This is a genomic window from Haliscomenobacter sp. (genome assembly GCF_041740695.1).
Lineage (GTDB): Bacteria > Bacteroidota > Bacteroidia > Chitinophagales > Saprospiraceae > Haliscomenobacter.
The window spans coordinates 1-170,843 of sequence record NZ_JBGSLK010000139.1 but is presented as its reverse complement, the minus strand read 5'-3'; the positions used below and the strand labels follow the sequence as shown (position 1 = coordinate 170,843).

General features: G+C 48.3%; 130 protein-coding genes. 72 read left to right on the top strand and 58 right to left on the bottom strand.

The window, feature by feature from the left end; genetic code table 11:
- Nucleotides 1-216 precede the first annotated feature (216 nt).
- Complete coding sequence (locus ACEW9O_RS28775; RefSeq protein ID WP_373553693.1) at nucleotides 217-1,134, top strand: MerR family transcriptional regulator; 918 nt, start codon at nucleotides 217-219, stop codon at nucleotides 1,132-1,134.
- A gap of 12 nt (nucleotides 1,135-1,146) precedes the next feature.
- Here ACEW9O_RS28775 and ACEW9O_RS28770 read toward each other — a convergent pair whose 3' ends face one another.
- Nucleotides 1,147-1,497: a low molecular weight protein tyrosine phosphatase family protein gene (locus ACEW9O_RS28770; protein WP_373553692.1), complete on the bottom strand. Its 351-nt coding sequence runs from the start codon at nucleotides 1,495-1,497 to the stop codon at nucleotides 1,147-1,149.
- Nucleotides 1,490-2,509, bottom strand: coding sequence for a hypothetical protein (locus tag ACEW9O_RS28765; RefSeq protein WP_373553691.1), 1,020 nt, complete (start codon nucleotides 2,507-2,509; stop codon nucleotides 1,490-1,492). Before ACEW9O_RS28765 ends, ACEW9O_RS28770 begins: the two co-directional genes overlap by 8 nt.
- A gap of 297 nt (nucleotides 2,510-2,806) precedes the next feature.
- Here ACEW9O_RS28765 and ACEW9O_RS28760 point away from each other — a divergent pair, with 297 nt between their 5' ends.
- The 8 genes from ACEW9O_RS28760 (at nucleotide 2,807) to ACEW9O_RS28725 (ending at nucleotide 9,805) form a co-directional block, all read left to right on the top strand.
- Nucleotides 2,807-4,054: an efflux RND transporter periplasmic adaptor subunit gene (locus ACEW9O_RS28760; RefSeq protein ID WP_373553690.1), complete on the top strand. Its 1,248-nt coding sequence runs from the start codon at nucleotides 2,807-2,809 to the stop codon at nucleotides 4,052-4,054.
- Between the two features lie 4 nt (nucleotides 4,055-4,058).
- Nucleotides 4,059-5,519, top strand: coding sequence for a TolC family protein (locus ACEW9O_RS28755; RefSeq protein WP_373553689.1), 1,461 nt, complete (start codon nucleotides 4,059-4,061; stop codon nucleotides 5,517-5,519).
- Nucleotides 5,520-5,521: 2 nt separating this feature from the next.
- Nucleotides 5,522-6,184, top strand: a complete 663-nt coding sequence (locus tag ACEW9O_RS28750) for an ABC transporter ATP-binding protein (RefSeq protein ID WP_373553688.1) — start codon at nucleotides 5,522-5,524, stop codon at nucleotides 6,182-6,184.
- A gap of 171 nt (nucleotides 6,185-6,355) precedes the next feature.
- Nucleotides 6,356-7,600: an ABC transporter permease gene (locus tag ACEW9O_RS28745; RefSeq protein ID WP_373553687.1), complete on the top strand. Its 1,245-nt coding sequence runs from the start codon at nucleotides 6,356-6,358 to the stop codon at nucleotides 7,598-7,600.
- Between the two features lie 65 nt (nucleotides 7,601-7,665).
- Nucleotides 7,666-8,823, top strand: coding sequence for an ABC transporter permease (locus ACEW9O_RS28740; RefSeq protein WP_373553686.1), 1,158 nt, complete (start codon nucleotides 7,666-7,668; stop codon nucleotides 8,821-8,823).
- A gap of 156 nt (nucleotides 8,824-8,979) precedes the next feature.
- Nucleotides 8,980-9,342, top strand: coding sequence for a TerB family tellurite resistance protein (locus ACEW9O_RS28735; RefSeq protein ID WP_373553685.1), 363 nt, complete (start codon nucleotides 8,980-8,982; stop codon nucleotides 9,340-9,342).
- A gap of 34 nt (nucleotides 9,343-9,376) precedes the next feature.
- Nucleotides 9,377-9,538: a hypothetical protein gene (locus tag ACEW9O_RS28730; protein WP_373553684.1), complete on the top strand. Its 162-nt coding sequence runs from the start codon at nucleotides 9,377-9,379 to the stop codon at nucleotides 9,536-9,538.
- Between the two features lie 6 nt (nucleotides 9,539-9,544).
- Nucleotides 9,545-9,805, top strand: a complete 261-nt coding sequence (locus ACEW9O_RS28725; RefSeq protein ID WP_373553683.1) for a hypothetical protein — start codon at nucleotides 9,545-9,547, stop codon at nucleotides 9,803-9,805.
- Nucleotides 9,806-10,417: 612 nt separating this feature from the next.
- On the opposite strand, the gene lon is transcribed toward ACEW9O_RS28725, so the two are convergent.
- Nucleotides 10,418-12,820 (bottom strand): endopeptidase La, encoded by a 2,403-nt coding sequence (gene lon, locus ACEW9O_RS28720; protein ID WP_373553682.1) that lies wholly within the window; start codon nucleotides 12,818-12,820, stop codon nucleotides 10,418-10,420.
- Nucleotides 12,821-12,984: 164 nt separating this feature from the next.
- A complete protein-coding gene (gene secA / locus ACEW9O_RS28715) occupies nucleotides 12,985-16,308 on the bottom strand; it encodes a preprotein translocase subunit SecA (RefSeq protein WP_373553681.1) in 3,324 nt (1,107 codons plus the stop codon).
- A 294-nt stretch (nucleotides 16,309-16,602) separates the two neighbouring features.
- Between secA and ACEW9O_RS28710 the strand changes: the two genes are divergently transcribed.
- A complete protein-coding gene (locus tag ACEW9O_RS28710; RefSeq protein ID WP_373553680.1) occupies nucleotides 16,603-17,343 on the top strand; it encodes a hypothetical protein in 741 nt (246 codons plus the stop codon).
- A gap of 240 nt (nucleotides 17,344-17,583) precedes the next feature.
- Here the strand turns inward: ACEW9O_RS28710 and proB are convergent, their stop codons facing one another.
- Nucleotides 17,584-18,663 carry a glutamate 5-kinase gene (gene proB, locus ACEW9O_RS28705; RefSeq protein WP_373553679.1) on the bottom strand — a complete coding sequence of 360 codons (1,080 nt, stop codon included), beginning with the start codon at nucleotides 18,661-18,663 and terminating at the stop codon, nucleotides 17,584-17,586.
- Nucleotides 18,664-18,849: 186 nt separating this feature from the next.
- Here proB and ACEW9O_RS28700 point away from each other — a divergent pair, with 186 nt between their 5' ends.
- Nucleotides 18,850-19,443, top strand: coding sequence for a peroxiredoxin-like family protein (locus ACEW9O_RS28700; RefSeq protein ID WP_373553678.1), 594 nt, complete (start codon nucleotides 18,850-18,852; stop codon nucleotides 19,441-19,443).
- Between the two features lie 34 nt (nucleotides 19,444-19,477).
- On the opposite strand, the gene ACEW9O_RS28695 is transcribed toward ACEW9O_RS28700, so the two are convergent.
- The gene (locus tag ACEW9O_RS28695; RefSeq protein ID WP_373553677.1) at nucleotides 19,478-20,641 is read right to left on the bottom strand and encodes a PAS domain-containing sensor histidine kinase; all 1,164 of its coding nucleotides are present in this window, start codon (nucleotides 20,639-20,641) and stop codon (nucleotides 19,478-19,480) included.
- 46 nt (nucleotides 20,642-20,687) lie between these two features.
- On the bottom strand, nucleotides 20,688-21,710 hold the full coding sequence (locus ACEW9O_RS28690; protein ID WP_373553676.1) for a DUF3089 domain-containing protein: 1,023 nt from the start codon (nucleotides 21,708-21,710) through the stop codon (nucleotides 20,688-20,690).
- A gap of 342 nt (nucleotides 21,711-22,052) precedes the next feature.
- Here ACEW9O_RS28690 and ACEW9O_RS28685 point away from each other — a divergent pair, with 342 nt between their 5' ends.
- Nucleotides 22,053-23,771, top strand: coding sequence for an ABC transporter ATP-binding protein (locus ACEW9O_RS28685; protein ID WP_373553694.1), 1,719 nt, complete (start codon nucleotides 22,053-22,055; stop codon nucleotides 23,769-23,771).
- A gap of 3 nt (nucleotides 23,772-23,774) precedes the next feature.
- On the opposite strand, the gene ACEW9O_RS28680 is transcribed toward ACEW9O_RS28685, so the two are convergent.
- From ACEW9O_RS28680 to ACEW9O_RS28670, 3 genes are all read right to left on the bottom strand, one after another.
- Nucleotides 23,775-25,850 carry a prolyl oligopeptidase family serine peptidase gene (locus ACEW9O_RS28680; RefSeq protein ID WP_373553675.1) on the bottom strand — a complete coding sequence of 692 codons (2,076 nt, stop codon included), beginning with the start codon at nucleotides 25,848-25,850 and terminating at the stop codon, nucleotides 23,775-23,777.
- A gap of 5 nt (nucleotides 25,851-25,855) precedes the next feature.
- Nucleotides 25,856-27,379 carry an arylsulfatase gene (locus ACEW9O_RS28675; protein ID WP_373553674.1) on the bottom strand — a complete coding sequence of 508 codons (1,524 nt, stop codon included), beginning with the start codon at nucleotides 27,377-27,379 and terminating at the stop codon, nucleotides 25,856-25,858.
- Between the two features lie 153 nt (nucleotides 27,380-27,532).
- Nucleotides 27,533-28,858: a Gfo/Idh/MocA family protein gene (locus ACEW9O_RS28670; protein WP_373553673.1), complete on the bottom strand. Its 1,326-nt coding sequence runs from the start codon at nucleotides 28,856-28,858 to the stop codon at nucleotides 27,533-27,535.
- Between the two features lie 242 nt (nucleotides 28,859-29,100).
- On the opposite strand from ACEW9O_RS28670, the gene fahA reads away from it, so the two are divergent.
- From fahA to ACEW9O_RS28655, 3 genes are all read left to right on the top strand, one after another.
- A complete protein-coding gene (gene fahA, locus ACEW9O_RS28665) occupies nucleotides 29,101-30,327 on the top strand; it encodes a fumarylacetoacetase (RefSeq protein ID WP_373553672.1) in 1,227 nt (408 codons plus the stop codon).
- Between the two features lie 73 nt (nucleotides 30,328-30,400).
- The gene (locus ACEW9O_RS28660; protein ID WP_373553671.1) at nucleotides 30,401-31,279 is read left to right on the top strand and encodes a flavin reductase family protein; all 879 of its coding nucleotides are present in this window, start codon (nucleotides 30,401-30,403) and stop codon (nucleotides 31,277-31,279) included.
- 33 nt (nucleotides 31,280-31,312) lie between these two features.
- The gene (locus ACEW9O_RS28655; protein WP_373553670.1) at nucleotides 31,313-32,164 is read left to right on the top strand and encodes an SDR family oxidoreductase; all 852 of its coding nucleotides are present in this window, start codon (nucleotides 31,313-31,315) and stop codon (nucleotides 32,162-32,164) included.
- Nucleotides 32,165-32,399: 235 nt separating this feature from the next.
- Here the strand turns inward: ACEW9O_RS28655 and ACEW9O_RS28650 are convergent, their stop codons facing one another.
- The 7 genes from ACEW9O_RS28650 to ACEW9O_RS28620 all read right to left on the bottom strand — a co-directional run bounded on the left by ACEW9O_RS28650 (nucleotide 32,400) and on the right by ACEW9O_RS28620 (nucleotide 40,313).
- Nucleotides 32,400-33,023, bottom strand: a complete 624-nt coding sequence (locus ACEW9O_RS28650; protein WP_373553669.1) for a response regulator transcription factor — start codon at nucleotides 33,021-33,023, stop codon at nucleotides 32,400-32,402.
- A gap of 3 nt (nucleotides 33,024-33,026) precedes the next feature.
- Nucleotides 33,027-34,985: a histidine kinase dimerization/phosphoacceptor domain -containing protein gene (locus tag ACEW9O_RS28645; protein ID WP_373553668.1), complete on the bottom strand. Its 1,959-nt coding sequence runs from the start codon at nucleotides 34,983-34,985 to the stop codon at nucleotides 33,027-33,029.
- 81 nt (nucleotides 34,986-35,066) lie between these two features.
- Nucleotides 35,067-37,361, bottom strand: a complete 2,295-nt coding sequence (locus ACEW9O_RS28640; RefSeq protein WP_373553667.1) for an alpha-L-rhamnosidase C-terminal domain-containing protein — start codon at nucleotides 37,359-37,361, stop codon at nucleotides 35,067-35,069.
- 2 nt (nucleotides 37,362-37,363) lie between these two features.
- Entirely contained in the window at nucleotides 37,364-38,926 is a 1,563-nt protein-coding gene (locus ACEW9O_RS28635) for an arylsulfatase (protein WP_373553666.1), read from the bottom strand.
- A gap of 74 nt (nucleotides 38,927-39,000) precedes the next feature.
- Entirely contained in the window at nucleotides 39,001-39,450 is a 450-nt protein-coding gene (gene msrB, locus ACEW9O_RS28630; protein ID WP_373553665.1) for a peptide-methionine (R)-S-oxide reductase MsrB, read from the bottom strand.
- A 21-nt stretch (nucleotides 39,451-39,471) separates the two neighbouring features.
- Nucleotides 39,472-39,963 (bottom strand): TlpA family protein disulfide reductase, encoded by a 492-nt coding sequence (locus tag ACEW9O_RS28625; RefSeq protein WP_373553664.1) that lies wholly within the window; start codon nucleotides 39,961-39,963, stop codon nucleotides 39,472-39,474.
- A gap of 197 nt (nucleotides 39,964-40,160) precedes the next feature.
- Nucleotides 40,161-40,313 carry a hypothetical protein gene (locus ACEW9O_RS28620; protein ID WP_373553663.1) on the bottom strand — a complete coding sequence of 51 codons (153 nt, stop codon included), beginning with the start codon at nucleotides 40,311-40,313 and terminating at the stop codon, nucleotides 40,161-40,163.
- 117 nt (nucleotides 40,314-40,430) lie between these two features.
- Between ACEW9O_RS28620 and ACEW9O_RS28615 the strand changes: the two genes are divergently transcribed.
- The 5 genes from ACEW9O_RS28615 to ACEW9O_RS28595 all read left to right on the top strand — a co-directional run bounded on the left by ACEW9O_RS28615 (nucleotide 40,431) and on the right by ACEW9O_RS28595 (nucleotide 47,547).
- On the top strand, nucleotides 40,431-41,924 hold the full coding sequence (locus tag ACEW9O_RS28615; RefSeq protein ID WP_373553662.1) for a hypothetical protein: 1,494 nt from the start codon (nucleotides 40,431-40,433) through the stop codon (nucleotides 41,922-41,924).
- A 273-nt stretch (nucleotides 41,925-42,197) separates the two neighbouring features.
- Nucleotides 42,198-43,637 (top strand): Asp-tRNA(Asn)/Glu-tRNA(Gln) amidotransferase subunit GatA, encoded by a 1,440-nt coding sequence (gene gatA / locus ACEW9O_RS28610; protein ID WP_373553661.1) that lies wholly within the window; start codon nucleotides 42,198-42,200, stop codon nucleotides 43,635-43,637.
- A 137-nt stretch (nucleotides 43,638-43,774) separates the two neighbouring features.
- Nucleotides 43,775-44,269: a hypothetical protein gene (locus tag ACEW9O_RS28605; RefSeq protein WP_373553660.1), complete on the top strand. Its 495-nt coding sequence runs from the start codon at nucleotides 43,775-43,777 to the stop codon at nucleotides 44,267-44,269.
- Nucleotides 44,270-44,457: 188 nt separating this feature from the next.
- Nucleotides 44,458-45,909, top strand: a complete 1,452-nt coding sequence (locus tag ACEW9O_RS28600; protein WP_373553659.1) for a DUF1800 family protein — start codon at nucleotides 44,458-44,460, stop codon at nucleotides 45,907-45,909.
- A gap of 33 nt (nucleotides 45,910-45,942) precedes the next feature.
- Nucleotides 45,943-47,547, top strand: coding sequence for a DUF1501 domain-containing protein (locus tag ACEW9O_RS28595; RefSeq protein WP_373553658.1), 1,605 nt, complete (start codon nucleotides 45,943-45,945; stop codon nucleotides 47,545-47,547).
- Between the two features lie 117 nt (nucleotides 47,548-47,664).
- On the opposite strand, the gene ACEW9O_RS28590 is transcribed toward ACEW9O_RS28595, so the two are convergent.
- Complete coding sequence (locus ACEW9O_RS28590) at nucleotides 47,665-50,187, bottom strand: M14 family metallopeptidase (protein WP_373553657.1); 2,523 nt, start codon at nucleotides 50,185-50,187, stop codon at nucleotides 47,665-47,667.
- Nucleotides 50,188-50,466: 279 nt separating this feature from the next.
- Nucleotides 50,467-51,423 carry a methylenetetrahydrofolate reductase [NAD(P)H] gene (gene metF / locus ACEW9O_RS28585; protein WP_373553656.1) on the bottom strand — a complete coding sequence of 319 codons (957 nt, stop codon included), beginning with the start codon at nucleotides 51,421-51,423 and terminating at the stop codon, nucleotides 50,467-50,469.
- Nucleotides 51,424-51,646: 223 nt separating this feature from the next.
- Here metF and ACEW9O_RS28580 point away from each other — a divergent pair, with 223 nt between their 5' ends.
- Nucleotides 51,647-52,615, top strand: coding sequence for a polyprenyl synthetase family protein (locus tag ACEW9O_RS28580; RefSeq protein ID WP_373553655.1), 969 nt, complete (start codon nucleotides 51,647-51,649; stop codon nucleotides 52,613-52,615).
- A gap of 4 nt (nucleotides 52,616-52,619) precedes the next feature.
- Here the strand turns inward: ACEW9O_RS28580 and ACEW9O_RS28575 are convergent, their stop codons facing one another.
- The 4 genes from ACEW9O_RS28575 to ACEW9O_RS28560 all read right to left on the bottom strand — a co-directional run bounded on the left by ACEW9O_RS28575 (nucleotide 52,620) and on the right by ACEW9O_RS28560 (nucleotide 56,550).
- Complete coding sequence (locus tag ACEW9O_RS28575; RefSeq protein ID WP_373553654.1) at nucleotides 52,620-53,219, bottom strand: hypothetical protein; 600 nt, start codon at nucleotides 53,217-53,219, stop codon at nucleotides 52,620-52,622.
- A gap of 551 nt (nucleotides 53,220-53,770) precedes the next feature.
- Nucleotides 53,771-54,523, bottom strand: coding sequence for a hypothetical protein (locus ACEW9O_RS28570; protein WP_373553653.1), 753 nt, complete (start codon nucleotides 54,521-54,523; stop codon nucleotides 53,771-53,773).
- Nucleotides 54,524-54,694: 171 nt separating this feature from the next.
- Nucleotides 54,695-55,717, bottom strand: a complete 1,023-nt coding sequence (locus ACEW9O_RS28565) for a S41 family peptidase (protein ID WP_373553652.1) — start codon at nucleotides 55,715-55,717, stop codon at nucleotides 54,695-54,697.
- 5 nt (nucleotides 55,718-55,722) lie between these two features.
- The gene (locus ACEW9O_RS28560; RefSeq protein WP_373553651.1) at nucleotides 55,723-56,550 is read right to left on the bottom strand and encodes a hypothetical protein; all 828 of its coding nucleotides are present in this window, start codon (nucleotides 56,548-56,550) and stop codon (nucleotides 55,723-55,725) included.
- Nucleotides 56,551-56,744: 194 nt separating this feature from the next.
- Between ACEW9O_RS28560 and ACEW9O_RS28555 the strand changes: the two genes are divergently transcribed.
- The gene (locus ACEW9O_RS28555; protein WP_373553650.1) at nucleotides 56,745-58,124 is read left to right on the top strand and encodes an inorganic phosphate transporter; all 1,380 of its coding nucleotides are present in this window, start codon (nucleotides 56,745-56,747) and stop codon (nucleotides 58,122-58,124) included.
- A gap of 87 nt (nucleotides 58,125-58,211) precedes the next feature.
- Here ACEW9O_RS28555 and ACEW9O_RS28550 read toward each other — a convergent pair whose 3' ends face one another.
- Complete coding sequence (locus tag ACEW9O_RS28550) at nucleotides 58,212-58,697, bottom strand: CBS domain-containing protein (RefSeq protein ID WP_373553649.1); 486 nt, start codon at nucleotides 58,695-58,697, stop codon at nucleotides 58,212-58,214.
- Between the two features lie 301 nt (nucleotides 58,698-58,998).
- Here ACEW9O_RS28550 and ACEW9O_RS28545 point away from each other — a divergent pair, with 301 nt between their 5' ends.
- The 3 genes from ACEW9O_RS28545 (at nucleotide 58,999) to ACEW9O_RS28535 (ending at nucleotide 63,224) form a co-directional block, all read left to right on the top strand.
- Entirely contained in the window at nucleotides 58,999-61,581 is a 2,583-nt protein-coding gene (locus tag ACEW9O_RS28545; RefSeq protein ID WP_373553648.1) for an outer membrane protein assembly factor, read from the top strand.
- Between the two features lie 90 nt (nucleotides 61,582-61,671).
- Complete coding sequence (locus ACEW9O_RS28540; RefSeq protein WP_373553647.1) at nucleotides 61,672-62,415, top strand: 5-oxoprolinase subunit PxpA; 744 nt, start codon at nucleotides 61,672-61,674, stop codon at nucleotides 62,413-62,415.
- A gap of 104 nt (nucleotides 62,416-62,519) precedes the next feature.
- On the top strand, nucleotides 62,520-63,224 hold the full coding sequence (locus ACEW9O_RS28535; RefSeq protein WP_373553646.1) for a Crp/Fnr family transcriptional regulator: 705 nt from the start codon (nucleotides 62,520-62,522) through the stop codon (nucleotides 63,222-63,224).
- A gap of 25 nt (nucleotides 63,225-63,249) precedes the next feature.
- Here the strand turns inward: ACEW9O_RS28535 and ACEW9O_RS28530 are convergent, their stop codons facing one another.
- Nucleotides 63,250-63,888, bottom strand: a complete 639-nt coding sequence (locus tag ACEW9O_RS28530; protein WP_373553645.1) for an RNA polymerase sigma-70 factor — start codon at nucleotides 63,886-63,888, stop codon at nucleotides 63,250-63,252.
- A gap of 246 nt (nucleotides 63,889-64,134) precedes the next feature.
- Between ACEW9O_RS28530 and ACEW9O_RS28525 the strand changes: the two genes are divergently transcribed.
- The 12 genes from ACEW9O_RS28525 (at nucleotide 64,135) to ACEW9O_RS28470 (ending at nucleotide 85,980) form a co-directional block, all read left to right on the top strand.
- Nucleotides 64,135-65,145 carry a FecR family protein gene (locus ACEW9O_RS28525; protein WP_373553644.1) on the top strand — a complete coding sequence of 337 codons (1,011 nt, stop codon included), beginning with the start codon at nucleotides 64,135-64,137 and terminating at the stop codon, nucleotides 65,143-65,145.
- 11 nt (nucleotides 65,146-65,156) lie between these two features.
- Nucleotides 65,157-68,585: a SusC/RagA family TonB-linked outer membrane protein gene (locus ACEW9O_RS28520; protein ID WP_373553643.1), complete on the top strand. Its 3,429-nt coding sequence runs from the start codon at nucleotides 65,157-65,159 to the stop codon at nucleotides 68,583-68,585.
- Between the two features lie 19 nt (nucleotides 68,586-68,604).
- Nucleotides 68,605-70,485 (top strand): RagB/SusD family nutrient uptake outer membrane protein, encoded by a 1,881-nt coding sequence (locus ACEW9O_RS28515; protein ID WP_373553642.1) that lies wholly within the window; start codon nucleotides 68,605-68,607, stop codon nucleotides 70,483-70,485.
- Between the two features lie 106 nt (nucleotides 70,486-70,591).
- Nucleotides 70,592-71,962, top strand: coding sequence for a DUF1080 domain-containing protein (locus ACEW9O_RS28510; RefSeq protein WP_373553641.1), 1,371 nt, complete (start codon nucleotides 70,592-70,594; stop codon nucleotides 71,960-71,962).
- A 182-nt stretch (nucleotides 71,963-72,144) separates the two neighbouring features.
- A complete protein-coding gene (locus tag ACEW9O_RS28505) occupies nucleotides 72,145-74,514 on the top strand; it encodes a GH92 family glycosyl hydrolase (RefSeq protein ID WP_373553640.1) in 2,370 nt (789 codons plus the stop codon).
- A gap of 154 nt (nucleotides 74,515-74,668) precedes the next feature.
- The gene (locus tag ACEW9O_RS28500; RefSeq protein ID WP_373553639.1) at nucleotides 74,669-75,712 is read left to right on the top strand and encodes a glycosylase; all 1,044 of its coding nucleotides are present in this window, start codon (nucleotides 74,669-74,671) and stop codon (nucleotides 75,710-75,712) included.
- 12 nt (nucleotides 75,713-75,724) lie between these two features.
- On the top strand, nucleotides 75,725-77,428 hold the full coding sequence (locus tag ACEW9O_RS28495) for a hypothetical protein (RefSeq protein ID WP_373553638.1): 1,704 nt from the start codon (nucleotides 75,725-75,727) through the stop codon (nucleotides 77,426-77,428).
- Between the two features lie 167 nt (nucleotides 77,429-77,595).
- Nucleotides 77,596-79,596, top strand: coding sequence for an NPCBM/NEW2 domain-containing protein (locus ACEW9O_RS28490; protein ID WP_373553637.1), 2,001 nt, complete (start codon nucleotides 77,596-77,598; stop codon nucleotides 79,594-79,596).
- A 33-nt stretch (nucleotides 79,597-79,629) separates the two neighbouring features.
- On the top strand, nucleotides 79,630-81,561 hold the full coding sequence (locus ACEW9O_RS28485) for a hypothetical protein (RefSeq protein WP_373553636.1): 1,932 nt from the start codon (nucleotides 79,630-79,632) through the stop codon (nucleotides 81,559-81,561).
- A gap of 4 nt (nucleotides 81,562-81,565) precedes the next feature.
- Entirely contained in the window at nucleotides 81,566-83,578 is a 2,013-nt protein-coding gene (locus ACEW9O_RS28480; protein WP_373553635.1) for an NPCBM/NEW2 domain-containing protein, read from the top strand.
- Between the two features lie 6 nt (nucleotides 83,579-83,584).
- The gene (locus ACEW9O_RS28475; RefSeq protein ID WP_373553634.1) at nucleotides 83,585-84,625 is read left to right on the top strand and encodes an NAD(P)-dependent alcohol dehydrogenase; all 1,041 of its coding nucleotides are present in this window, start codon (nucleotides 83,585-83,587) and stop codon (nucleotides 84,623-84,625) included.
- A gap of 29 nt (nucleotides 84,626-84,654) precedes the next feature.
- A complete protein-coding gene (locus ACEW9O_RS28470; RefSeq protein ID WP_373553633.1) occupies nucleotides 84,655-85,980 on the top strand; it encodes a Gfo/Idh/MocA family protein in 1,326 nt (441 codons plus the stop codon).
- Nucleotides 85,981-86,323: 343 nt separating this feature from the next.
- On the opposite strand, the gene ACEW9O_RS28465 is transcribed toward ACEW9O_RS28470, so the two are convergent.
- Complete coding sequence (locus ACEW9O_RS28465; protein ID WP_373553632.1) at nucleotides 86,324-89,245, bottom strand: FAD-binding and (Fe-S)-binding domain-containing protein; 2,922 nt, start codon at nucleotides 89,243-89,245, stop codon at nucleotides 86,324-86,326.
- A gap of 363 nt (nucleotides 89,246-89,608) precedes the next feature.
- On the opposite strand from ACEW9O_RS28465, the gene ACEW9O_RS28460 reads away from it, so the two are divergent.
- From ACEW9O_RS28460 to ACEW9O_RS28425, 8 genes are all read left to right on the top strand, one after another.
- Nucleotides 89,609-91,576, top strand: a complete 1,968-nt coding sequence (locus ACEW9O_RS28460) for a tetratricopeptide repeat protein (protein ID WP_373553631.1) — start codon at nucleotides 89,609-89,611, stop codon at nucleotides 91,574-91,576.
- Nucleotides 91,573-91,902 carry a nucleotide pyrophosphohydrolase gene (locus tag ACEW9O_RS28455; RefSeq protein WP_373553630.1) on the top strand — a complete coding sequence of 110 codons (330 nt, stop codon included), beginning with the start codon at nucleotides 91,573-91,575 and terminating at the stop codon, nucleotides 91,900-91,902. Before ACEW9O_RS28460 ends, ACEW9O_RS28455 begins: the two co-directional genes overlap by 4 nt.
- Nucleotides 91,899-94,088 carry a DNA/RNA helicase domain-containing protein gene (locus ACEW9O_RS28450; RefSeq protein WP_373553629.1) on the top strand — a complete coding sequence of 730 codons (2,190 nt, stop codon included), beginning with the start codon at nucleotides 91,899-91,901 and terminating at the stop codon, nucleotides 94,086-94,088. Before ACEW9O_RS28455 ends, ACEW9O_RS28450 begins: the two co-directional genes overlap by 4 nt.
- Before the next feature lie 110 nt (nucleotides 94,089-94,198).
- Nucleotides 94,199-96,064: a tRNA uridine-5-carboxymethylaminomethyl(34) synthesis enzyme MnmG gene (gene mnmG / locus ACEW9O_RS28445; RefSeq protein WP_373553628.1), complete on the top strand. Its 1,866-nt coding sequence runs from the start codon at nucleotides 94,199-94,201 to the stop codon at nucleotides 96,062-96,064.
- 179 nt (nucleotides 96,065-96,243) lie between these two features.
- Nucleotides 96,244-96,657 carry a cytochrome B gene (locus ACEW9O_RS28440; RefSeq protein ID WP_373553627.1) on the top strand — a complete coding sequence of 138 codons (414 nt, stop codon included), beginning with the start codon at nucleotides 96,244-96,246 and terminating at the stop codon, nucleotides 96,655-96,657.
- 162 nt (nucleotides 96,658-96,819) lie between these two features.
- Nucleotides 96,820-97,164, top strand: a complete 345-nt coding sequence (locus ACEW9O_RS28435; protein WP_373553626.1) for a hypothetical protein — start codon at nucleotides 96,820-96,822, stop codon at nucleotides 97,162-97,164.
- 119 nt (nucleotides 97,165-97,283) lie between these two features.
- Nucleotides 97,284-98,855, top strand: a complete 1,572-nt coding sequence (locus ACEW9O_RS28430; protein ID WP_373553625.1) for a SulP family inorganic anion transporter — start codon at nucleotides 97,284-97,286, stop codon at nucleotides 98,853-98,855.
- Nucleotides 98,856-98,870: 15 nt separating this feature from the next.
- A complete protein-coding gene (locus ACEW9O_RS28425) occupies nucleotides 98,871-99,545 on the top strand; it encodes a carbonic anhydrase family protein (RefSeq protein ID WP_373553624.1) in 675 nt (224 codons plus the stop codon).
- Nucleotides 99,546-99,721: 176 nt separating this feature from the next.
- On the opposite strand, the gene ACEW9O_RS28420 is transcribed toward ACEW9O_RS28425, so the two are convergent.
- From ACEW9O_RS28420 to ACEW9O_RS28410, 3 genes are all read right to left on the bottom strand, one after another.
- A complete protein-coding gene (locus tag ACEW9O_RS28420) occupies nucleotides 99,722-100,630 on the bottom strand; it encodes an alpha/beta fold hydrolase (protein WP_373553623.1) in 909 nt (302 codons plus the stop codon).
- Between the two features lie 80 nt (nucleotides 100,631-100,710).
- Nucleotides 100,711-101,331 (bottom strand): hypothetical protein, encoded by a 621-nt coding sequence (locus ACEW9O_RS28415; protein ID WP_373553622.1) that lies wholly within the window; start codon nucleotides 101,329-101,331, stop codon nucleotides 100,711-100,713.
- 6 nt (nucleotides 101,332-101,337) lie between these two features.
- Nucleotides 101,338-101,826 carry an RNA polymerase sigma factor gene (locus ACEW9O_RS28410; protein WP_373553621.1) on the bottom strand — a complete coding sequence of 163 codons (489 nt, stop codon included), beginning with the start codon at nucleotides 101,824-101,826 and terminating at the stop codon, nucleotides 101,338-101,340.
- Nucleotides 101,827-101,968: 142 nt separating this feature from the next.
- On the opposite strand from ACEW9O_RS28410, the gene lgt reads away from it, so the two are divergent.
- The 9 genes from lgt (at nucleotide 101,969) to ACEW9O_RS28365 (ending at nucleotide 111,936) form a co-directional block, all read left to right on the top strand.
- Entirely contained in the window at nucleotides 101,969-102,769 is an 801-nt protein-coding gene (lgt, locus tag ACEW9O_RS28405) for a prolipoprotein diacylglyceryl transferase (RefSeq protein ID WP_373553620.1), read from the top strand.
- Nucleotides 102,770-102,843: 74 nt separating this feature from the next.
- Nucleotides 102,844-104,163, top strand: coding sequence for a sensor histidine kinase (locus tag ACEW9O_RS28400; protein ID WP_373553619.1), 1,320 nt, complete (start codon nucleotides 102,844-102,846; stop codon nucleotides 104,161-104,163).
- Complete coding sequence (locus tag ACEW9O_RS28395; protein WP_373553618.1) at nucleotides 104,138-104,824, top strand: response regulator transcription factor; 687 nt, start codon at nucleotides 104,138-104,140, stop codon at nucleotides 104,822-104,824. The genes ACEW9O_RS28400 and ACEW9O_RS28395 overlap by 26 nt, the downstream gene beginning before the upstream one ends.
- A 196-nt stretch (nucleotides 104,825-105,020) precedes the next feature.
- The gene (locus ACEW9O_RS28390) at nucleotides 105,021-105,710 is read left to right on the top strand and encodes a hypothetical protein (RefSeq protein WP_373553617.1); all 690 of its coding nucleotides are present in this window, start codon (nucleotides 105,021-105,023) and stop codon (nucleotides 105,708-105,710) included.
- 198 nt (nucleotides 105,711-105,908) lie between these two features.
- A complete protein-coding gene (locus ACEW9O_RS28385; protein ID WP_373553616.1) occupies nucleotides 105,909-106,724 on the top strand; it encodes a DUF6597 domain-containing transcriptional factor in 816 nt (271 codons plus the stop codon).
- 70 nt (nucleotides 106,725-106,794) lie between these two features.
- On the top strand, nucleotides 106,795-107,229 hold the full coding sequence (locus ACEW9O_RS28380) for an ester cyclase (protein ID WP_373553615.1): 435 nt from the start codon (nucleotides 106,795-106,797) through the stop codon (nucleotides 107,227-107,229).
- Nucleotides 107,230-107,487: 258 nt separating this feature from the next.
- Nucleotides 107,488-109,575 carry a molybdopterin-dependent oxidoreductase gene (locus ACEW9O_RS28375; protein WP_373553614.1) on the top strand — a complete coding sequence of 696 codons (2,088 nt, stop codon included), beginning with the start codon at nucleotides 107,488-107,490 and terminating at the stop codon, nucleotides 109,573-109,575.
- A gap of 122 nt (nucleotides 109,576-109,697) precedes the next feature.
- Nucleotides 109,698-110,831, top strand: a complete 1,134-nt coding sequence (gene bshA, locus ACEW9O_RS28370) for an N-acetyl-alpha-D-glucosaminyl L-malate synthase BshA (protein ID WP_373553613.1) — start codon at nucleotides 109,698-109,700, stop codon at nucleotides 110,829-110,831.
- Between the two features lie 133 nt (nucleotides 110,832-110,964).
- Entirely contained in the window at nucleotides 110,965-111,936 is a 972-nt protein-coding gene (locus ACEW9O_RS28365; protein ID WP_373553612.1) for a biotin-dependent carboxyltransferase family protein, read from the top strand.
- A 138-nt stretch (nucleotides 111,937-112,074) separates the two neighbouring features.
- On the opposite strand, the gene ACEW9O_RS28360 is transcribed toward ACEW9O_RS28365, so the two are convergent.
- From ACEW9O_RS28360 to ACEW9O_RS28345, 4 genes are all read right to left on the bottom strand, one after another.
- Nucleotides 112,075-112,593 (bottom strand): hypothetical protein, encoded by a 519-nt coding sequence (locus ACEW9O_RS28360; RefSeq protein ID WP_373553611.1) that lies wholly within the window; start codon nucleotides 112,591-112,593, stop codon nucleotides 112,075-112,077.
- 12 nt (nucleotides 112,594-112,605) lie between these two features.
- Complete coding sequence (locus ACEW9O_RS28355) at nucleotides 112,606-113,145, bottom strand: hypothetical protein (protein WP_373553610.1); 540 nt, start codon at nucleotides 113,143-113,145, stop codon at nucleotides 112,606-112,608.
- Nucleotides 113,146-113,197: 52 nt separating this feature from the next.
- Nucleotides 113,198-114,400, bottom strand: coding sequence for a TIGR02281 family clan AA aspartic protease (locus tag ACEW9O_RS28350; RefSeq protein ID WP_373553609.1), 1,203 nt, complete (start codon nucleotides 114,398-114,400; stop codon nucleotides 113,198-113,200).
- A gap of 184 nt (nucleotides 114,401-114,584) precedes the next feature.
- Nucleotides 114,585-116,030, bottom strand: coding sequence for a glucosaminidase domain-containing protein (locus tag ACEW9O_RS28345; RefSeq protein ID WP_373553608.1), 1,446 nt, complete (start codon nucleotides 116,028-116,030; stop codon nucleotides 114,585-114,587).
- Between the two features lie 146 nt (nucleotides 116,031-116,176).
- Between ACEW9O_RS28345 and ACEW9O_RS28340 the strand changes: the two genes are divergently transcribed.
- Both ACEW9O_RS28340 and ACEW9O_RS28335 read left to right on the top strand, forming a co-directional pair.
- Entirely contained in the window at nucleotides 116,177-116,935 is a 759-nt protein-coding gene (locus ACEW9O_RS28340; protein WP_373553607.1) for a cyclase family protein, read from the top strand.
- Between the two features lie 7 nt (nucleotides 116,936-116,942).
- Nucleotides 116,943-117,611, top strand: coding sequence for a hypothetical protein (locus ACEW9O_RS28335; RefSeq protein ID WP_373553606.1), 669 nt, complete (start codon nucleotides 116,943-116,945; stop codon nucleotides 117,609-117,611).
- A 142-nt stretch (nucleotides 117,612-117,753) separates the two neighbouring features.
- On the opposite strand, the gene ACEW9O_RS28330 is transcribed toward ACEW9O_RS28335, so the two are convergent.
- The 6 genes from ACEW9O_RS28330 to rfbA form a co-directional block, all read right to left on the bottom strand.
- The gene (locus ACEW9O_RS28330; protein WP_373553605.1) at nucleotides 117,754-120,261 is read right to left on the bottom strand and encodes an ABC transporter permease; all 2,508 of its coding nucleotides are present in this window, start codon (nucleotides 120,259-120,261) and stop codon (nucleotides 117,754-117,756) included.
- A 97-nt stretch (nucleotides 120,262-120,358) separates the two neighbouring features.
- Nucleotides 120,359-121,453, bottom strand: coding sequence for a dipeptidase (locus ACEW9O_RS28325; protein WP_373553604.1), 1,095 nt, complete (start codon nucleotides 121,451-121,453; stop codon nucleotides 120,359-120,361).
- A 122-nt stretch (nucleotides 121,454-121,575) separates the two neighbouring features.
- Nucleotides 121,576-123,615, bottom strand: a complete 2,040-nt coding sequence (locus tag ACEW9O_RS28320) for a hypothetical protein (protein WP_373553603.1) — start codon at nucleotides 123,613-123,615, stop codon at nucleotides 121,576-121,578.
- A gap of 6 nt (nucleotides 123,616-123,621) precedes the next feature.
- Nucleotides 123,622-123,900, bottom strand: a complete 279-nt coding sequence (locus ACEW9O_RS28315) for a hypothetical protein (RefSeq protein WP_373553602.1) — start codon at nucleotides 123,898-123,900, stop codon at nucleotides 123,622-123,624.
- A gap of 78 nt (nucleotides 123,901-123,978) precedes the next feature.
- Nucleotides 123,979-124,878, bottom strand: a complete 900-nt coding sequence (locus ACEW9O_RS28310; RefSeq protein WP_373553601.1) for a hypothetical protein — start codon at nucleotides 124,876-124,878, stop codon at nucleotides 123,979-123,981.
- Between the two features lie 141 nt (nucleotides 124,879-125,019).
- The gene (rfbA, locus tag ACEW9O_RS28305) at nucleotides 125,020-125,886 is read right to left on the bottom strand and encodes a glucose-1-phosphate thymidylyltransferase RfbA (RefSeq protein WP_373553600.1); all 867 of its coding nucleotides are present in this window, start codon (nucleotides 125,884-125,886) and stop codon (nucleotides 125,020-125,022) included.
- 193 nt (nucleotides 125,887-126,079) lie between these two features.
- On the opposite strand from rfbA, the gene ACEW9O_RS28300 reads away from it, so the two are divergent.
- Entirely contained in the window at nucleotides 126,080-127,321 is a 1,242-nt protein-coding gene (locus ACEW9O_RS28300) for an ABC transporter permease (protein WP_373553599.1), read from the top strand.
- Here ACEW9O_RS28300 and ACEW9O_RS28295 read toward each other — a convergent pair.
- On the bottom strand, nucleotides 127,272-127,943 hold the full coding sequence (locus tag ACEW9O_RS28295) for a CoA pyrophosphatase (RefSeq protein ID WP_373553598.1): 672 nt from the start codon (nucleotides 127,941-127,943) through the stop codon (nucleotides 127,272-127,274). The two genes, ACEW9O_RS28300 and ACEW9O_RS28295, sit on opposite strands and share 50 nt — an antisense overlap.
- A 173-nt stretch (nucleotides 127,944-128,116) precedes the next feature.
- Between ACEW9O_RS28295 and ACEW9O_RS28290 the strand changes: the two genes are divergently transcribed.
- The 5 genes from ACEW9O_RS28290 to ACEW9O_RS28270 all read left to right on the top strand — a co-directional run bounded on the left by ACEW9O_RS28290 (nucleotide 128,117) and on the right by ACEW9O_RS28270 (nucleotide 135,572).
- Nucleotides 128,117-130,573, top strand: coding sequence for a bifunctional UDP-N-acetylmuramoyl-tripeptide:D-alanyl-D-alanine ligase/alanine racemase (locus ACEW9O_RS28290; protein WP_373553597.1), 2,457 nt, complete (start codon nucleotides 128,117-128,119; stop codon nucleotides 130,571-130,573).
- 157 nt (nucleotides 130,574-130,730) lie between these two features.
- Nucleotides 130,731-132,701 (top strand): peptidylprolyl isomerase, encoded by a 1,971-nt coding sequence (locus tag ACEW9O_RS28285; protein WP_373553596.1) that lies wholly within the window; start codon nucleotides 130,731-130,733, stop codon nucleotides 132,699-132,701.
- A 94-nt stretch (nucleotides 132,702-132,795) separates the two neighbouring features.
- On the top strand, nucleotides 132,796-133,650 hold the full coding sequence (locus ACEW9O_RS28280; protein WP_373553595.1) for a hypothetical protein: 855 nt from the start codon (nucleotides 132,796-132,798) through the stop codon (nucleotides 133,648-133,650).
- 2 nt (nucleotides 133,651-133,652) lie between these two features.
- Nucleotides 133,653-135,017, top strand: coding sequence for a peptidylprolyl isomerase (locus ACEW9O_RS28275; RefSeq protein ID WP_373553594.1), 1,365 nt, complete (start codon nucleotides 133,653-133,655; stop codon nucleotides 135,015-135,017).
- Nucleotides 135,018-135,101: 84 nt separating this feature from the next.
- Entirely contained in the window at nucleotides 135,102-135,572 is a 471-nt protein-coding gene (locus ACEW9O_RS28270; protein WP_373553593.1) for a Uma2 family endonuclease, read from the top strand.
- Here ACEW9O_RS28270 and ACEW9O_RS28265 read toward each other — a convergent pair.
- Nucleotides 135,566-135,931: a VOC family protein gene (locus ACEW9O_RS28265; protein WP_373553592.1), complete on the bottom strand. Its 366-nt coding sequence runs from the start codon at nucleotides 135,929-135,931 to the stop codon at nucleotides 135,566-135,568. The two genes, ACEW9O_RS28270 and ACEW9O_RS28265, sit on opposite strands and share 7 nt — an antisense overlap.
- 296 nt (nucleotides 135,932-136,227) lie before the next feature.
- Between ACEW9O_RS28265 and ACEW9O_RS28260 the strand changes: the two genes are divergently transcribed.
- Together ACEW9O_RS28260 and ACEW9O_RS28255 are read left to right on the top strand one after the other, a co-directional pair.
- Nucleotides 136,228-136,695 carry a hypothetical protein gene (locus tag ACEW9O_RS28260; protein ID WP_373553591.1) on the top strand — a complete coding sequence of 156 codons (468 nt, stop codon included), beginning with the start codon at nucleotides 136,228-136,230 and terminating at the stop codon, nucleotides 136,693-136,695.
- On the top strand, nucleotides 136,692-137,612 hold the full coding sequence (locus tag ACEW9O_RS28255; protein WP_373553590.1) for a hypothetical protein: 921 nt from the start codon (nucleotides 136,692-136,694) through the stop codon (nucleotides 137,610-137,612). Before ACEW9O_RS28260 ends, ACEW9O_RS28255 begins: the two co-directional genes overlap by 4 nt.
- Before the next feature lie 481 nt (nucleotides 137,613-138,093).
- Here the strand turns inward: ACEW9O_RS28255 and ACEW9O_RS28250 are convergent, their stop codons facing one another.
- From ACEW9O_RS28250 to ACEW9O_RS28220, 7 genes are all read right to left on the bottom strand, one after another.
- Entirely contained in the window at nucleotides 138,094-139,143 is a 1,050-nt protein-coding gene (locus tag ACEW9O_RS28250; RefSeq protein WP_373553589.1) for a hypothetical protein, read from the bottom strand.
- A 26-nt stretch (nucleotides 139,144-139,169) separates the two neighbouring features.
- A complete protein-coding gene (locus ACEW9O_RS28245) occupies nucleotides 139,170-140,822 on the bottom strand; it encodes an ABC transporter transmembrane domain-containing protein (protein WP_373553588.1) in 1,653 nt (550 codons plus the stop codon).
- A 12-nt stretch (nucleotides 140,823-140,834) separates the two neighbouring features.
- Nucleotides 140,835-141,800: a PorP/SprF family type IX secretion system membrane protein gene (locus ACEW9O_RS28240; protein WP_373553587.1), complete on the bottom strand. Its 966-nt coding sequence runs from the start codon at nucleotides 141,798-141,800 to the stop codon at nucleotides 140,835-140,837.
- Between the two features lies 1 nt (nucleotide 141,801).
- Nucleotides 141,802-144,834, bottom strand: a complete 3,033-nt coding sequence (locus tag ACEW9O_RS28235; RefSeq protein WP_373553586.1) for a caspase family protein — start codon at nucleotides 144,832-144,834, stop codon at nucleotides 141,802-141,804.
- A 27-nt stretch (nucleotides 144,835-144,861) separates the two neighbouring features.
- Nucleotides 144,862-146,358, bottom strand: a complete 1,497-nt coding sequence (locus tag ACEW9O_RS28230; protein WP_373553585.1) for a C1 family peptidase — start codon at nucleotides 146,356-146,358, stop codon at nucleotides 144,862-144,864.
- An 8-nt stretch (nucleotides 146,359-146,366) separates the two neighbouring features.
- On the bottom strand, nucleotides 146,367-147,122 hold the full coding sequence (locus ACEW9O_RS28225; RefSeq protein WP_373553584.1) for a tol-pal system YbgF family protein: 756 nt from the start codon (nucleotides 147,120-147,122) through the stop codon (nucleotides 146,367-146,369).
- Between the two features lie 139 nt (nucleotides 147,123-147,261).
- Nucleotides 147,262-147,861 (bottom strand): RNA polymerase sigma factor, encoded by a 600-nt coding sequence (locus ACEW9O_RS28220; protein ID WP_373553583.1) that lies wholly within the window; start codon nucleotides 147,859-147,861, stop codon nucleotides 147,262-147,264.
- Between the two features lie 217 nt (nucleotides 147,862-148,078).
- On the opposite strand from ACEW9O_RS28220, the gene ACEW9O_RS28215 reads away from it, so the two are divergent.
- From ACEW9O_RS28215 to ACEW9O_RS28205, 3 genes are all read left to right on the top strand, one after another.
- The gene (locus tag ACEW9O_RS28215) at nucleotides 148,079-148,891 is read left to right on the top strand and encodes a hypothetical protein (RefSeq protein WP_373553582.1); all 813 of its coding nucleotides are present in this window, start codon (nucleotides 148,079-148,081) and stop codon (nucleotides 148,889-148,891) included.
- On the top strand, nucleotides 148,891-151,035 hold the full coding sequence (locus ACEW9O_RS28210) for a gliding motility-associated C-terminal domain-containing protein (protein WP_373553581.1): 2,145 nt from the start codon (nucleotides 148,891-148,893) through the stop codon (nucleotides 151,033-151,035). The genes ACEW9O_RS28215 and ACEW9O_RS28210 overlap by 1 nt, the downstream gene beginning before the upstream one ends.
- Before the next feature lie 61 nt (nucleotides 151,036-151,096).
- A complete protein-coding gene (locus ACEW9O_RS28205) occupies nucleotides 151,097-151,927 on the top strand; it encodes a hypothetical protein (protein ID WP_373553580.1) in 831 nt (276 codons plus the stop codon).
- A 128-nt stretch (nucleotides 151,928-152,055) separates the two neighbouring features.
- On the opposite strand, the gene ACEW9O_RS28200 is transcribed toward ACEW9O_RS28205, so the two are convergent.
- Nucleotides 152,056-152,895 carry a maleylpyruvate isomerase N-terminal domain-containing protein gene (locus ACEW9O_RS28200; RefSeq protein WP_373553579.1) on the bottom strand — a complete coding sequence of 280 codons (840 nt, stop codon included), beginning with the start codon at nucleotides 152,893-152,895 and terminating at the stop codon, nucleotides 152,056-152,058.
- Nucleotides 152,896-153,002: 107 nt separating this feature from the next.
- Between ACEW9O_RS28200 and ACEW9O_RS28195 the strand changes: the two genes are divergently transcribed.
- Complete coding sequence (locus ACEW9O_RS28195; protein WP_373553578.1) at nucleotides 153,003-154,109, top strand: DUF2911 domain-containing protein; 1,107 nt, start codon at nucleotides 153,003-153,005, stop codon at nucleotides 154,107-154,109.
- 136 nt (nucleotides 154,110-154,245) lie between these two features.
- On the opposite strand, the gene ACEW9O_RS28190 is transcribed toward ACEW9O_RS28195, so the two are convergent.
- Nucleotides 154,246-156,705, bottom strand: coding sequence for an ABC transporter permease (locus tag ACEW9O_RS28190; protein WP_373553577.1), 2,460 nt, complete (start codon nucleotides 156,703-156,705; stop codon nucleotides 154,246-154,248).
- 3 nt (nucleotides 156,706-156,708) lie between these two features.
- Complete coding sequence (locus ACEW9O_RS28185) at nucleotides 156,709-159,069, bottom strand: ABC transporter permease (RefSeq protein ID WP_373553576.1); 2,361 nt, start codon at nucleotides 159,067-159,069, stop codon at nucleotides 156,709-156,711.
- A gap of 215 nt (nucleotides 159,070-159,284) precedes the next feature.
- Here ACEW9O_RS28185 and ACEW9O_RS28180 point away from each other — a divergent pair, with 215 nt between their 5' ends.
- From ACEW9O_RS28180 to ACEW9O_RS28170, 3 genes are all read left to right on the top strand, one after another.
- Nucleotides 159,285-160,145: an alpha/beta hydrolase gene (locus ACEW9O_RS28180; RefSeq protein WP_373553575.1), complete on the top strand. Its 861-nt coding sequence runs from the start codon at nucleotides 159,285-159,287 to the stop codon at nucleotides 160,143-160,145.
- 55 nt (nucleotides 160,146-160,200) lie between these two features.
- Nucleotides 160,201-160,614 (top strand): DUF1761 domain-containing protein, encoded by a 414-nt coding sequence (locus tag ACEW9O_RS28175; RefSeq protein WP_373553574.1) that lies wholly within the window; start codon nucleotides 160,201-160,203, stop codon nucleotides 160,612-160,614.
- A 114-nt stretch (nucleotides 160,615-160,728) separates the two neighbouring features.
- The gene (locus ACEW9O_RS28170; RefSeq protein ID WP_373553573.1) at nucleotides 160,729-161,850 is read left to right on the top strand and encodes a YncE family protein; all 1,122 of its coding nucleotides are present in this window, start codon (nucleotides 160,729-160,731) and stop codon (nucleotides 161,848-161,850) included.
- A gap of 30 nt (nucleotides 161,851-161,880) precedes the next feature.
- On the opposite strand, the gene ACEW9O_RS28165 is transcribed toward ACEW9O_RS28170, so the two are convergent.
- The 7 genes from ACEW9O_RS28165 to ACEW9O_RS28135 form a co-directional block, all read right to left on the bottom strand.
- Entirely contained in the window at nucleotides 161,881-163,041 is a 1,161-nt protein-coding gene (locus ACEW9O_RS28165) for a homogentisate 1,2-dioxygenase (protein ID WP_373553572.1), read from the bottom strand.
- A gap of 81 nt (nucleotides 163,042-163,122) precedes the next feature.
- On the bottom strand, nucleotides 163,123-163,587 hold the full coding sequence (locus tag ACEW9O_RS28160) for a hypothetical protein (protein ID WP_373553571.1): 465 nt from the start codon (nucleotides 163,585-163,587) through the stop codon (nucleotides 163,123-163,125).
- A 2-nt stretch (nucleotides 163,588-163,589) separates the two neighbouring features.
- Nucleotides 163,590-163,892: a hypothetical protein gene (locus ACEW9O_RS28155; RefSeq protein WP_373553570.1), complete on the bottom strand. Its 303-nt coding sequence runs from the start codon at nucleotides 163,890-163,892 to the stop codon at nucleotides 163,590-163,592.
- A gap of 11 nt (nucleotides 163,893-163,903) precedes the next feature.
- Nucleotides 163,904-164,479: an RNA polymerase sigma factor gene (locus ACEW9O_RS28150; protein ID WP_373553569.1), complete on the bottom strand. Its 576-nt coding sequence runs from the start codon at nucleotides 164,477-164,479 to the stop codon at nucleotides 163,904-163,906.
- Nucleotides 164,480-164,535: 56 nt separating this feature from the next.
- Entirely contained in the window at nucleotides 164,536-165,597 is a 1,062-nt protein-coding gene (locus tag ACEW9O_RS28145) for a TlpA family protein disulfide reductase (protein ID WP_373553568.1), read from the bottom strand.
- A 63-nt stretch (nucleotides 165,598-165,660) separates the two neighbouring features.
- Entirely contained in the window at nucleotides 165,661-166,824 is a 1,164-nt protein-coding gene (locus tag ACEW9O_RS28140) for a hypothetical protein (RefSeq protein WP_373553567.1), read from the bottom strand.
- 88 nt (nucleotides 166,825-166,912) lie between these two features.
- The gene (locus ACEW9O_RS28135) at nucleotides 166,913-168,667 is read right to left on the bottom strand and encodes a hypothetical protein (protein ID WP_373553566.1); all 1,755 of its coding nucleotides are present in this window, start codon (nucleotides 168,665-168,667) and stop codon (nucleotides 166,913-166,915) included.
- A gap of 415 nt (nucleotides 168,668-169,082) precedes the next feature.
- Here ACEW9O_RS28135 and ACEW9O_RS28130 point away from each other — a divergent pair, with 415 nt between their 5' ends.
- Nucleotides 169,083-170,759 carry a GMC oxidoreductase gene (locus ACEW9O_RS28130; RefSeq protein WP_373553565.1) on the top strand — a complete coding sequence of 559 codons (1,677 nt, stop codon included), beginning with the start codon at nucleotides 169,083-169,085 and terminating at the stop codon, nucleotides 170,757-170,759.
- The last annotated feature ends 84 nt before the right edge of the window (nucleotides 170,760-170,843 follow it).

The following is a 170,843-nucleotide window of genomic DNA, read 5'->3' as shown; positions in this document are numbered from 1 at the left end:
GAGAGGACGATTTCTTGGCTCATGTGGTCAAGAAGGCTCTCCCTTGATTACGAAGCCGACACCAGAACTAGTGAGACTTTTGTTTTGATTGCTAACATTCATCTCATATTGAGAAAAACGTAATTTTTTACAGGCTCTTAGCTTATTGGTAAAATAAAAAGTGCATTTTAGCTCGTCATATTTTTTGTAATTCACTGAAAAAAAACGTCTTAACAAGTGGTCGTATATTCAATTCGCGACTTGGAAAAACTTTCGGGGATCAAAGCACACACGATCCGCATCTGGGAGCAACGTTATGGAGTCATCGCTCCTAAGCGCACCAAGACGAATATCCGCTACTATCAGGACGATGACCTCAAGTTTTTGCTCAATGTATCCCTGCTCAACAAAAATGGCGTTAAAATTTCCAAGATCGCCAAAATGTCGCGGCAGACAGTAGCCGAAAAAGTGGCTTCCATCGCCGAAATCAACTTCGAAAACAGCACCCAACTCGACGCCCTCACCCTTTCGATGATCGAAATGGACGAGCAAAAATTCGACCGCATCGTCTCAATGAACATCCAGCAACTGGGTTTTGAACGGACGATGCTGGAGGTGATTTATCCCTTTTTGGACAAGTTGGGCGTACTCTGGCTGACGGGATCCATCAATCCGGTACAAGAAAACTTCATCAGCTACCTCATCCGCCAAAAAATCATTGTCGCCATTGACCAGGAGCCCATTCCACAGGGCAAACAGGTCAAAAAATTCATCATTTATTTGCCCGAGGGGGAAAAGCAGGAACTCACACTGCTCTTCATGCACTACATCCTCAAGTCGCGTCGCAACCACGTGCTCTACCTGGGGCAAGACATTTCAATAGCCGACCTGCGCGATGCCTGCAAAGTACACAAGCCAGATTTTATCTTCACCATGATCAGCGAAACCTTCGCCAAAGAACCTGTGCAAAAGTACGTAGACAAGCTGTCGGAGACTTTTCCTGAATGCCAGGTTTTGCTGTCGGGTTATCAAGTGGTGGCGCAAAAGGTAACTGCACCGCACAATGTACGGGTGTTGCGGAGTTTGGATCATACGCTGGAATTTTTGGAGGTGGTGAAAGAAGTAAGTGCTAGACGAAGCACCACTGTGCTATAGGTTTATCCTTGCTTATCTTCCCAGTAGCCCCCGTTGATACACCTCTTCAAATTTATTCCGCAACAGTGCAATCAACCCCTCATCCATAAAGGCATATTCATCAGGAATGTACAGGCACACAATCTTTTTCTGCGCATAGTACTCCGGGAATTTTGCTCGAATAAAATTGCGATGGCCCTTCTCCATCACCACGATGGCATCCGCCCAATCCAACAAATACTCGTCCAATACCTGATCCGCCAGCGGATGGGTGCCCGCTGATTGGACTTCAAAACGAACGTCATCCTGGTAGATTTTTTCAGCGGTCGCGCTGCGCATTCGGTTGGCTGTGCAGATGAAAAGGATTTTGCGCCGCTCAGCCATTCAAGTCCGCTTTTGCTTCGTTTAAAAAATACAACACCAGCCTTCGTTTGGTCTTGTCCTTCAGTAATCGTTTGAGCATATCATAATGTGCCCTGATGAAAAAGAGATCATTTCCAGTGCCCAAATTATAGGACAAAATTTGATTCTGGCTTAGTTTGGAGCTTTCGTAATCGCCTTTCAGGGTTTTGGTTTTTGCATCCCAACGGTATTGTACATTGGTCGAATCATTGAGGATGTAATCTCCATTTTCGCCGGATAAATAATACACCATCTTCAAAGTAACTGGATTCGTGTCGACGATTGTAGACTCCAGCCACCGTGCACGATAAGCTGGAATCATCGATAAATTTCCATTTTGCAATTCGCTCAAAACAGGCAATAGTTTGCCGTCTTCATACCGATAAAAATAATAATCAAACCACCAGATGCCAGTGCCACTGGCAAAGTTTTCCCTGTAATAAATTACTGTTTTTCCTTCCTCGTCCTGGTAATGTTCCATTTCTAGCCCATAACGATGAAAGATATGGTGCATGGAAATGCACTGGTTTTTACTGAAAAAATAAACATCTCCCTCCGAATTCATCGCAGGAACTTCAAAACAGATGGCGAATTGATCCGGCTGATTTTCATTTTTGTCAAATGGATGGAATGATGCATAAAGTTTTCCCTCATACACCTCACTACTGTCATAATCCGTGTGAAACTGCCGAGCCAGTTTTTCGTTGATGAGACCCTTTTTAGCTTCTCTCAAAAGCGTTTGATAATCAGATGCACTAAGTTTTACCGCCATGTTTTGCCGGCTATAAAACACCGAATCCGAATAATGCCTGGCCTCCTTCACCATCGGCTCAATCGGCAAACGCCCAATGCTATCCAAAAAACTTTCCAACTGTTTTTCGGTATACGCCATTGGCCGGGCATTTTCGTCAACGGGAGCTGCGCTCTGTTTGCAACCAGCAATGTAAAACACCCAAAAAAATAACACTACCAGATGATATAAATATGGTCGCATGAATTCTAGTTTGACAAATTGAATAACGCAACTAATTCCCTCCGGTTACACTCCGCAAATAAGCCCTGAAAGGGCGACATCCCCCAAAAACTGGGCATAGCCCGTTTTCCCTCACCGCATAAGCCCTGTCTGATCAAAAGTACAGGAAAAAAGAATACGCTTCCAATTGCCAGTGCGCTTCTACACCCCAAAGTGCGAAATCGCACGTTTTTTACTTTCAAAATCAAAATAATAAACTAAAAATCAACAATTTAAATTTGGCACACCTTTGGATTTTATTCCTACAAAAGAGCCAAAATGGATCGTGAACTCGCACCCGAAATCATCCGCAAACAACGCTTCAAAGGCTGGGGCATCGCCCTCGTAGCCATCCTCGTGCTAGGAGCAGCCTATTTTCTGCTCAGCAAAATCCTGCGCACCAACGTCCGCGCATCTGAACTCCGGGTGGTCGTGGCCGAGTTGGGTAGCGTCGAAAACACCCTGACTGCCAGTGGGGAGGTAATCCCGGCCTTTGAACAAGTACTCGCCAGTCCTATCCGCGCCAGTGTCAAGCAGGTGTTACTCAGCCCCGGAGCAGCGGTACGGCCAGGACAGCAAATATTGCTACTCGACAAATCACTATCCCTCATCGAACTCGAAAAGCTAAAAGACCAACTGGAACTCAAACGCAATGGGGTGGAAAAACTGAAGTTCCAACTGGAAAAAGACGCTCTGGACGCCGAGCTCGACAACCAGATCAAGGGCCTCAGTATCAACCGTCAGAAAGCCGAACTCGAAGATACCCGCCGCTTGTTCAAAGTAGGTGGCCGCACCCAGGAAGACGTCAGCCGCGCCGAAAATGCCCTCAAAATTTCCGAACTGGAAAAAGACAAACTCGAAAATCAGGTGCGCTACAACCGCCAAGCCAAAAGTACCAACCTGCGCGAATCCGAACTCCAAGTCCGCATCGAAGAAACGGGCATGAAAGAACTCCAGCACCAACTCAAAACCGCCGACATGGTGGCCGATCGCCCGGGCGTACTCACCTGGGTCAACGACAAAGTGGGCACCACCGTAAATGAAGGGGAGATGTTGGCCAAAATTGCCGATTTAAAAAGTTTCCGCGTCGAAGGTTCAGCCTCCGATGCCTATGCAGAACAAGTGCAAGTGGGGCTACCCGTGATCGTTCGCGTCAACGAAACCGACCTGCGTGGTATGATCACCCAAATCAAACCTGCCGTTGAAAATGACGTAGTGCAGTTTTCGGTACAACTCGACGACGCCCAAAATGCCATTCTGCGCCCTAGCATGAAAGTGGAAATTTTTGTGGTTACCAGCGACTCCAAACAATCGGTGCGGGTGGCCAATGGCCCGGCTTTCAATGGTAAAAAACGGCAAACGGTTTTTGTCCTGGAAAACGGCATTGCCCGGCGCCGCGAAATCGAAGTGGGGCTGTCCAACTTCGACTATGTAGAAATCAAAAATGGCATTCGCCCTGGCGAGCGCATCATCGTCAGCGATTTGAGCCGTTTTGAACACCTCCGCGAAATCACCTTGAAACCTTAATACCATGCATGTATCAATCACCCGACTGTTTTTGATTATCCTGGGGAGCATGGCCCATTGCTGGTCCATTGCGCAGGCACCCGCGCGTGCCCTGCGCCTGGACGCAGCCGTTGAACTGGCGCGCGGTCAATCCATCTCTGCCAAACAGGCGGCTACACAAAAAGAGACAGCCTACTGGCGCTGGCGCAGTTATCAGTCCGATTTCAAACCCCAATTGAGTTTGAGTGGATCGCTACCCAGCTTCACGCGCTCCTTTGTGGAGGTGACGCAGCCCGATGGCAACATTGCCTTTTTGCCTGTTTCCTTCAACAATTCTTCGCTCAATCTCGAACTGAGCCAAAGGATTTCGCGCACGGGCGGCACCGTTTTTGTTCAAAAGCAGCTCCAGCGTTTCGATAATTTTATCCAAAACAGCACCTTGTACAACGGAGTTCCTTTTGCCATCGGCATCCAGCAACCCCTCTCGCAGTTCAACGCCTGGAAATGGGACAAACAAACCGAGCCCCTCCAGTACAACGAGAGCCAACAGCAATACCTCGAAAACATGGAGCTGGTGGCCCTCGATGCCACAGTGTATTACTTCAACCTGTTGATTGCGCAAGTCAATTTACAAATTGCCCAAACCAACCTGAGCAGCAGCGATACTTTGTACAAAATTGCCAACCAAAAACTGGCTTTGGGTAAAATTTCGCAAAACGATCTCCTACAATTGCAACTCGGCGTGTTGAATGCGCAAAAAGATTTTGCCAGCGCAAACCAGGCCGCCGAAGTAGCCCAATTGCAGCTCAAAACCCACTTATCTTACCGGGGTGATGAAAAATTGGCCTTGGAAGTACCCACCCCTGGCCCGGCTTTCGCCGTTGATGCGACCAAAGCCAGCCAGGAAGCCCTGAACAATCGCGCCGATGCCATCGCCTTCAAACGCCGCCTGCTCGAAGCCTCTCGCGAGTTGAACCGGGCCAAAAGCGACAATGGCTTCAATGCTACCCTGAGCGCCGCTTTTGGCCTCAGCAACCGGGGCAATCAGCCGCTCGACATCTACCAAAAGCCGCAGGATCGGGAATTTATCCAATTGGAGTTTTCAGTTCCGCTGATGGACTGGGGCCGCAGCCGCTCGCGCACCGCTACCGCCAAGGCCAACTTGCAACTGACCCAACAAACCGTAGAGCAAGACCGCATGAGTTTTGAACAGGAGGTATTCACCCAGGTCACCCTGATGGGCATGTTGCAACAGCAGGTGAGCCTCAACGCCCGCGCCGATCAGATTGCGGCAGAGCGTTTCAAAATTGCTCAGGATCGCTTTTTGCTCAGCGACCTCAGCATCACCGACCTGAGTATAGCCATCCAGGAAAAAGACCGCGCCAAGCGCGATTACATCCTGGCGCTGCGCGATTATTGGCGAGCGTATTACACGCTGCGCTTGTTGACCTTGTACGATTTTGAACAAAACAAAAAAATCCAATAGCCATGATAAAGTTATCCGGCATCGAAAAAGTGTACCGCACCAGTTCCATTGAAACCTTGGCTCTGGACAACATCAATGTAGACATTCAAAAGGGCGAATTTGTCTCTATCATGGGCCCTTCGGGCTGCGGCAAAAGTACCTTGCTGAACATCATGGGTTTGCTCGACGAACCTTCCAAGGGTGAAGTGACCATCAATGAACGCCAACTGAAGGGGTATAAGGACAAGGAATTGGCCCGCATCCGCAACCAGGAGATTGGCTTCATTTTCCAAAGTTTTCACCTCATCAACGACCTCTCGGTTTTGGACAATGTGGAAATTCCACTCTTGTATCGCCCCGGCAGCGGCAGCAAGCGCCGGGAACTGGCCAAAGAAGCCCTGGAAAAAGTGGGCCTCAGCAACCGGATGAAACACTTCCCTACCCAGCTTTCCGGGGGGCAAAAACAACGGGTCGCCATCGCGCGCGCCATCGTAGGCCGCCCCTCCCTCATCTTGGCCGATGAACCGACCGGAAACCTGGACAGCAACATGGGCAACGAAATCCTGAACATCCTGCTCCAACTCAACCAGGAAGGCAGCACCATCATCATGGTCACCCACGATGAAAACATGGCCAAACGCACCAATCGCCTGATCCGTCTCTTCGACGGCCGCCAGGTTTCTTAGCCAACCCACAAGAATGGGTGTGAGTGTGAGTGTGAGTGTGATAGTGTGGGTGTGAAGCCTTTCATTCCTGCACGATTTCCGCCAACCCACGGATTTATCCGTGGGAGGCAACCATAAAGCCCCACCCCACGAATTTATTCGTGGGCTATTCACGGGGAAAAACATAGACTAATGCTAAGCAATTACATAAAAATCGCCTGGAAGGTTCTCCTCCGCAACCCCTTCTACACCTTCATCAGCCTCTTCGGCATCAGCTTCACTTTGCTGATCCTACTGGTGTTGAGCGCATTTTTGGATCACATGTTTGGAAGTCATTACCCGGAGCAACAGCGTTACCGGACCTTGTACATTCATTCCATTATTTTGAAGGATTCTTCACGTACTTCGATGATGAAAGGTCCGCTATCCTATAAGTTTTTGAAAAAAAACCTGAGCGCGCTGGGCGGTATCGAAGACTACGGCATCAGTTCCCTGTTCAAGACGACCAATGCTTATGTGGGTAGCAAACGCATCAAACTCATGGTGAAATACGCGGATCCCGGATTTTGGCGGGTGACGGATTATGAATTGCTAGAAGGCAAATTTTTTAATGAATCTGATATCGACCAGGGTCAGCACATCGCGGTGATCACCCAAAAAGTCCGCGACGAGTACTTTGGTGCCGGCGAATCGGTGGTGGGAAAACCGATTGAATTCAACGGGCTAAAATACCGCATCATTGGTATGATTAAAGGTGGGCCTGTAACCCACCCCTACACTTATTCGGACATTTTCCTACCTTACAATAGTCCCAAGAGTGAATACGAAAGTGACTCAAAAAACGGCTCTTACATTGGCATTATCCGGGCAAGCAGTGCGCGTGATTTTCCTGGCATCCAACGTGAATTTGATCAATTGACCCAAAGAGGCTTAAAATTCCCGTTTATGGAGGGGGGCATGCAAGTGGCACATTTGGAAGCCAAGGCTCAGCCCTTTTTAGCAGGTTTTATCTACGAGTTTTTTCAATCCGAAAGCACCGAAATCTTTTTCGCGGTCGTGTCGCTGTTTATGCTTTTGTTCATGGCTTTACCAGCCATCAACTTGATCAACCTGAACATCAGCCGCATCATCGAGCGTTCCTCGGAGATCAGCATCCGCAAGGCATTTGGGGCACCGTCCAAAACCATTTTATGGCAATTTGTGATTGAAAACGTGTTTGTCACCCTACTCGGGGCCATCATTGCGCTGGTTTTTGCCCAAATCATCCTGAGCATTTTTAACCGCAGTGGTTTGATTCCTTATGCAGTGTTGAGCGTCAACTACACGGTTTTTGGCATTGGTTTGTTTTTGGCATTGGTTTTTGGCCTGATGTCGGGGGTAATACCGGCCTGGCGCATGTCGAAACTAAAACCAGCCGAAGCATTGAAAAACAGTTAGCAGTCAGCCATCAGCATAGGCTAATAGCTGATTTGCACATTCACTCATCGACACATTCTAAACATATGATTCGGCATTTTTTCAAACTCATTTGGAACAAAAAACGCAGCAATGCTCTGCTGATCGTAGAAATACTGGTCGCTTTTTTGGTCCTTTTTGGCGTCATGAGCCTGATGGCTTACAACTACCAAAACTACGCACGCCCCTTGGGCTTCAAATACGAACAAGTCTGGTGCATCAACATCAGCTGGAATCAAGATACCGCCCAGATTGGGGAAAAACTCAAAAGCATCTACCAGCGCATCCGTTCCTACCCGGAGGTGGAAATGGCCAGCCGTACCAATGGCAATACGCCCTTTGCCAACAACCAGTCTAACCGCGGTGTCAAGTACAAAAACGTAAACATCCTGGGGGACATCTACGGTACCGACGAGCACTACGCCAAAACCTTGGGCATTGAAATAGCCGAAGGTCGTTGGTATACACGTGCAGATAAAGGGGCCAAACACACTCCCGCAGTGATCAACCAGGTGGCCAAAGAAAAAATATTTGGCAAGGACAATCCCCTAGGGAAAATCATTCAATTGGAAGGTGATGAACGTTGGAAAATTGTGGGCATCGTGGAAAACTTCAAACAACGTGGTAATTATCAACCCAACACACCTGCTTTTTTCAACCTGAGTGATTGGGACATGGGTTCCGTATTGGTCAAGGTGAAACCAGGAGTGGATGCCAATTTTGAGGCTAAACTCATGCGTGAAATTGGGAACATGCAGCCAGACTGGGTATTTGAATTGTCCTACCTCAAGACGCTACGCAAGTCCATGAACCAGCAGACCTCGATTCCTTCCCTCATTTTCAGCATTGTGTGTGGATTCTTTTTGCTCAATGTGGCCTTGGGGCTTTTTGGGGTACTCACCCTCAACATCGCCAAACGTAAGGGTGAAATTGGTTTACGCCGCGCCTTGGGGGCACCTGCACCCGCCATTACGGTGCATTTTGTAGGAGAAATGTTGGTGATTGCCACCATCGGGGTTTTGATTGGTCTGATTCTGGCCGTGCAATTTCCCTTGCTCAATGTATTTGATCTGGAGGCCAGTGTCTATGTGCTGGGCATGCTGCTCGCTACTTTGACGATTTACGTGTTGGTGACGCTTTGTGCGTTGTATCCGAGTATCCAGGCGTCGCGGATCCAGCCAGCGACGGCGTTACATGAGGAATAGAGGAAAAGGTTGAGGGAGGTTGAGAAGGTTTAGGCTACCGCAGCAATGTTGACATTGTCACCGTGCAAGTCGCTGCGGTAGCCTAAACCTTCTCAACTTTCTCAACCTACTCAACTATTTAGATTTTTTCCCGATCTTGCCCCAAAAAATAGCCCAATGGAAACAACCCAAACCCAACTCTACGATGCCCTCGGCGAACTGATCTACGCCCTGGCCAAGGTCGATGGCCTGGTCAACGAAGCCGAAATCAGCAAACTGGAAGAAGTACTGCAAAGCCATCCCTGGTCCAGCGAAATCAAATGGTCTTTTGATTACGAAAACCGTAAGGCCAACAGTGTAGATGAAGCTTATGCCAAAGCTCTACAAACCTGCAAAGATTTTGGCCCTTCCCCGGAATATACTTTTGTGATTGAAGTGCTCCAGGCGGTGGCTGAGGCAAGCGAAGGGACTAGTGTGCAAGAGTCAGGAATGATTGCGCGGTTTCAGGGGGAGTTGATGGAGTATTTTCAGGCGAATTGAGGGTCTTGAGATTTTTCACCCAATTGAATCATTGATGGGCTGGGATACACAAGTAGGAATACTGATAGAAAATGTAGTGGAGGAAAAAGAGGCCGTTATTGCTCTTTTTTTAAACAATCCGCCGTTGATTTATCCTCCATTTAAAGTTTATGAAAAGGAAATTGAGGAAAGTGTCGGTAAAAAACAAATTAACTAAAAAAATATGAGCGAGGAGCCTATACTGGAAGGAATTGTGACTGAACAGTTCTCTATTCTTCTGTATGAAGTTGAATGTTTTGATGGTCGGAAGTTAGTAGCTAGCCTTGGAAAAATAGTGATCTCTGGGGCAAAGCTATCTATAGGCGCAAGAGTTTTTGTAAAGCTAGTAGATAGGCCAAATTATGATGGAAAAATCCTAAATAAACTTGATTTCAAAATTAATGGTTGGGAAGGTTGGACAGACCAGCATGAACCTAAACTATAGTAGTTAAGAAGTGAAGAGCTGTTTAAGCTACTTTGACTTTCCTTTTCGAAGCGCTAAAATCAAATTGATCAAAAACAATAGTTGAACGAATAAGAAAAGGAGCGCAGCAATCGCCATGATTTCGTCTGCATGTTTATACGTCCAGTAAGAGAATTGCGAAAAATAACTTCTGGGTACAACAACGTAGTATCGCCTAGGGACTCTTGCACTATTTTCAATCAACCACCGAATTATCCCGACATAAAAAATAGTTCCTAGCCCAACTGATCCAAACAAATGTATTTTTTGTAATGCTTTATTCCATTTAAATCCTATACTATAAAGTTTCCAATATAAAAAAAGATAAAAAAACATCAGTATTGGGTATCCTCCGTAGCTGATTGTTTTGACATATTGATCAATTGGATTGATTACATGTGAAACTTCTGAAATCACCACCCAGGCGATACAAAAGGCATTAATTCCTACAAAAGGCCACAACCGCCGGTGGTATTCCCAAAATGAAATGGAGGTCATCATTTGATTGTTAAAAACATAAGGCATCCAGAATTTTAACACCCTAACCGCTGTGATGGTTAGGGTGTTAAAATTCTGGATGCCTTAAATTCAGACCTACGATATCGCCCGCGTCAACACCTCCTGCATATTTCCCACATAATGGAATTTCAATCCAGTGATGTAGTCCGCATTAATGTCTTCCACATGCCTACGGTTTTCCTTGCACAAGATGATTTCCTTCATGCCTGCACGTTTGGCCGCCAGGATTTTTTCCTTGATGCCACCTACGGGTAATACTTTGCCGCGCAAGGTGATTTCACCCGTCATGGCCAGGTAAGGCCGTACAGGTTTGCCTGTGAATACGGAAGCGAGTGCGGTCAGCATGGTCACACCGGCGGAGGGGCCGTCTTTGGGGATGGCGCCTTCGGGAATGTGTACGTGTACGTCGCTTTTTTCCAGTTTTTCGGTGTCCACACCCAGTTCATCTGCGTGGGCTTTGATGAAACTCATGGCGGTAGTCGCCGATTCTTTCATCACTTCACCCAGGTTGCCGGTGAGGATCATGCGACCGGTGCCTTTGCTTACGCTGGATTCCACAAAGAGGATTTCACCACCCATTTGGGTCCAGGCCAAGCCTACCGCAACGCCAGGTGAAGGCACTTCCTGGTACATTTCGGGTGAAAAAGGCGTAATGCCCAACACGCTGGCCACTTCGGCTTCGTCGATATTGGGATGAGGTGTTTCGTCCATGGCCACTTGTTTGGCGACGTGGCGCATCAAAGCGGCAATTTGCCGATTGAGCGAACGTACGCCCGACTCGCGGGTATATTCCTGCACGATTTTTTTCAGTGCTTTTTTGCCGATTTTAACCTGGCTGGCTTTGAGGCCATGCTCTTTCAACTGATCGGGAATCAGGTGGCGTTTGGCAATTTCCACCTTTTCTTCCATCGAGTAACCACCAATTTCGATGATTTCCATCCGGTCGAGCAGTGGCGCCTGGATGGTGCTCAGGCTATTGGCCGTGGCGATGAACAAGACCTTACTCAGGTCGTAGTCCACTTCCAGGTAATTGTCGTGAAAATGGTCGTTTTGAGAGGGGTCCAGTACTTCTAGCAATGCCGAGCTGGGGTCACCCCGAAAATCCCGGCCAACTTTATCGATCTCATCAAGCAAAAATACCGGATTGCCACTGCCCGCTTTTTTCATCGATTGGATGATGCGGCCAGGCAAGGCGCCGATGTAGGTTTTGCGGTGGCCACGGATTTCACTTTCGTCGTGTAAACCACCGAGTGACATTTGTACAAACTCCCGATCCAAGGCCGTAGCAATCGAGCGCCCCAAGGAGGTTTTACCCACCCCCGGAGGGCCAACCAAACACAAGATCGGCGCTTTCATGTCGCCCTTGAGCTTGAGTACGGCCAAGTGCTCAAGGATCCGTTCTTTGACTTTTTCGAGGCCAAAATGATCGTGGTCGAGCACTTTTTTTACCCGTCTAAGGTCAAAATTGTCTTCGGAGAACTGCTGCCAAGGCAAGTCCATCATCAATTCCAGGTAGTTCAACTGGATGGAGTACTCCGCGACCTGGGGGTTCATGCGGCGCAACTTGGTCAACTCCTTATCGAAGTGCTTCGCAGCGGCTTCGGTCCAGGCCTTACTTTTGGCGCGTGACTCCAGGGTATTGACTTCCTCTTCCTGGGGGTTTTGCCCCAACTCTTCCTGGATGGTTTTGAGCTGTTGGCTGAGGAAATAGTCGCGTTGTTGTTTTTCCAGATCGCCGCGTACGCGGGTTTCAATTTTATCTTTCAACTCCAACAATTGGAGTTGGGTACCCATTTCATGGATGACCAGGGATGCCTTTTGGCCCAAGTCGTCGTATTCCAGGATTTGCTGCTTCACCTCCACCTTGGAATTCATGTTGGAAGAGATGAAATTGAGCAAAAAAGAGTTGTCCTGAATGCTGCGCAGCATGGCGATGGCCTCCTGCGGAATGTTGGGCGAAAGCTCTACAATCCGTTGGGACAGATCCATGATGGTGGAAATCTGTGCTTCAAACTCCAGGGTATCGATGTTTTCTGGGTGCGACAATACCCGAATGGCCCCTTCCATAAAAGGACTCTCCTGAAGCATATTGCCCAACTCAAAACGTTTTTGTCCCCGCAGAATCGCAGTAGTCGTGCCATCGGGCATGCGCAGGATTTTGATGATCTGCGCAACCGTGCCAATTTTGTACAAATCTTCAGCACCAGGATTTTCCACCTTCACATCACGTTGGGACAAGACCCCGATTAATTTGCTGGACTCGTATGCTTCGTTGATGGCGCGAATGGATTTGTCGCGCCCAACTGTAATTGGAATGACTACCCCAGGAAATAGTACAGTATTTTTAAGTGCCAATATTGGCAAATTGCCAGGATATTGGTCGTCGGCAATGGTATCCTGTCCCTCGTCCATGGAAAGCATGGGGAGGAAATCACTGTCGTCGTCTAGTTCTCGGTTAACCAATAGCGCGTCGAACATAAGTTTGTTAAAGATGAAAGATGAAAGATAAGAGATGAGAGATGAAAGATAAGAGAGGAGAGCTGAAAGATGAAAGATGAAAGATGAGGGGAAAGCGATTGTCATCTCTTATCTCTCATCTTTCATCTCTTATTTCTCATCTCTCATCTTTCATCTCTCATCTTTCATTTCCCGTGACATTGTTTATACTTCTTTCCACTGCCACAAGGACAGGGGTCATTGCGCCCAATTTTGGGGTCGCGACGAATCGGTGATACTTTTTCGCGTGGCGCACTGGCCGATTCAGCAGCTTCGCGGCGGCGTGGCTCATCGTCGGAGCGGCTGGTTTGGGTGCGGGTTGTTTCCAGGGCGCGTTGTTCCCGAGCTTGCTCCAGGGTAGTGCCATCGGAGAACACCAGGGTACCTTTTGACAAATAACCTGTCACCAATTGATTCACTTCCATGAACATGTCCTGGAACAAATCGTAACCTTTGAGTTTGTATTCCACCAGTGGGTCTTTTTGGGCAAAAGACACGGCTTGTACGGACTCTTTCAGTTCGTCCATGTTGCGCAGGTGCTCCTTCCATTTCTCATCGATGATGGCCAGGGTCACGGTACGCTCGATGTCGCGGAGGATCGTTTTACCTTTAGATTCTACTGCATCTTGCAAATCAGCAGTGACCACGTAAGGGTGTGAACTACCATCCGTGAACGGAATTACGATGCGCTTGTAGATGTGGCCCTGATTGTGGTACACATCTTGAATTTGTGGCAACAACAGGTCGATTATCTGATCTGCTTTGTGGTGGTACGCATCGAAAAACTGGGTATAGAAGGTATTCACTACATCGTTGACGGGGGCATCGCGGAAGAACGCAGCATCAAGCTCAGGATCGATGCCCAATTGGCTGATGGCCTCACGGCGGAAGGTTTCAAAATTCCCTCCTTGGCGATGGATCAGCACCAGGTTTTCAATCATGGATTCAAAGCCGGTATTGAGGTCGACCGAAAGCCGCTCGCCATACAGGGCATTGTCGCGTTTTTTGTAGATGCTCTCCCGTTGTACGTTCATCACGTCGTCGTATTCCAACAAACGTTTCCGTACCCCGAAGTGGTTTTCTTCTACTTTTTTCTGCGCCCGTTCAATCGACTTGGTGACCATGCTGTGCTGGATCACGTCGCCTTCTTTGTGGCCCATGCGGTCCATCAAACCAGCGATGCGCTCGGATTGGAACAAACGCATGAGGTTGTCTTCCAAGGAAACGTAGAACTGAGAGGTACCTGGGTCTCCCTGACGTCCGGCACGACCACGCAACTGGCGGTCTACCCGACGAGATTCGTGGCGTTCGGTACCAATAATGGCCAAACCACCCGCAGCTTTTACCTCTGCCGAAATTTTGATGTCGGTACCCCGACCCGCCATGTTGGTGGCGATGGTCACTTTACCGGGGCGACCCGCTTCGGCTACAATTTCGGCTTCACGTTGGTGTTGCTTGGCGTTGAGCACGTTGTGGTCGATGTTGCGCATGCGCAAGAGGCGGCTTAGCTTTTCGGAAATGTCCACCGAAGTTGTACCGACCAGCACCGGGCGGCCAGCATTGCTGAGTTGGACAATTTCGTCGATGACTGCGTCGTATTTTTCTTTGGATGATTTGAACACCAAGTCGTCCATGTCCTTACGGGTCATCGGGCGATTGGTGGGAACAACTGTTACCTCCAATTTGTAAATGTCCCACAATTCTTTGGCTTCGGTTTCGGCTGTACCAGTCATACCAGCCAATTTGTGGTACATGCGGAAGAAGTTCTGGAGCGTAACGGTTGCGTACGTTTGGGTGATTTCGCCTACTTTTACGTTTTCCTTCGCTTCCAGAGCCTGGTGCAAACCATCGGAATACCGACGGCCTTCCATCATCCGACCCGTTTGTTCATCCACGATTTTCACCTCACCGTTCATCACCACGTAGTCTTCGTCGGCCTCAAAAATAGTGTAGGCTTTCAACAACTGGCTGATGGCGTGCAAACGGCGGGATTTGACCGCAAAATCCTGCGACAATTTGGTTTTGGCTTCCGCTTTTTCCTCTTTGGTCAGTTCGGTATTGCGGTCAATTTCCATCAACTCCGTTGCCAAATCGGGCAGGATATAAAAGTTTGGATCGGCACTACCCAGGGTCAGGTAGTCTACCCCTTTATCAGACAATTCAACCTGGCGGTTTTTTTCGTCGATTACAAAATACAACTCGGCATCCACCAAATGCATGTGTTTGGATTGCTCCTGCATGTAGTGGTTTTCGGTTTTTTGCAAATGGACTCTGGCCCCCTCTTCCCCCAGGAATTTGATCAAAGGACGTGATTTGGGCAATGCCCGGTAAGAACGCAAGAGCGCCATACCCGATTGGCCTTCCTCCACCCCAATTTTATTTTCGTTGTACAATTTACGCGCTTGGGCCAGGTAATCGGTGGCCAGTTTGCGCTGGATGTTGATCAGGCGTTCTACCGCAGGTTTGAGGTCTACATAGTCCTGGTCTTCGGTGGTATACCCAACGGGGCCAGAAATGATCAGTGGGGTACGCGCATCGTCGATCAATACGGAGTCCACCTCATCCACGATGGCGTAGTGGTGTTTGGCCTGTACTTTTTCTTCTACGGAGCGCACCATGTTGTCGCGCAGGTAGTCGAAACCAAATTCATTGTTGGTACCGAAGGTGATGTCGCACTGGTAGGCCGCGTTGCGGTCTTCGGAGTGTGGCTGGTATTTATCGATACAATCGACGGTCAGAAAAAGGAATTCGTAGAGCGGCCCTACCCATTCGGAGTCCCGTCGGGCCAGGTAGTCGTTGACCGTTACGATGTGTACACCTTGACCACCAATGCCGTTCAGGTACGCAGGCAAGGTTGCCACCAGGGTTTTACCTTCCCCCGTAGCCATTTCCGCAACTTTACCATCGTGGAGCACCATACCACCCACGAGCTGTACGTCGTAGTGCACCATGTCCCAGGTAATGTCCCCTCCGGCGGCAGTCCACTGGTTTTTCCAGGTAGCCTTTTCGCCTTCGATGCTGATGTAGCGTTTGCCTTTGGCGGCCAGGTTTCGGTCGTGATCGGTAGCCGTGACTTCGAGGGTAGGATTTTCCTTAAAACGACGGGCAGCCTCCCGACAAACGGCAAAAGCCTCGGGTAGTATTTCTTTCAGGACAAGCTCCAATTGTTTGTCCCGGTCCTTGATGGCTTCGTCTATTTCGTTAAAGAGTTGCTCTTTTTTAATGAGGTCTTCTGCGTCATGGGCTTCATTGCGAAGATTCTGAATTTCTTCATCGATGGCGCTCAATTGCTGCGCAATGTAGGCCCGGAACTCCAGGGTTTTGTTGCGCAACTCGTCATTGCTGATCTGACGGAGTTGCTCTCCAATCTGGTTGATTTGTTCCACAATGGGCGCAAGATTCTTCACATCCCGCTCGTGCTTTGTGCCACCGAGAATCTTGGTTAGTGCTTTTCCAATAGTGCCAAACATGTTGGGTAATTTGTACGTTAGGAGCTTTTAAACTAGAGCTTATATCAGCGCCAAGTAGCTCAAAATTCTCCCAAAGATACGGCGGATTAACGAATGATGGATGGCCAATAATACAAGTTGGTAACATCTGGACTAAAAAAGAAGCCTATTTTCCATGAATCATTTGATACAATTTTCGCTTTATCTTTAGGGGTGTTTTTTTTATGCCCAATTTTGTACCAAATTTGCACAAAAATAGAACCTAAGCCATTTTGGCAGAAATGCCATTTTTTTATTTACAAGAACGATACCATTATGGAAAGAAGTTTGTTTTCGGCCATTTTTCTGCTGCTTGGCAGTTTATTGTTCACTTGTACCCGCCAAAATGACACCATTGACATCCGCAATTATTACTTTCCGCTCAAAGAATTAGAGGAAGGCATGGTCTACGAATATGCGTTTGTAGGCAATGATTCCATTGCGCCGGATTACTGGTATTACCGCAGTTTGATCCAGGATGGGAAAAAATACCTGACCAGTACCCTGTATCGCGCGGGGGATTTAAGCCCGCAAATTCACGCACGGGAGGTGATGGTCAAAAATGGCATGTTGCTGGAGGAAATCACTTTTTACGAACAAGACACTACTGGCAAACCGGAACAATTGCTGGTGCCCGTAAAAATCGTGGCAGGCAATGTGTACCCCTTTTATGTAAACAATCCAGGGGGTATCTTTTTAACACGCCTGGAATGGACCTGGAAACAGGATACGCTGGATAAAACGGTATTGATCAAAAACCGGCGTTTTGGTGGAATCACCACGGTTGAAGTAGAAGGAAAAAAATACGATGCGGTGAAATTTGGAATGAAAGAAGCCATCGAAACCCATAAAAATGGCATCCTGGCGCCACCACCATATCCAGGCGATGAGACTTATGCGAAGGGGATTGGCCGAGTGCATTACCGAAAATTTGTGGGCAATGGGGTAATGGAATACAAATTGGCGAAGCGGTACCCGATGGCGGAATTGGAAAAGAAGTTTAAGGAAATGCAGTGAGGGGGCTAGGGGTTGCACTATGTTTTAAGTAGCACAAAGCGACATATTTTAAGCACAAAGGAAAAAAAGAGGACACCAAGGACACAAAGCAAAGCGTTGTCAACGTATAACTTTGTGCCCTTGGTGTCCTCTTTTTTTCCTTTGTGATAATTTTATCCGTTTTGGTTTTAAGTTGAAAATTTGGGATAATTCTTATTTTTAAAATACATTATCTTGACAGTCAAATACTTATCGCATGGGTCAACCAATCAGCAGATAATCATAATGTATCAGCGCTTTTTTTCCCTTTTGCCCCACATATTTCCGAGCAGTAGCTGAGCCATATTGTACCATCCCAATGCCCAGTTCTTCACTTCCGCAAAAAATAGCCACAATATCACCCCGTTCAAATTCCCCCTCGATGGCGGTAACGCCTACGGGAAGCAAGCTCGATACTCGTTCCTCAGCGCGTAGTGCCAAAGCAGCTCCCTCATTGATGATGATTTTACCCTTGGGCTCTGCCCCTTGATAAGCCAGGCGTTTTTTGAGGTTAGAAGTCTTTTTTTGGCTGGGAAAAAGGGTGTATTCTCCAGTTTGTTGCCAAATGTCGTGCAGAATCTGGTCTTTTTTACCGTTGGCAATGATGGTGTGCACCCCTAGCACGGCAGCTTTGCGGGCAATCCGGTACTTGGTATTCATGCCTCCACGCCCAAAAGAGGAGGTAGAAGGCAGGATAAAACGTTGGAATTGTGCATCGTTAGGATCAATTTCCCGAATCAGGTGGCTATTCGGGTCATTGGGATGCCCATCGTAAATACCCGCCACATTGCTCAGGATCACCAAGGCGTCGGCATTCACGGCTGCGGCCACCAGACCGGCCAGTTCGTCGTTGTCAGTGAACATCAATTCGGTGACAGCTACCGCATCGTTTTCATTGATGATGGGGACAATTTCGTCGCGGAGTAATCCTTGCAAACATGCCTTCATGTTGAGGTAATGCTCGCGGTCGCGAAAATCTTCTTTGGTGACGAGCAGTTGGGCGATGTGAGTGCCCTTATCCTCAAACAGTTGCTGGTAGATTTGCATCAAGCGGGGCTGCCCCACTGAAGCCCAAACCTGGCGGCGCAATACGGGGTTGACATGGCTCAACTGAGGCAAGGCAGAACGGCCCATTGCTACTGCTCCCGAAGAAATCAAAATGACTTCAGCCCCTTGGCTGCGCAGCCAGTCAACCTGTTCTACCAAATGAGCGATGCGTTGTTGATCGGGCCGACTTTGTTCGTCGGTCAGCACATTGGAACCAATTTTTACCACAATCCGGTGGTAGTGGGTGTTTGTCATGTTTTTCCCAATTGCTGGTCTTATTTAGCGGGTGCGCAAAGATACGTAACGTGGGTGAAATAAGTGGCTTTTCTTGTACATCACGGGGTCTATTGGATGAACAAGTGTCCGCAAGCCAACGCTTGCATATCGACATTGAGGGTACCTTTGCCCCATTCATTCACCCAAAATAAATATCATCTCAACATGAAGTATCTACTGTGGAGTTGTCTGCTCCTGATGTCCTTATCCGCTCATGCCCAAAGTGAATTACCAACCAAAGCGGAAGACATTTCGCCCTTGCTCATCGGAGAAATGGTTCCAGAAGCACAAATTGCTCAATTGGATGGCCATAGCACTTCGTTAAGTAGTGTGCTAAGCGACAAAAAAACCGTGCTCATTTTTTATCGTGGCGGTTGGTGTCCTTATTGTAATGCCCATTTGAGCGAATTGCAAAAAATTGAGGGAAAGCTAAAAGAAATGGGTTACCAGATTGTAGCCGTTAGTCCGGATGCACCAGAAAAACTCAATGAAACCGACCAAAAGCATGATTTGAGTTATCAGTTGTACTCTGATTCTAAAGGGGAATTGATGAGCAAAATGGGCATTGCTTTTCAAGCACCTGAACGATACCAGAAAATGTTGTTGAGTGCTTCTGGTGACGAAAATAAGGGGTGGTTACCTGTACCCGCTGTATTCATCATCAATGATAAAAAGGAAATTGTATTTGAGTACATCAGTCCTGATTTCAAACACCGCATAAATGGAGACCTTTTGTTGGCCGCAGCAAGTAACTTATAGTAACAAACAATAGAATAGACAGGGAAACAGGTATTTAGGCTTGCAGAATTTTTTCCGGCTGAAGTACCTGTTTTTCTTTTGAAGCTTTAATTAAACGAATGGAAAAAGTAGTGCCTTTGCCCTCTTCGGAGCGTTTTACAAAAATTTTACCCGAATGGTATTCCTCCACGATGCGTTTGGACAAGGATAAGCCCAGGCCCCAACCGCGTTTCTTGGTGGTGAAGCCGGGTTGAAAGACAGTTTTGAACCTGGAGCTCGGAATCCCCTTCCCCGAATCGGTCACATCTATGTTCACCACATGATCTTCCTCGGTAACATCCACTTGAATGCTGCCCTGGCCATCCATGGCATCGAGGGCATTGCGCAGCAGGTTTTCGATTACCCAATCAAACAAGGGTGGATTGAGGCGTACGTTGAGGGGCGAACTATCTGGGTCTGGGAAATTGAATTGTACTTTGCGCGAAGCCCGGCGTTGCATATAGACCCGGCATTTTTCCAGTTCAGTATAAATATTGACAGGCTCCAAAGAGGGAATGGAGCCAATTTTAGAAAAACGTTCGGCAATGAGTTCCAGGCGGCCAACATCGGTACGGAGTTCGTCCACAATTTCGATGACTTCTTCGTCTTCTTCCCGAATGGCGCGCAGGTTTTCCAACCAGGCCACAATGCCCGAGATGGGTGTACCCAACTGGTGGGCAGTTTCTTTGGCCATGCCAACCCACACCCGGTTTTGTTCACTGCGGCGGGCGGAGCTGAAGTTAACGTAGCCCAAGGCGACAAACGCGGCAATCAGGATCAATTGGATCAATGGGAAATAGCGCAGTTGGCGCAGCAGGGTAGATTCCTGGTAAAATATTTTATTGCCTGTTGTATTACTAACAATAGGTTCAAATCCACTTTTTTGGAGTTTTTGGATGACCTCTTGCAGGTATTTTTTATCCGCGTCCCGTTCTTCTCCAAAATTGATGGCATCTACAATCTGCAGTCTTTCATCCGTAATGATGACTGGAATGGTCGTATTGCCCTGTAAAATTTGTAGTTGGAGACTTACATCTTCGAACTCCTTATCCGAGTTCAATTGATCCTGGGCCAATACAAAATTTTCCACCCGGTATTGCTCCCCTTCCGCCAATTGTTTTGACAAATAAGTGGTATAAAATATCGAGATCAGCAGGATGAACACCCCAGTTCCTGCCATGTAAATTTTCCACCGCGATTTTCGGCTATATATGTCCATAAACCTTTTATCGTTTCCAAAAATATCCTACTCGTGCTACTGCATTTTCGCGAACGTTGCTGTAAAAGAGGTTAAAATCCCCGATGTGGTAGTTCGGATTGTTGTACAGGAAGCTACCTGGGAACTTCGGTTTGTTGACCCACAACACACCATCGTGCACCTGGGCATCACATACTTTTGGGATTACTTTGTTGAAACTGCGTAGTACTGCACCCTTGTTCAATTCGCGGGCCGCATAGAGGGTATCACTTGACCAGTTTAACGGATTTGTACTCACAATATTGTTTCCCGGCTGGTGTAAATCGGGGTAATGCCCCTTGAGGTAGGTACGCCAGGAACAAAAACAGCCCGTTTGCTCGGGACGGTCACAGGGGGGGATGTTTTCCAACAAATCCCGTTTGACGGGCATGCCCACCAGATAGGCCACCACCAGGCGGTTGCGCAGGTTGGTGGTGTCAAAAAACTCTTTCAACAAACGTTGAGTATGAGTCGTGCCCTGGCTATGCGAAGCAATGATGATTGGGCGACCCTGATTGTAATGATCGAGGTAATATTGAAAGGCATTGCGTACGTCAGAATAGGCCAGGTCAAAGATGCGTTTTTGCATGTCGCGCTCCTGCAACCAATAAGCGCCGATATGTGCTTGCCGATACCGGGGCGCATACACCCGCCCCACGCCATTGAAAATGCTGGCCTGAAACCGAATGGCGCTTTCGTCTACCTTTTTGTTCATTTTGGCGTCCTGTACATCGGCATTCCAGGGATCGGTCTGTTCGCGCTCCTGGGTATAAATGGTGGGATGAACAAAAAATACGTCTACTTCCCCATCTTTCTGGCGGTCCTCCATACCTTTGGGAAAGACATCGGCGGCATCTACCCGATCGGGCAAAGCAGCCCAGCTACCCTCCTGAGCATAATCGGGCGCAGCCGGTACCCCACTGGCAGACGAGGCCACCATTGTCTCCTTGGGGGTAGAACAAGCTATCGCGAGGAGACTTATGGCTAGACCAAAAATTTGGGTTGTTTTCATGGAACACGCTTTTTCCTTATTGGAAAGTAAACTAGGAATTTTGACATTAAATTTGAAGCATGTGATAAAAAATAAACAAAACTCGCTTCTCAGCTAACCTTTTATGGCAAAAAAACTGTTTCCCTTTGTAATTTTACCCTTTGGGGCGATAAAAAAATAAGCGCTCATTTTGCCAAAGGATTAGATAAGAAAACGCTTAATTTCAAGTTTCTTATCTAATCCTTTGGCTCAAGAAAAATGAGCACTTATTTTTGCCCAACTAATTCCGTTCACCAACCCGATACAACCTTGGCTACAGATCAACCCAAAAATAAGTTCAATTTTTACCTCCTGCGGCGGGTAATGGCACAGGCCAAGCCCTACCAAAACGTGCTGATCGCCTCGGCCATTATGGCCATTGTATTGGCTCCACTGGGCACCATGCGCCCTTGGTTGGTGCAGGTCATGGTGGACGAACACATCTTTAAACTCGACATTGAGGGACTGGGCTTTATGGCCTTCATTTTCCTGGTTTCTTTGTTGCTCCACGCCTTTTTGCAATACGTTTTTCAATACGCAACCAGTTGGCTGGGGCAATGTGTGGTGCGCGATTTGCGTGTGGGCATTTTCAAACACATCACCAGTTTGCGCCTGCGTTATTTCGATCGTACCCCCGTCGGGAACTCTATCACCCGCACCATCAGCGACATGGAAACCATCAATACAGTGTTTTCGCAGGGGGTGATTACCATGATTGCCGATATTTTGACCCTGGTAGTCGTGCTGGGCATTATGTTTTACACCAGTTGGAAATTGACGCTGGCTTGTTTGTTGACCCTGCCTTTTTTGGTGGCGACGAGTTATTATTTTCAAAAAAACGTCAAAAAATCCTTCCAGGACGTACGCACGCAGGTGTCGCGTATGAACTCGTTTTTGCAGGAACGCATCACGGGGATGCGCATCGTGCAAATTTTTAACGCTGAACAACAGGAAGCTGAGAAATTCCGTGAAGTCAATCGCGATTATACCAAGGCCAACCTCGATGCGGTATTTTATTACGCCGTGTTTTATGCCGTAGTGGAAATCATTGCTGCGGCAACCCTGGGCCTGATGATCTGGTGGGGCGCAAGGGGCGCGATCGCCGATGAAGTGACCATGGGCGCCCTGGTCGCGTTCCCGATTTACCTCAATATGCTTTTCAACCCCATCCGAACCCTGGCCGATCGTTTCAATACCCTGCAAATGGGTTTGGTGGCCGCCGAGCGGGTTTTCGCCTTGCTGGACGATCCCGAGAATCTGGAACAAAACGGGAGCCATAAGCCCGCTGAACTACAAGGCGAAGTTGATTTTGAAAAAGTATGGTTTGCCTACAACGAGGAAGAATATGTGCTGAAAGATGTGAGTTTTCACATCAATCCCGGCGAAACGTTGGCCATTGTGGGCGCAACGGGCTCGGGTAAGTCTACGATCATCAACATCCTCAATCGTTTTTACGAAATACAAAAAGGTGCCATCAAAGTGGATGGGGTCGATATTCGAGAGTACGACTTGTATTCCCTGCGCCGCCGGGTGGCGCTGGTTTTGCAGGACGTGTTTTTGTTTGCCGGAACGGTTCTGGAAAACGTCACCCTGCGCGACGACAGCATCAGCCGCGAACAGGTGATTGAAGCCGCCAAAATGATCGGTGCCCACGAATTCATCGAAAAATTGCCCGGTGGTTACGACTATCAGGTAATGGAACGAGGTGCTACGCTCTCCATGGGGCAACGGCAATTGATTTCCTTTGTGCGGGCGCTGGTGTTCAATCCTGACATCCTGATTTTGGACGAGGCCACTTCATCCATCGATCCTGAAACGGAAGGGGTAATCCAGTTTGCCATCGAAACGATGATCGCCAAACGTACTTCGATCATCATTGCGCACCGCTTGTCCACGATTCGTCATGCGGACAATATTCTGGTCCTACACAAAGGAGAAGTGCAGGAATACGGGCCACACGAGGAGTTGCTGCGCAATGAAAACGGGCATTACAAGCAGCTGTATGAGATGCAGTTTTTGCAGGTGGCGGCGGTGGAGGAGTAGTAGTTATTTCTTCAAATGCCGATCCAAAAACTCAAAAGTCGCCTCATAGGCTTTTACCCAACTGCGCTGAAGCAAAAAACTGTGCACCTCATCCGGAAATATCAACTGCTCAAAAGGCACTTTCCGCTGGCGCAAAACCTTGATCATGTCTTCCGTTTCACTAAAAATGACGTTGCGGTCATCATCGCCGTGGATGAACAAAACCGGGCTTTTCCAACCCGCCGTGTAGAACATCGGCGACGATTCATAGGCTTTTTTGGCGATGTCGGGGTGTTTCAAAGGATCGTAGCTTGGGTTGAAAGTTGGAATGACCTTGTTCCAGTTGTGCACCCCGTGGATGTCTACTCCAGCCGCAAACAAATCGCTGCGCCGCGCCAGGCCATGCGCCGTGAGATACCCACCGTAACTGCCACCCCAAAGGCCAATGCGTTTGAGGTCAACATCGGCGCGGGTTTTCAAGTATTCTCCTGCGCCAATCAGGTCATAAACTTCACTCGCGCCCGTTCTTCCATAATTGAGCGCTTCGCGAAAATCGAGGCCATAACCGATTCCACTGCGAAAATTCAGGGCAATCACCACGTAGCCTTTTAGCGCAAAATACTGGTTCAGGGCATAGGCATTGGAGTAATATTGGCTGTAGTTAAAGCCCAATAACATTTGCCTGCGGCTGCCACCGTGTAAAAAAATGACCGCGGGGTGTTTCTCTCCGGGCCGATGATTGGGCGGTAAAAACAGCTGGGCGGGTATACTCATCCCGTCGGTGGCTTTGATGCTGATCTGTTGTGGTTGCACCAGATCGGTAGGATAATCTGAAATGGAAAAAGCAGTTGCTAAGTCCTTAAAACCATCATTGGTGTACAAAGCGGGCCAAGCGGGTTTGCTTGCCGAAGCATGTAAAAGCGCCAAACCCTCCGCGCTGGGCACCGGGCTCCACTCTATGCCTTCCCCTTTGGTGATTTGTTCTGCTTGAGTGGTATTGATGTCTACTTTCCAGATGTGGCGGCGGTTGAAGTCGCCAATGTTGCAACTGTAATAAAGGGTTTGGCCATCGGGCGCAAGGGTCACATTTTCCACCTCGCCTACCCCGGGAGTCAGCAGTTTGGCTCTCTTTTTATCAATGTCCAAGGCGTACAAATGAACCCAGCCGTCTTTTTCCCAGGGAAAAATGAGTTGTTGTCCCTTGGCCCATAGCAGCTTATTGTCCATTGCCGGAAGGTCGCCCACCAGTACGGAGCCCTTGCCTTCATCCGCTTTCCAAATTTCTTTGGTTTCGCCCGTTTGGACATTGAGTAAACGAATGCTCCACGGAAACCCAGTCCGGCGGGGGGCAAAAATAAACTCGTCGGCTTGAATCGGATTGCGGATATACGCTAGCCACTCGCCATCGGGGCTCCATACGGGGTCTTGGTTTTTATCCGCCGAAGGATCGGGAAAACTGACACTTTTTGCCACTAGCTCATAAATGCCAATGAAAGAGTGATCGCCACGGCTATTGACAAAAGCCAGTTTGCTCCCAGCTGGGTTCCAGCGCAGGGAGCCTACTCCTCCTCTGACTTTGAACAACACTTGAGGCTTGACCATGGTGTCCACTAGAGACGCGAGCCAAACTTGCCCAGCATTCAGGTACGCCACACTGCGGCCGTCTGGCGCAATTTTGAAAGCATACCCCGCAGCAATTTTGCGAAAATCCCGCCCATGTTCCAGGTCAGTTATGTACAAAAAACGGCCAGTTTCCATTTGTAACTGGGCAGGATTGGCTGCGTAACCCTGGGTATTGGGGGTATTCCCGCGTGCAAAAACGACGTGTTTTCCCGAGGGGGTGAAGCTGAGTTCAGAGATGTCAATGCCATTGTCGCGTTCTTCAAAGCCAGTAATGCGTGCTGTATTCTTGAAATCAACACCCTCGGCAGAGTATACATTGCGGCTGCCGTTGTCATTCATTACCCAGGCCACATTTTTGCCATCTGCACTAGCCGTCAAGTTGCTGGGGAAAGGTTGGGCCAGCAGTAACTTGATACTGGGTTGGGCTAAGAGTCCATTGGCAAGCAACAATAGCGAAAATAGGAGCAGTTTTTTCATCCGGTTTATTTTGGTTTGGCATTTTTAATGTCGCTGAGCAATTTACGCAATTCCTGTACCTTCTCTGGATACAGCGCATACAAATCCTTTGTTTCTCCAACGTCTTCTGCCAGATTGTACAACTGTCCAGTTGGGCCTCCCGCTTTGGGCTCCACATTCCTTGGCTCAGTAAAACCGCCTGACCCCAAACCTTCGATCAATTTCCAATCCCCTTGGCGAATCGCAAAATAGCCAATGGAAGAACTGTGTACCACCGCAGCTTGCCGGGCCACTTGGGTGCTTTTGCCCAACAGCACCGGAAGGATACTGTAGCTGTCTTCCACCTTGTAACGCGCGTCTTTCACCTTGAGCATTTCGGCACAAGTGGCCAGCAAATTGGTCAAGGTGGTCGTAGCATTGCTGATGCTTCCGGCTTTTACCTTGCCGGGCCAACGAACGATGAAAGGAATCCGGTGCCCTCCTTCAAAAGCGTCACCTTTCATGCCGCGATACGGGCCAGCTGCTTTGTGGTTGAACTGCTTGACAAAATTTTCACGCCAGTAGGGGCCATTGTCACTGGTAAAAACAACGAGGGTATTGTCAGAAAGACCCATGCTGTCCAGGGTATGGAGCACTTGTCCTACTGCCGCATCAACTTGTTGTAAAAAATCGCCGTATTCCCCCGCTTTGGATTTCCCACGGTAACCGGGAGTAGGTACCCAGGGGGTATGTGGAGCGGCCAATGGCAGGTATAGGAAAAAAGGTTTTTGTCTGGATTGTCGTTTTAAAAAATCATTGGCTTTGTCAACAAAACGGGGCAATACCCCATAAAAGTCAAAGGAAGGCGACTTTTTTCCGGCCCGCCAAAACGGTCCTGTATACCCAGTTTCGAGTTTATTGCCATCGGTGTAAGCGGTCGGTAATTCGGTCAGTTGCTGGTTTTCTAGGTAGCAGTAAGGCGGCATGTCCAATGAAGCGGGTAGCACATAAGAGTAGTTAAACCCAACCGTTTGAGGGCCTTGACTGGCTTTTTGATCGAAATCGATTTGCTCGGGAAGCATCTCCGTTTTGATGCCGTAGTTTTGCTTTTGGAGCGAATCCTGATGGGCGACTTGTGGCACCCAATCCAGCCCCAAATGCCATTTTCCCACCACAGCGGTTTCGTAGCCCTTACTTTTCAACAAAGAAGCAACAGTCGGACGCTCTGCTTCGATCAGCGTGCGGCTATACCCGCGCAATACACCTACAGGCAGGCGACTGCGCCAGGGGTAGCGCCCGGTGAGGATGCCGTAACGCGTAGGCGTACAAACGCTAGAGGGCGAATGCGCGTCGGTGAACCGCATGCCTTGGGTCGCCAATTTGTCGATATTGGGTGTCGGAACAGCTCCGTCAGGGTTGTAAATCGATACATCGCCGTAGCCCAGGTCATCGGCCAGGATGTAGACGATGTTGGGGGATATTTTTTTCTGCAATGGCTGCTTTAAGCCTAATAGAGCAAGGGCGACGAGTGGGCCACCTAGGAAAAAAAGGTATTTGAATGAAGGGTGCATGTTGAAAAAGGTTGAAAAAGGTTGAGGAAGGTTGAGATGGTTGAGGGAGGTTGAGGCTGCCGAAGCGACATGGCCTCCGAGTGTAGCCGAGGTGTAGGTCGCTGCGGCAGCCTCAACCTTCTCAACCTCACTCAACCTTCCTCAACCAATGAATCACAGTTTAATCGCCCATTCTGGCCGCAGCTTCCGGCCCAAAAGTGCATTTGCCTCTTTGTCTTTTTTGAAACTCTCCTTTTTCGGGTTCCATTTGAGCGGTCGTTTCAATTCGTAGGCGATGTTGGCGATGTTGCACACCGAGGCGGTTCGGTGCCCGATTTCCACGTCACAAACGGGCTTGCTGCGCTTGCGCATGGCCTCCAGGAAATCCTTGTAGTGGTTTTCACTTTTGTAGACGTGTTTTTCGGTTTCGCCGATGACCCTAGTGGCCAGTTCCGCGGGAGTCGTTTCAATTTTGCGGCGTTGTACCTTTATTTCGCCCGTGCTGCCGATGAAGTGGATGGCGTTGCTCCATTCCCATTTTTCGTGGGTCATGGTGATGCCGTTGGCGTAACGGAAGGTCAGGTTTTTGTATTCCGCACCGTCGGGAGGGATCACTTCCACTGGGCCGCTGTTGTCCATATCGAGAGCCCATTGCACGATGTCGAACATGTGGGCGCCCCAGTCGGTGACCATGCCGCCACCGAATTCTTTGTACAAACGCCAGTTCGGGAATACATCTTTGCTGAGGGGCGGGGCCAGTTCTGAGTTGAAGGCCACGGGTTCATTTGGCCCTAACCAGTAATCCCAATTCAGTCCATTGGGAATGGGTTCGGCGGCCAGGTTGTACTTCACTGGAGGCGTCCCCACATTGACTTTGATGTGTTTGATCTCGCCGATGTAGCCGTTGCGCACCAGTTCGGCGGCTTGGCGGAATTCCGGCCAGGAGCGCTGCATACTTCCCGTTTGGAAGACCCGGTCGTATTTCCGGGCAGCGTCGACCATGGCTCTACCTTCCTTAACCGTAAGCGCCAATGGTTTTTCGCAGTAGATGTCCTTGCCTGCTTCGGCGGCCTTGACGGCTTGTACCGCGTGCCAATGGTCGGGAGTAGCGATGATGACCGCATCAATGTCCTTGAGGGTCAACAATTCCCGAAAATCGGTGTACAACGCGATGTCGGAATACTGGCCGTATTGGGTGTTTTTTTCGTAATAGGCTTTGGTCCGTTCCATCATTTGTTGGGCCTTAGCCTGGTATACCTCACTGATGGCGGCAATGCGAGCTTCACCCGTGCCGATGAAGGAAGTTGCCAAACCTTTGCCTTGTTTGCCCGTACCAATCAGGCCAAAATTGATCATGTCGCTGGGGGGCAAATAGCGGGTGCCCTTGGGGCTGGTACCACCGAGCACAAAGCGGGGTACGATCATGAAGCCTGCTGCGGCTTTGGCGCTGTTGCCCAAAAAATTGCGCCGGGAGACGGATGTAGGTTTTTTGTTGGTCATATTTGTGGTTTTGGATCTGCTGAAGGTAAAAAACTGGTGTAAGTTAAAGTAAAGAATGGTTCGATTATTCTATCCTCAATCACTATTTTGAAGTTCTGTAAGAATTGTTGCTACTCAGTGTTTTACTCGTATTACCCCTCACTAAGCCAAGGCTTTTGCGTTATATTGTGGCGTAATCCCCTTGCTCAAAATTTGAGACCACATCCCTAAACAGTTATTTTTTAATCCATCATTTCCTCGCTATGTTTTTATCCATCCCAGCAGATTCCGATTTTTCCATCCATAACCTGCCCTTTGGCATCTTCTCCACCCAGGATCGGTCTCCACGGGTTGGCGTCGCCATTGGGGATGCCATACTGGATTTGTACGCGTTGGCTGAGCTAGGACTATTTCCTGAGATTGATCCCCAGGTTTTTCAGCAAAAAACGCTGAACGATTTGATTGCCCTGGGCAAAAAAACGACCTCCGCTCTCCGCCTCGACTTGCAACGTTGGCTCCAGGAAGACCTTCCATTGCTACGCGAAAACCCCACCGCATTCGTTCCTCAGGCTGAGGCGACAATGCACTTGCCCATTGAAATTGGCGACTACACCGATTTTTATTCCAGCATCGAACATGCCACGAATGTGGGGAAAATGTTCCGTGATCCAGCTAACGCCCTTTTGCCCAATTGGCGACACATCCCGGTGGGCTACCACGGGCGAGCCTCTTCGGTGGTGGTCAGCGGCACTCCCGTGCAACGCCCTTGTGGGCAGGTGAAGGGCAAAGACGATCTGTTGCCCCATTTTCAAGCCTCGGCGCGGCTGGATTTTGAACTGGAAACCGGCTTTATCATTGGCAAAACTACGGCCATGGGGCAACGCATCGGCACTGCTGAAGCTGGCGAATACATCTTTGGCAAAGTGTTGCTCAACGATTGGTCGGCCCGCGACATCCAAGCTTGGGAATACGTGCCTCTAGGCCCATTTTTGGCCAAAAACTTTGCTACCTCTATCTCGCCCTGGGTGGTGACGATGGCGGCACTGGAACCTTTCCGGATAGCTGGCCCAGTACAAGAACCCGCTGTATTGCCCTATCTGGTTTATGAGGGTCTGCAAAACTACGACCTGAACTTGTTCGTTGAACTCCAAACCAGCCAAGGCAGCAGCACCGAAATTTGCCGCTCCAACTTCAGATACATGTACTGGAACATGGCTCAGCAACTGGCTCACCATACCGTCAATGGCTGTAATGTACGCATTGGTGACCTGATGGGTTCGGGTACCATTAGTGGGCCAAGCCCAGACTCGTACGGTTCTATGCTGGAACTGGCCTGGTCGGGTACCCAGCCGATTCGACTTGAGGATGGCAGTACGCGCAGCTTTCTGGAAGATGGAGACACCGTGACGATGCGGGGCTATGGGCTGAAGGATGGGGTACGGGTTGGATTTGGTGCGGTCCGAGGGCAGATTTTGCCCGCGATATGTTAAGTACATCACCAAGCACTAATGCATAATTTATGATCTTTGCCGAAAATCTGTACAACTCCAAAAAATTGCATTTATGTCCATCAAAACCATCGACCCAAACAGCATCAGTATACCCGAATTGCAAGGCTACCTCCAAGCTGCAGTTGCGCCACGGCCCATCGCTTTTGCCAGTACTTTGGACAAAGAAGGGCAAGTCAACCTCAGTCCCTTCAGCTTTTTCAACATGTTCAGCACCAATCCACCCATTCTGGTGTTTTCGCCTTCGCGGCGGGCACGGGTCAATACCACCAAACATACGCTGGACAACGTGCTGGAAGTTGCCGAGGTGTGCATAAGTGTGGTCAATTACCCGATGGTGGAACAAATGTCGCTGGCCAGTACCGAGTATGAAAAGGGCGTGAACGAGTTCGTCAAAGCGGGTTTTACACAGGTGCCTTCAACCTTGATCCAGCCGCCGCGGGTAGGGGAGGCTCCAGTATCTTTTGAATGTAAAGTGTTGCAAGTTATTCCCATGGGTACCGAAGGGGGCGCGGGCAATCTGGTCATTTGTCAGGTGTTGCTCATCCACGTGCAGGAGCAATACCTGGATGAAAATGGCCGATTGGATACCACCAAACTCGACCTCGTGGCACGAATGGGCGGCAATTGGTACTCGCGGGCCAGTGGCGATGCGCTTTTTGAAATCCCCAAACCACTCCTGACCAAAGGCATTGGTGTGGATGCCCTGCCCGCGTCGATTCGCAATAGCACGGTGCTAACTGGCAATAACCTGGGTCGCTTGGGCAATATCGAAACCTTTCCTACCACTGAAGAAATAGCCGCTTTGCGCGCATACGCCGAAGTTCAAACCGCCTTACAACAAGGCTCCAAAGCCCTGCACCAATTGGCCAAAACCTGGATCGAAGCAGGCAAAACCGAAGAAGCGCTAAAAATTTTATTGCTGGAAGCTTGATCAGTGTTAGATTTGCCCAAATTTTTGGACACCATGAAGAACAAGATAGCAGTGGTTACCGGGGCGAACTCCGGTCTGGGATTTGAAACGGCCAAGGCCCTGGCAACGCAGGGTGCCCGAGTCATTATGCTCAGCCGCAGCGCCGACAAAGGCCAGGAAGCACTGGATAAAATATTCACTGCCACCCAAAACGATCAATTGGAGTTGTTGACCGTGGATTTGGCCTCACAAGCTTCGATTCGGGAAACGGGTAAACTCATTTTGGACAAATACCCCGTCATTGATACGCTGGTGAACAATGCGGGCACCTGGATTTCACAACATTCCCTCACCGAGGATGGCGTAGAGACCATGTTTGCCGTGAATCACCTGGCCTACGTGCTGATGAGCCATGTGCTGTACCCCGCAATTCGCAAGGCCGAGGATGGCCGGATCGTGTGTGTGGCTTCGGATTCCCACTTTCAGTTCAAGGTCAATTACGCCGATCTGAACCTGACGAACAAATACCACGGCTTACGCGCCTATGCCCAATCCAAGGGGGCGAATGTGATGTTTGTGTCTGAGTTGCACCAGCGCAAGCCAGATGCGAATGTGTCAAGTTATGCCATCCAGCCGGGTTTGGTGAAGACGGATATCGGCGTCAAGCGCACCAATTGGTTGCATGCTTTGGCCTGGAAAATCCGGCGCAGCAGCGGAGTAAGCCCAGCAGAAGGGGCGCTTTGCCAAATCTTTTGTGCAAGCTCGCCAGAGGCAAAGGGGCAAAGTGGTTTGTATTGGGACAAGTGCAAACCGAAACTGTCGGCGAAGTATACTTACATTGAGGAGGATCGGGCGCAGTTGTGGGAGCAATGCCTGGAGATGTGTAAAATCGATTCGTTCTTTTAGATTACCTTTCTTAGGTGTGTCTTAAGTGTCTAAGGTTTCTTAGGTGGTGAAATAATACCTTGCCCTGCTGCGCAGGGCTTTTTTTTACCACCTAAGAAACCTTAGACACTTAAGAGGCACCTAAGAGATTTCAGCTTCAGGGGCGCATTTTACCCAACCAATTCAGCGTTTCCTCCGCGATCTTCGGATTAAAATTCCCCTTCGTATACTGCTGCGTTTTGAAGTTTTGATACGTTCACCGCACCATCAAATCCCGCAACAAGGCCACCGCCGTCGTCCGGCTATTCACATCCAGTTTAAAATAAGCATTGTTGATGTGTTTTTTCAAGGTATTCATGGCGATGTACAAGTCATCGGCGATTTGTTGGTTGGTTTTGCCCGCATAAAGTAGGCGAACCACGTCAAACTCACGTTCGGTCAAGGGGGCCAGGAGGTGCCCATTGAGTTTGTCGAGCATCAGTTTGGGTACGTGGCGATTGGCCTGGGTGGCATGATTGGCCAGGGCAATTTCTATGGTAGCATAAAGGGTTTGTTCATTAAAAGGTTTGACGATGAAACCCGAGGGATTGGTCTTTTTGGCGCGTTCCAGGGTCTCCTTATCCGAGTAGGAGGTGAGGAATACGAAGGGGATGAACAAATTTTTATTGATGTGTTCCGCCAATTGAATGCCGTCGCGTTCACTCTCCAGATTGATGTCGAGGATGGCAAAATCTGGCGGCTGCCGACGCAGTTGAAACAGCGCCTCTTCGGGGTCGTAGGCGATGCCCGATACCTCAAAATTGTTGTTGCGCAGGTACATCGCAATGTTGCGGGCAATCAAGGGTTCATCTTCAACGATCAGGACTTTGATGGCGGTCATGGCTTAAGTGGTGGTTTTGAACTTGGTGATCAGCAATTGTACATCGGTGCCTGGACTACCGTTGATGTTCAGGCGGGCACGGAGTTTTTGGGCCATGGCCTGGATGACCTCGTAGCCGAAAGAGTTGGTGTTTTCGGGGTCAAAATCGGGGGGTATCCCTACGCCATCGTCTTTGACCTGCAACAACAATTCCTGGTTGTTTTTTTTCAAAACCACCCAAATACTGCCCTGCTCCCGATTTTTAAACGCGTATTTCAAGGCATTGCTGATCAACTCGTTCAGGATCATGCCCAGAGGGATGGCGGTGTCGGTGTGCAGTTTGAGTGATTCGATTTGGGTGTGCAACTGGATTTTATCCGCATTGATGTTGTAGGTTTTGAACAAGTGATCGGAGAGAATCTGGATGTACTCGTTCATATTGACGCTGTTCACCGCTTCGTCTTGATACAGGTTTTGGTGGATAAAAGCCATCGCCTGCACCCGCAAAATTGCCTCTTTGATGACTCCTTTGGCGCTGCTGTCTTGTACGGATTGCGACTGCAAATCCAGCATGCTGGAAATGACTTGCAGGTTGTTTTTTACCCGGTGGTGGATTTCGCGGTTCAATACCGCCAATTCCTCCGACTGCTTTTGGATGATGGAGTTGTTCTTGTGCTGCTTGCGGTATTGCAGGTAAATGACCCCGCCCAGCAGGAACATCGCACTGAGCCCCAGGAAGAGGAAGTTGCGGTTGCGGCGTTCATCGTTGAGCAATTTTTGCTTCAAGGTATTCTCTCTACTGAGCGATTGGCTGAGTTCCTTTTCTTTGTTGAGTTGGATTTCGCGGAGCTGCGACTGGTTTTCGAGCACGGCAAAGAGCCGCTTTTGCGAAGCCAAGGAAGAGTCCATCAAGATGCTTTCACGCAAAAGGGCCAAACGGGCCTGTTTTTCTTTGCTCAACTGACTTTCTTTCAGGCGGTTGCTCAGGTTCAAGGATTCAATCTCCTTCTCCCGCAGGGCTGCTCCTGCCGCTTCACGGATTTCAGCGCTGATGCGTTCAACGTTTTCGGTACGGAACACATCTTTGTAGCGATCCATCCAGACAATGGCGTCGAAGGCAGCGGCATAATCCCCGTTGTTTTTATGGATCTCGGCCATTTGGCTCAAGGCATCCACGGCGAGTTCCGGGTTTTGGGAGCCTCGCAGCAAGACTTTAGCAGAATCTACATAGCCTTTGGCGCAGGTTTTGTCTTTTTTAGCCAAACAAAGATTGGCCATTGCCGACAGCAATTTGATGGAACTGCTGGGGTTGTTTTGTTTGGCTACCAAAGCTTCAGCGTTTTTTAAGGCCTGCTCGGCTTCCCCAATATTACCCAAAAAAGTCAAAATCACCACATCCTGAATGGCGGTGCTAGTTTCAGCGGCCCAATCCTTCCCCGCGAGTTGTTGCGCTTCACGATTATGCGAAAGCGCCAACTCGTAGTTTTTATCTGAAAAATACAACTTCGACAACATCAGGTGGCATTGCAGCCTACCCTTGGTATCATTGAGCCGATCTTTTACGCTGAGTGCCCGGGTATAATTCGCAATGGCTTGGGCAGAATAGCCAAAATTGAAGTTGATGTTGGCCAAACTTTCGAGGCAATCCCCCACCAGTTCTTGTTGCCCGGTTTTGCGCAGCAAGGTAATGGCATCGCGGTAATGCTCGGCGGATTGGCGAAAGTAGGTGCGGGCGGAGTACAGGTCGCCAATTTGTTTGAGCAAACGCCCCAGGCGGTATTCGTCGTTTTGGTGTTCCAGTAGGGGTTTGGCCCGGTCAAAACTTTTTAAGGCATTGACGTAATCGCGCTTTTGCAAAAAGGCCTGGCCTGCTTCGATCCAATTATCGGCCCGATCCTTTGGTGGCGTTGCGTTCGAGTTGACTTGAGCAAAGGTCAAATCAAGCTGGATGAACCAATAAAGACAGAGCAGGATTCGCAACATGTTGCAGGTTTGAGTACAAAATTATCAGGATTAGTGGCTTGGCGGCTGGTACTTAGGGGTTATTTTGCAACCATTCCTTAGTTATTGGGTTCTGAAAACGTGCTGCCCTGACTGTACATTTTTGAGGATAAAAAATCCATTTTGTGGGGCAACAGCCACTTTTTTACCATCCACAAACAACGCTGGGTGCTGCGGATCATGGGGCATGTAAACCATGGCCACCGTACCGCCTGGGATGATGACCTCCAGCAGGTTTTGCTTCGCTTTTTTTTCATAAACTACCGACACCAGCCCTTTGATCGTAGGCGTTTTTAATCGAGCAAAAGTGAGTCTACCCAGCTGCGGCTTGATTTGAAAGGTATCAAAACCAGGGCTCAGTGGCGCTACGCCCATGAGTTTGCGCACAATGGTGTTGGCGGGGGTTGCACCCCAAGCGTGGTTCAAGTCGAGGTTGGGTTTGTACACCATGTCCCAGGCTTCCATGGAGATGGTCGAGCCACTGCGGATCATGTTGTACCAGCTCCGTTGGGTGGTCGCAGTGAGCAATTCCAGCGCATAATCGCCATAAGCACCCTCGTATAAAGCATCCATCAAAAACTGGGCGCCATACACGCTACAAGCCATGCGCCGACTCTTGATGAACTGCAGTACTTTTTCCTGATCGGCAGCCGGTACCAGGCCAAAAGCCAAAGCATACATATTGGCGTGCAGGGAGCTATGGCTGGTGCTATCGCCATCTTTGATCAACCCTGTGGCAGGGTCGCGGAAGGTCATTTGAAAAGCCTGATAAACCTGTTGCGCTTTGCTTTGGTACTGTTGGGCATCCGTTGGTTTTTGCAGCAGGCGCGCCATTTTTTCCATCAACAACAAACTGTGGTAGTAATAGGCGTTGACTACGGCGTTGTAAGGATTGTACACAAAGCCATCGGTTTCTCCCGGGTGCTCTTTTTCTGGCCCGATGTAATTACCCGTTTGGGGCCAGTCCACATTGTCGTGCAAACCGCGGCGACCGTCAAAAGTTTTGGTGATGTGAATGGATTGTAAAAAGGCATCGCTTTGCAAATTGGTGCGGGTACTGATGAGGCCATTGAGGCCAGCCAAAGCCTGGAGGGTTTTGTGTTGCAGGTCGGGGTAGTACTTTTGGATGGCGCCTACATCACCCGTGTAGAGGTAATCGTACCAGGCAATCAGGATGTTTTGCAAGCTCCATTCGGTGGGCCAGGTGGGATGAAAAATCAGGTAATCTAAACTCCGGCGAGCCATGCTGTATTCGGCATCCACGGCGTAATGGGAGAGCTGGTTGATGAGCGCGTCGGCTTCGTAGGGGATTCTTTCACGGTCGCCATCCACGTAGTAGCCCGTAAAACTGGTGGCTTTGATAGAATATTTGCACAAGTCCCAGACCTGATTCAGGATGGTGTCGCTGGAATGGAAGGAAGCCGCATTTTCATCAAAAGGATAAAAAACGATCTTGCGCTGCACCGATTCCAGGCTGAGTTCACCCGCAAAATTTTCAATGGACACATACCGAAAAGGGTACACTTCGCCAATGTAACTGGGCATTTGCACAGGATTGCGGCTGTCGCGCCGGGGATTTGGAGGCCAGGTGATGCGGTAATCGAATGTGCCTTTTTGCACCAGCAGGGGGAGTCTGAGGTAGCGGATGTTGCGCCCGGGATTTTTGTGTACCACCTGCGGTGCTTGCAGCAATTCCCCCACTTCGATCCAGACCGTGTCGGTTTTTTCACTGCTCAGTTTTAGTTGCAATTGCGCCAGGGCGTCTTTGCCAAAATCGAGGAAATAACTTCCAGCTGCTCTTTTGACCAGCGCCACGGGCTTTTGGATTTCCGCCGCGAGGGGCTGATGGGAAAAAACTTCCGCTGGATCGGGAGGACTGTAATAAAACGCAGTGGGCACCGAAAAGGAGCTGACTTGATTTTTTTGATCCCAAACCTGTACTTTCCAATGATAAACCTTGCCTGGAATCAGTGCCTTGCCCGCATAAGTGGCCTGCTGTTGGCCGGATTTTACTTTTTTTGAATCCCAATAATCTGCCTGATTTTGTTGGAGCAATTGAAGGGAAGAAGCTACTAAAATCCGGTAGGCGCTGGCTCGGCGGATGGCGGTGTCGAGTGCCCAGTTGAATTGGGGCTGGGGGCTAAAAATGCGGGCAAATTGGTAAGTTTCCGCTCGTTGGCTAGCCGTTTCGAGGGAGACGGTTACGGGCAGTCCGTTTTGCCGCACCTGATCGGTATGGCGCAGCAGGTCACAGCGCAAATCCAGGGGTGCAGGGCGGATTTGGGCGTAGGTAGGACAAATCATCCCTACCAAGACCAGGAGTTGCCAAATTGTAGAAGTAAACCGATAGTTGTGCATGCTCATTTTTTTACCGGAATTTCCCGTACCCCCACTTGTTTCGCCCAAACCTCGTACTCCGCCTTCAGTACTTCCACTTTTTCACTGGCTTGTGGCGCCAAGTTTACACTTTCGCTGGGGTCGGCGCTCAGGTCGTAGAGTTCCCAGTCCTCATCGCCGTGCTCTTTGACCAGCTTCCAGTGGCCATGACGGAGGGCTTTGTTACCGATGTGCTCCCAAAACAAGGAGCGGGTTTTGGGCTTTTTGGCCTTCCAAAAATGGCTCAGACTTTGGCCAGGCAGCTCTTTGGGGATGGGAACCTGCGCCAGTTCCAGGCTAGTGGGCAGCAGGTCAATTACGTGGCCGGGGGTGTTCTGATAGCCAGTCCGGGGCTTGATTTTGGCTGGCCAATGCATAATGAAGGGGCTGATGATGCCACCTTCGTGCATGTAACTCTTGTACAGTTTGAAGGGGGTATTGGACACATTGGCCCAGGGGGCATCGTAGGTGCCGTAAGAGCCGCGCTCGCCTATCCTTTTGCCAGGTTCGCCCAGTTTTCGATCGTCGACATTCTCAGAGGTGCCGCCATTGTCCGACAAAAATACAATCAGGGTATTGTCCAACTCCTGTCGGGCTTCCAGGGTCTGGATCAGTTTGCCAATGTTTTGATCCATGCGGTCGATCATGGCGGCGTACACGGCCATTTTTCTGGCCCAGTTCTTTTTGTCGCTGATGCTGTTCCAGTCAGGAATGTCAGCAGGCCGGGGGCTGAGTTGGTAGCGTTTGTCCAATAGCCCGAGTGCTTGCATTTTGGCAAAACGTTGTTGCCGCAGTACGTCCCAACCTTGCAGGTAGAGGGCTTCGTATTTGGCAATGTCGCTCTCGTAAGCATGCAGCGGAAAGTGGGGCGCGGTATAGGCCAGGTACAAAAAGAAAGGCTTCGACTGCGGTGCCTGCCCCTGGATGAACTCAATGGCTTTGTCCGTAAACGCATCCGTGGCGTAGTAACCCTCCTTCGGGAGCACGTATTCCTGATCCTGCAAAACCATGTAGCGCTTGCGCTTCTCGGGCAAAACTTCAAAAAAACTCGACGCTCCGGAAATGAGGCCGAAATATTTGTCAAAACCCCGTTTCAGCGGCCAGTGCTCCGGGCGCTCACCGACGTGCCACTTGCCCGTCATGTAGGTACTGTACCCCGCCTGGCGGAGGTGCTCGGCGATGGTGGGGGTGTTGGGGTCTAAAAAGCCCTGATACGGCCCAGGACTTATTTTTTGGTCATCAAACGACACCATATTGCCCATTCCTGCTGAATGGGGATATTGCCCGGTCAGGAGCGCCGTTCGGGTGGGGCAGCAGCGCCCGGCATTGTAAAAATTGCGCAGCTTGAGGCCATTGGCAGCCAGTTTGTCGAGGTTGGGGGTTTTGGCTTCGCCGCCGTAGCAGCCGATGTCTGAGTAACCCAGGTCGTCGGCCATGATGAAGATGATGTTGGGGCGCGAATCGCTCGTTTCCAACTTGTATCCGAACCATAGACTACTGAGCGCAAACAGGCCCCAAAAAATGCTTCGTGTTTTTTTATGGCTCATGATCATAAGATTGCTGCGCTTACTGCTGTCCATTGAAGACGGCTCTGCTGAAAAGCACCCTTAAGCCGGAAGAATCATTTACCCTCCACTTTTTTCAAGGCAAGCGCATTGATGCAGTACCGCAGCCCACTTGGCTGTGGGCCATCCTGAAAAACGTGCCCCAGATGGGCATCGCAGGTATTACAAAGCGTTTCGATGCGGTACATGCCAAATCCACGGTCTTTGTGGTAGCTGATCGCATTTTCCCGAATCGCTTGGGTGAAAGAAGGCCAACCCGTGCCACTTTCGTACTTTTCAGCCGAATCAAACAGCAAGCTGTCGCAGCACACACAAGCATAAACCCCGGGCTCGAACAGGCTGCACATTTCAGAACTGAAGGCGCGTTCGGTTCCTTTTAGCCGGGTAATCCGAAAGGCTTCCTCGCTCAGCAGGTTTTTCCATTCTGCTTCACTTTTTTCGACGCGCTGATCCGGCGCGGGGTTGCCATTGTTGGCAAATCTTAAGACATTCAGCCAATTGAGCATACTAATTTGGTTTTTATACTGCTATTCTGCAAACGAAATCTGCCCGAGTTCCCGCATTTTGAGCTCCAGACGAAGCAAGGCATTGTTGGGATCTGAACCAAAAATGGAATACACCACTGTACTGTCCTTGTCCACTAAAATCCAGTGCGGGGTTCCTCCGGCACCGTAATTCAAAAACGTGGTGTCGTAGTTTTTGTCTTTGAAAAAAGGGAAACGGATCGCGAATTCCTTCCGCGCTTTGGCGAATTTTTCAGTAGAAACATCCAGGGACTCAAAATTGGTGTGGATGCCCAATACCTGAATTTGATCGCCCAATTCGTACACCATCCGATTGGCGTAGGGAATGGCCCGCCCCAAACAACCCGGACAACCGAGGCTGAAGAACAAGATCAGCAGGGGCTTACCCAAAAATGCTTCCTTCTGAGGGGGCTCTTCCTCAAAAATCTTTTCCAGCGACCAATCGGGCAGCGGCGCCCCAACGCGGAGTAAACTTAGATCTAATCGATTGTGCATGCATTAATAACGTTTTGGCGGGCGGGTGGTTGATGTAGAGGGTGGAAAGAAACCGAGTGCTTGGGGAAGCTAGAGGCGGTTTGTTCTATTTTGGGGGCAACAGGGGAGGCTGAACTGAGGTACAAGGAAAGGTGGTTTTTGCTACCCAATCAGCCAGAACGGGGGTAAAAATGGTGGTTTTGGCTGATTGGATCAAATTAAGCCTCAGAACCTACTGGCGTGTCGCTTTCGGTAGCCTCGGTCGTTGCTTCATCGTTGGTGTTGGAATCGGTCGAGTTGCCGCAGGAGCTTATCCACAATAGGCTGCAAAAAGCGAGCAGGGTGAGCGTGAAATTCCAGGATTTAAACATATTTGAAAGGATTGATTGATGAAAAGCTACAAAATACTGCGTTTCCCAAATGTTTTCATTTTGGATTCGCAAATAAGCAGCTTATTTTAACCCCTGAAAAGCAAAAACCATCGAGCAATGTTTCAACACCTTAAAACACTTTGTCTACCGCTCCACTTCAAGCCCAACACCCAAAATCCGGCCCAGTGGCTCTTTTTCAGCAGTCTCTTTTTTATGCACCTGTCTCTCCCTGCCCAAAAGCCCATCGAGTTGTACAATCGGTACCAAAAAGGCTCGCTGCAGATGGTCAACGGCAAGCCAAGTCTAAGCACCCAGAGCAAGCCCATCTGGGCAATCGAAAAAATAGCCAATAGTGCCGAGGTGCGCATCAAACACCTCCCCACTGGCGGGTACCTGCACGCGGAAACCAATGCCCAAACTCCCAGCATTGGCACCATCCAACCCGGTTGGGAGAGCGCCAGGTGGCTGATTGAAGAAACCGACGAAGCTTTTTACCGCATCAAAAACAAGTGGCGGGGCACTTACCTACGCAACGAAACCGGGATAGTAGAATTGGGGGAATCTCAACCCGGCTGGTGGGGTGGCCAATGGCTTTATATGTCGCCAGCGGCGATGACCGCAACCACTACAGCAAATCCACCTTCGGGTCGATTAAAAGTTCGGGGGGTCTACATTGTGCCCAGTGGCCAGCAGGAAAAGCCTGGTGCCAAAGCCGCCATTGCCAGCATTTTGGCCATGATGCAATTGCACTTTTTGCAACAAATTGGGGTCACTTTTGAGTATGAGCCCGAGGTCGCCGTCATTCGCACCAATGCGGATGCGCCCGCAGCTTCGTCCTTGGACATTGCCCTTGAACTGGGTAAAAAAGCACTGAACAAGGATTACGAGGGGAATAAAAATATCCTGTTCACGGTGGTGGAAGGTGGTTTGGGCGGGCCCGCGTTTGGTACCCCGGGTATGGTCAGGATGCCCCAATCTTTTTGGGGGGATGTATACAACACCTACCTCAATCGACCAAATACCTTGGCTACAACTTTGGCGGGCTGGTCGCATGAGTTGGGGCACGCCTTGGGGCTGGAACATACCGGGGAAGAGACCAAGGCTTGCATGATGAAAAACTGCCGGGTAGACATGGGCACCTTGCCCTCCTTATTGATGCAACAAAGCAAAGCCTTTCCCGTGGTTTACGACTATCCCTTCCACAAGGATGAAATAAAAATGCTGCTGGATTCGACCTACTGCCAGGAATGTTTGATCGACCGGGGCAAGCGCCCTGCGGCGGCGCGTTACCTGCGTGTCCGGCAGGTGCAAGCCAATAATTTGGCGACTGCCGCCAATGTTACGATGCTGGAATATTATGGCAGTGGCGGTGCCAAAGGTGCTTTTGTGAAGCAGTCGAGTGGCGAATGGAAGGAGACCGACCTCTTGGGCAAGGCTAGCTTCACGTTTAAAGAAGTCCGCCGGGACCAAGCTGCGGTATACCTCGAAGATGCTTCGCGCAATATGGCGATCACGCTCAATTTGAGCACTCGAATGGTGCTGTACAACCTTATCAATCAAGGGAAGCCGCAGGCGTTGTATTCGATTTTGTGGGCAAAACGCGGTGGCTGATTTTCAATACAGTGGGTCTATAGCCGATTGTACGCCTGATCAAAATAAGCAAAGATTTTCTGCGTATGGTTGGTGGGAAAATGATACTCTGCTGGGCAGTTTTTTCACCACCTAAGAAACCTAAGACACTTAAGAAACACCTTAGCTGTTAAGACACCAAATAATGAAGTTTGGATATCCAAAGCAACTCCTCTCCACCCTTCTGCAACTTTCCTTCCAAATTCCCCAAAAAACGGGTACTTTTGCCTCCCGAAACCAACTTTTGACAGCAACATGCCGCGCTTTTCAACGCTTACCCAAGTTCAAGACGCCCTCCAGAGCGGAGCCACTACCCTGGTAGATCTGGTAGAGTATTACCTGTATAAAATTGAGGAAAACAGAGCACTTAACATTTACGTAGAAGTATTTGAAGAAGAAGCCCTGGAAAAAGCCCGGCAATTGGAACAAAAATACCGCGACAATCCGGCGCAACTAGGCCGGCTGTTCGGCGCAATTGTGTCCATCAAAGACGTGATTTGTTACCAAGGCCATACTGTTACAGCGGGTTCCAAAATCTTGAGTGGGTTCCAATCCCTGTTTTCCGCCACTGCCGTCGAACGCCTCCTTGCAGAAGATGCCATCATCATTGGGCGCACCAACTGCGACGAGTTCGCGATGGGTTCCACCAATGAAACCTCTTATTACGGCCCGGTGCGCAATGCTGCCGATCCAACCAAAGTACCTGGTGGATCATCGGGTGGCTCGGCGGTTTCGGTACAAGCCGATACCTGCCTTTTAGCCTTGGGTTCCGATACGGGAGGTTCTGTTCGCCAACCCGCTGCGCTCTGTGGGGTCATTGGTATGAAGCCTACTTATGGCCGGATTTCTCGCCATGGACTCCTGGCCTACGGCTCTTCCTTTGATCAAATCGGTATCCTTGCTCACAACGTGGACGATATCGCCCTGACCCTGGAAATCATCGCAGGTCAGGATGAGTTCGATGGAACCAGTAGCCAAAGCCCGGTTCCTGCTTATAGTCAACTACTGAATGCCAAAGGCCCGGTTAAAGTGGCCTATTTTGATACAGCGGTACACCACCCGAAGCTGGATTCGGGTATCCAGGCCCAATGCCTGCGCATGATCGATTGGCTGAAAGCCCAGGGGCATACTGTCGAAAGTGTACCTTTTGACTACCTCGATTACATCATTCCCGCTTATTACGTCTTGACTACCGCTGAAGCCTCTTCCAACCTATCTCGTTACGACGGCATCCGCTTTGGCTACCGTAGCCCCAATGCCAAAAACTTGGAAGAAACGTACAAAAAATCGCGTTCAGAAGGTTTTGGCCAAGAGGTCAAACGCCGGATTATGCTGGGCGCTTTTGTGTTGAGCTCGGGCTATTACGATGCCTATTACACCAAGGCGCAGAAAGTTCGCCGCCTGATTACCGAACAAACCGACGCCATTTTTGCGGAATATGACTTTTTGTTGATGCCTGCTGCACCAACTCCAGCCTGGAACTTGGGAGAATCCCTGGAAGATCCCGTGGCGATGTATCTGGCGGATATTTTTACGGTACAAGCCAATATGGTAGGTATTCCTGGTATTGCCCTGCCCGTAGGTACCCATGAATCGGGCCTGCCCGTAGGTTTGCAGTTTATGGCCGGAAAACTCCAAGAAGCGGAACTCCTGGCATTTGCCAAACAAGTTTCGGAAAGCTATCCGCAACAATAGATTATTTGATAATTATTTCTATATTTCACTCGTCATTTGACTTGTGTATGAAACGCTGTGGCCGTCACTTCAATTCAGGAGTTGGCCAGTAATCCATACACAAGTTACCCATCCTAATAACCGTAAAACATCTTGCGATGAAAAAGTTACTATTGCTTTTGGTGCTTTGTTTTGTTGCCTTTCAATTCCAGGCACAAGCGCAAAGCGGAATGAGCGAAAAAGAGAAAAAAGAAGCATCCAAGGCCACCGCTGACGCCAAAAAGGACGCTGCTAAAGAAAAGGAGGACGCAGCGAGGTTAGCTGCCGAAGAAAAAGAGGATGCAGCAAAGGCTAAAGCTGATGCGGCCAAAGAAGCGGCGAAAGTCAAAGCAGACGCAGCGAAAGAAGCCTCAAAAAACAAAGCGCTAACTGCTAAAGAAAAAGAGAAAGCGAAGAAAGAAGCGGTGAAAGCCAAAGAAAAAGCGAAAAAAGAAGCGGCCAAAGCCAAAGCTATAGCAGCCAAGGAAAAAGACAACGCTAAAAGGGATGCCGCCGATGAAAAGGAAGATGCCAAAAGAGAAGCCGAAAAAGTGAAGGCAATGGAGATGAAGGCGAAGGAGAAAGCGGCTAAGGAGGCAAAGAAAAACAGATAAAAAAAGGGCTATCTCATTTTCTATTACATGGGATAGCCTTTTTAGCCTTTTAAGTATTCATAGAAATAAAATGGTCTTTGTAACATTCCCTACGGTAAACTCGTCTGATTTTTTAGCTCAACAAAAGTTTTTCCCGTAAAATACACCACGATACTTATTAGTTTACCTTAAGTACCAACCTATTGCCTATGAATACCCTTGTCAATTGTGCCGTGGGAACCCTGAGTGTTTATACTCCCAGCGCGTCCAAACCCTGGGATCGCCATCGGGCGCAGCACCTGTTTCGCCGCATGGGTTTTGGGGCCAAGCCCACTGAAATCGAAGCAGCGCTCAAGCGCAAACCCGCTGAATTGGTGGATGAACTGATCAGCGGCGCCTTCAACCTTGCCCTACCTCCAGCACCAACCTGGGCGAATATGCAATACAGCGATTACCAAAACTTCGACCAACAAATTGGCCCGCAGTACATCGAATGGACTACCCGCTGGATGCGTGACATGTACAAAAATGGGTTTCGGGAAAAATTGGCGCTGTTTTGGCACAACCACTTTGTCACACAGGCTGAAATTTATGCGTGCCCTTCCTACTTGTATGCTTACCACAAAATTTTGCAGCAATTTTGCCTGGGTGACTTTAAGGCTTTTGTCAAAGCCATTGGCACTACGCCTGCGATGCTGATTTATTTAAACGGGGTACAAAACAACCGCTTTGCCCCCAATGAAAACTACGCCCGCGAGTTGTACGAATTGTTTACCCTGGGGCGCGACAATGGCTATACCCAGCAAGACATTGTGGAAAGTGCCCGGGCGCTGACTGGCTGGAATGGCTTTACCGCCATTTGTGCCCCAATTGGATTCACCAACCTGGGCTTTGATCCGGGCAACAAAACCATTTTTGGCAAAACGGCCGCTTTCAATTACGACACGCTCCACGACCTACTCTTTCAGGAGCGGGCGGTACAAATTTCGACCTACATTTGCCGCAAAATTTACCGCCATTTTGTACATCCTGAGGCTGATGAGACCATTGTGGCAGGCTTGGCCAAAACCTTCCGGGACAACAACTTCCAAATCTCCTCGGTCTTCCGCCAACTCCTCAAAAGTGAACATTTTTTTGACGAGGAAGTCATTGGCACCATCATCAAAAGCCCCATCGATATGATGGTTAGCTTTTTCCGGCAAGGCGGCTTCGCTTTTGAGGTACAAGAAACCACGCTGGGAGTGGTGTATCTGGCAGGGGAATTGGGACAACAAATTTTCCAACCCGTCGATGTAGCGGGCTGGCCGGGCAACCGCACCTGGTTATCAAGTGCAACCCTGACTGGGCGCTGGGCCTCAATGGATTTTGGTTTGTACGGCTTGTACAATGCCGAGCCTGAAACTTATCGTGAACTGGCCAAAGCGCTCAGCCCCAAACACAACGATCCGATAATCACCGCCCGGGCCATTGTAGATTTTTGGCTGCCCCGAGGGTTGTTCCGCGAAGCCGATTACGAATCGGCTATCAAAACCTTCAAATGGGAAGTACCCGAGACTTATTATACCAGCGGTTCCTGGAATCTGGAATGGGAATACGTACCAGCACAAGTCGCCTTGTTGATCCAGCACATTTCGCGTTTGCCCGAGTTTCAATTGACCTAAGCGTTTGTTTAAATCTCTAAAAAACGAATTCACATGTTCAATCATAAAAAAGGCATTTCGCTGAACGACCCGCAGGCGCATGCCCTTTCTCACGAAGCCTGGAACCGCCGCACCTTCCTGCGTATGTTGGGACTGAGTGGCGCTGGCTCTATCTTGCTGGGTGGCAGTCCGATTACGGCCCTGGCCAGTTCCAAACTGGCCGCCCTGATCAGTTCGATGGAAGGCGACCGCATTTTGGTGCTCATCCGTTTGAAAGGTGGAAATGATGGCCTCAATACGATCATTCCGGTGTTTGATTACAGCACCTACAAAACCCTGCGCCCCGGAATCGCCATTCCCAACAACCAGATCATCAACCTCAATCCCTCCTTTGGCATTCAAAGCCGCATGGGTGCACTGGAAAAAATGTGGAAAGATGGAGATATGAAAGTAGTGCACAGCGTGGGGTATCCTGAACAAAACCTCTCGCATTTCCGCTCTTCCGATATTTGGGCGACAAGCAGTGACACACAAGTCCTGGAAACCAGCGGCTGGTTGGGCCGTTGGCTGGAAGATGTCAACCCGGATTACCTGACCAAGCCGCCCAAAATGCCCCCGGCCATACAAATTGGTGGCGCGGGCAACCTAGCCTTTACCAATACCAAAAATGACAACATGGCGGTAGTGGTGAACGACCCGGAGGAGTTGGCCAGAATTGCCCAAAATGGCCGCTTGTACGACCCCACCGACGTGCCAGAATGTTATTACGGCGAACAGTTGAGCTACCTGCGTACCCTTACCAATGCGACCTTCACCTATGCTCAAGGAATTGAAACAGCTTACAAAGCAGGGAAAAATACCGTGCAATACCCCGCTAATCTGGGGGCACAACTGGCCCTGGTGGCTCGTTTGATTAAGGGAGGTTTGGGTACCCGTTTGTACATGGTTACCCTGGATGGATTTGACAACCACGCCGATCAAAACCAGAATCATCCAGCCTTACTAGAAAACATTGCGCAATCGGTGAGTCTTTTTTACCAGGACTTACAAGCCGGAGGCTGGGCGGATAAAGTACTATCGATGAGCATTTCTGAATTTGGTCGCCGCCCCGAGCAGAACGCCTCACAAGGTACCGATCACGGCGCTGCGTCACCTTTGATGTTGTTTGGCCCTGGGTTAAACGGCAATGGTTTTGTGGGTCAAAATCCCAACCTAAAAGACCTGGATCGCGATGGCAACCTAAAGTTTTCTACCGATTTCCGACAGATTTATGCCACCGTGCTGGAAAGTTGGTTGTGTATCGATGGGGCAGAGGTGGACAATGTGATGGGCCGGAAATTCAATCGACTGCCGGGGTTGGGGCTACAATGTTCGGTGAGTACAGGCACCAACGCCGTCCAAACGCGGCGACTTATGCTTAAAGTTAGCACTGGGCCGCGGGAATTACGTTTGCAATATGAGTTGCCGGAAAGTGGTAGTGTGCAACTGCGCATTGTGGGGATAACCGGGCAAGTGTTGCAGGAGCAAAGCCTGGGCTTGCAGATGGCGGGCGCGCAGCAAAGTGCGCTGAGGTTAAAAGAAAATATCTTGCCGGGGATTTACATCGTGCAGTTGGCGGCGGGGAATTGGATGGGAACGGAGAAGGTGTTTTTGCACTAGATACCCTAAGGTGTCCCTTTAGTGTCTTAGGTTTCTTAGGTGGTGAAAGAGTAGTTTTTTTTCACCACCTAAGAAACCTAAGACACTGAAGAATCACCTTAGAGGTATGCGCTCCGTTTACCGCATAAACACCGCGTTCCCCATCACCAGCTTTCCATTCTCCCAGAAAGCCCGAAACAGCGGGTTGTCCACCAAGTACACCACAGCACCTGCACCCTTTTGCTCCTGTGCAAACACCACGGTATTCTTTTGTTTTTCCTTCGCTTTTGCACCCGCAAATCCAGAAACCATCAATTGGCCACCCATGGTACCCACGTTGGCTGCCCCTTTGAGCGGTTGATAAGCGAGATCATTGGTTTTGAGGGAAAAATAAGTATCGGATAAGCCAAAGCCCAGCGGATGAGTATTGTCAATTTTCACCTTGAAAATCGCGCCCGGGATGTTGCTGCTTTGGGAGCGGCGTTCTTCGCCAGCGTGATCCAAGAAACGTGCGGCCAGGGTGGCTTCGTCCGCGGCGCGTTCGGCTTTTTTCTTGTCGTCCTCATTGGCAAAACGGGTGAGAGCAAAACCTTTGCGCTCTTGCAAACTGCCCAGGGCATCTCCAATGGCAATCAAACGGCCACCCGCGCTGACCCAGGTACTGATTTTTTCCAAAACCGCATCCGTCAAACGGTAACGGCCTTCGGGCATGATCAGGGTATTGTAGGCACTTAAGTCGAGGCGGTCGAGGCGATTGGCGTCCAGAACGGTATGTGGATACTGCAACTCCTGGTCAAAGTAATACCAGACCTGGCCAAATTCATTGTTGGAGGTTTGATCTCCGCTCAAAATGGCCACTTCGGGGCGTTGGATGAATGTGTAGTTGCTGGAACCAAAGTCGCTGCCGCTATCGGCAAAACCCGTACTTACGGTGCTCAATTCTTGGTCGAACTGGCGAGCTGCTGCTTCCACAATCTGGCGGTAGGCGGGCGACATTTTGCGGTTGTCTCCTTCCGAAATCACCAGTGTGCCCCGTCCGTAACTTTTGCCTTCCACACTAAAAGGCGACTGAGCATAACGCACCTTCACCCCTTTTTTCAAAATCGCTGCCAAAAACTTGACATTGGTGCTACTGCGCCAGGAGGCCAGGTAGGCGTAAGGTTTTGCGTTGGCGGGAATGGTGTTCGTTGTAAAAGTATAATTGCCATCGGGATCCAGGCGTTGGGTGCTGGCATAAGCTTCCAGGCCGTGGGCATAAGGCAGCGCCCAGGCGGTGATGTCGTAGGTTAAAGAGTCGACCAATTCAGCGGCTGGCTCCAGCAGGATTTGGGCCATGGCGCCCCTGGTTTGGTAAGCACTTACCACGAGGTCATTGGGTTCTACCTTCAGTGTAATGTTTTTGCCAGTCTGGTAATCGTAGGCATTCAAGCTGCTGGTTTTGCCCGCCTTGCCATATTTGACATGGTTGCGGTCGAGCAACTCGCAGAAGGTTTTGATGCGCTCCTTGGCGTTGGTCCCTTTGATCACAAAACTTTTGTACTGCCCCGGAGGATTGGTACGGGAACGTTGGAAGAAGTCGGCAAAATTTTTATTCAATTGAGCTGCATTTTTTGAAGCCGTTTCAATCGTGGCCAGAGAAGCGGTGTAATGGTGCATCACCCGATCCTTCAATGTTAGCGTGTCACCGTTGCGCAAAGTCATGGCCAGACCAGCCCCAATGCCCCCTTGCTCATAAGTCATCCCAATGGCGCCATTGTACATTGGGTAAGTATCGCCGTAGCTGGGGTAGAGTAGGTCGAACACTTCTTTGGTGAAGTACAACCAGCCTTCCTGGTCGAAGTATTTGGCGTTGTTTTTGCCAATTTGCACCTGAAAATCGCGCTGCCACTGGGTGATGTAGCGGTGGTAAGGCTGGGCTGCTGGCGCAAAGTAGTATGGGCTGTTGGGGCCTTGCTCGTGTACGTCGACGTGTACCTGAGGCATCCACTCGTTGTATTTGACGAGGCGTTGGCGGGTTTCTGTTTGGGTTTGCCAAGCCCAGTCGCGGTTGAGGTCAAAGTTGTAGTGGTTGACCCGGCCACCTGGCCAGGGCTCTTGGTGCTCCCGTGCGTTGGGACTTACGTTGGGGGAAGTGCCCACTACGTTGCGGTACCAGTGGGTGTAACGCGAGTTGCCATCCGGGTTGATGCAGGGATCAATGATGATCAGGGTATTGTTGAGCCAATCTTTGGTTGTGCGGTTTTGGGGATTGACCAGTTCGTACACCACTTTGAGGCAACTTTCGGCCCCGGCGGCTTCGTTGCCATGTACGGAGTAGCTCAACCAGACGATGCTGAGGTTGTCCAGACTGGAATCGGTATTGCCTTCCAGCAAACCTGCCCGGCGCAGGTTGTTTTGGCGGATGGCTTCCAGTTTGGCCAAATTGGCTTCGGTAGAAATGAATGCCAATTGCAGCGGGCGTTTTTGATTGGTATAGCCGTAGGGCTGCAGGATGATGTTTTTGCTATTGGCCGCTACGTGCTGGTAATAGCTGACCTGCATTTCATGGGGGGTGAAATGTTCACCCCATTTGTGGGGTAAAAACTGGTCGGGAGATTGTAGCTGCGCTTGCGATACCTGAAGAAGGGTAAAAAAACATAGGAGGACGAGAAGTGGTCTCATACGAATCTTGGATTTATTGGTTTGACGGTGAGGAGCAGTAATCTATGAATGAACTGGTCCTAAAATAAAGAAGACGCCTAGCTGTGGGGCAAAATAAGTGTTCATTTTTCCTGAGCCAAAGGATTAGATAAGGCACTTGAAGTGAACCGTTTACTTATCTAATCCTTTAGCAAAATGAACACTTATTTTTTATCGCCCCTAAGCAAAGCATTTTTCACTTTGTTTCTTAGTGTCTTCCTGGCTAAATATTAGAAATGACTGCTATTTTCCTTTTTTGGCTCAATACACACTCTCTACAATCTTCCGAATCGTAGGTGCATCGCCCATCGTATAGTAGTGTAAACAAGGCACTCCGGCGGCTTTGAGCTCTTTGGACTGCGCCGCACACCATTCCAGGCCCACTTGGCGCCGAGCCTCGGGCGTTTCAGCCTTGGAGAACTCTTTCACCAATGGCTCGGGCAAGTCGATGAAGAAATGCCGTGGAATGGAACTCAATTGGTATTGCTTGGTGATCGGTTTTAAACCCGGAACAATGGGAATGTTGATCCCCGCTGCCCGACAATTGGCTACGTACTCAAAGTAGTGCTTGTTGTCAAAAAACATCTGGGTGACGATGTAATTGGCTCCGGCGTCTACCTTGGCTTTGATCCAGGCCAGGTCGGATTCGATATTGGGGGCCTCGAAATGTTTTTCGGGGTACCCTGCAATGCCGATGCAGAAATTGGTGCGTTGCCCATTTTCGATGTTGGTATCGAGGTACTTGCCATGGTTCATGTCGTCAATTTGTTTGACCAACTCCAGGGAGTATTCATGGCCCCCAGGTTCGGCTTCAAACTTGGTGTCGAACTGCCGCGCGTCGCCGCGCAAAGCGAGTACGTTTTGCACATTGAGAAAATTGAGGTCAATGAGCGCGTCTTCGGTTTGCTCGCGGGTGAAGCCCCCACAAAGCAGGTGCGGCACGGCGTCTACCCCATAGCGGTTCATGATCGCGGCACAAATCCCTACAGTGCCAGGGCGTTTGCGGATGGCGACTTTTTCATAAAAACCCGCTGGGTTTTGTTTGTAGACGAATTCTTCGCGGTGATAAGTCACATCGATGAAGGGAGGTTTGAATTCCATGAGTGGATCCAGCCCTTTGAAGATGTCCTGCATGCTACCGCCCTTGAGCGGTGGAAGAATTTCAAAAGAAATGAGGGTTTGCCCCTGCGCTTTTTCGAAGTACTCGGTGACTTTCATCGATGGTACAAATGTCGGTGATGCTTGACGATACGGTCAATTAACAACGGAAACTTTATTTTGTTTCCGTTCTTTAGCGGGGCAAAACTAGGCAGGTTTGAGGGGAAATGCTAGGTTTCGGTAGAGTTTTTTACTCCATAATGGTTATGAACGCCATTATCCTTGCACTCTTCCAGCTTTTGCTTACCTTTAGCCCAGTACTTTACCTTCCGTACTTTGGGATATGTCGCTGGATACCATCAAGAAGCCAATCGATCAGGAACTCACCAAGTTTGAGCAACACTTCAAACAATCCATGCGCAGCTCAGTTCCGCTGCTGGACAAAATCACCTATTACATTGTGCGGCGCAAAGGCAAGCAGGTGCGGCCTATGTTTGTGTTTTTGGCAGCCAAGGTCTGTGGTGAAATCGGTGAACCCACCTACGTGGCGGCTTCTCTGATCGAACTCCTGCATACGGCCACCCTCGTACACGACGATGTGGTGGACGATTCAATGGAGCGCCGGAGCTTTTTTTCGGTGAATGCGTTGTGGAAAAATAAAATTGCGGTGCTGGTGGGCGACTTCCTGTTGTCACAGGGCCTGCTACTGGCTGTCCGCAATCAACAATTTCGAGTGCTGGAAATCGTCTCCAATGCGGTCAAAGCCATGAGTGAAGGTGAACTCCTGCAAATTGAAAAAGCCCGCCGCCTCGACATCAAGGAGGAAATTTATTACGAAATCATCCGCCAAAAAACGGCTTCGTTGATCTCATCGGCTTGCGAAGCGGGCGCTGCCTCTACCACCACGGACGATGACGCCATCGAACGCATGCGTATTTTTGGGGAAAAAATTGGCCTCGCCTTCCAAATCAAGGACGACCTCTTCGACTTTGGCACCGACGACGTAGGCAAACCCCTTGGCATCGACATCAAGGAAAAAAAGATGACCCTGCCCCTGATCTACGCGCTCAATCAGGCTGATGCCAGCACCCGCAGGCACATTATTGGTCTGGTGCGCCGCCACAACGAAAACCCCGAAAAGGTCAAAGAAGTGATTGACTTCGTGCGCCAAAGCGGCGGCATTCAGTACACCGAGCAGGTCATGCTGAAGTTTCGGCAGGAGGCTTTTGAGGTTTTGGAGGGGTTCCCGGAGTCGGAGTCGCGGACGGCGTTGAGGGAGTTGGTGATTTTTGTGACGGAAAGGAAGAAGTAGGGGGCTACCCACCAATGAATGCGGCATATTGCTCTCCTTCAAGTTCATAGCAGTCCAATTCGGACAATATTATTTGTAGATCGTCCATAATGTGAGAGTCTTGTGTCTGAACTTTGGGTGTGAGTGAAAAATAATCACCCCAATGGTAGTCCCAACCGTGCTCTACTTGAATGAATTGCCCAAAATCAGGCATTTGAGTGATTTTTTCGATCAAGGCTAAAACCACCTTCCTTAAATCGGTTACTTTAGTCCAGCCCTCATTGATTTGATCATAATTTTGTTCCCATTCTTCATTCGTGGCTTCAATTTGCATCTTTAGTTCAGCTATTCGCTGGCTATCTCCTGCTTCTTCCGCCAAATAAAGCTGATATTCTAACTCACCTACATTTGGAAGATAGTTAGCTGGGTAATTTCTAAAGATTTGTAAATCAAGGCTGAGTATTTTTTCTATTTGACCAAGTTCATTGTTTTTAAAATCCCGGGATTGGAACATAGCGAAGTTATAGCTTAAATGATACGGTCCCTTACTTTGAGTGCAGATCCAAATCTTGAATTGCTTTTTTTCATCTCTCGTTTTAGAAATTAATTGTACGTGGTAGCCCATTTTATTGATTTTTAATGTTTATAACCTCCATTTGGTAGAATATTCCCTCAAGATTGCTTATTTTTTAGTTGCTGTTTCAAGTTATCTGTTAGTACATACTTACCCGTTTTAGCTACCCCATGAAATTCCACTAAATTTAGCGTTTTTAGCATTTGAATATATCGTTGAACCATTCTACGAGATTTTCCGACTGCTCTCATGAGGTCGTGTAGAGTTGCTTCGCCTTGATTAATAATAATAGTGTTTATGACTTGTACTAGTACCTCTTTTACAGCGCCATTTACAGCGCCGTCTATAACGCCATTTGCAGCGCCATCCAGAATGCACTAATCAATCACACCTCCCCCAAAGACATCCCTTTCAACTCTACTTCATTTTTACCTCCACCAGCAGCGCTTTTTTTGTCAAATGATTTAGCACTACAATGTCAATTTAGGTTGAAGATTTTTTTCGTAACCGTAGTTACCGTAACCACGGTTACGAAAAAATCAGCAGGCTTTTTACAGAAAATAGTGCTGTTCTTAGCCACTTATGAGTACTTATGGTTCATTTCAATCCTCCCTCAATTTTCCAGGCAACCGCTTTTTATCAATCCAATCCACGAAAGTATTGGAGTACACCCAATTTCCTCGGGACCTTAGTTTGAGTCGGCATAAGGTTTTATAATCTCCCTGGTAGCGCATGAGTTTGGCGACTAATACCCAGCCGGGTTCCAAAACAATATCCCGATGGCCAGTACCACAGGCATATTCAAGGAGGTTCTCAATATCCACCCATTCACCGGCCGGGTTTTGAGCTTGTCGTACGGTTCGCCACATTTCACTGAAAATGCCCATTTGAATGAGTGAGTCGGAATGATTCTTTACAATTATTGGGAAAGCGCTGTAATGGCGAATAGAATCCAAAATTGGGTCATTATCTGGGTATTTTGAAAAATGGCCGTAGGCGGATCGATGAGCCAGATCCATGGCCGTGTCGACAAAAATGGTCAATAACTTTTCAAATGACATTGCCCAGTTTCTGAGCGGCCCATAATCTCTAGGCTGGGCACCCCGATGTCTGGGGATGGGATATTGTCGCAGCACAAAGCTATCTGTTGCTTCTCCGATGTAGAAAATAGGATAATAAGCCATCTTGTTTTCAAGGCTATAAAAATAGAACTTTTTAACAAGGGCAGTTGAATCGATGAGTACCAAATCTCCGTTTTGCTGTACGTTGAGCACGGCTTTGTAAGGCTCTTTGCCCTCCAAAAGCATGCATAGCAATAGTGGAAAACAAATGTTCAGGTTCAGGATCGTTTGCATAAGTTGTCCATTTATCCAACAACCCTCACCAACCTAGAATCCCACAAAAGCGGCATTTTTTTACACAAAGGACACCAAGGCAGCACAAAGGTCACAAAGTTAGATGTTGACGACGCTTTGTTTGGTGTGCTTTGTGCTCATTGATTCCGAAATTTCATGAATAACCACAACTCACCTCAACAACCCAATCGCCCTTTCCAAAATACTATCCACCCCCTTTGCCTCATCCGCCGGATCCAAATCCACTTTCACATCTGGCACCACTCCGTTTTCAATCTGTTGATTGTCCGGGGTGAGCAACAAGGTGGTAGAAAAGGTATAAGTCCAGCCATTCAACAATTGCCCGGAGTAGGGTGCACCGCCGCCGCCGCCCGTTTGGTCGCCCAGAATGGTTACATTGTTGAGGGTAGACATGGCGGAGGTAAAAAAATTAGCCGCGCTGTAGACCTTGCGGTTGGTCAGTACGATGATTTTGCCAAGGTACTTGTTGTTGCTTTCGGAGGGTTTGATCAGATAGGGGAAAAACTTGCTGAAATCATCGCGTTCGGGGCCGATTTTGTAGCGCACTGCACCCACTTTGGTTTCAATGTCCACAAAACGGGTCATGATCGCATCCACGTTGCCCAGGCTGCCGCCCGTATTGTCACGGATGTCGATGATCCAACCTTTGGCTTTGCCGTAATATTTGAACAACTCAGTCATGGATTCCCCTGAGACCGCATCGCTAAAACTCGAATACCGAATGTACGCCACCGTACTATCGGCCAGCCACTGCGTTCTAAAAGGCAGGATGATGCGGCGGTTTTCCTGCAGGTAATTGCGGTCAATGATGTTGGCATTGTAATTGGGTGGGTAATTGAAATACCAGCTGCGGTTGCTGGCCGCATTGAAGGGGGCAATCAGGGCTACATGCCCATCTTTCAGCTCATTGAGCATGGCGTTGAGCACGTTGAAGAGGGTTTCATCCGTGGTTTTTTCGTTGACCTGGGGGCGGTATTTCTGGTAAATCGCCTGCCAATCGATGTTTTTGTACTCAAAAAAAGTGTACTTGGCATTCACTTCCCGCCAGAGCAGTTCAAAATTTTCAACGGGATTATCGGTCGGGTCCGGCTCGATGAGCAACTCCGAACAAGCCGAAAAACTGAGGAAGAACCCGAGAAGCAACAGTACAGGGTATGATTGTTTGATGCTCATGGTGATTAGTATTTGAGGATTCTGGAAAAGGTAATGGTTTGGATCGCCGACTGCAAGGCATTAGACTGACTAAACTGGTCATACTGGAAGGTGTAGCTGATGCGGTAGGGAACGCGCTCGATCACCTGTTTTTTGCGCTTGCGGTTGCGGTACAAGTCCAGGCTGGCCTTGTAGATCCAGCCAAAGCGGCGGTTCAGGGTGCCGAATTGGAATACACTCACTTCAGAATCGGTTTCACCCAGGATTGGCCCAGTAAACGTATACAGCGGTCGTACAAAACCACTCGCCAAGGGTACACTCAATTGCTGGGTCAGGATAAACTCGCGGCGGCCCGGTTTAAATTTGTAGGCTAATCGCCCAGTAACGCCCAGGTCTAAACCCGCATCGTACCCCAAAACATTGTTCACATTTTGCAGGGCGAAGCGCATATTACCAAAACCCTGTGCCCATGGCCCCACATAACCTTGCCAGCCCTTTTTTTCCAAAACTGGAAACTGCCAACTGTACTGTCCCGAAAAATTGAGCAGCATGAGGTTGAACTCAGCCGCTGGATCAATGGCAATCCCGGCAAACATACCAGTGCTGGACTCCTTCAAGGCTTGTGGGGTGTAATGCAAGCGGTTGTAGCCTATCTTGAAGCCACTACCGACCAGCCGCAAGGGCGAAACAAAAGCATCGCGTAGCATAATCGACCCAAATTCCACCGTCCGCAATCGGTAATCAGCATAAGCCTCGGTGTGTGTGGGATCTACTTCAATTTTTTCCAACAAAGGTGTTCTAAAAGCTGCGCTTTTTTCTTCCTGAGCGTTGAGCGACTGTATCAACAGAAGCATTATACCCCAGATAGTGCAAATAATGGTCAGGGTTTTGGATTTAAACATGTTGTCAATGTAAATTTTAGGTTAATATTTAATCAACAGTTCTAAAACGTAAACAAGTGCATTTTGGTCGTACAAAATTAGTGCTATATTTCGGCGATTTTGTACATCAGCTGTCAATGCTAAATATTGACCTCTAATTCAGACACATGAACACTTTTGACTTGTCCGCTCTAAGCACTGGGGGTGCCATTTTGCTGATCGCCTTCATCCTTGCTGTATTGGCCTTTGAGTTTGTCAATGGGTTTCACGATACAGCGAATGCGGTGGCTACAGTGATTTATACCCATTCGCTCAAACCTAATGTTGCAGTGGTTTGGTCAGGGATATGGAATTTCATTGGCGTCATTCGCGGTGGAATTGGCGTAGCAGTAGGAATCATTGTACTTCTTCCTGTCAATGACATGATGAATATGTCTATTGGTGAAAGTGGGAGCATCATTGCAGCAGTATTGTTGGCTGCAATATTTTGGAATTTAGGTACATGGTATCTTGGTATACCTTGCTCTAGCTCGCACACCTTAATTGGGGCTTTGATAGGGGTAGGGATAGTTTTCTTTTGGCAACATGGGGGCGAAGGGGTGAATTGGGGTAAAGCACGAGACATTGCTATTTCACTTTTATTCTCGCCACTATTTGGATGTTTCTCTGCGCTTTTTTTAATGTGGTTTTTATCTAAACTTGTTAAAAATAAAGCCATTTTCCAGGAACCAGAAGGAGGAAAAGCTCCTCCCCTTTGGATTCGGATTATTCTGATATTGACCTGTACGGCAGTAAGTTATTCACATGGCTCAAACGATGGGCAAAAAGGGGTTGGTCTCTTTATGATTGTACTGATGATTTTTTTACCTGCTCAATTTGCTTTACACAAGAGCTTTAATGCGGATGTTGTATTTTCAAAAATAAGCAAAATTGAAAAAACGGTCTCAGCAACCGAAGCGCGGATAGGGGAAAATCAAGCCGCGGAAGAAGTCTTAGAATCCATAGGGAAACTTAAGCCAATGCTGACTGCAAGCACCATCAATGCTCCATTGATCCGCAAAGAGTTGCAACGCATGAACAAGTTTTTGAAGGAAACCACAGGTGATAAACCCTTCTTTAATGCGCAGGATAAAGAAGAGATCAAAGCCTCCGTCAAGAATGTTGCAACTTATTATGAGTTTGCGCCTTTTTGGGTGATCTTTTTGATCTCCTTGTCTTTAGGCATTGGGACCATGGTTGGTTGGAAGCGAATTGTTGTAACTATTGGTGAAAAAATTGGGAAGTCGCACCTTACTTATGCTCAAGGAGCTACCGCAGAAATCATTGCTGCATTCACCATTACATTAAGCACCTATTTTCATGCACCTGTAAGTACAACTCACGTGCTATCCTCGGCGGTTGCTGGTACGATGATTGCTAAAGACGGCACCAAAAACCTCCAACGCTCCACGCTCATCAATATCCTTACCGCTTGGGTACTTACCTTGCCTGTGACGATTGTTGTTTCTGGTGGCCTTTATTATCTGTTTTCTGCAATCTTTGGATAGGTGAAGCGAAAAACGAAAAGTGAAAAGCGAATAGCAGGTACACCATTTGGATTCCACCGCATAGTTTTTCACTTTTCACTTTTCACTTTACCCCACAATCCCCTCCGTTATCCCACCCTCATGGTGTTGGTTATCCAAAATTTGTTTTGGGGAAACCGGTTCGGTAGCCAGGGCTTTGATGATGTCGTAAGTAGTCAGGATACCAATCAGTTCATCATTTTCTACTACAGGGATAGCATGAAAACGATTGACTAAAAAGATTTCCAGAGCCACATTGATGCGGTCATCAGGGCTCAATTTGGCCAAACCTTTGGTCATTATTTCTTCAGCGGAGTAAGAACGTAGTCTTGCATAGTTTATAAAACGGTCTTCTTCATTGGGCGAAAACCCCTGCATAAAATGCATGAAGTCCGTTTTGCTGATGATGCCAATCAACTCCTTGTAGCGTACTACCGGAATGTGGTGGATATTGTGATCGTCAAAAATATCTTTGACAAGACTGAGTTTGTCAGAAGGAGCAACGGTGATCAAGTGGCTGCTCATGATGTTTTTAACGGGTGCCAGGACGTTCATAATCAGGAAATTTGTGAATTAATACCGCTAAATTACCCGCTAAAAAAAACCAATGCATTGATTATACTCAATCCATTGAAGTGATTTTGGTCAATTGGTTTACCAAGTTTTGATAAAAAAGGAAGCAGCATACAACCCAAGATTCCCTCCTGGCCTCTATATCCTCAGAACAATCTTTTTTTGCGTGATAAAAAGGTGGAGTTAAAAAGACAATTTTTTAAAACCTTTACCTAATGCAGCAAAAAAGGAATAATGACGTACTTTTGCGCTCGTTATTGAAAAAAGAAAGAACTGAGGACTAATGAGATACATTCAGTGTAGTATGCAGGCGCTTTTGCGCATCACCCGAAACAACATTTTGCTCCTTGTTGTGGCCATGTTACCCCTGAGTCTGTTGGCCCAGGAAGTCCGCGACAGCTTGCCCGTCGTTGATTATTCCACCCCCGCCAATTTTGAAATTGGCGGTGTGCGGGTCACGGGCGCTCAATTCAGCGATGCCAATGCCATCACCAGTATTTCTGGGCTGAAAGTCGGGGATAAGATCCGCATTCCTGGCCCCAGTATCCCTAAAGCCATCAAAGCGCTGCTCCAATTGCGCTTGTTCACCAACGTGCAAATCCTTCAGGAAAAAACCATCGGCGACGTGGTTTTCCTCGAAATTCAGGTGCAAGAGCGCCCGCGTTTGTCCTTGTATAGCTACAAAGGAGTAGGCAAAGGCCAACACGAAACCCTTAATGAAATTGTGAACCAACACATCACCAAAGGGGGGATTGTGACCGAAAACATGAAATCCAACGCCGCCCGTGGTTTGGAAAAAAACTTCATCAAAAAGGGCTGGCTGGATGTTCACGTTGATGTACAGGAGACGGCCGATACTGCCCGTTTGAACTCGGTCAAATTGATTTTTGACATCAACCTTGAAGAAAAAGTAAGAATCAAGGACATTTCTTTTGTCGGCGTCACCAACGTCAATGAGAAGAAGTTGTTGAAAAAAATGGACAAAACCAAGGAGAAAAAACGCTTCCTGGCGGGATCCAAATTCATCGGCGACGAATACGCTGACGACAAAAAAGAAATCGTCAAATACTTCAATACAGTAGGTTACCGCGACGCCCGCATCATCAGCGACAGCATGTGGCGCGACGACAAAGGGGAGATGCACATCCAACTGAAAGTCAACGAAGGCAATCGGTATTACTTCCGCAACTTGACCTGGAAAGGGAACTCCATTTACGGCAATGAGCAGTTGGATCAAATCCTGGCCATTAAAAAAGGCGATGTGTACAACAACGAACTCCTTGAAAATCGCCTGCGCTTCAGCCAGGATGGTCGCGATGTGAGTACCCTGTACATGGACAATGGGTATTTGTTCTTTAACGTAGAACCTACCGAGGTATCTGTTGAAAATGACTCCATTGACCTCGAACTCCGTGTTTTTGAAGGCCCACAGGCCACCATCGATAAAGTCATCATCAAAGGCAACGACCGGACCCACGAGCACGTAATCCGGCGCGAATTGCGCACTTTGCCCGGTGAAAAGTTCAGCCGCTCCGAAATCATCCGCTCACAGCGGCAGATTTTGGCCCTAAACTACTTTAACCCTGAAAAACTGGGCATCAATACCCCGGTAAACGCAGAACGGGGTACCGTAGACATCGAATACGCCGTGGAAGAACGCCCTGCCGACCAATTGGAACTCTCCGCAGGTTGGGGTGGTGCCCGGCGCGTGATTGGTACCCTGGGGGTATCCTTTAACAACTTCTCGATGCGCAACGTCTTCAACAAAGAAGCCTGGCGCCCACTGCCTACCGGGGACGGCCAACGCCTTTCCATCCGGGCACAAACCAACGGGCAATTTTACCAGTCGTACAACGTATCCTTTACCGAACCCTGGCTTGGGGGCAAAAGGCCCAATTCTTTCACCATGGGTGGCTTCTTCAACCGCTTTGCTTACCCGATCTTTGATGGCACTGGTGGCAGCCAAAGTTTGAACATCGTGCAAGGTTCAGTGAGTTTGGGTACCCGCTTGAAGTGGCCCGACGACAACTTTGTATCCAGCACCACGGTCAACATCCAGTCGCTGCGCTTGAACCAATGGACGCAAGGTTTGTTCCGTACCGACCAGGGGGAAATTGTCTCCACGGGTAACTTCAATAACTTCAGTATTCGCCAAAACATCGTGCGTTCTACCGTCAACGATCCTACCTTCCCCAAAGATGGTTCCAATATTTCTTTGATCATCCAGGCTACCCCACCTTATTCTTTGTTTGGCAACAAAGACAAAAACTATGGTGAACTTTCCGCCAACGAGCGTTTCCGCTATCTGGAATACCACAAATGGCGTTTTGACGTAGACTGGTACACCACCATTGTGGGCAAACTGGTGCTCAAAACCTCCTCTCGCATCGGTATCCTGGGCTTTTACAACCGTAAAATTGGTACTTCGCCTTTCGAACGCTTCCAGGTGGGTGGTGATGGTTTGAACAACCAACAATTCGGTTTCCAGGGGGTTGACATCATTTCCTCACGGGGTTATGAAATCGCCGACTTCGAAAACAACGCCGATCCATCAGGCACTGGCCAGACGCCAACTCCAATTTTTAACAAATTCACCATGGAGTTGCGTTACCCCTTGTCGCTCAACCCCAGCTCAACGATCTACGTACACACCTTTTTACAGGGAACCAACACCTGGAAAAGCCTGCGCGACTACAACCCCTTCGACCTGAAACGTTCGGCGGGTGTAGGTCTGCGGGTATTCCTACCGATGTTTGGTATCCTTGGTTTCGACTATGGTCTGGGCTTCGACAAACCCAACGTAACGAACCTGTTTGCTAAAGGTGTTGCAAACTTTAACATTGTACTTGGGTTCGAACCAGAGTAGTAGAGACGCACGGCTGTGCGTCTTCAGATGATATACGCTTTACTGGTTAAGAGACGCACGGCCGTGCGTCTCTACCTTCAACCCGCCCCCATGCTTTCAGTTGACCTCAACTGCGATCTCGGCGAGGGGTATCCTGCCGACGCCGCCTTAATGCCACTCATCACCTCGGCCAACATCGCCTGTGGCTACCATGCCGGGGATAAAGACACCATGCGGCGCACTATTGGGTTGGCGCTGGAACATGGAGTCGCCATCGGTGCCCATCCGGGTTTTGAGGACAAAGTTAATTTTGGGCGTACAGCCATATCCCTTTCTCCTAGTGCGGTGTATCACCTGGTGCAGGAACAAATCCTGGACTTGGCCAATTTGGCCTATGCTGAAGGCGCTTACCTGCAACACGTCAAACCACACGGGGCCTTGTACAACCTGGCAGCTCAATCCCTCGAGTGGGCATCGGCCATTGCCGAAGCGGTGCGGGATTTTAATGCTGATCTGCTTTTATTTGGGTTGAGTGGTAGTTTTTCCATCAAAGTTGCTCAGACCTTTGGGCTGCGCACGGCTAGCGAGGTTTTTGCCGACCGGAGTTATCAAGCCGATGGCTCTTTGACGCCACGCAACCAAGCTCATGCCTTGATTGAAGACTCCGAAGCCTGTATTGCGCAGGTGCTACAAATGGTGGAACAAAGGCAAGTCACCGCCCTTTCGGGACAAAAGGTGCCCTTGTGCGCGGATACGATCTGTCTCCATGGCGACGGTATCCACGCTATCTCCTTTGCGCAGGCCATTCGGCATGCATTGGAGGCAAAAAAAATCGTTATTCAAGCACCTTTCTGAAAGATAGGCTCAACTATTTCAAAATTTTGTTATTTTAATTAGTGTGAAATTCTCTGTAACTTACGCAGGGTAACCGAACTATTGTGAGTCCTTCAATGAAAATAATGATGAGCAACGAAGCATCATATTGGTATTTAGAAAACATTGACGTTACTGGTATTCTTTGCCCTCAGAAGATTCGCCGGGGAGATTTGGAAGCGCATTTTCACCGCTGCTACAAGCGGGGAGAATACATCTATTTGCCAGACGAAATGTCAGATCGGGTGTTTTTTCTCACGGATGGCCGGGTTAAAATTGGTACCTATGGCGACTCTGGCAAAGAGATCACCAAGGCCATCTTGGGCAAAGGAGACGTATTTGGCGAACTCTCGCTCATCGGTGAAGACCACCGCCGCGATTTCGCTTATACCATGGAAGAAGCGACGGTTTGTGTGGTCAATGTGGATGAAATGAAATTGCTGATGCGCGACCATACTTCCTTGGGTTTGTTCATCATGAAAATCATGGGCTCCCGGGTTCTGGAGATGGAAAAACGCCTGGAATCCCTGGTGTTTAAAGATTCCCGTACGCGGATTATTGAATATTTGTTGGAAAGTGCTGAGAAAAAAGGACGGCGGGTAGGTTTTGAAACCGAAGTACGCAAGTTCATCACCCACCAGGAAATTGCCAACCTTACCGCTACTTCACGCCAAACGGTAACCACCTTGCTCAATGACTTGCGCGATCGGAATATCCTGACCTTTGATCGACGGAGGTTGTTGATTCGAGACATGGATAAGTTGAAAGGGGAGACCTTGCCAGTAAGTTAGAGAGAAGATAACTCTGGAAGATTTTTTACAACCCCGGCATCCACTCCTCCTTCAATTCATTCCGCAACTTGCTCAGCGCCCGACTAATCAGTCGTTCCACGGCACTGACCGTGATGTTCAGCTCTTCCGCTACCTGAGCATATTTTTTTCCCTCCAGTCGATTGAGTTGGAAAGCCCTCCGGCATTGTGGGGGGAGTTCCTGGATGACCCGGTCGAGTTTTTGGCACAATTCAGTGTAGTGCAGAATATCGTCAGCTTGTAGCACGGGAGTAGTCGTGTAATCGGGCTCGAAGGACTCGGTTTGATTCAACTCATACTTGATGTAATTGTAGCTGCGGTAACGTACGGCCTGGTACAGGTAAGCGCGGTAGGAGTTGTTGATTTTTTCAAAAACCTGCTGTTGCCAAAAGTTGGCAAACACTTCATTCACGATGTCTTCAGCGGCTTCTTTGGAGTACACAAAGCGCATGGCGTGGTTACAAAGGTTGTTGTAATAGCGCTTGAACAAAAGTTCACAGCCTTTGCGGGCATCCTGGGCAAAAATTCTTTGCAGGAAAACCTCATCACTAATCAGTTTGGGCTCAGCAAACAATTCTGAATCTGCCCTTAATGCAGACAATCGGCTCTCCTTGTCTTTGACCTCTAATTTTGATAGCTTCTCCATGCTGTGAGTGTATTGACCCCCTCGTTCAATAGTAGACATAATTTTGGGCTTTTACCCTACATCGTGCACTAATGTTTTTTTACTTAGGGTCAATAAAAAATAATATTCTGAAAAAAATCACCTCATTTGATTTTTTTTCTTTTCCAGTGTGGGGTAAAGCCCCTCGCTTTTGTCTGATTACAGTGATGCGGCGATGAGCACTTGAACTAGCCTCAAGCTGATTGTTACCCTTTTCTCCGAAGACTTATGAAAGAAATGATGATTCAAAAAATACTGTTCGATTGTTTCGATGGAAGAGCAACTTCTTTGGAGCGGAAGCTGATTGAGGATTGGTTGAAGGAAGATGTTGAAAATGAAACTTTGTATTACCAGTACCTCGATGAATGGGAAAGCCAAAACCCACAATACCTTTCCGACGATCAGGAAGCCTGGCAAAAATTCCAAACCGTACTCAATACTCCACTAAACCCAAGTCAAGAACCAGCGACGACTAAAAACAATGCCGCAAAACATGCCACGGTGCGCAGTCTACGCAAATTTTGGTACGTGGCTGCTTCCCTGGCGATACTGATGACGACGAGTATGTTTTTTCTGCAAAAAACCATCTTGTACAGTACCTACAAAACGCCCTACGCCCAAACTCAACAATTGACCCTATCGGATGGCACCGAAGTAGTACTCAATGCCAATTCAACCCTGTACGTACCCAGATGGGGTCAATTTGTACAAAACCGCAAGGTTCTGCTGGACGGAGAAGCCGAATTCCATGTCACCCACACCATCGACAACCAGCGCTTTGTCGTCAAAACCAGCAGCGATTTTGAAGTGGAGGTTTTTGGGACAAAATTTGTGCTGTACGCCCGCGAGCAGGCCAAAAAAGTGGTCTTGAATGAAGGTAAAGTGCAGATCAACTATCAAGGTGGAAAAAAACAACTGATGAAGCCCGGCGATGTGGTGACGCTAACCACCGGAGCCCCAAGCCTAGACCTCAGCAATACAGACGACACCAAAAAATACAGCGCATGGAAGGACCACCAATTTTACTTCGATGATACCCCACTTGCCCAAGCTTCCATCACCATCAAAGAGCATTTTGGCCTACAATTGGCTTTTGAAACCCCAGCATTGGCTGAACGCTGCTTGTCCGGGTATTTCAAGGCTGAAGAATCAACTGAATTTTTTCAAGCACTATCAGTCCTGCTGAACGTAGATGTACGGCAGCAAGGAGATACCATATACCTTTCAACCAAACACTAAAATCAGATCGTATGAAACAATATTTTACCAAACGCACGCCATTAAGCATACTCTTGCTATTGCTTTTGGCTTGCCATCCATTCTTGATGGCGCAAAGTTTGGCTTATGTGCAGCAAAATAAGCCAGACTTAGAAGCAAAACCCAGCACGCCTTCCAACCTCATTCGGTTGAAAGATGCCCTGAATGAACTGAGTCAGGAATACCAGGTGAGTATTTTATTTGAAGATGTAACCGTAAAAGGTTTGCAAACTACCGTAGATAAAATCAAAGGGGGTAAACTCGAAAGTAAACTCGAAAAACTGCTCAAACCCCACCGCCTGACTTTTCAAAAAGTCAATAAAAATGCCTACGTCGTGGTGGCACCTGTGCAAAAAAATGAAAAACCGAGCAGCAAAGAACTGCGAAAAACCGAAGACGGCAGCGTACCGACCCTGCTAAAAACCACGCCGGAAAGAAACAGCTTGTTGAGTGTAGTCAGCCCACTACAATCAGCACCCATGTCCGTGATCATCCCCGATAAGACCATCACGGGCAAAGTGATCGATGACACTGGCGAGGCACTTCCAGGTACCAACGTCTTGGTCAAGGGCACTACCATTGGTGACATTACCGACGTCAATGGCGAATTCCGCGTGGATGTACCCGATGAGAACAGCATTTTGGTGTTCAGTTTTACCGGTTTTCTTACGCAGGAAATTGCGGTGGGCAACCAAACGACCATCAATGTGACCCTCAAACAAGATGACCTGTTGCTCAACGAGGTAGTGGTAGTGGGGTATGGCGAAATCAAAAAATCAGATTTGACGGGGGCCGTGGCGTCCGTACAAACCAAAGATATTGTGCGGGGCAACCCCATCATTGCCGCAAAAGCCATTCAAGGGCAAGTGGCTGGTGCAACGGTAACCAAGCTGAACAACAAACCCGGTACCGGCTACAGCATCACCATCCGGGGCGAAAACACCATCAATAACTCTACCGAACCGCTCGTGGTCATCGATGGGCTGATGGGTGGCAACATCAACAACCTCAACCCCAACGACATCCAGTCGATGGACATCCTCAAAGACGCTTCTTCTACGGCCATTTATGGTTCACGGGGAGCCAACGGGGTCATTATCATTACCACCAAAAAAGGCGTTTCTGGCAAACCTAGAATCAGCTACGACAGCTACATCGGCGTGAAAAATCCGGCTCACTTGCCTGAGTTGATGAACACCGCGCAGTTTTACAAATCCATTTATACCGACCGGATTTTAGAAGGCGCCACCGGGGCAAGCTTTACCGCTGCAGAAAGAGCGAACATCGATGCGAATCAAACCACCGATTGGGTAGACCTCATCACTGGGCCTGGCATGCAGATGAGCCAAAACCTGAGCGTCTCGGGTGGTACCGAAAAAACGACCTATCGTTTTTCAGGTGGTTTTTTGAATGAAGATGGCAACGTATTGTACACCGGATTCAAACGATACAACCTCAACGCGGGGCTGGACAGCAAAATTGGCAAATATTTCAAACTTGGATTCACTTCCTATGTGAGTTACGGCGACATCAACGTGGGTTCCGGCGAATCCCTGCGCAATGCCTATCGGGCTCGCCCCACTGGAACGGTGTACTACGACGACCTGGCCAACCCTTCCGAAAACTCCGACATCAATGTCAACGGCTACGCCTTTTGGATGGGCATCAACGACAAACAAGTGGGGAACCCTTTATTGGACATTGATCCCACGGTTTCAAAATTGCAAACCACCAATACCTCCATCATCAGCAATGCCTACGTTGAAGTTACACCACTCAAAGGTTTGAGCATCCGCTCCTCCATTTCCGCTTCTTATACTTCCGAAAGAGCGGGTGATTTTAGAGGTCGCTGGTCCAAATCACAAATTGGAAACAAGCCAAGGGCCCAATTCGACAACCGAACCTTGGCCAATTACACCCTGGACAACATCATCAACTACAGTGTAGACTTCGGTCGCCACAAAATCAACCTGACTGGTTTGCAGAGCGCGTTCTACCAAAGAAATGAAGCCTATTCTATTTTTGTACGCGATCTTCCTTACGACTCGGATTGGTATGCCTTGGGTACCGCAGCAACCATTGGCAGCATCGGTAGCTCATTGGTTGAGCGCTCAATCCTCTCGTACATGGGGCGGATAAACTACTCTTTCAACGACAAATATTTGTTGACCCTGACCGGCCGTTCCGATGGTGCTTCCCAACTTTCCGAAGGCAACAAGTGGGCCTTTTTCCCTTCAGTAGCAGTGGCTTGGCGTTTGGGCGATGAGCCTTTTATCAACAACCTCAATGTCTTTTCTAACCTCAAAGTGCGCCTAAGTTATGGCGAAGTAGGCAATGCTACCGTGAACCCTTACAGCACCCAAGCCGGGTTGTTGAACACGGGTTACGATTTTGATGGCACCGCCGCTTTTGGTTTTGCACCAGCGAATTTGGGCAACAAAGATTTGCGTTGGGAACGCAGCAATGAACTGAACCTGGGCATCGATTTTGGCTTCTTCAAAAACCGCATCTCCGCATCCCTTGAATTGTACAACCGGAAAACGGTGGATTTGATTTTGAATCAAAAAATACCTACCGTTACCGGGTTCTCTCAGGTGATCGCCAACGTGGGTCAGATTGAGAACAAGGGCGTTGAACTCACCCTCAGAACGACCAATGTGGTGACCAAAAGCTTCAATTGGAATACCACCTTTGCCTTTACCAAAAACAACAACAAACTACTGCAATTGTACGGGGATGGCCAAAAGGTGGACAAAGGCAACCGCCTATTCGTGGGCTATCCCATCCGCGCCAATTTTGACTACGAATTTGACGGCATCTGGCAAACCGTAGACAAAGACCAAGCCGCAAAATACAAACAAGTGCCTGGCTCAGTAAGGGTGGTTGACCAAAACAACGATGGCGTTATCTCGTCTACCGATGCCATCGACGACCGGGTTGTACTGGGTTCTGAATTACCCAATTGGATTCTGGGAGTTACGAACCGGCTTAACTTTAAGCAATTTGACTTTTCTTTCTTTGTTTATTACCGCAATGGTACCCAATACCGCAACAACACCTTAGCCGGAACATTTGGCGAAGTAACCGGTACCCGTTACAATCGCCTGGCCTCGCTTGATTATTGGAGAAGTGACAATCCTTCCAATACTTATTTTGGAGTTGTTGCTGCCAATCCATACCGAAATGCAATCAACTATCAGGATGCCAGCTTTTTGCGCATTTCCGACATTACCCTGGGCTATACCTTGCCACAAGCCGTAATGGACAAGTTGAAAATGTCCAGTGCCCGTTTTTATGGCCAGGTGATCAACCCTTATGTGAATTCCAAATTTACGGGCTTTGATCCAGAATTCAACTCAGCCATTTTCCAGGACGATGTTCCGTCGATGACTCTACTTTTTGGCGTAAACATCAGTTTCTAATCGTTTAACTCAGTACACAATGAAATCAACAATAATAACTCGTTTCACTTTTTTGGCAATCGCTGCACTTTGCTTGGTTGCTACCGGCTGTGATGAAGATTTTTTGGTTGAAAAACCAGTTACGACCCTCACCACGGACGTGTATTACAAGACCGAGGCAGGTTTTGAAGACCTGGTGCGCTCTTGCTACTCCTTGCTGCGTAACATTCACCAGAACCGGACCCTCATGTTGAACGGTACTGACATTTTTACCACAGGGGGATATGGTGACCCTAAATTTGCTACACCCACTGTAAACACCGGGCCGATTGAGCAATACGATGTGCGCTTCAATGCCTCTTTGGGTGAATTACAAAGTCTTTGGACCTTGTTGTACACCGAAATTGGCCGCACCAATACCGCCATCACCCGCGCCGACGACATTACTACGATGGCTGCTGCGCTGAAAGATGCGCGGGTTTCGGAAGCCAAGTTTTTGAGAGCGCTTTGTTACTTTTATCTCGTTCAGCATTGGGGCGATGTCCCCATGCCTTTGACCGAAATAGTGAGCCCAACCAAGGAGGCCAACCGGGTAGCTTCAGCGGACATCTACAAACAAATCATCACAGACTTGCTTGATGCCGAAGCTAAACTTCCGGTTACCGCCACCAACTACGGTCGGATTACCAAAGGCGCTGCCCAATTTTTGTTGGCTCGGGTTTACCTGACCCGGGGCTGGAATTTCAAAAATTCACTGGGTGGCTCTCCTGCTGATTTTGATCTGGCCCTGCAATACGCCGACAAAGTCATCGACGTTTATCCCTTGGCGGCCAATTACAATCAACTGTTTCCGACCCGCTCGGAGAATCCATTGAAACAGTACACCGGTGCTCAAAATGACAAAAACGCTGAGATCATTTTTGCGGTACAGTACAACGCGGATGTTTTGACGAACAAAACCGATCCAGCATTTACGGTTGACGCAGCGGGAGGCAACAACTTGCACTCCGTGTTCAATGGCAGCGGCGAAGGATTTCCAGGCTCCAAAGGCAGAACGAGTGATTACAATCGCTCACTGGGATTTCACAACACAACGCCAGCCATGTACCGCCTGTATGATCCCGAGAACGATTCGCGCTATGACCACAATTTTCTGGAGGTGGGTTATGCCATGCAAGCCGTGGCTGGTTTCCGGCCCCTGCCAACGGTGAATCCCAACCTTAGAATTGACATCAAGGCGGGTGATACCGTGGTGTACTATCGTCCCTGGAACAAACCTGCAACTACGCTGGAAGAAAGAGGAGTTGATTTGGGCGGCAAAAAGAAATATTCGGTGGTAAACCCCGAAGAATGGGGCGGTGGATACGGATTCATCAATGGCAGTACCGTAAACGTGAGTGGATTTCCAGCGGGAGAGCCGCACATGTGGAAGTTCTGGCAGCCAGGGATCGCCTATGGTGATGCATTTGGCACCTTCAACGAAGCCGTGTTCCGTTCAGCAGAGGCTTACCTGATTGCCGCCGAGGCGATTGTTAAAGGAGCAAAAGGAGGGAAACTGGGACCTGCTGAAGTTTATTACAACCGGGTACTCGACCGCGCTCTGGGAACTAAAAAAGGCAATGATCCTAAATGTGCACTGATTCCGGAAAATGTTAAATCACTGGAAGCGATATCCTATCGGGCTACTTCCGCCAATATCACGATCGACCTGATCCTGGACGAACGCGCCCGTGAACTCATGGGTGAATATTCACGCTGGTTTGACTTGAAAAGAACGGGGAAATTGGTAGAACGAGTAAAAAAATACAATCCCTGGGCTGCCAAAAGTGGTGCCATCAATGACGTCCACTATTTGCGCCCCATTCCACAGGCAGAGATCGACTTGTCTTTCCCGGCCATGACTCAGAATGCGGGGTATTGATTGTTGAAAAACCATAAAAGCATGAGTCATTCCGAATTTTCAAAATAGGATCAAAATGAAAATTTAGGATGACTCATGCACTTGCTCCCAACCAAGCCAAAATCCAATGAAATCAACGCTTACCTTTTTACTTTTTTCACTACTTTCCATCTCTACTTTTTCCCAACCCCAATGGAAATCCCTCTTCAACGGAACGGACTTAAAAGGTTGGGTCAAACGCAATGGCACCGCTGAATATAAAATCATCGACAAAGCCATCGTGGGGGTTTCCCAACTCAACACCCCTAATACCTTTTTGTGTACCGAAGCAAGCTACGGCGACTTCGTTTTGGAACTGGAAGTCAAAGTAGAAGTTGGCCTCAATTCGGGTATCCAAATCCGCAGCCTCAGCGATCCCGCCATCATGAACGGCCGCGTCCACGGCTACCAGGTGGAAATCGACCCCGCCGAACGCGCCTGGAGTGGCGGACTCTACGACGAAGCCCGCAATGGCTGGTTGTATCCTTTGTCCATCAATCCTCGGGGACAAAAAGCCTTTAAAAATGGCCAATGGAATAAATACCACATCGAAGCCATCGGCCCTTCTCTCAAAACCTGGATCAACGGCATTCCCTGCGCCAATGTGCTGGATAATCAGACGGCTCGGGGTTTCATCGCCCTGCAAGTCCACGCCATCAAACGGGAAGATCAAAATGGCCTGACTGTACAATGGCGCGACATCCGCATTGCCACCGAAAACCTGGCCGCCTACACCTGGAAAGGAGGCGAAGAAGCCCCCGAAGTCAACTACCTCCCCAATCAATTGTCCGAATCCGAAAAACGGACGGGCTGGCGTTTGCTTTGGGATGGCAAAACCACGGCGGGCTGGCGCAAGTTCAACACGGATGCCTTCCCTCAGCAAGGTTGGGCCGTAGAGGACGGGGTACTCAAAGTACTCAGCTCGCACCAGGACAGCACCAGCAAAGGTGGCGACTTGATCAGCAATGAAAGTTTTTCAAATTTTGAACTGGAGCTAGACTTCAAAATCACCAAAGGAGCCAACAGCGGCGTGAAATATTTCGTACAAGAAGATCGCAAAAGTAAGGCTACCGCAGGCCTAGGCCCAGAGTTCCAAGTCCTCGATGATCAAAATCACTCCGATGCTAAGGCCGGAGTTGGAGGAAATCGTACTACCGGATCGCTTTACGACCTCATCGCCGCCGAAAACCTCTCCGAAGGCAGTACCGAAAAGCGCATGAACCCACCGGGCAAGTGGAACAAATTGCGCATTGTATCCAGAGATGGCCACGTTGAACATTGGTTGAATAACCTCAAAATGGTGGAATACGAGCGCCATTCCCAGGTTTTTCGCAACTTGATTGCTAAGAGTAAATACGCGCCGCATCCGAAGTTTGCACAAGCTCCGGCTGGTCATATTTTGTTGCAGGATCACCACGATGAGGTGCATTTCCGGAGCATTAAAATCCGGGAATTCTGATTTTTAGCTTTACAAACAAGCGTAGTGAGTGCTTAGGTGTTTCTTCAGTGTCTTAGGTTTCTTAGGTGGTGAAAAGAAAGAAAAGATAACTTCACCACCTAAGAAACCTAAGACACTAAAGAAACACTGAAGTAGATTGTGCTTAAATACTCATACCGCAACTATTACCAAAAATAAATGCCGTGAAAAGATTTTTTACCTTCAGTGTTTTTCTATTCATCTTGCTCTCTTCGGCTTTTACCCAAAATGCCCCCAAAGCCCCCGTCGACCTCGTTTACCCGCTCATCGACGCAGCCAACTCTCGTTGGTTCTTTTTTAACTCCGCCTGCCGTCCCTTCGGCATGGTCAACCTGAGCCCCGACAACGCCGTCAACGCCGACTGGGGAGCAGGCTACCGCTACAATCTGGACAGCATCAAATGTTTTAGCCACATCCACGGTTGGCAATTATCGGGCATTCCCGTGCTGCCTACCACTGGCACTTTCAAAGGCCATTTGGGTGCCAATCAATACGGCTCCAAATTTTCCCACGACAAAGAAACCATCAAAGTAGGCTACCACAAAGTAGTCCTGGATGCTTACAATATCACTGCTGAATTGAGCTCCACCACCCGGGTGGGATTTCACCAATACACCTTCCCTAAATCCGAGCAAAGCCATATCCTTTTTGACTTTTCGACCTTTTTAGGCCCATCCGATACCGAAAAAGGTTTTGTCAAAAAAGTCAGTAATCAGGAGATTGAGGGTTATGCCGTCATGGGCCCTACCGTTCGCCGCCCCAAAACTGTGACCGTCTTTTTTGTAGCCGTTTTTGACAAGCCCTTCGATACGTTCAAAGGCTGGCGCAACGGCAAATTGGAAGAAATTGGCGACCGCATCGAAGGTGCGCGCACCGGGGCATACCTCAGCTTTACCACCCAGGCTGGCGAAGTCCGCAAAATGAAAGTGGCCATTTCTTACGTCAGCGAGGAGCAGGCTCGCCTCAATCTCAATGCCGAATTGCCCCACTGGGACTTCAACAAAACCGTTCAAGACAGCCGCAGCGATTGGAACCAATGGTTGAGCCGCATTGAAATTGAAGGGGGTACCGAAAAAGAACGCAGCCGTTTTTACACCGACTTATGGCATGCCCTGCTGGGTCGCCGCATCATCAGCGACGTGAATGGGAAATACTGCGACATGACCGGCCCGCAGCCGCGCATTGGCCAAATCCCGCTCGACGCCCAAGGCAAACCCAAGTACAACCATCACAACTCCGACTCCTTCTGGGGCGGACAGTGGACGATCAACAGCCTCTGGCACCTGATGTACCCCGAAGTAACCGAGTCCTTCGTCAATTCCATGGTGATGATGTACCAGGATGGAGGCCTGATTCCTCGTGGCCCTGCCGGGGGCAACTATACCTACGTGATGACTGGGGCTGCGACCACCCCTTTCATCGTTAGCGCCTACCTGAAAGGCATTCGGGGTTTTGACATCGAAAAAGCTTACGAGGGTCTGCGCAAAAACCACTTTCCCGGTGGCATGATGAGCAAGGCGGGCTATGAGCACAATACCTTCAAAGGTGGAGGCATCGAATACTACATCGAACGTGGCTACGTGCCGCACCCTTTGAGCGAAACCCGCTACGGGTTCCACCAGGATGGTTCCACCCAGACCTTGGAGTACGCCTACCAGGATTTTGGCTTGGCACAAATGGCCAAAGCACTGGGCAAAATGGATGATTACAAGCTTTTTATGAAACGGGCGGAGAACTACAAAAATAGCTGGAACCCCGAAATTGGCTGGATGTGGAACCGCACCCTGGACGGCAAATGGGGCGAACCCGTCGACATCCTCACCTACGACCACGGCTGGGAGGAAGGTACCGCCGCCCAATACGTCTGGTTTGTGCCCCACGACGTGCAAGGACTGATCAAACTGATGGGCAGCCGCGAAACCTTTACCCAGCGATTGAACGAATCTTTTGAAAAAGCAGAAAAGCACGACTTCGTATCCGGCAAATCCCACGACAAAGAAACCCTGGATCAATTCCGCCGCGTGTACATCAACTACGGCAACCAACCCAGTATCCAAACCGCCTACTTGTTCAATTATTCTGGTGCTCCCTGGCTGACCCAATACTGGTCGCGGCAGGTGGTGGAAAAAGTGTACAGCGACCTGACACCCCAACTGGGCTACAGCGGCGACGAAGACCAGGGCCTCATGGGAAGCCTTGCGGTGCTGATGAAAACGGGCCTTTTTTCCGTCAACGGCGGTACCTCAGCGAAGCCTTTTTATGAAATCGGCAGCCCCATTTTCAACAAAATCACCTTGCACCTCAATTCCAAATATTACCCAGGTGGAAAATTTGTCATTGAAGCCAAAAACAACGCGCCTCAAAACTACTACATCCAGTCGGCAACCCTGAATGGGAAAGTGCTGAACCAATCCTGGTTGTTGCACGAAACCCTAGTCAAGGGTGGGAAAATGACCCTGCAACTTGGTCCCAAGCCCAATAAATCCTGGGCAAGTAAGCCAGAGCAGGCGCCACCTTCGATGACTGCGAAATAAACGCTAAGGTGCCCCTTTAGGGTCTTTGGTTTCTTAGGTGGTGAATATTACCCTGCTTCGCAGGTTTTTTCTTTTTCACCACCTAAGAAACCTAAGACACCTAAGAAATCACCTTTAGGGGTGATATGCTAGAACTGAGGAAAATACTTGCCATATGAAAAATAGCCTACTCATTTTATTGCTCTTTTTCAGCATCAGCCTTGAGGCCCAAATCAGGGTAGCTGCCCCAGTGCCGCAAGAAGTAATGGAAAAAATCTACCAGGAAATCCAAACCCCTTACAAGTACGGCATTGTATTTAAACACCGCGATTCCACAAAACTCATCGACAGCCCCACTATTTTTCGCAAAAACCAGCGCTGGTACATGACCTACATCGTCTTTGACGGCCAAGGTTACGAAACCTGGCTAGCTGAAAGTGAAGACTTACTCCATTGGCAGGAAAAAGGTCGCATTCTATCTTTCACGGAAAAAACCTGGGATGCCAATCAAAAAGCGGGCTACCTCGCCTTGGTCCACACCAAATGGGGCGGGGGTTATGGCGTAGAAAAATTTCGGGGCAAATATTGGATGTCCTACCTGGGGGGTAATTCCAAAGGTTACGAAGCAGGTGAATTGGGCGTGGGACTGGCGCATACTCAAAACTTGAATCTACCGAAAGAATGGACTCGCCTTCCCCAACCCGTACTTCAGTCCAAAGACGCCGACGCCCGCTGGTTTGAAAAAAAAGTCATTTACAAAAGCCTGATCATTCGGGATAAACAAAAACTGACTGGTCACCCATTTGTGATGTACTACAACGCCAAGGGCGACACTGCCAATTATGAAAGCATCGGCATGGCCGTGTCGGACGACCTGCTCAATTGGAAACGCCTGGGTGACAAACCCATCATTACCCGCTACAAAGGCATTTGTGGGGATGCTCAAATTGCCCGGATTGGGGATGTTTACGTCCTATTCTACTTCGGTGCCTTTTGGAAACCCGGCGCTTTTGAACGTTTCGCCTGCTCCTACGACCTGCTCAACTGGACGGACTGGAACGGCCCCGATTTGATTGCCCCCTCTGAACCCTACGACCAGCAATACGCCCACAAACCCTGGGTCATCAAGTGGAAAAATACCGTGTATCACTTTTACAATGCGGTGGGCAAACAAGGCCGGGTACTGGCCTTGGCCACCTCAAAGCCCCTAAAAGGCTAAAATTTCCAAAACATGAAACGAAGAACTTTTGTCCATATTGGAGCCACTACGCTGGGCGCTTTGCCCTTACAAGGCTTCTCAACGCTTGACTTTACTGCTCCGGCCAAACCTCAGTGGATCATCGACCTGATCAAACTGAATGATCGGGGTTTTGATAATTTGTTCGCAGCACAAATAGTGGATACCACCAAAAAGGCTTACGGTGCCATTAAAGACGGCGAAGAAATCCCCAACGTGCAGTCCAGCGGGCATTTTATCGCCAAAGCCGCCATCGCCCTGGCCAATCCCGAATCGCAATACTACCAATCGGCAGATTTGTTAAAAAAGGTCGGCTTGGCCGCTCAATACTTGCTCAAGGCACAACACGCGGACGGCACCATCGACCTGCTGAGCACCAATTTTCACTCGCCGCCCGATACCGCCTTTAGTGTGGAGAAACTAGCTCCGGCTTATGTCTTCCTCAAAACCTCCCAAACCAAAGGAGTTGAACCCGTTTTGACCGCCTTAAAAACATTTTTGCAGCGCGCCGGAGAATGCCTCATTGTTGGAGGCATCCATACGCCCAATCACCGCTGGGTGGTTTCGGCGGCCTTGGTCAAGTTGAACGAACTGTGGCCCGATCCTCGCTACATCAAACGAGTGGAGCAATGGCTCTTGGAGCACATCGACCTCGATCCCGATGGACAATACACCGAAAAAAGTACGGGTGGGTATACCCCCTTGGTCAACCGGGTGCTGATCACCATCGCCAAAGGTTTGAACAAACCCGAAATCTTCGATGCTGTGCGCAAAAACCTCAACATGACCATGTACTACGTACACCCCAACGGCGAGGTGGTCACCGAGGCATCGAATCGGCAGGATAAAGGCACGATTGGCACCTTGGAAAACTACTACTACTCATACCGCTACCTCGCGTTGCGGGATCAAAACGGGGAATACGCCGCGATGTGCCGTTTGATAGAAAAAACCTGTTTTCCCAAGATGGTCGGTTCCTTGGATGCCTACCTGGAAGACCCCAGTTTTTGGCGCGAACTACCTGGCAGCAAAGCACTACCCGACAGCTATGCCAAAGCCTTCCCCCATTCGGGTGTAGTGCGCATTCGGCGTGGCAATTGGGATGCCACCCTTTTGTCCAACAACGCTGGTTTTTTGACTTTTCACAAAGGCAACGCTGTATTGCAAGCTTTACGCATCGCCGCGTCTTTTTTTGGCAAAGGCCAATTCCAATCGGCGGAGATCAAACAGGAAGGAGATGCCTGGGTTTTGCGCAACAAACTGGAAGGCCCTTATTACCAGCCCTATCCAGTTGACCAAATTGACCCCACCGGAAACCTGGACAAAATGCCCCGCAGCAACCGCCAAAAAAGTGAAGTGCAATACCTGGACTATACGGTTAAAGTCACTGAAATCAAGGACGGAATCGCCGTCGATTTTGACCTGAGTGGAACGGATGGGGTGCCAGTGTCGCTGGAACTCATCTTCCGACCAGGTGGAGAGCTCGGCAGCGTAAAGGCCCATGCTTCCAAACCCAAAGCGTTTTTGCTCAGCGCACCCACTGGCAGCTATACTCAGGGTGGAGACAACATCCAATTTGGTTCTGGACTGGTCGAGCACCAGGCCGTGCAGTTGCGGGGAGCGCTACCAGCAATGGATGCCCCAACGGTGTACGTGACGGGTTTTACTCCTTTTAAACACCGCATTACGTTGACCTAATCGAAGAAACATCAGACCTTTTCTAAGGTGAATGCTAAGGTGTCTTTGGTTTCTTAGGTGGTGAAAAAGAAAAAACTGCGAAGCAGTATATTATTTCACCACCTAAGAAACTAAAGACACTAAAGAATCACCTCAGGCTATCTCATCTAAACCGGATTTTACACCCAATGAAAATACATCAGACGCTAACTATTGCCTACTTCTTTCTCCTGAGCACCCTTTCCGCCCAGGAAACCCGCCCCATCTGGCTCGATGAACTCCCCATCAAATCCTTCTCCGAAGGCATCCCCGCTGTATTGGGTAAAACCAACGCCGCTGGCGACCCTTTACGCATCGCCGGGGTCACTTACCCACACGGAGTTGGTGTAAATTCCACCAGCATCCTGGCCTTTTTCCTGGATGGCCATGCCGAATCCTTTTCCGCACTAGTCGGCGTCGACGATTTGGGCAATAAAGATTTACCCCACAAATTCTACGTCATCGGCGACCGCAAAATCCTCTTTGAAAGCCGGGAAATAAAATGGGGCGAAGCTGCTCAAAAAATAGAAGTCAACCTGAGCGGCATCAAACGCCTGGGGTTACTCGTAAAAGTCAACGACCAGGGAATGACCCGCACCTACAGCAATTGGGGCAATGCTCAAATCCTAATGCAAGGCGAATACCTGCCCCAAACCATGCCCAACACTGCTGAACGATACATCCTGACACCGCCAGCACCTCAAACGCCTCGAATCAACTCCCCCAAAGTTTTTGGCGCCCGGCCGGGGAATCCTTTTTTGTATACTATTGCTGCAAGCGGGACGAGACCGATGACTTTTTCAGCGAAAAAACTGCCCGAAGGCCTGACTTTAGATACTCAAACGGGCATCATCACCGGAACAATCACCCAACGAGGAACTTATCTGGTGACTTTAGGGGCAAAAAACAAAATGGGTTCAGCCCAACAAACATTGAGCATCAAAATTGGCGACACCATCGCCCTCACCCCCCCCATCGGCTGGAATGGTTGGAACTCCTGGGCGCGCAACATCGACCAGGGCAAAGTAATCGCCTCCGCCGATGCCATGGTGAAAATGGGCCTCAACCAACACGGCTGGACTTACATCAACATCGATGACGCTTGGCAGGGCCAACGCGGTGGGCCTTTTAACGCCATCCAACCCAATGAAAAATTCCCGGATTTTAAGGGGATGGTGAACTACATCCACAGCCTAGGACTCAAGGTGGGCATCTATTCCACGCCGATGATCACCAGCTACGCAGGTTACGTGGGTGGCTCCTCCAACTTTGAAAAAGGTGAATTGCCTGATTCCATCGTGCAAAACAAACGCGCCTACCGCTATGTCGGGAAATACCGTTTTGAAAGCAACGACGCCCTTCAAATGGCCGCCTGGGGCATCGACTACCTGAAATACGATTGGCGCATTGAGGTGGAATCGGCAGAACGCATGTCAGAAGCCATCCAGAAATCGGGGCGGGATATTTTTTACAGCATTTCCAATTCAGCCCCTTTTGCCAATGCCAAAGACTGGGTGCGCCTCTGTAACTCCTGGCGCACTGGCCCCGATATTCGCGATTCCTGGCACAGCCTTTTTGTATCGGCTTTTACCCTCGATAAATGGAGCCCCTACGGCGGCCCCGGCCACTGGAACGACCCGGACATGATGATCCTGGGCAACGTAACCACGGGCTCGCCTATGCACCCCACCCGTTTGACGCCTGACGAGCAGTACAGCCATGTGAGTTTGTTTAGCCTGCTTTCGGCACCATTACTCATCGGTTGCCCCATCGAGCAATTGGATGCTTTTACCCTGAATTTGCTGACCAATGATGAGGTCATTGCCATCGATCAAGACCCGCTGGGGAAACCTGCCCGACTGATTGCTACCGAAAATGGCGTGCAAATTTGGATCAAATCCCTCGCCGATGGTTCCTATGCCTTGGGGCTATTCAACGTTGGCGACTTCGGCCAAACGCCCCAATCCTACTTCCGCTGGGACGACGAACAGCCTGTAAACTTTACCCTCGATTTAACCAAACTGGGGCTTACAGGGAAATACCAACTGCGCGATGTGTGGCGGCAAAAAGACCTCGGGGTGTTCAGTGGAAAGTTTCAGACTACGATCCGGCATCACGGCGTGGTGATGCTGAAGCTATTTTCTAAATAAAATTCCCCCCTTTAACCAGGATAATTCACAGCGATGGGTAAACTTTCAAATTTGTTGATTGTACTGAGCATCTGCCTGGCTACCCGAGCCTCTACCCAGACCAACTTTGCCGTGCCCCCTTTACCCGACCCCGTCGAACGTATGGCCAACCTGAAACGGGAATGGGCCGCCTTGCAACAAAGCCCCCCTCAACTGGCGGTGCGGGACTGCTTCCTGTTTTTACTTGATGCCCTCGACACCCAATTCCTGGAACCACAACAAGTAGAGTGGGTGTTAAAACTGGTTCAAACCCGGATGGTTTCCAACCCTGCAGCTGGAAGAAGTTACGGCAACATCTTTTGGGGTTGGCACGAAACCGGGATAGATGTAGGCGATGGCAACAACATTGAATTTTGTATGCAATACGGTCTGCCCATCAAACTGCTTTTTAACGACCGCCTCTCGCCAGCAGCCCGAAAAACCCTCGACGAAATATTCACCCTGGGCATCAAAGGGGCCAGAAATCAGGTAGTCCGCATCTCCTATACCAATATTTACCTGATGAAGATTTGGAATTTTGTGGCTTTTGCTCAAGTGTACCAACAGCCCGAAATTCTTGAAGAAGGTCGAAAGTATTTCGATCTATGGTTAGACCATGTTGCCAGGTATGGCAACCGGGAGTACGATAGCCCGACCTATTGTGGGGTAGACCTCGAATCCCTGTTGCTGCTTTGCCGCTTTTCCACCGATGCGGATATCCAAGCCAAAGCCAGAGCGGCCCTACGTTTTTTCCTCAACGACCTCTCGGCGCATTATCTGCCTCGGGCGGGCATCCTGGGTGGTGCGCACAGTCGCGACTACAACCGGGTGTTTAGCCGCGACTTACTGGAGGAAAAGTACATGAATCCCCTGCTGGGCGGCCCCAATCGCAACCTGCACTTGTTTCACGAGTTATGCCTGTCTACACTCAAAGAAATTGGTCTTTCTGCCGAGCAAAAAGGGTGGATGCAGCGCAAAAACCGCTTCATTGTTCAGCGTTGGGACAGCCTGGCCCATACCTTCGCCTGTGATTTTGTAGGCAATAAATTTTCCATGGGCTCGTCCAATCAAGCTTACAGCCCCGACGACAAACCCTTCGTGATCTACCTCAGCAGCAAACGGATTCCGGAAATGCCCAATATCGCTTTTGTGCTGGAAGGCCGCAACGACCATTACGGCACCTGGTCGGCAGAAGGAATGGGCGAAAAAATGCGCCACCTGATCCCTGCGAACTACCCTTCGAATGGCGGCTGGAACAAAGCCCGGCACCTGATGCCTTTTATGCAATCCGCCCAAAACAAAGGGGAAATGGTCATGCTGGTATCGGGCAACAAAGACCACAACTGCATCTACGAATACCTGAACTCAACGATTGTTTTACCCAATACTTTTGATGAAATCTGGCTGGGCGATCAGCCAACTGCCGTGCCTGCAATAGGTGCCAAAACCGATTTTGACGCCACTCAAACCCTTTTCGCCCGCTTCGAAGACGTGGTAATTGCCTTCCGCTTCCTGTGGTCGAACGCGGAACAAGGTGCGAGGCCCGCTTTGTACAACGATGGCTTTAAGTTTGTAGCCAGTCGTGAAAAATTCCCGCTAGAACACAACGCTGCCCTGCGCATCACCCTCCAGCATCCCGACGACGGGAAAGCCAATGTGGCCATGTGGTGGAAAGTGGCCGAAGGCATCAAAACGGATCGCGCTTTTGCCGCTTTCCGGCAGGAGGTTTTGCAGGCCGAGGTGGCGGTAAAAACGGAAAACGGCCTGCTGGATGTGGCGGTGTCGACCAAGGCGGGTAAACTGGGCCTTCGTTCTGACTTGGCCAACAAAAAACGCCTGGCCTATTACAATCCTCAACCTTTGCCCACGGATTTTCTGCTGAACATTGATGGCGTAGAAATTGGAAAACCCATTTTGGAACCATACAAGACTACTGCCAAAAGATAAACCTATGTGTAGACGAAATGCCTACTTACTGCTTTGTTTGGTGTGGACAGTAAACATTTTTGCTCAGTCAACAAGCACCGTTTGGCTCGACGATTTACCCATCCAGACTTTTTCGGAAGGCTTGCGCCCGGTTGAAGCCAAGGCGAGTTATGCCAAAGACACCATTCGTATCCACGGCCAGCGCTTTTTGCGCGGCATCGGAGGGCAGTCGCCCATGATTCTGGCTTTTCACCTCAATAAAAAAGCTGCTCGTTTCACTGCCTTGGTCGGCCCCGATGACAGCGGCAACCAGGACATTTCCTTGAGCTTTTACGTAGTGGCCGACCACAAAGTGCTCTTTGAAAAACTCGACATGAAACACGGTGATGCCCCTGTAACCGTAGAGGTCGACTTACGTGGCGTTGAGCGCTTTGGATTGCTGGTGACCGATAAAATAGGAGGCTCCAACAACAAAAGAACTTATGCCAATTGGGCAAACGCCAAACTGGAAATGTTGGACGACAGTAAACCAGGCTACCTTCCAAATGAGAATGAAAAATACATTTTAACGCCAGCTCCCGGCAAAAGCCCGCGCATCAATTCTGCTAAAATATTCGGAGCTAGGCCGGGCAATCCGGTTTTGTACACGATCGCTGCCACGGGTGAAAAACCCATCCTCTTTTCAGCTAGCCCTTTACCCAAAGGTTTAAAACTCGATGCCAAAACTGGCATCATCTCCGGCCGGGTTGCCCAACGCGGCAAATATGAACTGACCTTAAGTGCCAAAAACAAATACGGCAAAGCCAGACAAAAACTCTTGCTCAACGTTGGTGATACCATCGCCCTCACCCCTCCCATCGGTTGGAACGGCTGGAATTCCTGGGCGCGGGACATTGATCAGGGCAAGGTAATTGCCTCCGCTGAAGCAATGGTCAGTAAGGGTTTGCGCGACCACGGCTGGACGTACATCAACATCGACGACGCCTGGCAAGGCATCCGAAGCGGGCCCGATACTGCATTACAAGCCAATGAAAAATTCCCGAACATCAAGGGTATGATGGATCGTATTCATGCTTTGGGCTTAAAAGTAGGTTTGTATTCCACCCCTTACATTGCCAGTTACGCTGGTTTCATCGGGGCTTCATCGGATTATCCAGCGGGTGGGGAAACCCAAAAACTATTTGTCCCTAGCCGCCAACCCTACAGCCGGATTGCCAAATACCGCTTTGAGCGCAACGACGCCCGGCAGATGGCTACCTGGGGTACCGATTTTCTCAAATACGACTGGAGGATCGATGTAGTTTCGGCCGAACGGATGTCGGAAGCTTTGAAAAAATCTGGTCGGGATATTGTCTTCAGTATTTCCAACAATGCCCCTTTTGACAAGGTGAAGGATTGGAACCGGGTCACGAATATGTACCGCACTGGCCCCGACATCAAGGATAGTTGGACCAGTTTGTACCACACTTCTTTTACCCTGGATCGCTGGGCCCCGTTCTCTGGCCCTGGCCACTGGATGGACCCGGACATGATGATCCTGGGCGACGTATCGATTGGTCCCGTTTTACACCCAACCCGTTTAACGCCGGATGAGCAGTACAGCCACGTGAGCATCTTCAGTTTGTTGGCTGCGCCCATGCTGATTGGTTGCCCCATTGAACAATTGGACGATTTTACCCTTAACTTGCTGAGCAACGACGAGGTAATTGCCATCAATCAGGATCCACTGGGAAAGGCGGGGCGTCTGGTTCTGGAAGAAGATGATGTACAGGTCTGGCTAAAACCACTGGAAGATGGCTCTTTTGCCCTGGGGCTATTTAATATTGCAGGTTATGGCAAAACGCCTCAATCTTATTTTCGCTGGGGCGATGAGCCAGAAAAAATATTCACCCTTTACCTCAATAAAATAGGTCTAAATGGAAGATATTTAATGCGGGATGTTTGGCGGCAAAAAAATGTCGTAGAGTCTACTGGGCAATTTCAGACGAATATTGCCCACCATGGCGTACTCCTACTTAAAATGACACCCATCAAATAATTCAACATGCAAGTAAATGGTTACGGTGCCCTGAGCAAAACAGCTCCAATTGCACCCATTGATTTTGAAAGAAGAGCAGTCGGCGCAGACGATATTTTGGTCGACATTTTGTATTGTGGGGTATGCCACTCCGACATCCACATGGCCAGAAGCGAGTGGGGTCCCTCGGTTTATCCGATTGTGCCCGGTCATGAAATCGTTGGTCGGGTATCCGCAATTGGCAACAATGTCACCAAATTCAAAGTAGGAGAGCTGGCTGGTGTAGCGGTTTTTGTTGATTCTTGCCGGACTTGTCCTTCCTGCCAAAGCGGGATGGAGCAATATTGCGATGAAGGCATGACGCCGACCTACAATGGGTTTTATCGTGACGGCGTTACGCCTACTTTTGGTGGGTATTCTTCCAAGTATGTCATTGATGAAAAATACGCCCTGCATATCCCCTTTACCGATCAGTTGGAAGCAGTTGCGCCCTTGTTGTGTGCCGGGATCACGACGTATTCCCCGCTGCGCTTTGCCGGCGTAGGCAAAGGGCACAAAGTAGCAGTACTGGGTTTAGGTGGATTGGGACACATGGCCGTTAAATTTGCCGCATCTTTTGGTGCTGAAGTAACCATGTTGAGTACCTCGCCCTCCAAAGAAGCCGATGCCAGACGCTTGGGTGCACAGCATTTTGTACTGACTACGGATGAAGCACAAATGAAACCGCTGAAAAATCATTTTGACTTCATTTTGAATACCGTTTCAGCCGTTCATGACCTCAACAGTTTTCTTGATTTGCTCAAAGTAGAGGGCAAAATGCTCCTGGTGGGTATTCCTCCTGAAGACCATAAAGTGGCTGCGGAAAAACTCATTTCGAAACGCCGCAGTATTGTCGGTTCTATGATCGGGGGCATCCAGGAAACGCAGGAAATGCTGGACTACTGCGCCGAGCACAACATCGTTTCAGACGTGGAAGTCATCGCCATGAAAGACGTTAATGAAGCCTACGACCGCATCCTTAAATCCGATGTAAAATACCGCTTTGTGATTGACATGAAAACACTGTAGGAACGAATATATAAACATCAAACAACATCATGAAAACACGCAGGACTTTTATCAAAAATACCGCCACCGCCCTCGGTGGCCTCGGGCTTATGGAGTTTTTACCCCTTGAAGCCATCGTTGCGATGCGAAAATCGGTTGCTCCCAGTGACAAAATTAACGTTGGCCTCATCGGCGTTAAAAACCAAGGTTTCAACAACATCCGGGCTTTTTTGAAAATCAACGATATCAACGTCACGGCCATTTGTGATGTAGATGACGCCCAATTGGCCAAGCGCAAAGACGACCTGAGCAAAGCCGGAGTACCCAATCTGACGGTGTACAAAGACTACCGCAAGATGCTCGACAACAAAGACCTCGACGCGGTACTCGTCGCCACCCCCGATCATTGGCATTGCCTGCAACTCACCGATTCCCTCTCGGCGGGCAAACACGTGTACGTAGAAAAACCCGTCGCCAACTCCATCGGCGAAGCCAAAGCCATGATCCGCGCCACCGAAGCCTCGGGCAAAGTGGTTCAAGTCAACCAATGGCAGCGCAGCCAAAAGCACTTCAAAGACGCCATTGCTTTTGTCAAATCCGGCCAACTCGGCCCCATCATCAACACCAAAACCTGGATGTATCGGGGCACCCAACCCCTGCCCGTGGTGGCCAACAGCCCCGTTCCCGAAGGTGTAGATTACAAGATGTGGCTCGGCCCTGCGCAAATGCGCGACTTCAACGCCAACCGCTTCCACTACGAATTTCGCTGGTTTTGGGATTACGCGGGTGGTCTGATGTGTGATTGGGGTGTACACCTGCTCGACATCATGCTTTGGGGCATGGGCGTAAATGAACCGCTATCGGTATCCGCCGTGGGTGGCAAACGCCTCTTCCCCACCGACGCCCGTGAAACGCCCGACTACATCCACGTCACCTACGATTTTGGCACTTTCACCAATACCTGGGAGCACTACATGGGTGTTGGCGCGGGCCAATACGGCAAAGGCCACGGGATAGCATTCATCGGCACCAAAGGTACCCTGGTGGTGACCAGAAATGGCTGGGAGGTCATCCCGGAAAAGGACGGTGAAAAGTTCCGCATGGAAGGAGTTGCTTTGCAAAACCGCGCGGACAATGGCCTGGAGCTCCACGCCCAAAACTTTGTGGACGTGATGAAAAGTGGCAAACGGGAGGATCTGGCCTGCCCCATTCACGCAGGCGCTACCGTGGCCGTCAACGCGCATATGGGCAACGTGGCGTACCGTACCGGAGAGAAAATTTATTGGGATGCGGCGAAGGGTAAATTTGATAGCAAAAAAGCGAATGCCTTGATTTTGCCGACGTATCACAATGGGTTTGATTTCCCGAAGGTGTGAAGTCGAGCCGTCACGAAGTTTTGCAATTAAACCAAAGCGACATTTTTTTTCACAGAGAAAACACAAAGGGGCACAGAGGACACAAAGACCGTCAACATCTAACTTTGTGTCCTTTGTGTCCTTCTGTTTTTTCCTTTGTGCCAATATAAATGTCGCTTTGGTGGTGTTGAAAAAAACGAAGGTTTTCATTTCTCAACTCATTCTCTTTTATCCGCTATAGTGTTTCACGGCTAATGCTGCTGGTGCTGGATGAGGTCAAAAGTTTGGAGTTTGATGGGGTGGAAGTCAATTAAAATCTTTTGACACACTTTTTTGAACAATCCCTTTGTCCATGTAAGACGATTTATCTCAACGCCCCCCACAACACCTCACTTGGATGTAGCGCCTTCCTCCCCGTTCCATCCAAAATCTGATGCCGACAACTCGTTCCCGGTGCCGCAATGATCTCCTCCGTTCCCGCTGCCCGCACGGCCGGAAACAACACCAATTCCCCCACCTGCATGCTCACTTCGTAATGCTCTTTTTCATAGCCAAACGAGCCCGCCATACCGCAGCAGCCCGATGGAATCAGCTCCACCGAGTAGTTGCGGGGCAAATTCAAAATTTGCGCTGTTGCTTCTGCTCCCACAATTGCCTTTTGATGGCAATGGGCGTGTACTTTTATCGTTTTAGCCTCGTCTGTAAAATCATCGGGGCCAATGCGCTCAGCCTGGACTTCATGGAGCAGGAAACTTTCGAGTAAAAAAACGTGCTGCCCCAGGGCTTGGGCACTTTCCCGCTCGGCAGCGGGTACCAGGCGGGGATACTCGTCGCGGAAACCCAAAATCGCCGAGGGTTCGATGCCAATCAAGGGCGTTTCGGTGCTCAACAAGGGTTTAAACACTTGTATATTGGCCCGTGCCAGGGCCCGCGCTTCTTTCAACAAGCCTTTGGAAAAATAGGCCCGCCCAGAATCGGGGTGTTGCGGCATTTCGACCTGATAGCCCAGTCGAAGCAGGAGTTTGATGGTGATTTCCCCGATGTGAGGGTCATTGTAATTCGTGAATTCGTCGCAGAAAACATAAACTTTGCCCTTAGGCGTGCCGTTTACCGCCAGTTTTTTACCCTCCCGGTTCCACCAGCTGCGCAGACTGCGGCCTACGGGAGGCAAGGAGCGTTCGGGTGCCACGCCGAGGATTTTTTTGACCAGGCCGCCCAAAAGACTGCTGCCCAACACTGCATTGCTCAAACCCGGCGTCAGTGCCGCCAGCTTGTTGATTTTGCCGATGTTGCCAAAAACGCGGCTGCGTAGCGGTGTGCCATTGGCCTTTTGGTAATGGTACAAAAACTCTGCCTTGAGGGTGGCCATATCTACACTGGAGGGGCATTCCGACTTACAACCTTTGCAAGACAGACACAAATCCATCGCCTCGTAAATCTCGGGGTGATCGAAGGGGTTTTCCTTGGTATTCATGGTCAAAAACTCGCGCAAGGCGTTGGCACGGGCGCGGGTGGTGTCTTTTTCGTTGCGGGTGGCCATGTAGCTGGGGCACATGGTGCCGCCGGAGAAGGACAACTTGCGGCAATCGCCGGAGCCATTGCACTTCTCTACCGCCTCCAACAAACTGCCTGGATCTGAATAATCAAAAATGGTCTCGATATGCCGTTCGGGCTGATCCTGCTCGTGTCGCAGGGAGGTGTCCATCGGCGGCGCATCGACTATTTTGCCGGGATTAAAAATGTGCTGGGGGTCCCAGGTTTTTTTGATGCGGCGCAGGATTTGGTAATTGTTTTCGCCAATCATCAGCGGGATGAACTCGCCGCGCACCCGGCCATCGCCGTGCTCACCGCTGAGTGAACCCCGGTATTTTTTGACCAAATGCGCGGATGCTTCCGCAATGGCGCGCATTTCGGCTACGCCCTCCACACTTTTGAGGTTCACCGAAGGGCGCAGGTGCAACTCACCGGCCCCAGCGTGGGCGTAGTACACCACCTTTTGGTCAAACTGCTTCATCACCTCCGCAAATTCGGCGATGTAGGCGGGCAGGTCGGGCAGGTCGACGGCGGTATCTTCAACAAATTCAATACTTTTTTTGTCGCCCTTCATGTTGGATAAAACCCCGAAACCAGCGGCGCGCAGAGTCCAGACACTTTTGCTTTGCGGCGCGTATACTTTGGGATAATGATACGCCAGGCCTTGCTGCTGCATGTCCAGGATCATGGCATCGGCTTTGGCTTCGGCCTCCTGGATGGTTTTGCCCCGAAACTCGATCATCAACACGGCCTCGGGGTCGCCTGAGATAAAGAAGCGGTTTTTTTGTTGCTCGATGTTGTCTTTGGTGCAGTCCAGGATCATTTTGTCCATCAACTCGCAGGCGGTAGGTTGGTGGGACATGGCCACCAAGACGGCCCGCATGCTTTCATCGAGATTGGTAAAGTGGGGCGCGACGACCACATCGACGGGATCGGGTAGGGGATCGAGTTGCAGTTTGATCTCGGTGGTCAGTGCCAGGGTGCCTTCCGAACCACAAAGCATGGTGGCAAAATTGAAGGGTTTGCCCTCGGGGCTGAAGGGCTGCTGGCGCAACAACAAGTCGACGGCATACCCAGTATTCCGGCGGTGGATGCTGGGCTTGGGGTATTGGGCGCGGATTTCTTCCTGCACTTCGCTGGGGCTCAACTCGGCGAGCATTTGGCGGTAAAGCTGGCCTTCCAGGGTGTCCAGTTGCAGTTTGGCATCCAGTTCAGCGGCGTTCAAAGGGCCAAAAACGGCTTCGGAACCGTCACTCAGCACACAATGCAATTCCACCACATGATCCCGCGTGGAGCCGTACACGATGGAGGTGGTGCCGCAAGAGTTGTTGCCCACCATGCCACCCAACATGCAGCGGTTGGCGGTAGAGGTGTTGGGGCCAAAATAGAGGCCGAAGTTTTGCAAGTGCCGATTGAGTTCGTCGCGGATCACCCCGGGTTGTAGGCGTACCGTTTGTTCGGCAGTATTGACTTCCAGGATTTGGGTGAAATATTTAGACACATCCACTACGATGCCTTCGCCCACACATTGCCCGGCCAGGGAAGTGCCCGCCGTGCGGGGAATCAGGGAAGTATGGTGCTCGCGGGCAAAGGCAATCAGTTTTTTGAGGTCGGCTACCGAGCGCGGCAGGGCCACCGCCAGGGGGTAAGCCTTATAAATGGAGCCATCGGTGGCATAAAGGGCGCGGAGCAGGCTGTCGGAATAGAGCTCTCCTTCCAGTTGTGTAGCCAGTTGGGCGAGTGCTTGTTGCATGAGTCGTGGATTGTGGGGGGAAAGATATACCACACTCGGGATGGGGAGGTGAAATTTTGGCGAATTTATTTTTTTGACCTGCAAGGCGCAAAGCGCAGACATAGCCAAAGCTACGGCGAGCATTTGCAACGCAGCAGGGCGAAAAAAGAAATAGACAAAAATCGCATGGTCATCCCGAGTGTGGTATGGCATAATGTGGGGAAAACAAAAGTTGATATTGCTGTTGAAGCAGGTTATTTTTGTTGACAAAATGAATTGTCGATGATTGCTCTTAAAGGTCCACGCAAAAGATTTGTTCCAGTGAAAGCTAGTGCCGAAACAGAAATCCAGCTATATTTGTTTCTATCTAGATGAAGCAACCTGATGAACATTTTCCATAAGTTAGATGATTTTCTGTTTACGATCTTTCCGGATTTAATAATAGGGGGGGGTAATTCATTGATTATCAATAAATTAGAAGAATATTATTCTTATGGCCCTTTCAAACCCAAAGTTGAGATTAAAGATGGCTGGGTAAACATAGAGATAGATACTCCAACAATACTGAACCAAGAAGCCGATTACCGCAAGACAATCGCCCTGTGCGAAAAAGGAAACTATGCAGAGGCGAAAATAATTTTGGAAAAGCTAATCGAAAAGAACCCTACTAATTCGGAGTACCATCGAATTCGCGGGCAAATTTTTTCAGATCAGGGGCATCAAGAACAAGCAATTGATTCCTTGATTGATGCGCTTCGCTGGGATCCTAAGAACAGTTGGGCTTTGCTGATGATGGGAAACATCTTCGCAAAATTCAAGAATGACCTCCCAACTGCAATGAGGTACTATGATCAAGCCCTTATTGTCAATCCAAATGATAACATCACGGTCAATAATATTGGAGCTAATTTGCTGCAACAAGGTAAACTGGAAGAAGCCAAAAAGTATTTCTTAAAGGCAGTAAAAATAGATGACCAATACCCCAATACTCATTTTGCATTAGGCATCATTGCTGAAATGGAGGATGATTTATTTACTGCTTTTTTGAGCACGGTGCAGGCAATTAAAGTAAACAAAAAGAAAGATGGTCTTTATCAAAATTCAGTTAAACAGGCATTTGATTTTGCCAAAAAGATAGTTGAAACCGATGCGGGTAGGGCAATCTATCAAGATTACTTTCATAAACTTGAGCGTGAAGGCAAGAGAAAAATAGAAATTCATCGCGATGATGCCATTCCTACCGCTGCAAAATTTGAATTTGCTGAAAATTATGATCGACCTAATCACACATTAAGATACAAATCGAACTACCCTGCTGTTGAGCACCTGATCATGCATGAACTTGTTCATTTGGACTTGGTTATTGAGGCTAGAAAAGAAGAGCTAAATCAGCTGTTTATTTCAAAAAAAGAGCATAAGACACTTTTTATCAAAGGATTGGAGCAAACGATTAAGAAATTGAGTAAGATGGGTGTTGCCGATCAAATGATCGCAGATTATTGTTCTAGCCTATTTGAAGGGATGAATCGTCAAGCATTCAATGCACCAGTCGATTTATTCATCGAGAATTTCCTTTACAAACAATATCCTAAGTTAAGACCTTATCAATTTATTTCACTCTACAATCTTTTGCAAGAGAGTTTAAAAGCTGTAACTGACAAGAGAATAGTTGAGCTGTCCCCCAAGGATATTCTTTCAAAAAGCAAAGTTTACAACGTAGTGAATGCGCTTCAATTCAGGGATTTGTTCGGTTTAGATTTTATTAAAGATTTCCAAACAAGTCCCTCCGAACTAAAGCAAGCCAATCAGTTTTATGAAGAATACCTACAATACAAGGATGACAAAGAACCTGCGGAAGAGTATGAATTGATTTTGCATTGGGCAGAAGATTTAAAACTCGACAAATATTTTGAGTTGGTGAACGAATCGGAATACCGAAATAAAAGAACCAGCATTGATAATTCTGTAGCCACAGAAGCGACCTTGTTGAATAATGATACCAAAGATCAGGAAATAAAAAGATTTGAGCAGTCGCAGCAAGCGATGGGGACTAATATGGCAGTCGTGATGTTTATGGTGGAAGCATTGCAATTCTTTGAAAAAATGCCTCAAAAACAAGTCAAAGAAATTGCTTTTGAAATTGCGATGAAAGGCGCCCAAGGTTTTAGTACGGATGGAAATGATTACCGCATTGCCCTCATACCAGATAAGGTATTTTCGGGCTACCACATTTTGGCTTATTACTATGTAAGTTGGGCTCTTGCTATCCCGGATATGCTTATCCAATTACAGTTGCCCTACGACGGTGAATATCAAGTAGCGTTGACCATTTTTAAACCCAATAAGCCATGACCGACCTTCAAGAAATTATCGATCAGCTAATTGAATTTAGAAATGATAGAGACTGGGAACAATTCCACAACCCCAAAGATTTGGCTCTGGCAATAAATATTGAAGCTGGAGAATTACTGGAGCTCTATTTGTGGAAAAATGCGGATGATGCTGATCAAGAAAAGGTCAAAGAAGAACTGGCAGATGTTTTTTCATTTGCTCTCTTGTTGGCCCATCAATATGGCTTGGATGTCAAACAAATCATTTTTGATAAAATAGCTAAAAATGCCGAAAAATACCCCGTCGAAAAGGCAAAAGGAAGTGCAAAAAAATACGATGAATTATGAAGGAAAGAGACTTATTTGAAATCAGAAATTATGAGTTCAATTTTAATTTATTTGATAAGTTCAGAGATCTTCACTACGCAAAGGATAATTGGCCTATTGTTTACATTTTAAGCAACTCAGAAATAAGACAAGCTTACGTTGGGGAAACGACTGATACTTACGCCAGAATGAGTAACCATTTAAAAAATGATACCAAGAGCACGCTTACCTCAGTACACCTTATCTCTAGCGATAAATTCAATAAATCAGCAACTTTAGATATAGAGTCAAACCTTATCAAATACATATCAGGAGATGGCCTGTTTAAGCTGCTTAACGGTAATCTTGGACTAGCCAATCATAACTATTACCAGAAAAGGGAAATTTACTGGGAGCTTTTTAAATCAATCTGGAATGGACTTCGTGCCAAGGGTGTAGCAAAACACTCCATTGATTACATTGACAACTCTGACTTGTTTAAATACTCCCCCTACAAGACTTTATCTAGTGAACAGAAGAATGGACTGAAGGTCATCATGCAAAACCTGCTCAATAACGATTATCGGAATTTTATCATTGAAGGTGGAGCGGGTACAGGCAAAACAATTTTGGCTATTTTTTTATTCAAACTATTGAATTCCAATCTTCAAGATTTTAGTTTTAAAGAGTTTGGAGAGGAGGAAAATGATTTTATTGAGCTCGCCAAAGCACTAAAAACAGCATTTCCAAATCCTAAAATGGCCTTGGTGGTTCCAATGTCATCATTCCGAAATACCTTGAAGAAAGTATTCCGAAATGTAAAAGATTTGAACGCAAAAATGGTGGTTGGTCCTTCGGAGATTGCCAATGAGCCCTATGATATAATTATCGTAGATGAGTCTCATCGATTGAGAAGAAGGGTAAACTTAGGAACATATTTTGGGGCGTTTGATGCAGCATGTAAAAAATTAGGTTTGGATAACAACCATTGTAGTGAACTGGATTGGATGGTACAACAATCGAAAAAACTCGTGTTGTTTTACGATGAGAACCAGTCGATTAAGCCATCAGACACAACAAAGGAGTCATTTGACAAGCTAAAAGCGGATAAAAAAACAAAGATTGAACGTCTGAGGTCTCAATTTAGAGTAAAGGGAGGAAATGACTACATTCAGTATGTTGATGACTTACTTCGATGCAAAAAAGTAGAAGATAGACCGCTTTTTAACTCAAAGGAATATGAGTTTCTCCTCTTTGACTCCATTGAAGAGATGGTTGGCGAAATCAAGCAGAGGGACGAAGAAAATGGACTATCCAGAATGATCGCAGGTTATTCATGGGAATGGATTTCAAAAAAAGATCACTCTTTATTCGACATCAAAATAGGAAGTACCGAATTGAAGTGGAACAATGTGGCTGATGACTGGATCAATTCTCCAAATGCGGTTAACGAGGTCGGATGCATTCATACAACCCAAGGTTATGATTTGAACTACGCTGGAATCATTTTTGGCAACGAAATATCTTATGACAAGGCAAAAAATGAAATCGTCATTATCGAGAAGAATTACTTTGACAAAAACGGGAAACAATCAATTAAAGACCCTCTTCAACTCAAAGAATATGTGATCAATATTTACAAAACAATTATGTTAAGGGGAATAAAAGGTACCTATGTTTACGTCTGTGATCAGCATTTAAAGGAATATTTGGCTCAGTTTATTGCAAAATTTAAAATTCAAAATGAGCCAAAAATACTCCCTATCGATTTAGTGATTCCTTTCCAAAATGCAGTCCCTCTCTTCAATTTGAAAGCAGCAGCCGGGGCCTTTAGTGAAGTTCAGGAAGTAAGTGATTATACTTGGATTGAGTTACCCTCGAGGTATAAACCTTCAACAGATTTATTTGCGTGCACGGTCGTTGGAGAATCGATGAATAAGGTCATTCCCAATGGTTCGATATGCCTTTTCCGGAAATATTCTGGAGGTTCGCGCAATGGTAAAATTGTTCTGGTAGAATTGACAGATGTACTCGATGCCGATACGGGATCTTGCTACACAGTGAAAGAGTACCAGAGTATAAAAACAACTGATAGAGACGCCTGGAAGCATAAAAACATTGTTCTCAAGCCTTTATCTTATGACGAAAACTATAAAGAGATTACTTTTAGTGAGGATGATGAATTGAGTCTGCTGAAAGTGATCGGTGTATTTGAATCTGTGTTGTAACGATATGCCCACCGAACGTTTTCCCCCATTTTACGGTTCAATAGCATTGAAACGATACCTTTTATTAACTTTGCACCCAAAAGCCAGCAGGCTTTGAAAAATAGCGATTGATGTTTCCCGAATACGATGTGATAGTAGTGGGGGCGGGCCATGCCGGTTGTGAAGCCGCGGTGGCCGCAGCAAATTTGGGCTCCAAAGTGTGCCTCGTGACGATGAACATGCAAACCATCGCCCAAATGTCGTGCAATCCAGCCATGGGCGGGGTTGCTAAGGGGCAGATTGTGCGGGAAATCGACGCGTTGGGGGGCTATTCCGGGATTGTGACCGATCATACCATGGTGCAGTTTCGCATGCTCAATCGCTCCAAAGGCCCCGCCATGTGGAGCCCGCGGGCACAAAGCGATCGCATGTTGTTTGCGCGCAAGTGGCGGAATATGCTGGAAGCGCATCCCAATGTAGATTTTTGGCAAGACATGGTCAAAGGGCTGGTCATTCGCGGCGGCATTGTACGCGGCGTGGTAACCAGCATGGGCCTCGAAATACCCGCCAAAGCCGTGGTACTCACCAATGGCACCTTCCTCAATGGCATCATCCACATTGGTGAAAAACAACTCGGCGGTGGCCGTGCGGGCGAAAGCGCCGCCAAAGGCATCACCGAGCAATTGGTCGAGCTGGGTTTTGAAGCCGGACGTATGAAAACCGGCACTCCGCCCCGCGTAGATGGCCGTACGCTCAACTACGACGTGATGGAAATGCAACCCGGCGACGAACAACCCGGTAAGTTTTCCTACACCGACACCCCGCCGATCACCAAACAACTCCCTTGCCACGTGACCTACACCAGTCCGGAGGTACACGAGATGTTAAAAACGGGTTTTGACCGTTCGCCGATGTTCAACGGGCGCATTCAAGGCTTGGGGCCACGTTATTGCCCTTCGATTGAAGACAAAATCAACCGCTTTGCGGATAAAGATCGGCACCAGTTGTTTGTGGAACCCGAAGGTTGGGACACCTGCGAAATTTATGTCAACGGCTTTTCGTCTTCCTTGCCGGAAGATGTCCAATACAAGGCACTGCGCCTGATTCCGGGATTTGAAAACGTCAAAATGTTTCGGCCTGGTTACGCCATTGAATACGATTATTTTCCACCTACTCAATTGGAATTGACGCTGGAGACCAAGTTGGTGAAAAACCTGTTTTTTGCGGGCCAAATCAACGGTACTACGGGATACGAAGAAGCCGCCTGTCAGGGCATGATGGCGGGATTCAACGCCCATTTGGCCATCCAGGAAGAGGAGCCGCTGATCATCAAACGGTCGGAAGGTTACATCGGCGTACTCATCGACGACCTGGTGAACAAAGGCACCCAGGAGCCTTACCGCATGTTTACCTCACGGGCAGAATACCGCATTTTGCTGCGCCAGGACAACGCCGATTTGCGTCTGACGCCATTGGCCCACAAACTGGGGGTAATCGGCTCGGAAGAGCGGATGGAAAAGGTACGTACCAAAGCAGCCTCTGCTCAGGCCATCGAGCGCTTCCTGGAAGAATACAGCATTGCGCCAGAGCAAATCAACCAATATTTGGAGTCGAAGGAAAGTTCAGCGACCCGCCAAAAGGTGAAGTTGGCGACCATTCTACTGCGGCCCAACATCAATTTGGACGAAATGCGCAGCGTTGTGCCCGACCTGGATCAATTCCTACAAGGCCACGACCAAGGAAACATCGAACTGGCCGAAATCAACATGAAATACGAAGGCTACATCCGCAAGGAACAAGAGCTGGTGGACAAAATGAACCGCCTGGAGGAAGTGAAACTGTGGGAGACTTTGGATTACCACACCCTGTCTTCCTTGTCCAAAGAAGCCCGGGAAAAATTGACGCGCATGCGCCCGCGCACGATCGGGCAAGCCAGCCGGATCAGCGGGATCACACCGTCGGATATTTCCGTGTTGTTGGTGCACATGGGGCGGTAGGGGCAACCCTATGTGGTTGCCCATAAAAGTGCCGGAGGCACCCGCGAGGAATGTAGGGCAACCACATAGGGCAACCACATAGGGCAACCACATAGGGCAACCACATAGGGCAACCACATAGGGCAACCACATAGGGTTGCCCGTACAGGAGAGATTTTTCATTAAATAAAAATACCGTTATGTATCCAATGCTTGTACACTCCCATTCTGGTTTGCGCTGGGTGGTTTTATTGTTGCTGTTGGCCGCCATTTTTAATGCCGGAACCAAGATGGGAGGCAAAGCCAGCTATACCGATAAAGACAAACGTTTGGGTTTGTTTGCCCTGATTTTTAGCCACGTCCAATTGGTAATTGGGATAGCACTTTACTTCATTAGTCCTAAGGTACAGACTTTCCGTTTTTTCAGAATGGAACATTTGGCACTGATGATTATTGCCATTGCGCTGATCACGGTTGGTTACAGCCGTGCCAAGCGTAAGGCTGATGATGCTGGTAAATTCAAAACTACCTTTTGGTTTTATTTGATAGGTCTGCTGGCTATTTTAGCGGGCATTCCCTGGCCATTTATGGGCTATGGAAGTGCTTGGTTCTAAGCCCTCTGGATAAGGCTTAATGAATTTAAAGCCAGGGCATTTGAGGCTAAATACCCCCCAATGCCCTGGTTTGTTTTTTTGCACAGGAGACAACTTTTTTTGAATAAACCTGTTTCAGAAATAAAAGTTATCTTAGCGAACATAAACAGCAAACAAAGCTTGATGAAGCATTTCGTCTCCATCTTCTTCTTGATCATCATGATCCTGAATGCAGCGCTGCCATTGGTGGAGCAATTGCAGGTTGAGGATCTGTATGAGTTGGTCGAAGCAGGTGCCGATGACGCTGACGACGAGAATAAGAGTGAAAAAGAAAGCGAAAAAGAAACGGAGAAAGAGGGCGAGAAGGAGCAAGAATTAGAGAAAAAATCAATCACCTTGTCGGCATACTTGTTGATTAAAAATGCTGCTTATCGGCTGGAACAGTTCAATAGATCAATATTTCCTTTAAACGAATTGCCTGAGTCCGAGCTTTACACCTCACTTCTCGAGCTACCTCCCGAGGCCTAATTCACGCCTCAATTTCCATTCATAAAGTCTATTGTTTTCATCTAAAATTCCTATTTGGGTGGTATTGTAACCACTAGGGGGGTTCAAATGTGCCTTGCACGTCAAATCTTACTTGTAACATGAGTAACAGATCCACGTATTTTAAGACGGATATCCTGTCCGGAGCAGTTGTGTTTTTAGTGGCCCTACCCTTGTGTTTGGGCATTGCACTGGCTAGTGGCGCTCCACTTTTTGCGGGCATTATTGCTGGGGTCATTGGTGGTATTGTTGTGGGGATCCTCAGCAAATCCCAATTGAGTGTTTCTGGCCCAGCGGCAGGACTTACTGCGATTGTATTGGCTGCAATTGGGACATTGGGCTCCTATCAAACCTTCCTGGTGGCTGTAGTTTTGGCAGGTGCCATTCAAATTGTATTGGGGCTGGTTAAGGCGGGTACCATTTCAAATTACTTTCCATCCAATGTCATTGAAGGAATGTTAACGGCCATTGGTGTCATCATTATCCTCAAACAGCTGCCTCATGCCATTGGATATGATGTAGACAATGAAGGAGATTTCTTTTTTATTGAAAAAAATACGGGGCACAATACCTTCTCAGCCTTGATTGACGCAGTCAACTACTCTCACCTGGGAGCAATCACCATTACGCTTATATCCTTAGCCATTTTGATTGCTTTCACTAAGATCGATTTTCTGAAGAAATTAAAGGTGGTACCGGGAGCGCTCGTCGTAGTGGTGGCAGGGGTATTGATCAATGAATTTTTTAAAGCATCTGGCTCTAGCCTAGCCATCAGCCAAGACCATTTGGTCAGTTTACCAGTGCCCAAATCTTTGAACGATTTTGTCGGACAGTTCTCCTTGCCCAACTTTGCAGAGATTACCCGGCCCGATGTGTGGGTGGTAGCGCTGACCATTGCGGTGGTGGCAAGCATTGAAACCCTGTTGTGTATCGAGGCATCCGATAAGTTGGATCCTTTGAAGCGCTACACGGATACCAATGTGGAGCTACTGGCCCAGGGCACTGGCAATATTTTAAGCGGTCTCTTGGGTGGTCTGCCCATGACCTCGGTGATTGTACGTACCTCTGCCAACATCAATTCTGGTGGACGCACCAAGACGGCAGCCATTGCCCATGGTATCTTGCTCTTGCTTGCGGTTGTCAGTATTCCGGCCATCCTCAACAAAATTCCCTTGGCATGTTTGGCAGCGGTATTGTTGATGATTGGTTACAAGTTGGCCAGCCCCGCTGTGTTCAAACACATGTGGAAAAGCGGCAAGTACCAATTTATCCCTTTCATCATCACGGTGGTGGCGGTGGTTTTCACCGATTTGTTGGAAGGGGTAGCCATTGGTTTGGTGGTTAGTGTGTTCTTCATTTTGAGGGCTAACCTGAAGCTTGCTTACTTCTTCAAAAAGGAAGAGTACCACCAAGGCGAAGTCATTACCATCAAACTGGCCCAGGAGGTTTCCTTTTTGAACAAAGCGGCGATTAAACAAACCTTGAATCACTTGCCAGAAGGCAGCAAAGTAGTGATTGATGCTACCGATACTTTTTACATCGACCATGATGTGGTGCAACTCATCAAGGACTTTTTAACCATCGGTTCCCAGGACAAAAACATTCAAGTATCCTTGGTTGGGTTCAAGGACGAATACACCATGGCGTTTTCCAACTACGTTTCGTCACACTAAAAAATGAAAAGACACATGAAAGCACATACTTCCGTAACACAATCTTCGATCACTCCTACCAAAGCCATTGAGTTTTTAAAGGAGGGCAATGAACGTTTTGTTAACAATCTAAAAGCCAACCGCGACCTACTCCAGCAGGCCAATGAAACCCGCGATGGACAATGGCCTTTTGCGGTGATCCTGAGCTGTATTGACAGTCGCACTTCGGCAGAGCTGATTTTTGACCAGGGTTTGGGTGATGTTTTTTCGATTCGCATTGCGGGCAATGTGGTCAATACTGACATCATCGGTAGTTTGGAATTCGCCTGTAAAGTGGCGGGTTCAAAATTGATCGTTGTATTGGGTCATAGCAAATGTGGGGCCATTAAAGGTGCTTGTGACCATGTAGAAATGGGTAACTTGACTGAGCTGTTGTCCAAGATTCAGCCCGCCGTTTACGAGGAGGACCTCACCACGGATAAGGGTAAACGAAACTCCAAAAACCCGGAGTTTGTAGAAAATGTAGCCACCATCAACATTCGCCGTTCGGTGAAAGCCATCGTCAACCGCAGCTATATTTTGGAGCAAATGATCGAGGCGGGAGACATTGCGATTATTGGGGCCAAGCATGATTTGGATACGGGGCAAGTAGAGTTTTTAGAAGATACACTGGTGTCTTGTAAAACCGACGTGTTGGTTCAGATGGCTTAAAGTACGCTCATTTATGGTAAGGCTGTTTTATGTTATTTCAAATAAATAACCCGGCAGTTCGACTTCTGGTCGACTGCCGGACTTCATTTCCTTCACTTATAGCCCTTTGCTTACATATACTTGGTCTAAGCCCTTATTCTTTTTAAACGCAGTAGCCCTTACGTAAAAGTGGGCGCTTATGTAAGGAGTTTGATGGTCTCACCAATGTATTTTATGGCTGCTGAGTAGGTCTCAATCCCATGCCCAACATTGGGAAAAACTTTGACCTCCTTTAGCTCGCTCAGTTTTGCCTGTGCATTGCTGATGGACTTTTCAAAGGGGAATAGCAAATCCCGATCTCCTTCGAGCAGGTAAGTAGCCACCTTCACTTGTTCCAATTGCTCGTCCATGTAATATGGCTTCTGGGTATTGTCCTGATAACGAGTCAAGGCAAAAAGCTCGTAGTCGATAATGTATTTTTCGGAACTTGGCGAGAGTTGGTGAGTAGGTTTGCAAAACACTGCTTTATCTAAAAATTTGCTTACATTTTTTCGGCTTGGCGAAAGAATGGGTAGCAAATTGAAATAAAGGTTTTTAAAACTGAGGGAGAAAGCTTGCAAACACCCAGGATTGAGTAGAAAAGCGGCCTTGATTTTTTCTGGCGCTACAATGCCCAATTTCATACAAATCAAACCGCCAAAAGAAGCCCCAGCTACATAACTGCGTTCAATGTTTAGCGCATTGAGTACCTCTGCCGCCCATTTGCCATAATCTAATCCTTTGATATCAGGAGTATTGCCATCACTGAGGTTAGGTAAACCATTGGTTTCGACCAGGTAAATGCGCATGGCCTGGCCGAGGTGGTCCAAGCCCTGGTCAAAATCCCAAAACAGTGCCGTGGTACGTGCGCCAGGAAAAATGACCAATGTTTCCAAATCGGGTTTTTCCAGATTGAGTCCCCAAACCTGCGTTTTGCCAAGGGAGGTGCTGAGTTCAAGGCGTTGATATTGCCGATTGTTGCTTTTTTCCAGTTCGGCCACCCATTGGTTGAACCACTGCAGGTCTTTTTCGGGATCTTTAAAAAAAGAGCGTTTATTAATTTCCATAACAAGTGAGGATTTTGGGCAGGCAAAGGTAGGAGAATCTTCATTACGCGGAGCGACTAAGACCTCAATTCGTGACCAACTCAATCTTTTTCTGACAAAGCCCGGATGTTTTCCTGCAATTGTTCGAGTAAATCCCCAAACATTTTGCGATTCACCAATTTGGTAAACCACCAAAACAGGGGTGTCACGACCAACATTCCCAGCAGCAGAGGAAGCATGAATTTTTGGTTTTGTAAGATATCCACGATCCCACGATCCGGGCGGATCAGCGCATAAAAAAAGCCCAGCGCGAAAGACATCGGATAAATGAACCAGCCGAGAATGGCATCGATGCGGATGCTGTTTTTGACAACTTGATGATAAGCTTGCAAAGTGTGCAACAAATTGCCGTCCATGCCCAGCACTTTTTGTTGCAGTTGCCAAAGTTGCCAGCCACTAAACACCAGGGCCAGGCTGTAGTACAGCAAGATGGTGAGGGCAATGGGTAGTTTTTCGGGGTAAGTCCAATTGTACCACATGAACCCCAGTGCCAGCAACAGATACGCCACGACCGCGTAAAGCCTGAATCGGATCACTCGCTTTACGCCAGCCAAAGGTGCACGCGAGCCATGCCGCAAGGCCTCCCTGATGTCAGCTTCTGAAAGCGGAGGCGCGGCCAGATTGGTTTCCTGCAATTTGTTCCATTCCTGCTGCAAATCCATAGTACACTATATTTTGGAGCTAGTCCAGTTTTTTAAACGTTGCACCACACTTTGTTTGGCGCGGTGCAAACGCACGGTTGTATTGTTTTTGTTCAGCCCGGTTACCTCGGCAATTTCCTCGTTGTCATAGCCATCCAGGTGTAGTGTAATGATTACGCGGTCTATTTCGTTCAATTGTTTGATGGCCAGCAACAAAAGCTCGCTGTCTTCGGGGTTGTGCCGGGTAGGTTCTGAAGCCAGCTCAAATTGGCTGGACAATTCACTGGTTGGCATACGCTGCCGACGGCGAAAAGTAAGCACGGTATTGAGGCTGATGCGGTACAACCAGGTGGAAAAAGCGGCCTCCCCCTTGAAGCCAGCATAGGACTTCCAGGCCTGCAGGAGGACTTCCTGATACAGGTCGCGCCGGTCCTCAGGGTGATCCACATACAAGTGAATGACCTTATGGATGATCCCCGCGTTTTGTTGCACCAATTGGACAAACTCTTTTTCCACACAAAAAAAATTAACGCTGCGTTGAAATATTTTAAGCTAAACGAAGACAAGTTAATGAGTTGTCAATGAAAGTAAAAAATTACGACAACTGCCAAATTTTTGCGCGATTTGCAGTATCATTGAGCGTTAAATGCCAGAACCTATGCTCTTGAATTACATTCACTGGAATGCTTCTCCAGAAATTGTTTCGATTGGCCCCATTACCCTGCGTTGGTATGGATTGCTTTTTGCCTCCGGCTTTTTGGTCGGCTTATTCATTGTCCGCAAGATGTTTTTAGCGGAAAAAGCTCCGGAAGAATGGCTGGACAAAGCCTTTGTGTATATTGTCTTAGGGGCAGTAGTTGGTGCACGTTTGGGGCATGTCTTTTTTTACGACTGGCCTTATTACAGCCAGCACCTAAACGAAATTCCACAGGTGTGGAAAGGCGGTCTGGCTAGTCATGGTGGAGCCATTGGCGTGATTTTGGCGCTTTGGATTTTTTCTATCCGGGTGTCCAAAAAATCAGTCTTGTGGATTTTGGACAAAGTGGTGGTGCCTACTGCGCTGGCGGGTTGTTTCATCCGCTTGGGCAATTTGATGAACTCTGAAATTCTGGGTAACCCGACTACCGTGAGCTGGGGGTTTGTCTTCGAGCGGGTAGATGGACCCAACGGTTTGCCCCGGCACCCGGTACAACTGTATGAGTCATTGAGCTATTTGATCAGTTTTGTTGTTCTGTATTATACGTACTGGCGCACTGAAAAACGCCACAAACCGGGCTACATGTTCGGCTTGTTCATGATTTTTATTTGGGGCATCCGCTTCGTCATGGAGTTTTTCAAAAGCAGCCAGGGCGGCTTTGAAACCGCATTTAATAATGTATTGTCTACTGGCCAATTGCTCAGTATTCCGTTCATATTGATCGGGGTGTACTTTGTGCTGAGGCCGGTAAAAACTGAATAGGTTCCAGGGTTCCATCTTGTCACTGAGCGTAGTCGAAGTGCCAGATGGAACCCTGGAACCCTGGAACTTGGCAGATGAAGGACGTTCAAATTCTCCGCGTATTTTTCCTGGGGGTGATGGCCATCATTGGGATTTTGTCTTTGCAGACATACTGGGTGGTCAATACCTGGAACATCAACGAGGAGGAGTTCAACCAGCAGGTACACCGTGCCTTGTATGGCGTTGCGCAGTCGATCGCGACCATGAATGACATCTCGCTCCCCGCACGCAACCTGATCAAACAGCGCAGCGCCAACTATTACATCGTCAATACCGAGACGGAGATAGACCCGGTGGCCTTGCAGTTTTATTTACAGAAAGAACTGGAGCGGCAGCAATTGCGCATTGATTTTGAATATGCGGTTTTTGATTGCAGCAACCGCCAGATGGTGTATGGCAACTATTGCGCGTATGGCCACGACTGCAAAACATCCAGTGTCGTACAGCAGAATTTGCCCTTCGATCACGAGTTTACCTACTACTTCGGAGTCCGTTTTCCTACCCGCAGCAATTTCCTTTTTGGCAAAATGCAGATTGCCCTGATCATGACGGGGATTTTGTTCATCACGGTGCTGTTTTTTTCCTATTCCATGTGGGTGATTTTCCGGCAAAAACGTTTTTCGGAAATGCAAAAGGATTTCATCAACAACATGACACATGAATTCAAAACCCCCCTTTCCACCATTCAAATCGCTGCCGACGTTTTCCTGAAACACGAAGAAGTCCAAAAAGACCAACGCCTGGTCCAATACGCGGGCATCATCAAAGAACAAAACTCCCGCCTCAACCAACAGGTAGAGCGGGTACTGGACATTGCTCGTTTTGAAAAAGACAATTTTGACTTACACGAGGAATGGCTGGATTTACCAGATTTGATGCAAACGGTTTGTGCTAGCGCACGTATCCGCGTTCAAGAGCGGGGTGGCACCCTGACGGTTAATTTAGATGAAGACCTGGAACCCATTTGGGCCGACCGCTTCCATTTGACCAACCTACTGCACAGCCTGCTCGACAACGCCACCAAATATAGCAAAGAGGTGCCACAGATTGAATTGTCCCTGCAAAGCCTGGGCGCGGCCACCATGCAACTCAAAATACAAGACCAAGGCATTGGTATCGCGAAGGAATACCAGGCTAAAATATTCGAAAAATTTTATCGAGTTCCTACTGGGAACGTACACAATGTCAAAGGATTTGGATTGGGCTTGTACTATGTGCAACGCATCTGTGTTGCACATGGCTGGAAAATCCGCTTACAGAGTGATGCCGGTGAAGGCACCTGTATGGCCATCCAAATCCCCAGAACCCATCCCAAAAACACACCCGTTTATGAAAGCGCACCTGCTGTACGTTGAAGATGACGCCAGTTTGAGTTTTGTGACCCGCGACAACCTGGAGATGAATGGGTACAAAATCACTTGCTGCATGGATGGCCGCGAGGCCATGGATGTGGTCAAAAATGAACGCTTCGACCTTTGCATCCTGGATGTGATGTTGCCCGAAGTAGATGGTTTTACCATCGCCAAAGAGATCCGCAAATACGACGCAGAAGTGCCCATCTTGTTCCTGAGTGCCAAATCCCTCAAAGAAGACCGCATTGAAGGATTGCGCATCGGTGGCGATGATTACCTGACCAAACCCTTCAGCATCGAAGAATTGCTGCTAAAAGTGGAAATATTCCTGCGCCGCCGACACATGGTGGCACCCCAAATGCCCAAGTTGATCCGCATCGGGCAATACCTTTTTGACTATACCAACCTCACCCTGGAGCAAAACGGGGAACTGCGCCGCCTCACCCAGCGCGAAGCCGACTTATTGCGCTACCTGATGAGCAACCGTGGCCAGGTCATCCGGCGTTCGGCCATCCTGGAACAGATTTGGGGCGAAGACGATTATTTTTTGGGCAGAAGCCTGGATGTGTTCATTTCGCGCTTGCGGAAGTATCTGCAAAAGGATGAGGGGATCAAGATTGAGAATGTGCATGGGATTGGGTTTCAGTTTGTGTGCCCGGAGTGAATGTTGGAAGCGCAGTTTCGTTGCTTTTAGAGAATAAAATGAGACCATAAATTTTCTAATCATCCAGACACAACTGATTTATAACTAGGCAATTGTGCATAAATATAGATTATGGGCTAGTAAAATGTCGCATTTTTACAATGTTTCAAACCTGCGACATCCTAAATTTGACGGGTCAATACTAAAAAACAAGACCATGAAAAAAGGGCTATTAGCCGCTACAGGCCTACTGCTTGGGCTACTCAGTTTTGCGCAGACAAATATGGATGAAGAAGCCATAAAAAAACTAGTATCAGAGGAAACCAAAAACGCTTATGCCCTGCGGGAAAAGGAATACTTGGAGTCGTGGGTACAAGCCCCTTACACTTTTCGTGCTGGAAATAATCGTACCGGGTACTATGTCAATCAAGGTTGGGCCTCTCTCGAAACAGACTTGCTGAAAACTTTTAATAAAGGCAATCCTCGAGTAGTAAACCCTGTTTTAGAAAACTTCGTCTTTAAGTTTTATGGCAATGAAGCCTGTTTTGCCACCTATGACCAATTCCTGTATGGCAAAGAAAACAAACCCTCCAAAGAGGTACGTGTGTTGGAAAAACAAAACGGTACTTGGAAAATTGCCGCAGTAGTTGCGCTTTGGGACTATTCGAAGAATAAATATGAAGAAGATTTGGTACGCAAAGCCATAGAAAAAGAAACCAATGCCCAGAACATCAGCAATTATGAGGCGCACATCGCAAGCAGTACCGCATGGGCTACTTATACCCAAGACGAGATCAAAGAAGGAAAAACCATGGCCCAATCCCAACAAGTACGGATATTAGAACGTATTGATGGCGTTTGGAAAATTGTTTTTGTAGGCCTCCAAACTTTGCCGCATAAACCATAGCCTACGTTTTCTATTAGAGGGGCTACAAATGAGCAAGTACAGCGATTTCACTGTGCTTGCTCATTTTGTTTTGCAGGATTATTTGATTATACTGCTTCACATCACCTGAATTTTTGCCTTATTTTTTTTCGGAAGATCAACGGAAGTTTTTATATTTTTGGTGATGTGCTAATTTCTGCTAAAAAGATTAACCCAATCATGCGCTACCGCAAAATTCAACCCCCAGTTCATTTAAAGCCTTATGTTGAATGTTTTTTTGTTTGGGAATGTACCTTGGATCAGCCTTTGCGGGTTGAATCGCCACCTACGGGTTTTTCTTCTGTGGTCTTTAATTATGGCGAACCTTATCATGTCAGCAACTTCAAATTTGATGAACCAAAGCTGGTACCAAAGGCCTTTTTGACAGGGCAGTCGACCCGAAATTATGAGCTATCTCTAATTGGTACGATTGGTATGGTGGGCATCGTTTTTCGACCAGCAGGTTTAGGAACTCTTTTTAACCTTCCACTAGCGGAACTCGCCGATGAACGGATCGATTTAAGGGACCTTTTTAAAAGTCAAGAGGTGGCGGATCTGAGCGATAAGATTTCCGATTCAACTACTTACCAAGAACGTATTTGGCTGCTGCTTGAATTCCTCAACCTTAAATTATTGCAGAACGAACATCGTTTTGACAACATTGATTACGCCGCCAATCGTATTGTAGATGCCAACGGAATAATGAATGTGCAGGAATTGATGAACGACTTGTACATGTGCCGGCGGCAGTTTGAACGCAAATTTCTTCAAAAAGTGGGCTTAAGCCCGAAATACTACGCCAGGATTAGGCGATTAGGTCATATTTGTTCACTCATGGCGGGAAAACGCAAAGTCAACTGGCAGCATCTGCTCTATGAGTGTGATTATTATGACCAAGCTCATTTTATTAAAGACTTTACTGCTTTTTTAGGAAGAACGCCCACTGATTACCTCCAAAACAATGTCGAGCTCGTCCATTTTTTGAAACAAGGCTAAAACTGTCGCATTTTTACAATATCGAAAGCTGTGGTAGCCCCATTTTTGCATCAAACAATACCTACTAAAAATGGAAACAATCGAAAAATTAGCGCAACTAGACCTCAAAAGCAGCGCCATTGCATTTATGTTTGCCTACGAGGAGCAAGCAATCGACCGGATGATGGCTTTGTGCGATCCAGATGGTGAAGTCTGGTTCAAACCCATGGGGCAAGACGGCCGCGGGAAAATTGGCGAGTTAGGAAAAACCATCTGGACATCATTGCTTGATTCTTTTCCCAATATCAATAATACCGTAGATTCTGCGGTGTTGGAACCCGACGGCAGTGTTCGTTGTCAGGTCGTAATTCGGGGAAAACAAGCCAAAGCATTTGCAGGCATTGAAACCAAAGGTGCTGAATTCAACAGTGAACACATTTTTGTCTTTCAGCATAATCCCAATGGTAAGATCGAGCGCATTTATATTGAGTGGGATCATGCCGATTTTCAAAAACAGCTGAGCTGAATGCCCTAGGTGGTTAATAAAAATAGTACAAAAATCATAAGCAGTTATTATACCAGCGCAGCTCAAGTGTACTGTGCGCTGTCGCTGGGATAATAGCCTTAGAAAATTAGGGTAAAAGCGTTATCTCCTGCTTTGAGTAGCAATTCCTCCGCCAACTCGACTGCAACGATGCTACTTTGCGCAATGCTTTGAGCAAAAACATCCGCAGCATCCACCCCTCCACCCCAAAAACCAGTAACTTACCCCAAATCCTCTATCATGTCGCAACTCCACTACCGCAATTGCAACCTTTGCGAAGCCATGTGTGGCCTTGAGATCAAACTCGAACATGGCCAGATTACCAGCATTGCTGGCGACAAAAACGATCCTTTCAGCCGTGGCCACATTTGCCCCAAGGCGGTCGCCCTCAAAGACATTTACGAAGACCCCAATCGGCTCAAAACGCCGATGAAAAGAACCCCACAGGGTTGGCAGGCCATTTCCTGGACAGAAGCGATGGATGCCGTAGTGGAGGGGATTCAATCCATCCAACAAAAATTTGGCAATAATGCCGTGGCGCTTTACCAGGGTAACCCCTCTATCCACAATCTGGGCACCACGATGAACTCCCCGGCTTTTGCCAAAGCCCTGCGCAGCAAAAACCTGTATTCCGCCACTTCTACCGACCAATTGCCCCATCATTACGCCTCCTGGCAGTTGTTTGGGCACCCCTTGCTGATTCCCATTCCAGACATTGACCATACCCAGTTTATGTTGATCATTGGTGGCAACCCCATCGCTTCCAACGGGAGTATGATGACCGTACCCGATGTAGCGCATCGCCTCAAAGCCATTCAAAAACGGGGTGGTAAAGTGGTCGTGATTGATCCCAGGTATACCGAAACAGCGGAAATAGCCGATCAGCACCATTTCATCAAACCCAATGCCGATGTGTTGCTGCTCCTGGCGATGATCCAGGTTTTATTTGCCGAGCAGCGGGTAAACTTGAAGCAGCTCGCCGATTTTACCGACGGCGTCGCAGACATTCAGCAAGCCTGTGCACCGTATACCCCAGAGCGGGTGGCCAACGCTACTGGAATTCCTGCGGAAGCGATTCGGCAATTGGCTCGCGATTTTGCGGCAGCAGAAAGCGCAGTCTGTTATGGCAGGGTAGGGGTGTCTACCCAGGTATATGGTGGACTTTGTCAGTGGCTGATCAATGTGTTGAACATCCTCACGGGTAATCTCGATCGGGTAGGTGGGACCCTGTTTACCAAACCCGCCGTTGACTTTATCGCTCGTGGCAAATACGAGCAACGCTTCGCCCGCTGGCACTCCCGCGTAAGGGGTTTGCCGGAGGCGCTGGGCGAGTTACCCGTCGCCGCCCTGGCCGAAGAAATGTTGACGCCAGGAGAAGGGCAAATTCGGGCTTTGATCACCAGTTGTGGCAACCCGGTACTGTCTACGCCCAATGGAACCCAGTTGGAAAAAGCACTGAGCGGCCTGGATTTTATGGTGAGCATCGACATTTACATCAATGAAACCAGTCGCTATGCGCACATCATCTTGCCGCCAGCCACGGGATTGGAAGTGCCGCATTACGACCTGACTTTTCACGTACTTGCAGTGCGCAACACAGCAAAATATTCCCCGGCTTTGTTTGAAAAAAGCACGGATGCCCGGCATGATTACGAAATTTATCAGGAATTGGCGCATCGCCTAAGCGGCAATTCGGAACCTTTTCAGGCCGAGCCACCCGAAGAGAAGCTGAATCTCGGCTTGATGTTTGGGCCCTACGGACTTTCGTTGGATCAATTGATCGCCAACCCACATGGGATTGACTTGGGACCCTTGGAGCCTAGTTTGCCCCAACGATTGTTTATTCCAGGAAAACGGATTCCCCTTGCGCCACTCGATTTGCTCAAGGATTTACAGCGGGTGGATTCTTTATTGGATGAAACAAAAAGCACCCCCGATTTTCCTTTTCTGCTCATCGGCAGGCGGCACCTGCGTGACAACAACTCCTGGATGCACAACACCCAACGCCTGATGCGGGGCCGTAATCGTTGTACTTTACACATGCACCCCCAGGACGCGGAGCAGCTCCATTTGCAAGACCAACAAGTGGTTAAAGTGGCATCCCGCGTGGGTGAAATTGAGCTGCCAGTGGAGATCAGCACGAGCATTATGCCGGGCGTAGTGAGTATGCCGCATGGCTACGGGCACGCTCGTCAGGGTGTCCAACTCGATGTGGCCAAACAATACGCCGGAGCCAGCATCAACGACCTGACCGATGAATATGTATTGGATGAGTTAACGGGAAATTCGGCGTTTAGTGGAGCAAAAGTCAGGGTGAGCAGCCTTTAAACTTTTTATCTGTTCAATTGTATCCTTAGGTAAGCACGGGTAAAAATAAGTCTAGTGACACAATATTTTCTACCCATGCCTTATCACGACCAAAGTCGTGTGAGCACAGAAACCTGATAGGCATGAAAATCGGCATTGTATGCTATCCCACATACGGAGGTAGCGGCGTCTTGGCAACTGAACTAGGTTTGGCACTGGCCAGAAACGGACACGAAATCCATTTTATCACGTATAAGCGCCCGGCCCGGCTTACTCATTTCCACGAAAATGTGTATTTCCACGAAGTGGATACCGAGCAATACCCCCTTTTTGAATATACCCCTTATGATACGGCATTGACCAGCAAACTGGTCGATGTGGTGCAACACGAAGAGTTAGACCTTCTACATGTTCACTATGCCATTCCACACGCTGCGGTGGCCTATATGGCCAAAAAAATCCTTTTGACTCAAGGGCGCTACATTCCAGTGGTGACCACACTGCACGGTACGGACATTACTCTGGTGGGCAAAGACAAATCCTTTGCCCCAGTGGTGGAGTTTTCCATCAACAAATCGGACGGCGTAACTGCCGTATCCAATAGCTTGCGCCAACAAACCTACGATATCTTCAATTTGACCAGGGAAATCGAGGTGATTTACAACTTCATTGATTTTTCCCGCTTCCGCAAAAGCAATAAAGACCATTTCAAAAAAGCCATTGCGCCCAAAGGGGAACGCATCCTCATTCACGTATCCAATTTCCGCAAGGTAAAACGCATCAATGATGTGGTGCAGGTCTTTCACAGGGTCAATCAAAAGATGCCGTCCAAGTTGCTGTTCATTGGCGACGGCCCAGAAAGGCGCGCTGCTGAAGACCTCTGTCGTGAACTGGACCTTTTTGACGACGTCCGTTTTCTCGGCAAGCAGGATGCCATTGAAGAACTCATGGCCGTAGCAGATGTGTTCATTATGCCTTCGGAAAGTGAAAGTTTTGGTTTGGCTGCACTGGAAGCCATGGCTTGTGAGGTGCCCGTCATTTCAACCAACGCTGGTGGCTTGCCCGAGGTCAACATTCACGGAGTGACCGGTTTTTTGAGTGATGTAGGGGATGTGGATGACATGGCTAAAAATGCGATCATTATCCTGAGTGACGATGCGGTATTAGCTGAATTCCGAGCCAACGCCCTGGCGCAAGCCAAACGGTTTGACATTGAGGAAATCCTGCCGCTATACGAGGCTTATTATGAATCTATTCTTAAGGCAGCGGTGTATTAGGGGCGATAAAAAAATAAGTGCTCATTTTGCCAAAGGATCAGATAAGTAAACGGTTCATTTCAAGTGTCTTATCTGATACTTTGGCTCAAGAAAAATGAGCACTTATTTTTGCCCCACTACTTAGTTCTTCACCATGAGCATCCTGGTTCTAAATAAAGGTTGGTTAGCTACGCTGCAAGACCTGGGCCGTCCTGGTTATGCACAATATGGCATCAACCGCTCAGGTGCGATGGACCCATTGGCTTTACAAGTAGGCAATTACCTGGTTGGCAATGCTGGTTCAGTAGCTGCGCTGGAAATTTGTTTCCCCGCCGCGAGTTTTTTGTTTCTTGAACCAACTTTAATGGTTTTGGCCGGTGCCGATTTTGGCGCCAGCGTTGCCGGGAAAAAAATTAATCCTTACCGGCCAATTTGGGTTGCCGCAGGAACGGAATTGCATTTCCAACACAAATACTGGGGCCAATATGCCTACTTATGTGTACAAGGTGGTTTTGACCTGAAACCCTGGCTAAACAGCCAAAGCACCAACCTCAAAGCTGCACAGGGAGGCTGGCAGGGGCAAAGTCTCCAAAAAGGAGCTGTTTTACCCTTTAAAAAATCGGATTTAGCATTTGGAGAAGAGACACAAATAGCCAGCTATTATGCAGACTTGGCCCCATTTTACCACTCAAATGTCATTCGTTTCATTCCAGGCCAGCATTTTGAATCCCTGACTAAACAAAGCCAAGTACAATTGCAAACTCAAAATTGGCGCATTACTCCTGCCAGTGATCGGATGGGCTACCGACTGGAAGGAGAACGGCTGCAATTGATACATGCGGAATCCCTTTTGTCGGCGGGGCTAAGCCGGGGCAGCATTCAATTGCCACCCAATGGTCAGCCCATAGTATTGATGGCTGATCATCAAACTACGGGCGGTTATCCGATTTTGGGACAGGTAATACAGGGGGATTGGCCTAAATTGGCACAAATGGGGCCAGGGCAAAGCTTTCATTTTCAAGCAACAACTTTGACCCAAGCAACTCATGCCCTTCAGGGACAACTCAAGAGTTTGAATCGAATAAGATGTGGTGCTTGCTGGGCATTAGGCACGATGAAAAAATAAATTTACATTTTGACTGAACTCTTTATTTGATTTTACTACGTTACTCGTCAGTTGCGTAGTTCACTATGCGCCTTCCTCGCGCCTTGCCAAATCAAAAAATAGCCGAGTCAAAATGTAAATTTATTTCCTCATCGTGCCTTAAAACTTTCGCAACTGCGGTAATTGCACGACCATATCAGCATCATCTTCCAGTCGGGCAAGGTCGGTAGGACTCAAATCCAAATCCATTTTGAGTTTCAGCGGATTCGGGTGATGCAGCGACAAAACCACTAGTCCAATCCCTGCGATGCCCAGGAGCACAAGATTGGCCGTGAGCACATAAAAAACGACGGTTAACAATGCCGCACCTTCTATCAAAGCAAAACGAATGATGGTAGCCGCGCGATAGGTATTCAATTTGTCACTCAGGCTGCTCTGCTGCTTTGCCACATTGAGCCGCAGCCCAAAAAGCCAATAGCTGAGGGCCACAGCAATGGCCAAATAAGCCGCCGCTATATTGATGAACAAGGCAGTATTTTCATTGGGCGTGAAATCGGATACAGGAATCAATACAAAATGGACAATGAAACCCAGAACGACCACTGCTGCTGTCATGGCCAAATGCAGGAGGCGCAGGATGAAAAAATATTGCTTGAAGTTCTGTTGAGGAATTGACATTTGAAAAGGATTTTATTTTTTGCTACCGTCACTAAAAGTCACTTCTTTGACCACTACCCAAGCTTTGTCTGCACAGTTTTTGTCGTAACCAGCAGGTATAGGCAGGTTCAGTGTTTGATTGGCATCTGGCGCAAGGCTCAGGCTAATTTTTTTTTCAAAATGACAATTGGGCGAAAGTTCATCGCTGTTGAAACTAAAGTCCACGGCAATATCCGCGGCACTGATGCTTTTGGTGGCGTAATTGCGAAAAGTGATGCGGAGGATAGGATTAAAATTGGCATCAAATTGCTTCTTGGCAGAGAGTACAGTCAAGCCATCTAAGGGGCCGTCGGCAGCATTGGTGGGCACTTTGGGCGTGTTTGTGCGCGGCCCGTCCTCCTCTTTTACCTCTTCCAGTTCATCTTTTAGTGCTTCTTTGATCTGGCGCAGGCTGTCTACCTCGCGTTGTAACTTTTCGGTTTCTGGATCTGTACCATTGCCAGTAGGTTGACAAGAAAAGGAACCTATCAACAAGATGGTGAATAAGGAAGGAATCATCAAGTGCTTATACATGACGTACAATTTTGCCACAAGATAACAAGCATTGAACCTTGATCAAAGGTTATCAGCGGATAATGCTGCGTGCGGGATGATAATCGGGTTGTAAAACACATTCCTCCTTCCGTCCGCGTATTTTGAGGCGCAGAGTTTCCCCCCGATTGGCTTTGGCACGGATGTAGGTTTTGATGGCGCACCAGTCGCCCAGACTGTCTACAACCTGACCATCTACTTTTTCTACCACTTCACCTAAGGTAAGTCCCAATCTGGCCACATTTTCACAAGCGCTCAAACGCACCAGGCGCTGCTGACCTTCTACGGGGTAAAACACAACCCCATAGTCTTTTTCCTCCCGGATGGAGCTCAATAACTTATTCGGACTCAGAATGTATTCCTTGGCATCCGAATTGATAATGAGGTTGAATTGGTGCAGGTAACCCAAACCCAGTCGGGCGTACTCCACGTCGCGCTGTAATTCAATGCGCGGTGAATTGGTGATCTGGTATTTGTCGTAGCCAAACTTGAAGGGGCGATTGAGGGTATAAAAAGTATCCACTGCGTTTAGTCCAAACAGCGCCAGACTGGAGACACCTACATTCATTTGGGCGGGCAATCCTGCAAAAATCGGGGTGAACGCTGCTTTGTTCAATTCCAATTCGCCGCTGGAACCCAGGTCGATGTGCACCCAAAAAGGCACACCTTCGTACTTGAATTCAATGAAATGGCGATTGCTGCGGCTGATCGTGTAGGAACAGCGCAACCCTGCGTCAATGAAGGGGCGGGAGGAAAACTGGAGGCGTTTTTGTTCAAAATCAATTTTCCAATTGGCCTTATTGATGACGGAACTGCCGATGAAGCCATCTACTTTTTGGCAAGCTGGCAAACCGTCGGTATCGATGATGGCCACGCGGGTATCGCGAAAATTGACCTCCGCGATCTGGATCAAGCCAGCGCTGCCCGTTTGCCCTTGAGCTTCCGCTTCGTTGGCATCAGCCAGGGTGATGCTAGAGTCCGCTACGATGCCACAACGCGCCGCAAAATCATCGTCCAGTCCGGTGATGGTGAAACCATTATCAAAGATAAAGGTGCCTTCAACGCCATTGATTTTGGCTTTGAAATAAATGTGATTTTGTTGAAAATCGAAGCTGGTTTCGCTAAGAAACTGCGTAGGTTCTACCGTCCCGAGGTTCGGTTGCACTTGGGCCAGGACATAAAAAGGCATGCTGAAGATCGTCCACAGCAAAAAATGGCGTAACTCTTTCCACATCATAAAGCCAATTTTGAAGGATAGATGCAGGAAAGAAACGTTTTGGTGGGCTATAAGTAGTGGGGCAAAAATAAGTGTCCATTTTTTTAGAGCCAAAGGATTAGATAAGGAACTTGAAATGAACCGTTTACTTATCTGATCCTTTGGCAAAATGAACACTTATTTTTTTATCGCCCTAAGGTTAGTTTTATTTCACCCGAATTCGTGACCCTACCTTACATTGTTCAGTATTCAAATTGTTGAGTTTTTTCAGCCCATCAATGGAGGTCTTGAACTTTTGCGCCAAACTTTCCAGGGTATCTCCTTCCATCACCAAATGGTATTGCGGCGCTACTACGGAGCCATTGGTGCCTGCACTTTGTGTGCCTGCACCGGGCAGGGTGTTGGACTTTCCAAAAGGATCACTCCCGCCGTTGTTGGTTGGGTTGACCTTATTATTTGCCGACTCAGTAATGGTGGTGGTGCTTACATTGATGACTGGTACTTTACTTGGTGGTGCCTCAGTTTTTGATCCAGTAGTCGTGGAGGTAGTGGCTGGGGGAATAGTGGAAGTGGTATTGCCGAGTGCACCTGTTTGAGGTACCGTAGGCAATGGCGTTGGTTTTTTATCGGGCTGATCACTTTTTAGTTTTGGTTGCCTTTTGATTTTTCCACCCCGAATTTTGACTTCAGCATTTTCAGCAGGCTCTTGCCCGTGGCTCATCTTATTGCGGTCATAGAGTTTATCCAAGTCGATGGCATAGAGCACCGAAATATCGATCATCCTTTCTTCTTTGCGCACCTTATGGTATGTCTCCTGACCCCGCCAGCCTTTGGGTTTGGATTGCAAAAATACCCGCGTTCCTGCTTGGAGTAGCTCATCCGCACCGCTGATGTGGGCGTTGTGGTGCATCAGGGCTTTGGGGGATACATATTGCTTGGAGGCAATGTCTTTAACCGTTTGTCCAGCCACGGCAACGATGAACTTCACATCATTGGTGGATTGTGGTATGCCTACGACCAAAATGGGCTTGGGCTTTTCAGGCGAATCGGGCTGGGTAAGTGTAGGCAAAGTGCCAATTTCAGACAACAAGTCCTGATAAGTGATTTCGTCGTACCGGTACAAATCCAGGGATTCAATCAGCTTGATCAACTTGCCAGGATATCCAGGGTCAGTGGCGTAGCCCCCTTTTTTCAAGCCCTCGGCCCAAGCTTTGTAATCCGTCCGTTTGAGCTCAAACAAGGGCCCATAACGTTCTTTTTTGGCTGGATTCATCAGGAAAGCCGAATGGTCGCGGAAACACTGCTCGGCGCTACCGTAAACGCGGAAGCAGGATTTGATGAGTTCCCCTTTATCATTGAGGTCGTCGTCTTCTTTGTAATAACCTTCACCGTTCCAATCTTTGCCACATTTGATGCCAAAATGATTGTTGGCCAGGCGGGACAAATCACTGGTACCCCAACGCGACTCCAACAATCCCTGGCCCAGTTTGATACTGGCGGGAATGCCGGTACGTTCCATTTCTTCTACGGCCAACAGGCGATAACGCTCCACGTAGGCCATTTTTTCTTCTACGTCCTGGGGTTGCGCATGGGCACATCCGTACACCAAAAGCGACAAACAAATCAATAGGCTGTTTTTCAAAAAAATCATGAGCAAGGGATTGTTTTCAAACTCGCATTTAGTCAATATGTTTTTCAACGGCGGCGAAAAGTTAATCAATATCAAGCGATTGATAATTAAAATTTATTTAACGTTGCATTAAAACCCGTGAACGGTAGTATACGCTAAAAATAACCATGCAAGCGACAGTTCAATTTTTAGACCAACCTCGATCCGTCGATTTGGCTGCACCGATCGACATTAGTATGCCACTGGTGTCAGGGGAGGGCAATGCCAACTGTTTTTATGCCCCTTATCCCGAATTTTGGCCCGTAGAAGCACCCGAATTTGGCTTCATCGGCGACACCAATCGTGGCGGCGCGGTCAATTTTTACAACCTAAAAATCAACCCCCACGGCAATGGCACCCATACCGAGTGTGTAGGACACATTGCCCGCGAAAAATATACCATCCACCAGTGCTTGCGCCGCTTCCATTTTTTTGCCAAATTGGTTAGTGTTTGGCCGCAGCGGCTGGACAATGGCGATCGGGTTATTTTGCGACAACAATTGGAAGATTTGTTTGTTACCCATGTGCCCGAAGCGCTGGTTATCCGCACTTTGCCCAACGATGAACGCAAATTGCACCAGAATTATTCTGGCAGTAATCCACCGTATGTGCACCACGAAGCCATTGCCTTTTTGGTCGAACGAGGAGTGCAGCACTTACTCCTGGATTTGCCTTCGGTGGACCGGGAAGAGGATGCTGGAGCCTTATTGGGGCACAAAGCCTTTTGGCAGTACCCCGATGATCCGCGTAGCGAGTGTACCATTACCGAGCTGATTTATGTGCCTTCCGAAGTGCCCGATGGTGATTATCTGCTCAACATACAGATCGCCTCTTTGGAACTCGACGTCAGCCCAAGTAAACCTGTGCTTTATGCCATGAAACCATAACACCGCCATGTATAAACCAACGTATTACTCCAAAATCTACCGCACTTTTTTGAGCCTGGATGAAATGGCTTTCCAGGAGTTGATTCATTTTTTTGAAGAAAATGAAAAGGAGATTCGCGAACTAGATTTTGAGGAATACTTTGAGGTGTTGGCGGCTTATGTTACTGCGCTGTTTGAGGTGGGCGCTTACCGCGAACATTTGTTGATGGTGGACGTGGTGATTGAAACCTCGATCAGCAACAATATTGTGGAATACAAAGGGGAGGATCTCTTTCGGCGGATGTTGTTCCGCAAAGCAGCCTCTTTGTACCATACTAGGCAGTTTCAAAAAGCGGAGCACGTATTGGCCGAATTATTGCGAATGGATCGTGAAGATCAGGGTGCTATTTTGTTTTTGAAAAAATGCCTGCGTACCCATTATCCCCAAATCCGCAGCAACGCTCACGCTGTGGCAGTATTTTTATTTCTGCTCACGGCTTTTGTAATTGCATTGGAAGTGCTGCTGATCCGCCCATTTTATGAAATGCATGCCAAAACGGTGGAAGTATCGCGCAACTCGATTTTTGTGATCGGGATTTTGTGCATCCTTTTTGGAAATTTGTACCATCGGCTTTTGGCCGAACGGGAGGTACGGGGCTTTTTAAAGGCTTTGCGAAAGGGGAAACAAATAGATTAGGGCGATAAAAAAAATAAGTGTTCATTTTGCCAGAGGATTAGATAAGTAAACGGTTCATTTTAAGTTTCTTATCTGATCCTTTGGCTCAGGAAAAATGAACACTTATTTTTGCCCCACTACTTAGTACCCAAAAAGACTAAACTTACTCCGTCTTCAAACTCTTAATCGGGTTCATCAAAGCAGCCTTTATCGCCTGGTAGCTCACTGTCAATAGTGCAATCGTAATGGCGATCAGGCCCGCCAAAACGTACACCCACCATTTGATTTCAATGTGGTAAGCAAATTCAAGTAGCCATTTGTTCATCGCCCAGTAGGCAATCGGGAAGGCGATCGCGATGGCAATGCCGACCAATTTTAAAAAATCCATCGAAAGCAGGTTGGCCAAGCTCAGTACACTTGCGCCCAATACTTTGCGTACCCCAATTTCCCGGATTCTTTGTTCTGCCGCATAGGTTGCCAGACCAAAAAGGCCCAAACAAGCGATCAAAACCGTGGCTAGGGCCATCCAAATCAACATGGTTTCGCGACGGGCATCTTCGGCGTAAAAAAGCGCCAATTGCTCGTCGAGGTAATGGTATTCAAACAATTCCGCAGGATCAACTTTTGCCAAAATAGCCTCCATCGCCTGGATGGTTGCGCTCGCGTCTTTGGCTTCAATTCTCGCCGTGTAATAATCGATGCTGTGGATGGGATTTTGCTGATAAGCCATCACCAAAGGCGCGATTTTTTCCCGCAAAGTCTGGAAATGAAAATCCTTGACAATCCCAATCACCCGCGCTTTAAATGCCTGTCCTCCACGTAGCGGATTAAAACTGAGGCCATAGGAAGCCGCCGGAATTTCAATCAATTGATCCGAAGGCTCCTGGATGTTCAGCAGTTTGGCGGCGGTTTCGTTGAGGATGACCGATGCAGAATCGCCAGTGCCACTGAAGTTTTTGCCTTGTAACAAGTCCACCTCAAAAGTTTTGGTAAAATGTTCATCTACCCCCAAAAAGAAAGCCTCTTTTTGCTCATCCAGGCGACCCTCTTGCCTAATTTTAACCGAAGGAAGGTTTTTCCATTCACCGGGTACCCGTGAAGTAGCCGCTACGGTTTTTACGTTGGGGAGTTTACCGATCTCTGTAACAATCGTTGATGCAGCCCTGCGGATGGCACCACTGTTGATGTCCACTACCACCAATAATTCTTGGTTAAAACCCAAATCTTTGTTGTGCACATAACGGACTTGCAAAAACACCACCATGGTGGCAATGATCATGAACACCGAAACCGCAAACTGAAACACCACCAAACCCTTGCGCAAGGAAAAGTCGGAACTCTTTTGAGCTTTCAGGCTCTTCAATAACATATTCGGACTAAAGCGGGAAAGCATCAAGGCCGGATAAGACCCCGCCATCAAGCCAGTCAGGATGGCCATCAAAAATGCGGAAAGCCAAATGCGGTAATCGGTCGAAAAGCCAAGCGAAAGCTCTTTTTGGGTGAATTCATTAAACAAGGGCAGGATCAGATTGACTAACAAAACCGCCAAACCAAAGGAAATCGTAGTGACCAAAACCGATTCAATCAACAGTTGTGTGATCAATTGCCCTCTAAATGCACCCACTGCTTTTTTGATGCCAATTTCTTTACAGCGGGTGGAAGCTTTGGCCGTAGTGAGGTTCATGTAGTTGATGCAGGCAATGGTCAATACAAAAAGCGCGACCAGGGCAAATATTTTAAGGTACAAGAGTGAGCTGTTGCCCGGCACAGCTGGCGTTCCAATGTTAGCACTGTCCAGGATGCTTTCGGAATGGAGGTGCACGTCCTGGAGGGCTTGCAGACTATAAGAAAGAGCAATTCCTGCGTCAGGTTTAAAATTGGCATACACCAATTGGCGCATTTTTTGGGCGACCGACTGTGGGTTGGCATTTTTTCTCAACAGCGCATACACCAAAAATTCATGGGATCCCCAATCGGCATTCAATTCCTCCATGTATTCGGGGTCGGACAAATAAGTACTTTCTGAATACACTGAGCTAAACGTGAAACTGGAATTCCGTGGATGGTTTTTAAGTACGGCGCTGATTTTGAAGGGTTGCTCCATACCGTGCCATTTCAGCGTTTTGCCGGCCACCTGCGTACTGCCAAACAATTGCCGGGCCAGATCTTCCACAATAACGATGGAATAGGGCTCGATCAGGGCAGTTTTGGGGTTGCCATCCAGCGCTTCAAAGTCAAAAATTTCCATCAAACCATTGTTCGAGACAGTAACTTCTTCGTTGATTTTCTTTCGATTGGCCAGGTTTTCCAGGTTGTCTCTGCCCCCTTGGGTAATCCGGGCGGTGTTTTCGATTTCGCCGATGCTTTTTTTCGACTCTTCCGCCAGTTTGTAGCTTGCTCCGGCGATGTTCTGGGCTTCAGTAGGTGTTTTTCTATGCTTGATGACCCGGTAGATGCGGTCTGAATGAGGATGATGACGATCAAAGGTGAGCTCGTCCAGTACAAAAAGGCCCAGGATAAAAAAGCAAGTAAGGCCAAAGGTAAGCCCAGCTACATTCAGCGTAGTGGATAATTTGTTTCGCAGGAGATTGCGCAAGGCGATTTTCAGGTAATTGTACAACATTTTGCGGTGCTTGAAAGTGTATTGTTTCCAAAACAAACGCTGTGCCAAAATAAGTAAGGATTTGATTTATAGAATTTTGTGTAAAATGGTTTCCGCTGCGACTGTTCAATAACGAGCAATTGGGCCTAGAATCGGACATATGTCCCTACCCCCACACCCGCCGCAAAAACCGCAACCAATTCCCATGCATCACCCCTTCAATATCCGCATCACTGTACCCATGGCTCTGCAAAACGGGAATCAACTTTTGCAAATCCGCAATGGTTTCAACGTCATACGGGCATTGTTCTCTGCCAAAGGCACCGTCCAGGTCTGAGCCTATACCCACATGCCGGGCATTCCCAGCCAATTGACAAATGTGGTCGATGTGGCGCACCACCTTGTCCAGGTTAGAATCCATACCCATGGGGGTGGATTTTCCCCGCACCCAATTGGGCACAATCATCCAGGAATCAAAAGCTGCCCCGATGATGGCGTCGCGTTCGATCAAGACCTTGAGCTGTTCGTCGGAAAACTGGCGGTTGTGGTCTACCAGCGCCCGGCAGTTGTTGTGGCTGGCCCACACTGCCCCGGAAAAATGATCCATGGCTTGCCAAAAAGCATCGTCACACAGGTGGGTGGCATCCAGGATGATGTTGAGCGACTCAATTTTTTTCAATAAATCGATGCCCATTTGCCCCATTTTACCCGTTGCGTCGGTGCCATTGGCATAACGCCCTGGCCCGTAATGCGCAGGGCCAATGGCGCGCAGACCATAGGCGTGGGCGATTTCGAGGTGTTCCAGGCTGACGATTGAGTCGGCACCTTCCAGGCTCAGGATGAAGCCCACAGGTTTCTGTGTCGTATTTTGCCCATCGTTCCAAAAACTCAAATGTTGCTCCAGCCCCGCCAAATCACAGATTTGCACCATTTCACCAGCCGCTACCATTGCCTGGTACCAGGCCAATTGCGCCTGGGTATGCGCCCAGGCTTGTTCGGGAGAGTGCCAGCCTGGTAGGGGATTGTCACGTGCCACAAAGCGGGCAATTTGGGTAGCCACCACCAGGCCCACGTTGCCTTTGCGGAGTTCGGGCAGGCTGACGGTGCCCTGGCTGCGGTCGGGTTTGTCGTGCAAGCCTTGCTCGCGGGCATTGATTTCATTGAGGGGGCGCCGCAGGTCCCGATTCCATTCCATGGCATTCATGCTGAGGTCGAGGTGGGCGTCGATGGTGAAAAGTGGCTGAGTAGAGGTGTATTTCATTTTGATAAAAATAGAGTTGCGGCAAAGCTTGCCTATTGTCCCCAAAAATAATGCGCTGTAAATTAAAAGGAATTAAAGTGCTCTTTTTTATTTTGAAAATGCTCTTTTGTTTATTACTTATCTCAATCTCCTATAAAATCCCACAAAGCTTTGTTTATTTTGTTTAACTCCTGATAGAATTCATCTTTGGAAAGTACACCCTCAATATTGTTTTTTTGCACCCGTTGATACCGCGCGGACAACAATTGTATTGCCTCACATTGCTCACTACCATCAAACTTTCCATTGCAGTAATAATCAATCAATTCGACTATTAATTCTTTGGCTTTATCCGCTGCAATCAACATCCGCCATGTTTTTTTTAGTTGATCATTGGCTAGCCGAGTCCCTAAATCTTCATCCAATTGTGGATCAAGATCCTGGTTTAATCTGTTCGTCTCAAATTCATGCTCAAATTTTTTCCCATACTCAGCATTTGGATCACTCGTACTAGCCTGAGTAGACTCCAAAATCATTATCGAATTAATTTCCTCAGCAATAGATTCTGCCTCTTCTATGATGGCCTTTTCCTGTTCTGCTCGGATAATTTTATGGAGCTGTTGAATAGCATGCCAAGTATTTGCCGTTTCGCGCAGATCTTCTAAATACAGATTTCGTAGTGCAGCGTCAAGTATACTATCCCGACTGTCTTTCATAGGTGTCAGGATATCGAAAAGCAATTGTTCTAAAAAAGCATCAAAAAATATCACTTTTAGGCAGTAGTTGCTGGCTGTTTTGATGGCGCTGGCGTCAAAAATAAATTCCAGTGCGGGAAAATCTGCAGCAGTTCCTCGAACCACCCAGATATAGGTAGGTAAAAAAGTATTATAGATTTGGGACTGTTGCGCTTGAGTATAAGGGCGATTAATACTCACGTTTTGTTTGTACTCAGAGGTCTTCGTTAAATAAATATCCCAAACAAATCTCTGGTCGTGTTCAATAAGTTCATAAAAAACATGCTCAAAGAATTCTATTTGTTCATAAATATCTTCATAGTTGATCCTAATTTCTTTAGGGATAGGTACTATAATACTCGTTACAAATCCCTTGTGCTTGTCTTGCTGCTTGCCATTTTTTTTCCAGCGTGATGTTTCAATATTTTTTTCATCTTGTAAAAAATAAACCCTTGAGAAGGGACCTACTTGATCATCGTGGGCGTAGAATTCGCAAATGTCTTGTGCATAAATGATTAAATCTGACTGAATTGGCCACTCAGTGGCAAGCGTCTCTTTGAAGCCAACGATGGTAACCAGATGCTGTCCTAAATTCTCTAACTTTAAACCCATCAAAACGGGTACACCTAGTTTTAGATGGGCGTAGATATAATTTCGAATAAAACTATTGGTTACACCTTCCTGTCCACGACTCTCAAAGGTGCGCAACTCCGGGGCCAACCCAAGATGTGCAATCACTGAGCAAATCTGGGCTAGGTCGAGACCTAAACCAGGAAGCGAGCCATTGAAATTGAATTGATTGAATTTGGCAATCGAGTTGATTTCACTGGGCGTTAAAAGAGATACCTGGAAAAGCCGATGCAACATATGAATAGCAGACCATAAAGCAGTCGTGGCACAGGCACTCACCATCGAATCCTGTTCTTGAAAAGGTAAAGACCGAATGGTAATTTTTTGATTAAGGACTGAAATTTCATAATCTCGGATTGCGCAGAAATGCCTGGGGTTTTTTTCAGAGTATGGATACGGTTTAAGTAATACTGTTCCCAATTTTGCTCTAGGGATTGGTTTTATCGTAACAAACCCCAGGTAAGATTTCCATATTTTTGACTGATTGCCTGTACTGATTGACAATTCACTGAGGTCTGAAAATCTGGACGAGAAGAAATGTATACGCTTGCAAAATCTTGAATATTCTTGAAACCCTAAAGCGTAGAACGAGACATAATCACTTTGATAGGAATGACTTATATGTTGATTTTCAATCAAAATAGTACGCGCTCTTGGACTGTCTTTTCCTTTGGACAGATGCTCGTATAAAAAAATGTAATGGAATTTTTCTCTAATAATCCATTCCGGAGAACTCCATTCATTAGAAAGAGCCAATGCCAGATTCTCTTTGTTGAATTCAAGAATTTCAAACAAAGTCCCTGATATTTTATTATCCATCTAAAATCATACTTCAAATTGTTGATTTAAACTAGAAGGGTTGACTTTTTTATACTTCTTTACTTTCTCCACTTTATCTCTCACCTGTTTGTTTCTATGCCATAACTCTTTTGAAGTTGGATCAATTTTTTTGATCTTGGCTCCTTCCCAAGGAGATATTTTGCCATCCGCTTCGTTCATAAATTTACTATTTGTTAATAACAGTACAATATCTTTTGCTTGCAGCGTAGATGATGCAAGCTCTACAAAACGAAGATATGTTTTTCTATGACAAAATTCAAGCATTTCGTTCTTATTTTATTCTACACTTAAACAAGGGGTAGTTCATTTTGGTTCTGTGCCGTGAAGAATTCAGTGCTATCCTCATTCTTTAACGGTGATTATTCCACCATGAAATGGCGAAAGGAAAAAATTCATGCCCAATTCTTTTTCGAGCAAAATGAGTTTGTTGTTCAGGGCAATACTTCTCAGACCGATGTTTTGCCTTAAGGAATCCGCGTGACTGGCCTCTTGGGCATTGATGGTTTGCTCCCAGATTGCGAATCCCTGGTCTTTGCGCTCAGTATCCACTACAACTCTCCAGGTTTCAATCATTGCCAGTTCAATGGCAGATAATTCACCTTTTTCAAAAGCTTTGTACAATTTGGGTCTTAACTCCTTATAAATGGTATCGTGCTCATTGTGGCTGATGATCACCGTAGCCCAAGATTTATCGCCAATGATTTTTTCACCAGGGTAACCGAACTCGTCAATGATTTGATTGATTCGCCTGACCTGGGCTCTATTGTTGGGTACAAACTTGCGATTTGTATACCGTTCTCTCCAGGCCCTCACAGGGGTCAGTGCAACCCTAAGTGCTCGTTTTTGATCCTGAGCCAACATTTCTTTCATTTCTATTCGGAGGGGCTCATTGAGGTTTTTATGGAACTCCTTTTCGTATTCCAGTTGATTGTTCTTTAATTTTTGCCAAAAACTATGGTTTTTATACGCCTTGAGTATTTTGTTTTTCTTGATCTCTTTTAAAGTCCAACCCTTTTTCATGCCTTGTTCCAGGAAGTAGAACAAATGGTCGGTGTCATTGATCTGGGCTGATAGTTGAGCCGCCACCTTAAAATCTCTACGAAAGACATGCTCGTACCGATCAGATAGGCTACGGTAAATGGTCAGGCTTTCTTTAAATTGTTGATTGGCTAGATGTTCTTCTGCTCGAACAATTTCACGGTGATAGGACAGGTAGTTGTTTACCTGAGCCGTACTGAGCATTGGTATGAAGATTAGCAAGCATAAAAATCTTTTCATCGTTAGTTTTGCTGAAAATGACTTTTATACGTACAAAAAAGTTGTTTGCCACATTTGGAGAAATTGGCATTAGTACATTAATAAATCAACTCATCAATAGATTAATCAACTCATTTTTAACACATTCATCAAATACTCCCCATACCCACTCTTCATATAGCGATGAGCCAGGACTTCCATTTGTGTTGCATCGATGAAACCCATCTCAAAAGCTGTTTCTTCGATGCAGCCAATTTTGAGCCCCTGCCGTTCTTCAATCACCTGGATGAATTGGCCCGCTTGCATCAAAGATTGGTGGGTGCCAGTATCCAACCAGGCGATGCCCCGACCCAAAACGCCAACTTTTAGCTTTCCTTCCTCAAGGTAGTATTTGTTGACGTCGGTGATTTCGTATTCCCCTCTTGTGCTGGGTTTCAGGTTTTTGGCAACCTCCACAACGCTGTTGTTGTAAAAATACAAACCGGGTACAGCGTAATTGGATTTGGGTAGAGTTGGTTTTTCTTCGATGGACAAGGCCTTGAATTTTTTGTCGAACTCAACTACCCCATAGCGCTCCGGATCGGCTACTTGATAGGCAAAAACCACTCCCCCTTGAGGGTCTACCGATTCTTGCAACAACTCTTTTAAACCGTTGCCATAAAAAATATTGTCGCCTAAAATCAGGGCTGCGCTGTCGCCTCCAATAAATTCCTCTCCCAATACAAAGGCTTGCGCCAGCCCATTGGGGTCATGTTGAGCGACGTAAGAAAAGTTACAACCGATCTCCGAGCCATCCCCTAGCAATTTGGCAAAATTGGGCAAATCATATGGTGTAGATATGATCAGAATATCCCGAATGCCCGCTGACATCAGCGTAGACAAAGGGTAATAAATCATGGGTTTATCGTACACTGGCATCAACTGTTTGCTCACCGCAAGGGTGAGTGGATACAAGCGGGTACCGAGGCCACCAGCCAGGATGATTCCCTTCATTGTAGTTTAATTTTATTGGTTTGAGAAAAACAAAGGCAAAGATAAGGAAGACAAAGGCTCTCCCGTCTAAAAAGAGCTGCCTTTTATCGAACAATGCACAAGCCCTAACGATAAGACCTTATCTTTCGTACCTAGGAACGAGTAAAAAATAATGAGTCGTTTTACCAGCGTTCCTTGATGAAATGGTTTTGCTATGAATTTTACAGAAAATATCAATTTGGCCTTCCGCTCTATCCGAGCGAATTCCTTAAGAGCAGTGCTTACCCTGCTGATCATTGCCCTGGGCATCATGGCCCTGGTGGGTATTTTGACGGCCATTGACAGTGCCATCTATTCGCTGAGCAGCAATTTATCTTATTTGGGTGCCAACGCTTTTGATGTGGATCCCAAGTTTGATGAAGGGGTGCGGGGCAACCGGGGTGGCCGCGTCGCCAAACGTGGCGAAGTATTCACCTTCCAACAATCAGCGGCTTTTAAAGAGCGCTTCAGGTTCAATGCCCGGACGGCCATTTCATTCCGTTGTACCAACAATGCTGCCTTGCGTTCAGGCAAGGAAAAGACCAACCCGGTCATGCTGGTTTTCGCAGCAGATGAGAACTATTTGGAAGCTAAAGGCTTTGACCTGGAAATAGGTCGTGGATTTACAGCTAGAGAAGTGAATAGTGGCGGATATGTCACCATCATTGGTGCCGAGGTTGTGAAGTTGTTGTTCAAAGGCAAAGCGGATAAGGCCATTGGACAAACCATTTCTACGGGGAGTATGAAACTCACGATCATTGGGGTCCTCAAATCCAAAGGCTCCAGCATGAATCAGGATGAGGATCGCCGCATCATCATTCCATTGTACAATGGTAAAATGTCTTACGCCACTCAAAATACCAATTACCGCATCATGGTAGCGGTGACTGACCCTACCCAAATTGACAACGCGATTGCGATTGCCACCGGCCTCTTGCGCAACATCCGCAAGCTACGGGCTTCCCAAGACAACGATTTTGAAATCACCAAAAGTGATAATTTGATTGGCATCATCAAAGAAAACACGGTTTATTTCCGGGCGGCGGCGGCAGGTATTGGGCTGATCACACTATTGGGTGCCGCCATTGGTTTGATGAACATCATGCTGGTATCGGTGACCGAACGAACCCGAGAAGTAGGCATCAGCAAAGCCCTGGGCGCAACCCGACGACATATCCTGATCCAATTCCTCACCGAAGCCGTAGTTATTTCCCTGATGGGTGGCTTTTTGGGCATCATCCTGGGCGTATTGATTGGCAATACCGTGACTTACTTCATGGGCGGCGCTTTCTTGTTCCCTTGGATGTGGATCACCATGGCGGTATTGACTTGTACGGTGGTGGGGCTGGCGTCGGGTTTGTATCCGGCTATGAAGGCTGCAAGGTTGGATCCGATTGAGTCTTTGCGGTATGAGTAAAATCGACCACCTCCATCAACTCACTCACAATCATCGCCGTAGCACCCCATAATATTCTCCCTCCCAGGTCAAAATAAGGTACATCCGTCAAGGTAAAATTGGGATTGATCACCAGATCCTTCATCTTTTGATGGGCTGGATTTTGAAAGTACTCAAAAGGCACTTCCAATATATCGGCCACCTCCGTTACTTGGGGCTGCCATTGGGGAGCATACTCCATAAAGCCCACGTGGGGATGCACCTGGAAGTTGCTAACAGGGATATACAACTCGGTCAATGCCCCCAGCAAGGTGATGTGGGCTGGATTCACCCCCACTTCCTCATTCGCTTCGCGCAAGGCCGTTTGCGCAGAGTGCCCATCACCATCATCAAAGCGGCCACCAGGGAAGCTGATCTGCCCTTTGTGTACATCCCGGAGATTGTGCGAAACCCGCTCAATGAACACCAAATTCCATTGTCCATTTTTGGGAAAAAACAGTGCCAGCACCCCGGCTAATATGGCCGTAGGGGGGATGTTCCGCCCTTGATAACGAGCAGGATGGGCCATTTTGATTTGAGCCATTTCCCCTGGTAAGGGATGTTGTAGGTTTTTTTCTAGTCTTTGTATAAATGTCAAGTCCATGTTTGGTAAACAGGGTTACAAGTTGAATGGTTGAGGAGTTGAGAAGGTTGAGACAGTTGAGGCTACCGCAACGATCCATGCACATCGACTACGCTCAGTGACCGGATCGCTGCGGTAGCCTCAACTCCTCAACTTTTTTCCGTTCCTTTACTGCTTGCAAAAATATGATTGCCATGTATTCCATCGAGGCTATTCAACACATTTTACAAGCCAAAACCGCGGATAGGCCGCTGCATGAGGCCCAAATTGAGCATTTGTTGCTGGATAGCCGCCAAATCATTTTTGCCGAGCGCAGCCTCTTTTTTGCCATCAAAGGCACCCAACATGACGGGCATCAGTTCATCTCGGCGGTATACCAGGCAGGGGTGCGCAATTTTGTGTTGACCGAATTGCCGGAGCCCCACGCATTCCCCGATGCGAACTTCCTGGTAGTGCCCAATGCCATCGCCGCACTACAACAAATAGCCACTCATCACCGCCAGCAGTTTTCCCTCAGGGTCATTGGCATCACGGGCAGCAATGGCAAAACCACCGTTAAAGAATGGCTTTTTCAGTTGTTGTATGCCAATTACGCGATCATCCGCAGTCCCCGCAGTTTTAACTCCCAAATTGGGGTGCCACTCTCAGTATGGAACATCCAGACCCAACACGAATTGGGCATTTTTGAAGCAGGCATCTCTCGCCCAGGCGAGATGGCAAATTTAGCAAAAATCGTCCAGCCCCAGATCGGAATTTTCACGATGTTAGGGGAGGCCCACAACGAAGGATTTGCTTCCAAACAAGCCAAATTACGGGAAAAATTACAACTTTTTACAGCCGTCGAACTTCTGATTTATTGCGCTGATGATCCAGCAATTCAGGCAGAAATTCAAGCTCTTCCCTGTAAAAAGCTAAGTTGGTCATTGGAACAAAATCCCAATGCCGATTTTTTTGTGCAAAACCCCGAAATATTCCTGAGCCATACCCATTTGGAAGGCAATTTCCAGGGGCAAAGCCACCGGATTACCCTTCCTTTTACCGATCAGGCTGCTATTGAAAATGCCATTCATTGTTGGGTGCTTTTGTTGCACCTGGGCATCAAAGCTGAACAAATTGCCGAACGAATGGCGCAGTTGGAGCCCGTAGCCATGCGCATGGAATTGTTGGACGGGCAAAACGATTGCCTCATCATCAACGATACCTACAATGCCGACCTCAGTTCGCTACGGCTAGGTTTGCAGTGGATGCGCCAGCATGAACATGGGCGCAAACGCAGCTTAATCTTGTCCGAAATTCTACAAAGTGGTAGCACTCAAAAACAACTATATCAAAAAATTAGTCGGCTGATTGAAGGATATCAGGTTGAGCGGGTAATCGGGGTTGGGGCAGCTACGATGCAGTTGCAAGACTTTTTGCCAGAGGGATTTGAGCAAAACTATTTTGAAAACACCGAACACCTACTCGATGCCCTGCTACAACTCGACTTTCAATCCGAAATCATTCTACTCAAAGGTGCCCGGCAATACCACCTCGAAAAAATAGCTCAAGCTCTGGCTCGACAGGTACATCAAGCGCGTTTGGAGGTTAATCTGAGTGCCCTGGCTCATAATCTGCGCGCCTATCAGCGTTGTTTGCGTCCTGGAGTCAGAACGATGGTGATGGTCAAAGCCACCGCTTATGGTGCAGGCAGTAAGGAAGTAGCTCGTTTGCTCGAACACCTGCGGGTAGACTACTGCTGTGTGGCCTATGCCGATGAAGGTATCGAACTGCGGCAGGCGGGCATCAGCGCCCCGATCATGGTGCTGAATCCTGAAGCGGGGGCTTTTGAACAAATGCGCCAACACCGTTTGGAACCAGTCGTGTACAGTCTGGAACAACTCCGCAACTTGCGCCATGAGGCCCTTCCCTACGGCATCCACCTCAGCATCGACAGTGGCATGCACCGCCTGGGCTTTGACAGCCATGAACTCCCGGATTTGTTGGGTTACCTGCGGCAACATCCTGCCCTGCAGGTCAAGTCCATCTATACCCACCTCGCCGCCAGTGAAGACCCCCAACACGATGCCTTTACCCACGAGCAAGCGCGCCGTTTTCAGGTTGCTTTTGAACAAATTTCGACTACTTTAGGCTATCGCCCCCTGCAACATGCGCTCAACTCCAATGGCATTACCCGTTTTCCACAATACCAGCAGGATATGGTGCGTTTGGGAATTGGCCTGTACGGCATCGATGTAAGCAATACCTTACCCGAGCCACTACAGGTAGTTTTGAGTTTTAAGGCTACTATTTCACAAATCAAGGAGGTTGCCGCTGGCGAAACCATTGGTTACGGTCGCCGCGCCCAGGCCCATTCTCTCATGCGAACTGGAACAATTTCGGTTGGATATGCCGACGGTTTACGTCGCGGGGCAGGCAATGGTGCTTTTCAAGTGCAGGTACGCGGGAAAAAAGCCCCAATTTTGGGCAGCGTGTGTATGGACATGTCGATGATCGACCTCAGCCATATTCCCGAGGCTCAAACGGGGGATACCGTGGAGATTTTTGGATTGGATCCTTCTGTAAATGAACTGGCACAAATACTCGGAACCATTCCTTATGAGGTATTTACCGGAATTTCACCCCGAGTTAAACGTGTCTATTTACAGGAATAAGTATATTTTTGCGACGCTTTGGGGCGAAAAAAAATAAGTGTTCATTTTGCCAAAGGATTAGATAAGAAAACGATTCATTTTAAGTGCCTTATCTAATCCTTTGGCTCAGAAAAAATGAACGCTTATTTTTGCCCCCACTAATAAAATAAAACTTGATATGGCAAAGAACCTTTTGCTGCTTTTGGGCTGCTTTTTCAGCCTGATCGTTTTCACCCAGGCACAGGATAAAGACCCGGTGTTGTTTACGGTTGATGGCACCCCGGTGCATGTATCTGAATTCAAGTACATCTATTCCAAAACCAATGGAAAAAATGCGGACTTTTCCCGCGCCACCCTCCAAGAGTATTTGGATTTGTACACCAAATTCAAACTCAAGGTAAAGAAGGCCAAAGACATGAAACTGGACACCGTTCAGGCGCTCCAGGAAGAACTGGCTGGTTACCGCCGTCAATTGGCCGACTCGTACCTGTTGAACAAGCAGGTGACCGAAAAATTGACCAAAGAGCTGTTTGAGCGCTCTCAATTCGATCTCGACATCAGCCACATCCTTTTTGCGCTGCCCGCCGAGGCCAAAGGCACCGATACCCTCGAAGCCCATCGCATGGCTATGGAGGCTCGTGCCCGTTTGCTCAAGGGAGAGAAATTTGCGACCGTAGCCCAACAGGTTTCGGCGGATAAATCTGCAGCTACCAACGGTGGCCACATTGGCTACGTCACCGCTATGTTCCCCAACGGGTTTTACGCGCTGGAAAGTGCGGCTTATCGCCTGCCTTTTGAGCAAGTCTCGATGCCCATCCGCACTAGCGCAGGCTACCATTTGCTCAAAGTGCACAGTAAGCGCCCAGCTCGTGGAGAAGTGGAAGTAGCCCACATTTTGCTGCGTACGGAAGGCAATGATGCAATTATTGCCAAATCTCAGATTGACACCATTTATGCTTCACTGAAGCGCGGTACTAATTTTGAAGAATTGGCTGCTAAAAATTCCAACGATTCCAGAACCGCAGATAAAGGTGGCTATGTGGGTTTTGTGACCATCAACCGCTTTGAACAAGCCTTTGAAGATGCTGCTTACAGCGTAGCCAAAGATGGCGACTACTCCAAACCTTTTCAAACGAGCGTGGGTTGGCACATCATTAAGCGCATCAGCAAAAAGGAGATACAACCTTATGACCAAATGCGTGGTCAATTAGAAGCACGCATCAAACGAGATGCCCGCTTTGAAATGGCACGTAAGGCCATGGTGGAGGACATCAAACGCGAAACCGGCTTTAAGGATTATCCCAATCTGCTGACCGAGTTTGCCGCGACCTTGAACGATACCTTTTTCACTTTCCAGTGGCATGCACCTCAACCACCTAGTACCAAGGTGCTGTTTACGATGGCGAAAAAGGCTCACACCATGGGTGACTTTGCTCAATTTGCTGAAAATGCTACCCGTCAGCGCATGCGGATGTCGGGGGAGACCAGTGTTGATGCAGCAGTACAAAACCTGTACGAGGAATACGTCAATGAATCTTGCCTGCGCTTTGAGGAGCAACGCCTGGATCAAAAATACCCGGAGTTCAAAGCCTTGTTGCGCGAGTACGAAGAAGGTATTCTCTTGTTTGAAGCGACCCGCATCAACGTATGGGACAAGGCTTCACAGGATACCGTGGGGTTGAAAAATTATTTCAAAACCCTGAAAGGCAAGTACCGCTGGGAAGATCGGGCCATGACTACGGTATTTTTTGTAGATGGTATTTCCAAATCGGTTTTGGAGCCCATGCGTGACTATGCCCTCAAACATTCTACGGAGGAGGTCTTGGCCAAATACAACAAATCAGATACCATTGGCATTCGGGTAGAGGAACAAATTTTGGAAAAAAGTAAGACTCCCGAAGCTACTGACTTGAAAGAATGGAAAACGGGAGAAGTGACCATTGCCAAATTTGACCGACAAAACAATGAGTATTCTTTCCGCAAGGTTGAAAAAATCATCCCTGCACAAGACAAGATGCTCAATGAAGCCCGGGGCTACATCATTGCCGATTATCAGGACTACCTGGAAATACAATGGGTCAATGAACTGAAAAAGCAATATCCGGTGAAGACTGAAAAAGCGGTATTTGAAAGTTTAATTAAAAAGTAGTTGAAATGTTGAGCAACTGGCACTTCGGTCGCTGAGCGAAGCCGAAGCGTCGAAGTGCCAGTTGCTCATCATTTCAACTTCCCCAACAACAGCTATGTTTGGTAAGTGGAGCTTGAACCTTCTGGTGTTTTTTGCACTGGCAGCGACCTTGGTCGCCTGTGACTGGAAATCAGACCAGGGCGCAGATCGTTTGCTGGCACGTGTTTTTAACCGGGAGTTGCACCTTTCGGACCTGGAAAACATGTTCCCCGAAGAAGCCTCCCGTGCCGACAGTTTTTTGATCATTCAAGCTTTTGTGAGCCGCTGGGTGCGCGAGGAATTGTTGATGCACGAAGCTGAAAAGAACCTGCCACCTGATCTGAATATTGACCAGTTGGTAAGGGACTACCGGCGTTCGTTGATCCGCAACAACTACGAGCAGGTTTTGGTGGAACAACTCCTGGACTCTACCGTAACCAAAACCGAGTTGCAGGGTTTTTATGAACAAAATAAGGAGCAGTACGAGTTGGAAACGCCCATCATTCGCTGTTACTTCATCAAAATAGCCGCTCCGGTTCCCAAAACGGATAGTTTAGTGAATTTTTGGACCAAACCAAGGGGCAGCAATCTCTCCAAATTGGAGGCTTACTGCCAAAAATATGCCACTGCGCATACCCTCGTTGACAGCATTTGGCACAAGGTAGATGTGATTGGTTCGGTGATGCCCAAAGGCACCATCACTGCTGACAATATCGCCTCCAAGCGGGAATTCCGCCAAAGTGATGGCGAGTTTGTGTATTACTTCCGCTTGCTGGAGTTAAAAAATCGGAAAGAAATTGCCCCTTTAGGGTACATTCAACAACAAGCGCGTACCTTCGTGCTGCACAAGCGCAAATTGGATTTGTTGCAGCGCAAACGGGAAGATTTGTACGAAATTGCCTTAAAAAAAGGCAATATTGAAATATTCTAAACATGAGATATCTAATTTTTACTGTCTTGTTGACTTTGTCAATGGCAGCAACCGCGCAGAAGCAAATTTTGGACAAAATGGTCGCCACCGTTGGTGGGGAAATCACCCTATTGTCCGAAGTAGAGGAGCAGTACGCCTATACCAAAGCCCAACGCAATGGTACAGTGCCACCCGATGCACGTTGTATGCTGGTCGAGCAAGTACTGGTGAACAAACTGCTGCTCAATCAGGCCAAACTGGACAGTATCGAGGTAAAAGACGAAGAGGTGGAAAGCCAGTTGAATGCCCGGATCGAGCGCATTCTCAGCTACATGAACGACGACCTCAAACAGTTTGAAGAATATTATGGCCAAACCGTGAATGAGGTACGCGAGCAATTCCGCGAGGACTTGCGCAACAACCTGCTCATCGAACGGATGCGCAATAAAATCATGACCGATGTAACGGTTACGCCTTCAGAAGTGAAGGACTTTTTCCGGCGGATTCCCAAGGACAGTTTGCCCTACTTCAGCTCCGAAGTAGAAGTGGGTGAAATTGTACACAAGGTGCCCGTCAACGCTGAGCAAAAACGCGTAACCATGGCCAAACTGGACGACATCCGCAAGCGGATTGTCGACGGCAAAGAGGATTTTGCAGAGCTGGCCAAAAAATTCTCCGATGATGGTTCTGCCCGTGGTGGTGGCGATCTGGGCTTCGCCAAACGGGGTAAGTACGTTACCGAATTTGAAGCGGCGGCTTATAAGTTGGAAGAAATGGAGGTGTCTCCAGTGATTGAAACCCAATTCGGCTTCCACATCATTCAGATGTTGGGCCGGCGGGGAAACTCTATCCACGTGCGCCACATCCTGATTCGTCCAGAAATCACCGATGACGATGTTTCGCTGGGCAAACTCCACATGGATACGGTAAGAACCATGCTGCTGAAAGACTCGCTCTCTTTTTCCCGCGCCGTGAAGAAGTTTTCGGACAAAAATGTACAAAGTTTCAACAACGATGGCCGGATGGTGAATGCCACCTCGGGCAATACCTTCTTTGAAGTGGGTGACCTCGATCCTGATATCTACTTCGCGATTGATACCATGAAAGTCAACTCGGTATCCAAACCCATCGAATTTCGTGACGATGCGGGGGATTATTTCTTCCGTTTGGTGAAATTGATGTCGCGCACCACGCCACACAAAGCCAACCTGGCTCAAGATTATGCCAAAATCCAAAAGGCCGCCATCGAATCCAAACGCAATGAAATTGTGAACAAATGGGTGGATGAAAGGATTCGGAAAACCTTTATCCTGATCGATCGGACGTATCAAGGCTGTCCAAATTTGGAGCCCTGGATGAAAGAGAATATGGCGGCGATTAAGCCGTAATATAGCTCAGGAACGGAAACGAAAAAAAGAAACTTCCTGGCAGGTCTTGGGAAGTTTCTTTTTTTTGAAAAAAAGTTCTGATGTATGGAAATCAAGACTGTAGAAATTATTGAAACGGAGACTATTTTAGAAAAAGCGATGTCGCTCAACCATTCCAGACTGACTTATAGGTTGTGCATTCTTTTGTCCAAATATGAGCATCGTTATGATGTTCTCCCAAAATTAGAATTAGAATTAAATACAGGAAGGGCGAAACCGGATGTATCCGTTTTTGAAAATCTGGTTTTTAATTGGGAAGAGGACGTAATCCGGTATCCCAAACCTCCCATCACGGCAATTGAAGTCCTTTCACCTACCCAGGCTTTTGATGAATTAACTTCCAAAATTCGCAAAGTATATTTTCCTGGCGGAGTCCGTTCAGCTTGGATTGTAGTGCCATCCATTAAAGCTGTTCACTTATTTTTGCCTGATCAACCCGTCGCTACGTTCATTGAGGGGAGGTTTTATGATCCTGCTTGCCAGATTGAATTGGAGATAGGGGAAATTTTTCAATAGTTTGCAGGAGACGCAGCTCGGTACAACTCTAATTTTCGCCCTTCGGGATCCTCCACTACCGCCATCCAGCCATATTCACTCTCATATGGAGCCTGAATGAGCTTAGCTCCTTGCTCAATCAATTTTTCCAATACCTCTTCAAAATGCTCAATCTCAAAACCCAAGCGTAAGTTTGGATCAGCAGCTACTTGCCCTTTGGCCAAAGGATAAATTTCCATTACTGCTTGTGCAAGGGTGCAAGAATAATGTAGTGGGCCTTTACCGTGCCGATGTTGCTCAAAGGTACAGCCCAATTGGGTGTAGAATTGAGCCAGTTGGGCAGGATTGGCGCTGCGGATGACCAGGAGTTTGAGTTGCATCTTTTAAGGTATTCCACACTACTGGACACTTTGCTCGGAGGACATCAATTGCCCCTGGCTTTAGCCTGGGGGTTGAAAAACCCTCTAATTTGGGCTTTAGACCTGGCTTTATAATCATGGCTTGGGCTAAAGCCCGATCTAGGTCGGCAATCTCGATCCACGCGCTAAAGCACGTGGCAATTGATGTCCTCCGAGCAAAATGTATTGTAGTGTGAGTGTAAGCACAAATGTAAACAACCGCTCGGTAACATTTTCCCCTCCAACCCATATAGATATGGATCAAAAACCATTCTATCATGGAAATCAATCAACCCAAGGCCATCGCGGCGATTTTCAGCATTGTTGTGCTGTTGTTGGTGTTGTCTCCAGTTGTGGAGAACTGGAGCAAAACACCAGCGGATAACTTCCCACTCTCGTATTATCCCATGTTTTCCAAAAAACGGGAGGCCACTTACACCCTGCGTTATGTAGTCGGTTACGATGAACAACAACGGCGCTACCACATCCCCTACCATTACATCGGCAACGGAGGCTTCAATCAGGTGCGCCGCCAAATCATCAAACAATGTAAAAATGGAAAGGCTAAAAAGCTGGCTAAAAAAGTGGCTCGTCGCCTGGCCAAAAGTAAGGACCCACTGTACCAAGACCTCGAACGAATTGAGGTGGTAAAGGGTACTTACAACTTTGAAATCTATTTTGAAATAGGGGACAAAACTCCCCTAAAGGAAAAGGTACTGTACACCCAAAAAATCGTCAAGCTATGAAAAAACTCTTCTTCCACATCCAACAATATTGGTTTGCGGCCATCTCCCCGCTGCGTTTGGCCATTTTGAGAATCGCAACGGGTTGTTTTTCCTTATGGTATCTATTGGATCGCTACGCCATGTTGCAACGGCTTTCCAGGTCGGACGCTTCTTTGTTCGAGCCCGTTGGCTTAGCCAATGTATTATCCGGCCCCTTGTCTCCCGAAACATTCCAGTACTTGCTTCTCGCTTGCATTGCCCTGAACCTTGCCTACATTCTGGGCTGGCAATACCGCTGGACTGGCCCTGGTTTTGCCCTGACACTACTCTTTTTTATGTGTTACCGTAACTCCTGGTCGATGATTTACCACAATTACAATTCCCTCGTGCTCACAGTTTTTGTCATCGGTTGGGCCGCAGCAGCCGATGCCCTTTCGCTGGATCGGCTAAATCGTCGCGCTCAGGCTGTACCCATAGCGAATTGGCGTTATGGCTGGCCCGTGAAACTGATTTGCGCAGCTACGGTTGCTGCTTATTTTTTATCTGGTTTAGCCAAAGTGATGGGCGATTTGGCCTGGGCTTGGATCGACGGTAGCGCCATGCGTTCACAAATTGCCGTAGATGCCCTGCGCAAGGAAATGCTTGGGAGCAGCGCAACGCCCCTGTTTGAATGGCTGTATCCGCACACTTGGCTGTTTTTTTTGATGGGTTTTGGGGCTTTAATCCTCGAATTAGGTGCACCATTGGTGTTGTTGAACAAACGTTTGGCCTGGGTTTGGGCGGCACTTACGCTTTCGATGCATTGGGGTATTTACCTGATCATGGGCATCGATTTTCCGTATCACACTACTGGTTTGATCTTTTTGTCCTTCTTTGAATTGGAAAAAGCTTGGGCTTTTATACAAAGGTCTTTGTCTGTCAAATCGGTTTTTGCTTAGGGGCGATAAAAAAATAAGTGATCATTTTGCTAGAGGATTAGATGAGTAAATGTTTCATTTTAAGGGTCTTATCTAATCCTCTGGCTCAGAAAAAATGATCACTTGTTTTTGCCCCACTACTTAGGAATGGTTTTGAAATAAAGCTACCGAAGCTATTTTGAAGTTAATCATCTATCTTTTGAATCCCAACCGCGGGAGCGGTTGAATCTTGAATAGCCGCAGTCGTCCGCGGATTTAGGCATTTTTTGAGGTTTTGTAACCGCGGGAGCGGTTGAATTTCGCCTGATTTGTTCAACCGCTCCCGCGGTTGTGATACATTCCGCTGGCCATTTTACCGCGGACGACTGCGGCTATTCAAGATTGAATCACTCCGTGATTCTAAGGGAATTCGACTGTATTGGATTGAGTATCAAAAGGGCCTCCCGAAGATCAACTTCGGAATGCCCTTTTTTTACACCCAATCCAATACATAATGATTGATTCAGGCCACCGCCCGCAGCGCAACTGGCATAGGCTTTTCCTCCAGCAAGTAGATCAATTCAGTACCCTCCAACAAATCCGACAGGCGTAGGATTGGAGTACTGCACACCCGCTCTACCTCCTGAATCAACAACTCGCTAGAGGTGAATAAGCCCGAAATAGCAAAGGGACGAATGCCCATTTGCAGCAGTACATCAAGGCCAGCTCGTACACCCATACTGTCTCCGCAAGAAAAAATAACCTGATGTACCGTATCCATAAAGCGTGAATTGTTGAGCAAGAGCGCCGTTTCGCGTTGCAGGATGCCATCGGCTATTTCCATCACGATGTAATCGGGATTGGCTTCTGTAACCGCCAGATCAACCAATGATTGGTACAAATCCAGCAGCGTTTGCTCTGAACACATGAAGGTAGATGGGAAGCCATATTGAGCAAAATCGATGCCCAAATCCGCCCCACGGTCCACACAAAAACGTGCATCTTTGGGGAAAGCGGTACCGGTAAGTTTGATGTAGGCAGCGCTATGGCCATTTTTTTTCAGTCCGGCACACAAGTACGCCGCAGTGGTGGTTTTACCGCTGTCCATCGACGTTCCGATCGACAAAATCACCTTGGTTTTAATTTTCCGAGGATTGAAGTGGGTCAACTGGTCGGCTTGAATGGTGTTGAGCACTGCTCCGTTGGCACCAACCGCGTAACCAAGCAGTTCCAGCTCAGCGGGTTGATTGCGTACGGTGGCGTTCAAGGTCTTCATACTTCCCACTACGCCGCCACGACCCAACAATTGACAATTGATCGTTGGTTGTTCGGGTACATATCCTTCAATCTGGCTGGTAGCATAGCGGTTGCCGAAAGCGGCCATGATGATGTCTTCGTCAAACAGGTTCCGAGCTACGCCATTGCCATCCATCAAGGTCGCAGAATTGGCCATAACGACCCTGAATATCCCTACATCACCCATCTTAGGCGTGTAACTGTTGGTTAGTTCTACATTGACTTCAAAGGATTCGATAGCAGCACAAATCTGGGCTTTTTTGATTTTGGTTTTCATGTGTAGTCGTTTTTGATGTTATTCGACTACATATCGGTGCTGGAGGAGAATGTTACCAAGGGCGTGTCTATTTTTTTAAAATTTCGCTCAAATTGCTGCTGGTTGGCTAGGAATAAAACCCCCGTTTTGCTCTTTTTTTGTGCCAACAATGCCTGTAATTGCTGGCAAGTTGTGGTTGACAACCCACGAAATGCGTCCTGCAAAATCCAAAAAGGTTTATTGGTCAAAAAAGCCCGCAACCATTGTAACAGTTGTACCTGAGCCGAGGTCAATAGCGTGCGCTCGGTTACGGGAGTCTCCGCGTGGATGGTTCTCAATTCTGGAAAAAGTACTTGCCATTCTGCCAGCATTGTAGCGGCTCTGGCCTGGTGTTTACGGCTATAAGCGATCGCCTCTAGGACGTTTTTGCCGTACAATGGGAAAAGTGGCGACACAAAGGTGAATTGTCGGCGGATACTTTTGGGTGATAAGGTTTCACTTGCTACCTCATCTAGCTGTATCGATTCTTCCGGCGGCGACTCCAGGGCAGCCAGGTATTTGATCAAAGTTGATTGTACACTCTCGTTTAACTCCAGGTGCAACTGTGTCCCCTTTTGCAGCTGAAACTGAAGCGCTGGATGCGTGGGTGTTTTCGGCAAATCGACCTGCACACGGGCAGCCTTCCAATCCTGCTCCCGATCGGCCCCTGCCGGCTCCAGTGGTTTGGCGAGCAATTGATCAATTTTCCGCAAGGAAATCCCACCTTTTTTCCACACCACTCCAATTTGCATCACTCGATTCAGCACCGGTTTCCAGGTCAACAAGACCAGAATCAAAGCAAAAAGAGCATCCTGGGGAAAAATCACGCCTTGTTTTTTCCAAACATACGCAGTGCACAGTACCAGCAGCAATAACAAATAAATGAAAAAAGGAATCAAGGCGTTCAGCAATGCGACTTGTTGTTGGTATTGATCCCCGAGTGCCTGGATTTTTTGGGTACGTTTGGCAAACAGTTGTTGCTCGGGCGTCTCTCGGTTGAGGGCTTTAATGCTCAGGATGTTGGACAATCGTTGGTTGACAAAACTAAGTAAGCCGGACTTGCGGTCGCGCCGTTGTTCTTCCAGCCGCTCGATGCGCCGATTAAAACCCATCACCGCCCAGCCTGCCAGCAAGCTCAAACCCAGAATCAATCCACCCAACTGTACATTGAGCCAGAGCAACAACAAGGCACCCAAAGTCAACAAACTGGCGTCGGCAAAAAATTGAAAAATCCCTTTGTTCAACAGCTGCTGCGCACTGCCCAAATCGCCACTGAAGCGCATGAGGTACTTGCTGGTGCCCGTTTTTTCGTATTCCTGAACTTGCATGCGCAGGTGCTGCGTGAATAATTTTTGGCGCAGCCAGGTCAAAAAACGTTCCATGAACAAGCCCTTGATGTAGCGTCGGTAATAGTCAAAACCCAGTTTAGCCAGAATGGCTAGGCCCAAGAGTAGTAAAAAATTAGGCTGAAAGTTCAGGCCCATCTTTTGCAACAAACGCCCCCGCATTGATTGAAATTCGAACACCTCAGCAAAGGCCTGGGCGACCAGCAAGGGCAACAAAAGCGTAAGGATGCTGCCCAGCAACTCCAAACCCAAGACCAGTCTAAATGCACGTCGTTGGGTATCCAAAAATTGGCGCAACAAGCCTGAATTTTGCATCAAAGGGTATTTTTAGCGGTAAGTATCAAATAGAATGGTCAAATGCAACTCATGCGAAGCCCCGAGCGGCAGGTCAAAGGCGGAAATATTGTAGTCAAAACCATAGCCAATCTTGAGGCTAGCATCTTCAAACAAGAGGCCTGGTACATTGAAACCCGCCTCCAGGTGCGCCAGGCCATTGATGCCAAACCCTGCCCCAAACCACACCGGGCGAGCCGGCTGGAAACGGCCGTAAATGTCCAGATTGAAAGGCGCTCCCGGGGTGTATTTGGCCCACATGGAGGTTTCTAAAAAAGCTTCCTGATTGAAAAAATGATACCAGCCCGCCGTAGCGTAATAGTGCGCGACCCTCCGCAAGGGGATGAAATCTTCACCAACGGGTACCAGAGAATTGCCGTGCAACAACTGCGGTGCTGACAGCCCCAGGTAAATGTTATCGCCATCCAGGGCACCTTCCATGCGGCGGTAATAAAATACCCCCAGACCAACTTCGGGCTGATTTACCGAAAAATCGATGTCGGGCGCAAGAGGATCACCCAGGTCTTTCCAGGTAATCCGGTTGGAACTGACCCGGTGATTGACCATGCCGATACTCAACCCTACCGAAAGCCCACCGAAGTAAGGATCGTTGGTGAAAATGCTGCCGATGCGCCCCTGTACCCCACTTGAGCCAAATGGCCCAGTACGGTCTTGCAAGACTGAAAGCCCGGTGACCAACTCAAAAGCCCCTCCAAAATCGCTGATGAACTCCCCCGTAGCCTGCAAGGTACGGGGCGTCTCAGGGTGGCTGATCCATTGCATGCGGTAGCTGGTCGCCAGCGATACATTGTATTCGTAGAGGAAAAAATCACTGTTGATCGAAGCAGGATTCAACAGCGGTTGGTGCTGCCGAAATTGGGTAAAATAGGGCAATTGTTGCGCATAGAGCGACATCGAAAACCAGAGACAGCAAACAAAACTAAGGGTTATGCGCAACATGTTATTTGTTTTTGGGCAATTGAAACAATACAACCGGCGAACTGAGCGGGTCGCTGACCAGGAGGGGTTGCTGGCTGGTTTGGGGTTTGGGGCGTTTGTTTTGCACCAGTTTGGGGACCTCTTTTTCCAAATGGGTATACAACTCCTTGATATCGAGCGCCCCATCCTGATTCAAGTCAATGCCGGGCACCCGGCGGGTAAACTGTTCAATGGTGTGCAACATGGCCTGCGTAAATGCCCCATTTTGCCATTGGTCATCTTCGTAACTGTACTCGTTGGCCCGGCAGGACATCATCAAACTCAATCCTTTTTGCCCACCTGTCAGTTGGTTCATCCGCTCCCCACTCAACTGAGAGCTAGCATATTCCTCACTCCCCGCCCCACTGTGACAAGCATCGATCAGGAACAATTTCCGGCAACTGATGCTGGCCAGGTAATTGATGATTTCCTTTTCAAAGTCCAGGCTGGTCTCCTGCAAAAATGGACCATCGTAATCGCTGGCCGCAATGTGAAATACCCCTTGGGGTGTGTTGATGCCGTGGGAAGAAATGAAGACCAAAATCAGGTCTTGCGGTCCAATTTGGCGGTCGGCAAAACGGTATTGCAGCCGCCGCAGGGTTTTGAGGATTTCGGTTTTAGCGGTGGTTTTTTCCTGAATCAAGGTGTCGACAAAAACACTTTGAAACTGCTGGTTCAGTTGGCCATTGGATTGCAGCATGACCCGCGCAAAATCGCGGGCGTCGCGGTGAGTATACTTCAAATCAACCGCAGGTACCCCAATCGAGACCAAATGCAAATTGGGCTTGCTCGGTGAATAGATGATTTGAATGGGTTCGGTTTCCATTTTGCCCGCCTCGTTTTGCACTTTGCTGCGGATGGTCGTGGTACCTTCAGTCAGTTTCACCCGCTGCGTATAGGTTCGGCTGTATGCTGTGCCTTTGATGCTTACTTCGTCCATTTTTGTCCCCGAAACGCAGGGCTTGCCATTGATTTCGAGGCAAAAATTGGGTTTGTCCAGGGTTTTATTGGATACGGCTTTGACTTGCACATAGATTTCATTTTCTCCCCAAACAATTCCCCGCCCTTCAAAGTGATCGGGATTGGGGTGCAGCCACACGGCGGTCAGGTAGTCTTTTTGCAAACTCTCCTTGGCAGGTGGATTGGCAGATGCAGCGGCGAGGGGCAAATGCCAATCCACCACCTGGGTATGTTCAAGCATCAAGTCCGCGACCCGACCCCGAATCCAGACGCTGTCTTCCGCAAAATTGGCGGGCACTCCAAAAGGCAATTCGTAGGTGCGGTATTCGCCGGGTGCCAAGTCCCCGATGCTGATCGCTTTGGGGATTTGTAAACCTTTGGATCCGTGTAGCTCCAGGCTTACGGCACGAGCGGTACCTTGCCCTTTGTTGCGCAGGGTGAAGGAATTCCGTAGCAAAGTTCCTCGTTCTACCTGCGTGGGGAAGGTATTTGCGCTGAGTTCCAATTGAGGTTTGCTCAAGCGCCCCAGCCGCAGGGGAATTCGGGTGGAACTGCCCATTTTCTGTTTGCCCTGAAACAACTGTACCTCCAGGGGGATTTCACCCTGAAGGTCGCTGGAGATGGCCAGTGCAAGTGGTATGTGCAGGTCTTCGTTTTGTCCGGGTGCCAAGGAAGGCAACTTGATGGTTCGGGTGACGGTTGAATCGTTTTGGACATAACTGAGTTTTGCCCGCAAATGGGTCAAACCCTTGCCCGGTGGCGCATCGATGTGGACGGCCAAAAAAGAGCGTTCATTGGGGCTCAGGTATTGGCCGTTGGGGTAATACAATTGACCTGCTTTGTAATTCCAGGAAACCGCGTTGGGCTTTAAATCGAGCTTTTCGCCGATCTGGGCCACCCAGCCCTGAGCCCCCTTTAGAATCTGTTGATTGGAAGCGCCTAGTGCAACCAGACTACCATCACCCCGTTGCAGAATGGCGCAGCCCTCGTCGGACAGTTTGCTCCCATAATAAGCTTCTTCCTGCAAAAAACCATCCTGATCGACCCGGACTGCCCACACGGTGGGGCGACGGCTGCCCCGTGCGAAGGACCGGCTGTGGCCAATCAGCGCGATTTCACCATTGTACAACAAACAAAGGTTGCTCAAACGGTCGTCCTCCCGCCCGCCTATGGTTTTGTAAGCTTGTACATTGCCATTGAGGTCGATGCGGCAAAAGAATCCTTCCTCCCGGTGATCCGGGGTGTTTACATATCCGGTGACTGCCAAGGATTTTTCATCGATGCGAATGATGTTGGCGCCCTCGGTAGCTTCGGCGGCGGGAAAAATTTTACCCCAGGATTGAGTTCCTTTGGCATCAAAAGCAGCCAGCCACATTTTGCGGCTGGATTCTTCTTCGGCGTAGCCAGAAATAAAAACTTGTTCCGCTCCACCCAAGGTAGCACCTAGAGCCTGGGTAGGCAAGCCGTGGTACTGTACCTTTTTTTGCCACAAGACCTTCAGTTGGGCGTTGATGCGCAACACCCAGGCTTGCTCCCCGGAATTGCCGACTATTATTTTGTCGCCATTTGGCAAGAGCAAAACCTCAATGAACACATCATTTTCTTTGCTGCCTAAAATCAGTTCTGTTTCGGTCTGCCCGCTTTCATTCAGCACCAATAACCAGCCGTCTTTTTTTCCAAAATACTTGTCCCTTTGTCGGTCTGCCGGGGTTTCGGAATGCCCTACGATAAGGTAACGGCCATCCAAATCCTGGCGGATGCGGTGGGCGGCATCGTCCCCGTTGCGGCCAATGTAAACCTCGGTGGTTCGTTTCAGCTTTTCATCCAACAATAGAAGGTAGATGTTGCTGCCCTTCGCGGCACCGTTGCTCTGATTTGTTTGCCCAACTGCGGCAATGGTTCCTTCCCAGTTTTCGACCATAGAAACCAGGCGGTCCTGTCCAGAACGCCCGTAAAGGTGTTCAATGATGGGTTCATCCTCCAATTGCTGAGCTGGCAAAGTGAGGGGGAGAAACAAGTATAAAAACAGGGCGATGGAATAGGAAAAAGGTTTCACGGTGAATCGGTTTACTTTATTTAGGGACTATTGTGCAAGCACTTTTAAAATCAAGGGGACGGCGATTTTTCCTGTCGCCGGGTCGGGTCGGGCGCTGAAGACCATTTTATCGGCATTGTAGCGCACTTGAGTTGCAGGAATGGCGATATCCGCAAATACTTTTTGGACCCGCTCGACAAACTCGCCCGAACTTTTTTCCAGTTGTTCAACCCGGCGGCTGATGTCCGCAATGGGGCTATGGCTGTAGATGATGCACAAAAAGTCCTCGCCCGGCAGCGGCAGTTGCAACACGGATTCTTCGCTGGGAATGACAATCTCGGCCGTTTTTTCCAAAACAAATCCCGCAGTCGCTACCTGATTGTCCATTTTGGGAAAATGAAAATTGATCTTGCTGCCGGGGCTTTGGCTGAATACATAGGCATAACGCCCCCGGGGAATCTCGCGGGCTACCAATTGAAAGACATCACCTACTTCAAAACTGGCCTGTTGCGTTTCGTAAAGCCCCGCTGCGGTGTTCCAACGCGTTGCGACTTCTTCGTAATAAGGAATTTCCTGCCCATCGCTGGTGCTGAGGTAACCGCTGGGTTTGCGGAAAGCGAAGGTGCCGCTCAGGGAAAGTTCCGTTTTTACACTCGGTGTTTCCTGGGCATTGGGTTGCAACTGGGCCAGGGATTCCGCCCGATCTTCGGGGAGCAGCACGTAGGCGTATTTGCACAAGCGGGCAAAATCGTCGTATTTCATGCGAATGAAACCATTGCGGCCCCAGGAAGCGCCAAAGCTGTTCATGAACTCAAATTGTTTCTCGACATTGTCGTAGCCCACCAAAACCAGGGCATGATGGCTGCTGCTGGGGGCGTCTTCTGCTGGATCCCAAAGCTGGGTGCCCGGTTTGATTTCCCAAAAATCGCTGGTTACGGCAATACCGACCACCAGAGGGGTTTGGGTGGCCAGGACCTTACAGGCCTTGGAAATTTTGCTTTTGGGCTCTTCGTGGGTGTTAAAAACTGCGGCGAAATCCTGAATGCGGTATTGTAAAGCCTCGCTGGCGTGAGCAGTCCCTGGGTTGGCGGTGCAATCTGTTTTTTTGTAATTGAAGGTGTTTTCCAGGCAGTCGCCTTTGGTTTTGAGTAAGGCCAGAGCGTCTTCAATGTAAGCTCCGGCGCTACAATCGTCGGATTGTAAGCGGATTTGGTTGTACACAAAAGCGGCGGAATTGGCCATTTGGGTGATTTTGGAGGGATCGTTTAGACCCATGCGTTGTGCCCGCATGAGGGTAAGCGCGCCGTAGCCCACTGCCCAGCCCACACAAGAGCCCATGCGCTGTTGGTCGCCGGGTACGGGGCAGTATTGGCGTAAACTGACCCGCAGCGGCACTTCATTGTACTTGAGGCCGCTGTAAGAAGGCAACACGGGGATGCTTCGGTATTTGTTTTCCGAACAGAGGAGCCCACTATTTTGGGCCACAGTGTGCCAAACTGGGCCAATCATCCAAAAAATCATCCACAACAATACACTGCGCTTCATCCTATCACTCATTTAAGGGATTCAAGTAATTCCTGGGCTTTGGGGCCGTAAATGCTGCTGGCCGGGATGGCTTCCAAGGTATGGATGGCAGCCTGGGTATCCGATCTTTGCAAATAGGCCAGTGCCAGGTACCAACGGCTGGCTTCCTGAATAGGGCCTGATTTTTGGAGGCCGTTCAGCAGGATTGGCGTCGCCTGATCCGTTTCTCCTTCCATAAGGTGGCTGATTGCCAGGAACAGGCCAGCGTTGCCGTCTTGTACCTGTGCGTAATAGCTTTTTAAATACTGGGCGGCTTTCCGGTAATTTTGTTGATCATAAGCGGCCATTCCCTGGCGTAGATCTTCGATGGCGGGTGCTTCATTGTCCTCCAGGTAAATCACGTTTTCCATGGGCTGCAGGTATTGCTGCGCCAAAGCCTGAGGATCGATGGCCCACCAAGCCATACTTTTACCGACAAAAAACACGCCAGTACCAAGCAAAAGGAATAAGGAGAGCCCCAAGATCCAATTCAGTCCCAATTTACCCAGCCAGGAACCGGGTTCCGCAGCGGGCAAACCTTCTTCCAGAATCAGCCCGGCTACAATTTCCTTCACTTCAAATAAGTCACGCTCCTTCAAAACCGTAGTCAACTTTTGACTAAACTGCAATTCTGCCTGCTTTGTTTCCGATTCGGCTGCTTCACGAAGGACACTGGCCGCTTCATCGGGGGTAAGTTCTCCGGCACTTAAGGCGCGGAGTTTTTCTTGCCATTCCATCTGCTCCATTGTAGTGCTGTTTATTCCTGAACATCTTTGCCAAATTATGACGCAAAAAATTTCTTCCCGATTTTTTTAGAGGCTTTTTAATAGGAAGCTCACTTGAAATGAACCGTTCGACTTCCTATTCAAAACCCAAATCGGGAACTTAATTTTTCTGCTTTGCCAAGATGTTTTCAGTCAGTCGTTTTAATTTTTTTCGACAATCAAAAATGCGCTTGCGCAAATTGTCGTAATCGTATTCCAGGCGTTCGGCGATTTCCTGAAGCCTGATCTTTTGCAAGTGGTACATCTGGATGATGTCTCGACAAACTTCGCCGAGTTGGGTCATGCCCTCGTGTACGGCATTCAGATAGCGATCCTTGACGATGGCAGAAGCTAAATTTTCCTCCGCGTCATCTTCAATTTGTAAGTCGCTGTCGGATAGACTTTGTTGTGGTCGGTTGCGCCGTTTGCGCAATTCATCACGCCAGGTATTGGAGGTCAACTGGTAGATGTATTGCCCCAGTTTGCCTTCTTCTTCGTAACGGCCATCGCGTACCGCCACCCAAAGTTCGAGAATAACCACCTGAATCATCTCGGTAACGTCTTCTTCTGTACCGCTGTTCTTGCGGATGTAACCTGCAATCATGGGGCCATAGGCCTTGTAGAGGTAGCGAAATACATCGGTCTTTTTTTCCAATAACCCGCTTAAAATCTCCTGTGGTGTAAACTCCATCAATCCTTTTTCTTTGGCTTTCACTAACATATTGCCTGACTTAAAAAATGTTACTTTGGGAAAATGATTTTTTTGAAAAAAATTCTGATCGAATCAATCAGGTAGGAAGTTTACATGTTCAATACGCAAAGGGTAAAAAATGTTTACTACAATGCAATCCAGTTTGGTTTCATGAACCAAGTAAGTTTTTTTGACTTTATCAAGGTAACATTTTGCTTTCCCGGCAATATGCCATAAATCAAAGACAATGTTGCAGCAAATACTACTGACCAGTTTATTCCTGGTATGCATGGCCAAGGGGATGGCGCAAGTAGACAGTCTTAAAATTGAAACCGGAGCGCCAAACGTAGCGCCACTTATTTCTACACCTCAGGCACCGCGCGAAATCAGTGCCAGCGATGGCATCTACGATAAGTTCATTCTCATCCGTTGGGAGGCCAGTGAGCAGGCTTTGGCGTACAAGGTCTTTCGATCTACTAGCTCCAAAGCCAGCTCTTTGCAGGAAGTGAGCAACGCCTGGCAAAAAAGCACCTGGTTGTGCGATTATACTGCCTTGCCCAATGTGAATTACTACTACACCGTGGTGGCCAACGATGGAAAAAGCAACTCCAAAATGGGCCCACTGGACAAGGGTTTCCTGCGCAAAAATGAGGCCGTCGCCGTCGAACCTGGTGACTTGTTGGCAGAAAATGAGGTATTTGGGGCGCAGCGACAGATTTTTTTACTCATCGGAAGTGTGGCAATCTCGAATAAAGTATTTCGTTCGGGAGAAAACATGGAGGTCAACACCCCAATTCAGAACATTTTTGAACAAACCACTCCACTGACCGAGTTGCGGTACTTCTTCTCCGAAGATGGGGTGTTGGATTGGAACGACAAACTGTTAAAAACCAAAACTTTGAGCAACATCCCTGCCAACGCTCAATTGCAGGTCAAAGAACAAGTTACGTTGCCTGGTAACTTGTTGAATGGCACGTATTATTTGATTGTGGTCAGTTCCACCGAGGGGCAAATTTTGTCGAGTAAAACGGCAATTGGTTCCATCAAAATCAGCAACTAATGGCTCCAAAAATCGGCATTCTGGTTTTGGGTTTGTTTCTTTTGCCCATCATCATTCTGGCTCAATGCGACGACGATACCCTGCCTCCCAGCGGAGCCATGGAAGTTGTGGGTGGTGGCTGTAGCCCGGCAACTTTTCGCCTGAAGTTCATTCTGGCTTCCAATGACGACGATGACGACGACGACGATACAGCCGTTTTTGATCTTAGTTACCGCATCGGTGGGCAGACTTTTCAGTTGACGGGTGTGTCCAACGAACAAGAGGTAGAGCATACCCTTTCAGCTACCGCTACTGCAACCCTTTTGACCGTGACAGTCCTGGGCTGTACGGCCAACATCAACCAAAGTATTGGCCTCGAAGTATTTGTAGCTCCTGGACAGAATATCAGCTCAAACCCTCCAAGCTGCAATCAAAACAATGGTAGCATCGCTACGAATGGGACTGGAGGTACTGCACCTTATGAATACAGCCTGAATGGAGGGTCATTCCATAGTTCGAGCAGTTTCACCAATCTGGCGTCAGGAAACTATACCGTAAGTGTGAGAGATGCCAATGGTTGTAGCAGTTCGCAGAATGTAACCTTGAATGCTGGCAGTGCCCCCAGCCTCAGCATTGCCAATGTGACCCAACCCGGCTGCGGACAAAATAATGGTAGGTTCACCGCTCAAGGTTCAGGCGGGACTTCGCCCTATCAGTATAGCCTAAACAGCGGCACCTTCCAAAGTTCAGGCAGCTTTACCAATCTGGCAGCGGGCAGTTACAGCGTCACGATACTGGATGCCAACGGCTGTACCAGTACTCAAAGTCAAGACTTGAGTGCTCCTGGTGCCCCCAACCTCAGCATTGTCACCCCCTTACAGCCCTCTTGTAACGAAGCCAATGGCGCCTTCACTGCTCAAGCGAGTAACGGACGGGCACCTTACGAGTACGCGCTCAACAATGGCAGCTTCCAAAGTGCAGGCCGCTTCGGCAATCTGGCTGCGGGCACCTATACCGTAAGTGTACGCGACGCCAATGGCTGTACTGCCTCAACAACAGCCAATTTACAAGGTGCGGCCAGCCCTAGTGTCAGTGTTTCCAACCTGCGCCAGCCTACCTGTGCGGGCAACGACGGTCAGATTCAAGTACAGGCGCAGGGTGGCTTGGCCCCGTATACCTATTCGCTCAGTGGGGGGAGTTTTCAAAACAATGCCACTTTTACGGGTTTAGGCCCCGGGAATTACACGATCACAGTGCGGGATAGCCGCAGTTGCCAGGCCAGCCTCGCCGTGGTGCTCAATTCCGCAAATGGCAATTTAGCCCCCGCCACAGTCAGCGGATCAGGAGCTGTTTCTGCCTGTTTGTTTGAAAATTTACGCTTGCAAGGTAATTTGCCCGCTGGCACAACTGGCCGTTGGAGTTTATCCAATAACCTGGGCACATTGGCCAATGCTCAAAATGCCCAGACCACATTTCGCCCACAAAGGGCAGGAACGGTAGATGCCATCTGGACTTTGTCGGTAGCTGGCTGTGCCAATTATAGCCAGGCTAAAATTCAAATCACCGTTGCGGCGGCACCCTCCGGGAAGGATTTTCCCGGGATAGGAGTCAACAAAGATGCGGTCTCGCTGAAACTTTATGCAGGCACCGCGCTGGTTGAGTTGAATGTGTTGCAACAGGGCAAAAAAGGCTCCGCTAGCATTGGGGTGGACCATGTGCTGATCTATACGCCCAAAGCGGGCCAGAGTGGTGCAGATACCCTTTATTACAGCATTTGTGCGGCGGAATGCCCCAATGCTTGTGACACCAGTTGGGTAGCATTTGTGCTCAACGACGAAGCGGCCATTTGTGAGCTGGAAAAAATTGATCCAAGGGCGATTTTTCCGGAAGGCATTACCCCCAATGACGATGGATACAACGATCGGCTGGTGTTCAATCTCATCGATAAATTGGGCTGCCCTTCCAACTACGCCAAAAGTGACATCACCATTTTCAACCGTTGGGGGGATAAAGTTTTTGTGGAAGAACCTTATGAAAACCAATGGACTGGTACCTCTCGGGATGGTGGAGCCTTGCCACCTGGAGTATATTATTACGTCTTGCGCATTCGGCCAGAAGGCCGGAAAGAATTTGTAAAATTTGGTTCCGTTTCAATTTTTAAATAAAATTTTCAGGTAACATTTTTCTCTTGCTGCGATATCAGGTTACTCATCTAAGATAATACAAATGAAAAACCTGACTGTCCTGATTGTGCTACTGATTGTTACTTTGAGCTTAAACGCCCAGCAATTGGGCATTAACCTTAGACTGGATGCGGCCAAAAGTTTTAAGCTGGATAAAAAAACCAAAATTGAGGTTTCGCAACAATTGCAGCTTACCCCTGAGATTAAAAACATCAATCGCAGATATGATCGCATTTTTGATGAATTTGAACTTTTTCCCTTTTTGCGTGAGGATCAAGATGACGTCGATGATGATGATGACGATGATAAGCTCGGCGGCACTACCAGCAGTGGCTCCACCAGTGGCGGCAGCACGAATTTTAATAACCTAAATGATGATCCCTACCGCATTGACCTGAGTTGGCGTTCCTCTTCTACCTTTGATTTTGATTACAAAATTCGCAAGTGGTTGCGGGTAGGTCAATCTTATTCCTTGTTGGTGGACAACGAAAATCTGCGCCACCTGAGTCGAACCGACCTCACGCTACAACCTAAAATGCCCAGCAAAAAATTTGATTTGCAATACCGGATTGCTTATCAATTGGGGGCTGAATCCCGAAAAGGCAAGTTGAGGCTGGACTCCGATTTCAGCTCCCGCCTGGGTACCGATTGGGAATTTAAAAATCGCCACATCTGGTTCAACAACTTTTCCGTCAATGGTGCTTTTGACGATGGCATTTGGGAATGGGATCGCTTTCGCTACGATACCGGGCTTGAATACAAATTTTCCAAAACGCATTCTTTTTCTTTTGGCTATCGCTTTCAACAGCGTTTGGACCGCAAAAAAAACGCCGTATCGCATGGCGTAAGCTTGGCTTATTCACTGGATTTTTAGACATGTTCTAAGGACGATAGAAAATGTTATGGGTTCCCGCTATTGCAGTGTTTAGTAGACTGGAGAGTTTGCTGGCAGCCGCTTCCATGGACTTAGGGTAGACGTGGTGCGGCTGCTTTTTTAAAACGCTACGCCATCACTGCCAACATATCCAACACCACCGCTCCCATTTTTTGATCCCCTTTAATCTCCACCCATTTCGCCGCCTCTGCTTTGGCAATTCCTTTAGTCAACATGCGCCAGGCAATTGTCCCGTCGATGTCTACCGAAGCAAGGGGCGTTTGAGTTAGCGTTTTGCTCAAGACCCAGGCATTTTCGTCGCGTTGCAGAAACCATTGCGCATTTGGAAGGCCTTGCACCGTAAAAGCAATCACACTGCCCCTCGCTGCCACTGCATTCCTGTAATGATGAGGCAATGCCCGCATGGAAGTATCCAAATAGGGAAAATACAACTCCGGGGAGTACAGCACCTCGTCTTGCCCCATTGCAAAACGCATTTGCTGCTGGTGGTGCCATTTTTCGGTGTACTCACGGGCGATGTGGAACCAGTTTTTAGACTCCTCTTCACCTGCCCAGGCTACTGAAAAGAGGGCAGGAGCATCGGGATCAAGCGTACCGAGATAGGCATTGTATTGCGCCCCACTGAGCTCCAAAAATTCAATCAATACGGTCGGACTCACCCTTTTGAAGGCTTTGACCCAATCGGCATTCAGGCGATTTAAATAGCCCACCAGGTCTCCGTAGGATTCAATTGGGTCTGGTTTTTCACTAAAATATTGGTTTCGGGACATTGATAGGGTGCGTAGGTTCCCGTCCAACAAATGCCCAGCAATGTCTTTGATCGTCCAAAGCGGCACGATGGTCTGTTTTTCCCAATCAGCAGGACTGAGGCTGCGCAAAAACTCCAACAACAGTTGATCCAGTTGTGTAAAAAGGTGCAACGTAGGAATAGGTGTTTCCATAGGCATAAAAGGCATTTTTAAGCGCAATTTTAAACAGTACAAAATCAAAAGGCAAATGATTCCAAAAACAGGTAATTTTCAGCTTCATTTCATTCATTAACTCCATTCATTTTATGAAACAACTACTCATTTTCGCAATAACATTACTGCTAGGCAACGTCGTTGCTTATGCCCAATTGGACCTTCCACCTGTCGCCGGGAACCCTCGGGCCACGGTCAGCGAAGAGGTGGGCATCACCAGCATCACCATCACTTATGCACGCCCGGACGTCAACAAACGGGAAGGAAAAATTTGGGGGGCTTTGATTCCTGCTGGATTTACCAATTTCAGTTTTTTGACCAATAGCCCTACCGCACCTTGGCGGGCTGGTGCCAATGACAATACCACCATCACTTTTGAACACGATGTAAAGGTGGAAGGTAAAGACATCAAAGCCGGGAAATACGGCTTTCATGTAGCCTACAGCCCCGATAGTTCCATTTTGATTTTTAACAAAGTCAACAATGCCTGGGGCAGTTTTTATTACGAACAAAAAGACGATGTTTTACGCGTGAAGGTCAAACCTCAAGCACTGGATAAATCTGTGGAATACCTCAAGTATGAATTTACCAACCACAGCACCAATGCTTGTACCATCGCCCTGATGTGGGACAATCTTTCCTTGCCATTCCGGGTGAGTGTGAATACTGAAGACATTGTGATTGCTACAATTCGCGACCAGTTGAAGGGCAACATGGGTTTCAATCCTCAAATCGTTTTGGCTGCTGCTCAATATTGTTTCAATGTCAATAAAAACATAGAGGAGGCCTACGGTTGGAGCAAAAGAGCCGTCACCGGTTTTGGCGGGCAAAAAAGCTTCCCGATCATGAGCAACTGGGTCAATGCAGCGGTGAGAACCAATCGTTTGAAAGAAGCCGACTCCCTGATGACAGAGGTGGTGGCCTTAGGCAATGCCCAGCAACTGGCTACTTTTGGCCGTGCCTTGATCACCCTGAAACAGGCGGATCTTGCCCTGAAATTGATGCTGGAAAACCAGAAAAAGCACGGAGACAATTTTGTGGTGAACAGTGGTTTGATGCGGGCTTATAGCGCCAAAGGCAATTACCCCAAAGCCATTGAATTTGCCGACAAGGCCATCGCTCAGGCACCGAATGACCAACAAAAAAAAGCAACGGAGGACTTAAAAACCCAGTTAAAGGGAAATAAGGACATCAATTAAGCTATATGCGCAAGCTCCTGAGGTGATTCTGAGGTGCCTTTGGTTTCTTAGGTGGTGAAAGAGTTTCCTGCTTCGCAGGTTTTTTCTTTTTTATCACCTAAGAAACCAAAGGCACCTCAGAATCACCTCAGAAAAACTACTCGTTCCGCAGAGAATCCACCGGATTGACAATGGCCGCCCGGATGGCCTGATAACTCAGCGTCAGCAACGCAAAAGCAATCGCTAGTCCCCCCGCCAAGGCGAACATCCACCACTCAATGGCAATGTGGAAAGCAAAATCTTTCAACCATTGCTGCGCAAAATACCAGGCAATTGGTGATCCCAACAGAATGGAGATACCCACCAACAACAAAAGGTCTTTGGACAACAAGGCTACAATGTTGGAAATGGAAGCACCCAGAATTTTACGCACCCCAATTTCTTTGGTTCTCCGGCCAATCATAAAGGAGACCAAACCAAACAAACCAATGCAGGAAATAAAAATGGCAATCCCGGTAGCTGCACTCATGATTTTGGAGGTACGTTGTTCGTTTTCATAAAATTTCGCAATGTCTTGATCCACAAAAGTGTATTCAAATTTTTCACCTGGATAAATGGCTTTCCAGCTTTGTTCCACCCGCTCCATCGTCGCTTTAAACGAATCGGTTCCACTGCCCTGCGTAGCCAATTTAAGGCTCAGTTCACGGCGCTGACCCAGAGGGCTAAGCGCAAGCACCAAAGGGCGGATGGGTTCGTGTAAGGATCTGCTGTGAAAATCTTTGACCACGCCCACAATCGGATACTCCGTTTTATCCTCAATCAAATTTTTGCCCAAGGCTTCTTGTGGATGTTTAAAACCCAGCTGTTTTAGTGCGGTTTCATTGATCAAATACTCTCGCGTGGAGTCGACAGGCAACAGATTGCGCCCCGCCAACAGGGTAATATCGTACAAGTGTAGGTAAGCTGTATCGGCGCCCTTGACCAAAAATTCATGGTCTTCGGTTTCTTTTTTGCCCTTAAAGTTGAAAATGCGGGTATTGATTCCTTGAGAAGCGGGTGCATCGGCATGAATCGAAACCCCTTTTACCCCAGTTAACTGCCGGACTTGGTTGGCCAATAGTGTTTTTTTCTCCGGCTCATATTGGAAAGGTGGCCGAAAATGTACCACTGCATCCGCATTGAAGCCCATTTCCGCGTTTTGCATGAACTTGATCTGCCGCCCGATGATCAGCGTTCCAGCAATCAACGCCAGGGAAAAAGTAAATTGAAAAACAATCAAACCTTTGCGCAGCCATTCCACACCGCTACCACCGCCTTTGCTGGACAACTTGGCTTTCAAAGCCACTGCTGGCCGAAAACCCGAGAGCACAAAGGCCGGATACAAACCCGCCAACACACTCACCAGCAAAAGAACAGCAGCCATAAAAGCCAAAACAGTAGGGGCAAAGAGTTTAAAAGTTAAATCCTCGGGCAAAAATTCGGTAAAAAATACGAGGGCGCCCTTGGCCAGCGCAATGGAAAACAGCATAGCGACCAAAGTAATCACCAGGGTTTCACCCAAAAATTGACGGATCAACACGCTTCGCGTGCCGCCCAAAACCTTGCGCACACCCACTTCTTTGGAGCGTTGAATCGATTGGGTAGTGGCCAGATTGATAAAATTAATACAGGCAATCAACAAGAGCAATCCCGCCACCAGCGCCAGAGCATTGAGTGTTTTGCGGTTCGCAGGAGCGGCGCTGTCGTTGAAAATTCCAATGGTGGAATAGCGCAAGTCGGCCAAGGCTTGCAATGGGTACGCCAGTTTGAGTTTGGGATCATTATCCACTTGGTATTTTTTGACCAGTTGCTCGAGCTGTTTGCTTAGTCGTTCTGTTTTGGCCTCTTTGTCCAATTTGATAAAAACCTGGGAAGCACTGGTGGTGCTGCCCCATTCTTTCATGCCTTCCAATCCACCTACATCGTTCTTCAACCAACTTTGAGGGATGGTGCTAAAAGAGATAAAATCGGTGAAATTCAGGTCGGTTTGTTTCTGCAAATCACTAACAATCCCCGAAACGGTCACCAGCAAGGAATCGTTGTAATTGATCTCCTGACCAAGTGCAGCGCGAGGTTCAATGTTGCCAAAATAAAACCTGGCCCTGCTCTCGGTGAGCACCACTTTAAAGGGCTCGCTCAGGGCCGTTTGGGGTGTACCAGCCAACCAGTGGTAACTATCGAATACCCGGAAATAGTCGGGTTCGGCGGCAACGACCTGATTTTGTTCTTCAAAAACCTTACCCTGTTCTTTTTGTGCACCCAGGCTTATTTTTAGGTTGCTAAAAGTCATAAAATGCCCCACTGCTTCCACTCCGGTGCACTCCTTGCGAATGGCGTCGGGTATCGGGAAAGCTATGCCACTATTGGTCGCATCAAACAGGCCACTATAAATGGTATACACCCGGTAAATGCGCTCTTTGTCGGGATGAAAGGTATCAAAACTGCGTTGGTGATGAACCAGCAGAAAAATAACCAAACATGCGCTGATGCCAATGGCCAGGCCCATCACATTGATGGAGCTATGCAATTTGTACCGCAACAAATTGCGGAAAGCGATTTTGAAATGGTTTTTCAGCATGATTTATTCCTTTTTTAATGCTTCTACCGGATTCACGATGGCCGCTTTGAACGCCTGATAACCCACCGTCAGGATGGCAATGCCCAAGGCAGCCACTCCCGCCAATACAAACACCCAAGGCTGCAACTCGATATGGTAGGCAAACCCAGTCAGCCATTCCCGCATCAGGTACCAGGCAATCGGAAGTGCCAACACAATGGCCAACATGACCAGTCGTACAAAATCCATGGAAAGTAGTCGCACCACACTCAACACCGATGCCCCCAACACTTTGCGGATTCCAATTTCTTTGCCCCGCCGCTCGGCAGTGAAGGCCGCCAAACCAAACAGCCCCAGACAAGAAATCAGTACCGCCAAGGCCCCAAAATAACGCGACAATACTGACACTCGTTTTTCGGCCACATATTGCGCCTGATAGGTTTGATCCAAAAAAGTATAGTCAAATACAAAGCCAGGATTGTAATCTTTGTAAAACTGCGTCAAGGCAGCCAAGGTCTTTTGTTCAGTCCCCGCTGCGATTCGTACCATAACTGTTACGGCATACATGCGGTCAAAGCGGAAGAAAAAAGGTTTGACGGGTTCGTGCAGGGATTGCAGGTGGAAGTTTTTGACCACACCCAAAATTTCTACTTTTCTGCCACCAAAATCGATGACTTGCCCCGGCACAGGTTCCGACAAACCCATCACTGCAACCGCCTCTTCGTTGAAGATCAACTTGCTGGTATCGGAGCTAAAATCTCTGGAAAAAGGCCGACCAGAGCGCATCTCGCAACCCAGGGTTTCGATCATTCCATAACTCACTCCGGCATTTTGAAAAGCAATTTTTTTCCCTTTCCAATCTACATTTGGTGCATTGCCACCTGGCCCCCAAACGATATTGCCCGGCATATTGGAAACCGATTCCACGCCAGGAATTTTGCGCAAAGCCTCCAAAAAGCCTTCTGGGTTGGCTGTGGCTTTTCCTTCCATTTCAAAGTAGAGCAGGTTGTCTTTGTTGTAACCCAGGTTTTTATTTTGTACAAATTCGATTTGCTGGTAAATGACCAGTACCGCTACGATGAACACGATGGAAATGCCAAATTGAAAAACCACCAGTCCTTTACGAGCCAGCAGCTCGCCGCCTGAAGTGTTCAGTTTTCCTTTCAGTACCGCTACTGGCTTGAAACTGGAAAGGTAAAAGGCCGGATAACTGCCCGCAACGAGGCTGGTCGCGGCGGCAATGACGAGGGCACCGAGAACCAAATTGGTATTCCAGTTCAGCGCCAATTGTTTGCCCGTAAGCTCATTAAAAGCGGGTAATAGCAAAATTACCAACAGCGCTGCCACCAAAAAGGAGAGCAAAGTCATGGCGGTAGATTCGCCCAAATGTTGCCAGATGAGGGTGCTCCGCCGGGCACCGATGGCTTTTTTGATGCCAACCTCCTTGATCCGGTTGGCTGCTTTTGCGGTAGCCAAATTCATAAAGTTGACGCAGGCGATGAGCAGGATAAACAGAGCGATGAGGGAAAAAAGGCGAACGTATTCAATTCTTCCACCTGCCTGGACACCATTTTCGTATTGGCCGTACAGATAGTTGTCGGCAAAGGGTTTGATGAACAACTCGACCTTCGCACCTGGGTTTTTACGCTGGATAAAATCGGCAATTTTGGCATTGAACCGCTCATGGTCAACACCTTTTTTCAACACTAAGTAGGTATTGAATACATTGTCCCAACTTATCCCCCGACCGATGATGTCCAAAAAAGATTCAAAGGGCAGCACAAAATCAAACTGCTCGGAGGCATTGGTGGGGAGGTTTTTAAATACACCACTCACGGTACATTGTTTTTTCAAACCCGCCATGTCCCACTCCAGGTTTTTGCCTAGGGCGTTTTTATTGGATTTGAACAAACTTTTGGCCAGTTTTTCTGAAATGACGATGGTACTTTTGTCGGCCAAAACCTGGTTCTTGCTGCCTTGTAGGAGTTCATAAGAAAACAATTGGAAGAAACCTGCACTGGCAAATTTTCCTACCCCTTTGATTGGCTCATGCTGAGCTTTCAGGGTGAATTTAGGAAACCAGGCGGGCGGCGTAACCGTGGCGGCTCTTTCTACTTCTGGCATTTCGGCATTGAGCAGTTCAGCCAAGTGTTTGGGTGTACCCGACTGAGTGACCACCTTGCCTTCGTTTTCCAGATTGCCCATGACCTGAAATAAATGTGGGTCGTTTTGGTGAAAACGGTCAACACTCCGCTCATCGTTCACCCAGAGGTAGATCAATAAGGTACAGGCCAATCCGGTAGACAAGCCAATCAAGTTAATGAAAAAACTGTGTTTAAATCGTTTGATGTTGCGGTAAATCAACAGCAAGTTGTGATGGAGCATCGCGCATACAGTTTTTCAAAGCCAATTGTAAAATAACGGCCAATTTTTATGCCAAGAATAAAAAATATTTGTAAATCAATTAATTAGACATTTTTAATTCCTTTGTATTGTTCACCTACGAACACTTTTGTTCGGTTTTGTAAAATTTTGATTTAGGATAAAAAACGTTTTGTATTTTGTGTAACATTCAGTGCTTGGTTAAAACTATAAACTACATGAAAAACTTTTTCCTACTGATCGCAGTGATGGGCACCCATCTCCTTTTTGCTCAAACCAGCAAAGTGTTTGACAACCTTTCCCTCCAAAGCAAAATCCTCAATATGGAGCGGAAGTATGCGATTTATTTGCCTCCCGATTATGAAACTTCTTCCCGGACTTATCCAGTGCTCTACCTTCTACATGGTGCAGGCGATGATCAAACCGGTTGGGTTCAGTTTGGCGAAGTGCAAAACATCACCGACAAAGCCATTGCCGCAGGTACAGCTACACCTATGATCATCGTTATGCCCGATGCCAATACCGGACGCCGGGGTTATGCCAACAGCGCCACTGGTACCTGGCTCTATGAGGATTTTTTCTTCAAAGAATTGATGCCCGCTGTGGAAAAAAAATACCGAATCAAAGCCGAAAAGCGCTTTAGAGCGGTCGCAGGTTTATCGATGGGCGGTGGCGGAAGTTTTGCTTATGCACTGCACCATCCCGAGTTGTTTTCTTCGGCTTGTCCCTTGAGTGCCGCAACCGGGCCTTTAAACTTGGAGGCAGCTAAAATGCAGATGAGGCGTGGACCAGATTCTACCGCCACCGATGCCCAAGTTGATGCTTTTTTTAAACAGCAGAGCGCGGTACACATGATCAACAACATCCCCGACGACCAAAAGAAGGCCGTGCGCTGGTACATCGATTGTGGCGACGATGACTTTTTGTACGAAGGCAACGCGCTGGTACACATCGCCATGCGTAAAAAAGAAGTTCCTCATGAATTTCGCGTCCGCAATGGTGGCCATACCTGGACTTACTGGCGTGAATCCCTACCCGATGTACTCGCATTTATCTCTCAGGCATTCCATCAATATTGACGCTAGCCCGACCTCGTTCAGACATTCCTTTTTCACCTATTAAATAACAACACTTATGAACTCTACCAAACTTTTGTTGGGAACCCTGGCCGGTTTTATCGGCTATTTTATGGGCGGTTTTGTGATGTATACTATGGTGTTTAAAGATGCGCTGGCCTCGGCCATGCCCAACATGGCGAGTGCTCAAGCCGAGCCAAAGATGGAAGTGCTGGTTTTTGGAAATCTGGTTGCTTCATTCCTGCTTGCCTGGATTTTTGAAAGATGGGCAGGCATCCGTACGCTGGGCACTGGGGCCCTCTACGGCGGCCTCATTGGTTTTTTGATCGCGGTAAGTTTTGACTCCATGATTCATGGTACCTCCAATCTGATGAGCTGGGGCGGGGTATTCTTGGATGGAATCGTGTATGCGATCATCAGTGCGATTGCCGGGGCTCTAATTGGCTTTACACTGGGCTACAAGCGTAGGTAAAACGATTTTTTTGCCACGAAGGCACGGAGCTTTACTGTACGAAATTTAGTACTTTGGTGCTTTGTGCCTTTGTGGCTAAAAATAAAATGAATGGCCTGTTTTCAATTCCTTACAATGCTTAAGATCAAGCTTTTTCAAGCCATCCGCACCACTCTTTTATCCCTTTCATTTTTATACCTTTTCCTGACCACTGCTCAGGCCCAATCGGGTGTAAAAAGATACCTCTACGTAGCCGAACCCGGCATTCGCAACTACCTGGAATACGGCGGCCACGGCATTTTGGTGTACGACATCGATGACAACTACAAATTGGTCAAACGGATTCCTACGGGTAGCCTGGACGCCAATGGCCACCCCTCCAACGTCAAAGGCGTTTGTGTGAGCCTGGCGACCCAATGCATCTACGTGAGCACCGTCAAATCGCTGATGTGCATCAGTTTACAAAGTGAAAAACTACTTTGGGAAAAAATATACGAAGCGGGTTGCGACCGCATGGCCATTTCGCCAGATGGGCTGACTATCTTTCAACCTTCTTTCGAAAAAGACCAATGGTACGTACTGGATGCTAAAACGGGTGAGGTAAAAGAGCAGGTCGTGCTCAAAAGTAAAGCCCACAACACCATTTTTGCACCCAACGGAAAGGCGGTCTACATGGAAGGCCTCGCCTCACCCTATGTGACTGTAGTCAATCCTAAAAACACCAGCAAACAACGCCAGATTGGGCCATTTTCAGCTAGCGTAAGGCCATTTACCATTGACGGCAAACAGTCGTTGTTGTACGGCAATGTGAACGAACTGCTGGGTTTTGAAATAGCTGACTTAAAAACGGGAAAAATGATCCATCGGGTGGAAGTACCCGGCTTTGAAAAAGGCTTCATCAAAAGACATGGCTGCCCCAGCCACGGCATTGGCCTAACTCCCGACGAAAAAGAACTTTGGGTAGCCGATGGGGCCAACCAACGCATGCACATTTTTGACAACCAACAAATGCCACCACGTTACCTGTCTTCCGTAGCCTTGCGCGACCAGCCGGGTTGGGTCACTTTTAGTATGGATGGGCGCCACGCCTGGCCCAGCACTGGCGAAATCATCGACATTGCCAGCAAGGAAATCATTCACCGCCTTGCGGATGAAAAGGGCGAGATTGTCCAAAGTGAAAAAATAGTGGAAATCCATTTCCAAGGAAATAAGGCAGTGAAAAAAGGGGATCAATTTGGCCTGGGTCGAAATCGTTAACTTATTTCATTTCCGTTCCTAGGCGACGGTTTAGCCCTCTAACCAGGATTGATAATACACTCCATCGTCGATCTTCAACGCTGCCTCCGTCACCATCAGCGGTTTGAACGTATCGATCATCACCGCCAACTCTTCCGTGGATGTTTTGCCGATACTCCGCTCGTAAGCACCCGGATGTGGCCCGTGTGGAATGCCGCCAGGGTGTAGGGAAATATGCCCGGCGGCAATGTTGTTCCGGCTCATAAAGTCGCCATCCACGTAATACAACACCTCATCACTATCGATGTTGGAGTGATTGTAGGGTGCGGGAATGGCCCGTGGATGGTAGTCGTACATGCGTGGGCAAAAGGAACAGACCACAAAGGCTTTGGTTTCAAAGGTCTGGTGCACGGGAGGTGGCTGGTGTACCCGTCCGGTGATCGGTTCAAAATTGTGGATCGAAAATCCGTAAGGGAAATTGTACCCATCCCAGCCAACGACATCGAAGGGGTGCGTGTTGTAGACCAATTGGTGGAGTATACCCTGCTTTTTGACCTTGAGCAAAAACTCCCCTTTTTCATCGTGGGTTTCGAGGTCTTGGGGAAGTTTGTAATCGCGTTCGCAAAAGGGGGAATGTTCCAACAGTTGCCCAAACCAGTTGCGGTAACGTTTAGGGGTATAAATCGGATGAAAAGACTCGGCGTAGAGCAAACGATTGTCGGCGGTATCAAAGTCGATTTGGTAAATCATGCCACGCGGAATCAGCAGGTAGTCGCCGTATTCAAAGGGAATATTGCCCAAAAGGGTGCGCAGGGTGCCCGTTCCACGGTGAATGAACAGCAGTTCGTCGGCATCCGCGTTTTTGTAGAAATAATTGCGCAGGGAGCTTTGCGGCGCAGCCAGTCCAATGTGGATGTCGGAATTGACGAGTAGGGGAGTGCGGCTTTCCAGGTAATCTGCTTTGGCGGGCACTTCAAAACCGAGCAACTTACGTGGGTGGATGTTTTTGGCTACCGCAATTACGGGACTGACATCGATGGCTTCTCCAATGGCGCGAATCATCGTGGGGCGATGAATCTGGTACAACAATGAGGACATTCCATCAAAACCCACGGTGCCAAACAATTGCTCGTAGTACAGCCCGCCGCCGGGTTTTTCAAAAATGGTATGGCGCTTGGGAGGGATTTTCCCCAGCTTGTGGTAGATCGGCATAAACTTGGTTTTATTTGGTGGGGTAAAGTTAGGGAAGTGAGAGCAATAATGCCGAAAATCTTGTGCTATTTTGGGTATGGTTTAATGATGCTGTAAGCCTTGAGGGTGCCGTCTTTCATGAGCTCCCATTTTGCGCATCACCTCCTGAATAATGTGGTCAAAACGCTGTTTTTGCTCCACATTGCTCAATCTGCGGACGGCCTGAAAATGTTGAAAAGTGACCCATTCCGTTTTGCCCTCCAATTGCCGCAAACCAGCTAGTGCAGCGGTATCGTTTTGGGCAATCCCTGCAAAAAGAGCATGGCGCAACTCGGTGCGTTGCGCTTCAATCGCCCGTATTTTGCTGCGGTGCTGTTTGATCAATTGTTGGTAATAATCCCGTTGAACCGGGCTGAATTTCAGTTCGTGCATCAGGAATTCTGCCGCAGCGGAGGGCCGATTGGGCTGATCATGGGGTCGATTCAGGCGCAGGAGCAAGCCCAGCGAAACGACATTGAGCACAAACAAAAGCAAGAGGGCCGCGCCCATTATTTTGAGGACATTCATGTTCAATAATTGAGTGGTGATGTAAAATACAGGCGGGAGAATTGCTCCACTTTTTGCATTTCTTGTTGTTTGAAGCCTACGTTAAACCAAACCGCGGAGTTGAGCAGCAACATCAGCACCGAGGCAGCAAGCATTTGTCTGGTTAGCCGCCGAACCTGCGTTTGTTGCACTTGTCGGGCCGCGCGGGTAGCCTGGATGCGGGCTTCGATCTTTTGCAGCAAAGCCTCATCCGCCTTGGCCCGTTGTAGACCTTCCAGGCTTTGTAGTGCAGCCTCTACTGGATCGTGGTGTTTGGGTTCGTCCATAAGGCAATGACTTAATCGTTTTCGTAAAAATTCTTGAGCAATTCCCGCAATTTCTGCCTGGCCCGTACCAAAAGCGACTCTACGGCCGGAATACTGATCTCCAAAACCTGTGCGATTTCAGCATAACTGAGTTGCTCGATTTTGGCCAGTACAAAAGCGCTTTGTTGATTTTCGGGCAACCTGGCAATGGCTTTGAACAAGGCGATACTGGATTCCTGCTGTTCGAGTAGCACTCCCGGATGAATAAAATCGGGCAAATCCAGCGGTTTTTCTTCATGCTCCGTTTGCCGACAGAGCGAGCGGGTAAAGCCGGAACGTTTTTGCGCCTTGCGGGCTTTGATCCGATCCAGGGCCTTGTTCACCGTGATGCGGTACAACCAGGTGCACATACTCGACTGCCCTCGAAAACTGCCAATGGCTTCGTACGCAGCCACGAACACATCCTGGGTCAACTCTTCGGCTTCTTCCCAATTCTGCAACAAAGACAAAGCGGTATTGAACACCCGGTCTTTGTGGGTGTAAAAGTAGTCCTGGAAAGTACTACTGCTTTCCTGTGGGCTGTGGATATGTGCTTTGGCTTTGGTCAAAAGTTGGTATTTAGGGGTTAGACGAGTAGGCTGAAAAAAACCTGCGCGACCTTGTATTATTTTTTATTGAGAAAAGTAAAAACCTCGTCAATGCTGGGGTTGAAGCTGATGATTTTTCGATTTTGGTCGATTAGGATGTCCAGGGGAACGGCATTTAGGTGATAAGTTTCCCTCAAGCCATCACCATCGAGGCTTTCGTCACTGACCCAAAAGCCTTGTTGCCAGGGCAGCTGATTTTTGAGGGCATATTTTTGCCAATCCCTAAAGTGTTCCTCTGTGGAAATATTGAGCAGCACGATTTTATCTTTTAATGCTTCATATTGAGTAAGGTAAGCTTGATTGTTCACTCTACAAGGCCGGCACCAACTGGTGCCAAACATCAAAAGGATCGGTTTGCCCGACCATTCATCGCTGCGGTGGCTGATTTTTGAGGTGTCAACAAAACTGAGCTCCAGCATGGTTTTACCCGGCCAGAGTCGGTTTGCCAGTTTTTTATAGGTGAATGAATTTTCCTTCACATCCGCAGGCACAGATTCAATGGATTGCCAGATGTGCGGCAATTTCCCCCAGCTGTATTCATCAGCAAAAAGGGTATAGCGCATAAAACCAATACACTCTATGGCCAAAACCGGGTCTTCAACAAACAAGGTATCCAGGTACCTGAAAATCTCCCGATTGACGGAGTCCCTTTTTTCTTCCCCAAAATCATATTTCCGGTGATTGAGGTCGTTGGTTTTTTCCAATAAATCATTCAGGTAATTTTTGCGCGCTACGTCGCCTTTGATGAATTCCACTTTTTCGCCCTTGTGGTTGCCTGTGATTTCCACCACATCATCGGGGTCGAGTAGCATATAGACCATTTGGCCATAACCATCTTTGGTTACCCAACTCAGGTGGAAGGCCTTTTCGTAGGGGCTGATGGTTAGTGTGGCGTTGAAATAGCCCTTTTCATCAAGTTGGAAGCTATCTCTACGGTCCCAACTGCTGCGAAAATGAATGACCCCGGTCTTGGCATTGGTAATGCGGCCACTGATGGTCAGTGCCAGGCAAGTATTGGTAATTGCGAACAAAAACACCAGCCCTGCCAGCACCGTTTTAAAGAGGTAAGTTTGTTTCATTAGCGGGTTTTAGCGGTTAGACGCCAAATCCCAACAAACCCTGCGCAGTGCGCGCCATTTTTTTTACCACAACTTCCAGCCCAACACCAAGGCCACCTTCGACAAATCAGACTCCAAAAACGGATACAACCTCAATAAATCCTTTTTTTCGTACCAGCGCAATTCGGCGCTGAATTTTTTATAACTCATCCCGGCCCCGCCTGCAAATACATTGCCCCCACTGAGCTCGTACTGGCGGCCATCAATCCGGTTCATTGCGGAATTGAAACTCAGTTCAAAGGCGTAAGCTGCACTCAGCGAAAAGCGCAAATCCTCGGTGATAAAAAAGTAATGCCGCAAGCCCGTCGGGACTTCCAAGGCCCGGTAATTGATCGAAGTCAGTTCACTGCGAATCGATTCGGTGGCAAAAAAACTTTGCAGATTGGGTTCGACAAAAAAGGCCCACTTGCTTTTGTTGAAAGGCAGTACAAACTCCAAATCCAGCCCGAGTCGAGGTGTTGCTTTTTGTGAAAAACCATCTACGCCCACAAATATAAAATCGGAAAAACTCAGGCCAGTGGTCACCCGCACATTGAACAAGTCGCGTTTGATTTTTCCATCGTAGTTCGTAAAACTCAGTCCCTTGCACTGGTGGTAAGCGATCAGGTATTTGATCAGTTCAGACTTGTAATATTTCAATTCCTGCAGCACTTCCGAACGGGCTTGGGCACATTTGGCCTCCGCCAATTGCTCCCGAAACTCCACATTACTGGCAATGGTGTTTTGATCAACAATGTACCTTTTGTACACCAATTGGCGAATGCCTTGGCTGGGTGTTTGATAGAAAAAAAGATTGAGGTCGCCGTCGGAGTAGTGGTACAAAGACACTTCGCCCTCGATCAAAACCTTCAAAAAAAGTTCTTCACTGTGAAAAATGGCATTGCCGAAATAATCCATCTTGCTGATCTCGCCACTGCTGCGGTCGATGTCTACTTTGGCGCGGATGTATTTGGAAAAATTGTACACCCCAAATTCCTGCACATTTTCAAGGGAGGCTGAATTCGTGCGTGCGGTTTCGGTAGTGCGGTAGACAAAGGAGTTGGGATTGTCGTGCCAGTCGGAGTTTTTGATCAGGCACTCGATTTTGTTGCCTTGATTGTCGATGAAATAGGCCCGCTCAAAACGAATTTGGCCAGTCAGGTTCAGCCCCAAAAAACACAGAAATAATGCAATTAAGTGGGTTTTCATGATGCAGGTTTTATCCATTGAATGATCAAAGCATTGAATAAAAATAAGCCAAAAGAGTTCAAAACCCAAGGCCTCTACCTTCTTGCGCTTAGGGAATGAATATCTTTTCCGTCACCCCGTGAATGCCTTTTTGAATGTGTACAAAATGAATGCCACTTGGTGCATGCGCCAGGGGTATTTGCAAGCGCTGCCCCTGGGTTTTGGCTTCGGCCATCACTGCGCCATAACTATTCAACACCCGGGCTTGTACCTGCGAACCTTCAGGAGCAGAGGCTTGGTCTATTTCCACATACAGCATCCGCGAAGAACTGTCAAAATTGATTTTTTGCCACTGTTTGTCAATGCCTCGGTCACCCACTTTGGTCAAAGGACTACCGCTGACCAACCGATCTGACAAATCATTCAGGTAACATTCCAGATTGGTGTATCCAGCCAGCCCGGTAAATTTGATCGACAGCTGGGTGCCATTGTGATCCTTTACATTGGGATTCAAACCTTGGGCCGTTTCCCAGGAATCGGGCATACCATCACTGTCTGTATCCTTGGGGGCCGCCGGAGCAGTTGTGAAATCCAGTCGGAAGGCATCCTGGTAATAATCGCGACCATCGATGGGGCGACTATCGATGACGTTGTCCAGCAAGGGTTGCTGTAGGCGACGGTTCATGGGATCACGGCGGCGGGTGCTGTGGGGGTTAAAAGCGCCCACAGTGCTGCGCAAATTTGCCAGCAAATCCGCAGTGGCTGTATAAGTAATCGCAGGGTAAGGGAAGCGGGTACTGCGCCGAATGGCTTTGCCCAAATCCCGATTGGGGTGATTGGGGGCCGTGCAAAAATCGTTGCAACAGTAAAACAGCTCATAGTCGGCGTAATTGGGGAATCTGCTCAGTTTGTTGCCGCTGACAAATAATTCATTGTTGGAAAAACCCAGCATCAGATCGCGGAACATGCCATGGCACATGCTGCTGCGCACCACCGAGAGGTTGTTGACAAAATTGGGCAAAAGGCGCAAACCCGGCGCTTCCTGATTCGAGGTATAAAAACCGGAATTGTAATACATTTCGATTTGTTGGTCCCACAAGAGGTTGTTCGACAGCTCGATCCTCAGCGGATGTTGCAGGCAGGACATGTCGTTGGGTGCCTCACCACTTTGCTCGCAACTTATTTCAGGCATACGTCCTCCGATGCGGTTCCAGATGTTGTGGTGGATGCTGATGCTGTCTTTGCGGTGCCCATTGGCCGAGTAATTGAGCAACATGCCACCAAATTCGTAGTGGTCGCCCAGGGTTTCTGCCAATTGACAATACTGGATGCTGAGGTTGTTGCTGCGCGAAATTTGAATGGCTTCGTCGGTAGCATTGGCAAAGGAGCAATGGTCGATGACTACTCGACTTGCTGCATCCAGGCGCAAGGCATCATCGGCTACCCAGCCACTGCCTGGCCGGATTTGTTCGGTAGCCGGGCGAGAGTTGAGGTGGCGGATGATGATGTTTTTGGCTCCGTTGTTGGGTTCATACCAGTCGTCGATGATGATTCCCCGCACGATGATGCCGCCCGGTGAACTTTGGCCCGCAATGTAACAATCACCCCAAATGAGCTCCGCCGCACAGTCGATCAAACCACTTACTTTGAATAAAATGTACTTTGGGCCGGGCGTTGCCAAGGCGGCGTTGAGCGATCCGGGCCCTTCACAATTTAGTGTGGTCACATAAATGACTTGCCCGCCACGTCCGCCAGTGGTGTTCAAGGCACCAAAACCTTGCGCTCCGGGGAAAGCGGGGATTTGGGTGAAAAGACTAAGTTGCACAAACAAGTAAAAACAAAGAGAAGCCAGTATTTTTTTCATCTGTTCTGATTGGGTTTGAGGTGTCGCAATAATGATTTAAAGTACTGAAATAACGTAAAAAAGAGCAAAGCCCGGCAAAAAAATCTTTAGATTTGGTACCTTAGTATGACGCAAAACATGAGTCATCCCGAATTTTTGGAATAACAAACCGCGAAAGCGGTTGAATTTTGAATAGCCCCGGTCGTCCGGGGTCATTTCGGCAGCAAAAGGTTTCACAACCGCGGATGCGGTTGAATTTTTTGCTCAATTCAGTTCAACCACTGCCGTGGTTGCAGCCAATTTGACCCTACTATTTACCCCGGACGACCGGGGCTATTCAAAATTCAATCGCTCCGCGATTAGATTTCAGCCTAATTTTGGCTTTTCAAAAATCAGGAATGACTTATGTTTTCTGCGTTTCTTAAAACCAATAGCTATGCCAGATTTTGACGCCATCGTCATCGGATCGGGAATTAGTGGTGGCTGGGCGGCCAAAGAGTTGTGCGAAAAAGGGCTCAAAACCCTGGTTCTGGAGCGTGGCCGCAACATCGAACACATCAGCGATTACCCCACCGCTTTCACCGAGCCCTGGGAGTTCAAACACCGCAACTGGCATCCACGCCAATACAAAAAAGAAAATCCGCTGATTAGCAAGGCAGCGGGTTACAATGAGGACACAGCCCATTTTTTTATTGAAGACAAGGATCATCCCTACGTACAGGAAAAACCTTTCGACTGGATTCGAGGCTATCAGGTAGGTGGCAAATCGCTGATTTGGGGCCGCGCCTGTCAGCGCTGGAGCGAGTATGAATTTACTGCTCCTGCTCGTTTTGACTACGGCATCGATTGGCCAATTCGTTACACCGATGTGGCCCCCTGGTACAGCCATGTTGAAAAATTCATCGGCGTTTGTGGGCATAAAGACGGCATTGAGTCCATGCCGGATGGAGAGTTTTTGCCCCCCATTGAATTGAATTGTGTGGAAAAAGCAGTGCAGGAAAAATTCCTGAAGCACTATAAAAACCGCTACCTGGTACAAGGGCGTTGGGCCCAACTCACCGAACCCAATGAAGTACACCTCGAACAAGGCCGGGGCCGTTGCCAGCGCCGCAACCTCTGTATGCGCGGCTGCCCCTATGGCGGGTACTTTAGTTCGGTGACCAGTACTTTGCCCTGGGCCAAAAAGACGGGTAACCTTACCGTACGTCCAGATTCCGTGGTCCACTCTATTCTTTACGATGAAAAATCGGGCAAAGCCAGCGGAGTCAGGGTGATCGATGCCAATACCAAGGAAGTCATCGAATACAAAGCCCGGGTCATTTTTGTCAACGCCTCCGCGCTGAATAGCAATTTGATTTTGCTGAATTCCCAAAGCAACCGTTTCCCCAATGGCCTGGGCAACGACAATGGCTTGCTGGGCAAATACATCGGATTCCACATTTACCGGGGCTCCGCGCATGGCGAGATGCCGGGCTATGAAGACAAATATGTGTACGGCAAAAACCCGGTGGAGTGTATCCTGGCCAATTTCCGCAACCTGGGCAAACAAGACACCGATTTCCTGGGCGGCTACACCACCTTTATGGGAGCCTACCGCGCTCGGCGCGATGCGGCTGAAGGCATTGGTGCCGACTACAAAAAAGCACTCTCCGAACCCCGCGGCTGGGAAGTCTACATGTACATGCAAGGCGAATCCATGCCCAACGAAAACAACCAGGTGCGGCTAAGTCCCGATCAAAAAGACCAATGGGGCATTCCGCTGCTGGTAACCTCGGTGGGCTACGATGACAATTCAGAAAAAATGGTCGCCGACTTTTTGACCCAAAGTCGGGAAATGCTCGAAGTGGCGGGTTGTCAAAACATCAGTACCCACGACAACAAACAAGCTCCCGGGCTGGACATTCACGAAATGGGCGGGGTACGGATGGGCCGAGATCCCAAAACCTCCTTGCTCAATGAATGGAACCAGTTGCACCACTGCAAAAACGTCTTCGTCACCGATGGCGCCTGTATGACCAGTACCGGCAACCAGAGTCCTTCGATTTTGTACATGGCGCTGACGGCGCGGGCTGCCAATCGTGCGGTGGCGGAATTGAAGGCAGGAAAACTATAATTGGTTGAGGAGGTTGAGAAGGTTGAGAAGGTTTAGGCTCCGCGAGCGACTTAGACAAGGACTTTGTCAAAATCGCTCGCGGAG

Coding starts and splice junctions, on each gene's coding strand:
- ACEW9O_RS28380 (WP_373553615.1), top strand. CDS start 106,795: ATGGAAACAATCGAAAAATTAGCGCAACTAGACCTCAAAAGCAGCGCC.
- ACEW9O_RS28465 (WP_373553632.1), bottom strand. CDS start 89,245: ATGCAACAAGCACTCGCCCAACTGGCTACACAACTGGAAGGAGAGCTC.
- ACEW9O_RS28455 (WP_373553630.1), top strand. CDS start 91,573: ATGACCGACCTTCAAGAAATTATCGATCAGCTAATTGAATTTAGAAAT.
- ACEW9O_RS28655 (WP_373553670.1), top strand. CDS start 31,313: ATGAAGAACAAGATAGCAGTGGTTACCGGGGCGAACTCCGGTCTGGGA.
- ACEW9O_RS28360 (WP_373553611.1), bottom strand. CDS start 112,593: ATGTCAATTCCTCAACAGAACTTCAAGCAATATTTTTTCATCCTGCGC.
- ACEW9O_RS28650 (WP_373553669.1), bottom strand. CDS start 33,023: ATGACCGCCATCAAAGTCCTGATCGTTGAAGATGAACCCTTGATTGCC.
- ACEW9O_RS28540 (WP_373553647.1), top strand. CDS start 61,672: ATGCTTTCAGTTGACCTCAACTGCGATCTCGGCGAGGGGTATCCTGCC.
- ACEW9O_RS28710 (WP_373553680.1), top strand. CDS start 16,603: ATGGAAAGAAGTTTGTTTTCGGCCATTTTTCTGCTGCTTGGCAGTTTA.
- ACEW9O_RS28460 (WP_373553631.1), top strand. CDS start 89,609: ATGAACATTTTCCATAAGTTAGATGATTTTCTGTTTACGATCTTTCCG.
- ACEW9O_RS28515 (WP_373553642.1), top strand. CDS start 68,605: ATGAAATCAACAATAATAACTCGTTTCACTTTTTTGGCAATCGCTGCA.
- metF (WP_373553656.1), bottom strand. CDS start 51,423: ATGAAAGTCACCGAGTACTTCGAAAAAGCGCAGGGGCAAACCCTCATT.
- ACEW9O_RS28625 (WP_373553664.1), bottom strand. CDS start 39,963: ATGCACAATCGATTAGATCTAAGTTTACTCCGCGTTGGGGCGCCGCTG.
- ACEW9O_RS28340 (WP_373553607.1), top strand. CDS start 116,177: ATGCAAGCGACAGTTCAATTTTTAGACCAACCTCGATCCGTCGATTTG.
- ACEW9O_RS28560 (WP_373553651.1), bottom strand. CDS start 56,550: ATGCTTCTGTTGATACAGTCGCTCAACGCTCAGGAAGAAAAAAGCGCA.
- ACEW9O_RS28200 (WP_373553579.1), bottom strand. CDS start 152,895: ATGCCTATGGAAACACCTATTCCTACGTTGCACCTTTTTACACAACTG.
- msrB (WP_373553665.1), bottom strand. CDS start 39,450: ATGCTCAATTGGCTGAATGTCTTAAGATTTGCCAACAATGGCAACCCC.
- ACEW9O_RS28395 (WP_373553618.1), top strand. CDS start 104,138: ATGAAAGCGCACCTGCTGTACGTTGAAGATGACGCCAGTTTGAGTTTT.
- ACEW9O_RS28700 (WP_373553678.1), top strand. CDS start 18,850: ATGAAGTATCTACTGTGGAGTTGTCTGCTCCTGATGTCCTTATCCGCT.
- ACEW9O_RS28770 (WP_373553692.1), bottom strand. CDS start 1,497: ATGGCTGAGCGGCGCAAAATCCTTTTCATCTGCACAGCCAACCGAATG.
- ACEW9O_RS28320 (WP_373553603.1), bottom strand. CDS start 123,615: ATGGATAATAAAATATCAGGGACTTTGTTTGAAATTCTTGAATTCAAC.
- ACEW9O_RS28195 (WP_373553578.1), top strand. CDS start 153,003: ATGAAACAACTACTCATTTTCGCAATAACATTACTGCTAGGCAACGTC.
- ACEW9O_RS28490 (WP_373553637.1), top strand. CDS start 77,596: ATGAAAATACATCAGACGCTAACTATTGCCTACTTCTTTCTCCTGAGC.
- ACEW9O_RS28535 (WP_373553646.1), top strand. CDS start 62,520: ATGATGAGCAACGAAGCATCATATTGGTATTTAGAAAACATTGACGTT.
- ACEW9O_RS28735 (WP_373553685.1), top strand. CDS start 8,980: ATGGAAACAACCCAAACCCAACTCTACGATGCCCTCGGCGAACTGATC.
- ACEW9O_RS28335 (WP_373553606.1), top strand. CDS start 116,943: ATGTATAAACCAACGTATTACTCCAAAATCTACCGCACTTTTTTGAGC.
- ACEW9O_RS28725 (WP_373553683.1), top strand. CDS start 9,545: ATGAGCGAGGAGCCTATACTGGAAGGAATTGTGACTGAACAGTTCTCT.
- ACEW9O_RS28275 (WP_373553594.1), top strand. CDS start 133,653: ATGAGATATCTAATTTTTACTGTCTTGTTGACTTTGTCAATGGCAGCA.
- ACEW9O_RS28170 (WP_373553573.1), top strand. CDS start 160,729: ATGCTTAAGATCAAGCTTTTTCAAGCCATCCGCACCACTCTTTTATCC.
- ACEW9O_RS28345 (WP_373553608.1), bottom strand. CDS start 116,030: ATGATTTTTTTGAAAAACAGCCTATTGATTTGTTTGTCGCTTTTGGTG.
- ACEW9O_RS28615 (WP_373553662.1), top strand. CDS start 40,431: ATGTTTCAACACCTTAAAACACTTTGTCTACCGCTCCACTTCAAGCCC.
- ACEW9O_RS28240 (WP_373553587.1), bottom strand. CDS start 141,800: ATGTTGCGCATAACCCTTAGTTTTGTTTGCTGTCTCTGGTTTTCGATG.
- secA (WP_373553681.1), bottom strand. CDS start 16,308: ATGTTTGGCACTATTGGAAAAGCACTAACCAAGATTCTCGGTGGCACA.
- ACEW9O_RS28525 (WP_373553644.1), top strand. CDS start 64,135: ATGAAAGAAATGATGATTCAAAAAATACTGTTCGATTGTTTCGATGGA.
- bshA (WP_373553613.1), top strand. CDS start 109,698: ATGAAAATCGGCATTGTATGCTATCCCACATACGGAGGTAGCGGCGTC.
- ACEW9O_RS28685 (WP_373553694.1), top strand. CDS start 22,053: ATGGCACAGGCCAAGCCCTACCAAAACGTGCTGATCGCCTCGGCCATT.
- ACEW9O_RS28660 (WP_373553671.1), top strand. CDS start 30,401: ATGTCCATCAAAACCATCGACCCAAACAGCATCAGTATACCCGAATTG.
- ACEW9O_RS28175 (WP_373553574.1), top strand. CDS start 160,201: ATGAACTCTACCAAACTTTTGTTGGGAACCCTGGCCGGTTTTATCGGC.
- ACEW9O_RS28475 (WP_373553634.1), top strand. CDS start 83,585: ATGCAAGTAAATGGTTACGGTGCCCTGAGCAAAACAGCTCCAATTGCA.
- ACEW9O_RS28470 (WP_373553633.1), top strand. CDS start 84,655: ATGAAAACACGCAGGACTTTTATCAAAAATACCGCCACCGCCCTCGGT.
- rfbA (WP_373553600.1), bottom strand. CDS start 125,886: ATGAAGGGAATCATCCTGGCTGGTGGCCTCGGTACCCGCTTGTATCCA.
- ACEW9O_RS28545 (WP_373553648.1), top strand. CDS start 58,999: ATGAGATACATTCAGTGTAGTATGCAGGCGCTTTTGCGCATCACCCGA.
- ACEW9O_RS28520 (WP_373553643.1), top strand. CDS start 65,157: ATGAAACAATATTTTACCAAACGCACGCCATTAAGCATACTCTTGCTA.
- ACEW9O_RS28375 (WP_373553614.1), top strand. CDS start 107,488: ATGTCGCAACTCCACTACCGCAATTGCAACCTTTGCGAAGCCATGTGT.
- ACEW9O_RS28255 (WP_373553590.1), top strand. CDS start 136,692: ATGAAAAAACTCTTCTTCCACATCCAACAATATTGGTTTGCGGCCATC.
- ACEW9O_RS28570 (WP_373553653.1), bottom strand. CDS start 54,523: ATGCAAACGATCCTGAACCTGAACATTTGTTTTCCACTATTGCTATGC.
- ACEW9O_RS28730 (WP_373553684.1), top strand. CDS start 9,377: ATGGGCTGGGATACACAAGTAGGAATACTGATAGAAAATGTAGTGGAG.
- ACEW9O_RS28695 (WP_373553677.1), bottom strand. CDS start 20,641: ATGGCAGGAACTGGGGTGTTCATCCTGCTGATCTCGATATTTTATACC.
- ACEW9O_RS28645 (WP_373553668.1), bottom strand. CDS start 34,985: ATGTTGCGAATCCTGCTCTGTCTTTATTGGTTCATCCAGCTTGATTTG.
- ACEW9O_RS28290 (WP_373553597.1), top strand. CDS start 128,117: ATGTATTCCATCGAGGCTATTCAACACATTTTACAAGCCAAAACCGCG.
- ACEW9O_RS28140 (WP_373553567.1), bottom strand. CDS start 166,824: ATGAAAACCCACTTAATTGCATTATTTCTGTGTTTTTTGGGGCTGAAC.
- ACEW9O_RS28145 (WP_373553568.1), bottom strand. CDS start 165,597: ATGAAACAAACTTACCTCTTTAAAACGGTGCTGGCAGGGCTGGTGTTT.
- ACEW9O_RS28250 (WP_373553589.1), bottom strand. CDS start 139,143: ATGAAAACCAAAATCAAAAAAGCCCAGATTTGTGCTGCTATCGAATCC.
- ACEW9O_RS28295 (WP_373553598.1), bottom strand. CDS start 127,943: ATGGACTTGACATTTATACAAAGACTAGAAAAAAACCTACAACATCCC.
- ACEW9O_RS28390 (WP_373553617.1), top strand. CDS start 105,021: ATGAAAAAAGGGCTATTAGCCGCTACAGGCCTACTGCTTGGGCTACTC.
- ACEW9O_RS28495 (WP_373553638.1), top strand. CDS start 75,725: ATGAAACGAAGAACTTTTGTCCATATTGGAGCCACTACGCTGGGCGCT.
- ACEW9O_RS28190 (WP_373553577.1), bottom strand. CDS start 156,705: ATGCTGAAAAACCATTTCAAAATCGCTTTCCGCAATTTGTTGCGGTAC.
- ACEW9O_RS28600 (WP_373553659.1), top strand. CDS start 44,458: ATGAATACCCTTGTCAATTGTGCCGTGGGAACCCTGAGTGTTTATACT.
- ACEW9O_RS28430 (WP_373553625.1), top strand. CDS start 97,284: ATGAGTAACAGATCCACGTATTTTAAGACGGATATCCTGTCCGGAGCA.
- ACEW9O_RS28400 (WP_373553619.1), top strand. CDS start 102,844: ATGAAGGACGTTCAAATTCTCCGCGTATTTTTCCTGGGGGTGATGGCC.
- ACEW9O_RS28425 (WP_373553624.1), top strand. CDS start 98,871: ATGAAAGCACATACTTCCGTAACACAATCTTCGATCACTCCTACCAAA.
- ACEW9O_RS28285 (WP_373553596.1), top strand. CDS start 130,731: ATGGCAAAGAACCTTTTGCTGCTTTTGGGCTGCTTTTTCAGCCTGATC.
- ACEW9O_RS28165 (WP_373553572.1), bottom strand. CDS start 163,041: ATGCCGATCTACCACAAGCTGGGGAAAATCCCTCCCAAGCGCCATACC.
- ACEW9O_RS28310 (WP_373553601.1), bottom strand. CDS start 124,878: ATGCTCAGTACGGCTCAGGTAAACAACTACCTGTCCTATCACCGTGAA.
- ACEW9O_RS28160 (WP_373553571.1), bottom strand. CDS start 163,587: ATGAATGTCCTCAAAATAATGGGCGCGGCCCTCTTGCTTTTGTTTGTG.
- ACEW9O_RS28555 (WP_373553650.1), top strand. CDS start 56,745: ATGAACACTTTTGACTTGTCCGCTCTAAGCACTGGGGGTGCCATTTTG.
- ACEW9O_RS28690 (WP_373553676.1), bottom strand. CDS start 21,710: ATGAAAACAACCCAAATTTTTGGTCTAGCCATAAGTCTCCTCGCGATA.
- ACEW9O_RS28760 (WP_373553690.1), top strand. CDS start 2,807: ATGGATCGTGAACTCGCACCCGAAATCATCCGCAAACAACGCTTCAAA.
- ACEW9O_RS28350 (WP_373553609.1), bottom strand. CDS start 114,400: ATGATGTGGAAAGAGTTACGCCATTTTTTGCTGTGGACGATCTTCAGC.
- ACEW9O_RS28230 (WP_373553585.1), bottom strand. CDS start 146,358: ATGAAGCGCAGTGTATTGTTGTGGATGATTTTTTGGATGATTGGCCCA.
- ACEW9O_RS28155 (WP_373553570.1), bottom strand. CDS start 163,892: ATGGACGAACCCAAACACCACGATCCAGTAGAGGCTGCACTACAAAGC.
- ACEW9O_RS28245 (WP_373553588.1), bottom strand. CDS start 140,822: ATGCAAAATTCAGGCTTGTTGCGCCAATTTTTGGATACCCAACGACGT.
- ACEW9O_RS28225 (WP_373553584.1), bottom strand. CDS start 147,122: ATGGAGCAGATGGAATGGCAAGAAAAACTCCGCGCCTTAAGTGCCGGA.
- gatA (WP_373553661.1), top strand. CDS start 42,198: ATGCCGCGCTTTTCAACGCTTACCCAAGTTCAAGACGCCCTCCAGAGC.
- mnmG (WP_373553628.1), top strand. CDS start 94,199: ATGTTTCCCGAATACGATGTGATAGTAGTGGGGGCGGGCCATGCCGGT.
- ACEW9O_RS28550 (WP_373553649.1), bottom strand. CDS start 58,697: ATGAACGTCCTGGCACCCGTTAAAAACATCATGAGCAGCCACTTGATC.
- ACEW9O_RS28755 (WP_373553689.1), top strand. CDS start 4,059: ATGCATGTATCAATCACCCGACTGTTTTTGATTATCCTGGGGAGCATG.
- ACEW9O_RS28590 (WP_373553657.1), bottom strand. CDS start 50,187: ATGAGACCACTTCTCGTCCTCCTATGTTTTTTTACCCTTCTTCAGGTA.
- ACEW9O_RS28270 (WP_373553593.1), top strand. CDS start 135,102: ATGGAAATCAAGACTGTAGAAATTATTGAAACGGAGACTATTTTAGAA.
- ACEW9O_RS28485 (WP_373553636.1), top strand. CDS start 79,630: ATGGGTAAACTTTCAAATTTGTTGATTGTACTGAGCATCTGCCTGGCT.
- ACEW9O_RS28280 (WP_373553595.1), top strand. CDS start 132,796: ATGTTTGGTAAGTGGAGCTTGAACCTTCTGGTGTTTTTTGCACTGGCA.
- fahA (WP_373553672.1), top strand. CDS start 29,101: ATGTTTTTATCCATCCCAGCAGATTCCGATTTTTCCATCCATAACCTG.
- proB (WP_373553679.1), bottom strand. CDS start 18,663: ATGACAAACACCCACTACCACCGGATTGTGGTAAAAATTGGTTCCAAT.
- ACEW9O_RS28220 (WP_373553583.1), bottom strand. CDS start 147,861: ATGTTAGTGAAAGCCAAAGAAAAAGGATTGATGGAGTTTACACCACAG.
- ACEW9O_RS28635 (WP_373553666.1), bottom strand. CDS start 38,926: ATGAGCCATAAAAAAACACGAAGCATTTTTTGGGGCCTGTTTGCGCTC.
- ACEW9O_RS28740 (WP_373553686.1), top strand. CDS start 7,666: ATGATTCGGCATTTTTTCAAACTCATTTGGAACAAAAAACGCAGCAAT.
- ACEW9O_RS28435 (WP_373553626.1), top strand. CDS start 96,820: ATGAAGCATTTCGTCTCCATCTTCTTCTTGATCATCATGATCCTGAAT.
- ACEW9O_RS28580 (WP_373553655.1), top strand. CDS start 51,647: ATGTCGCTGGATACCATCAAGAAGCCAATCGATCAGGAACTCACCAAG.
- ACEW9O_RS28420 (WP_373553623.1), bottom strand. CDS start 100,630: ATGGAAATTAATAAACGCTCTTTTTTTAAAGATCCCGAAAAAGACCTG.
- ACEW9O_RS28640 (WP_373553667.1), bottom strand. CDS start 37,361: ATGCACAACTATCGGTTTACTTCTACAATTTGGCAACTCCTGGTCTTG.
- ACEW9O_RS28185 (WP_373553576.1), bottom strand. CDS start 159,069: ATGCTCCATCACAACTTGCTGTTGATTTACCGCAACATCAAACGATTT.
- lgt (WP_373553620.1), top strand. CDS start 101,969: ATGCTCTTGAATTACATTCACTGGAATGCTTCTCCAGAAATTGTTTCG.
- ACEW9O_RS28745 (WP_373553687.1), top strand. CDS start 6,356: ATGCTAAGCAATTACATAAAAATCGCCTGGAAGGTTCTCCTCCGCAAC.
- ACEW9O_RS28480 (WP_373553635.1), top strand. CDS start 81,566: ATGTGTAGACGAAATGCCTACTTACTGCTTTGTTTGGTGTGGACAGTA.
- ACEW9O_RS28355 (WP_373553610.1), bottom strand. CDS start 113,145: ATGTATAAGCACTTGATGATTCCTTCCTTATTCACCATCTTGTTGATA.
- ACEW9O_RS28675 (WP_373553674.1), bottom strand. CDS start 27,379: ATGCACCCTTCATTCAAATACCTTTTTTTCCTAGGTGGCCCACTCGTC.
- ACEW9O_RS28315 (WP_373553602.1), bottom strand. CDS start 123,900: ATGCTTGAATTTTGTCATAGAAAAACATATCTTCGTTTTGTAGAGCTT.
- ACEW9O_RS28750 (WP_373553688.1), top strand. CDS start 5,522: ATGATAAAGTTATCCGGCATCGAAAAAGTGTACCGCACCAGTTCCATT.
- ACEW9O_RS28450 (WP_373553629.1), top strand. CDS start 91,899: ATGAAGGAAAGAGACTTATTTGAAATCAGAAATTATGAGTTCAATTTT.
- ACEW9O_RS28300 (WP_373553599.1), top strand. CDS start 126,080: ATGAATTTTACAGAAAATATCAATTTGGCCTTCCGCTCTATCCGAGCG.
- ACEW9O_RS28135 (WP_373553566.1), bottom strand. CDS start 168,667: ATGAAAAAAATACTGGCTTCTCTTTGTTTTTACTTGTTTGTGCAACTT.
- ACEW9O_RS28595 (WP_373553658.1), top strand. CDS start 45,943: ATGTTCAATCATAAAAAAGGCATTTCGCTGAACGACCCGCAGGCGCAT.
- ACEW9O_RS28205 (WP_373553580.1), top strand. CDS start 151,097: ATGAAAAACCTGACTGTCCTGATTGTGCTACTGATTGTTACTTTGAGC.
- ACEW9O_RS28325 (WP_373553604.1), bottom strand. CDS start 121,453: ATGAAATACACCTCTACTCAGCCACTTTTCACCATCGACGCCCACCTC.
- ACEW9O_RS28130 (WP_373553565.1), top strand. CDS start 169,083: ATGCCAGATTTTGACGCCATCGTCATCGGATCGGGAATTAGTGGTGGC.
- ACEW9O_RS28210 (WP_373553581.1), top strand. CDS start 148,891: ATGGCTCCAAAAATCGGCATTCTGGTTTTGGGTTTGTTTCTTTTGCCC.
- ACEW9O_RS28680 (WP_373553675.1), bottom strand. CDS start 25,850: ATGAAAAAACTGCTCCTATTTTCGCTATTGTTGCTTGCCAATGGACTC.
- ACEW9O_RS28365 (WP_373553612.1), top strand. CDS start 110,965: ATGAGCATCCTGGTTCTAAATAAAGGTTGGTTAGCTACGCTGCAAGAC.
- lon (WP_373553682.1), bottom strand. CDS start 12,820: ATGTTCGACGCGCTATTGGTTAACCGAGAACTAGACGACGACAGTGAT.
- ACEW9O_RS28500 (WP_373553639.1), top strand. CDS start 74,669: ATGAAAAATAGCCTACTCATTTTATTGCTCTTTTTCAGCATCAGCCTT.
- ACEW9O_RS28440 (WP_373553627.1), top strand. CDS start 96,244: ATGTATCCAATGCTTGTACACTCCCATTCTGGTTTGCGCTGGGTGGTT.
- ACEW9O_RS28620 (WP_373553663.1), bottom strand. CDS start 40,313: ATGTTTAAATCCTGGAATTTCACGCTCACCCTGCTCGCTTTTTGCAGC.
- ACEW9O_RS28605 (WP_373553660.1), top strand. CDS start 43,775: ATGAAAAAGTTACTATTGCTTTTGGTGCTTTGTTTTGTTGCCTTTCAA.
- ACEW9O_RS28385 (WP_373553616.1), top strand. CDS start 105,909: ATGCGCTACCGCAAAATTCAACCCCCAGTTCATTTAAAGCCTTATGTT.
- ACEW9O_RS28565 (WP_373553652.1), bottom strand. CDS start 55,717: ATGAGCATCAAACAATCATACCCTGTACTGTTGCTTCTCGGGTTCTTC.
- ACEW9O_RS28510 (WP_373553641.1), top strand. CDS start 70,592: ATGAAATCAACGCTTACCTTTTTACTTTTTTCACTACTTTCCATCTCT.
- ACEW9O_RS28260 (WP_373553591.1), top strand. CDS start 136,228: ATGGAAATCAATCAACCCAAGGCCATCGCGGCGATTTTCAGCATTGTT.
- ACEW9O_RS28180 (WP_373553575.1), top strand. CDS start 159,285: ATGAAAAACTTTTTCCTACTGATCGCAGTGATGGGCACCCATCTCCTT.
- ACEW9O_RS28670 (WP_373553673.1), bottom strand. CDS start 28,858: ATGACCAACAAAAAACCTACATCCGTCTCCCGGCGCAATTTTTTGGGC.
- ACEW9O_RS28575 (WP_373553654.1), bottom strand. CDS start 53,219: ATGGGCTACCACGTACAATTAATTTCTAAAACGAGAGATGAAAAAAAG.
- ACEW9O_RS28215 (WP_373553582.1), top strand. CDS start 148,079: ATGTTGCAGCAAATACTACTGACCAGTTTATTCCTGGTATGCATGGCC.
- ACEW9O_RS28415 (WP_373553622.1), bottom strand. CDS start 101,331: ATGGATTTGCAGCAGGAATGGAACAAATTGCAGGAAACCAATCTGGCC.
- ACEW9O_RS28765 (WP_373553691.1), bottom strand. CDS start 2,509: ATGCGACCATATTTATATCATCTGGTAGTGTTATTTTTTTGGGTGTTT.
- ACEW9O_RS28265 (WP_373553592.1), bottom strand. CDS start 135,931: ATGCAACTCAAACTCCTGGTCATCCGCAGCGCCAATCCTGCCCAACTG.
- ACEW9O_RS28530 (WP_373553645.1), bottom strand. CDS start 63,888: ATGGAGAAGCTATCAAAATTAGAGGTCAAAGACAAGGAGAGCCGATTG.